This window comes from Flavobacterium litorale (assembly GCF_019613795.1).
GTDB classification, from domain to species: Bacteria; Bacteroidota; Bacteroidia; order Flavobacteriales; family Flavobacteriaceae; genus Flavobacterium; species Flavobacterium litorale.
In genome coordinates this window covers 277,501-508,186 of sequence record NZ_CP080429.1, presented here as the reverse complement: position 1 = coordinate 508,186, position 230,686 = coordinate 277,501, and the positions used below count along the sequence as shown (strand labels likewise).

General features: G+C 38.6%; 193 protein-coding genes, 4 tRNA genes and 1 rRNA gene (2 of these 198 running past the window's edge). 113 read left to right on the top strand and 85 right to left on the bottom strand.

The window, feature by feature from the left end:
- Positions 1–769 carry the 3' portion of a dicarboxylate/amino acid:cation symporter gene (locus K1I41_RS02245; protein WP_220641061.1) on the top strand. 575 nt of this gene lie to the left of the window's left edge, so 769 of the gene's 1,344 nt are visible here — the last part of the coding sequence; its start codon lies beyond the left edge, outside the window; it ends in the stop codon at positions 767–769.
- 1 nt (position 770) lies between these two features.
- Here K1I41_RS02245 and K1I41_RS02240 read toward each other — a convergent pair whose 3' ends face one another.
- The 3 genes from K1I41_RS02240 to K1I41_RS02230 form a co-directional block, all read right to left on the bottom strand.
- Positions 771–1,382 (bottom strand): FAD-dependent oxidoreductase, encoded by a 612-nt coding sequence (locus K1I41_RS02240; protein ID WP_220641060.1) that lies wholly within the window; start codon positions 1,380–1,382, stop codon positions 771–773.
- Between the two features lie 20 nt (positions 1,383–1,402).
- The gene (locus K1I41_RS02235) at positions 1,403–1,600 is read right to left on the bottom strand and encodes a hypothetical protein (protein ID WP_220641059.1); all 198 of its coding nucleotides are present in this window, start codon (positions 1,598–1,600) and stop codon (positions 1,403–1,405) included.
- Between the two features lie 82 nt (positions 1,601–1,682).
- Positions 1,683–2,258 carry a MarC family protein gene (locus tag K1I41_RS02230; RefSeq protein ID WP_220641058.1) on the bottom strand — a complete coding sequence of 192 codons (576 nt, stop codon included), beginning with the start codon at positions 2,256–2,258 and terminating at the stop codon, positions 1,683–1,685.
- A 130-nt stretch (positions 2,259–2,388) separates the two neighbouring features.
- Between K1I41_RS02230 and K1I41_RS02225 the strand changes: the two genes are divergently transcribed.
- The 6 genes from K1I41_RS02225 (at position 2,389) to K1I41_RS02200 (ending at position 8,901) form a co-directional block, all read left to right on the top strand.
- A complete protein-coding gene (locus K1I41_RS02225) occupies positions 2,389–2,976 on the top strand; it encodes a DUF3109 family protein (protein ID WP_220641057.1) in 588 nt (195 codons plus the stop codon).
- A 247-nt stretch (positions 2,977–3,223) separates the two neighbouring features.
- Positions 3,224–4,201: a ribonucleotide-diphosphate reductase subunit beta gene (locus tag K1I41_RS02220; RefSeq protein WP_220641056.1), complete on the top strand. Its 978-nt coding sequence runs from the start codon at positions 3,224–3,226 to the stop codon at positions 4,199–4,201.
- Between the two features lie 61 nt (positions 4,202–4,262).
- On the top strand, positions 4,263–6,659 hold the full coding sequence (locus K1I41_RS02215; protein ID WP_220641055.1) for a ribonucleoside-diphosphate reductase subunit alpha: 2,397 nt from the start codon (positions 4,263–4,265) through the stop codon (positions 6,657–6,659).
- 76 nt (positions 6,660–6,735) lie between these two features.
- Entirely contained in the window at positions 6,736–7,257 is a 522-nt protein-coding gene (locus K1I41_RS02210) for an RDD family protein (protein WP_220641054.1), read from the top strand.
- Between the two features lie 4 nt (positions 7,258–7,261).
- Positions 7,262–7,528: a hypothetical protein gene (locus K1I41_RS02205; protein WP_220641053.1), complete on the top strand. Its 267-nt coding sequence runs from the start codon at positions 7,262–7,264 to the stop codon at positions 7,526–7,528.
- A 32-nt stretch (positions 7,529–7,560) separates the two neighbouring features.
- On the top strand, positions 7,561–8,901 hold the full coding sequence (locus tag K1I41_RS02200) for a deoxyguanosinetriphosphate triphosphohydrolase (RefSeq protein ID WP_220641799.1): 1,341 nt from the start codon (positions 7,561–7,563) through the stop codon (positions 8,899–8,901).
- Between the two features lie 62 nt (positions 8,902–8,963).
- Here K1I41_RS02200 and K1I41_RS02195 read toward each other — a convergent pair whose 3' ends face one another.
- The gene (locus K1I41_RS02195) at positions 8,964–9,911 is read right to left on the bottom strand and encodes a DUF3078 domain-containing protein (protein ID WP_220641052.1); all 948 of its coding nucleotides are present in this window, start codon (positions 9,909–9,911) and stop codon (positions 8,964–8,966) included.
- 44 nt (positions 9,912–9,955) lie between these two features.
- Entirely contained in the window at positions 9,956–11,725 is a 1,770-nt protein-coding gene (locus K1I41_RS02190; protein WP_220641051.1) for a 1-deoxy-D-xylulose-5-phosphate synthase, read from the bottom strand.
- A gap of 186 nt (positions 11,726–11,911) precedes the next feature.
- Between K1I41_RS02190 and K1I41_RS02185 the strand changes: the two genes are divergently transcribed.
- The 4 genes from K1I41_RS02185 (at position 11,912) to pbpC (ending at position 21,102) form a co-directional block, all read left to right on the top strand.
- A complete protein-coding gene (locus tag K1I41_RS02185) occupies positions 11,912–12,631 on the top strand; it encodes a hypothetical protein (RefSeq protein ID WP_220641050.1) in 720 nt (239 codons plus the stop codon).
- A 47-nt stretch (positions 12,632–12,678) separates the two neighbouring features.
- Complete coding sequence (locus K1I41_RS02180) at positions 12,679–13,125, top strand: nucleoside deaminase (protein WP_220641049.1); 447 nt, start codon at positions 12,679–12,681, stop codon at positions 13,123–13,125.
- A 119-nt stretch (positions 13,126–13,244) separates the two neighbouring features.
- A complete protein-coding gene (locus tag K1I41_RS02175; protein ID WP_220641048.1) occupies positions 13,245–18,734 on the top strand; it encodes an alpha-2-macroglobulin family protein in 5,490 nt (1,829 codons plus the stop codon).
- A 19-nt stretch (positions 18,735–18,753) separates the two neighbouring features.
- Positions 18,754–21,102: a penicillin-binding protein 1C gene (gene pbpC, locus K1I41_RS02170; protein ID WP_220641047.1), complete on the top strand. Its 2,349-nt coding sequence runs from the start codon at positions 18,754–18,756 to the stop codon at positions 21,100–21,102.
- Between the two features lies 1 nt (position 21,103).
- Here the strand turns inward: pbpC and K1I41_RS02165 are convergent, their stop codons facing one another.
- From K1I41_RS02165 to K1I41_RS02140, 6 genes are all read right to left on the bottom strand, one after another.
- Entirely contained in the window at positions 21,104–21,727 is a 624-nt protein-coding gene (locus tag K1I41_RS02165) for a lipoprotein signal peptidase (RefSeq protein ID WP_220641046.1), read from the bottom strand.
- Between the two features lie 189 nt (positions 21,728–21,916).
- Positions 21,917–22,297 (bottom strand): TraR/DksA family transcriptional regulator, encoded by a 381-nt coding sequence (locus tag K1I41_RS02160; protein WP_220641045.1) that lies wholly within the window; start codon positions 22,295–22,297, stop codon positions 21,917–21,919.
- Between the two features lie 6 nt (positions 22,298–22,303).
- Positions 22,304–25,897 (bottom strand): isoleucine--tRNA ligase, encoded by a 3,594-nt coding sequence (ileS, locus tag K1I41_RS02155; protein ID WP_220641044.1) that lies wholly within the window; start codon positions 25,895–25,897, stop codon positions 22,304–22,306.
- Positions 25,898–26,075: 178 nt separating this feature from the next.
- Complete coding sequence (locus K1I41_RS02150) at positions 26,076–26,408, bottom strand: YegP family protein (protein ID WP_220641043.1); 333 nt, start codon at positions 26,406–26,408, stop codon at positions 26,076–26,078.
- Between the two features lie 111 nt (positions 26,409–26,519).
- The gene (locus K1I41_RS02145; protein ID WP_255566954.1) at positions 26,520–28,079 is read right to left on the bottom strand and encodes an Rne/Rng family ribonuclease; all 1,560 of its coding nucleotides are present in this window, start codon (positions 28,077–28,079) and stop codon (positions 26,520–26,522) included.
- 392 nt (positions 28,080–28,471) lie between these two features.
- A complete protein-coding gene (locus tag K1I41_RS02140) occupies positions 28,472–28,762 on the bottom strand; it encodes an HU family DNA-binding protein (protein WP_114677856.1) in 291 nt (96 codons plus the stop codon).
- A 135-nt stretch (positions 28,763–28,897) separates the two neighbouring features.
- Between K1I41_RS02140 and mutY the strand changes: the two genes are divergently transcribed.
- Genes mutY through gldD form a run of 4 tightly spaced genes read left to right on the top strand, consistent with a single transcriptional unit; the run spans position 28,898 to position 32,322 of the window.
- Positions 28,898–29,935, top strand: a complete 1,038-nt coding sequence (mutY, locus tag K1I41_RS02135) for an A/G-specific adenine glycosylase (RefSeq protein ID WP_220641041.1) — start codon at positions 28,898–28,900, stop codon at positions 29,933–29,935.
- Positions 29,936–29,977: 42 nt separating this feature from the next.
- Complete coding sequence (locus K1I41_RS02130; protein ID WP_220641040.1) at positions 29,978–30,436, top strand: single-stranded DNA-binding protein; 459 nt, start codon at positions 29,978–29,980, stop codon at positions 30,434–30,436.
- Between the two features lie 23 nt (positions 30,437–30,459).
- The gene (gene gldE / locus K1I41_RS02125) at positions 30,460–31,749 is read left to right on the top strand and encodes a gliding motility-associated protein GldE (RefSeq protein WP_220641039.1); all 1,290 of its coding nucleotides are present in this window, start codon (positions 30,460–30,462) and stop codon (positions 31,747–31,749) included.
- Entirely contained in the window at positions 31,750–32,322 is a 573-nt protein-coding gene (gene gldD / locus K1I41_RS02120; protein WP_220641038.1) for a gliding motility lipoprotein GldD, read from the top strand.
- 56 nt (positions 32,323–32,378) lie between these two features.
- Here gldD and K1I41_RS02115 read toward each other — a convergent pair whose 3' ends face one another.
- Complete coding sequence (locus tag K1I41_RS02115) at positions 32,379–32,822, bottom strand: cation transporter (RefSeq protein WP_255566953.1); 444 nt, start codon at positions 32,820–32,822, stop codon at positions 32,379–32,381.
- Positions 32,823–32,941: 119 nt separating this feature from the next.
- Between K1I41_RS02115 and K1I41_RS02110 the strand changes: the two genes are divergently transcribed.
- Entirely contained in the window at positions 32,942–33,811 is an 870-nt protein-coding gene (locus tag K1I41_RS02110) for a DMT family transporter (protein ID WP_220641037.1), read from the top strand.
- An 83-nt stretch (positions 33,812–33,894) separates the two neighbouring features.
- Here K1I41_RS02110 and K1I41_RS02105 read toward each other — a convergent pair whose 3' ends face one another.
- Together K1I41_RS02105 and K1I41_RS02100 are read right to left on the bottom strand one after the other, a co-directional pair.
- Complete coding sequence (locus tag K1I41_RS02105; RefSeq protein WP_220641036.1) at positions 33,895–35,937, bottom strand: M16 family metallopeptidase; 2,043 nt, start codon at positions 35,935–35,937, stop codon at positions 33,895–33,897.
- Between the two features lie 13 nt (positions 35,938–35,950).
- Positions 35,951–37,276 carry a M16 family metallopeptidase gene (locus K1I41_RS02100; protein WP_220641035.1) on the bottom strand — a complete coding sequence of 442 codons (1,326 nt, stop codon included), beginning with the start codon at positions 37,274–37,276 and terminating at the stop codon, positions 35,951–35,953.
- 202 nt (positions 37,277–37,478) lie between these two features.
- On the opposite strand from K1I41_RS02100, the gene rplU reads away from it, so the two are divergent.
- Together rplU and rpmA are read left to right on the top strand one after the other, a co-directional pair.
- A complete protein-coding gene (rplU, locus tag K1I41_RS02095; RefSeq protein ID WP_220641034.1) occupies positions 37,479–37,793 on the top strand; it encodes a 50S ribosomal protein L21 in 315 nt (104 codons plus the stop codon).
- Between the two features lie 74 nt (positions 37,794–37,867).
- Positions 37,868–38,128: a 50S ribosomal protein L27 gene (rpmA, locus tag K1I41_RS02090; protein WP_220641033.1), complete on the top strand. Its 261-nt coding sequence runs from the start codon at positions 37,868–37,870 to the stop codon at positions 38,126–38,128.
- 66 nt (positions 38,129–38,194) lie between these two features.
- Here rpmA and K1I41_RS02085 read toward each other — a convergent pair whose 3' ends face one another.
- Complete coding sequence (locus K1I41_RS02085) at positions 38,195–38,602, bottom strand: hypothetical protein (RefSeq protein WP_220641032.1); 408 nt, start codon at positions 38,600–38,602, stop codon at positions 38,195–38,197.
- A 2-nt stretch (positions 38,603–38,604) separates the two neighbouring features.
- Positions 38,605–39,249 carry a leucyl/phenylalanyl-tRNA--protein transferase gene (gene aat, locus K1I41_RS02080; RefSeq protein WP_220641031.1) on the bottom strand — a complete coding sequence of 215 codons (645 nt, stop codon included), beginning with the start codon at positions 39,247–39,249 and terminating at the stop codon, positions 38,605–38,607.
- A 166-nt stretch (positions 39,250–39,415) separates the two neighbouring features.
- Here aat and K1I41_RS02075 point away from each other — a divergent pair, with 166 nt between their 5' ends.
- The gene (locus tag K1I41_RS02075) at positions 39,416–39,988 is read left to right on the top strand and encodes a hypothetical protein (protein ID WP_220641030.1); all 573 of its coding nucleotides are present in this window, start codon (positions 39,416–39,418) and stop codon (positions 39,986–39,988) included.
- Between the two features lie 67 nt (positions 39,989–40,055).
- Here the strand turns inward: K1I41_RS02075 and K1I41_RS02070 are convergent, their stop codons facing one another.
- Positions 40,056–40,451, bottom strand: coding sequence for a DUF3127 domain-containing protein (locus K1I41_RS02070; RefSeq protein WP_220641029.1), 396 nt, complete (start codon positions 40,449–40,451; stop codon positions 40,056–40,058).
- A 47-nt stretch (positions 40,452–40,498) separates the two neighbouring features.
- A complete protein-coding gene (locus K1I41_RS02065; RefSeq protein ID WP_220641028.1) occupies positions 40,499–41,380 on the bottom strand; it encodes a flavin reductase family protein in 882 nt (293 codons plus the stop codon).
- A gap of 177 nt (positions 41,381–41,557) precedes the next feature.
- Here K1I41_RS02065 and K1I41_RS02060 point away from each other — a divergent pair, with 177 nt between their 5' ends.
- Positions 41,558–42,712, top strand: coding sequence for a sensor histidine kinase (locus K1I41_RS02060; protein WP_220641027.1), 1,155 nt, complete (start codon positions 41,558–41,560; stop codon positions 42,710–42,712).
- A gap of 52 nt (positions 42,713–42,764) precedes the next feature.
- On the opposite strand, the gene K1I41_RS02055 is transcribed toward K1I41_RS02060, so the two are convergent.
- Positions 42,765–43,154 carry an HIT family protein gene (locus K1I41_RS02055; protein WP_220641026.1) on the bottom strand — a complete coding sequence of 130 codons (390 nt, stop codon included), beginning with the start codon at positions 43,152–43,154 and terminating at the stop codon, positions 42,765–42,767.
- Positions 43,155–43,174: 20 nt separating this feature from the next.
- Positions 43,175–43,651, bottom strand: a complete 477-nt coding sequence (gene greA / locus K1I41_RS02050; RefSeq protein WP_220641025.1) for a transcription elongation factor GreA — start codon at positions 43,649–43,651, stop codon at positions 43,175–43,177.
- A 160-nt stretch (positions 43,652–43,811) separates the two neighbouring features.
- Between greA and K1I41_RS02045 the strand changes: the two genes are divergently transcribed.
- Complete coding sequence (locus tag K1I41_RS02045; protein WP_220641024.1) at positions 43,812–44,243, top strand: Rieske (2Fe-2S) protein; 432 nt, start codon at positions 43,812–43,814, stop codon at positions 44,241–44,243.
- Between the two features lie 96 nt (positions 44,244–44,339).
- On the opposite strand, the gene K1I41_RS02040 is transcribed toward K1I41_RS02045, so the two are convergent.
- From K1I41_RS02040 to K1I41_RS02020, 5 genes are all read right to left on the bottom strand, one after another.
- Positions 44,340–46,499: a TonB-dependent receptor gene (locus K1I41_RS02040; protein ID WP_220641023.1), complete on the bottom strand. Its 2,160-nt coding sequence runs from the start codon at positions 46,497–46,499 to the stop codon at positions 44,340–44,342.
- Between the two features lie 283 nt (positions 46,500–46,782).
- Entirely contained in the window at positions 46,783–47,184 is a 402-nt protein-coding gene (gene arfB / locus K1I41_RS02035; protein WP_220641022.1) for an alternative ribosome rescue aminoacyl-tRNA hydrolase ArfB, read from the bottom strand.
- Positions 47,185–47,278: 94 nt separating this feature from the next.
- Positions 47,279–49,189, bottom strand: coding sequence for a DUF4301 family protein (locus K1I41_RS02030; protein WP_220641021.1), 1,911 nt, complete (start codon positions 49,187–49,189; stop codon positions 47,279–47,281).
- A complete protein-coding gene (gene pnuC / locus K1I41_RS02025) occupies positions 49,150–49,785 on the bottom strand; it encodes a nicotinamide riboside transporter PnuC (protein WP_220641020.1) in 636 nt (211 codons plus the stop codon). The genes K1I41_RS02030 and pnuC overlap by 40 nt, the downstream gene beginning before the upstream one ends.
- Before the next feature lies 1 nt (position 49,786).
- Positions 49,787–50,437 carry a 4'-phosphopantetheinyl transferase family protein gene (locus K1I41_RS02020; RefSeq protein ID WP_220641019.1) on the bottom strand — a complete coding sequence of 217 codons (651 nt, stop codon included), beginning with the start codon at positions 50,435–50,437 and terminating at the stop codon, positions 49,787–49,789.
- Between the two features lie 152 nt (positions 50,438–50,589).
- On the opposite strand from K1I41_RS02020, the gene ahcY reads away from it, so the two are divergent.
- A complete protein-coding gene (ahcY, locus tag K1I41_RS02015; RefSeq protein WP_220641018.1) occupies positions 50,590–51,906 on the top strand; it encodes an adenosylhomocysteinase in 1,317 nt (438 codons plus the stop codon).
- A 114-nt stretch (positions 51,907–52,020) separates the two neighbouring features.
- Here ahcY and K1I41_RS02010 read toward each other — a convergent pair whose 3' ends face one another.
- From K1I41_RS02010 to rplM, 5 genes are all read right to left on the bottom strand, one after another.
- A complete protein-coding gene (locus K1I41_RS02010; protein WP_220641017.1) occupies positions 52,021–52,581 on the bottom strand; it encodes a DNA-3-methyladenine glycosylase I in 561 nt (186 codons plus the stop codon).
- A 370-nt stretch (positions 52,582–52,951) separates the two neighbouring features.
- On the bottom strand, positions 52,952–53,776 hold the full coding sequence (gene tsf, locus K1I41_RS02005; RefSeq protein ID WP_220641016.1) for a translation elongation factor Ts: 825 nt from the start codon (positions 53,774–53,776) through the stop codon (positions 52,952–52,954).
- 100 nt (positions 53,777–53,876) lie between these two features.
- Positions 53,877–54,662 (bottom strand): 30S ribosomal protein S2, encoded by a 786-nt coding sequence (gene rpsB, locus K1I41_RS02000; RefSeq protein ID WP_220641015.1) that lies wholly within the window; start codon positions 54,660–54,662, stop codon positions 53,877–53,879.
- A gap of 181 nt (positions 54,663–54,843) precedes the next feature.
- Complete coding sequence (gene rpsI / locus K1I41_RS01995) at positions 54,844–55,230, bottom strand: 30S ribosomal protein S9 (RefSeq protein WP_220641014.1); 387 nt, start codon at positions 55,228–55,230, stop codon at positions 54,844–54,846.
- Entirely contained in the window at positions 55,230–55,685 is a 456-nt protein-coding gene (gene rplM / locus K1I41_RS01990; RefSeq protein ID WP_220641013.1) for a 50S ribosomal protein L13, read from the bottom strand. Before rplM ends, rpsI begins: the two co-directional genes overlap by 1 nt.
- A gap of 480 nt (positions 55,686–56,165) precedes the next feature.
- Between rplM and K1I41_RS01985 the strand changes: the two genes are divergently transcribed.
- On the top strand, positions 56,166–56,609 hold the full coding sequence (locus K1I41_RS01985; RefSeq protein ID WP_220641012.1) for a hypothetical protein: 444 nt from the start codon (positions 56,166–56,168) through the stop codon (positions 56,607–56,609).
- A gap of 333 nt (positions 56,610–56,942) precedes the next feature.
- On the opposite strand, the gene K1I41_RS01980 is transcribed toward K1I41_RS01985, so the two are convergent.
- The 4 genes from K1I41_RS01980 to K1I41_RS01965 are packed head-to-tail and all read right to left on the bottom strand — an operon-like array spanning position 56,943 to position 65,603.
- Positions 56,943–59,759 carry an alpha-amylase family glycosyl hydrolase gene (locus K1I41_RS01980; RefSeq protein WP_220641011.1) on the bottom strand — a complete coding sequence of 939 codons (2,817 nt, stop codon included), beginning with the start codon at positions 59,757–59,759 and terminating at the stop codon, positions 56,943–56,945.
- Positions 59,760–59,814: 55 nt separating this feature from the next.
- Complete coding sequence (locus K1I41_RS01975) at positions 59,815–60,945, bottom strand: SusE domain-containing protein (RefSeq protein WP_220641010.1); 1,131 nt, start codon at positions 60,943–60,945, stop codon at positions 59,815–59,817.
- Between the two features lie 16 nt (positions 60,946–60,961).
- A complete protein-coding gene (locus K1I41_RS01970) occupies positions 60,962–62,509 on the bottom strand; it encodes a RagB/SusD family nutrient uptake outer membrane protein (RefSeq protein WP_220641009.1) in 1,548 nt (515 codons plus the stop codon).
- A 16-nt stretch (positions 62,510–62,525) separates the two neighbouring features.
- On the bottom strand, positions 62,526–65,603 hold the full coding sequence (locus K1I41_RS01965) for a SusC/RagA family TonB-linked outer membrane protein (RefSeq protein WP_220641008.1): 3,078 nt from the start codon (positions 65,601–65,603) through the stop codon (positions 62,526–62,528).
- Between the two features lie 226 nt (positions 65,604–65,829).
- Between K1I41_RS01965 and K1I41_RS01960 the strand changes: the two genes are divergently transcribed.
- From K1I41_RS01960 to K1I41_RS01905, 12 genes are all read left to right on the top strand, one after another.
- On the top strand, positions 65,830–66,852 hold the full coding sequence (locus tag K1I41_RS01960; RefSeq protein ID WP_220641007.1) for a LacI family DNA-binding transcriptional regulator: 1,023 nt from the start codon (positions 65,830–65,832) through the stop codon (positions 66,850–66,852).
- Between the two features lie 202 nt (positions 66,853–67,054).
- The gene (locus K1I41_RS01955; protein WP_220641006.1) at positions 67,055–68,413 is read left to right on the top strand and encodes an MFS transporter; all 1,359 of its coding nucleotides are present in this window, start codon (positions 67,055–67,057) and stop codon (positions 68,411–68,413) included.
- Between the two features lie 7 nt (positions 68,414–68,420).
- Positions 68,421–69,077, top strand: coding sequence for a beta-phosphoglucomutase (pgmB, locus tag K1I41_RS01950; protein ID WP_220641005.1), 657 nt, complete (start codon positions 68,421–68,423; stop codon positions 69,075–69,077).
- Position 69,078: 1 nt separating this feature from the next.
- A complete protein-coding gene (mdxK, locus tag K1I41_RS01945; protein WP_220641004.1) occupies positions 69,079–71,388 on the top strand; it encodes a maltose phosphorylase MdxK in 2,310 nt (769 codons plus the stop codon).
- A 486-nt stretch (positions 71,389–71,874) separates the two neighbouring features.
- Positions 71,875–73,716 (top strand): glycoside hydrolase family 13 protein, encoded by a 1,842-nt coding sequence (locus K1I41_RS01940; protein ID WP_220641003.1) that lies wholly within the window; start codon positions 71,875–71,877, stop codon positions 73,714–73,716.
- Positions 73,717–73,719: 3 nt separating this feature from the next.
- Positions 73,720–76,038 carry a glycoside hydrolase family 31 protein gene (locus K1I41_RS01935; RefSeq protein WP_220641002.1) on the top strand — a complete coding sequence of 773 codons (2,319 nt, stop codon included), beginning with the start codon at positions 73,720–73,722 and terminating at the stop codon, positions 76,036–76,038.
- Positions 76,039–77,712 (top strand): alpha-amylase family glycosyl hydrolase, encoded by a 1,674-nt coding sequence (locus K1I41_RS01930; RefSeq protein ID WP_220641001.1) that lies wholly within the window; start codon positions 76,039–76,041, stop codon positions 77,710–77,712.
- Positions 77,713–77,721: 9 nt separating this feature from the next.
- Entirely contained in the window at positions 77,722–79,167 is a 1,446-nt protein-coding gene (locus K1I41_RS01925) for an alpha-amylase family glycosyl hydrolase (RefSeq protein WP_220641000.1), read from the top strand.
- An 84-nt stretch (positions 79,168–79,251) separates the two neighbouring features.
- On the top strand, positions 79,252–80,400 hold the full coding sequence (locus K1I41_RS01920; RefSeq protein WP_220640999.1) for a T9SS type A sorting domain-containing protein: 1,149 nt from the start codon (positions 79,252–79,254) through the stop codon (positions 80,398–80,400).
- A gap of 90 nt (positions 80,401–80,490) precedes the next feature.
- Positions 80,491–81,177 carry a glycerophosphodiester phosphodiesterase gene (locus tag K1I41_RS01915; protein ID WP_220640998.1) on the top strand — a complete coding sequence of 229 codons (687 nt, stop codon included), beginning with the start codon at positions 80,491–80,493 and terminating at the stop codon, positions 81,175–81,177.
- Positions 81,174–82,394 (top strand): BaiN/RdsA family NAD(P)/FAD-dependent oxidoreductase, encoded by a 1,221-nt coding sequence (locus tag K1I41_RS01910; protein WP_220640997.1) that lies wholly within the window; start codon positions 81,174–81,176, stop codon positions 82,392–82,394. The genes K1I41_RS01915 and K1I41_RS01910 overlap by 4 nt, the downstream gene beginning before the upstream one ends.
- Positions 82,395–82,460: 66 nt before the next feature.
- Positions 82,461–83,039, top strand: a complete 579-nt coding sequence (locus tag K1I41_RS01905) for a hypothetical protein (RefSeq protein WP_220640996.1) — start codon at positions 82,461–82,463, stop codon at positions 83,037–83,039.
- A gap of 274 nt (positions 83,040–83,313) precedes the next feature.
- Here K1I41_RS01905 and K1I41_RS01900 read toward each other — a convergent pair whose 3' ends face one another.
- Positions 83,314–83,787, bottom strand: a complete 474-nt coding sequence (locus K1I41_RS01900) for a TspO/MBR family protein (RefSeq protein ID WP_220640995.1) — start codon at positions 83,785–83,787, stop codon at positions 83,314–83,316.
- Positions 83,788–83,866: 79 nt separating this feature from the next.
- On the opposite strand from K1I41_RS01900, the gene K1I41_RS01895 reads away from it, so the two are divergent.
- Genes K1I41_RS01895 through K1I41_RS01880 form a run of 4 tightly spaced genes read left to right on the top strand, consistent with a single transcriptional unit; the run spans position 83,867 to position 87,835 of the window.
- The gene (locus K1I41_RS01895) at positions 83,867–84,949 is read left to right on the top strand and encodes a diphosphomevalonate decarboxylase (protein ID WP_220640994.1); all 1,083 of its coding nucleotides are present in this window, start codon (positions 83,867–83,869) and stop codon (positions 84,947–84,949) included.
- 48 nt (positions 84,950–84,997) lie between these two features.
- Positions 84,998–85,936: a mevalonate kinase family protein gene (locus tag K1I41_RS01890; RefSeq protein ID WP_220640993.1), complete on the top strand. Its 939-nt coding sequence runs from the start codon at positions 84,998–85,000 to the stop codon at positions 85,934–85,936.
- 21 nt (positions 85,937–85,957) lie between these two features.
- Positions 85,958–86,878 (top strand): geranylgeranylglycerol-phosphate geranylgeranyltransferase, encoded by a 921-nt coding sequence (locus tag K1I41_RS01885; protein WP_220640992.1) that lies wholly within the window; start codon positions 85,958–85,960, stop codon positions 86,876–86,878.
- 30 nt (positions 86,879–86,908) lie between these two features.
- Positions 86,909–87,835, top strand: coding sequence for a pseudouridine synthase (locus tag K1I41_RS01880; protein WP_220640991.1), 927 nt, complete (start codon positions 86,909–86,911; stop codon positions 87,833–87,835).
- Between the two features lie 50 nt (positions 87,836–87,885).
- On the opposite strand, the gene K1I41_RS01875 is transcribed toward K1I41_RS01880, so the two are convergent.
- Positions 87,886–88,785, bottom strand: a complete 900-nt coding sequence (locus K1I41_RS01875) for a NifU family protein (RefSeq protein ID WP_220640990.1) — start codon at positions 88,783–88,785, stop codon at positions 87,886–87,888.
- A gap of 257 nt (positions 88,786–89,042) precedes the next feature.
- On the opposite strand from K1I41_RS01875, the gene K1I41_RS01870 reads away from it, so the two are divergent.
- The 3 genes from K1I41_RS01870 (at position 89,043) to K1I41_RS01860 (ending at position 100,230) form a co-directional block, all read left to right on the top strand.
- On the top strand, positions 89,043–98,411 hold the full coding sequence (locus K1I41_RS01870) for an FIDD domain-containing protein (protein WP_220640989.1): 9,369 nt from the start codon (positions 89,043–89,045) through the stop codon (positions 98,409–98,411).
- A 248-nt stretch (positions 98,412–98,659) separates the two neighbouring features.
- A complete protein-coding gene (locus K1I41_RS01865) occupies positions 98,660–99,655 on the top strand; it encodes a PorP/SprF family type IX secretion system membrane protein (RefSeq protein ID WP_220640988.1) in 996 nt (331 codons plus the stop codon).
- A gap of 65 nt (positions 99,656–99,720) precedes the next feature.
- The gene (locus tag K1I41_RS01860) at positions 99,721–100,230 is read left to right on the top strand and encodes a gamma carbonic anhydrase family protein (protein WP_220640987.1); all 510 of its coding nucleotides are present in this window, start codon (positions 99,721–99,723) and stop codon (positions 100,228–100,230) included.
- A 15-nt stretch (positions 100,231–100,245) separates the two neighbouring features.
- Here K1I41_RS01860 and murI read toward each other — a convergent pair whose 3' ends face one another.
- The 8 genes from murI to K1I41_RS01820 all read right to left on the bottom strand — a co-directional run bounded on the left by murI (position 100,246) and on the right by K1I41_RS01820 (position 108,592).
- Complete coding sequence (gene murI, locus K1I41_RS01855; RefSeq protein WP_220640986.1) at positions 100,246–101,028, bottom strand: glutamate racemase; 783 nt, start codon at positions 101,026–101,028, stop codon at positions 100,246–100,248.
- A gap of 70 nt (positions 101,029–101,098) precedes the next feature.
- Positions 101,099–101,608 (bottom strand): OmpH/Skp family outer membrane protein, encoded by a 510-nt coding sequence (locus tag K1I41_RS01850; RefSeq protein ID WP_220641797.1) that lies wholly within the window; start codon positions 101,606–101,608, stop codon positions 101,099–101,101.
- Positions 101,609–101,655: 47 nt separating this feature from the next.
- Positions 101,656–102,768 (bottom strand): OmpH/Skp family outer membrane protein, encoded by a 1,113-nt coding sequence (locus K1I41_RS01845; protein ID WP_220640985.1) that lies wholly within the window; start codon positions 102,766–102,768, stop codon positions 101,656–101,658.
- Between the two features lie 39 nt (positions 102,769–102,807).
- A complete protein-coding gene (locus tag K1I41_RS01840) occupies positions 102,808–105,528 on the bottom strand; it encodes a BamA/OMP85 family outer membrane protein (protein ID WP_220640984.1) in 2,721 nt (906 codons plus the stop codon).
- Positions 105,461–106,201 carry an undecaprenyl pyrophosphate synthase gene (gene uppS, locus K1I41_RS01835; RefSeq protein WP_220640983.1) on the bottom strand — a complete coding sequence of 247 codons (741 nt, stop codon included), beginning with the start codon at positions 106,199–106,201 and terminating at the stop codon, positions 105,461–105,463. Before uppS ends, K1I41_RS01840 begins: the two co-directional genes overlap by 68 nt.
- 4 nt (positions 106,202–106,205) lie before the next feature.
- A complete protein-coding gene (gene porG / locus K1I41_RS01830; RefSeq protein WP_220640982.1) occupies positions 106,206–106,883 on the bottom strand; it encodes a type IX secretion system protein PorG in 678 nt (225 codons plus the stop codon).
- Positions 106,884–107,038: 155 nt separating this feature from the next.
- Entirely contained in the window at positions 107,039–107,923 is an 885-nt protein-coding gene (locus K1I41_RS01825; RefSeq protein ID WP_220640981.1) for an NAD kinase, read from the bottom strand.
- Positions 107,924–107,932: 9 nt separating this feature from the next.
- Positions 107,933–108,592, bottom strand: a complete 660-nt coding sequence (locus K1I41_RS01820; protein ID WP_220640980.1) for a CBS domain-containing protein — start codon at positions 108,590–108,592, stop codon at positions 107,933–107,935.
- 100 nt (positions 108,593–108,692) lie between these two features.
- Between K1I41_RS01820 and K1I41_RS01815 the strand changes: the two genes are divergently transcribed.
- Both K1I41_RS01815 and K1I41_RS01810 read left to right on the top strand, forming a co-directional pair.
- Positions 108,693–109,406 (top strand): pyridoxine 5'-phosphate synthase, encoded by a 714-nt coding sequence (locus K1I41_RS01815; RefSeq protein ID WP_220640979.1) that lies wholly within the window; start codon positions 108,693–108,695, stop codon positions 109,404–109,406.
- Between the two features lie 2 nt (positions 109,407–109,408).
- Positions 109,409–110,176 carry an alpha/beta fold hydrolase gene (locus K1I41_RS01810; RefSeq protein WP_220640978.1) on the top strand — a complete coding sequence of 256 codons (768 nt, stop codon included), beginning with the start codon at positions 109,409–109,411 and terminating at the stop codon, positions 110,174–110,176.
- Positions 110,177–110,194: 18 nt separating this feature from the next.
- Here the strand turns inward: K1I41_RS01810 and K1I41_RS01805 are convergent, their stop codons facing one another.
- The gene (locus K1I41_RS01805) at positions 110,195–111,739 is read right to left on the bottom strand and encodes an AsmA family protein (RefSeq protein WP_220640977.1); all 1,545 of its coding nucleotides are present in this window, start codon (positions 111,737–111,739) and stop codon (positions 110,195–110,197) included.
- Positions 111,740–112,033: 294 nt separating this feature from the next.
- Here K1I41_RS01805 and K1I41_RS01800 point away from each other — a divergent pair, with 294 nt between their 5' ends.
- From K1I41_RS01800 to clpX, 6 genes are all read left to right on the top strand, one after another.
- Positions 112,034–113,281, top strand: coding sequence for an OmpP1/FadL family transporter (locus tag K1I41_RS01800; RefSeq protein ID WP_220640976.1), 1,248 nt, complete (start codon positions 112,034–112,036; stop codon positions 113,279–113,281).
- 12 nt (positions 113,282–113,293) lie between these two features.
- Positions 113,294–114,865 carry an SGNH/GDSL hydrolase family protein gene (locus K1I41_RS01795; RefSeq protein WP_220640975.1) on the top strand — a complete coding sequence of 524 codons (1,572 nt, stop codon included), beginning with the start codon at positions 113,294–113,296 and terminating at the stop codon, positions 114,863–114,865.
- Between the two features lie 88 nt (positions 114,866–114,953).
- On the top strand, positions 114,954–115,301 hold the full coding sequence (locus K1I41_RS01790; RefSeq protein WP_220640974.1) for a phage holin family protein: 348 nt from the start codon (positions 114,954–114,956) through the stop codon (positions 115,299–115,301).
- A 115-nt stretch (positions 115,302–115,416) separates the two neighbouring features.
- Positions 115,417–116,742 (top strand): trigger factor, encoded by a 1,326-nt coding sequence (gene tig, locus K1I41_RS01785; RefSeq protein ID WP_220640973.1) that lies wholly within the window; start codon positions 115,417–115,419, stop codon positions 116,740–116,742.
- 89 nt (positions 116,743–116,831) lie between these two features.
- A complete protein-coding gene (clpP, locus tag K1I41_RS01780) occupies positions 116,832–117,506 on the top strand; it encodes an ATP-dependent Clp endopeptidase proteolytic subunit ClpP (RefSeq protein WP_220640972.1) in 675 nt (224 codons plus the stop codon).
- Between the two features lie 77 nt (positions 117,507–117,583).
- Complete coding sequence (gene clpX / locus K1I41_RS01775; protein ID WP_220640971.1) at positions 117,584–118,816, top strand: ATP-dependent Clp protease ATP-binding subunit ClpX; 1,233 nt, start codon at positions 117,584–117,586, stop codon at positions 118,814–118,816.
- Between the two features lie 7 nt (positions 118,817–118,823).
- On the opposite strand, the gene K1I41_RS01770 is transcribed toward clpX, so the two are convergent.
- A complete protein-coding gene (locus K1I41_RS01770) occupies positions 118,824–119,030 on the bottom strand; it encodes a hypothetical protein (protein ID WP_220640970.1) in 207 nt (68 codons plus the stop codon).
- 89 nt (positions 119,031–119,119) lie between these two features.
- A complete protein-coding gene (locus tag K1I41_RS01765; RefSeq protein ID WP_220640969.1) occupies positions 119,120–120,661 on the bottom strand; it encodes a GH3 auxin-responsive promoter family protein in 1,542 nt (513 codons plus the stop codon).
- Between the two features lie 42 nt (positions 120,662–120,703).
- Between K1I41_RS01765 and K1I41_RS01760 the strand changes: the two genes are divergently transcribed.
- Entirely contained in the window at positions 120,704–121,498 is a 795-nt protein-coding gene (locus K1I41_RS01760; protein WP_220640968.1) for a DUF2797 domain-containing protein, read from the top strand.
- A 70-nt stretch (positions 121,499–121,568) separates the two neighbouring features.
- Here K1I41_RS01760 and K1I41_RS01755 read toward each other — a convergent pair whose 3' ends face one another.
- Together K1I41_RS01755 and sppA are read right to left on the bottom strand one after the other, a co-directional pair.
- Complete coding sequence (locus K1I41_RS01755) at positions 121,569–124,202, bottom strand: AsmA-like C-terminal region-containing protein (protein ID WP_220640967.1); 2,634 nt, start codon at positions 124,200–124,202, stop codon at positions 121,569–121,571.
- A 70-nt stretch (positions 124,203–124,272) separates the two neighbouring features.
- The gene (gene sppA, locus K1I41_RS01750) at positions 124,273–126,045 is read right to left on the bottom strand and encodes a signal peptide peptidase SppA (protein WP_220640966.1); all 1,773 of its coding nucleotides are present in this window, start codon (positions 126,043–126,045) and stop codon (positions 124,273–124,275) included.
- A 147-nt stretch (positions 126,046–126,192) separates the two neighbouring features.
- Here sppA and folK point away from each other — a divergent pair, with 147 nt between their 5' ends.
- Both folK and K1I41_RS01740 read left to right on the top strand, forming a co-directional pair.
- Positions 126,193–127,326 (top strand): 2-amino-4-hydroxy-6-hydroxymethyldihydropteridine diphosphokinase, encoded by a 1,134-nt coding sequence (folK, locus tag K1I41_RS01745; RefSeq protein WP_220640965.1) that lies wholly within the window; start codon positions 126,193–126,195, stop codon positions 127,324–127,326.
- Positions 127,327–127,328: 2 nt separating this feature from the next.
- The gene (locus tag K1I41_RS01740) at positions 127,329–127,973 is read left to right on the top strand and encodes an HAD hydrolase-like protein (RefSeq protein WP_220640964.1); all 645 of its coding nucleotides are present in this window, start codon (positions 127,329–127,331) and stop codon (positions 127,971–127,973) included.
- 67 nt (positions 127,974–128,040) lie between these two features.
- Here K1I41_RS01740 and K1I41_RS01735 read toward each other — a convergent pair whose 3' ends face one another.
- Complete coding sequence (locus tag K1I41_RS01735; protein WP_220640963.1) at positions 128,041–128,577, bottom strand: RNA methyltransferase; 537 nt, start codon at positions 128,575–128,577, stop codon at positions 128,041–128,043.
- A 130-nt stretch (positions 128,578–128,707) separates the two neighbouring features.
- Here K1I41_RS01735 and mutS point away from each other — a divergent pair, with 130 nt between their 5' ends.
- The 3 genes from mutS (at position 128,708) to K1I41_RS01720 (ending at position 131,709) form a co-directional block, all read left to right on the top strand.
- The gene (gene mutS, locus K1I41_RS01730) at positions 128,708–131,314 is read left to right on the top strand and encodes a DNA mismatch repair protein MutS (protein WP_220640962.1); all 2,607 of its coding nucleotides are present in this window, start codon (positions 128,708–128,710) and stop codon (positions 131,312–131,314) included.
- Between the two features lie 220 nt (positions 131,315–131,534).
- Positions 131,535–131,607: transfer RNA gene (locus K1I41_RS01725), tRNA-Gly, on the top strand.
- A gap of 16 nt (positions 131,608–131,623) precedes the next feature.
- Positions 131,624–131,709, top strand: a tRNA-Leu gene (locus tag K1I41_RS01720).
- Positions 131,710–131,753: 44 nt separating this feature from the next.
- On the opposite strand, the gene K1I41_RS01715 is transcribed toward K1I41_RS01720, so the two are convergent.
- The 4 genes from K1I41_RS01715 to K1I41_RS01700 form a co-directional block, all read right to left on the bottom strand.
- Positions 131,754–133,322, bottom strand: coding sequence for a tetratricopeptide repeat protein (locus tag K1I41_RS01715; protein WP_220640961.1), 1,569 nt, complete (start codon positions 133,320–133,322; stop codon positions 131,754–131,756).
- Positions 133,323–133,371: 49 nt separating this feature from the next.
- Positions 133,372–133,977 (bottom strand): class I SAM-dependent methyltransferase, encoded by a 606-nt coding sequence (locus K1I41_RS01710; RefSeq protein WP_220640960.1) that lies wholly within the window; start codon positions 133,975–133,977, stop codon positions 133,372–133,374.
- 90 nt (positions 133,978–134,067) lie between these two features.
- Positions 134,068–134,283: a hypothetical protein gene (locus K1I41_RS01705; protein WP_255566952.1), complete on the bottom strand. Its 216-nt coding sequence runs from the start codon at positions 134,281–134,283 to the stop codon at positions 134,068–134,070.
- Positions 134,284–134,523: 240 nt separating this feature from the next.
- Positions 134,524–136,668: a S46 family peptidase gene (locus tag K1I41_RS01700; protein ID WP_220641796.1), complete on the bottom strand. Its 2,145-nt coding sequence runs from the start codon at positions 136,666–136,668 to the stop codon at positions 134,524–134,526.
- A gap of 383 nt (positions 136,669–137,051) precedes the next feature.
- Here K1I41_RS01700 and K1I41_RS01695 point away from each other — a divergent pair, with 383 nt between their 5' ends.
- Positions 137,052–137,624 (top strand): Crp/Fnr family transcriptional regulator, encoded by a 573-nt coding sequence (locus K1I41_RS01695; protein ID WP_220640958.1) that lies wholly within the window; start codon positions 137,052–137,054, stop codon positions 137,622–137,624.
- 83 nt (positions 137,625–137,707) lie between these two features.
- Positions 137,708–138,145 (top strand): carboxymuconolactone decarboxylase family protein, encoded by a 438-nt coding sequence (locus K1I41_RS01690; RefSeq protein WP_220640957.1) that lies wholly within the window; start codon positions 137,708–137,710, stop codon positions 138,143–138,145.
- Between the two features lie 36 nt (positions 138,146–138,181).
- On the opposite strand, the gene K1I41_RS01685 is transcribed toward K1I41_RS01690, so the two are convergent.
- Complete coding sequence (locus tag K1I41_RS01685; RefSeq protein WP_220640956.1) at positions 138,182–139,411, bottom strand: 3-deoxy-D-manno-octulosonic acid transferase; 1,230 nt, start codon at positions 139,409–139,411, stop codon at positions 138,182–138,184.
- A gap of 254 nt (positions 139,412–139,665) precedes the next feature.
- On the opposite strand from K1I41_RS01685, the gene K1I41_RS01680 reads away from it, so the two are divergent.
- From K1I41_RS01680 to galE, 5 genes are all read left to right on the top strand, one after another.
- A complete protein-coding gene (locus tag K1I41_RS01680) occupies positions 139,666–140,088 on the top strand; it encodes a hypothetical protein (protein WP_220640955.1) in 423 nt (140 codons plus the stop codon).
- 94 nt (positions 140,089–140,182) lie between these two features.
- On the top strand, positions 140,183–140,752 hold the full coding sequence (locus K1I41_RS01675; RefSeq protein ID WP_220640954.1) for a hypothetical protein: 570 nt from the start codon (positions 140,183–140,185) through the stop codon (positions 140,750–140,752).
- Positions 140,753–142,198: a LytR/AlgR family response regulator transcription factor gene (locus K1I41_RS01670; RefSeq protein WP_220640953.1), complete on the top strand. Its 1,446-nt coding sequence runs from the start codon at positions 140,753–140,755 to the stop codon at positions 142,196–142,198.
- A 101-nt stretch (positions 142,199–142,299) separates the two neighbouring features.
- Entirely contained in the window at positions 142,300–143,433 is a 1,134-nt protein-coding gene (locus K1I41_RS01665) for a DegT/DnrJ/EryC1/StrS family aminotransferase (protein WP_220640952.1), read from the top strand.
- Between the two features lie 40 nt (positions 143,434–143,473).
- Positions 143,474–144,490, top strand: coding sequence for a UDP-glucose 4-epimerase GalE (galE, locus tag K1I41_RS01660; RefSeq protein WP_220640951.1), 1,017 nt, complete (start codon positions 143,474–143,476; stop codon positions 144,488–144,490).
- Positions 144,491–144,552: 62 nt separating this feature from the next.
- Here the strand turns inward: galE and K1I41_RS01655 are convergent, their stop codons facing one another.
- Together K1I41_RS01655 and fabD are read right to left on the bottom strand one after the other, a co-directional pair.
- Complete coding sequence (locus tag K1I41_RS01655) at positions 144,553–147,279, bottom strand: DEAD/DEAH box helicase family protein (RefSeq protein WP_220640950.1); 2,727 nt, start codon at positions 147,277–147,279, stop codon at positions 144,553–144,555.
- Positions 147,280–147,382: 103 nt separating this feature from the next.
- Entirely contained in the window at positions 147,383–148,258 is an 876-nt protein-coding gene (gene fabD, locus K1I41_RS01650) for an ACP S-malonyltransferase (protein ID WP_220640949.1), read from the bottom strand.
- 119 nt (positions 148,259–148,377) lie between these two features.
- On the opposite strand from fabD, the gene K1I41_RS01645 reads away from it, so the two are divergent.
- A complete protein-coding gene (locus K1I41_RS01645; protein WP_220640948.1) occupies positions 148,378–150,015 on the top strand; it encodes a hypothetical protein in 1,638 nt (545 codons plus the stop codon).
- Between the two features lie 31 nt (positions 150,016–150,046).
- On the opposite strand, the gene purT is transcribed toward K1I41_RS01645, so the two are convergent.
- The 4 genes from purT to K1I41_RS01625 form a co-directional block, all read right to left on the bottom strand.
- Positions 150,047–151,213, bottom strand: a complete 1,167-nt coding sequence (gene purT / locus K1I41_RS01640; RefSeq protein WP_220640947.1) for a formate-dependent phosphoribosylglycinamide formyltransferase — start codon at positions 151,211–151,213, stop codon at positions 150,047–150,049.
- Positions 151,214–151,319: 106 nt separating this feature from the next.
- Positions 151,320–151,739, bottom strand: a complete 420-nt coding sequence (locus tag K1I41_RS01635) for an endonuclease domain-containing protein (protein ID WP_220640946.1) — start codon at positions 151,737–151,739, stop codon at positions 151,320–151,322.
- A 58-nt stretch (positions 151,740–151,797) separates the two neighbouring features.
- Positions 151,798–152,985, bottom strand: coding sequence for a pyridoxal phosphate-dependent aminotransferase (locus tag K1I41_RS01630; protein ID WP_220640945.1), 1,188 nt, complete (start codon positions 152,983–152,985; stop codon positions 151,798–151,800).
- Between the two features lie 26 nt (positions 152,986–153,011).
- A complete protein-coding gene (locus tag K1I41_RS01625; RefSeq protein WP_220640944.1) occupies positions 153,012–154,106 on the bottom strand; it encodes a fatty acid desaturase family protein in 1,095 nt (364 codons plus the stop codon).
- A 118-nt stretch (positions 154,107–154,224) separates the two neighbouring features.
- Between K1I41_RS01625 and rsmG the strand changes: the two genes are divergently transcribed.
- Complete coding sequence (gene rsmG, locus K1I41_RS01620) at positions 154,225–154,854, top strand: 16S rRNA (guanine(527)-N(7))-methyltransferase RsmG (RefSeq protein ID WP_220640943.1); 630 nt, start codon at positions 154,225–154,227, stop codon at positions 154,852–154,854.
- Between the two features lie 215 nt (positions 154,855–155,069).
- Here rsmG and pruA read toward each other — a convergent pair whose 3' ends face one another.
- The 9 genes from pruA to K1I41_RS01575 all read right to left on the bottom strand — a co-directional run bounded on the left by pruA (position 155,070) and on the right by K1I41_RS01575 (position 165,511).
- Complete coding sequence (pruA, locus tag K1I41_RS01615; protein ID WP_220640942.1) at positions 155,070–156,704, bottom strand: L-glutamate gamma-semialdehyde dehydrogenase; 1,635 nt, start codon at positions 156,702–156,704, stop codon at positions 155,070–155,072.
- 115 nt (positions 156,705–156,819) lie between these two features.
- Positions 156,820–157,206 (bottom strand): Co2+/Mg2+ efflux facilitator ApaG/CorD, encoded by a 387-nt coding sequence (gene apaG, locus K1I41_RS01610; RefSeq protein WP_220640941.1) that lies wholly within the window; start codon positions 157,204–157,206, stop codon positions 156,820–156,822.
- A 103-nt stretch (positions 157,207–157,309) separates the two neighbouring features.
- On the bottom strand, positions 157,310–158,581 hold the full coding sequence (locus K1I41_RS01605; RefSeq protein WP_220640940.1) for a type IX secretion system plug protein: 1,272 nt from the start codon (positions 158,579–158,581) through the stop codon (positions 157,310–157,312).
- Between the two features lie 85 nt (positions 158,582–158,666).
- On the bottom strand, positions 158,667–159,431 hold the full coding sequence (locus K1I41_RS01600) for a class I SAM-dependent methyltransferase (RefSeq protein ID WP_255566951.1): 765 nt from the start codon (positions 159,429–159,431) through the stop codon (positions 158,667–158,669).
- 115 nt (positions 159,432–159,546) lie between these two features.
- Positions 159,547–160,365, bottom strand: coding sequence for a type I methionyl aminopeptidase (gene map, locus K1I41_RS01595; RefSeq protein ID WP_220640938.1), 819 nt, complete (start codon positions 160,363–160,365; stop codon positions 159,547–159,549).
- A gap of 42 nt (positions 160,366–160,407) precedes the next feature.
- Complete coding sequence (locus K1I41_RS01590) at positions 160,408–161,808, bottom strand: TolC family protein (RefSeq protein ID WP_220640937.1); 1,401 nt, start codon at positions 161,806–161,808, stop codon at positions 160,408–160,410.
- A gap of 5 nt (positions 161,809–161,813) precedes the next feature.
- Positions 161,814–163,166 carry an HlyD family secretion protein gene (locus K1I41_RS01585; protein WP_220640936.1) on the bottom strand — a complete coding sequence of 451 codons (1,353 nt, stop codon included), beginning with the start codon at positions 163,164–163,166 and terminating at the stop codon, positions 161,814–161,816.
- Between the two features lie 5 nt (positions 163,167–163,171).
- Positions 163,172–164,830: a peptidase domain-containing ABC transporter gene (locus K1I41_RS01580; protein ID WP_220640935.1), complete on the bottom strand. Its 1,659-nt coding sequence runs from the start codon at positions 164,828–164,830 to the stop codon at positions 163,172–163,174.
- A 6-nt stretch (positions 164,831–164,836) separates the two neighbouring features.
- Positions 164,837–165,511 (bottom strand): TetR/AcrR family transcriptional regulator, encoded by a 675-nt coding sequence (locus K1I41_RS01575; protein WP_220640934.1) that lies wholly within the window; start codon positions 165,509–165,511, stop codon positions 164,837–164,839.
- A 149-nt stretch (positions 165,512–165,660) separates the two neighbouring features.
- Between K1I41_RS01575 and K1I41_RS01570 the strand changes: the two genes are divergently transcribed.
- Positions 165,661–166,932, top strand: a complete 1,272-nt coding sequence (locus K1I41_RS01570) for an acetyl-CoA hydrolase/transferase family protein (protein ID WP_220640933.1) — start codon at positions 165,661–165,663, stop codon at positions 166,930–166,932.
- 103 nt (positions 166,933–167,035) lie between these two features.
- Here the strand turns inward: K1I41_RS01570 and gpmI are convergent, their stop codons facing one another.
- Both gpmI and K1I41_RS01560 read right to left on the bottom strand, forming a co-directional pair.
- Positions 167,036–168,553 (bottom strand): 2,3-bisphosphoglycerate-independent phosphoglycerate mutase, encoded by a 1,518-nt coding sequence (gene gpmI, locus K1I41_RS01565; protein WP_220640932.1) that lies wholly within the window; start codon positions 168,551–168,553, stop codon positions 167,036–167,038.
- Positions 168,554–168,564: 11 nt separating this feature from the next.
- Complete coding sequence (locus K1I41_RS01560) at positions 168,565–170,955, bottom strand: DUF5916 domain-containing protein (protein WP_220640931.1); 2,391 nt, start codon at positions 170,953–170,955, stop codon at positions 168,565–168,567.
- Between the two features lie 242 nt (positions 170,956–171,197).
- Between K1I41_RS01560 and K1I41_RS01555 the strand changes: the two genes are divergently transcribed.
- The gene (locus K1I41_RS01555) at positions 171,198–171,902 is read left to right on the top strand and encodes a murein L,D-transpeptidase catalytic domain family protein (protein ID WP_220640930.1); all 705 of its coding nucleotides are present in this window, start codon (positions 171,198–171,200) and stop codon (positions 171,900–171,902) included.
- Positions 171,903–171,906: 4 nt separating this feature from the next.
- Here K1I41_RS01555 and K1I41_RS01550 read toward each other — a convergent pair whose 3' ends face one another.
- Positions 171,907–172,344 (bottom strand): GNAT family N-acetyltransferase, encoded by a 438-nt coding sequence (locus K1I41_RS01550; RefSeq protein WP_220640929.1) that lies wholly within the window; start codon positions 172,342–172,344, stop codon positions 171,907–171,909.
- 127 nt (positions 172,345–172,471) lie between these two features.
- Here K1I41_RS01550 and K1I41_RS01545 point away from each other — a divergent pair.
- Positions 172,472–172,544: transfer RNA gene (locus K1I41_RS01545), tRNA-Gly, on the top strand.
- Positions 172,545–172,608: 64 nt separating this feature from the next.
- Here the strand turns inward: K1I41_RS01545 and pepE are convergent.
- Positions 172,609–173,316, bottom strand: coding sequence for a dipeptidase PepE (gene pepE / locus K1I41_RS01540; RefSeq protein WP_220640928.1), 708 nt, complete (start codon positions 173,314–173,316; stop codon positions 172,609–172,611).
- Positions 173,317–173,442: 126 nt separating this feature from the next.
- On the opposite strand from pepE, the gene K1I41_RS01535 reads away from it, so the two are divergent.
- The 6 genes from K1I41_RS01535 to K1I41_RS01510 all read left to right on the top strand — a co-directional run bounded on the left by K1I41_RS01535 (position 173,443) and on the right by K1I41_RS01510 (position 178,781).
- On the top strand, positions 173,443–174,168 hold the full coding sequence (locus K1I41_RS01535; protein ID WP_220640927.1) for a hypothetical protein: 726 nt from the start codon (positions 173,443–173,445) through the stop codon (positions 174,166–174,168).
- Complete coding sequence (locus K1I41_RS01530; protein WP_220640926.1) at positions 174,161–174,916, top strand: hypothetical protein; 756 nt, start codon at positions 174,161–174,163, stop codon at positions 174,914–174,916. The genes K1I41_RS01535 and K1I41_RS01530 overlap by 8 nt, the downstream gene beginning before the upstream one ends.
- A 118-nt stretch (positions 174,917–175,034) precedes the next feature.
- Positions 175,035–175,538: a DUF6702 family protein gene (locus K1I41_RS01525; RefSeq protein WP_220640925.1), complete on the top strand. Its 504-nt coding sequence runs from the start codon at positions 175,035–175,037 to the stop codon at positions 175,536–175,538.
- 9 nt (positions 175,539–175,547) lie between these two features.
- Entirely contained in the window at positions 175,548–177,806 is a 2,259-nt protein-coding gene (locus tag K1I41_RS01520; RefSeq protein WP_220640924.1) for a M1 family metallopeptidase, read from the top strand.
- Between the two features lie 106 nt (positions 177,807–177,912).
- Positions 177,913–178,206 carry a Sec-independent protein translocase subunit TatA/TatB gene (locus K1I41_RS01515; RefSeq protein WP_220640923.1) on the top strand — a complete coding sequence of 98 codons (294 nt, stop codon included), beginning with the start codon at positions 177,913–177,915 and terminating at the stop codon, positions 178,204–178,206.
- Positions 178,206–178,781, top strand: a complete 576-nt coding sequence (locus K1I41_RS01510) for a phosphatase PAP2 family protein (protein WP_220640922.1) — start codon at positions 178,206–178,208, stop codon at positions 178,779–178,781. The genes K1I41_RS01515 and K1I41_RS01510 overlap by 1 nt, the downstream gene beginning before the upstream one ends.
- On the opposite strand, the gene K1I41_RS01505 is transcribed toward K1I41_RS01510, so the two are convergent.
- Positions 178,778–179,419, bottom strand: a complete 642-nt coding sequence (locus K1I41_RS01505; protein WP_220640921.1) for an O-methyltransferase — start codon at positions 179,417–179,419, stop codon at positions 178,778–178,780. The two genes, K1I41_RS01510 and K1I41_RS01505, sit on opposite strands and share 4 nt — an antisense overlap.
- A 113-nt stretch (positions 179,420–179,532) precedes the next feature.
- Here K1I41_RS01505 and K1I41_RS01500 point away from each other — a divergent pair, with 113 nt between their 5' ends.
- Complete coding sequence (locus tag K1I41_RS01500; RefSeq protein ID WP_220640920.1) at positions 179,533–181,797, top strand: T9SS type A sorting domain-containing protein; 2,265 nt, start codon at positions 179,533–179,535, stop codon at positions 181,795–181,797.
- A gap of 47 nt (positions 181,798–181,844) precedes the next feature.
- On the top strand, positions 181,845–182,897 hold the full coding sequence (gene rlmN, locus K1I41_RS01495; protein ID WP_220640919.1) for a dual-specificity RNA methyltransferase RlmN: 1,053 nt from the start codon (positions 181,845–181,847) through the stop codon (positions 182,895–182,897).
- Between the two features lie 79 nt (positions 182,898–182,976).
- Here the strand turns inward: rlmN and K1I41_RS01490 are convergent, their stop codons facing one another.
- Entirely contained in the window at positions 182,977–184,500 is a 1,524-nt protein-coding gene (locus tag K1I41_RS01490; protein ID WP_220640918.1) for a S1C family serine protease, read from the bottom strand.
- A 127-nt stretch (positions 184,501–184,627) separates the two neighbouring features.
- On the opposite strand from K1I41_RS01490, the gene K1I41_RS01485 reads away from it, so the two are divergent.
- From K1I41_RS01485 to dnaG, 7 genes are all read left to right on the top strand, one after another.
- Positions 184,628–185,605 (top strand): polyprenyl synthetase family protein, encoded by a 978-nt coding sequence (locus tag K1I41_RS01485; RefSeq protein ID WP_220640917.1) that lies wholly within the window; start codon positions 184,628–184,630, stop codon positions 185,603–185,605.
- Between the two features lie 411 nt (positions 185,606–186,016).
- Positions 186,017–186,577, top strand: coding sequence for an RNA polymerase sigma factor (locus K1I41_RS01480; RefSeq protein ID WP_220640916.1), 561 nt, complete (start codon positions 186,017–186,019; stop codon positions 186,575–186,577).
- A complete protein-coding gene (locus K1I41_RS01475; RefSeq protein WP_220640915.1) occupies positions 186,558–187,331 on the top strand; it encodes a hypothetical protein in 774 nt (257 codons plus the stop codon). The genes K1I41_RS01480 and K1I41_RS01475 overlap by 20 nt, the downstream gene beginning before the upstream one ends.
- A gap of 35 nt (positions 187,332–187,366) precedes the next feature.
- Complete coding sequence (locus tag K1I41_RS01470; protein ID WP_220640914.1) at positions 187,367–188,395, top strand: hypothetical protein; 1,029 nt, start codon at positions 187,367–187,369, stop codon at positions 188,393–188,395.
- A 226-nt stretch (positions 188,396–188,621) separates the two neighbouring features.
- Positions 188,622–189,509, top strand: coding sequence for a cation diffusion facilitator family transporter (locus tag K1I41_RS01465; RefSeq protein WP_220640913.1), 888 nt, complete (start codon positions 188,622–188,624; stop codon positions 189,507–189,509).
- 80 nt (positions 189,510–189,589) lie between these two features.
- The gene (locus tag K1I41_RS01460) at positions 189,590–191,014 is read left to right on the top strand and encodes an SDR family oxidoreductase (RefSeq protein ID WP_220640912.1); all 1,425 of its coding nucleotides are present in this window, start codon (positions 189,590–189,592) and stop codon (positions 191,012–191,014) included.
- 77 nt (positions 191,015–191,091) lie between these two features.
- Positions 191,092–193,074 (top strand): DNA primase, encoded by a 1,983-nt coding sequence (gene dnaG, locus K1I41_RS01455; RefSeq protein ID WP_220640911.1) that lies wholly within the window; start codon positions 191,092–191,094, stop codon positions 193,072–193,074.
- A gap of 13 nt (positions 193,075–193,087) precedes the next feature.
- Here dnaG and K1I41_RS01450 read toward each other — a convergent pair whose 3' ends face one another.
- Both K1I41_RS01450 and nadE read right to left on the bottom strand, forming a co-directional pair.
- A complete protein-coding gene (locus K1I41_RS01450; RefSeq protein WP_220640910.1) occupies positions 193,088–193,717 on the bottom strand; it encodes a response regulator transcription factor in 630 nt (209 codons plus the stop codon).
- Between the two features lie 87 nt (positions 193,718–193,804).
- Complete coding sequence (nadE, locus tag K1I41_RS01445) at positions 193,805–194,611, bottom strand: NAD(+) synthase (protein ID WP_220640909.1); 807 nt, start codon at positions 194,609–194,611, stop codon at positions 193,805–193,807.
- 113 nt (positions 194,612–194,724) lie between these two features.
- On the opposite strand from nadE, the gene gldB reads away from it, so the two are divergent.
- From gldB to K1I41_RS01430, 3 genes are read left to right on the top strand one after another with little or no spacing between them, the layout of a single operon-like run.
- On the top strand, positions 194,725–195,687 hold the full coding sequence (gene gldB / locus K1I41_RS01440) for a gliding motility lipoprotein GldB (protein ID WP_220640908.1): 963 nt from the start codon (positions 194,725–194,727) through the stop codon (positions 195,685–195,687).
- Positions 195,687–196,028, top strand: a complete 342-nt coding sequence (gene gldC, locus K1I41_RS01435; RefSeq protein ID WP_220640907.1) for a gliding motility protein GldC — start codon at positions 195,687–195,689, stop codon at positions 196,026–196,028. The genes gldB and gldC overlap by 1 nt, the downstream gene beginning before the upstream one ends.
- A 49-nt stretch (positions 196,029–196,077) precedes the next feature.
- A complete protein-coding gene (locus tag K1I41_RS01430) occupies positions 196,078–196,554 on the top strand; it encodes a GNAT family N-acetyltransferase (protein WP_220640906.1) in 477 nt (158 codons plus the stop codon).
- Positions 196,555–196,556: 2 nt separating this feature from the next.
- Here K1I41_RS01430 and yihA read toward each other — a convergent pair whose 3' ends face one another.
- Both yihA and K1I41_RS01420 read right to left on the bottom strand, forming a co-directional pair.
- Positions 196,557–197,168: a ribosome biogenesis GTP-binding protein YihA/YsxC gene (gene yihA, locus K1I41_RS01425; protein WP_220641795.1), complete on the bottom strand. Its 612-nt coding sequence runs from the start codon at positions 197,166–197,168 to the stop codon at positions 196,557–196,559.
- A gap of 39 nt (positions 197,169–197,207) precedes the next feature.
- Positions 197,208–197,999: an alpha/beta fold hydrolase gene (locus tag K1I41_RS01420; protein ID WP_220640905.1), complete on the bottom strand. Its 792-nt coding sequence runs from the start codon at positions 197,997–197,999 to the stop codon at positions 197,208–197,210.
- Between the two features lie 404 nt (positions 198,000–198,403).
- On the opposite strand from K1I41_RS01420, the gene mraZ reads away from it, so the two are divergent.
- The 15 genes from mraZ (at position 198,404) to K1I41_RS01345 (ending at position 214,728) form a co-directional block, all read left to right on the top strand.
- Positions 198,404–198,877, top strand: coding sequence for a division/cell wall cluster transcriptional repressor MraZ (gene mraZ, locus K1I41_RS01415; protein ID WP_220640904.1), 474 nt, complete (start codon positions 198,404–198,406; stop codon positions 198,875–198,877).
- A complete protein-coding gene (gene rsmH, locus K1I41_RS01410) occupies positions 198,852–199,760 on the top strand; it encodes a 16S rRNA (cytosine(1402)-N(4))-methyltransferase RsmH (RefSeq protein ID WP_220640903.1) in 909 nt (302 codons plus the stop codon). The genes mraZ and rsmH overlap by 26 nt, the downstream gene beginning before the upstream one ends.
- Before the next feature lie 5 nt (positions 199,761–199,765).
- A complete protein-coding gene (locus tag K1I41_RS01405; protein ID WP_220640902.1) occupies positions 199,766–200,113 on the top strand; it encodes an FtsL-like putative cell division protein in 348 nt (115 codons plus the stop codon).
- Entirely contained in the window at positions 200,104–202,122 is a 2,019-nt protein-coding gene (locus K1I41_RS01400) for a PASTA domain-containing penicillin-binding protein (RefSeq protein WP_220640901.1), read from the top strand. Before K1I41_RS01405 ends, K1I41_RS01400 begins: the two co-directional genes overlap by 10 nt.
- Entirely contained in the window at positions 202,119–203,582 is a 1,464-nt protein-coding gene (locus K1I41_RS01395) for a UDP-N-acetylmuramoyl-L-alanyl-D-glutamate--2,6-diaminopimelate ligase (RefSeq protein WP_220640900.1), read from the top strand. The genes K1I41_RS01400 and K1I41_RS01395 overlap by 4 nt, the downstream gene beginning before the upstream one ends.
- Before the next feature lie 6 nt (positions 203,583–203,588).
- Positions 203,589–204,815 (top strand): phospho-N-acetylmuramoyl-pentapeptide-transferase, encoded by a 1,227-nt coding sequence (gene mraY / locus K1I41_RS01390; RefSeq protein ID WP_220640899.1) that lies wholly within the window; start codon positions 203,589–203,591, stop codon positions 204,813–204,815.
- Between the two features lie 2 nt (positions 204,816–204,817).
- Positions 204,818–206,155, top strand: coding sequence for a UDP-N-acetylmuramoyl-L-alanine--D-glutamate ligase (gene murD, locus K1I41_RS01385; RefSeq protein WP_220640898.1), 1,338 nt, complete (start codon positions 204,818–204,820; stop codon positions 206,153–206,155).
- Between the two features lie 79 nt (positions 206,156–206,234).
- Positions 206,235–207,524 (top strand): FtsW/RodA/SpoVE family cell cycle protein, encoded by a 1,290-nt coding sequence (locus K1I41_RS01380; protein WP_220640897.1) that lies wholly within the window; start codon positions 206,235–206,237, stop codon positions 207,522–207,524.
- Positions 207,525–207,534: 10 nt separating this feature from the next.
- Positions 207,535–208,629, top strand: a complete 1,095-nt coding sequence (gene murG, locus K1I41_RS01375) for an undecaprenyldiphospho-muramoylpentapeptide beta-N-acetylglucosaminyltransferase (protein ID WP_220640896.1) — start codon at positions 207,535–207,537, stop codon at positions 208,627–208,629.
- A gap of 17 nt (positions 208,630–208,646) precedes the next feature.
- The gene (gene murC, locus K1I41_RS01370) at positions 208,647–209,999 is read left to right on the top strand and encodes a UDP-N-acetylmuramate--L-alanine ligase (RefSeq protein ID WP_220640895.1); all 1,353 of its coding nucleotides are present in this window, start codon (positions 208,647–208,649) and stop codon (positions 209,997–209,999) included.
- Complete coding sequence (locus K1I41_RS01365; protein WP_220640894.1) at positions 209,986–210,708, top strand: cell division protein FtsQ/DivIB; 723 nt, start codon at positions 209,986–209,988, stop codon at positions 210,706–210,708. Before murC ends, K1I41_RS01365 begins: the two co-directional genes overlap by 14 nt.
- Before the next feature lie 3 nt (positions 210,709–210,711).
- Entirely contained in the window at positions 210,712–212,091 is a 1,380-nt protein-coding gene (gene ftsA / locus K1I41_RS01360) for a cell division protein FtsA (RefSeq protein WP_220640893.1), read from the top strand.
- Between the two features lie 13 nt (positions 212,092–212,104).
- Positions 212,105–214,036: a cell division protein FtsZ gene (ftsZ, locus tag K1I41_RS01355; RefSeq protein WP_220640892.1), complete on the top strand. Its 1,932-nt coding sequence runs from the start codon at positions 212,105–212,107 to the stop codon at positions 214,034–214,036.
- A gap of 91 nt (positions 214,037–214,127) precedes the next feature.
- Positions 214,128–214,577, top strand: a complete 450-nt coding sequence (locus K1I41_RS01350) for a GatB/YqeY domain-containing protein (protein WP_220640891.1) — start codon at positions 214,128–214,130, stop codon at positions 214,575–214,577.
- 77 nt (positions 214,578–214,654) lie between these two features.
- Positions 214,655–214,728 (top strand) — tRNA-Arg (locus tag K1I41_RS01345).
- 374 nt (positions 214,729–215,102) lie between these two features.
- Here the strand turns inward: K1I41_RS01345 and K1I41_RS01340 are convergent.
- Positions 215,103–215,258 carry a lmo0937 family membrane protein gene (locus K1I41_RS01340; protein WP_220640890.1) on the bottom strand — a complete coding sequence of 52 codons (156 nt, stop codon included), beginning with the start codon at positions 215,256–215,258 and terminating at the stop codon, positions 215,103–215,105.
- Positions 215,259–215,443: 185 nt separating this feature from the next.
- Here K1I41_RS01340 and K1I41_RS01335 point away from each other — a divergent pair, with 185 nt between their 5' ends.
- Entirely contained in the window at positions 215,444–216,796 is a 1,353-nt protein-coding gene (locus tag K1I41_RS01335; RefSeq protein ID WP_220640889.1) for an FAD-dependent oxidoreductase, read from the top strand.
- Between the two features lie 13 nt (positions 216,797–216,809).
- Here the strand turns inward: K1I41_RS01335 and K1I41_RS01330 are convergent, their stop codons facing one another.
- A complete protein-coding gene (locus K1I41_RS01330; RefSeq protein ID WP_220640888.1) occupies positions 216,810–217,175 on the bottom strand; it encodes a cupin domain-containing protein in 366 nt (121 codons plus the stop codon).
- Positions 217,176–217,593: 418 nt separating this feature from the next.
- Between K1I41_RS01330 and K1I41_RS01325 the strand changes: the two genes are divergently transcribed.
- From K1I41_RS01325 to K1I41_RS01290, 8 genes are all read left to right on the top strand, one after another.
- A complete protein-coding gene (locus K1I41_RS01325) occupies positions 217,594–218,433 on the top strand; it encodes a MotA/TolQ/ExbB proton channel family protein (protein WP_220640887.1) in 840 nt (279 codons plus the stop codon).
- 91 nt (positions 218,434–218,524) lie between these two features.
- A complete protein-coding gene (locus K1I41_RS01320; RefSeq protein ID WP_220640886.1) occupies positions 218,525–219,172 on the top strand; it encodes an ExbD/TolR family protein in 648 nt (215 codons plus the stop codon).
- A 22-nt stretch (positions 219,173–219,194) separates the two neighbouring features.
- On the top strand, positions 219,195–219,761 hold the full coding sequence (locus K1I41_RS01315) for an ExbD/TolR family protein (protein ID WP_220640885.1): 567 nt from the start codon (positions 219,195–219,197) through the stop codon (positions 219,759–219,761).
- A 33-nt stretch (positions 219,762–219,794) separates the two neighbouring features.
- Positions 219,795–220,619 (top strand): energy transducer TonB, encoded by an 825-nt coding sequence (locus K1I41_RS01310; protein ID WP_220640884.1) that lies wholly within the window; start codon positions 219,795–219,797, stop codon positions 220,617–220,619.
- Positions 220,620–220,874: 255 nt separating this feature from the next.
- Positions 220,875–221,801 (top strand): PstS family phosphate ABC transporter substrate-binding protein, encoded by a 927-nt coding sequence (locus tag K1I41_RS01305; RefSeq protein ID WP_220640883.1) that lies wholly within the window; start codon positions 220,875–220,877, stop codon positions 221,799–221,801.
- Between the two features lie 34 nt (positions 221,802–221,835).
- The gene (locus K1I41_RS01300) at positions 221,836–223,545 is read left to right on the top strand and encodes a tetratricopeptide repeat protein (RefSeq protein WP_255566950.1); all 1,710 of its coding nucleotides are present in this window, start codon (positions 221,836–221,838) and stop codon (positions 223,543–223,545) included.
- Between the two features lie 103 nt (positions 223,546–223,648).
- Positions 223,649–224,281: a 7-carboxy-7-deazaguanine synthase QueE gene (locus K1I41_RS01295; RefSeq protein WP_220640882.1), complete on the top strand. Its 633-nt coding sequence runs from the start codon at positions 223,649–223,651 to the stop codon at positions 224,279–224,281.
- Positions 224,282–224,302: 21 nt separating this feature from the next.
- Complete coding sequence (locus K1I41_RS01290) at positions 224,303–224,707, top strand: DUF2059 domain-containing protein (RefSeq protein ID WP_220640881.1); 405 nt, start codon at positions 224,303–224,305, stop codon at positions 224,705–224,707.
- 48 nt (positions 224,708–224,755) lie between these two features.
- Here K1I41_RS01290 and K1I41_RS01285 read toward each other — a convergent pair whose 3' ends face one another.
- Complete coding sequence (locus K1I41_RS01285) at positions 224,756–225,466, bottom strand: class I SAM-dependent methyltransferase (protein WP_220640880.1); 711 nt, start codon at positions 225,464–225,466, stop codon at positions 224,756–224,758.
- A 45-nt stretch (positions 225,467–225,511) separates the two neighbouring features.
- Here K1I41_RS01285 and K1I41_RS01280 point away from each other — a divergent pair, with 45 nt between their 5' ends.
- Positions 225,512–226,003: a YkgJ family cysteine cluster protein gene (locus tag K1I41_RS01280; RefSeq protein WP_220640879.1), complete on the top strand. Its 492-nt coding sequence runs from the start codon at positions 225,512–225,514 to the stop codon at positions 226,001–226,003.
- Positions 226,004–226,033: 30 nt separating this feature from the next.
- Here the strand turns inward: K1I41_RS01280 and K1I41_RS01275 are convergent, their stop codons facing one another.
- Positions 226,034–226,243: a hypothetical protein gene (locus K1I41_RS01275; protein ID WP_220640878.1), complete on the bottom strand. Its 210-nt coding sequence runs from the start codon at positions 226,241–226,243 to the stop codon at positions 226,034–226,036.
- A 98-nt stretch (positions 226,244–226,341) separates the two neighbouring features.
- A complete protein-coding gene (locus K1I41_RS01270) occupies positions 226,342–227,586 on the bottom strand; it encodes an exo-beta-N-acetylmuramidase NamZ family protein (protein WP_220640877.1) in 1,245 nt (414 codons plus the stop codon).
- 8 nt (positions 227,587–227,594) lie between these two features.
- On the opposite strand from K1I41_RS01270, the gene K1I41_RS01265 reads away from it, so the two are divergent.
- Both K1I41_RS01265 and K1I41_RS01260 read left to right on the top strand, forming a co-directional pair.
- Positions 227,595–228,830 carry an ABC transporter permease gene (locus K1I41_RS01265; RefSeq protein WP_220640876.1) on the top strand — a complete coding sequence of 412 codons (1,236 nt, stop codon included), beginning with the start codon at positions 227,595–227,597 and terminating at the stop codon, positions 228,828–228,830.
- 551 nt (positions 228,831–229,381) lie between these two features.
- A 16S ribosomal RNA gene (locus K1I41_RS01260) occupies positions 229,382–230,686 on the top strand; it runs 215 nt beyond the window's last position.

Sequence of the window (230,686 nt, the reverse complement as noted above, 5' to 3'; positions counted from 1 at the left end):
GCTTAGCGAGGCTACTGCCCGACCCATTATTCGTTTTGTAGAGGCTATCCAGAAGATTTGCATGACGGTTGTTTCGTGGGCAATGATGCTGGTGCCCTACGCTGTGTTTGGTTTAATGGCAGCTCTACTATCTAAAATAGGCATCGAAATATTTTTTGGCTTGGGTTATTATATGATAGTTATTGTTTTGGGTTTACTGCTCTTAATGCTGTTTTACCTAATATTAGTAGCTACAGTTACATTAAAAAATCCATTAAAATTTCTGAGCCTAATACGCGAGCCTCAACTACTGGCATTTTCTACAGCGAGTTCGGCAGCCGTTATGCCGTTATCTATGAAAACAGCCGATGAGAAACTAGGGGTATCCTCTAATATTAGTGATTTTGTTATTCCCATTGGGGCTACCATTAATATGGACGGAACGGCATTATTTCAATGTGCAACCGCCTTATTTATGTCGCAAGCCTATGGTATCGAATTATCGGTGGTAAACTTAATACTAATTACGGCTACCGTTGTAGCAGCCTCTATTGGTACGCCTGCTATTCCGGGGGGAGGGGTTATTATCCTTGCATCGGTACTACAAAGTGCAGGAATCCCAGTTGATGGGTTAATTATTATTATCGGTATCGACCGTATTTTAGGAATGTTTAGGACTGCGGTTAATGTAACGGGCGACTTAACAGCGTGCGTAATTTTTAATAAATTTTACGGCGAAAAGTTAAACGATACCCGTATGGTTACCGAGAGTAAAACCAGCTCTGCTTAAGTTACTTTTTTCGGGTACTGTCGTGGTATTGTGCAGGTACACCATTGTTCCAAACCGTCATAATATCCGTAGCTACCGCAGCACCACTACCTGCTGCTATGGCAAGTTGGCTGCGCCACCCTGCAAGCGTACCTGTTACATAAATGCCCTCGGCAACCAAGTGGTCGTTATTTTTAAGTTGAATACGATTTTTTTTGGGCAATGCTTTACCATGCGGTATTACATACTGCATTAATCCTTCTATGTTAAAAGTGGGTGCCGAGCCTACGGCTACCACAATAGCTTTTGTAGTATAGCTGTTTTTGTTGGTAGTAACGGTAAAATTGCCCGCCTCGCCAACAACACTCATAACCTTTTCTTTTTCAATTTGTGTTACATGTGGGTACGCCTCTGTTAAATGTTGTAGGCTTTCTGCCATAATCTCCTTGCCCAGTTTACCTTGCGGTATGCCATAGGCATTATTAAATATGGCATCTTGTAACGCCGTTGCTTTTTGGTGGGTAAGTATGGCTACTTTTTTGCCTTCGGCATACGGTTTTGCATGGGCAGAGCCTAGTATTAGCGCGCCCGAAACGCCCGAAACACCACCACCAATTATAAGTACGTCAAACATGGGTAATTCAGGTGTAGGGGTTATCGTCTTGTTTTTTGGTCAATACTTTTTGCCTTTCGTAATATCAGGAGTATGCACACAGCACATAACGATGCAACAATACCAACAAGGGCAATAAGGCTATTGCCTTCGAACAAATTATTAAAATCCAACAGGGATATATTAAATATAATGAGTCCTACTGCCAGTGCGATAAGGATATAAATGAAGATTTTCATTACAATTTTAATTTAAATTATTAGCTATATTAATGGGGATTGTATTTTATTAAGATGCTATACAAATTTAATAAATGTGCTATTATATGAATAATTCTTTAACATTGGCAGCGAATAATTTAACAGCAATAGCAAGCAAAATTACACCAAATACTTTTCGGATAACCCCAAGCCCATTTGCACCCAATGCACGCTCTATTTTTGCGGATGATTTTAGTACCAAATACACCACAATAACATTTACAATAATACCTGCTATTATATTAATAGTAGCATATTCTGCTTTAAGCGAAAGTAACGTTGTCATGGTACCCGCACCTGCAATAAGCGGAAACGCAATAGGCACTATAGATGCCGTACTGGGGTCTTCGTCCTTATAAAGGCGTATGCCCAAAATCATCTCCAAAGCCAAAAAGAAAAGCACAAACGAACCTGCAACGGCAAACGAGCTTGTATCAATACCAATTAACTTTAAAATTTCTTCTCCCACAAACAAAAAAGCAATCATAATAACCATAGCCACTACCGATGCTTTTTCCGATTGGATGTGCCCAACCCTAGTGCGCAAATCTACAATAATAGGTATGCTACCCATTATATCTATCACGGCAAATAATACCATGCTAACTGTAACAAACTCTTTCCAACTGAATGCCATAGCCAAATATATTTATTTTTTTAAAGCTGCAAAATTACGCTATATAATCATCCACATCATTAAAAAAACTAAAATTTTTACAGCAATAATGTTTACCATTTTTTATACTGAGTTTCGTTATCTTTGCACGATGTTTCAACTGGGTAAAACAATAGTGTCTGAGGACATACTGGAGAATGAATTTGTGTGCAACTTATCGGCTTGCAAAGGCGCATGTTGCGTAGATGGCGATGCTGGTGCACCCCTTAGCGAGGAGGAAACCAAAATACTGGAGGGGGTTTATCCAAAAGTAAAACCCTTTTTGCGTAAAGAGGGTATAGCTGCTATAGAAAGCCAAGGCGTTTGGGTAAATGGCACCGATGGCGACCTAGAAACACCACTTATTAATAATAAAGATTGCGCTTACGTAATTTTTGATGGCAGTACCGCACTATGTGGTATTGAGCAAGCCTATAACCAAGGCTTGGTAAGCTGGAAAAAACCAGTATCGTGCCATTTGTACCCTATTAGGGTAAAAGATTTTACAGAATTTGCAGCGGTAAATTACGACCGTTGGGATATTTGTAGTGCTGCCTGCACCTTAGGCAAAGAATTACAAGTACCCTTATACAAATTTGTAAAAGAAGCACTCATCCGTCGCTTTGGCGAGGACTGGTACACGGAGCTGGAAAAAGTAGCTGCCGAGCTACAAGATAACCCTGTACAAAAGCGCCGTTAACCCCTATAAAAACTACAGTTTTGGTTAGTTTTTCTGCTAATTTTTTCGTATATTGAAACATTGTAATTGTTTAGAAATCAATGTTTTGCGCTTTTTTGTTAATGTTACGGTAATATTAAGCCGTTGTTAAAAACTCGTACCGATTGTGGATAAGTTTGCCTTTCATTTTTTAATACAAATGCCAATCTTTGTATCTCCCTATTAGCACAAAAAGCATCATTTATAACGTTATTAAAGTCACAACACTATGTCTGTAATAGAACCTATTTTACAAGAAAATAAAAACAGATTTGTAATTTTCCCGATAAAACATCACGATATCTGGGACTGGTACAAAAAAATGGAGGCTAGTTTTTGGACGGCTGAAGAAATTGATTTGCACCAAGATTTAAGTGATTGGAACAATAAATTAAGTGCCGACGAGAAGTACTTTATTAAACATATTCTTGCTTTTTTTGCAGCATCAGACGGTATTGTAAACGAAAACTTAGCCGAAAACTTTGTAAACGAAGTACAGTACCCCGAAGCAAAATTCTTTTACGGTTTCCAGATTATGATGGAAAACATCCATAGCGAAACCTACTCGTTACTTATTGATACCTATGTAAAAGATGAAAACGAGAAAGCAGGCTTATTCAACGCTATAGAGGTATTCCCTGCGATTATGAAGAAAGCAGACTGGGCATTAAAATGGATAGAGTCCGACTCTTTCGCCGAAAGGCTTATTGCTTTTGCTGCTGTAGAGGGAATATTCTTTTCAGGCGCATTTTGCTCTATATTCTGGCTTAAAAAGCGTGGTTTAATGCCAGGGCTTACATTCTCTAACGAATTAATTTCGAGAGATGAAGGCGTACACTGCGATTTTGCTGTACACCTGCACAACCACCATTTGGTAAACAAAGTACCAAAAGACAGAATACGCGAAATACTTATAGATGCATTAAATATTGAAAGAGAGTTTATTACCGAGTCGTTACCAGCGAGCCTTATTGGTATGAATGCTACTTTAATGACACAGTACCTAGAGTTTGTTACCGACAGATTATTGGTAGAATTAGGATGTGAAAGAGAATTTAACTCAACCAATCCTTTTGATTTTATGGATATGATATCGCTGCAAGGAAAAACAAACTTTTTTGAGAAAAGAGTTTCGGAGTACCAAAAAGCGGGTGTTATAAATAAAGATACGGATGCACAAAAAATTAGCTTCGACGCTGATTTTTAACAACCAACCCATTGTTACAAGTGCTGCGGTACTTGGATTATTAACCTAAAAATATTGCCCTATGTATGTAGTAAAAAGAGACGGACGCAGAGAGCCGGTAATGTTCGATAAAATAACCGATAGAGTACGAAAGCTGTGCTATGAACTTAGTGATTTGGTAGATCCTGTAAAAGTAGCCATGCGCGTTATAGAGGGGCTATATGATGGTGTTACCACATACGAGCTAGATAACTTAGCTGCCGAAATTGCAGCATCTATGACGACTACGCACCCCGATTATGCGCAACTGGCAGCCCGTATATCGGTATCCAACCTACACAAAAATACCAAGAAATCATTTTCGGAAACCATGTCCGATATGTACAACTACGTAAACCCCAGAACAGGGCAAAAATCGCCATTATTGTCCGATGAGGTGTACGAAACCATTAAGGAAAATGCTGAGGTATTAGATTCTACCATTATATACAACCGAGATTTTAATTACGATTACTTCGGGTTTAAAACTTTAGAGCGTTCATACCTCTTAAAAATAAATGGTAAAATTGTAGAACGCCCGCAACACATGCTTATGCGTGTATCGGTAGGGATTCATGTGGATGATATTGATGCAGCAATTGAAACGTACGAGCTAATGTCGAAGAAATTCTTCACGCATGCTACACCAACACTTTTCAATTCAGGTACACCCAAACCACAAATGTCGTCGTGCTTCCTGCTTACCATGAAAGACGATAGTATTGATGGGATATACGACACGCTAAAAAATACTGCCAAAATATCACAATCGGCAGGAGGTATCGGGTTATCTATACACAACGTAAGAGCAACAGGCTCGTACATTCGTGGTACCAACGGTACATCCAACGGTATTGTGCCTATGCTACGTGTGTTTAATGATACGGCACGTTATGTAGACCAAGGTGGTGGTAAACGTAAAGGTAGCTTTGCCATTTACATAGAGCCATGGCATGCCGATATTTTCGATTTCTTAGAATTACGTAAAAATCACGGTAAAGAAGAAATGCGCGCCCGCGATTTATTCTTAGCCATGTGGATGCCCGATTTATTTATGAAGCGTGTACAAGAGGATGGAGTTTGGACGTTAATGTGCCCTAACGAATGCCCTGGCTTGTGCGATGTACATAGTGACGAATTTGATGCACTATACTTAAAGTACGAAGCTGAAAAGAAAGGCAGAAAAACAGTAAAAGCGCGCGAGCTTTGGGAGAAAATACTAGAGTCGCAAATAGAAACAGGCTTGCCTTACATGCTGTACAAAGATGCAGCCAACCGCAAATCGAACCAACAAAATTTAGGTACCATACGTTCGTCCAACCTATGTACCGAGATTATAGAATACACCGCACCCGATGAGGTAGCCGTATGTAACTTGGCATCCATATCGTTACCCATGTTTGTAGAAGATGGTGTGTTTAACCACGAGTACTTATACAGCGTTACCAAGCGCATTACACGTAACCTTAATAAGGTTATTGACAGGAATTATTACCCTGTGCAAGAGGCAGAAAACTCCAACATGCGCCACCGCCCAATTGGGCTGGGGGTACAAGGGCTTGCTGATGCCCTAATACTAATGCGCATGCCTTTTACCAGTGATGAAGCCAAAAAGGTAAACCAAGAAATATTTGAAACCATTTACTTTGCTGCAGTAACCGCATCTATGGAAATGGCAAAAGAAGAAGGCGCCTACTCAACATTCGAGGGGTCGCCAATATCTAAAGGACAATTCCAGTACAACCTTTGGGGGTTAAAAGATGCCGACCTTAGCGGACGTTGGGATTGGGCATCGTTACGTACAGAAGTTATGGAGCACGGTGTACGCAACTCGTTGTTAATGGCACCAATGCCAACCGCATCTACATCGCAAATATTAGGTAATAACGAAGCTTTTGAGCCGTATACATCAAACATCTATACACGTCGTGTACTTTCGGGCGAGTTTATTGTAGTAAACAAACACCTACTGCACGATTTAGTACGACTGGGTCTTTGGGACGATAACTTAAAACAGGAAATTATGCGTGCCAACGGTTCCATACAACACATCGAGAATATCCCACAAGATATAAAAGAGTTGTACAAAACCGTTTGGGAAATGAGCATGAAGGATATTATAGATATGTCGCGCCAGCGCGGGTACTTTATCGACCAATCGCAATCGCTCAACCTTTTTATGGAAAATGCTACGTTTAGCAAACTTACCTCCATGCACTTTTACGCTTGGCAAAGTGGGCTAAAAACAGGTATGTACTACCTGCGTACCAAGAGTGCTGTTGATGCTATTAAGTTTACCCTTAATAACGATAAAAAAGCAGAAAAAATACCAGAGGCAGTAGTTACAGAAGCACAGCCAATGGCAACCACCGAGTTTCAGGCAATGATGGAACGCGCTAAAAACGCCGACCCTGACGATTGCGAAATGTGTGGCTCTTAAAAAATACATTAGTAAATTTTAATATAAAAATAGGGAGCAGCCATATACTGCTCCTTATTGCATTAAACTACTATAAATGCTACAAAACATACCATCGTCTTTTCTGGTAACCCAAGATATGCATGCCTCATCAGGAAATAGGTTTGTAAACTTGATTATTGATTTAATAATTAGAGTAGTATTAGTAAACCTTATTGATTTGTTTGGGCTACTACTGTTTTATGTTTTCGATTACGATTCGTTACTCATGTGGAATGTGAACATGAGCGAATGGGGGCAAATTTTTCTGAGCCTTTTTATTATAGCAGTTTACTACATTACTATGGAGGCCTTAACACAACGTACAGTAGGAAAACTGATAACACGTACCATGGTGGTTAATTATGATGGTACTAAGCCCGATTTGGCTACAATAGGTGTGCGTACATTATGCCGTTTTATCCCTTTTGATGCATTTACTTTTATAGGAGGCAACAGAGGCTGGCACGATACCCTGAGTAAAACCTATGTAGTAGATATCAGAAAATTTGAAGAAGCCGTATTACTAAAAAATTCTTTTGACCAAATAGGGAATCATAACGAAACAATAAACGAATAACATTATGAAAAAAGAAGCAAAACCAATATATACAGGTACCATAGCACAGGATGAAGATGGAAACTACTTTTGCGGCGATTACCTGCTGGATTACAGAAAGGTAGCTACCAGTTTTACCATTGGCGACAAAATAGCTATTAAATCGGTTATAGATAACCCAAGCGATAAGAGTTACAACCAATATCCTAAAAAATCGAAAGATTTTGAATTAGCCAATAAAAACAAGTGGGTTAAAACGGATACTGATACCCCAACCCCTGACGAAAACTAAATTTTAGCCAACACAATTAACTACCACTAATGATGCAATGGGAGCAGCTACTGTCGTTAAAAAGGCAGGGCGATACAACAAAACGTTTACGGAAAGAGGAAGACGATACCCGTTTGGGTTTTGAGGTAGATTACGACCGTATTATATTCTCGTCTACATTCCGTAGCCTGCAAGACAAAACACAAGTAATACCCCTCTCTAAAACCGATTTTGTACATACCCGCCTTACCCACAGTTTAGAGGTTTCGGTAGTAGGGCGTTCGCTAGGGAGGTTAGTTGGTAAAAAAATAATAGAAAAACATCCGTATTTACAGGATATACACGGTTTCCAAACAAACGATTTTGGTGCCATAGTAGCTGCGGCAGCCTTAGCACACGATATTGGTAACCCACCTTTTGGACACTCGGGAGAGAAAGCTATAGGCGAATATTTTAAAATAGGCAATGGCAAGCACTACCGCGACCAGCTTACGGATAAAGAATGGCAGGATTTAGTTGATTTTGAAGGAAATGCCAATGGGTTTAATCTCCTTGCTACTTCGCGCCCTGGTATTGAGGGTGGTTTACGATTATCGTATGCTACACTCGGTGCTTTTATGAAGTACCCAAAGGAATCGTTACCTAAAAAACCAACTAAGGCTATTGCCGATAAAAAGTACGGCTTTTTTCAGTGCGATAAAGACTTTTTTAAAGAAGTAGCCCAAGAGCTAGGCTTAATTGCAAACAAAACAGGTAACAATATTGGTTACGAACGCCATCCGTTAGCCTACTTGGTAGAAGCTGCCGATGATATTTGTTATACCATTATTGATTTTGAAGATGGAATTAATCTAGGGGTTATTTCAGAAGATTTTGCTTTGGAGTATCTGATAAAACTCGTAAAAGATAAGGTACAGGTACAAAAATACAAAAGCCTAACCACAAAAGAGGATAGGGTAAGTTACCTACGGGCTTTGGCTATTAGTAGCCTTATAAACGATGCCGTAACCGTATTTTTAGATAACGAGGAGGCAATATTAGCAGGTAACTACCCGCACGCACTTACCGACCAAGGAAAGTACACCGCCCAAATGAAAGACATTATTAACCTAAGTATCGAAAATATTTACCAAAGCCGTGAGGTGGTAGAAAAAGAAGTAATAGGCTATCGTATTATAAATACCTTACTAGATACTTTTTGCACGGCTTACAATAACAAGTATGAGGGTAACGCGAGTAATTACGATAAGTTAGTGCTAAAAATGTTACCCGAACGCTTTACTGCCGATAAAGCAAGTTTGTATGATAGATTATTGCATATATCGCACTTTGTATCTACGTTAACCGATGGGAAGGCGCTACTGTTGTACAATACCATTACGGGAGTAAAATAGATTTTTAGATGGGTTTGCCTTTTAGATGTTCTGATAATCCAACCATCTAATATCCCAACTTTCTAAAAAGTATAGCTTAACCCAACACCAAGCATCTGCTTTAGCTGTAGTTTTGGTCCTACGGTTATGGTTTCGCCGTTGAGTTCTTCCGTAGCTTTTATATCATCATCATAAATAATATGTAAGCCAATATTGGCTTTAACGTATTGGTTTACGGTCATCTCTAACGATACCTGCCAATCAATATCAATATTCCCAAACTTATTAATATAGTCGCTGTAAAAACTAATACGGTGGTCCAGCTCTATGTTTTTAAAAATGGTACGTTTTAGCGTATTGGTAATTAATATACCCAGCTCCGTACGCGATTTTTTACCTTCGGTTATAATATTCCCTTCCTCATCCAGTACCGCACCTCGCACACCAAAAGCTCCTTGGTTGGCAAGACTTTGATTAAGCACTAGCGTTGTTTTATTGGTAAGGGGCGAAAAGTAGGCGTTTAACCCTAAATCTTTACGGATGTACTCACTACCAATCCCTAAAAAAATGTACGCGGGCGCAAACGGTCCCGAAATTTCATCAGTAGTATTAGGGTAGGCATACCCGTTGGTAAACTGGGTATTAAACTTAAATTTACCACTGTAGTACCAGTTGGATATCGTATCTTTTCGGTAGCCAAACGTAGAGGTTACTTTAAACTGGTCGTCGGTTTTTCGGGTCTCCTGTCCCTCTTGGCTGTTAAACCCATACCGAAAAAGCATCTCGTTATCCCAATTAATATTATTCTTACTATAATTACGGTCAAATTCACCTTTACCCAATAGGGTAACGGCATTATTACCCCCCACATTCCAGTTTACAAATGCAATTTGCGAAACATCCAGCCCAACCTTATTGGTTCGTTCCCAATACGTAATAGAATCGGGTACTACTGTAGCAATAACTTGCGATTGTATTTGTTGTATAAACGAAAATAGTAGCAATGTTATAAGACTAGCTTTAAACTTCATTTAGTATGGGGTTTGTTATAGGAAAAATGCAAAAATCGTTATTTTCAGTAAGTTGAAAAAATTTCTTTTAAGCTTTTAACGTCAATACCGCAGTATTGTTGTAGTTGTGCTACTGTACCGTGCTGCACAAATGCATCGGGTATGCCCAAAACACGTAGTTTACCCGTATAATTATTTTTGGTTGCAAAAGCAGTAATGGTGCTGCCAAATCCGCCTTTTACTGTACCATCTTCAATAGTAATAATGGTATCGTATTTTTTGATGATGTTGTGTAAGGTATCCTCATCTAACGGTTTTACAAACCCGAAATGATAGTGCGAAAATAAATTAGCATGCTCAACTTCGGTAAGTGCCTGCGTTACATTATTACCAATAGTCCCGGTACTGAGTATTGCAACTTTTTTTCCTTCTTTTAGCTGTGTTGCTTTACCAATTTCAATGCGTTTAAAGGGCAATTGCCAGTTGGTGCTCTCGCTTCTGCCACGCGGGTAACGTATGGCTATGGGGTGTGGTAAACCCAGTTGTGCGGTGTATAGTATATTACGAAGTTCGTGCTCGTTAAGCGGTGCAAAAACAATAAGGTTGGGTATGCAGTTGAGATAAGCTATATCAAAAACCCCGTGGTGCGTTGCGCCATCTTCGCCTACCAAGCCAGCACGATCCAAACAGAAAATAACAGGTAAGTTTTGTAGGGCAACATCGTGTATTACTTGGTCGTATGCGCGTTGTAAAAACGTAGAGTAGATATTACAATATACCGTCATACCTTGTGTAGCCATGCCCGCAGCAAGGGTTACCGCGTGTTGCTCGGCAATACCTACATCAAAAGCCCTTTCGGGGAAAGCCTCCATCATAAACTTCATGGAACTACCCGATGGCATGGCAGGGGTAATACCTATAATTTTCTCGTTTTGCTGTGCTAATTCTACTAAGGTTAACCCAAAAACATCCTGATATTTAGGGGGTAGGTTTTCCTCACTTTTTGGTAATAACTCGCCTGTTTTTTTATCAAATTTACCAGGGGCGTGGTACTTAACTTGGTTTTCTTCGGCTTGCTTTAAGCCTTTGCCTTTGGTGGTAATAATATGCAAAAACTTAGGTCCTGCTACGTTTTTTAAGCGTTGTAGTTCTTTTAATAATGTGGGTAAGTCGTGCCCATCAATAGGACCTGTATAATCAAAGTTTAATGACTTTATCATGTTGTTTTGCCTTGGGTTGCGCCCTTCCTTTACTTCGGTAAGGTAGTTTTTTAGCGCACCCACACTAGGGTCAATACCTATAGCATTATCGTTTAATATTACCAGTAAATTGGCATCGGTAACGCCAGCATGGTTTAACCCCTCAAACGCCATACCCGATGCAATACTGGCATCGCCAATAACGGCAATATGGCTTTTTTGGGTATCGCCTTGCAGTTTGGAGGCAAGTGCCATACCCAACGCTGCTGATATAGAAGTGGAGGAATGCCCAACCCCAAAAGTATCGAAAACACTTTCGCTACGTTTCGGAAAACCGCTTATACCACCCCATTGGCGGTTGGTATCAAATTTATCTTTACGCTCGGTAAGTATTTTATGCCCGTAGGCTTGGTGCCCAACATCCCAAACCAATAAATCATCTGGAGTATTAAAAACATAGTGCAATGCAATAGTAAGCTCTACCACGCCAAGGCTTGCGCCCAAATGCCCCTCTTTAACCGATACAATATCAATAATAAACTCCCGTAACTCTGTAGCCAATTGTGGCAACTGTTCGGGAGATAGTTTACGTAAATCGGTAGGCGTATTGATATGTACTAATAGAGAATTTGCCACTACTTAAATTGAATGAGTAGCAAATTTACTACATTAATATTGGATTATTATTCATTACCCAAAGTTAACATGAGTCAAAAATCAAAAAGTATATATTTGTTTTTTTATTTCAAAAATATTGTGGTAAAATAATCATAATACAACTTGAGCATAAACATCACATATAAATACAATTTACCAAATCCTATGAGACTAATTTTTACCTTTAAATTTCTACTTTTAAACCTTATTGTGTTTTCACAAGAGCCAAGAACAATTGCAAGTGGCTATATCACTTTTAATAGTGATTCTAAAATGGCATTTAAAAATATGGTTATCGAAAATGAAAATTTGACTTTTACTACTACCTCTGAAAATAAGATTAGTTATGCTTTAAAAGGAGTAAAGAAAATTGTAGATAATTATGGTACTGTAGTTTATTTGGCAGAAAAAGGATTTGATGTAAATAAAAGTGCAGAAATAGTTAAAAGAGAAAAAACAGAACAAGAAAAATTAGTCTATCGTTCATCTTCTAAAATTTTGCTAAATGGTGAAAAACTTAAAAAAGATGAGTTGGAGAAATTATTCGGTATTAAACGCACTATATATTGGAGGTATAAAAAAGGCAAAAGCGGCGCAACTGTAGGGAGTATTTTAATGGGCGGTGGGCTGGGATTGCTTATAGGCGGCGGACTAAGTAATATTGGTAATTCTAATAATGGTAGAGAAGGAAGTCCAACCCTGCTTGTAGCAGGTATTGTGATAGGTGTAGTGGGAATACCTATAAGAATTTTAGGCGTGAGAAACTTAAAAAAAGCAGTAAAAGAGTATAACGCACTACAAGTGAGAAAAGTTTCATTTTTAGAAAAAGCAGAGTTTAACGTTATTGCTAATACAAACGGTGTAGGTTTACAATTGCAATTTTAATACTTGTAAATTGTATTAATAATGTGATGTGTTACTTTTGTTACACTATGGAAAACATTTTTACCGACGAATATTTTATGAAAAAGGCACTACAGGAAGCCGAAATGTCTTTTGAGAAAGGCGAAATTCCTGTAGGAGCTGTAGTGGTAATTGATGATAAGGTAATTGCGCGTTCGCACAACCTTACGGAGTTATTGCACGATGTTACTGCCCATGCCGAAATGCAATGCATAACAGCAGCAGCCAATTTTTTAGGTGGTAAATATTTAACAGGCTGTACGCTATATGTAACGCTTGAGCCTTGCCAAATGTGCGCGGGAGCATTGTATTGGAGCCAAATAGCCAAAGTAGTTTTTGGAGCTACCGACCCACAACGCGGTTACCGTGCTATGGGTACGCAATTGCATCCTAAAACCGAAGTACACCATGGTGTTATGGCAACAGAATGTAGTAACCTAATGACTACTTTTTTTAAAAACAAACGAGGCAATTAAAATGAGTGTATGCTGTTTTTATTAAAAAATTAATCCTAAATTTAGTACAATATTTTTATGCTGCCTTTTGTAGCAGTACGCTGTAAAATTATTGTTACCAACGCTTTAAACGTCCTTTTATGAAAAGCCTTAAACTGCTATTGTGTTTTGCAATAGCGCTACTCATTGCATCCTGTTCTAAAAAATCAGGAGAAGAATTCGATTCTGATGCATCCTTATATCGCGAATACATCACGAGCCATAGCTCAGGATTAATTTCTACCAAAGCCGATATAAAAGTAGGGCTTAACGTAACCAAAAGCGAGTGGAAGGTTAACGAAACGCTAAACGACGATTATTTTAGTATATCGCCCAAAGTAAAGGGTAAAGTGTTGCTGCTAGATGCCAACACGATTGCTTTTCGTCCTGATGAGCGACTGGAACACAATAAAGAGTACCGCGTTACGCTACACCTTTCGGAGATTACCGATGTGCCCAAAGCCTTAAAAGATTTCAATTTTAGGGTAAAAACACTAGCGCAGGATTTTAAAGTGGCTATACTCGATTTACAATCGTACAATGAAGATTACCAGTACCTAAATGGTGTGCTAAATACTAGCGATGTTATGGATGTTGCTACAGCCAAACAACTGCTTAGGGCAGAGCAGGAGGGTACGCAGCTACACACACGGTTTGATATGAAAAATGGCGAAGCCACAGAATTCTTTTTTGTAATAGATAGCATACAGCGTAAGGATAACAACAGTAAAATACAGCTTAAATGGACAGGCGAGCCGATAGGCTTGGATAAATCGGGCACAGAAGAATTTACCATTCCTGGCAAAAATAGTTTTAAAGTAATTAGTGTTACTATTGGTTCGGACGATAACCAGTCGTTACTCATTAATTTTTCCGACCCGTTACAAAAAGGGCAAAACTTTAGCGGTTTGGTAGCCGTACAAAATGCCGATAATCTTAAATTTTCGGTAGATGGTAACCTATTGCGTGTGTTTTTTGAGCAACCGCTTACGGGTACACGTATGGTAGAGGTTTTTGAGGGTATTGAAAGCCTTTATGGCTATAAAACCAAAAACACACATACGGAAGAGGTATTGTTTGAGCAGGCAAAGCCCGAAGTAAAATTCATGAAAATCGGTACTATATTACCATCGTCAAACAATTTAAAACTCAACTTTCAGGCGGTAAACCTAAAAGCAGTCGATGTAAAAGTATATCGTATTTACGAGAACAACGTACTACAATTTTTACAGGATAATAATATTGATGGTGCATACAACCTACGCAAAGTAGCATTGCCCATTGCCAAAAAGAAAATTACACTTAATAACAATAAACTAACCAATTATCGTAAATGGAATCCGTATGCGTTGGATTTATCTACGCTTATAACACCCGAACAGGGGGCAATATACCGCGTAGAATTATCCATCAGGAAATCGTATTCTTTATACGGATGTCCTGATAGTGAAGAGGATACCGAAACAGAAAGCGAAGATGAAGATGCAGAATTTTACTCAGGTTTTGATGATGAATATTACGATTACTACGACTACGATTATGATTGGCGTGAACGCGATAACCCTTGTAGTAAATCATACTTCTACAATAAAAAAGTAGCCACTAACGTACTTGCAAGCGATTTAGGTGTAATAGCCAAAGGGAGCGAAAATAACACTTACTTTTTTGCCGTAAACAGCATAGTTACTACCCAGCCCGTTACCAGTGCTACTATAGAGGTATATAACTTTCAACAACAAAAAGTAGCTACTGCCAACACCAGTAGCAAGGGTACGGCAACGGTAGCGTTAGATAAACCTGCGTTTTTTGCCATCGTAAAAAAAGGGAAAAATACCACCTACGTAAAAATGGCAAACGGCAATGCGCTATCGGTTAGTAATTACGACGTAGATGGTACACGCCTGCAAAAAGGATTAAAAGGGTATGTGTATGGCGAGCGTGGTGTATGGCGCCCTAGCGATACCCTGTTTATAGGTTTTGTACTTAACGATAAAGCAGCAAAACTACCACCATCGCACCCTATAAAATTAAAACTGAAAGACCCTAGTGGTAACCTAGTGCATCAGGCAGTACAAACGTATAACGATGCTAACCATTACAAATTTGTAGTACCTACTAACGCCAGTGCACCAACAGGCAATTGGGAAGCTATTGTAGCTGTTGGCGGTGCTACGTTTCATAAACGTATTAAAATTGAAACGATAAAACCCAACCGATTAAAAATTAAAAATGGTTTTGCCGATGCTGTAATTTCAGCAAATAACCCCAATACCGCCGAGCTTGAAGTAACTTGGCTGCACGGTGCGGTTGCCAAAGGTTTAAAAGTAGAAATGCAGGCAAAATTCTTAAAAGAAAAAACAACCTTTAAAAATTATACTAATTATATTTTTGACGACCCTGCACAACGCTTTAAAACTGAAGAAATAAATATTTACTCGGGCAAGGTTGATGACGAAGGAAAAGCCAGCGTAACATTGCAGCCCTCGTTAAAATCGAGTGCACCAGGGATGCTAAAAGCCGCTATTATTACCAAAGCCTACGAAAGAGGGGGCGATTTTAGCACCGATGTAGTTACCGCAAAATATTCGCCCTATCAAACTTATGTAGGAATAAAAACGCCTGAACCCAACAAGTATGGGATGCTCGAAACGGGTAAAGACAATCGTTTTGATGTAGTAGCCGTAACCGAAACAGGCAACCCCCGCGCTAACAGAAAATTGGAGGTGCGCGTGTACAAAGTAAAATGGCGTTGGTGGTGGGATGCCACCCATAACAATGTTTCGGCATACAACAAAGCCATTGCCAATATTCCGTATTTTACAAAAACCATAACTACCAATAGCAAAGGCAAAGCATCGGTAAAATTAAACATCCCCGAAAACGATTGGGGGCGTTATTTAGTACGGGTAACCGATGCAGAAGGGGGGCACTCGGCAGGCGAAACCATTCGTGTCGATTGGCCGTATTGGTCGGGGCGCACCAAAAATAACGGAGGCGATGAAGCAGCTATGTTGGTATTTACTACCGATAAAGAAGAATATGCTGTAGACGAAAAAGCGGTAATATCATTCCCGTCAAGCGAGGGCGGACGTGCGCTGATAGCGTTAGAAAATGGCTCGGAAGTAATAGATACCTATTGGGCAGTTACCGAAAAAGGCGAAACCCGTGTAGAGGTACCCATAACCAAAGCTATGGCGCCCAACGTGTATGTAAACATTACACTATTACAACCGCATGCCACTACCGAAAACGATGCACCCATACGTATGTACGGTATTCTGCCCATAGCGGTAACCGATAAAAACACCATACTACAACCGCAAATTAAAATGCCGTCGGTACTAAAGCCAGAGCAAAAAGCGACAATAAAAATTAGCGAAAAGTCAGGAAAACCCATGACGTATACCGTTGCTGTTGTAGACGATGGTTTGCTCGACCTTACTCGTTTTAAAACGCCCAATGCATGGGATGCTTTTTATGCCAAAGAAGCCCTTGGCGTAAAAACATGGGATATTTACGACGATGTTATAGGCGCATATGGCGGTAAAGTAAACCAAGTATTTAGTATTGGTGGCGATGAGGACTTGGGCGGAGGTAAAGCCAAAAAAGCCAACCGCTTTAAACCTGTAGTTATTTATTTGGGTCCGTACAGCTTGGATAAAGGCGAAACCAAAAGCCACACCATAAAACTGCCCAAATACATAGGCTCGGTACGTACTATGGTAGTAGCATCAAATACTAATGATAATGCATACGGTAATGCCCAAAAAACAACACCTGTACGTAGCCCATTGATGCTCTTGGCATCGTTACCCCGAAAAATTACATCGGGCGAAAAAGTAACCTTACCCGTTACGCTTTTCGCGATGGAAAAGAAAATTAAAAACGTAACACTACAAGTAAAAACCAATAACGGACTTAAAGTACTAGGTAGCGCATCGCAACAAGTATCGTTTACCAATCCAGAAGAAAAAATAGCCTATTTTGATTTAGAGGTTAACGATGTTACAGGGCTAGGCAAAGTAACCGTTACCGCAACATCGGGTAACGAAAAAGCCAGCTATGATGTAGAACTGGATATTGTAAACCCCAACCCTGTTACCCATAATTTTAAAGAATTGGTTTTAGAAGCAGGCGAATCGGGTACCATAGATTGGGATGCCTTTGGCGTATCGGGCAGTAACAAAGCACGCCTCGAAGTATCATCATTCCCATCCATCGACTTTAACCGTAGGCTCGATTATCTTATTCAATACCCACACGGCTGTTTGGAACAAACAACCTCTAGTGTATTCCCGCAACTGTACCTCGCCGATATTGCAAGCCTTAATAACACTAGGAAAGAAAACATACAACGCAACGTAACCGCAGCTATTAAAAAGCTATCGCAATACCAGCTTGCTAATGGTGGTTTTGCCTATTGGTCGGGTAATAGCACTCCCAACGACTGGGGTACGAGTTACGTGGGGCATTTCTTTATCGAAGCCGAAAAGAAAGGCTATGCGCTACCACTCAACGCAAAATCCAAATGGCTACAATACCAAAAACGAGCAGCAAGGCAGTGGCGTTACACCAGCCGTTACCATAACGATTTTGCACAGGCATACAGGTTATACACGTTAGCCTTGGCAGGTTCGCCCGATTTATCATCGATGAACCGCTTGCGCGAAACATCAGGTATTTCTAACAATACCAAATTACGCTTGGCAGCAGCCTACGCTCTAGCAGGACAAAAAAGTGCAGGTTTGGCATTGCTCAACCAAAGCACACTCGATTCGGAAACCAACCGCTACTATTACTATGGTTCGCCCGAACGTAACCGAGCTATGGCTCTGGAAACTTTACTTGTATTGGGAGAAAAATCAGCCGCTTTCCGTATTGCCAACCAACTTGCCGAGAAAATGTCGTCCAACCAATGGATGAGTACCCAAACCACGGCCTACTGCCTGTACGCCATGTCTAAATTTGCTAAAGCCAATGGTACCAAAGGCATTAACGCAGCGTACACCTTTAAAGGCAACACAAAAACAGTAGCAACCAACAAAACATTTGCCGATAGGGTGTTACAGGTATCCGATAACAACACGATAAGCGTACAAAATAACAACGATGGTACGCTGTATGCAAAAGTTATTTACAGCGGTATTTTACCTGTAGGCGAAGAACAAACCGAGCAACGGGGCTTAGGTACTGCTATTGTATTTAAAGATAGGAGCGGAGCCGTTATTAACCCCGCTGCTATAGCACAAGGAACCGAGTTTGTAGCTGAAGTAACCGTACGCAACCTAAAAGGCGAATTTGTAGAGGATGTGGCACTTACGCAGATAGTACCTTCGGGTTGGGAAATTGTAAATACCCGCTTTACCGATTTTGGTGCTTTTGCCGATAACAAAGCCGATTATATTGATATTCGAGACGATAGGGCTAATTTTTATTTCCCGTTAAAAGCATACGAAAGTAAAACCTTCAGGGTATTACTCAACGCAAGTTATTTGGGCGAATATTACCTACCAGGGGTACAATGCGAGGCCATGTACGATAATACCTTTTTAACCCGAACCAAAGGGCAATGGGTTAAGGTGGTAAAGTAACCTAAACCATGCTATACGGATGAGGTTACTACGTTGGATACGAAACAACAAAATAAAATCGGGTAGTATACTGGTGTTACTGGTGTGGTATTACTTTTGTTTGCCCAAGCAATTGTTTAACAACCCGTATGCTACGGTTATAGAAAGCGAGCAAGGCGATTTACTCGGTGCGCGCATTGCTACCGATGGGCAATGGCGTTTCCCAGCGCAGGACAGCATTCCGTATAAATTCAAGCAATGTATTGTTTATTTTGAAGACGAATATTTTTACCAGCATATAGGCTTCAACCCAATTTCGATAGTAAATGCCATACGGCAAAACTACAAGGCAGGTAAGGTAGTGCGGGGCGGTAGTACCTTAACACAGCAGGTAATTCGATTATCCCGTAAAGGAAAAAAGCGGAGCTATTTCGAAAAACTAATCGAATTGATACTTGCTACCCGCCTCGAATTTCGAGATACGAAAGATGAGATACTGGGGTTGTACGCAGCCCATGCCCCCTACGGTGGTAACGTAGTGGGGTTACAAATGGCATCGTGGCGGTATTTTGGTGTGCAGCCATACCAATTATCGTGGGCAGAGTCGGCAACGCTAGCCGTATTGCCCAATGCGCCTGCATTAATTTACCCAGGGCGCAACCAACAGGAACTTCGCGAAAAGCGTAACAGACTTCTCAAAAAACTATATGATGCTGCTGTAATTGATAAAACTACTTACGAGTTATCCGTACAGGAGGACTTACCCCAAAAGCCGTTTAACGTACCGCAAACGGCTCCGCACCTGTTGCAGCGTGTAGCGCAGACCAATACAGGAGAACGCATAAAAACGACCATAGATGGCACGTTGCAACATCAGGTAAACCAAATAGTAGCACGGTACTACAACCAGTACAAGCAAACCGAAGTACACAACCTTGCCGTTTTGGTGGTAGATGTACGTACCCGAAACGTAAAAGCCTATGTGGGCAATTCGCCTACCGATAAATTCCACCAAAAAGATGTTGATATTATCCCTGCGCCCCGCAGTACGGGCAGCATACTAAAGCCATTGCTATTTGCCAGTATGCTCGATGCAGGTGAGTTACTCCCCAATACCCTTATTGCCGATGTGCCTACCCAAATATCGGGTTATAGCCCCAAGAATTATAATTTAACGTACGATGGCGCTGTACCTGCCCAAAAAGCCTTATCGCGCTCGTTAAATGTGCCTGCTGTACTGATGTTGCAGGATTTTGGCGTGAATCGGTTTTACGAACAGTTGCAACGCTTTAAACTCCGCGATGTAAACCAACACCCCAACCATTACGGCTTATCGCTCATTTTAGGTGGTGCAGAATCGAACTTATGGGATTTATGCCAAACCTATGCAGGGCTTACAGGTACGCTCAACCATTTTACCAACAACAATGCCCAGTACTGCAAAAATGAGTTTGCAGCCTTAAATTGGGATAGTAACGTTACGCAAAACTTTGGTAAAACAAGCTATAGCAAAACGCAGTTAGGCGCAGGTGCCATATGGCTTACCTACAATGCTATGAAAGAAGTAAATCGCCCTGAAGGCGATGAGGCATGGCATTTTTACGATTCGTCGTTAGAAATTGCATGGAAAACAGGTACTAGTTTTGGTGGGCGCGACGCGTGGGCTATTGGTACCAGTCCGCGCTATGTGGTAGGGGTGTGGGTAGGCAATGCCTCGGGCGAGGGCAGACCCTCGCTTACAGGTGTGGGGAGTGCTGCCCCTGTGTTGTTTGATGTGTTTAATTTGCTACCACGCCAACCTTGGTTTGCACCACCCCTTAACGATTTGGAACAGGCTACTGTTTGCCAAAAAAGTGGTTATTTGGCAGGAGAATATTGCCCTACGGTACAACAGTTTGTACCTGTTGCAGGAAAAAGTACTAAAGTATGCCCGTACCATAGTTTGGTTAATTTGGATGCTGCCGAGCAGTACCGTGTAAACAGCAGTTGCGAGGACGTGGCTACTATGGTAACCAAATCGTGGTTTGTGTTGCCACCCGTAATGGAATGGTATTATAAAAAGCAACATATTGATTATGCGCCTTTACCACCATTTCGTGACGATTGTACAGGTGCTACGGGTAGTAGTATGGGCTTTATCTATCCTAAAAATAATAGCAAAATATACCTTACTAAAGATTTTAGTGGCGAGTTACAACCTGCTATTTTTAAGGCAGCACATACTAATGCTAATGCAAAGTTATTTTGGTATTTAAACGATCGTTATTTGGGAGTAACCCATACGTTTCATGAAATGCCTGTAACAGCCAAAACAGGGGAATATTACCTAACGATTACCGATGAATGGGGTAATGAAATGCGTAGAAAAATTACAATTGTATCGGAATAATTTATTCAGCAGCTACAGCCGTTCCCTTTTTAGCAAACGCTTTTTTGTTGAATACAATTAATATTCCAACACCTATGGATATAGCAGCATCGGCTACATTAAATATGGCATTAAAAAAAGAGAAGGGTTTATCGCCCCAAATGGGTAGCCACGAAGGTAAGTTACCGCGCCATATCGGGAAATAAAACATATCTACCACTTTACCGTAAAATAATGTTCCGTAAGGGTCGTCAGCAAAAAGGGTTGCTACTTGGTTGTTGCTATGGTCGAATATTACACCATAAAATACGGAGTCGATAATATTACCAAATGCTCCTGCCAGTATAAGTGCAATAGGTACGATGAGGTAGTTGGAGTATTTTTTTTTAACAGAATCATGCAGCCACCAGCCAATAGCAACTACGGCTACAATCCTGAACAGGGTTAGCGCTAATTTACCGTAAGTCCCTGGTATTTGTGCGCCCCATGCCATGCCTTCATTTTCAATAAAGTGTATCCTAAACCAATCCTGACCCAACACCGTAAAATACTCGTCGAGTTTCATATTCGTCTTTATGTAAATTTTCGATACCTGATCGATTAACAATACGATAAAAACGACGATATAGGCTCTTTTTAATGACATTGCAAAAATTTTTACCGACAAAAATACGGGAAATAATTAAATTATAGTGATTTATTACAAGAAGCCCGAACCTGCAACAATAGTTAATCATCCCCTTATTTAAGAGGTTATACTATTCCTGTAGTTTCGGACTTTGTTTCGCCCTAAGGCAAAAAAATATGGATTGCGTACTGTAGTGGTACTGTGCTATTATCGTTGCATGTTTTTAGCTTCGATGCTCATGGTAGCGTGAGGTACGAGTTTTAAACGCTCTTTACCAATAAGTTTACCCGTTACTTTACAAATACCGTAGGTTTTATTCTCAATACGGATAAGCGCATTTTTAAGGTCGCGAATGAATTTTTCCTGACGGATAGCAAGCTGTGAGTTTGCCTCTTTACTCATGGTTGCACTACCTTCTTCAAATGCCTTAAAGGTTGGCGATGTATCGTCGGTACCATTATTAAGGTCGTTCATATAAGCACTACGGATAAGATCCAAATCAGCCTTTGCTTTATCTATTTTCTTTGTAATCAGTTCCTTAAACTCTGCTAAATCAGCATCAGAGTATCGTATTTTCTCATCTATCATATTTCACTATTTTGAAATTAATATTAAAGTTTTTATGTCATCAAATTCTATTTCCGTTCCGTTTTTAATAGCATCTTCAAATACAAGTTCTTCTGTAAGTGTTTCCGACTTTATGTAGCCTTCGTTAGCTGTTACAGCGTCTTGCAATAGCGCACTTTGTTGTAGTGACACTTTTATTTTGTCGGTTACTTCAAAACCTGAATCTTTACGTAAGTTTTGTATTCTGTTTACCAACTCACGGGCAATCCCTTCTTTGCGTAAACCATCAGTTATGGTTATATCTAACGCAACGGTTATTCCGTTGGCATTGGCTACTAGTAAACCTTCGATATCCTGCGATGAAATCTCTACGTCATCAGAGGTTAAGATAATGCTTTTTCCTGAAATTTCAATGGCTATACTCCCCGTTTTATCTATGGTTGCGATTTGTTCTTGCGAGAAATTTTGTATCTCTTTAGAAATCAATCCCATATCACGACCAAAACGAGGTCCTAACGCTTTAAAATTAGGCTTAACCTGCTTTACCAGTACGCCCGATGCGTCGTCTAACAGCTCTACTTCCTTAACATTGACCTCTGCTTTTATCAATTCTGATACGGCTTCAATCTCTGCTTTTTGGTTGGCATCCAGTATCGGAATCATTACTTTTTGTAATGGCTGTCGTACTTTAATCATCTCTTTTTTACGGAGCGAAAGTACGAGCGATGATATTGTTTGCGCCTTTTCCATTCGGCTTTCCAATGCTTTATCAACAAATGATTCGTTGTATATTGGAAATTCCGCCAAATGTACACTCTCAAGAGCTTCTAATTGTGAAGCTTGTGTTAAATCTTTATAAAGCCTATCCATAAAAAATGGGGCTATAGGTGCACCTAGTTTGGCTACAGTTGCTAAACAGGTGTATAGTGTTTGGTAGGCTGCTATTTTATCGTGTGCGTAATCGCCCTTCCAAAAACGACGACGGCACAGCCTTACATACCAGTTACTTAGGTTTTCCTGCACAAAGTCCGATATGGCTCTGGCAGCTTTAGTTGGCTCGTAGTCGGCATAATAACTATCTACGTTTTTAACTAATGTGTTTAGCTCACTTAAAATCCAGCGGTCTATTTCGGGTCTTTCGGCAAGTGGTATCTCTGCTTCGGTATAGTTAAAGCCATCTATATTAGCATATAACGCAAAGAATGAGTAGGTATTATATAACGTGCCAAACAACTTGCGTCGAACTTCGGCTACACCATCAATATCAAACTTTAAGTTATCCCAAGGGTTAGCATTGGCTATCATGTACCAACGGGTAGCATCGGGTCCGTATTCGGCAAGGGTAGTAAACGGATCGACGGCGTTGCCCAAACGCTTACTCATTTTTTGTCCGCTCTTGTCTAAAACCAAACCGTTACTCACTACGTTTTTATACGCTACTTTATCAAATACCAACGATGCGATTGCGTGTAATGTATAAAACCACCCACGGGTTTGGTCGACCCCTTCGGCAATAAAGTCAGCAGGGAATGCCTCGTTGTTATCAATTAGTTCTTTATTCTCAAATGGGTAGTGCCATTGTGCGTAGGGCATAGCACCGCTATCGAACCAAACATCTATTAAGTCGGCTTCGCGCTGCATGGGTTTGCCCGATGGCGAAACTAAGGTAATAGCATCTACTACGTTTTTGTGTAAATCGACAAGATTGTAGTTTTCCTCACTCATATTGCCGGCTTCAAATCCTTTAAACGGATTTTTGGTCATTACACCCGCAGCAATTGCTCTTTCTATTTCGTTGTATAGCTCTTCTACCGAGCCTATCATCATTTCTTCGGTTTTATCTTCCGTACGCCATATAGGCAATGGTATACCCCAGTAGCGGGAGCGCGATAAATTCCAATCGTTAGCATTTTTTATCCAGTTGCCAAAACGTCCTTCGCCTGTTGCTTTTGGTTTCCAGTTAATGGTTTCGTTCAGGTCGAACATACGTTCTTTAACGTCAGTTATTTTAATAAACCAACTATCTAATGGGTAGTAGAGTAGTGGCTCATCCGTACGCCACGAGTGTGGGTAGCTGTGCACATATTTTTCTACTTTAAAGGCTTTGTTTTCCTCTTTTAGCCTAATGGCTATTTCTACATCTACCGATTTTTCGGGAGCTTCATCCTTAGCGTAATACTCGTTTTTAACGTATTTACCGCTAAGGTTGCCCACACCGTCTATAAAACGCCCTTGCATATCTACTAGGGGTACGGGGTTTTCGTTCTCGTCCAGTACAAGCATTGGTGGTACTTCGGGCTTAGCTTCTTTAGCTACTTTAGCATCATCTGCACCAAAGGTAGGTGCGGTGTGTACTATACCTGTACCATCCTCTGTAGTTACAAAATCGCCTAATATTACACGGAATGCGTTTTCAGGGTTTTGATACGGGAGTTTATACGGGAGTAATTGCTCGTAACGTATGCCTATAAGGTCGGCCCCTTTGGCTTCTGCGAATATTTCGTATGGAATCTTTTCTAATGTATCATTTAGATACTTAACCCTTAATTTTTTAGAATCCTCAAGATTTTTTATTGAAGGTTGATCAGTTTTCTTTTCCTCTTCTAATAATAAATTAATTTCCTCCTTAAATTTATCTATATTTCCACTTTTTTGGAGAGCCTTAACTATTTTAGTGTCACATTGTACTTTTAAAAATTTTCCTCGGAATTGTTTCTCTACTAAATTCTTAGCCAAAACTACATTGATTTTATCACCAGTATACTGATTAAAGGTTGTAATAAGTACATAATCAATTTTAGAACCAACTGTCAAGGCGGTATTTGATGGGAGTGTCCATGGGGTAGTTGTCCAAGCTAAAAAATGAATATCTTTTAACTCAGATACATAATTAGAATGTTGCTTATAGAAAAGAAATTTACTATTAATATTTTTAATTGTCGCTTTGTAAAAATTGGCTAAACTTTTATCTAAAATTTTAAACTGTGCTACTATAGTAGTATCGGTAACATCGCGGTAGGCACCAGGTTGGTTAACTTCGTGTGAGCTTAAGCCTGTACCTGCTTTGGGCGAATAAGGCTGTATGGTATACCCTTTATAAATAAGTCCTTTATCGTATATCTGTTTTAGTAACCACCATACGGTTTCCATATATTTTGGCTTGTAGGTAATATATGGGTCGTCCATATCTACCCAGTAGCCCATTTTTTCGGTAAGGTCGTTCCATACGTCGGTATAGCGCATCACAGTTCGCTTACAGGCTTCGTTGTATTCTTCTACCGATATTTTTGTTCCTATATCTTCTTTAGTAATACCCAATTCTTTTTCCGTACCCAATTCTACGGGTAGTCCGTGGGTGTCCCATCCTGCTTTACGTTTTACTTGGTATCCTTTTTGGGTTTGGTAACGGCAAAAAATATCTTTAATGGCACGTGCCATAACGTGGTGTATTCCAGGTAGCCCGTTGGCACTTGGTGGTCCTTCATAAAACACGTATTGTGGTTTACCCTCGCGGGTGGTTACGCTTTTATCAAAAATGTTCTCTTCTTTCCAAAATTCCAGTACCTCGTCGGCTACTTTAGGTAAGTCAAGTCCTTTATATTCAGTAAACTTATTGTTCATTGTATCCTTAATAATAATCAATTCGCGAAAGTAAGGATTTTTTTAATGTAATGGTAGTTATTGGGTTATATAGGATGGATTTAAGGGTTTGGTAAAGGTAGTATTGGAGATGTGTGGATATAAAAAAAGCCCATTTCATTAAAATGGGCTTTTTTTATTATATGTAGTTGCTGTATGCTTATATTGTTTGGTCATCTACAGTAGCGTCGGGTGCATTTTTTTTAACTGATTCGATACCATTATCGCGCGATGCTACACTCTCGTACATTTCGCTAGTACCAATTATTTGTCCGTTGGTAGCTTTTAGGTTAAAGTATGGTTTACCGTTTGATGATTCTTTACGGTCGTATTTAGAATCGTCTTGCGAGTTACGTCGTACAGACTCTATTCCGTTTTCACAACTTGCTTTTGCTTTGTAGCCTTCGCTTGCCAAAATAACCTGTCCGTTACCAGCTTTTAGGTTAAACTGAAATTCGTCATTTTTTCTTTTAGTAATTACAAACTTGCCCATTATTGGATTTTTTTAAGAGTTAATACAGCTAATATAGTAATAATTTATAATGTATTTAACGATTGTTAAAAACAAAAAAACCGCCCTAACATTCAGTTAAGGCGGTTTTTGCTATTCTGTTGCGATAGCATTTCCTTTGCTATCATAAAAGCGGTATTCTAAATACGTGTAAGCGTCACGAGGTATAATTTTAACCCATTTTTTGTGCTCAAAAAACCATTTTGAGCGTATGGATGGGAAACCTTTAGTAAGGTATGCAGCAACAAAAGGGTGTGCGTTTAGCACAATTTTTTTGTTACTCTTCATAATTCTTTCAAGGTCGGCTGTAATTCTATCAATTACTAAAATAGGAGCTTCTATTTCTCCATTTTCGTTATTCGGGTCCTCTTCCCGTGTTTTGATGTTTACTTCTGGCCTTACCCTTTGTCGGGTAATCTGGACAAGTCCAAATTTACTCGGAGGCAGGATTTTGTGTTTGGCTTTATCGTCGCTCATTTCTTCTCGTAAAAAGTCGTAGAGCTGTTTTCTGTTTTCGGCGTTAGACATATCTATAAAATCAATTACAATTATGCCTCCCATATCTCTTAATCGCAACTGCCGTGCAATTTCTGCCGCAGCAATAAGGTTTACTTCCAAAGCCGTAGCTTCTTGGCTTAATGCCTTGTTAGAGCGGTTACCACTATTAACGTCTATAACGTGTAGTGCTTCGGTATGCTCTATAATAAGGTAAGCACCTTTGCTCATGGACACCGTTTTACCAAATGAGGTTTTTATTTGCCTTTCAATGTTGTATTTTTCAAATAAAGGCAAATCGTTGTTTTGGTATAATTTAACGATATTCGCTTTTTGAGGCGCTATTTCCTGCAAATAGTCCTTCGTTTGGTAGAACAAGTCTTCATCATCAACATAAATACCTGTAAAGGTATCGTTAAAAACATCGCGCAGTATTGAGGATGCTTTGTTGACTTCGCCCAATACTTTACTAGGGTGATGTGCTCCGGGGATGCTTTTGCATAAGGCAGACCATTTATCGAGCAAATTTTGCAAGTCTTTGTCTAGCTCAGCTACTTTTTTATCCTCGGCTACTGTTCGTACAATTACGCCAAAGCCTTTTGGTTTTATGGATTGTACCAAACGCTTTAGGCGGTCTTTTTCTTCCTTAGAATCTATTTTCTGTGAAATCGAAATGCGGTCAGAAAATGGTACTAGCACTACATACCTACCTGCCAACGAAAGCTCTGAGCTTATACGAGGGCCCTTGGTAGAAATAGGCTCTTTTACCACCTGAACGAGCATGGATTGATTGGCTTTAAGCACATCTGCAATGGCGCCATTTTTATCAATCTCTTTTTCAAAAGAAAAGTTTTTAAGGGAGTAATCTTTTACTTTACCTGCGCTTACAAGTTTTATGAATTTCATTAAGGAGGGTAGGTTAGGACCTAAATCGTGATAATGTAAAAAGGCATCTTTTTCGTAGCCTACATTTACAAAAGCAGCATTAAGTCCGGCAACAGGTTTTCTGATTTTGGCAAGAAAAATATCGCCTACAGAGAACTTGTTTTTATCTTCCCGTTCTTTATGTAATTCTATTAGTTTTCCATCTTTTAATAAGGCAAAATCTACGGCTTCAGAACCAGATCGAATAATTAGTTCTTTGTTCACACTGTACATTTTTATCCGCTGTTAGGTAAAAGGTTTAGGGCTGGAGTTTTGTAACTCATACTCCGCAACCTTGTAACCTATATGCAGATGGATTAAACAATAATTTACAGGTTTTAATACCCTGTGGATGTGTGCAGAAAGATTTTAAGAGTATAGATAAAAGATGATGGACTTAATTTATGTCGTAAAAATCTATTATCGTATTTCTGTTATCTTTTTCTTTACATCCGTTTTCAATGAACGTTGTTGTAAAAAAGAAAAAGTAGTTTAATACTACTTTTTCTTTTTGTGGCGGTTAGCTCTCGCTCTTTTCTTACGTTTGTGCGTAGCTACCTTATGTCTTTTTCTTTTTTTCCCACTAGGCATAGTGTATAAAGGTTTAAGTTAATAAATAAGTTTTGTTACTTTACTTCAGTATTCGTTTTTACACCATCAACAAATATTTTTGCAGGTTTAAATGCAGGAATATTGTGCGCTGGTATTTTTATTGTAGTGTTTTTAGAGATATTTCTACCTGTTTTTTCAGCACGGGTTTTGATTATAAAGCTACCAAAACCTCTTAAATAAACATTATCACCGGTTTCCAAAGAGTTTTTTACTTCTTCCATAAAAGACTCAACTGTTGCTTGCACATCTCCTTTTTCAAGTCCAAGTTTCTCGGAGATTTTCGCTACGATGTCTGCTTTCGTCATTTTCTTTCTTTAATTTATATTTGTATGTGTTTTTTTCGAGTGTGCAAATATAGGAATTAAATAAACAATATTTAAACCTTAATACATTAAAATTTAATAACATAAACTTTTAAATTTGCTAACTTACTCAGTATAATGAAATTTTCTAAGCCCTTAATACAATGGTATTTACAAAATAAGCGCGATTTGCCATGGCGTAAAAATACCAACCCATACTCCGTATGGTTATCCGAAATTATGTTGCAGCAAACCCGCGTAGCACAAGGAATGCCGTATTTTTTTAAGTTTATAGAGGCTTTTCCTACCGTAAAACACCTTGCCAATGCGCCCGAAGAGCAGGTGCTAAAATTATGGCAGGGGCTGGGCTATTACTCGCGTGCACGCAACCTGCACGCAACGGCTAAACATATTGCATACAATTTAAACGGAATATTTCCAGATAATTATAACGACTTGCTAAAACTAAAAGGAGTAGGCAATTATACGGCTGCCGCAATAGCCTCTATATGTTATGGCGAGGAGATACCTGTGGTAGATGGTAATGTATACCGTGTACTATCACGTTATTTTGGTATAGAGACTGATATATCGTCATCTGGTGCAAAGGCTGAGTTTACTGCTTTGGCAGCAGCACATTTGCCAAAAGGTAAAGCATCGGAATTTAACCAAGCCATGATGGAGTTTGGTGCGCTGCAATGCGTACCTAAAAACCCTAATTGTTATACGTGTGTATTAAGTGCCCATTGTGTTGCCTACAATACGGGTAAAGTGCAGCAATTGCCTGTAAAACTCAAAAAAACAAAAGTAACCAATCGTTACTTTAACTATTTGGTAGTTAACGATGCCGAAGGTAAAAGTGTTGTTAACAAACGTTCGGGCAAAGGTATTTGGCATAACCTGTACGAGTTCCCGTTGCTGGAAACGGAAACATTAGTATCGTCCAACGCTGCAAAAGAGCTGATTGATAATTTCGAGGGGTTTAACTTTACTCCTACAACCACAACCTTACTTACCAATACCATTGTACACAAACTATCGCACCAGCACTTGCATATCCGCTTTTGGGAAGTGGCTACCAATACCCTTGTAGCGGGTGCAACAGACCGCGATTTTATAAAGCAATATCCGTTTCCTATAGTTATTCATAATTTTATTGAGAAGCATTGGGATTGATGCTAAATTTTATTATTTTTGAGTAAACAGTAAATTAAAGCAATGAGCGGAACGCTAAATAAAGTAATGCTAATAGGGCATTTGGGCGATGATGTTAAGATGCACTATTTCGATGGTGGCAATTGCATTGGGCGTTTCCCACTGGCTACTAACGAAACCTACGTTAACAAACAAACCAACGAGCGCGTAACATCTACCGAATGGCACAATATTGTAGTGCGAAATAAGGCTGCCGAAGTATGCGAAAAGTACCTAACCAAAGGCGATAAAGTATATATAGAAGGGCGCATTAAAACCAGACAATGGCAAGCCGAAGACGGCACAGCACGTTACAGTACCGAAATACAGGTAACCGACTTTACTTTTTTAACGGCTAAAAACGAAGCCGAAGGCAACAGGATGCAGCAGCCACAACAACCTGCCGAGCAACCACAGCCAACTACACCGCCTACAGACCACAACACCAATGTGCCAGCGCCAGACGATGACCTGCCATTTTAATTGTTTAACTAAAACTTACAGCATTGGACCCCGACCCCTCCAGTATACTATTATATGATTATAGCCTTATTATAGGTTGCGTTGGGATTATTTTCCTTTTATTTTGTTCTGCATGCATATCGGGTACCGAGGTAGCCGTTTTTCTGCTATCGCCAGAAGATATTGCAGCCATAAACGATAAAAATCCCAAAAAGGGTAAAATGCTAGTAACCCTACTAGAAAAACCCAAAAAATTACTAGCCACCATAGTAATAACCAATACCTTTATTAACATAGCCATAATAATATTGTTTTTTCGGTTTGTTAACGAGTTGTTTTACGGTATACCCTCACCATACTTTAGGTTTACCGTACAGGTTGCCGTTATAACCTTTATATTATTACTTTTTGGCGAAGTATTACCCAAAGTATACGCCACCCGAAACAACCGCATATTCTCGTCACGTATAGCCTATTTATTATTTGTACTCAATAAAATACTATCGCCTATAAGCGTACCCATGCGCGAAATAACGCTAAAAATTCACAAAAAATTTAATGTACAGCCTACAGGGCTATCGGTAGACCAATTATCGCAAGCTTTGGAACTTACTGATTATGGCGACGCTACTGCCGAAGAGCAAAAAATATTAGAAGGCATTGTTACCTTTGGTAATACCGATGCTAGGCAGGTAATGAGCCCGCGTATTGATATTTTTGCCTTAGATATAGAAGAACCTTTTGCCGAGATATTTCCAAAAATAGTAGCAAGTGGTTTCTCCAGAATACCTGTTTACAGTGATAATATCGACCATATTGAGGGGGTGCTTTTTATAAAAGACCTCATTCCGTATATAGATAGTAACGATTTTGAATGGCAAACCTTAATACGTCCTGCCTTTTTTGTTCCAGAAAATAAAAAGCTTGATAACTTACTTAAAGAATTCCAAGGGATGAAAAACCACCTTGCTATAGTAGTAGATGAGTACGGTGGTACATCGGGACTAATATCGTTAGAAGATATTCTGGAAGAGATAGTAGGCGATATAAGCGATGAGTTTGATGACGAAGATATTATTTACTCGCAAATAGACGATAAAAATTATCTGTTTGATGGTAAAATAAGCCTTAAAGATTTTTACCGTATTACGGATGTAGATGAAGCGGTTTTTGAAGAAGCCAAAGGCGAAGCCGAAACATTAGCAGGCTTTATACTCGAAATATCAGGTAACTTTCCTAAAAAAGCACAAAAAATTATCTTTAATGACAATATCTTTACCGTTGAATTGGTTGATAAGAGGAGAATAAAGCAAATAAAGGTTACCCTACAATAAATGAACAAAATAAAACTAACAACAGCACTAGCTATTATAATTGCATTTTGTAGTCTGTTTACCGCTTGCGGTGAGCAAGAGGTACTACCCAAACCCAAAGCCTTTCTTAGGCTGGATTACCCCGTAGAGGATTATGTGGTATACGAAGGAAATTGCCCATTTAGCTTTGCTTTTAACTCGCAATCCATTATTACCAATAAAGGGAATTGTAATTTTACACTAGCCTATCCTAAAATGAAGGCTACCATACACCTTACTTATAAACCCGTTGCTAATAATATTGAGGCTTTATTAACCGATGCCCAGCGCCTTACCTACGAGCATGTAATTAAAGCCAATGCTATACAGGAGCAACCTTTTGCCAACGCGCTTAACAATGCTTATGGTATGTTTTACCAGGTTGGAGGCGATGCTGCTACCAACGCACAATTTTATGTTACCGATAGTACCCGCCATTTTATAACGGGCTCGTTATATTTTTACGCCCGCCCTAATTACGACTCGTTAATGCCTGCTGCAAGCTACGTAAAAGAGGATATGCGAAATATTATGGAAACCATTAAGTGGAAATAACTTTAAATACAAAAAGCAGCCAATTGGCTGCTTTTTGTATTTAAAGTTATTGTTTTTTAACTCTGCTTTTCATCAACTATTTCCTCTAAGTCGCTCATATCAGAAACTTTATAGGCGCCATCGGCAATTTTTTCTACAGTTGCTGCTATGCTTTCAACGTTTTGCTTTTCAGAATCATAAGATATTACGGCAGTTTCAGCTTCAAAATCAACACGTACATCTTGCACACCATCAAGATCCGCTAGTTTATTTTCTATAACTTTAGCACATCCCATAGCACAGGTCATACCATCAATTTTAAAACTCTTAAATTCCAAGTTTGCTGCTACTTCTTTTGTTTCAGCATCCTCAATTGTTGTATTCTCACTTTCGGCAGGTGCATCCATTGTTTTTTCTATAGTAGTACCATCCTCGGTAGTTCCTTCTTTATCGGCGTTTTTACAGCTAGTAAAAAGTAGTGCTGCTACAGCAAATAAAGAAATTTTTTTGGCTAAATTCATAGTATTGTTTTTTTAGGTTTTTAATATAAGTAGCTCTTAACCAAGAGCAAGTTACAAATTTACTAAAAAACGTTTGTTATCTGATTTTATTGTCAGATTTTTGATGCAAAATTAAATTCATGCAGTCAAAACACTTAAAGTGGTATTTACTTGCCATATTATCGCTTACATGGGGGAGTTCTTTTATCCTTATAAAACGTGGGCTTGTAGGGCTTAGTGCGTTTCAGTTGGGTTCGCTTCGTATTATTTTTTGTGCGCTGTTTTTATTGCTAATTGGTTTTAGTACGCTTAGGAGAATGCCTAAGGAAAAATGGAAGTATTTGGCGCTTACGGCGTTATTTGGTACGTTTTTACCAGTGTATTTATTCTCCATAGCACAAACCGAGATACATAGCTCTATTAGTGCTATATTAAACTCGTTAACCCCTTTAGGAACATTAATTATTGGTGCCGCGGTATTTGGGGTAAGTTTTCAGCGCAGGCAACTTTTTGGGGTGCTTATAGGGCTTGTAGGTTGTGCATTACTTATTTTTAAGGGTGCTATAGATAACCCAAACCAAAATTATTACTACACATTGTATGTTGTAGTGGCTGCATTGTGTTACTCGGTAAATGTAAACCTGATTAAAAAGCACCTTTCGGATGTTAGCCCGCTTGCTATTACCACAGGTAATTTTGCGGTGCTATTATTGCCTACTACGCTTATTTTGTTCCTTTCGGATTTTGCTAGTATTGCTATGCTACCGCAAACGCACCAAGCTATGCTTTATGTGCTTGTTTTGGGTATTGTGGGTACGGGGCTTGCCAGTATTTTATTTTTCAAGTTAATCCATATATCATCGCCCATATTTGCATCGTCAGTAACGTATATGATACCTATTGTTGCTTTTGGCTGGGGTTTGTTTGACGGCGAGTCGTTATCGGCATTACAAATGTTGGGTGCTGCAATAATATTGCTGGGGGTATACTTTTCGTCTTTAAAACGATAAATAAACATTATTACTACCATAAAATAATAAAGGCTGCCCAATGGGCAGCCTTTTTATGATATAGCCTTTTATACTTTTGTTTCCTATTGGAAATCAGTATCTGTAACTCCTTCGTTAATTTTAGCTTCGGTAACAGTAAGTGCAATTTCTATACCTACGTTCATATCAATTTTGTGTGGCATTTTAATACCTTTCACATCTTTGTAATCTCCGTAGTATGTAGTCTGAACCATTTTTTGTCCCATTTGCTCTACTTCTCTAGCTTCAGCTATCTTAAAGTTCGATTTTACATCATAGTAGTATGTAGTACTTCCTTTTTTAACAGCATACGCTTCATTTCCGTTTATAGATTCTATACCTGTAAGCTCAACCTCACCATTGTTCATAAGGTCTAATTCTTCAAATGGTACAGCACCTTCTTGCAAGTCTGCTAGGTCATCTCCCGTAAGGTCTTGGCGTTGTCCTTGCGATGTCATGTAACCCATTTTATCCGTAATTACTTGCTTCATCATCGTCATGCCCATAGCTTTCATTTCAACAAGTTGCTTATGGTCTGTAGTAACTTTCATTACTAACTCTAGTGGAGTGCCTTGTACGGTACCTGTAGATTTTGTGTATACTGTTTTAACATTTTTTACAGCTGCCTCGCCACCAATAGCTTTTAGGTAGTTGCCTAGTACTGTTTTTGCAGTAACGCCAGCAGGAACGGGCTTGTTAACTACAGGCTTATCTGTTTTTTTACCCCACTTATCAAAGTAAAATACGGGTATTTCGCTCTTTTCTAATGCTGGTACAACATCTGCTGCTTTACCTACAACAACAATTCGGGCTTTATCTACGCTAAAGAATTTTTTAGCTGCATTTCTAATATCTTCTGCCGTTACTGCATTAATGTTTTTAATGTAGTTTTCGTAAAAATCGGCAGGAAGGTTTTGCGTTTCTGTTCTTAACGCATAGCTTGCTACTGTAGATGGACTTTCCATACGCATTACAAAGTTACCTATGTATTTTGCTTTTGCGTTTTTAAGATCTTCGTGCGATACTAAATCCGTTCTAATACGCTTCATTTCGTTTAGTATCTCTACTATAGCACTATCGGTAACTGTGTTTCGTACGGATGATGTTGCTCTGAATGATGTTACGTATTTACCTGACCCAATAGATGAGTATGCACCGTATGTCCAAGCATTTGCTTCGCGTAGGTTAAGGAAAAGTCTTCCTTCGCCACCACCACCAAGTATTTGGTTGGCTAGTATTGCAGCAAAGTACTCTTTGTCTGTCATTTTTAAGTTTACAACATTTACAACAGCTATTTCACTTTGTACTGCATTTGGCATATCTACAAAGTTAATTTGTGTGTACTGTACATCTTTAGGGTCTGTGTAACTAATGTTTGGTGCTGTATTAGCTGTCCAGTCACCAAAAAGCTTTTTAACTTGCTTTTTAACGTCTTTGGTTTTTACATCGCCAACTACTACCAGGTATGCTTTTTCTGGCACAAAGTAAGTGTTGTAGTCTGCTTTTACATCGGCTAATGTAACATTGTTTAACGTTTCTTCGCTAAGGTATTCTCCATTAGGGTGGTTTCTGCCATATATAAGTACATCAGTTACTCTTGATGCTACTGATGTTACACTTTTTTCATCGGCTTTAAGCCCTTCGATGATTTTGTCTTTTTCCTTATCAAACTCCTCTTGTGTAAACTTAGGGTTTAAAGCACCATCGGCCATTAGCTCCAATATTCTATCAGAATATTTAGATAATCCGTTTGCTGATGCTCCTTGCGACCAAAAGTTAATGTTGGCTCCTAAAAAATCTACCTCTTCGTTAAAATCTTCTTTAGATATTGTAGTTGTACCACTACCCATAAGTGCGCTTACCATATCCGATACTCCTTTTTTGTTGCCTTCGGCATACGGAGCATTATCCATAGTAAGGGTGTACGATACTCTTGGTAGTTTGTGGTTTTCTACCACAAGTACTTTAAGTCCGTTTTTAAGGGTAAACGTTTCGGGTTTACCTATATTAACAGTAGGAGCAGGTCCCGGTTTTGGCATTGGTCTGTCTTGCGCCTGCATGCTTACAGATAAGAACAAACCGGCTAGTATGTATATGACTTTTTTCATGATTTTTTGTTACTTAGTTTTGTGCTTTGTCTTTAGCTGGTACATAATCAAGTATCATTCTCTGGTTTGGGTTCAGATACTTTTTAGCAACATCTCTTATTTCTTCTCTTGTTATCGAACGGTAAATGTCGATTTCAGTATTAATTAGGTTAACATCACCATATAACATATAGTATGTAGCAAGGTTACTTGCAACACCCTCAACACTTGCGTTGCTGTTTACGTACTGGCTTTCGTAGATGTTTTGTAGTTTTTCGAACTCTTTTTTAGAGATAAGCTCTGTTTGTAGCGTTGCTATTTCAGCATCTGCCTCTTTCATAATATCTTCGGCAGTGTATCCTTGCATTGGTATACCATATACAATGTACATACCATAATCCTCTTGGCTGTAGTTGAAAGCACCCATTTGCAATGCCATCTTTTTATCGTCTACAATCTTTTTGTACATTCTAGAACTTTTACCAGCGCTAAGTATTGTAGAAATCATATCTAACACACGTGCATCTCTGGTTTTCATAGATGGTGTACGGTATGCTGCTATAACCATTGGCAACTGGATGTTAGGATCCTCGTAAGTTGCACGGAACTGTTTTGTAATTGGCTCCTCTTTGTACGATTTGCGTGTTACAGGTGCTCCTTTTGGTATTGGACCAAAGTACTGCTCAATCCATTTTTTAGTCTGGTTAATATCTAAATCACCCGCTACAACCAATACTGCATTGTTAGGTACGTAGTATTTTTTGTTGAATGCCTGGAATTCCTCTAGCGTTGCAGCATCAAGGTGCTCCATAGAGCCGATGGTTGCCCAACGGTATGGGTGTTTTTTAAACATATTCTTTTTAACCTCTGCAATAAGGTTACCATAAGGTTGGTTGTCTACACGTAGTCTTTTCTCCTCTTTAACTACTTCGTTTTGCGTGTCAACACCAACTTGGCTAATTACTGGGTGCATTAACCTTTCTGATTCCATCCATAAACCAAGTTCTAGGTTGTTTGATGGGAATACTTCATAGTAATACGTTCTGTCGTCAGTAGTGTTTGCATTATTATTACCACCATTAGCAGTAACAATTTTAAACCACTCACCACGCTCTATGTTTTCAGTACCTTCAAATAAAAGGTGCTCAAAAAAGTGTGCAAAACCCGTTCTGTCAGGGTTTTCGTCTTTAGCTCCTACGTGGTACATTACCGAAGTAATGATAACTGGAGCTGTATTGTCTTGGTGCAGGATTACGTGCATCCCGTTGTCCAAATCATATTCCTCAAATGCTACTTTTTGGGCCGATGCTACTCCGCCAAGCATAAGAAGTGAACCCAAAGCCATTAAAGATTTTCTCATAAAAATTAATAATTATTTTGATTTTGATAATTGGTATGCAATTTCGGCATTTTGTTACAATAAATCTAAAATTTTTTTCACGAATTGATAATCAGTAGCTTATGAGGCTTATTTTTGCAATAAAATTTTTAGTATTGTATTGACTGATTAATAAATAGTTGTATATTTGCGGTCTTAAAAATTTATACTAAATAATATTGTTATGTACGCAATCGTAGAGATAGCAGGGCAACAATTTAAAGTTAGCAAAGACCAAAAGGTTTACGTTCACCGTTTAGAAGGTAATGAAGGAGATGCAATTACATTCTCTAAAGTTTTATTACTTGATGATAACGGAACTGTAACTCTAGGCGCCCCCGCTATAGAAGGAGCTTCAGTAGAAGCCAAAGTGCTACAGCACTTAAAAGGAGATAAAGTAATTGTTTTCAAGAAGAAGAGAAGAAAAGGTTACAGAGTTAAAAACGGACACCGTCAGTCTTTAACGCAAATTTCTATATCAGGAATTACTGCTCCTTAAAGAGCAACAAACAAAATTAAAAAAGGCAGCAGCACAAACTGCTGAGTAATAGTAACAATTAAAACCAAAACATCATGGCTCACAAGAAAGGTGTCGGTAGTTCTAAGAATGGTAGAGAATCAGAATCGAAACGCTTAGGTGTTAAGATTTATGGTGGTCAGGCTGCTATTGCCGGTAACATTATCGTAAGACAAAGAGGTTCTAAACACAATCCAGGTGAAAATGTTTACATGGGTAAAGATCATACTTTACATGCTAAAGTTGACGGTGTTGTGAAATTCCAGAAGAAAAAAGATGATAAGTCTTTTGTATCTGTAGTTCCATTTGAAGCTTAAGACATAAGAAAAAGAAGAAGTATATAAAAACCCGCTCTTTATTTGTAAAGAGCGGGTTTTTTGTGTTTATATAAAATCCAGCATTACCGATATAAACCCTACTATAATTAGGTGTAGTAAAAATGCTTTACGCTCCAGGTCTTTAAAAAAGGCGTAAATCATAAAAATTACATTAATTACTGCCAATACATAGGTAACCGTTTGTAGCCCTGTAAAATTTTTATCGTTAACAGCTATAAAAGAGGCACCAATGGTAATTGCAATAATTAACGACGATAATACGGTTAGCCCCTGTTGTTTTCTATCGGGGTTAATAATTAATGCAATTATTTTTATTGGAATAAAGTAAAATGCAACTATGCTACCTAGTATTACGTAGATGTTTGCCCCTAAAAGTTCCTTTCGGAACAGTAAAAAAGTAATAATAATAATTATGAGTAGGAGGGGCTCATAATAGGGCTTTAATAATTTCACGGCTATTGTATTTTTTGGGTTATTATTTTTAAAAACAATTCTCTGTTTATTTCTCGTGCACCTAAACTTGCTAAATGGGGGTTGTATACTTGGCAGTCCAGTAACAAATACCCGTTTTGCTGTAGCTTTTTTACTAAGGCTATAAAACCTACTTTACTAGCGTTGGATACTTTAGAGAACATGCTTTCGCCACAAAAAACATTGCCTAAATCTACGCCATACAGTCCGCCCACCAAATCAGTACCTTGCCACACTTCTACCGATTTTGCATGCCCTAACTCATGTAACTTAATATAGGCCTCCGTCATTTCAGAAGTTATCCAAGTGCCATCCTCCTCTTTCCGTTTTATGGTACTGCAATTGTGTATTACCTCCTTAAAGGCAGTATTATAGGTAACGCGAAAAGTACCCCTGTTTAGTATGTTGCGCATGCTTTTAGAGATTTTTAACTCATCTAAAAATAAAACCATGCGTTCTGGCGGGCTCCACCATAATATAGGCTCGTCATCCTCAAACCAAGGGAATATTCCGCTTTTGTAGGCTAATAAAAGTCGTTCTGGCGATAAATCGCCACCAACAGCCACAATACCCTCAGGAGATGCTATTGTTGGTGAGGGGAAATATAATTCGCGCGACAAGAAATACATATTATTTAAATAACTATCTATTATTCAAATTTATGAGGTTTACATTAAATATTTAAATGTTGGGGTGGAAATTTTTATTTGATGATAGTAATATTCTTTTCGTATTCTTACCTAAAGTTTTTAGATTTGCGTGATTACTAATATAAATCTTAAATCCAATTAAAAAATGAAAAAAGTTAAATTATTCACTATTGCTGCTCTAGCTCTTGGTGCAGTATTATTATCATGTAGTGCCAACGATGAGCCTACAGATAAGCAATCTAAAGAGATAGCATTAAATATTATTGAGCAAAAGCAAAAAAGTAGTAGCTTCGAAAAAGTTATTGGGACTTATGATACTGATGGTAATTTGACTGTTACGGCTGATAAAGCAGAATTAAGGAATATTTTCCAAAATAGGCTAAAGAAAGAGGGTATTACCATTGTGTTAGATAAAATTGAAATACGCGAAGATGTTATTGAAGGCACTACAGATAAATATTATTATTTAATTGGTATGAATAGGGATACTACCGTTAAAGTTGTAACTCAATTATTTCCTCATCCAACTTTATTAGGAGTTTTGATAGCTCAGATGTCACACTCCAATGAATTTAAAAAAACATGTGTTTGTGATGGCTTGTGTAGGAGAGGATGTAGCCCTAGGCTTTACACAGCAAGTGACGGGGTTATAGATTGGGAGTGCCTGCCATGTAGTAATACCACAGATTGTCGTAAAACTATTACAGATTCACCTTAGTATAAAAATGCAAACAACATAAAAAATCCCGAAGTTAAAACTTCGGGATTTTTTTATAGCTTTCTCCTTAAAAAGGTAAGTCATCATGGTCTTCCTCTTTAAAGTTGGTTGCAGGCTCAAAAGAGTCTTGCGCTGTTGGCATGGGTGGTTGTTGCGCTTGGTAACCGCCACCTGCTGGTGCTTCGGGTTGTAGTTTTTCTATTCTCCACCCTTGTATTGAGTTAAAGTATTTGGTTTCGCCTTGTGGGTTTACCCACTCTCTACCGCGTAAGTTAATCGAAATTTTTACAGGTTCGCCAACACCATAATTATTTAATAGGTCGCATTTATCTTGCGTAAACTCAACCATTATATGTTGTGGGTATTGCTCATCAGTAGTAACTACTACCTCTCTTTTTCTAAACCCGTTGTTACCATACGTTTTGGTTTCGTCAATCATTTTAATTCTTCCAGAAACTTCCATAATTCTCTCGTTGTTATTTTCTGCTCAAGGCAGCCATCGTTAATATATTAAAAATTCTTTTCTGCTAGTAGTACTTTCCATGCTGTTAGCACCTCGTTATCGTCAAGGTACTGCTTGGCTTTTTGGTACTTTTTGGTTGCATCGTCTGCGCTAAGCAGTGCTTTTATTTCAAAATCGTCTTTTATAAAAGCAGCAATAGCCTCATCGCTTGGTAAAGTTTCTACATTACCCAGTTTACCCAAATCGTTACCATTAAAAATGCCACATTCCTTAACAAAATCAGGTACATTATCTACACCAATACCTAGTGTAGTGAGTGGTTTTTCTACCTCAAAAAGCCCTTGGTTGGCACGGCTATACCAGTTACCACCCATACGCGATACTAAATCGATTTTAGTTTGGTCTACAGCACCGTTTGCATCCAATATAGCTTCGTCAATATGTAATTTTACTACTTCGCATAGTATTAAGTTGCCTGCGCCACCTTCGTTACCCAATGCAATAATATCGGTTACCTTGCACTCAAACTGTACAGGCGATTCTTTAACGCGGAACGGTTTTACAACATCGCTTGGTAGCATGGTAAGTCCTGCTTTTTCAAACTCATTTATACCATCGGCATACTCGGTGCTAGATAATGATGCTTGTTGCACAATAGCGTAATTAACCACATTTATAACCACTTCTTTAGTAAGCTCGGCATTAATAAGTGTGTGCTTTGTAGTGTTATTGCGTACCCTACGTGCTGGCGAAAAAACCAATACAGGCGGGTTGGCACTAAACACATTAAAAAAACTAAATGGCGAAAGGTTGGGTACGCCGTTTTCGTTTACGGTACTAGCAAAAGCTATAGGTCGTGGTCCTATTGCGCCTTGCAGGTAGCCTTGCAGTTTTGCAGTAGGTATTTCTTTAGGGTTAATACTTAGCATTACGGTTGTTGTTTTGTACAAATATACTTTTTATACCCCTACTAAAAAAACCACTGTTTGCAATTTAACTACTATGTTAATAACTAAATACTAAAATAATTTGCTACTGCGTTAGTACCTTAATAAGCACATGGTAATTGTTAAGTTTTACTATCTTTAAGCCTCAAATTATACTTTATGCAGTTTTACGATAAAAGGAGTTTTACTCGTTGGGTACTTATTGCAGCTTCGTTTTTAATTGTGGTAGCCATACTTTGGAATACTTATAACTTTTTCCAAATTTTTAAAGAAGAAGAACGCGAAAAAATGGAGCTTTGGGCAGATGCTCAAGTAATATTCAACAAATCGACTTTAAATGATGGCGACCAAGCACTAACCCTTAGAATTATAACAGGTAATAAGACCATTCCTATTATTTTAACAGATAGCGAAGGGAATATTATGAATACGAATAATATTGATGATGCAATTGTAAATGGGAAGGATAAACTGCAATCCTATTTACAAAGTATTAAAAAAGAAAATGCACCTATTGAGATAGAAATTACCGATAATAAATTTCAGTATCTGTATTATGGGAATTCGCCACTATTAAACAAACTCAAATATTACCCTATAGCCTTAGTACTTGTTATTGTGCTTTTTGGTGCAGTAGTGTATATATTTTTTAGAGCTACTAAAATGAGTGCGCAAAACAGACTTTGGGCGGGTATGGCAAAAGAAACAGCGCACCAAATAGGCACGCCACTATCGTCGTTACTGGGTTGGATAGAAATAATGAAGGTAGATAATGTAGACGAAACTACGGTAACGGAAATAGAGAAAGATGTACACCGCTTGCAAACCATTGCCGAGCGTTTCTCTAAAGTAGGGTCTGAGCCTGCACTTAAAGCATTAGATATTGTGGCAGAAACCGAAAAATCGTATGCCTATTTAAAATCGAGAGCATCCAAGCAGGTTGCATTTACGTTTCAGGCACCCGATTATCCTGTAATGGTACTGCTAAACCCTGAGTTGCACAGCTGGACGATAGAGAATTTAGTGAAAAACGCTATTGATGCGATGAAGGGTAAAGGTAAACTGGATATTATTATTGAGGATCGTGAAAAGTACGTAAAAATTAAAGTATCCGACTCGGGTAAGGGAATAGCAAAAGGACAGTATCGAAAGGTTTTTGAACCTGGTTTTACCACCAAAAAAAGAGGATGGGGTCTTGGGTTATCGTTAACCAAACGTATTGTAGAAGAATACCATAAGGGTAAAATAAAAGTACTAACCTCTGAGGTAGGCAAGGGTACTACTATGCAGGCGAGCTTTCCTAAAAAGCAATAAAAAAGCAGGACATTGTCCTGCTTTTTGTGTTATGCTGTTGGCTTAGCCTTACTTACATATTATTGCTAATTGCTGTAGCTAAGTTTTCAAATTCTTCTTTTGCTAGCGTTACTTTATTAATAAAGCGCATATCGTCCATATTGCTAAGTGGTATAAGGTGTACGTGCACATGCGGCACCTCTAGCCCTACAACTGCCATACCTACACGTTTGCAGGGTACAGTTTTCTCTATGGCTTTTGCTACTTTGTACGAAAATTGCATAAGCTGTGTATACAATGCCTCGTCCATATCAAAAATCTTGTTTATCTCCTTTTTTGGGATGCATAGCGTATGCCCTTTAGCGTTAGGATTAACATCTAAAAAAGCCAAAAAATTATCGTCTTCGGCTATTTTGTAGGCAGGTAACTCGCCATTTACAATTTTTGTGAATATAGAACTCATAGCGGTAGCTTGTATTTGTGTTAGGTTCTTGTAATTTCTAAAACTTCAAACTTCAGTGTGCCGTTAGGGACTTTAATTTCGGCAACCTCGCCAACCGATTTTCCTAAAAGCCCTTTACCTATAGGTGATGTAACCGATATTTTACCCGATTTTAGGTCGGCTTCACTTTCTGCTACAAGCGTATACGTCATTTCCATGCCGTTGGCTTGGTTTTTTATTTTTACGGTAGATAGTACCAGTGCCTTGCTTATATCGAGTTGCGACTCGTCAATTAATCGGGCATTAGCTAGCAGCTCTTCCATTTTAGAAATTTTAAGCTCCAATAACCCCTGTGCTTCTTTGGCAGCATCGTACTCTGCATTTTCCGATAAATCTCCTTTATCTCTTGCCTCAGCTATTGCCTGAGAAGCTTTTGGTCGCTCTATGCTTTTAAGCTGGTCCAGCTCGTCTCTTAATTTCTTTAATCCTTCGGCTGTGTAGTAAGATACTGTACTCATAACTTCATCGTTTATATAAATAGAAAAAATCCCATTCAGGACGGGATTTCTTTCTGCAAAGATAATATTTTTTTAATATGTCTGTTTATTACTAAGTGCAATAGCACATATCAAAGTTAATTAATTTAAATTTGTTTCGTAACTATATAAGTAGAAATTTATGAACGCAACTAAATATATTATACTCCTTTTATTATTACCGTTATTGTTTGGTTGTAGTAACGATGGTATTAACAATAATAACAGGTATTTACCCAACTACGGTTTTTCTGTAGATATTAATATGGAGCTGCCTTTATATACCAATTTACAATTTACGGGTAACCCTGTTTATATAGACCAAGCAGGGGTAGGTATTACGGGTATTTTTGTAATGAATACAGGGGGTGGTTATGTGGCGTATGAGGCAACGTGCCCCAACCAAGAAATATCGGAATGTTCTGGGATGTTTTTACAGGGTATTACGGCAATATGCCCTTGCGATGAAGCCGAATACAACCTGTTTAACGGGCAATCTACAGAAAAAGAGTTCCCATTAAAACAGTATAGGGTAGAGGTGGTTAACCCAAGCGTAATACGGGTTTTTAATTAATGATTATCTAGTATATACAGTACAAAAAAATCCTGCCACAATAGTGTAGCAGGATTTTTTATTTTAACTCCAATTAAAAGTAAAGCTAGTTGTTGTTTAAAATTTTAGTGTTGCACCTACTAAAAAGTTAATACCAGCTTGCGGATAGTAGTAAGGGTCGCCAAACATATATCCGTTTGATACGTACTCGGTATCAAAAACATTATTTACCAATCCGTTTAATACAATGCTTTTAAAGATTGATTTTGTTTTTATCTCGTAGCTAACATTTAAGTCGTTTACAAAGTAGCTATCCAACTTAGCGTTGTCCGATTCTAAATTGTCCATGTACTGCTCGCCTACAAATTTAGATAGTAGTGCTATTTGTACATTCTTCATCGGTAGGTAAATTAACTGGTTACCCGCTATAACACTTGGCGAAAATGCAATTTCGGTATTCCCTAAATCTTCAACACCTGTTTCGCCTTCGTTAAAAAAGTCTACATTTTTATTATCGCTCAAAGCTATATTAGGGCGTATTACCCATTTGTTGGTAATAAATAGGGTAGCCTCAGCCTCTACACCCAAACGGTAGCTATCGCCACTATTGGTATATAGTGGTGCGCCCACATCGTTTAAAGCTCCCGTAAGTACCAATTGGTCTTTGTAACGCATGTAGTAACCGTTTATAGTAACATCGTTTTTACCCGATTTGTAACGCCATCCTAGCTCAAAATCGTTTAGGCTTTCGGGCTTGGTACTGCCATTTTCGTAATCGGCACGGCGTGGCTCTTTGTTGGCACGCGCATACGAAAAGTAAATATTATTTTTATTGTTTACGCTATACGTAAGTCCCGCTTTTGGGTTAAAAAAGTCGAAAGTATCATCTACAGGTAGTGGTGTAGCGGCACTCTCCAAAACGTTACTTGCTTTGTAGGCTACATTTCGGTATTGTAAATCGCCAAACAGGCTTAGGTTGTTTGTAATTTGGTAGTTTGCTTTAGCAAATACATTAAAGTCGGTTTTATCGGCAACGTTATCATAGTAACGGTCGTCAGGTTGTACACCAGCCGAGTTTCTTGCCCAAATAATGTTTCCAAAATGGTCGCCCTCGTACTTATTCCAGGCACCACCAAAAACAACATCTAAACCGTTGTTATTATAATTCGCCGAGAAAGTTGTACCGTAAAAATCATTCTCCAGCCACTTGCGTGTAACCAAATCGGTAGTGCCATCGGTATTTGTAGCTTGTATACCAGGGTAGTTGGCTGCCGTAGTACCGTCTCTGTAATTCTCAAAATACCCTTTACCAATAGTGTAGTGTACGGCAATATTAGTGTTCCAGTTGTTATTTAATTTTTCGTTCCAGTGCAATTGGTAATGGTCTTGCTGGTAATTGTCTACTTCGTCATCATAAAAACGAACGTTGCCATCAATATCCGTATAAATACCCGAGGTATTAAAACGGCGGTTACTATCTAGCGTCGCTTTGTCAATACCATTCCATGCTTGATAAGTACGCTCTTTACCGCCAAATACTAAGGCTTTTATTAGTGTAGAGCCATACACGTATGTACCCTGCAAAAAGTACGATTTCAGGTCGGATTCTGCCCTGTCTATATAACCATCCGAAGCAATGTTTGATAATCGACCTGCTATTTCAAAGCGGTCGTTCATTAAACCCGTACTAAATTTTACGGTATGCTTACGCGAATTAAAACTACCAAACGAGTTGGATATTTCGCCACTAGCCTCTGGGCTGTAACTATCGGTAAGTAGGTTAAGGCTTGCACCAAAAGCACCTGCACCGTTGGTAGATGTACCTACACCACGCTGTAGCTGAATGTTCTCTACCGATGAGGCAAAGTCGGGCATGTTAACCCAAAATGTACCATGCGATTCGGCATCGTTATACGGTATTCCGTTTAGCGTAACGTTTACACGGCTGGCATCGGCACCACGCACACGTATACCAGTGTACCCTATACCGTTACCCGCATCGGTGGTGGTAACTACAGAGGGGAGGTAGTTAAGCAGAATAGGAATATCCTGCCCTAAGTTACGTGGGGCAATTTCCTCTTTGCTAACGTTAGTAAAGGTTACGGGTGTTTGTGCTTTTACACGCACGGCTTGTACGAGTACCTCTTCTAGTTTGTACTCTTGTACTTTTGTAGAGTCTTGCTCTGGGGCTGTTTGTGCCGTAGCACCTAAAGCAGCAAACCCAAAAGCGCATAGGAAAGCATTTTTCCTGTTGATTTGATTGAATAAAAGTTTCATTCGTAAATGTGTTTACGAATAAAAGGGGCAATTATTCCTGTTAGTGTTAAATTATAAAATATGTGGCATTAAAACAGCGGCGTGCACTCCGTTATTTTGTTGCCTTTTTCCCTTGGCAGCATTACCCGCCCAGGTTCTTTGGGTATGATCTCAGCCTGATATATTAGGCACCCCTTTGAGACGGCGCAAATGTAGTAACTTTTTTTTGTTGGGTTATCAGATTTTTGGATTTTTTAAAAAAGCACTAGTCTTTTATTTTCTATCCATTATCTTACGTTTTAATTTAATGCTCTGGTGGTTTGCGTAACTGCTTTTTCTCCGATACGTTTTTTTTGTTTTTCAGTCGTTTTTTAATGGCTGCTTTGGGTATTTTGGTAGGTTTACGCTCTTTAGGTACGGTAAGTGCGCCCTCCATTAGCTGTAAAAAGCGTTTAATTACAATATCCTTGTTGCGGAGTTGGCTACGGTCTTCATCGCAATGCAATAGTAAAATACCGTCGTTAGTTAGCCGGTTGGCAAGGTTGGTTGTTGCCAATTCCTTTTCTTCAGCAGTTAAGGCTTTGGAATCTGATAGGTTAAAACTCAACACTACTTTACTGGCAACCTTATTTACGTTTTGCCCGCCTGCACCACTACTGCGTACGGCTTTAAAATCGAGTTCCTGTATTATGCGTGTGTTATCCATTTTTCAGAATAGAATTGGGGCTTTAGAATATAGATATTAGATATCAATCTGTGGTATAAAATCTATATTCTATTATCTGATGTGTTTAATCTTTTTATTGTGGTTGGTGCGCGGGTTTTAGTAGGTCGTTTACCGTTTTTACAGGGCTAAATGTTTCTAAAGGCACTTCGGCAAATACAGTAATCCAGCCTGCCATAGCACCATTCCAGAGCCCTGGCAATTCATACGATTTTACATCTTTACCCAAGCGGTTTTTAGTTACTATAAAGCCCGTGCCCTCATCTACATATTCGTTAAGGTTAAAGTATTCGCCCTTGTAGTTTTTAAGTCCACAAACCAAATCTACAGGATTAAAGTGTGTAGATTGCGATAGGATTGCTTTTTGGTTGGCATTTTCTGTATCTATTTGCGAGCTTTCTACAATTTGTAACGATAGCCTTCCTTTTTCCTCCTCAACCCAAAAAGGTCCGCCTCCAGGTTCGCCCTCATTTTTTACCATACCACAAACCCTAATCGGTCTGTTTAGTAGGTCGCGCGCATAGGCTACCTTATTATCATGGGTGAATTTAGATACATCTTCGGGTATATGTTGCGCTAATTGCTCTTTGGCAAACGTAAATATTTCGTTTACTTCGTTCTCATTAACGTCGCCTTCATCAATGCGTTCCAAGTAAATAAATACTTGTTCCTGTAACTCAATTAACCCACCTGCTAGTGCTTTTTTGTATAGCGATATGGTTTCGAGGTTGTTATTGCTAACATTGTCTATGTTCTTAACAAAAACAATATCAGCTTCGAGGTTGTTGAGGTTTTCTATCAATGCGCCATGCCCTCCAGGTCTAAACAGTATTGTACCATCCGCCTCTCTAAACGGAACATTATCCATGGCTACCGCAATGGTATCGGTTTTTTTATGCTGGTACGAAAAACTAAAATCAATAGCTGTGCCCGATTCTTTTTCAACGCTTTCTCTGGCTGCTGTTATGGCATCCAAAAATCCATCCAAATGTTCTTCGGATATGGTAAAGTGTACGTTGCTCTTTTTTCCCGATTCGGCATACGTAACGCTTTCCGTAAGATGCTCGCAGACAGGGGTGGCAACATAATTATCACATTGATGGAATGGTAATATACCTTTTGGTTTGTTGGCAAAATCGAATTGCTCGTCCTGCAACATTGTTTTTATAAAGTTATAGCTGCGTGTGCTTTTGCTCCATTCGTTATAATTGGGGTTTTGTTTTATAACATCCATAATAGTGTTGTAAAACGGGAATTTTTCTAACCCAACTAAAAAGGTGTTGAGTGCAGTATCGTTTTTTCTGTTAATGTAGGCGTTTATGGTATCGTTTTCAGGGTCAAAGTTTACCATAAATTCATTTAAGAATTTAAACATTCGTGATGCTGCTCCTGATGCAGGTACAAACTTGGTTAGCTTAAAATTATTCTTTTTCCGCTCAAAATAAGCAGCATATTCCTCTGCTGATGCTTTGGGTAGCTTAAAAATACCATCGTTTATAACGGCTGGTTTTTTTAAGACTATTTTACTAATTCCTGTTTTAAAATTATTTAGTTGTGCAGCTACCTTATCTAAACCAATGCCTCTGTTGTGTATATCGGCATAGTCTTTTACGGTTAAACCCAGTGCTATTGCTTGTTTAAGGTTGCTCATTATTTCGCTCCCTTTTGCTGTAAGGTTTGCTTCGTTTCCGTTAACAATGGCGTAGTTGGTTTCTTTATGGCTTAGTTCGTTTACAAGCTTTTTTACGGCATCGTCCTCGGTGGTAGTAACAGCAATTAGTACTAACTTATCGTTGGCGGGTCTGTTTTTCTTATTTAAACCTGTTGTAATATCAAAACTTTTAAAGTTAAAAGCAATTGCGTTACCAGTGTCAGCAATTTGGTGTGCTTCCATCGTATTTGCAATAGCATTAGCAATTTGTGCTGTTTCTGCATAAACCGTAATTGCTACAGTGTTGTAGGATTGTTTTGTAATGTTTTTTTCCATGAAAAATAGCCTATAAATGCAACAATAGTTAAAAATATACTTAGCATGCTGGTAAACGTGTAGCCTTTTAAAAAGAAAAGGGGTATAGCAATAATATCGCCTACAATTAAAAACAGCCAGTTTTCTAGTTTACGTTTTGCTAATAGCCACATACCTATAAAAAACAGTCCTGTAATAAACGTATCTACATACGCCCACCAATATGTAAATTTATCGAAATAAATATAAATACTGGACACAAATATAACCGAACCCATAAATATTAGTAGGCACACTATGTTATCTTTACTTTGCATTTTCGATATTTTTAGTGTGCCACCATCTTGTTTATCCTTTCTGCTCCATAGCCACCAACCGTATATGCTCATGTAAAAGTAGTAGCCATTAATTATCATGTCGCCATACAGGCTACCTACATATAACAAATAAACGTATAGGGCTGTACTTACTAAACCTGTGGGGTATACCAATATGCTGTTTCGCGCCGAAAATACAACGCTTAGTGCACCAAATATGGTTGCAATAATTTCTAATACAATAAATGGGGTAGAGTAGTCTTTATATTGGCTAAAAAGGAAATCGAATATTTCGTTCATGTTATAGGCTTTGTGTTTGTTTTTTTTCAAAGCTATACACTAGGGTAAAACCTTCTATTTCCTGAAAATAAAACGAATAATCGCAATTCATATCGTTAAAACGTAGGTTGGCATCGCCACTATCTTTCTCGAGTGTAAACGGAACAACATCAATATGGTTTTTAAAACTAATGCCAGGTAGCGAAATCATTTTAAACAAGGCTTCTTTAACACCCCAAATAACGGTAAGTTGCCGTATGCGCTCTGTATCATTTTTGGTATTTAAGTAACTAAGCTCAGAGGTACAGAATTTTTCGGCAATTATCAATATTTTTTTGCGTTGCTTTTCCATATCAATACCCACGTTTTTGTTGCTAATAATAATAGCCGAAAAATTGTGTGAATGGGTTATGGATATGTACTTGCCGTCTTTAAGGTGTGGTTTACCATCTTCATCGTAATACAAATCAAAATCGGTATAACCCGCTTCCTGTAAAAGCATTCTAACACTTAAAAAACCGTTTTGGTGTTGTTCGCTTTTCATCCCCTCTAACCTAGCAAGGCATACATCTCTAAGCTGAACGCTCCTAAAAAGGGTGTTGTATGACTCTGTAATTTTCCAGACTAGTAATTGGGTATCTTGATTTATGCTAACAGATTGGTATAATGGCATTGCAAATGTTTATAGGTGCGGTATAATTCACCGCATTGTTTTTCAAATGGTTATAATGGTTAACAATGCTTAAATTCTTCTTAAAGCTGTGTGTTTATGCAGGAAATGCTTAAATTTGCATAAATTTTTGCTAATACAAATATACAATATTCATGAGTACTAAAACAGCGCCATACGTGGCTTACAAAGTAAAAGATATTTCCCTTGCAGATTGGGGTAGAAAAGAGATTACGCTTGCAGAGGCGGAAATGCCGGGGTTAATGGCACTTCGTGAAGAATATAAAGACGAGCAACCACTTAAAGGTGCACGCATTGCAGGATGCTTGCACATGACGATACAAACGGCGGTATTAATAGAAACACTTGTAGCGTTAGGTGCCGATGTTACTTGGAGTTCTTGTAACATATTCTCTACACAAGACCACGCTGCTGCGGCAATTGCTGCTGCTGGAATACCAGTATATGCATGGAAAGGGCTTACTGAAGAGGAGTTTGACTGGTGTATTGAGCAAACATTATTTTTTGGAGAAGACCGTAAACCATTGAACATGATTTTGGATGATGGTGGTGACCTTACTAACATGGTGTTTGACAGATTCCCTGAGCTTGCAGCAGGTATTAAAGGATTATCGGAAGAAACTACTACAGGGGTACACCGTTTATACGAAAGAATGAAAAACGGTACACTGGTAATGCCAGCTATTAATGTTAACGACTCGGTTACAAAATCGAAATTTGATAACAAATACGGTTGTAAAGAGAGTGCTGTTGATGCAGTACGTCGTGCTACCGACCTTATGTTAGCGGGTAAAAGAGTAGTGGTTTGTGGTTATGGCGATGTAGGTAAAGGTACTGCGGCTTCGTTTAGAGGTGCAGGATCGATAGTTACCGTTACGGAGATTGACCCAATATGTGCACTACAAGCTGCTATGGATGGCTTTGAAGTGAAAAGGTTAGAAACGGTTATTGGTAATGCCGATATTGTTATTACTACTACAGGTAACAAAGATATTGTTATGGGACGCCACTTTGAGATGCTAAAGGACAAAGCATTAGTATGTAACATTGGGCATTTTGATAACGAAATTGATATGGCTTGGTTAAACGATAACCATGGTGCTACTAAAGTAGAAATAAAACCACAGGTAGATAAGTACACCATTAATGGTAAAGATATTATTATTCTTGCCGAAGGGCGTTTAGTAAACCTTGGTTGTGCTACTGGACATCCAAGTTTTGTAATGAGTAACTCGTTTACCAACCAAACGCTTGCGCAGATAGAACTTTGGAAGAACAGTGAAAACTATAAAAACGAAGTGTACATGCTACCAAAACATTTAGATGAAAAAGTAGCAGCCTTACACCTTGCAAAATTAGGTGTGGAGCTAGAAACACTTAGAGAAGACCAAGCAGCGTATATTGGTGTTTCGGTTGAAGGACCATTTAAGCCAGAGTATTACAGATACTAGATTTTAGGTATTTATTGATAATCAGATTTTGGATTATCGTAATAGAAATATAAAAAAGTCCTGCAATTGCAGGACTTTTTGTCTTATATCTAAATATTCTAATTATTAACTAATCTAGTTACGCGTCCAACACGATAAAATATGGTCGTTTACCATACCCGTTGCCTGCATGTGCGCATAGAGTGTAGTAGAGCCTATAAACTTAAACCCTCGCTTTTTCATATCCTTACTAATCTTATCCGATAGTGGCGTAGTTGCAGGTACATCGCTAAGGCGTTCAAAATTGTTAATTATAGGTTTACCGTTGGTAAAAGCCCAAAAATAGTCCGAAAAGCTACCAAACTCTTCTTGTATCTTCATAAAAGCCTGTGCATTACTTATAGCCGATTTTACTTTTAACGTATTGCGTATTATACCCGTATCCTGCATTAGCGCATCTATTTTGTTTTGATTGTACAGTGCTATTTTTTTGTAGTCGAACCCGTCAAACGCCTTCTTAAAGCTCTCACGCTTAACCAATATAGTATACCAGCTAAGCCCCGCTTGAAAAGTTTCCAGCAATAAAAACTCAAATAGCGTAGCATCATCGTAAACAGGCTTACCCCATTCCTCGTCATGGTATTTTTTATACAACTCGCTACTTTCGCACCAACCGCAACGTCTTTTATCGTCCATAATTACACCTTTTTATTTTTATATAGTTATCAATAATATAGTATGCAAGGTAAATTACAGGCGCAAGTAACACAGCAATAACCAGCTTTATAACATAACCTGTTATGCCCAATTACTAATAAACACAGGTGTATCCATAACACCTGTAAGCTAAAAGGCAATTCCCAGCACCACAAAACTATCAAAAAATTGCAATATAATTATGGATTCTGCGATACGAAGCCAAATCATTTTTTTACCTATTCTCTTTTTAAAAAAGCGGCAATACTCCAGTAGCTTTGCCGAAATATTCATTACTAAACTTAGTAGTAATAAAAACCCCCAAGCCTTAGGCTTGGGGGTTGAAAATATAGTTGTTGTTTGCTTTTAATTAAGCAAGTGCAGCTCTTTTAAATCCTGTAACGGTTAAGTTAGCATCTACAGATTGTACATACTTACTAACGCTCATTTTGCTATCTTTAATGTAATCTTGGTTAACCAGTGTGTTATCCTTAAAGAAACGACCTAATTTACCTTTAGCAATATTATCTAACATAGCCTCTGGCTTGCCTTCCTGACGAAGTTGGTCTTTAGCAATTTCGATTTCTTTCTCAATAGTTGCAGCATCAACACCATCTTCATTAAGTGCAATAGGGTTCATTGCAGCAACCTGCATTGCTACATTTTTGGCAGCCTCCTCAGCACCGTTTACGTTAGCAGATAGTGCTACTAAAGTAGCAATTCGGTTACCTGCGTGTATGTATGAGTTTACGTAAGCACCATCAAGTTTTTCAAAAGCACCTATTTCTATTTTCTCACCAATTACACCTGTTTGTTCTATAAGTTTCTCGCTTACAGCTAAACCTTTAAAGTCAGCAGCAAGGAACTCCTCTTTAGTACTGTAGTTTAATGCAAGGTTTGCAAGATCTGTAGCTAATGTTACAAAAGTTTCGTTTTTTGCAACAAAGTCAGTCTCACAGTTTAGAGATACTACTACACCCGATGTGTTGTCGCTGTTTACAACAGCAATAACAGCACCTTCAGTCGATTCTCTATCTGCTCTGTTAGCCGCTACTTTCTGACCTTTTTTACGAAGGTTCTCAATAGCTTTATCAAAATCCCCATCAGCTTCTACCAAAGCTTTTTTGCAGTCCATCATACCTGCACCTGTGGTTTTTCTTAATTTATTTACGTCTGCAGCAGTAATATTTGCCATTTTCGAAAAGAGTTTAGTTGTTAAATTATAAAAGTCGTTATGCTAATTTATGGCTACAAAAGTAAACATATACCAGCACAACGACTTTATTGTAATGTTATTATTTATTTTCCTCAGTAGTAGCCGTTGTAGCTTCTGCTGCTGGTGCAGCAGCCTCTTTTTCGGGCTTGTTCTCTTGTGGTTCCTCTTTTTCAGATTTTCTTTCAGAGTGTCCTTCTACAATAGCACCAGTTACTAAAGACAATATTTTGTCGATTGATTTAGAAGCATCATCATTTGATGGTATTACATAGTTAACCTGACGTGGGTCAGAGTTAGTATCTACCATTGCAAAAACTGGAATGTTTAATTTGTGAGCTTCTTTTACTGCGATGTGTTCTGCCTTAATATCTACTACAAATAACGCTGCTGGTAGCCTCGTCATGTCAGATATAGATCCAAGGTTTTTTTCAAGCTTTGCACGTAAACGGTCAACTTGTAAACGCTCTTTTTTAGAAAGAGTCATAAATGTACCGTCTTTCTTCATTCTATCAATAGCAGCCATTTTTTTAACTGCTTTACGGATAGTAACAAAGTTAGTAAGCATACCACCTGGCCATCTCTCTGTGATGTACGGCATGTTGGCAGCTTTTGCTTTTTCGGCAACAATATCTTTTGCTTGCTTTTTAGTAGCAACAAATAATACTTTTCTGCCCGATGCAGCTATTTTTTTAAGGGCTTCGTTAGCCTCTTCAATTTTAGCTGCAGTTTTATATAGGTTAATAATGTGTATTCCATTACGCTCCATATATATGTAAGGAGCCATGTTCGGATCCCATTTTCTGGTCATGTGTCCAAAGTGTACACCTGCTTCCAGTAAGTCTTTAACTTCTACTGTGTTTGCCATTTTTGTAATAGTTTACGTTCTGTTGAGTAAGCAATGTTCAGGTGGCGGTTTTTCCGGCCCTGCTCATTTAGATGCTAAACTAACCCCTCGCCTCGGCGGGGCAACAACAACATGTTTTTTTAATTCAAATAATAATTTACGATGCCACCCTAAGATGATACTTGGGCAGCCAATAAGGATATTAACGTTTAGAGAACTGGAATTTCTTACGTGCTTTCTTCTGTCCGAATTTCTTACGCTCTACCATTCTTGGGTCTCTCGTTAATAAACCTTCTGGTTTAAGGATGCTTCTGTTTTCAGCATCTACTTCACACATAGCTCTTGCAATAGCCATTCTTACAGCTTCTGCTTGCCCTGTTGATCCTCCTCCGTACACATTAATTTTTACATCAAAGTTCTCAGCATTATCAGTTAATGTTAATGCCTGTTTTACTTTGTACTGTAAAGTAGGTGTTGGGAAATAGGTTTCAAATTCTTTTTTGTTTACCGTGATTTTACCTGTACCTTCAGAAAGGTAAATACGGGCAACAGCGGTTTTTCTTCTTCCAATTTTGTGGATGGTTGCCATTACTTCAAGTCGTTTAAGTTAACGGTTTTAGGCTTCTGAGCATCATGCTTGTGCTCTGCGCCTACGTATACATTTAGATTACGGAATAGCTCTGCACCTAATTTGTTTTTAGGGAGCATTCCTTTTACAGCTTTTTCTACTAAAATTGCAGGGTTTTTAGCCTGTACAACTTTTGCAGTTAAAGTTCTTTGTCCTCCTGGGTAACCTGTGTGGCGGATGTATGTTTTTTCCTCCAGTTTGTTACCAGTAAGGTTGATTTTTTCTGCGTTGATAACGATTACGTTGTCTCCACAGTCCACGTGCGGTGTAAAATTTGGTTTGTATTTACCTCTTAAAAGCATCGCAACTTTAGAAGCAAAACGGCCCAAATTATGACCCTCAGCATCAACAACAACCCATTCTTTCTGAACGGTCTCTTTGTTTGCTGAAACTGTTTTGTAGCTTAATGTGTTCACAATAAATAATTTTAATTAAACATTCCGTCCCCAATAAAGGGGATGCAAAAGTACAATTAAATATTAGAATTTCAAACGGGTGTAAAAAATATTCTTTTCCGTGTAACTTTATGGGTTTGAGTATACTTGAATATTTTACAAATATAAGTATTGCAAGAACTTTTAAGTTAGTTTTTTCGGGACGATTTAACTTACAATACTTATATTTGAGTAAACTATAAAATTATTCTATTAAAAGGCTATTATTGATAACAGCACTACGTATGTTTTCCATTATAATAGAATAAAAGTGCGAAACGTGTGAGAGTAAAGATTTCGCAATTTTGAGTACTGTATTATCAGGTAAGGAATTTGAACTAAAAACTTTTGATAAAGAGGATTTTAGATTGTTTATTCATGCACATCAACATCAAGTTCTGGGGCTAATTTTTTTATTCGGTCAAACAAGTCTCATAAATACATCACTAATAATTTGTAATTATGAAAACGGCAATATTTTTATTTATGGTAGTGGCACTGTTAGGATGTAAAGCCGAACATAGTTCCGAAGGCAACCATGATTTAATTGGCGTATATAAAAGTAAAAAGCCAAATAAATTTAATGTTGCTATAGGAAGAGTAACTGGTGTTAGTTATGGTGTTGGAAATAAAATGATTCTTAATAAAGATTCTACTTTCGTTTACGAAACTTGCGCTATGGTAATTAGTGGTAAATGGAGCACAGAAAATGATACGCTGTTAATGTATTATGATAAAAAAAGGTTTAAGGTGGAGGAATTAAATACTGACCCAGAGTACATAAAGTTTATAAAAGTGTATCCAGAACCGCATAAAATTCAGATTAAAGGGGCGCGTTTAATAAAGAAAAGTAGTGATATTAACGGCGATGTGCATATTTCGGAATTAATAAAGCAAGAAGAATAATTAGGTATAGTTCTGCTTTTTATTAAATCAAACATGCATACTATGTTACTAATAATTAATAACAAGTTTTATAGTACTTTATTTATTACTTATTGTCAGTTATTTTGTCTATTTAAACATTAATATTTAAATTCTTCTTCTTCACCATAAAGAAATATTTGGTAGTATAAGTAATAACGAAGCAATACCTTTTTAATAATTTATGTTAGCCGAAAACGGTGCGTTGCTATCTTGTGCGTGTAATATCCTTTTTATATAAAAATTATAAAAAATGAAAGACCTTCGGAGGAAGGTCTTTCAATACTCAACATAAAAAAACTAACTCAACTAACTTTACTTTTTTATTAGCTTGATAGTGCTTACACGGTTGGCATCGTCTGTAATTTTTACAAAATACATTCCGTTGCTAAGTCCCTCTACATTAAATGCTGTATTGGCTGCTGTTCCGTTATATGTTTTTACAAGTTGCCCAGTAAGTGTATATACTGTTACTTGTTGGGTTGGTGTATTAATGCTAAAGCTGTTTGTTGCAGGGTTGGGGTAAAGTGCCACTTTTGTTGTAGCCTCAAAACCTTCTGCGTTAAGCAAAGCAGGTTGGTTACCGTATATTTTAAATTCACCAGGTTGTAGTGTTACGTTTTCTACGGTGCCACTTATTACGGCATCGCTATCTAGTAAATCATACCAATCATCAGTAGTTGGAAAAAATGTGTTTACCGTTTGTGCCGTAACATCAAAATTAGCAACTACTATAACACTACTAAGGTCTCCAGCTGGTAGGCTTTCGTTCCAAATATCAATTCGAGGTGTAAGGTCGCCCGAGTCGATAGTAAAAGTGTTGGTATGGAATACAGGTCGGGTACGTCTTAATTTTATAATATCTGCCCAAGCATTGTATATTCCCATACGGTTGGCGTCGGCTGTGTAACCCAGTTCAAATGGTATTGGTTTTGGGTCGGTACGGCATCCCTCTGTTATAGTACCGTTTTCGCAATAGTTAATACTGTATTCGTACCCTAGTTCGCCAAACTGCCATAGCATTTTTGGTCCAGGTATAGTAAATACTACAGCACCTATGGCTTTCATTCGTTCTAAAGCAGTAGCTTCGTCGGTTACATCGTACCCGCCATCGCTATTACCAAAGGCAAGATTTTTATACATTAGTCGTTCCTCATCATGACTTTCGGCATACCCTATAAGTCGTGGTTGTTGGAAACCTCTGTTTTCAAAATCCATAGTGTTAAAGTTGCTGTTTTCGGCATACCCCATAGAGTTTTGGTTGTAAGGCTCTGTAAATTTACCCCAAAGCATAATACCCTTGCCCTCGTCTATACGGTAGTTTGCCCATTCTACTTCTTCTTGTGCAGAACCCCCAAAGCCTAGGTGTTCGAATATTACATAAAAATCAGGATCTATAGCCCATTGTATATCGGCATACTCCATCAAAATATTAACCCTGTCGGCATGGTAGGCGTTTGTACAACTATCGTTATTACCTGTACACTCTTGTGTAAATCCTTTGGTTAAGTCCCAACGGAAACCATCTATTTTAAACTCATTCATCCAGTGCTCAATAGTACGCTCTACGTAGTATTGTGTTAGTTCTGATTGATGATTTAAATCGGTACCCACACTGTACGAGTGTGTTGCTGTGATGTTGCAATATGGATTTTCTGCTGTAGTGTTACCAAAACCATCGCCATCAGGATCATTTACCCACATACGTGCTAATGGCGACCGACCGTATACGTGGTTAAGCGCAACATCTAATATTACTGCTATACCGTTTTGGTGGCAAATGTCGATAAATTGCTTCATCGATTCTGCTGTACCATACGCTTTATCCAGAGCCATATGGTAGGCAGTATTGTAACCCCACGAGATGTTGCCTTCAAACTCCATTACAGGCATAAGCTGTATGGCGTTTATGTTTAAATCTCTCAAATATCCGAACTGGCTTATAAGCGACGTCCATGTTTTTTGCTCGTTAAAATCACGAATTAATAGCTCATATATGATAAGATCCTCTTTTTCTGGTTTTTCAAAATCAGTAACCTGCCAGTTGTAAGGTACTTGCGCTGTTTGAATTACTGATGTTTCGAACGACTGCCCTGCTGGGTATTCGGGTAGGTTAGGGTAGGTAGAGGCTGCTATGTACTGATCGTCAAATGACGATAGTACTAATGTAGAGAACGGGTCGGCTGTTTTAACCATTGCTGGCGAGTTTGCCAATGGTGTTTCATCTACCACCCAGTATTGGAACGAGTTTACTTCGCCAGGTGTAAGCCCAGTAATTTCTAACCAGAATTTACCTGTAGCGTTATCTTTTTTCATGGCGTATGCCGATGTTGGCTGCCAGTTATTAAAGCTACCAGCAACGTAAACAAAATCTTTACCAGGTGCGTTTAGCACTAATGTTGCTTTTGTATCGTCGGCATCATTATAATTAATACCATCGCGCACGCCCATAGGCATTGCTTGTGTAACGGTGTTTGGGTTTACTACTACCGAGAAGTTTTTTGTAATGGTATTACCACCTTGCATTACTACTAAGGCATAGTTTTGGTTTTCGGTAATATTGGTAGCATTGTACGAGAAGCTAGTAACATTATTACTGGTAATAATGGTAGCTCCGTTAGATTGTAGGGTATAGTTTGCATTACCACCTGTGTTTTCGGCAGTTATGTTTAACGACCCTCCAGCGCTTAATAGCGTAGTGCTATCCTCGTCTGGTGCGGTTAGGTTTACCTGAAAGGCACCGATATCGGTAAATAAATCTTCTGATTGTGGTGAACCTGATGCGGCTCTGAAAACTACCGATATTTCTGTAATTGTACTTGTGGTAGGGATACCGTAAAAGGTGTATAAATCGGGTGTTATTTCAAACTGGTATGTAGTACCCGATACTAATGTTAGTGCGGGTTGCACATCGTTATCGCCCCAAGTACCTATAACGCCTTGCCATTGTTCGCCATCTACAGTAACGCCTGTGTGGGCGTATATGGTGCCATTATAACTCTCTAGGGGTGTACCCGCTTTATCAAAAAACACGGTAACTGGTCCTGTAGCCAATGCAGGTGTGGGCGAAGTAGTAATCTGCGCGAAGCCTACACAGCTTAGTAGTAAAAATAGAGCAGTAAATTTTTTCATAGTAATTAGAATAAGAAAGAGCCGACTATACAGTTGGCTCTTGTTAATTATGGGGTTATATGCCTGTTAAGGTTACAGCACCATCAAAGTCAATAACCAACTCGATAGTAGCTTCTCCTGCTGTAACGGCTATGTCGCCCGCGTTAGTATTGTATGCAAAAGGATCATCGGCACCTACTTGGAATGCCCACTCGTTTCCTGATATAAAATCGCCTGTGTTTTTAGAGCGTAATTTCATATTCTCAGTAGTAAGCGTTTCAGTAATACTAAATTTGTTTTCAGCAAAGTCGTACGTCATTGGTGTTTCGCCATCCCAACCTCCTGGAGTTGCAGCACCAATTATACCCCAGTTCATTTTAATAGATTTGTACTCTAGGTTGTCAATATCTACCCATACGTAGTATAAGCCATCGCCATCAGTTTCAGCAACTTTTATATCGCCACTACCGCCATCGTTTTGTAGGTTACCGTTTTGTGCACCATCTATAGTACCGTAGTTTCCGTTATCCCAAGTACCTTGCTCACCAATAAATTTAAAACTTTGGTTTGCACCAACTTTTACGTAGGCTTCAAATAACATAGTAGTACCGTCGCCAATGTAACGCATTGGTATTGCAGTAGTGTTATCCCACTCTGAAAGACCGTAATTGGCTTGCGCAGAACCTACTAAAAATAACATCGGATCTTCGGGCTCTATAACTACATCTTCGTCGGGGAATATAATGTTAAATGTAATAGTATTAGATGTTTCTGGTAAATCGCCATTGTCGCCAATAGTTGCCGTAACTCTTGCTTGTATCATTACAGCCTCTGTTTCTTCAGGAAGTCCTAAACCATCAGGGCTTGCATTTAGTAAGTACCCGCTTAGTTGCTCGCCTGTTAAGGCTAAAAAGCGGTTATTTGTTGTAGCTATTTTAAGTGGCTCAGCAAATTCTGTTCCTGCAATGGCTATTTCAATGCTATAATCTACAGCTGTTTCTACGCTGTATCTGCCATGATCCCATACCATTGTAATTGCAACAGCATCGTTGGCATTTGGGTTTAGTATTATTTCAGCACCGTCCTGTGGTGCGTTTAGTACAGGTGCGCCTGTTGGTTCAACAAGTATCTTGTTATCATCAGTACTACACGACATTATTGATAGGAACAATAATGATAGAATTGATAGATTAAATATTTTTTTCATTTTTTGAGTTTTAAAGTTAGTAACCAGGGTTTTGCGTTAAGTTAAGGTTCGCCTCTAGTGCTGTTTGTGGTATTGGGAATACGTTGTACGTTGCAGGTATAGCTGTACCACTTGCTAAATTACCTTTCCAAGGCCATACGTAGGTACTACCTGTAAAACGCCCAAAACGTATAAGGTCTGTTCTTCGGTGCCCTTCAAGGTTAAGTTCTCTTGCTCTTTCATCAATAATAAAATCAAGCGTAAGCTCTCCTGCTGTTATTGCTGTTGCGTTGGATCGTGTTCGTATTGCGTTAACATAGTCTAACGCCTGCGATTGCGATCCTCCCGCTCCACGTAACACGCACTCTGCATACATAAGGTGTGCATCGGCCAATCGGAATAATGGGAAATCTGTAGGAGAAAACTCTGTAGCAGTAGATGTACTTGAGAAAGATGTGTTTCTGAATTTTGTTGATGGGTAGCCATCTTCCCATGTCCTATAATCTGCCATTTCAAAATTATGTCCTTCCGTCCAAAATAGTCCTGCTCTAACATCTGTAGCTGTTTCAAGGTCGCCAAATAGTCCGTACCATGCTTTTGTAGCACGGTGTCCAGTCCATCCACCCGTTGCGCCAAAATCAACTATTGGCATCGTTTCTGTGCTTAATGAGCCGTTAACAATGTAGGTAGTGTTACCATAACTCTGGCTAACAACAGGGTCTGCAATTAGCGGGAAAATAATCTCGGTAGAGGTATTGTTATCGGCAGAGAAATTACTTACAAAATTATTCGCTAGTGTATAACCACCTTCGTTTATTACGAGGTTGGTGTAGTTAAGTGCATCACTGTAACGTGCTGTACCTGTGTATACCTCTGCATTAAGGTATAGTTTGGCTAGTAGCATGCGTACTACTGCTTTGTTGGCTCTACCGTAAGTGTTGGTTACAGGCATATCTTGTTCAATATCCAATAGTTCGCTTTCTACGTATTCAAAAAGCTCTAATCGGCTTGCTTCGGGTAATGGGTTGGTGCTACCGTAGTTACTCTCGTTTACTAAAACACCTTTACCAAAGCAGTCTATCATATAGTAGTAGGCTAACGAGCGAATAAAACGCAGCTCGCTAACTATTTGTTCTTCGTTTGCTACATCTACGTTATTTAGTGCTAGTATAATATTGGTTGTTTGCGGTACAACAAAATATACTCTGTCATAAAGGTAACGGAAGAATTTATTGTTACCATTCCAGTCCGACGCTGTAGTTAACTGGTCCAATCCATCATCGCCCCAACGGTTTTTCATACCATCGGCAGTAAACTCTTGCATGTTAATTATACTTCTTAAAAATGCGGTTTCGCCTGGGTCAGGTCCGCTAATATCAGAGCTTCCAGGTCCTGTAGGACCCGACAGTGCAAATGTACCGTACATTTTAGAGAGTAACCCTTCTACAGCATTAGGATCCTGTGCTAAAAGGTTTTCTAACGATAATTCTACTTTCGGCTCCGTGTTGAGGTCGTCAGTACAAGAGGAAAAGAGCAGTACTAACGCGCTTATTCCTAAAATTATCTTTTTATTAAAGTTTTTCATATTCAATTATTTTTTATTAAAAGTCAAGATTTACACCAAAGCTGTAAGTTCTTGGTCGCGGATAGAAGTTTGTATCAATACCATTAAAGTTTTCAGGGTCTTGACCTGAGTATTCTGTAATGATAAAGGCATTATTAACTGTAGCATACAGGCGTAGTGAGGCTGATTTAACGAGCTGATTAAACCTATATCCTATAGTAATATTATCACATCTTAAAAACGCAGCATCTTCTAAATAATAATCTGATAACGGAACAGGGTCTAGTATGGTTTCAATTCTTGGGTCTGCTGCGCCACTATAAAAGTCAAGCACGTTGCTAAGGCTGTTATTGTTATCTGGTAAAGCTCTTTCAAGATTACCACCTACCAAATTAACAGCATTGTATACTTTTCCGTCCAACTGTCCGTGGAAGTTTGCCGAGAAATCTAAGTTTTTGTACGTAATGTTTGTACCAAAACCAAATGTCCAGTTAGGGCGTATTGCTTCAAAGTACCTATCGTCGTCATTAATTATACCATCCTCATTACGGTCTCTAAACGCACCAGGTATAATACGCCCGTCGCTATCGTAAAGTTGCTCGTACACCCATGCTGAGTAGGGTTGCGAACCTACATTGTGGCGTGCTAGCCTTACCCCTGTACTACCTGGTAACGAAGACTCGTCTGCACTAATAGTACTAACGTTGTTAAGGCTTTTTATTTCACCAAAGTTATATGATAAGTTACCTAATACTTCCCAAGAAAAATCAGTAGTGGTTATAGGCCGTAGTGTAAGGTCTATTTCTATACCTCTGTTCTCTAGGCTACCTACGTTTTGCGTAATCTCGTTGGTAAGGTATTGACCTGGCGGTACAAGTGATAGTACTAGCAAGTCGTTAGTTATTCTTCTGTAAACATCCACACTACCTGAAAGTAGGTTTTTGTTGAAGAATGAGAAATCAACACCTAAGTTATAGGTAGTAGTAGTTTCCCATTTTAGGCGGTCGTTAAACGGTTTTGCTCCATAGGTGGCGACACCAGGTAGGTACTGGCTGTTTGGGTCACCAGGTGTAAATAATGCCGTTGAAGGATAATATCCTGCGTTTTTTATTTGTGTTATATCTTGCTGCCCCGTTATTCCGTAACCTAAACGTAGCTTAAGGTTGTTTACGAATGATGCGTTCTGCATAAAACTCTCGTCGGTAATTCTCCATGCAAATGCTGCTGCTGGGAAGTACCCCCAACGCTCGTCTTCTCTAAATAACGAAGATCCATCTGCTCTTAACGTAAATGTAAACAGGTACTTATCGTAAAGGTCGATGTTGGCACGCCCAAAAAACGACTCTAATACCATTTTGTTATAGTAGCGGTTATTTGGGTTTTGCTCGTTTATAAGCTCTTCTCGTAAACCTGTATTAACATTATACTGGTATATGGATTTATAGCCATCGTTTACAAAACTTTGGTACGCATGTCCTGCCTGTGCATCAATACGTGTTATAGGTCCTTCAAGGTTTTTGGTGTACGCTAAATAAGCATCAAATGTTTTGTTGGTAATGTGTTGTGTTTCTCTGTAGTTAACGCCTGGGTTAAATACAATACCTGTGCCCTCAACAAAACGAGAACTTGCTAAAGCATTTGGTCCGAACTCCTCTAGTATGTTAGCACGCGATGCCTCTACACCTACATTTACAATAGCTCTAAGTTCTGGTAGGAAATGCATTTTGTAATCGAACATTGCATTACCTATTAATTTGTTTACCTGCTCAGGTCTTCTTCTGCCATCTAGTAAGTTAACAGGGTTGTACTGTCCGTCCAACAGAGTATTTCCATCTCTAGTAACCGTGTTTTGGTAGTAACCGCCAAAACTACTATTAGGGTCATCAGAAAATACTGGTTTTGTAGGATCCATGTTTAAAGCACCCTCTAAAACCGACTTTTGGTCGATGTTGTTCTTCTCCACCCATAAACCTCTAGCGTTAACATCCACTTTTAAATGGTCGTCCAGGAACATTGGTGTAAATTTTACCGATGCACTATAACGCTCATAATCATCTGTTTTTACAATACCTTCGGTTTTAGTATAGCCTATAGATGCTCTAGCAGGTACTTTACCAAAAAGGTTACCACGCGCGCTAAAGTTATGGTCTGTAAACACAGATGTTCTTAACACCTCATCCTGCCAGTCCGTATCATACAATATTCTTCCCTCTATTTCTGGTGTTGCAGGGTTGTCCACTGCATCCGTAGTAGGATCATCTACACCCAATAAATTGGTAAAACCTGGGTGGTACTCCTGTATAAAACGAGTAAACTCAGAGCCATTCATAACATCAATAACATCGTCGGCTCTGTTAAACCCTACACTACCGTTGTAGTTGAATTGTGGTGCTCCCGAACTTCCTTTTTTGGTAGTAATAATAATTACACCATTAGAAGCACGTGAACCGTATATGGCTGTTGCCGATGCATCTTTTAATATGGTAAACGATTCAATATCTGAAGGATTAACTAAAGATAATGGGTTGTTTACTCCTGCAGGATTAACAAAATCCAACGGCACACCATCAATAACAATAAGAGGGTTATTTTGCGCACTTAATGAGCTACCACCACGTATTCTAATGTTTGGTGCAGCATCAGGCTGTCCGCCATTACTGGTAATTCGTATACCAGGTGCTCTACCCGTAAGCAACTGGTCAGCAGTAGTAATAGCACCTTTGTTAAAATCGTCGGCTTTTACTGTAGTTAACGATCCTGTTGCATCTTTCTTGGTAGTAGTACCATAACCAATAACTACCACCTCTTCTAGTAATGTAGCATCTTCTTGCATTACTACATCTATTGTACTTTGCCCTGTATAATCTATTGTTTGGTTGGCAAAACCTATAAAACTAAATACTATACGGCTACCTTCTGTTACACCAGTAAGGGTATAATTACCATCTATATCGGTACTGGAGCCAGTGGTAGTGCCCTCTATAATTATATTTACTCCAGGAATGGGCTGCCCAGTAGCACTATCACTCACATTACCCGTTACAGTGCTCTGTGCAAGTGCACTTAGCGGCAACATAAGTAATAAAAGTAAAAACTTTTGGTACATTTTTTTCATACAAGTTGTTTAAGTTAATTTTCCTTTTTGTTTTGCTTATAAGTTCACTTCGAATGTTAAAATTATGTAAATTCACCAAACAAAAAAACGTTTTCGTGAGATGCCATCACCGAAAACGTTTTCGTGTTGAAAACTTTTACGCTTTTCGAGAATTTTAGTACTATAATTGCGATAAATAAAAATTAAAACTACCTTTATTTACATATTAACAGTTTACAATTTCATAATGAAGAGGAAAGTAACCCTTAAACAAATTGCAAGAGAATTAGATGTATCTATCTCTACTGTTTCGAAATCGTTGCGTAATAGCCCTGAAATAAGCGAAGATACCCGCCAAAAAGTTCAGGCATTTGCAAAACTCTATAACTACCGCCCTAACAATATTGCTTTAAGCCTTAAAAACAAAAAAACAAAAACCATAGGCATTATAATACCCGAAATTGTACACCACTTTTTTGCTACCGTTATTAGTGGTATAGAGCAGGTAGCTAATGAGAACGGCTATAATGTTATTGTATGTTTATCGGACGAATCGTTTGATAAAGAGGTAATTAATATGGATATGCTTGCTAATGGCAGTATCGATGGTTTCATTATGTCGCTATCCAAAGAAACGCAGTTAAAAAGGGATTTTCACCATATTGAGGAGGTTATTAACCAAGGTATGCCCGTAGTAATGTTTGACCGTGTTACTAACGAGGTATTGTGCGACAAAGTAATTATAGACGACCAACTTGCGGCTTACAGAGCCGTTGAGTTTTTTATAGAAAAACAATTTAAGAAAATTGCTTTAGTTACTACGGTGGATTACGTTAGTGTAGGAAAATTGCGTACCGATGGTTATGCCAACGCACTTACTGACCATGATATGCAGGTTAACGACGATATGATTGTTAAGATAGAGGATATAGAAAACTGTGCCTCTAAAATAGAAAAGTTACTAAAAGAGAAAAAGCCTGATGCTATTTTTGCGGTAAACGAGCTTTTTGCCGTAACCAGTATTAAACTCGCCAATAAAATGGGCATGCGTGTACCCGAAGACATATCGGTAATAGGGTTTACCGATGGTATTATCTCCAAATTTTCTACGCCAAGTATCTCTACCATAAGCCAAAACGGAATAAAAATGGGGGGTAGGGCAGCCAAAATGCTTATAGAACGACTTGAAATGGAAGAAGAAAATGAGCAATATACTACCGAATTGATAGAAACTGACCTTGTACTCAGAGAATCTACGGCAACGTTGTAGTTGCAGTTAAGTTTTTGAAAATCAAAGCTATAAAAAAATAATTCTGGCAGTATTGTCGGGATTTTTTTTGTGGTAAAAAGCTTTCGAGAACAAAAAAACTATATATTTGTCAATATTATCAAAGCTTATAATTTCACTTCGCACCATAAGTTTTGATAAGCCATAACGCGCTTATCGTATTATAAATCATTAAATTACGATAATGGAAAAGCGTAAATTAGGTTTCTGGGAAATCTGGAACATGAGTTTCGGTTTTTTAGGGATACAAATGGGTTTTGCACTGCAAAATGCCAACGCAAGCCGTATACTCCAAATTTTTGGCGCCGATGTACACGAACTTTCGTGGTTTTGGATTATAGCACCCTTAATGGGGCTAATTGTACAACCCATAATAGGGCACTACAGCGATAATACTTGGGGTAAATTTGGTAGGCGAAAGCCGTACTTTCTTGTTGGAGCAGTTTTAGCCTCAGTAGGCTTAGTACTAATGCCGCAAGCCGATATTTTTATTGCCTTTATGCCCGCCTTGTGGGTAGGTGCTGGGATGCTCATGATTATGGATGCATCGTTTAACATTGCCATGGAGCCTTTCCGTGCCTTAGTTGCCGATAATTTACGTACCGACCAACGCACAATGGGCTTTAGTGTACAAACGGCACTAATAGGCTTTGGTGCTGTTATAGGCTCGTGGTTACCCTATGCGCTTACCAACTGGTTTAATATACCCAATACGGCACCCGATGGTACTGTACCGCCCAATCTTATCTGGTCTTTCATAGTAGGAGCAATAATATTAGTAGTTACCATTTTGATTACTGTTTTTACCACTAAAGAGTATTCTCCTGAAGAACTAGATAGTTTTGAGGCTAAGGGCGAAGTAGACGCTAATCCTGTAAAAGAAGCCAAATTATCGGATATTTTTACCGATTTTAAAAAAATGCCCACAACAATGCGTCAGCTCAGTTGGGTACAATTCTTTTCGTGGTTCGGTTTGTTTGGTATGTGGGTATTTACTACCCCAGCATTGGCACACCATTTATACGGTTTACCTATTACTGATACCAAAAGCCAAACGTACCAAGATGCTGGCGATTGGGTAGGCGTACTCTTTGGCGTATACAATTTAGTATCGGCATTATTTGCGTTCTGTTTGCCTTACATTGCGTTTAAAATAGGCAGAAAGTTAACCCATTCCATATCGCTTATAATAGGTGGGGTAAGCCTTATCTCGCTTTATTTTGTACCCGATGAAAATTGGGCTATACTATCCATGATAGGTGTAGGCGTTGCTTGGGCAAGTATATTGGCTATGCCTTATGCCATACTTGCAGGCTCCATAGCACCCCGTAAAATGGGTGTGTATATGGGTATCTTCAATTTCTTTATCGTAATTCCACAAATAATTAATGCACTTATTGGCGGTCCTATTGTAAAATACTTTTACAGTGGTAATGCCATATATGCTATAGTTACCAGTGGTATAAGTTTTATAATAGCTGCACTACTTGTGGTAAAAGTTAAAGATGTAGACGACCTTAAATCCAAGTCAGAAATTCTATAATTAAAAAATGAAAAAGAAAGCATTCATATTCGATCTTGATGGTGTAATAGTCGATACAGCCAAGTATCACTTTTTGGCATGGCAAAAAATCGCAGCACAATTAGGAATCAACTTCACACACGAACATAACGAGCAACTCAAAGGCGTGAGCCGAATCCGTTCGCTTGATATCATACTTGCATTAGGCAATGTAACCATCACACAACAAGAGAAAGACAACTTACTACAACAAAAAAACGAGGACTACCTTGCTTACATCCAAAAAATGGACGAGAGCGAAATACTAGCAGGTGTATTACCTGCTCTACAATACCTAAAACAAAACAACCAACCTATAGCATTAGGCTCGGCAAGTAAAAATGCCCGACCCATACTGGAAAAAGTAAACCTACTGGATTATTTTGATGCTATTGTAGATGGTAACGATGTTACCAATGCAAAACCCGACCCCGAAGTTTTTGTACAAGCAGCAAAAAAACTAAACATGCCTACGGAGGGTGCTATAGTGTTTGAAGACTCGGTAGCAGGCGTACAGGCAGCAAATGTTGCCCAAATGGTAAGTGTGGGTATTGGCAGTAAAGCCGTACTGCACGAAGCCCATTATAATTTTGACGATTTTAAAGTAATAAACACCACATTTTTAGAAAACTTAGTAAATAAATAAGATGAACCAGGATTATATAGTACCAGATAATTGGTCCATAATAGAAGAAGGATTTGATGTAGAAAGGGTAAAATCCTCCGAAAGTTTATTCAGCATAGGTAATGGTGCTATGGGGCAGCGTGCTAATTTTGAAGAGGACTACTCAGCAGATACCTTTCAGGGGAGCTACATTGCAGGTATTTACTACCCCGATAAAACCAAAGTAGGCTGGTGGAAAAACGGTTATCCAGAATATTTTGCAAAAGTACTTAATGCACCCAACTGGATAGGTATAGGCATTACCGTAAACGGAGAAAACCTCGACCTTAACCGATGCAAAGAAGTAAACCATTTTAGGCGAGAACTTAACATGAAAGAAGGGTGGTACAACCGTTCTTTCGAAGCCGTATTGCAAAATGGTACAGCCATAGCCGTAAACGTTACCCGATTCCTATCGTTAGTAGATGATGAACTGGGAACAATTAAATACGAAATAACCCCATTAAAAGGGGCAGCACAAATAACATTCAATCCCTATATAGATGCAGGAGTTACCAATGAGGATACCAACTGGGAAGAAAAATTTTGGCAACCCGTAAACGTACAACACAGTGGTAACGCTGCCTATGTAACAGCTCGTACCCACAAAACCCATTTTGATGTAGCCACCTACATGCACAACAGCATACAACTATCGGGTAACACCCTGCACATTAGTCCAACAACTGTAAATGCAGGTACCGACAAAGTACAGTTTATGTACGATGTAGAGGCAGCACAAGGGCAAACCGCTACTATAATTAAACTAGGGGGGTACACTGTATCGTTAAACCACGATGCCAATAATTTAGTTGATGCCGCCAAAGAGGTAATTAACACTGCACACGCCAAAGGCTACGCTGCATTACTAAACGAACAACGCGAAGCATGGGCAAAAATTTGGGAAATGGCAGATATTACTATTGATGGCGATGTAAAAGCACAGCAAGGTATCCGCTTTAATATTTTCCAACTTAACCAAACCTATTTGGGTAAAGACCCAAGGTTAAATATAGGACCTAAAGGTTTTACTGGCGAAAAATATGGTGGTAGTACCTATTGGGATACTGAGGCATACTGCATACCATTTTACATGGCAACCAAAGACCAACAAGTAGCCCGTAACCTACTTACCTACCGTTACGAACACCTAGAAAAAGCCATAGAAAATGCGCAAAAACTAGGGTTTACCAACGGAGCAGCACTCTACCCTATGGTAACCATGAATGGCGAAGAGTGCCATAACGAATGGGAAATTACCTTTGAGGAAATCCACCGTAATGGTGCCATAGCATTTGCCATTTACAACTACCACCGTTTTACAGGCAATTACAGTTACATCCCCGAAAAGGGGCTAGAAGTACTTATTGGCATAGCCCGTTTTTGGCAACAAAGAGCCAATTTATCGTCCGATAAAAACCAATACATGATATTGGGGGTTACAGGACCCAACGAGTACGAAAATAACATAAACAATAACTTTTATACCAACTATATAGCCAAGTGGTGTATAGAGTATACTATAGCGCAAATAGCAAAAGTAAAAACGGATTACACAGCCGATTACAACCGTATTATGGCTAAAGTAAACCTTAATGATGCCGAATTGCAACAATGGGAAAAAGTAGCGAGCAACATGTACTTCCCATACTCCGAAAAGCACGGGGTGTACTTACAACAAGACGGCTTTTTAGATAAAGAGTTAATACCCGTAAGTGAGCTAGACCGTAGCCAACGCCCTATAAACCAAAAATGGAGTTGGGATAAAATACTGCGTTCGCCTTACATTAAGCAAGCCGATGTGTTGCAGGGATTCTACTTTTTTGAAGACCATTTTACCAAAGAACAACTCGAAAAACATTTCGATTTTTATGAGCCCCTAACAGTGCACGAATCGTCGCTATCGCCATGTGTACACTCCATACAAGCAGCAGTATTGGGCAGAATGGAGCAGGCATATACTTTTTATTTAAGAACATCGCGTCTTGACCTTGACGATTATAATAAAGAGGTTGAAGAAGGTTTACACATTACGAGTATGGCAGGTACTTGGATGAGCATTGTAGAAGGTTTTGGTGGTATGCGTGTTAAAGACGATACCTTACATTTTGAGCCGAAAATACCAAAACAATGGGAAGGTTATTCTTTTAAAATAAATTTCAGAAATCAAATATTAAAAGTAGCTGTACATGCAGCAGCCACCAAATTTACGCTAGAAGGCGATAAGGAACTGACCGTTTTTGTAAATGGAAAACCAGTACGGGTAGAACCTAACGCATTGGTAACAGTCTAATTTTTTAACCTGCAAGGTCTGCAAGACCTTGTAGGTTTTTTTATTTACGTAGCAAGTATAGCAAAATAAGAGTCCAAAAGCTCTTGCGGTCTTTTTATTTAAGTAAGCACTGTAAGATAAAAGTATTTTATCATCAATGCTATGCCTACAAGGTCTTGGAGACCTTGCAGGGTTTTTATTTACGAAGTAAGCACTATAAGGTAAAAGTATTTTATTATCAATGCTATACCTACAAGGTCTTGGAGACCTTGTAGGGTTTTTATTTACGAAGTAAGCACTGTAAGGTAAAAGTTTCTTACATCAATGCTATACCTACAAGGTCTTGGAGACCTTGCAGGGTTTTTATTTACGAAGTAAGCACTGTAAGGTAAAAGTATTTTATCATCAATGTTATATACCTACAAGGTCTGCAAGACCTTGCAGGAGTTTTCAAATTATGAGAATACCTGCAAAAGCTTGGAAACCTTTGCGGGAAACAAATTAAAAATGAAAAAAATAGTTTATATACTACTTCTTATTTGTAGCACGGCCGTTGCCCAAATAGAGCGTGTAGAGCCACCGTTTTGGTGGAGTGGTATGCACAACCCCGAGCTACAAATACTATTGTACGGAGCAGATATAACACGGTACACCCCAACTTTATCGGATACGACTATTATAAAAGAGGTTTTTTTTACCGAGAACCCCAATTACATTTTTATAACTATAAACACCAAAAACCTTCCTGCTACCGATTTGGTTTTTACCTTTAAAGATAAACTGAATCAAAAACCAGCCTTTACACACACCTATTCGCTAAAACAACGCGATAGCAATTCGGCACAACGCGAAAGTTTCAACTCATCAGACTTGGTTTACCTCATAATGCCCGATCGTTTTGCAAACGGAAATCCCGATAATGATAGCAGTAACAAGGTTATCGAGAAAGCCAACAGAAACTTGCCTTCAGGACGTCATGGAGGTGATATAGCAGGGATTATCCAGCATTTGGATTATTTGGAAGAACTGGGTGTAACTGCACTTTGGAGCACACCATTCTGTGAGGATAACGATGCCAAAACATCGTATCACGGCTATGCACAGTCGGATGTGTATAAAATAGACCCGCGTTACGGTACTAATGAGGAGTACAAGCAACTGGCTGCCGAGATGAAAAAGCGAGGTATGAAACTTATTATGGATTATGTTACCAACCATTGGGGCGCACAACACCCGATGTACAAAGATTTACCTTTTTACGATTGGATACACCAGTTCCCGGGCTACTCGCAAAGCAATTACCGCATGACGACGCAGTTTGACCCTAACGCATCTAAAATAGATGCTAAAAACTGTATGGATGGCTGGTTTGTAAGCTCTATGCCCGATTTAAACCAAAGCGAACCATTGGTGCTAAACTACCTCATACAAAACGCCATTTGGTGGATAGAGTACGCGGATTTAGGTGGGCTTAGAGTCGATACCTATTCCTATAACGATAAAGAGGGCATAGCCAAATGGACAAAGGGAATTACGGATGAATATCCGAATTTTAATATAGTAGGCGAGGTATGGATGCACGACCAAGCCCAAATAGCCTATTGGCAAAAAGATAGTAAGATAGCAGCCATACAAAACTACAATAGCCACTTACCAAGCGTAATGGATTTTACCCTGCACGATGCTATTGGTAGCGTATTTAATGAAGATAACAGTACGTGGAACGATGGTATGATAAAAGTGTATGAGAATTTTGTGGATGACTTTTTATACCCAGACATCAACAATATTTTAGTTTTTATAGAAAACCACGATACGGCACGCTTTAACGAAATTTATAAGAATGATTTCGATAAATATAAAATGGCAATAACCTTAATAGCTACCATTCGGGGCATACCCCAACTATACTATGGTACCGAGATAGGTATGGCAGGCGATAAAGGCAAAGGTGATGCCGACATCCGTAGGGATTTCCCAGGAGGATGGGCAGGCGATACAAACAATGCCTTTACCAAAAAGGGGCGTACAGCCGAGCAGCAAAAATGGTTTGCATTTACCTCAAAACTATTCAATTGGCGAAAAAACAAAGCGGTAATCCATACAGGTAAAACAACCCACTATTTACCCGAAAATAACGTATACGTGTATTTCCGCCACAACACTACCGATGCCGTAATGGTACTACTAAATAACAGTACCCAACCCCAAACTGTGACTACTAGCCGTTTTGCCGAAAATTTAAAAGGCTATACAAAAGGCAAAAACATACTCAACAATAAAACCATACCAATAACTAACGCCATTAGTATTCCGCCAAAATCGGCAATAGTACTAGAACTCCAATAAATTATGAAAAAGATACTCAGCATATTACTCCTTTTTCTGGTTACAGTAGCTACGGCACAAAACAGTTCGCGAAAGCTACAGGGTACACAACGTTTTGAAAATCGGATAGCACTTACAACAAACGATGGTAGGTACATTATAAAACCGTATTCCGAAAATATTGTACAAACATCCTTTATACCCAATGGCGAGGAAATCGATAGAAATTCGCATGCTGTTGTTATGGAGCCACAGGAGGTAAAAACAAGTTATAAAGAGAGTAACGATAAAATAACTTATACCACAAAAGGCATAGAGATAGTTATTGATAAATCGCCTTTTAAAATTAGTTACTACTACAAAAACAAACTGTTACTTTCGGAAAAAGAAGGCTACATAAAAAAAGACACTACCGAATGTATCGGCTTTAGTATCGATAGTACAGAGGCTTTGTATGGCGGTGGCGCACGCGCTTTGGGCATGAACCGTAGAGGCAATCGTTTAGAGCTATACAACAAAGCCCATTATGGTTATGGCGAAAGGTCGGAGTTAATGAATTTTACCATGCCACTCGTAATGTCATCAAAAATATATGCGGTACATTTTGATAATGCCCCCATTGGTTGGCTCGACCTCGATAGTAAAAAGGATAATACTTTGGCGTACGAAACCATTAGCGGGCGCAAAGTGTACCAAGTAATTGCAGCCGATAATTGGTACGACCTTACACAACACTATACCACACTAACAGGAACACAACCCATGCCAGCCCGCTGGACGCTAGGTAATTTTGCCAGCCGATTTGGTTACCATTCCGAAAAAGAAGTACGGGAAGTAGTACGTAAATTCCGCAAAGAAAAAATACCGTTGGATGCCGTAGTACTCGATTTATACTGGTTTGGTAAAGAAATGAAAGGCACTATGGGTAACCTAGCGTTTGAAAGGGACAGTTTTCCTACCCCAGAGGGGATGATTGCCAATCTAAAAAGGCAAAATGTAAAAACAGTATTAATTACCGAGCCTTTTATACTAACAACAAGCAAACGTTGGGAAGAAGCCGTAACCAAAAATGTACTTGCTACCAATGCCAACGGCGAACCTTATACTTACGACTTTTATTTTGGTAACACAGGCATTATCGACTTATTTAAGCCCAATGCCCGTTGGTGGTTTTGGGGTATATACAAAGACTTAATTAAAAGAGGTATTGATGGTTGGTGGGGCGATTTGGGCGAACCCGAAGTACACCCATCGTACGTGCAGCATGCCTCAGGCAGTGCCGATGAAGTACACAACATTTACGGACACAATTGGGCAAACCTAATTACACAAGGCTATAAAAAAGATTATCCAGAGCAACGCCCGTTTATACTAATGCGTGCAGGCTACTCAGGTTCCCAACGCTACGGGATGATACCTTGGAGTGGCGATGTGGGCAGAAGTTGGGGCGGTTTACAATCGCAACCCGAAATAGCCCTACAAATGGGTATGCAAGGCATGGGCTATATGCACTCCGATTTAGGAGGTTTTGCAGGCGATAATGTAGATGATGAGTTGTACGTGCGTTGGCTGCAATACGGAGTATACCAACCCATATTTCGCCCGCATGCGCAAGAATCAGTTCCTTCCGAAGCGGTATTTAAAAAAACCGAAACAAAAGCCTTAGCAAAACAAGCTATAGCATTGCGTTACAAAATGCTACCCTACAACTACACGTTAGCGTTCCAAAACAGCCAAAGAGGCTACCCGTTAATGCGCCCTATATTTTTCGATGAATCGGATAATCCAGCACTGTACAACATTTCAGACGAATACCTATGGGGAGATAATATACTTGTAGCACCTGTTTTACAACAAGGCGCAACCCAGCGCGAAGTATATTTCCCTAAAGGGAACAACTGGTACGCCAATAATACAACCTATGAGGGCGGTACAACACAAACCGTAACGATTGAAGAAGGAAACATACCCCATTTTTACAGAGGTGGCGGTATGGTAGTACTAGCATCAGAAGCAATGCAATCTACCGAAGAGTACACAGGCGAAGCCCTAGAAGTACATTATTACGTGAACCCTGATGTAAAAATGAGCAGCAGTATTTTTTATGACGACGATGGTAAAACACCTGAGGCAGTTGCTAAAGGAAAGTACGAAATACTGCTTTTTGATGCCCGAATTAGAAGAGGCGAAGCCGTGATTGATATCGACTCTCAAAAAGGGAGTGAATATGAGTCCGTAACACGAAAATTAACCTTTTACATTCACGATGCAGGTACAACCAAAACAATACCCGTTGAAATTAAAAGTGGAGAATTTAAAACTATAGCATACAAGTTACAATAAATGAAAAAACTAATTATACCTGCGCTTACAGCACTTACACTACTATCGGGTTGTGCGCCTACTTATAAAACAAGTAAGGTAGCCCAAACCGATGCTGCACCTTTTGTATGGGAGGGTGCTAATATGTATTTTCTGTTAACTGATAGGTTTAATAACGGCGATACAACAAATGATGTTACTTTAGGCAGAACCAAAGAAACGGCAAAACTGCGCGGTTTTAAAGGAGGGGATATTCGGGGTATCATCCAAAAAATAGACGAAGGGTATTTTGATGCACTAGGCATAAATGCCATTTGGTTTACGCCAGTAGTAGAACAAATACACGATGCCACTAACGAGGGTACGGGTAACACCTATGCCTTTCATGGGTATTGGGCGAAAGATTGGACGGCACTAGACCCTAATTTTGGTACAAAAGATGACCTTGCTGAACTGGTTAAAAAAGCTCATAAACGAGGTATTCGTATTGTGTTGGATGGCGTAATAAACCATACAGGACCCGTAACTCCAAAAGATGCCGCTTGGGATGCAAACTGGGTACGCACCGAGCCACAATGCAAATACACCAATTACGAGAATACAACTGCGTGTACACTGGTAAAAAACTTACCCGATATACGTACCGAGAGTGACCAAACAGTACAACTCCCCACGGTATTAGTGAACAAATGGAAAAAAGAAGGGCGTTACGAGCAAGAAGTGCAAGAACTGGATGCTTTTTTTAAGCGTACAGGCTACCCACGCGCACCCAAATACTACATTATAAAATGGCTTACCGATTATATTGTTGATTATGGTGTAGATGGTTACCGAGCCGATACCGTAAAACACTTGGGCGAAGATGTATGGGCAACCTTTAGCGAAGAATGCGATTATGCCTTTGCACAATGGAAAAAGAACAACCCAGAAGAAGTGTTGGACGATAACGACTTTTTCACGCTAGGCGAAGTGTACAATTACAACATAACATCGGGGCAGTATTTTGATTTTGGCGATAAAAAAGTAAACTACTACGCACATGGTTTTGACGCCTTAATAAACTTCGGGATGAAATCGGATGCAGGTAAACCTAAGGAAGAAGTTTTTAGCAAATACAACCGCCTGCTTGAAAAAGAACTCATAGGTAGCACCGTGGTTAACTACGTATCATCGCATGACGATGGTAGCCCGTTCGATAAAAAACGAGAAAAAACATACCAATCAGCAGAAATGCTATTACTCTCACCTGGCATCTCGCAAGTGTATTATGGCGATGAGTCAGCCCGCCCGCTAGACATTCCAGGTACCGAAGGCGATGCTACTTTACGTTCATTCATGAACTGGGAGGATATCGCAACCCAAAAAGAAACCCAAGCCCTATTGCAACACTGGCAAAAGCTAGGGCAATTTAGGCGTAACCACCCCGCAGTAGGGGCAGGCAAACACCAAATGATTAGCGAATCGCCCTACGTTTTTGAGCGCGTCTTTAAAAAAGGCAACTATACCGATGTGGTACTTATAGGGCTGGATTTACCTATAGGCACTAAAAAAATTCACGTAGGCGGAACATTCCCCGAAGGCACAAAAGTACACGATGCCTATTCGGGCACTACCGCCAAAGTAAAAGGAGGAACGTTACAGTTTAAAACACCTTACAGCATCTTATTATTAGAAGAAATACAATACAACGATTAAATACTACCCATGAAGAAAACAATTTTACTTGCACTTACGCTTACCGCTTTTATAAGCTGCAAAGACGATAAAGCAACAGCAGCAGAGGAAGCTGATATAGCAGTAGAAACTGTTGAATTAGCACCTGTAAGCCCTGCAATGATGGAAAACAGTGTAATATACGAAGCTAATATCCGCCACTACTCGCCTGAGGGTACGTTGGACGCTTTTACCAAAGATATTCCGCAGCTAAAAAACTTAGGCGTAAAAGTAATTTGGGTAATGCCTATTTATCCGATTTCGATGAAAAATAGAAAAGCCAAAGGCGATTTATCGGTAGAGGACATTAAAGACCCAAAAGAGCGCGAAAAATATTTAGGGAGTTACTATGCCATATCCGACTATACAGCGGTAAACCCAGATATGGGTACTATAGAAGATTTTCAGGAACTTGTACAAACCGCACACGATAACGGGATGTATGTAATACTCGACTGGGTTGCCAACCATACAGGATGGGGCCACGAATGGATTACAGCGCACCCAGAATACTACTATAAAAATGCCGATGGTGAGGTTACCGACCCATTAAACCCAGAAACTGGCGAAAGCTGGGGCTGGACGGATGTAGCACATTTGGATTATACCAGTAAAGAACTCTACAACCCTATGACGGAGGAACTATTATATTGGGTAAAAGAGCAAAACATAGATGGGTTTCGTTGCGATGTTGCCGATAACGTACCTACCGAGTTTTGGGAATATGCCATTCCGAAACTTAAAGGAGTAAAGCCTGTATTTATGCTTGCCGAATCGGAGAAAAATTACCTGTTAAAAGATAACCTTTTCGATATGGGTTACGGTTGGGAAGCACACCATATTATGAATGATATTGCAAAAGGTAAAAAATCGGTTGCCGATTGGGATGCCTACATGGTTAAAAAAGATACTGTTTTTGAGGACGACGATATCCTGATGTATTTTACGTCTAACCACGACGAAAACTCATGGAACGGTACAGAATACGAAAGAATGGGCGATGCTGCCGAAACCTTTGCGGCACTTACGTATACACTACCAGGCATGCCCCTTATTTACACGGGACAAGAGTATGATTTAAACCGTAGATTAAAGTTTTTCGAGAAAGATGCTATCACTAAAGATAAAGGTAAAATGTACCCTGTTTATGAAAAACTAGGCGCATTAAAAAACAACAATACAGCATTAAACGGTGGTAAAAATGCAGCAAGTTACACGCGCATTAAAACATCAGCCGATTCGGAGATACTAGCCTTCCAACGCGAAAAAGAGGGTAGAACCATATGGTTTATTGCTAACCTTTCTGATGCATCAAAAACATTTACCCTACCTGTATCGGGTACATTTACCAATTACATGACGGGCGAGAAGGTAACCTTAACAACCAGCCAACAACACAAATTTAACGCGTGGCAGTATTACATACTCACACAATAATACAAATGGTAACTCTTGTGCTGTTGGGTGTGGGAGTTGTTTTTTAATTTTTTTGAACACAATTTTTAATTTAAATTTTTTATTATGATGAAAAGATTACTTTTAGTAGTAACCGTACTTATAGCAGGTACGTTTACATCATTTGCTCAATTTGATAATATTGGGCTATTAGGAGGTTCTACCGCTACAGGTTGGACTTCGGATACTGATATGATGACTACCGATGGTGTAATTTACACCCTTAATGACGTAGTGATTACAGTACCAGATGTTGACCCAGGTGTAAAGTTTAGAAAAGACGACGACTGGACAGAAAATTGGGGTGGCGACAATTTCCCTTCGGGTACTGCAACGCCTAACGGAGGCAACATACCTGCGGTAAACGGTACGTACAATGTTACTTTTAACCTAAGTACATTGGAGTATAGTTTTGAAAATGTAGCTGGTTTTGATGAAGTTCTTATTGAAATTGGCGATATGGATGTAACAATGGTTACTTTAGATGGTACGAATTATACTGCCGAAAATGTAATGTTAGAGGCAGGTAATCTAGCATTTATTATAGACGATACTAATATGGGATGGGGTAGTGCCGATTTTCCATCGGGTACAGCAGTAGAAGGGCAACAAATACCCGTTTTAGCAAACAGCTACAACATATCGTTTAACCTAGACACCAAAGCGTACAGTTTTGATTACGTTATGATAAGCATGATTGGGGATGGCGTTGTAGATTGGAATACTGATACACCAATGGAAACTACTGATGGTATTAACTATACCTACATGCTTACATCTTCTGGTGGGCCAGGTAAGTTCAGACTAAACAATGCTTGGAATCCAGGTTGGGGTGCTACTGATTTCCCAATGGGAATAGGCTCTACCGAAGGTGATGCACCAAACATTCCTATTGCTGCGGGTACATACAATGTTAGCTTTAACCGAATTACAGGAGCCTACAATTTTGATGATGTAACAGCCTCTGTAGCAGATTTTGGAAACAACAAACTAGTAGTGTACCCTAACCCATCAAATACCGTATGGAATTTTAGTGCAGGAAGCCTAATTATTGATGCTGTTGAAGTTATTGATGTTACAGGTAAAGTAGTTTACTCAAACACATTTAATACAGCCGAAATAACAATTGATGCTACTACACTTGCACCAGGAGTTTACTTTACAAAAGTATACTCGGGAGCTGCTGTAAAAACAATAAAAGTGGTTAAAAAATAATCACTATATACTTGCTATTTAGTAAAAGCACAAACCATTAGGTTTGTGCTTTTTTGTATTTAAAACCTATCTTTACCCAAAAATTTTACTATGGCAGCAATGCTAAAAATAGGGCATAGGGGCGCAAAAGGGCATGTTACCGAAAATACGTTAGCCTCTTTTAAAAAAGCATTAGCATTAGGGGCAAATGCCATTGAACTTGATGTACACGTATGTGCTACAGGAGAATTGGTAGTCTTTCATGATTTTACAGTAGACAGATTGACGAACCGTAGTGGAGAAGTACACCAAATGACGCTTACCGAATTAAAAGCACTCACCATTACAGGCGGGCATACCATACCAACGTTAGATGAGGTATTGCAGCTTTTACAAGGTAAATGCTTTATTAATATAGAAATGAAGGGGAGGCATACCGCAGTACCTCTAGCAAAACTATTAGCACATTATATAACCGAAAAAAAATACAGTTATACCCGTTTTATAGTATCCAGTTTTCAGTACAATGAGTTAGAGCAATTGCATGCTTTAAACCCTAATGTAGCTTTGGGTATACTAACCCAAGCCAGTATTGCACGGGCAATGGATTGGGCTTTGGAGTTTTCGGCGAAAGCCATACACCCACACTACTCATTACTTACCCAAACCAATGTAAAGCGAGCGCACGATGCAGGCTATAAAATTTATACTTGGACGGTAAACGAACCCGAAGATATAGCACGTGTACAATTGTATAACGTAGATGGTATAATATCTGATTATCCCGACCGATTATGAGTAAAAGTTTCGATGTTGTAATAGCAGGGGGTGGGGCAGCAGGTTTTTTTACTGCCATTAATATTGCCGAGGCAAACCCTAACGTAAAAATAGCCATACTGGAGCGTGGTAAGGAGGTACTCTCTAAAGTGCGCATTTCGGGTGGTGGGCGTTGCAACGTAACCCATGCTTGTTTTGTACCGAACGATTTGGTTACGTATTATCCGCGCGGCGAAAAAGAACTACGAGGACCTTTTAATAAATTCTGCACAGGCGATACTATTGATTGGTTTGAGCAGCATGGTGTAACTTTAAAAATTGAGGACGATGGGCGAATGTTTCCCATTACGGATAGCTCCCAAACCATTATCGATTGTTTTTTAGAAGCAACCCAAAAGCTAGGCATACAAGTACTTACAAGCCAAAGCATACAATCTGTATACAAAGCAGCATCGCATTGGAAAATAACTACCCAAAACGAAAACTACCTTTGCGAAGATTTGGTAATGACTACAGGGAGTAACCCGAAAATTTGGCAAATGTTACAGGGTTTAGGGCATAGTATAGTGCCACCCGTACCGTCGTTATTTACCTTTAATATTAAAGATGCTCGGATTAAAAACCTTATGGGTGTTTCGGCACTCGCATCGGTAAAAGTAAAAAATACCAAGCTCGAAGCATCAGGACCTTTACTAATAACCCACTGGGGTATGAGTGGTCCGGGAATACTGCGCCTGTCGGCATGGGGAGCACGTGAATTGGCTGCTAAAAACTACCAATTTACCCTAAAAGTTAACTGGCTTAACGATGTTTTGTTTAACGACTGCTTAGATGTTTTAAAAAGCTTAAAACACGAACAAGCTAAAAAACAAATAGCTAAAAAATCGCCTTTTAATTTTCCAAATCGTTTGTGGGAGAGCCTCGTATTGGCTTCGGGTATAGATGCTGCTACACGTTGGGCAGATGCCACGGCAAAACAACTTAATGCATTGGCAAATCAGCTTGTAAATGCCGAATTTAATGTAAATGGTAAGAGTACCTTTAAAGAAGAATTTGTTACTGCGGGAGGCATAGAACTCAAAGAAATTAATTTTAAAACGATGCAGAGTAAAATGCTTGATAACCTGTACTTTGCAGGTGAAATAATGAATGTTGATGCCATTACAGGGGGCTTTAATTTCCAAAATGCATGGACAAGCGGTTACCTAGCTGCCCAAACAATTCTTAATAAAAAATAGGTGTAGCAACGCAACTATTTTACAATTGTATCATCTATAGGGTGAACTAAAACATTAAAATGCATTATGAAAAAGACAATTTTATTATTGGGGCTATCCCTTTTTATGGGCGCATGCTCTGATGACGATGCTGCCCCGTTAGCAAATCAACCCGACAACAATGTGCTACTTTTAAAGGTAGACATGCAAACCAACACTTTTGAAGGTGGGAAAGAACTTACCTTTGATGATTACGACAATTTTACAATTGCAACAAGTTACATCGAGCCAGGCGATTTTGGCGACATAGTTTTAAAGTACGAGGAGGCTAATGCTCCTATTTTTGAAGGAACTATTGTTTGGAATGGCTCAGGCGAAATGACGTACCCTGAAGCACTTAACGCAACCAATACTTTTGCAACTGTAACTACACCAACCCCTATGCCTGTAGCAACCGATATCGAATTGGTACAATATAGTGATTTTAATAACTATCCTGAACTAATAAATTATACTGCTATTTGGGATGCTGTTGCTAATTTACAGTTGGTAAAAGAGTACCGTGCTGCAAACCCTACGGCTAAAGTAAATTTATTTTTATACACCCCAAGTGCAGGTGCAGGTAACCCTGTGGATTGGGATTGGTTTGTTATCCTTAAAAATTAAGTTATTTTGTTTATACAATTAAGAAGCTCCTCTACAGGAGCTTTTTTAATTGTATCTATATCGTAAAAGTATATTTTTTTAATGCGCAGGTAGGTAAAATAGTTAGGCAACTGTTTTACAGGTACAGCATCTAATAAATATACTAATTCAAAAAGTTACGCCATGAAAAGTATACTCCTATTACTACTTTATGTTTTGTACCTCTATTGCAAAGATTTTGCAACAAAAATTAAAAAAATACTACCCGTAAAATCCAGTTAAAGCTACCTTATATTTAGTTTAGCCACCATATAGCAGCGTTTAAAACACCTGCAAACGTTACCCATGCTAGGTAGGGTATAAACAAGTAACCTGCTATTTTATTTACCTTTTTAAAAAGGTAGTAGGTTTCGTATATCATTAGCCAAAGCAATACAAGCTCTATAAGTGCTAGTAACGGATTGTGCAACCCAAAAAACAGGTACGACCACAGTGCATTTAACCCCAATTGTATAGCAAAAAAAGTAAGCCCCTTTTTAACAAGCTCCTTTTGGTAATCTATACGTGCCCATACCAAGCCTGCTGCCACACCCATAAATACATACAGCATGCCCCATACGGGCGCAAACAGCCAATTGGGCGGGTTAAAAAAAGGTTTCTCAATAGTAGTGTACCATGTAGTAACACTCTCGCGGGTTACCTCGCCCGATAGGTAACCTACCGCCAAGCAGGTAACCACCATTATAACTATTTTTAAAATTTTTGGCATGCGTTAGTTTTTTCCCAAAATTAACAAACAAAAATGGTATCTATCTACAAAAAACTATATTTGCATAAATTTTTAAGATATGCTTTCCGAAAAGGATTTTATCCCTAAAGGGTATACGCATACTGCCAATGAGGGTAGTTTTAAGTGGAGTGCACCTAGTAACATAGCATTAGTAAAATACTGGGGAAAAAAGGAAAACCAAATTCCTGCCAACCCCTCCATAAGTTTTACGCTTAATAACTGTAAAACCATTACAACGCTCGATTTCCAGAAGAAAGATAACGATACGCAATTTTCATTCGATTTATTTTTTGAAGGCCAACCCAAAGAAAGTTTCCGACCTAAAATCGAAAAATTCTTTCAGCGTATAGCAGCTTACTTGCCTTTCCTATCAGATTATCATTTTACCATCCATACCGAAAATACATTTCCGCACAGTTCGGGTATAGCATCATCAGCATCGGGTATGGCAGCACTTGCCATGAACCTTATGAGTGTAGAGCGTTTGCTAAATCCTGATATGACGGACGATTATTTTTATAAGAAAGCATCGTTTTTAGCCCGATTGGGCAGTGGTAGTGCCTGCCGAAGTGTAAAAGGTAGCATAGTAGTTTGGGGCGAACATGAGCAGACGGAGCATAGTGCCGATTTGTTTGGTGTTCCGTTACTAGATGCTGTACACCCTATATTCGAAAACTATCAGGATACTATTTTGTTGGTAGATAAAGGCGAAAAACAAGTATCTAGCACTGTTGGGCATAACCTTATGCACGGGCATCCGTACGCAACACAACGCTTTGCACAGGCGCACCATAATTTATCTAAAGTAAAAGAGGCTTTGCGCAATGGTAATACGGAGCTGTTTATAAATGTAGTAGAAAGCGAAGCATTAACGCTACATGCTATGATGATGACGTCCATGCCGTATTTTATATTAATGAAGCCCAATACGCTACAAATAATAAATAAAATATGGGAGTTTAGGGCAGCTACAGGCATACCCGTATGCTTTACGCTAGATGCTGGTGCAAACGTGCATGTGCTTTATCCTGAAAGAGATAGTGTGAAAATTTTGGAATTTATTAAGAATGAATTAGTTGCATACTGCCAAAACAGTCAGTACCTTTGTGATATACTAGGTAAAGGAGCAGTACAGTATTAATTTTAGTATGTATTGTTTTTTAATTACCTTTAATAAAAATTAGCCTCGATGAAAGGACCTTTGTTTTACTCAAAAATACTACTCTTCGGAGAGTACGGAATTATTAAAGATTCTAAAGGGTTATCTATACCCTACAATTTTTATAATGGTGCATTAAAGCAAGATGGCAATACATCTGAGGAGGCATTACAATCTAACGCAAACCTAAAGCGTTTTGTAGATTACCTAGAAACATTACAAACAGAAAATCCTGATTTAGTACAGTTTGATATTGATACGTTAAACCAACACGTTGCCGATGGTATGTATTTCGATTCTACCATTCCGCAGGGTTATGGTGTGGGGAGTAGTGGTGCATTGGTTGCTGCTATATACGATGAGTATGCTAAAGATAAAATAACGGTACTAGAAAACTTAACGCGCGAAAAACTACTAGCACTTAAAACAATATTTGCGCAAATGGAATCGTTTTTCCATGGCAAAAGTTCAGGGCTCGATCCTTTAAACAGTTACCTAAGCATCCCGATACTTATTAACTCTAAAGATAACATAGAGGCTACAGGCATACCCAGCCAAATAGCCGATGGTAAAGGCGCTGTGTTTTTATTAGATTCGGGTATTGTAGGCGAAACCGCCCCAATGGTATCCATTTTTATGGAAAACCTAAAAGAGCAAGGGTTCCGCGATATGCTTAAAAAACAATTTGTAAAATATACCGATGCTTGTGTAGAAAACTTTTTACACGGCGACTTTAAATCGTTATTTGCCAATACCAAAAAACTATCTAAAGTTGTACTTAACAACTTTAAACCCATGATACCAGAGCAGTTTCATGAGCTTTGGCAAAAAGGTATTGAAACGAACGATTACTACCTTAAGCTTTGTGGCTCGGGTGGTGGAGGCTACATACTGGGCTTTACCGAAGATATAGACAAAGCGAAAAAAGCATTAAAAGGGCATAAGCTAGAAGTAGTTTATCAGTTTTAATCATTTTTTACATCCCTTTTTATGGCATCAAGGAAAACAAAATTAATCCTGATGAAAATTCTTAGCCTCTTCTCTGTAGTACGAGGCTATAATATTCCTGTAATTGCTTTGGCGCAATACCTATCGGCTGTATTTATATTGGATAAGGAGCGCAGAGCGTTGGATATACTACTGGATGTAGATTTGTTTATTATTGTATTGGCATCGTCCCTAACCATAGCTTCGGGGTACATTATTAATAATTTTTACGATGCTAAGAAAGACCTTATTAACCGCCCCAAAAAATCGATGTTGGATAGGTTGGTAAGCCAGCAAACCAAACTATATGTTTATTTTACGCTCAACGCACTAGTAACATTACTCGCATTTATAGTATCGTGGCGTGCAGTGGTGTTTTTTGCGGTTTACATCTTCCTAATATGGTTTTATTCGCACAAACTAAAACGATATCCCGTTATAGGCAACCTTACCGCTGCCTTTTTAGCCATATTGCCTTTTTTTGCCATACTCATGTATTTTAAAAATTTTTACGAGGTAATTTTTGCCCATGCTACTTTTTTATACTTATTAATACTTACGCGCGAGTTAATAAAAGACTTGCAAAATGTTACGGGCGACCTTGCCAATAACTATCGTACTATACCCGTAATGTTTGGCGAAAAAACATCTAAAAAAATAATAACCTTACTTACCTTTCTTACGCTTATACCCGTGTACCTACTTATTGATGTTTACGATGTAGGTTATATGGATATTTACTTTTATATAGGTATGATTGTAATTATGTACTTTCTGTTACAACTCTGGAAAGCCGAGAGCCCAAAACAGTACCTGCAACTCCACAACATCCTTAAACTCCTTATTGTGGCAGGCGTGTTTTGTATTATACTTATAGAGCCTTCGGTATTAGTACACGGCAGGAAGCTATTGTCTGGTATTTAATAGTATCTTTGCAAAAATTATAGTAAGCAGATGAGCAATACGAATAGTAGAGGAAGCGCCTCTAACAGAGGAGGTAATGATAGAAAGAAATCTGGGAAGCCAACGCATTCTGGAAATGATAACACACGCAAACCATCGGGAAACAAATCGGCAGGATTTGGTAAAAAAACATACGGTAGTAGCAAACCACTACAAGGCAGAAAACCTTTTGCCAAAAAAACAGCAGCACCCAAAACACCAACTAACCCAGACGAAATACGCTTAAACAAGTACATTGCCAACTCGGGTATATGTTCGCGCAGGGATGCCGATGTATATATAGAGTCGGGCAACGTAAAGGTAAATGGGCAAATAGTAACCGAAATGGGTTACAAGGTAAAATTAAACGATAAGGTAGAGTTTGATGGTGTAACCATTACACCCGAAAAGAAAGAGTACTTATTATTAAACAAGCCTAAAAACTTTACAACGTCTGGCGATGAGGATAGGGATATGCGTAATGTTATGGAGTTGGTACGTAATGCTACAAAGGCAAAATTACAGCCTATAGGCAGAATGGATAAAAACACAACGGGTTTACTACTATTTACGAACGACTCGGATATGCTGCGTAAGTTTTCGTTGCCCAACCAAACATCGTTTAAAATATACCAAGTATCGTTAGATAAAAATCTGAAATTTGAAGACCTTGAAAAAATGAGTAACGGCGTAACGCTTGACGGACACCGATTATATATAGATGAGGTTAGTTATATTGAAAACGAACCTAAAACGGAAATAGGTATAAAACTGCGTACCCAAAATGTTAGGGTTGTAAGAGCTATTTTTGAGAGTTTTAAATATGATGTGTTAAAGGTAGACCGTGTTTCGTATGCGGGGTTAACTAAAAAGAATTTACCACGTGGTAACTGGCGCTTTCTTACCGAGCAAGAAATTATCAATTTAAAGAATATATAAAATAAAAAATCCCGCTACCGAGCGGGATTTTTTATTTTATATATTTAGGTTTATGCATTAAGTGCCTCTACCTGAATGTCGTTATCGTTAAGCATATCCTTTAGCATGTTCTCAATACCACTTTTTAAGGTAAAGGTAGAGGAGGGGCATCCGCTACAAGCCCCTTGCAATATTACTTTAACGCGTTTTTCCTTTTCATCGTACGAATCAAAAGCAATGTTACCACCATCACCCGCTACAGCAGGTTTTACGTATTCTTCTAAAATATTAATAATACGTTGCGATGTTACATCTAAAGCATCAAAATATGCCTCTTGCTGTTTTTCGCCTTCGGGTGTTTGTTGTAGCATCGATTCGTCTACTACCGTGTTCCCCTCTTCAATAAACTTTTTAATAAAGGCGCGTACCTCACCTGTTACCTCTTCCCATTCGGCAACATCAAACTTCGTAACCGAAATGTAGTTCTCATCAATAAATACCTCTTTTACAAAAGGTAGTTTAAAAAGTTCGCGCGCTAGTGGCGATGCTGCAGTAGCATCAATATTTTTAAATTCAGCAGGTACTTTGGTTAGTAACTTATTATATACAAACTTCATTACGCCAGGGTTGGGGGTTGTTTCTACATATATGGTTACAGGTAGTTTTTTCTTGGCGGTAGTATCTTCAGTTACTATTACGCCGCCATCGTTTACAAAATCTTCAATTTGTTTGGCTACATCTTCCTGTACATCATCCCATTCTACAATAGAATACTTTTCAATCCCTATAAAGTTCCCTGATATATATACCGATTTTACAAACGGCAAAAAGAACAATTGCTTAGCTAAAGGAGAGTTTGCTGTTTCGTCGATGTTTTTATATTCATAGTTATTTCCCTTAGCAATAAAGTTCTCAAACTCAAATTTCACAATTGCAGGGTTTTGCGTGGGGCGTATATTTATTTTTTCCATGGTTTTAAATTTTACACAAAATTAAAACAAAAAAAATCGAAATAGGGGGTAGGGGAATTGTATATTCAATTGTTATTAAAGATAATAAAGTTATTATTTGTAAAAAATAGCCAATAATTTGTGATTTTTATAAAATTAACATTTAAAGTGTTGTTGAATATTTATATTTGAACTTTTGTTAAAACATGTTAAAATAATTTTAAGATTAAGAAATCTTTACTTTAGTATTAAAATATACTATGCTAAAAACTCGCTATATGAAAAGAATATTACTAACATTACTACTGGTTTTAGGGGTAACAGGATTGTACGCTCAGTCTGATGTTGTCCTGTTTAACACCAACACAAACAATGAATATGATGCTGGGCAGACTTTAGAGTTTTCCTTACTTGTTACCAACAACGGTCCTACCCCTGCGCAAAATGTAAATGTTACCTATCCAATACCTGATGGTTTAGTTATAACGCCAGGTATTCCTCGTTTTGAGTGGACAGGGTCTAACAGTTCGTTAGGAACTAATATTTCATTGAATAATACAATACCTGTACTTGGTGTTAACGAAACAGTAACGTATACCATTACCATAAAAATACCAGGTAGTTTTGATGGCGAGTTGCCTGAAGCTAACGTAACATACGATACGCAATCGGATGTTGAGGTAACCTATCAAGATAATCAGGAAACCTACACTCCAGGTGATCAGGTTATATATGATATTGCAGTAGTAAATAATGGACCAGAGGTTACCGAAACAATTAATGTTTACAGTGCTATACCTACTGGAATAACTTCTTTTTCGTGGGTTGGTAACGGTACTTCGGGTACTGATGTAGACCTTTCTGATAGCTTAGAAAATTTACCAATAGGCGAGGTAGTAACTTATACAATAACATTAGATGTTCCGATGTCGTATACAGGACCACTTGTAAACCAATTAAGTGTTACAGGTACATTTGTAGATGCAACCCCATCGTGTGCACCATGTACGGATACTAATCTGTCTTCGGAAGAAGGGGCAGACCTTGTTGTTACTAATACGAATGGTCAGACTATTTATGCGCCAGGTACAACTACAGTATATACGGTTACTTTAACCAACAACGGGCCTCTTACGGCACAAAACGTAATAATGGAATTTGCTGTTTCACCAGCAATTACAACATTAACGTGGTCTGGAGATAATGGTTCTTCTGGCGATTTAACTGACCTTATAGATAACGCTGGCGATTTAGCGTCTGGCGCAAGTATAATATATACTGTTACGGCAGATATTCCTAACGATTTTACAGGTAACCTTGTGCTTTCTGCTGTTGCAGAATCGGATACTGACGATCCCGATTTATCTTGTGATGATTGTATTGATATTGATTACGAAACGGCTTCTGCCGATATTGTTGTAGTAAATACCAATAACCAAGATGTGTATGTAGCTGGTACAACAAGTATATATACTGTTACTGTTACAAATAATGGTCCTACCGATGCAGAAAATGTAGTAGTACAAAACGCTATCCCAACAGGGATAACTTCGTTTTCGTGGGTAGGCGATAATAGTTCGTCAGGAGTTAATATCCCTTTAGATGATACCATCCCTACACTTGGTGTTGGCGAAACAGTAACATACACTATAACTTTAGATATACCATTAACCTATAATGATATATTGGTTAGCGAAACAACAGTTACATCGGATACAACAGACCCAGACCTATCTTGTGATGAGTGTATTGATACCGATTATAACACAGTTACAGATGCCGACCTTTTAACTACAAAAACTTTAAATACAGGCGATACCTATACCGCAGGTTTAGATGCTATATATACCATAACAGTTACCAACCAAGGTCCGGGTGCTGCTGCCAATGTTACCATAGAGGACATAGTACCAGCAGGATTATCAGCCGCTGATGCTGCTTGGTATGGCAGTAATGGCAGTAATGGTACAGGCAACCTTAACGATGTAATACCTGTAATGTTGCCTAACACTACAGTAACCTACCAATTTACAATACCAGTACCAAGTAATTTTGACCAAGCTACAGATATAATAAACGAAGTAACCGTAACGAGTGATACTACAGACCCTACACCAGATTGTCCTGATTGTACGCATACGGCTACACCAAACCCTCAAGCTAATTTAATAGCAGTAAAAACAAATGGTCAGGAAACATACGTTGCTAACCAGCCTACAGTATACACCATAACAGTTGCCAACCCAGGGCCAAGTGATGCTTTTAACGTAGTAGTTTTCGACCCAATGCCATTTAATATTAATATATTAAACTGGGAAGGCGAAGGTACCAGTGGAGAAGGAGATATGTTAACCTCTGTGCCTGTATTAGCTGCAGGAGAATCATTAGAATATACTGTTACGATTTTAATACCAGAAAACTATGCAACATTTGTAGGACCACTACAAAATGTTGTAACTATAAATAGTGATACACCAGACCCTGAGCCAGATTGCCCTACCTGTACTGATTTGGATATGCCAGCTCCAGATTTTGTTACGGTAGATAAGTTTGCTTATACCGTACAAGAACTTGTAGAAGATATACTTATTGAGGCAGAGTGTGTGGATGTTTCTAACATCAGTTGGCAAGCAGGAAACCTTAATGGAGATTTTGGTATTGGTTATTTTGAAGGAAACAATTCAAACTTTCCAATACAAAGCGGTATTATACTGCGTAATGGAAATGTAGAATATAGTCAAAACCAATATGATGGTTCTAATATGAGTTCTACCGCTTCAAGTACTGGCGATGCTGATCTTACACAGGTAAGCCAGGATAATGGTAACACAGGTAGCATTAACGATGTTACCTATTTACAGTTCGACTTCGTGCCACTTACCGATACCATGACATTTGATTTCCTATTTGCTTCAAATGAATACGGAACATTTCAATGTGGTTTTAGTGATGTGTTTGCATTCTTACTTACAGATTTAACAGATGCTACAGTGACTAATGTAAACCTTGCTGTTATACCAGGCACTACCACACCCGTATCGGTAACTAACATTCGAAACTCACTGTATAATGCAGGATGTGGTTCTCAAAACCAAGAATTTTTCGGACAGTTCAACCAAGGCGATGCTGCTAACTCTGCTATTAACATGAGAGGGCAAACTGTTGTAATGACGGCATCATCACCAGTAATATCTGGAAACTCATACGAAATAAAGCTAGCCATTGGCGATTACAATGATTCTGCCTTTGATTCTGCGGTATTTATTGCAGCAGGTAGTTTTGATATTGGTCAGCCAGAACTTCCAGAAGATTTAGCACTCGTAACAGGAACAGCACTTTGTGAAGGCGAAGAGTATGAATTGAGCGTTGCTGCAGAAAACCCTAATTTTACTTACGAGTGGCAATACGATGGAGAAACAATACTTGATGATGATGGTAACCCAGTAACAGAAACTACAATTACCATAACAGAACCAGGTACCTATACAATACTAGCATCTTTTCCATCAGACCCTGATTGTCAGCTTACCGACGAAATTAGAGTAGAAGTTATCCCTGAACCCAATTATAGCGATCCAGCAGATTTATTAATATTCTCTAATGGTGTAGACCCTCTTGAATTTGACCTTACAGAGAATAATGCTGTAATACTGGATCAGTTTACAACTACAGAAGCATTATTCTATGAGGTTAACTATTTTGATACTAATGTAGGACTGGATACTGGTGAGGCTATTCCAGTATTTCCATCCAATGCATTTCCAGGAGTAGACGGACAAACAATGTATACCACAGCAAGTAACTTTTCTACAGACTGTATTACAATATCATCTTTTGAACTGTATGTACTTACACAACCAGAAGATATTACATTGTGTAAGGAAGCACCGCTTGATGGTACTGAAACGTTTGACCTTGTAGCAGAAAATAGTAATATATTAAGCACGCTATTAAGCCCTACAGCATATACTGTAACTTACCACGAAACGATGGCAGGAGCAGAGGATGGTAGTGAGTTTATAGCCGATCCTTCAAACTACGTAACTACACCTATAGATTTTGTAGATAATACAAAAACACTTTACGTGAGAGTACAGGATAATAACGACCCAGATGCATTTGCAATAACGCCTTTTGATATAATAGTATCGTTTAAACCAACAGAAGTTGTTTTAGCACCAGTTGTTATTTGCGAATTGGATGACCCAGATAATATTGCAACGTTCGATCTTACAGCACAAGTAAACGAAATTATTGATGCATCATCAGATATTGATGTATTACTAACAATGCACCCAACACTTGCCGATGCAGAGGCAAACACAGAGCCTTTAACATATCCTATTTACGAAACAGACGAAACACAAAATCAATCCGTATTTTTTAGAGTACTAGAAGATGGTGCGCCAGACGAAACCTGTATAACATATATAGAACTAGAACTTATAGTAAGCCCAGCGCCAACACCAGGAGTTGTTACTAATCCACAAATTTGTGACCTGGATAATAGCGGAGGCGAATTATTTGACCTTACATCGTTAAATACAGTAATCCTTAATGGTTCAGACCCTGCTACCTATCAAGTAACATATCACCCAACAGCAGACGATGCTGAAAATAACACAGACGAAGTTTTAGACCCAGAAAATTATATAGCTGCAGTAGGTACAACAACACTACACGTACGCTTAACCAATATATTTGAAGATGTATGCTACGGTATAACAAGTTTTGATATAATAGTTACCCCAACACCAGAAGTAGCAGCACTGGCCGATGTATTTGCCTGTAGCGATACAGGATATGCACTACCAGTATTAGCCCAAGGAAACTATTACACAGAAACCAACGGCGGCGGTACACTGCTAGCCGAAGGAACAATAATAACAACCACACAAACCATATACGTATACGCCGAAAGCAATACCACACCCAACAACTGTACCGATGAAGAAAACTTTACAGTCACGATCTACGATCAACCCGTAGTAGACACGCCAGCCGACGTATTTGCCTGCGAGAGCTACACCCTTCCAGTACTAACCGTAGGAAACTACTACACCGGCGCCGATGGCAGCGGCACCCTACTCAATGCAGGCGACGAAATCACCACCACACAAGACATCTACATCTATGCCGACAGTGGCGATACCAACACCCCGTGTACCGACCAACACCAATACACCATCCAAATCGATACCCCGCCCACACTATTGCCCGCCACAGCCCTAGAAGAATGTGACGACAACTTTGACAGCTTCACCACCTTCAACCTAGTCCCCGCAGGACTCGAAGTAACCGACGGACAACCAGGATTCGAGATCAGCTACCACGAAACCTTCGAGGCAGCCGACTTCGGCACCAGTCCCATCGACACCCCCGCCAACTACTCCGCCATCACCGGAGAAATCTACATACGCGTAACCCCAGTCGGCAACACCACCAACTGTCGTAGCATACAACCCCTAACCCTAACCGTATACCCACGACCCACCATACCCAATGTAACCGACTACGTACAATGCGACGTAAACAACTCGCCCGACGGACAAGAAACCTTCGACCTAACCACCAAAGACAGCGAAGTAACCCTTGACATAGCAACCATAAGCGCCGAATACTACACCAGCCAAGCCAATGCCCAAGCCGGTACCAACCCCATAACCAACCCCGAAAGCTACACCAATACTGAAAGCCCCGAAACCATCTGGGTAGCCGCAGTAAGCGACTTCGGATGCCGTAGCGTAAGCAGTTTCGATCTCATCGTAAACCCACTACCCGTAATCAATCCAGCACTAGACACCTTCTTCTCTTGCGAAGAAATACCAGGCGAAGGCCAATTCGACACCATCGAAATCGATGCCGCCATCACCCAAGGCGCAGCAGGATACAGCATCAGGTACTACCAAACCCTAGCCGGAGCAGAAGGTGGCGGCAACAACAACCTAAGCTCACCCTTTACCTCACCCACCACAACCATTTACGCCCGCGTAGAAGATGACCTTACCAGTTGCATTATCATTACCCCAGTAGAACTAGAAGTAATACCAGCCCCAATAGCCCCAGCACTAGCCCCACTAGAAGAATGCGACTTCAACCTCGACAACGTAGCCCCATTCAACCTCGACCCAGTAATACAAAACATAACCAATACACTAGGCAACGTAAGCGTAACCATACACGAAACCCAAGCCGATGCCAACTTTGCAGCCAATGCAATACCCAATACAAACAACTACACCAATATAGTAGACGACACCCAAACCCTGTACGTACGCGTACAATCCACCCAAACCGAATGCTTCGATATAGTACCCCTACAACTCATAGTACACCCCGTACCCGAAGCCACAACCCCAGAAGACTACGAAATCTGTGACAACGGTACCAACGACACCGACGGCATAGCCATCTTCGACCTAAGCACAAGAAACGAAGAAATACTAGGCGACATCGATCCCCTAGCATTCACCATAACCTATTACGAAAACCAAACAGCAGCCCAAGCCGGCACCAACCCAATAACAACCGCCAGCAACTACGCCAGTACAACCACAACAGTATACGCACGCGTAACCAACAACACAACAGGCTGCTACGACATCGTACCCCTAGAACTCATCGTAAACCCACTACCCGTAGTAAACAACCCACTACCATACACCCTATGCGATGAAAACAACCCAGGCGACGAACAAGAAACCTTCGACCTAACCACACAATACCCACTCATCGTAGACGACCAAAACGGCATCGCCATCACCTTCCACGACACCTTCGAAGAAGCACAATTAGGCGACAACCCAATACCAAACCCAGAAGCCTACCAAAACCAAGCCACCGTACAAACCCTCTTTACACGCGTAACCATAGAAGACACAGGCTGCTACAGAATCGTATTACTAGACATCAGAGTAGAACCACTACCCGTACTCTATGTAGACAACGTAGACGAAGAACTCACCGTACTTTGTGACGAAGACGGCGACGGAATCACATTCTTCAACCTAGACGCCACCCTAGGAGACCTAATCAACAACGGGCAAAACCTAGAAGTAAGCTTCCACCTCACACCAGAAGACGCACTAAACAACCTAAACCCAATAACCAACACCAATAACTACCCCAACATAACACCATTTGCCGACGTAGTATACATCCGAGTAGCCAACACACTAACCGGCTGTACCAACAGCGAAGCCTACGCACTACCATTAACCGTAGTACCCTCGCCACAAGTACCCGACCTAGAAGACATAACCCAGTGTGACGACGAAGACGACAACGGACAAGACAACCAAGCCCTCTTTGACCTGACCCAACAAAATCAGACCATCATAGACGGACTAGACCCAGCCATACCCGATGTAATTATACATTACTTCGAGTCAGAGGCTGCTGCACGTAATGGCGCACCACGCATAACCACCCCAGCCAACTACACCGGTACCCACGAGCAAACCATCTGGGTACGCGTAGAAGACCCCGTAACCGAATGCTTTGGTATCAGCAACTTCCAACTATTCCTAAACCAGCCATTACTCCTAACCACACCAAGCATACTAACCCTATGCAACAGTGAACTCCCCAATGACGCCACAGAAACCTTCGACCTAACCGTAAAAGACGAAGAAATCTTAGGCCCATTCGGCATAGGACAAGGCTACACCGTAACCTACTACGAAAGCGAAGCCGACCAAGAAACAGGAGCAGCCATACCAGATCCAACCCAGTACGAAAACACCGATAACGCACAAACCCTGTACGTAACCGTGACCAGTACCGACGGCTGTGAAAGCTACACCACACTAACCATAAAAGTGTTACCCCTCCCCACGCCAAACCAGGAGCCAGACGCGCTAGTACTATGCGACGACAACAACTCCCCCGACGGCGAAGAAGAATTCAACCTATTCGACGCCGAAGCTGACATCCGCAACAACGACCCAACCACGATAATCACCTACTACGAAACAGAAGCAGACGCCCAAAACGCCGAAAACCCCATAGCCGACCCAAGTGCCTACCAAAGCGCCACCAACAGCGTATGGGTACGCGTAGCCGCCAACACCGGTAACCCCGACGACCAAGTCTGCTACCAAATAGTAGAACTCCCACTCATCGTAAACCCACTCCCAGTCCTAGGCGAAAACGGCACCATCGCCCCCAACGCCTATTGCGAAGAAAACACCGATGGTCAGCACACCTTCATCCTCAACGAACACCTGCCCTTCATCCTAATCGGCGAAGACCCAGAAGACTACACCATACGCTTCTACCTCGACCAAGCCGCATTAGACGCAGGCACCGCACTACCCAACCAGTACACCAATATCAGTACCCCACAAACCATACTCGTATGGGTAGAAAACAACACCACCGGATGCATCAACACCGCACCATTAACCCTATACGTAGAAGAAGCCGCCACCGCCTTCCCAATCACCCCAGGACAACTAGACACCTGCGACTACGACGGCACCAATGACGGACAAACCACCATTGACCTCACCCAAATAGAAACCCAAGTACTAGGCGGACAAGACCCATTAGACTACGACGTAGACTACTACGAAAACCAAGACGACGCCATAACCGACACCAACCCCATAGCCGACCCCAGCACCTATATAAACACCATAGCTGGCGGACAAACCATCTGGGTACGCGTCACCAACGAAAGCACCATCAGCCGCTGCTACGACATCACCAGCATCGATATCACCATCGAAGCCATCCCAGAACCCATAATACAAGGCGGAACCCTCTGTGTCGACTACGACACCCAAGAAGTACTCAACCCCGTAGTAATGGACACCGGGCTCGATGACAGCCACACCTTCATCTGGTACCTCAACGGCGAAGAAATAACAGGCGCCACAGAAAGCACCTACATCGCCCAGGCCGTAGGAAGCTACAGCGTAGAAGCCATCAGCGCAGGCGGCTGTATCAGCGACCCAATCGACCCCGTAACCGTAGACCAAAGCGGGCCCGCCAGTGAGATACAAACAAGCTATACCGTTAGCAACGCCTTTAGCGACGAACAAACAATAACCATTACAACAACAGGTTATGGCGAATACGAATACCAATTAGATTTTGGACCATGGCAAACCAGTAACATATTTACCGATGTATCCCCAGGACTACACGAAGTACGCATTAGAGATATAGGCGCATGCTCCGAACACATAGTTACCCTAACAGACGTAAGCATCATCGACTACCCACGATTCTTTACACCCAACGCTGATGGATACAACGACACCTGGAACATCTACGGACTCTCCAGTCAAGGTGGCGCCGAAATCTACATCTTCGACCGTTACGGCAAGCTCATCAAACAAATCAGCTCACAAGGAGAAGGCTGGGACGGCACCTACAACGGCAACCCACTACCCGCAGACGACTACTGGTTTACCGTAACCTTTGTAGAAACCCAAGTACAAACATTTGAGATTACCGCCGCTGATATAAAAACAAAAACAACAGAAGAAGGAGAAGAAATCAAATACTATGTCGTACCAGGCACGAGCATAGAAATTCCAGTTACACAAGAACAGATAGACCAGCTACCGATTGAGATAACAGGGCAACAACAACCCGTGACAAGAGAATTTAAAGCGCACTTCTCTATGAAACGATAATTTCAAAGTAATCACTTAAAAATGCTGCCATAATCGGCAGCATTTTTTAATATTATTACTATTAAAGTTACCAACCTAACGCAAAAATTTATATATTTGACCGCTATGTGAAAGCTACATGCAATAAATTTTGCCTACTGTAAGTTATGATATTATAGAAAAAGCAGTAATAATCTTTTTTGTAGTACTTATATACACTATCGCAATATATAGACGAAGCACATTTTTCATTTAACGATAAGGTCAACATGAATTTTAAAAAGTTTTATTTAATTATTGGATTGTTAGCAGCCCAACTATCTTTTTCGCAAGAGGGTATAGCCGTTTATTCCGATTATTTATCAGACAACTATTATTTGCTACACCCATCGATGGCAGGAGCTGCAAACTGTGCTAAAATAAGGCTCACTGCACGCCAGCAATGGTTTGGGCAGGATGATGCACCACAGTTACAAACATTAAGTTTTAATGGTAGCGTAGGTCCACAATCAGGTGTGGGTATTATTGCTTTTAACGATAAAAATGGTTACCATTCTCAAACAGGTGCAAAAGTAACCTATGCGCACCATATTCGTTTTTCTAGAGATGAGTACGATCTTAATCAATTATCTTTTGGTATGAGTGCAGGATTGGTACAGAGTCGTCTTGATGAAACTGAATTTGGTCCTGAGTTCGATCCTATTATTGATGGTGGTATGGAACAGAAAGATTCTTACTTTAATATTGATATCGGTGCATCGTACCATTACCTTGATTTTTATACTCATTTTACAGTTAAGAATGCGATTGCTAGTAAAAGGGATTTGTATACTGATATTGAAAGTGATAACCTTAGAAAATATATTTTTAGTGCGGGTTATGTTTTTGGATTCCAAGACCAATTACAATGGGAACCTTCTATAATGTTCCAAGCTGTTGATGAAACTAAGGAAACTACTATTGATGTTAACCTTAAAGTGTATAAAGAAATGGACTTTGGTCGTCTTTGGGGAGGTTTATCGTATAGAAGAAGTTTAGATGGTGCTCAGTTTGTAGATAGTGACGGTGGTGCTGTAGATCAAAATTTACAATATTTTACACCAATTATTGGTATTAACTATAAGCAATTTATGTTTGCTTACACGTACTCTTACCTAACGGGAGATGTAAAGTTTGATAATAGTGGTTTTCACCAGTTAACACTTGGTATTAACCTTTTCTGTAAGCGAGAGAGATATGACTGTAACTGTCCTGCAGTTAATTAATTATAAAGTGATATTATTAATTCAGTCCCGATATAACCTATCGGGACTATTTTTTTATATGTATTATGGTTATTAAAGAGGTTAATGGAAAGTACCCGCAAATACCTAACGATTGTTTTGTTGCCGAGAATGCTACTATAGTGGGCGATGTTACTCTGGGTGCTGAGTGTAGCATATGGTTTAACGCTGTTTTGCGTGGCGATGTACACTACATACGCATTGGTAACAAAGTAAACATACAGGATGGTGCGGTTATACACTGTACTTACAAAAAACACCCTACGGTTATTGGCAATAACGTATCCATTGGGCATAATGCTATTGTACATGGTTGTACGGTTAAGGATAATGTGCTAATTGGTATGGGGGCTATTGTTATGGATAATTGTGTGGTAGAAAGCAATACTATAATTGCTGCTGGTGCTGTTGTTACCCAAAACACGGTTGTAGCGTCGGGGAGTATTTATGCTGGTGTACCTGCCAGAAAAGTCAAATCGATTGATGCTTCTGATTTTGAGGGCGAGATAGCACGCATTTCAGATAATTACGTATTGTATTCTTCTTGGTTTAAATAAGCCGTTGTAAGCCATTTAAAAGTCTTTTTCCAGAATAGTGTATTTATTGCCTAGTAGCGTGGCTAAGGCGTTAGGCTTGGCGTTGGTATAAAATAGCTGCTTTTGTTTAGCTATTGTTTTATTTAGCATGCCGTATTTTTCTAGTATTGTTTTGGTTTGTTTTGCTACTGCTAATCCAGAGTCGATTATTTTAACTTCTTTAGGTAGAATTTTTTGTATTTGTGGTATAAGGTAGGGGTAGTGGCTACAACCTAGCACAAGGCAATCTATATTAGCTTGCATCATGGGTTTAAGATAAGTTTGCAGTAGCTTATCTATTTCGCTGCCACCCAATTTGCCTTCTTCTATTAATTGTACCAATCCGTGCCCCACTTGTTCTATAATGTTTAGGTTTGTATAGCTGGATACGGTTTTGTGGAACAATACACTATTTAGTGTACCCTTAGTGGCAAGTATGCCTATGGTATGTGTTTTTGTTTGGAGTGCTGCAGGTTTTATGGCAGGCTCTATGCCTATAAAAGGCACATCGTATTTTTCTCGTAGTTCTTTTATAGCGTTTGTTGTTGCCGTATTGCAGGCCACTACAATGAGCTTGCAGTTTTGGTTGAGTAAAAGCTCTGTGTTTTTTATACTTAAGTGTAGTATTTCTTCCTTGCTTTTTTGCCCGTAGGGTGCATTTTTGCTATCGGCAAGGTATAGGGTAGCTTCATTTGGTAATAGGGTGTGTATCTCTTTCCAAATGGATGTACCTCCTACGCCAGAATCGAATAAACCGATGGGCTGCATGCTAGTATTCATAAAGCAAAAATAACAAAAAAACGACTCTTATTAAGAGTCGTTTTTTATATAGAGTTAAATTTTGTTTGGATTAGAAACCAAGCTCTTTTTTAACATCAGCAAGAATATCTGGTCCGTCTGCAACCAAAACGCCACTACCTACAGTAGAATCCAGTACATACTGGTATCCTTTTGCTTTAGCTACTTTTTGGATTGCTGCTTTAGCTTTTTCCAGAATTGGCTTTAATATCTCCTCCTGTTTCTTTTGCATGTCTTTAGAGGCTGTTTGTTGGTACTGTTGGATTCTGTTACCCATTTCTTGTACCTCCTGCGAGCGTGTTTCGTTTATCGCATCGCTAACAGTAGCCGCCTCTTGGTCATATTTTTTTATTTTAGTTTGGTACTCTTCTACCATAGTTCGGTACTCTTTATCGAATGTTTTACCATAGTTCTCGATTTGAGTGTTGGCAGCCTTCATTTCTGGCATCTCACTCATTAAGTCGGTTACATTGATATGTGCTACTTTTGCTTGTGCAGAAACGCTTTGGTTTATTCCAACAAAAAGTATTGCAGCGATTAATAAAGATTTTAATTGTTTCATCATTTAAGGTATTAAATTAATTTTTGTTTTCTTTTTTCTATTCGGGTTTATTCTTCAGTTTCAACTTCTTCCTCCTCCTTAGGAGTTTCCTCAGTATCAGAATTTTCTATTGGACGAAAATCTATAGGTTCTGCAGAGTTATTGTTTTTTGCATCTTCGCGTGCTTTACGTGCTGCTGCTCTATCGGCAAGTATTTTGGCTCTTCGCTCTTGTGCTGCTTTTCTTCTTTCGTCTAGTTCTTTCTGTCTAGCCTCGCGTGCTTTTTGTGCTGCTTCTTTTTTATCTTCGGCAGTGCTGCTTTTTGGTTTAGGGTCATCACCGTCGGTAGCTTCCCCTGGCTCAGGGTCGTCGTTACCATCTATGCTACTTGCTTTTGCATCGTCTTGCTTGGGTTTATTAGCATTATTTTTAGCATTTCTTTTTTCTTCACGCTCCTTTAAAAGTTTTTCTCGACGTTCTTTATATTCTTTTCGCTTAGCTTCCTGTGCTGCTTTACGCTCGTCTAGTAAACGTTGTCTTTCCGCTTGTCTATCTTCCTGCTTTTTCTTTCTGGCTTGGTACTCAGGGTCAGCTTCCAAATCCTCTTGTGCTTCTTGTTCGTTTAGCCTTTTAAGCTCTTTGCTGCTAAGTTGGCTTTGTTTTGCAGCTCTGGTAAGGCGGCGCACAATAAGGTCGCTTATATCATGTCTTTTTGCTGCAAACAGCATAGTAAGGTCTGATGAGCGGTCAAAAACAAAATCGTAGTTTCTGGTTGTTGCCAAATCCTGTATTATGGTAAATACCTGGTCTTGTATGGGTTTTACCAAAACAGATTTTTGTGTTATTAAATCGCCAGTAGGACCAAATCGTTGTGACTGATAATCGAGCAGTTCTTTTTCCTGATAAGCAATTTCTTCTTCACGCTCTTCAATAAGCTCTTTGGTTAATAGTGCTTTTTCAACCTTTAAACTTTCTTTCAGCGTATTAATTTCGTTTCTTTTTACTTCAATTTCCTGCTTCCACTTCTGAGCTCTTTTTTCCAACTGGTTTTTTGCCTCGGCATAATCGGGCACTTTATCCAGTATGTACTCCATGTCTATATAGGCAACTTTAAGACCTCTTTGCGCATTAGCACTTAATGCTGTAAAAATTGTAAATAATACTAAAAATATTTTTTTCATAACTGTTACAATTACGTATTAGAAAATATCATGCCAGTTTTAAAATTGCTGTCCGATGATAAAATGTAATTCCTGTCCGTTTCGCTGCGTAGCACCTGGTAATGGGTCGAAACCGTAACCTAAATCCAGACCCAGCAGACCGAATGCAGGCATAAATACCCTAATACCAAAACCTGCTGAACGCTTAAGTGAGAACGGATTATATTCTGCAAAAGTATCGTATGATGCTCCTGCCTCTGCAAAGGTAAGAACATATATCGAAGCTTGTGGCTTTAATGTTATTGGGTAGCGCAGCTCTAACGAGAATTTGTTATATACTGTACCACCATCGTTTGATGATAAGGCTTGGTTAGGATACCCTCTTAACTGTATTACCTCACGACCATCGAGTGCAAAGTTAGCAAGACCATCGCCTCCTAAAAAGAATCTTTCGAAAGGTACTAAACCACGCTCAGAGTTATAGGCTCCCATAAATCCGAATTCTGCTAACGAACGTAATACCAATTTATCATACAGCCGTGTATACCAATCAGCTTTAAATTTAACTTTATAGTACTCCAACCAGTTGAATTTCTTTTGGTCAACCTTTGCAGGATCTGCTGCTGCCTCTTCAAACGAGCTTACAGGGAAACCATTCTCATCTAGGTAAGCACCAGTAGGTACTTGTACAATACTACCATTTGAGCCTTCTATTTGATAAGGTGCTCCTTCATTCTGCGATTTATATTGTTCTTGGTTCTCTAAATCACCATAGTCAATACCATTAAAGTACGAGTACGGCAATGTAGTTCTGAAACTTACACTAAACAGCGAACCATACATAGGGAAGATAAGGCTGTTACCTCTGTTATCTCTACTTAACTCTATTGTATAGGCAAGGTTTCGAGACGAACCATCTCCAAAGGTAAATAATCCTGTGTTATAATTGTTAAGGTCGTAATATTGGAAGGTTAACGAATGCGAAAGTGTAACCCTATCGCTAATACCGCTTAACCTTTTTGCAAAGCCCATAGTAACTGATGATATGGTAAAACTTTGCGACCTGTTTACATCTCTTGTTTGGAAGTTAAATAAAAACTGCTTACTGTGCGATAGTGATGTAAAGAACTGTATTGGCTTTTTACCTCCTAACCACGGCTCTGTAAACGAGAAGCTGTAGGTTTGGAAGTACGTACTACCTTGCGCCCTTAATGATAGCTTTTGTCCGTCGCCCATCGGGATGGGTTTATAGGCATCTTTTTTAAAGATGTTTCGTATGGAGAAGTTGTTAAACGATAGCCCTAGTGTACCAATAAAGCCACCACCACCGTAACCACCTTGTAGCTCTATCTGGCTTGAACCTTTTTCGGTTACGTGCCACTCAACATCTACCGTACCACTAGCAGGGTCTGGGTTTTTAACGTCGGGTCTAATCGTTTCAGGGTCAAAAAAGCCGAGTGTACCAAGTGCTCTTATGGTATTTACAACCTCTTCCTTATTCCATTTTTGCCCTGGGCGTGTGGTTAACTCACGGTACACAACGTGGTCGTTGGTTTTATCGTTACCTACAACGGTAATGTTGTTAAAGTAGGCAATAGGACCTTCGGTAATTCTAATCTCAAAATCAATAGTATCATTAGCTGTTTTAACCTCTACTGCATTAATGTTAGAGAACAGGTAACCGTTGTTTTGGTATAGGTTAGTAAGGTCTTGCCCATCAGGTCTTTCTTGGTCGGCTATCCTCTTTTGTAGTAATACACCATTGTATACATCGCCTTTTTTAATACCGAGTATTTGGCTTAGTTGCTTGTTGGTGTATACCGAGTTACCCAAAAACTTAATTTCGCCAAAGTAATATTTGTTTCCTTCTTCAACATCAATATCAATAGCTACCCTATTTTTTTTAGCATCGTACGATACAGTATCGGCTAAGATACGTGCATCACGGTATCCTTTTTCTTTATATTTTTCGATGATATTAGCAAGGTCCTCTTTGTAACGCTCACCAATAAATTTAGAGGGTGTAAATATGCGTAATGGGTTAGGGAATGCTCTTTCTTTGGTTTTGCGCATTGCCTTTTTTATTTGCCTTTCAGACAATTGCTCGTTACCCGAGATATTAATATCAGAAATTCGTACTTTTTTACCACGGTCGATATTTACCACCATTTTTACGGTATTGGTACTATCGGGTATTACATTAATGGCTACTTTGGTGTTGTAATAACCATCTTTTTTATACTTATTTTCAATGTAGTTTTTGGTATTGGTAACAAGGTTTTCGTTAACAATTTTACCTTTGGTAAGTTGTGTGTCTTTAATTAACGATTCGCGTTTTCCTTTTCGGACACCGCGTATTTTAGCTTCGCTAAGTTTAGGTAGCTCGTTAATGTTTAACTCAAGGTAAAGGCTATCGCCCACCACTTTATTTGCATAAAAGTTAACATCGCTAAAAAGCCCTAGTTTCCACAGTTTTTTAATAGCAGTACTTATTTCCTCTCCCGGAACGCGTATGGTTTGCCCTTTTTCGAGTCCTGTAAACGTTATAACAGTATTTTTGTTATAACTTATTTTTCCCGAAACCTCGATATCGGCAATTATGTATTCTTTGCCAGGCTCCAATCCTTTGGTTTCCTGAGCAAAAGCAATGTTGCCTGTTGCGAGTAATAAAAAGCCAATAAGGAGTATTTGAATGCTTTTTTGAAACATTGGCTTATTTAATTTGTTCACTGGTTTTTCCAAATCTGCGTTCTCTTTTTTGATAACTGATAATTGCTTCATGTAAATCTTTTTCCCTAAAGTCGGGCCATAATACATTGGTAAAATAAAATTCGGCATACGCTACTTGCCACAACAAAAAGTTGCTTATGCGTTGTTCGCCACTCGTCCTAATAACAAGGTCTACATCGGGTAGGTTACACGTGTACAAGTGTTCGTTTATGGTAGATTCACTAATGTCTGATATTTCGAGGTTATTCGTTTTTACTTTCTCGCCTATTGCTTTTACAGCCGATAGTATTTCTTCGCGCGCACCATAACTAAGGGCAAGCGTAAGCGTCATTCTAGTATTGTTTTGGGTAAGTGCTATAACATCGTTAAGCTGTTTTTTTGCCGAATCGGGCAGTAGTACTGTATTGCCTATAGTGCATAGCTTAATGCTGTTTTCCTGTAGTGTAGGTAACTCTTTTTTAAGGGAGCTTACCAATAGCTTCATCAATGTATCTACCTCTATTTTGGGTCGGTTCCAATTCTCGGTAGAAAAAGCATATAAAGTAAGGTTTTGTATGCCCATTTTAGCACAAGCCTCTACGGTTTTGCGTACTGCTTTTGTACCGTTTTCGTGCCCAAAAACACGAAGCATACCTTTTTGCTTAGCCCAACGCCCATTGCCATCCATTATTATGGCAACATGCTTTGGTAAGTTATCGGTGTTTATTGTAGTAGGTACGTCCATAAAATTAGTTAGCGCAGTAGCAAGGTTTGTTACCAAAAGTATAGGTTAGTGTAAAGCCTGTAAATACATACCAGTCGTTACTCTCAAGGTTACCAAAAGCAAGCTCCTCATAATCGGGGTGGTTGCTACCATCCAAATTATCGGTAAATGTATATCGGGCGCCTACTTCAAATCCTATCACAAAACCATCAATAACGTTAGTTTTAATACCTACTGTCATAGGTATGGCAATGCCTCCTGTGCCATCATCTGTAAATACTCTGCCGTTTTCTATTCGTTTTTCATCGTATCTAAAATAGCTTACACCACTATATACATACAGTGTTAGTTTTACGCCAGAATCGTGCAGGTTAAAATCGAAAAAATTAAATTCAAGCCCCAAAGATAATTCTTTTACACTATTCTCAAACTCGTAACCCCTCTGTTTTCTTCCAGATACTTCAGAGTCAGCGTCATTACTGCTTATCTGACCATAAGTATACGATATTCTCCATGCGTGCCTAGGGCTGCGGTTCCATTTGTATAGTATACCTATTGCCACATCGTTTGGAGCAACATAATCCGTAGGACCAATGTCGCCAATGTAGTTGCTTCCGCCTGCAAATACACCTATTTCATGTATTTGTGCCTCTGCTTTTACACTGATTACGATTAATAGTATTACAAAATAAATCCGATTCATTCCTTTAAAATTGGGTGCAAATATAACAATATAGATTTCTAAAATCCCCTACATTAGTCATTTTACGCTTATATGCCTACAAATTAGCAAAATTATACAGTCTTGAAAACGAAAGAAGAGGCGGTGTAGTATATATGTGTGATAAAAATCTTGGTTTAATTTCGTTTGTCCTCGCCCCATAATAGTTTTTTACGTAGGGTGTCGAGGAATTTTTCTTGCTGAAATTCTACCAGATTAATTTTAAAGTCGGTTTTTTTAATGCGAAGTCGGGTCTCTACGTCAATAGAGGTTATTCTAGAATCGAGCGATACCAAATGTTGTTCCTCTCGGCTCGATACAATGAGTTCTATTTCGGTATCATTAGGTATAACCAACGGGCGCGCATTAAGGTTGTGCGGTGCTATAGGTGTAATTACAATAGTATCGGCATCGGGCGTAAGTATAGGTCCGCCACAACTGAGTGAATATCCTGTAGAGCCTGTTGGGGTAGATATTATCAAGCCATCTGCCCAGTAGGAGTTAAGATAGTCGCCATTTAAACGGGTTTCTATCGTAATCATCGATGTCGTGTCTTTACGACTAACTGTTACCTCGTTAAGGGCATAATCAAGGTCTTTAAGGTCTTTTTCCTTTCCCTCGTAATCCAACGATAGTAGTGTGCGCGACGATATGTTATACTCTTTTGTAAAAATTAATGGGAGTAAATCGGCTATGTTTTCCTCCTGTACTGTTGCTAAAAAACCAAGCCTACCCGCGTTAATACCTACTATAGGTATGTTTTTATCGCGTACTAATGTTGCAGCGCGTAGCATAGTACCATCGCCACCAATGCTAATAAACATATCAAAACCCGACTCTAATTCTTTATGCGAGCTAAAGGTAGGAAAGACGGTGTTTAATAAATTATTTTCGGTAAGCGTAGTGTAAAATTTGGTTTCAAAGGCAATTTCAGCATTATGCTGGCGCAATACCTTTAGTACCGCTACTATAATTGCCTCGGTATTCTCTTTATAATATTGTCCGTAAACAGCAATTTTCATACGTGGCAATTATATATTTAGGTACTTGTCTAGGTAGTCGCTACGTTCCTTTAGCGTGTTTAGGTATTCATCCTCTTGGTGCTCCGATATAATTTCGTAATTGTACCTTCTAAACGTTTGGATAATTTCGCTTAACCCGCCCATACTTATTTTTAGCGTTATTTGTATTGTTTCCATATTTGCATTGGATACAAACAAACCGAGTAGCTTACCGTTATTACTCTCTACAATTTGTGCAACTTCGCTCATGCTATAGTCTACCAGTTTTTTCTCTACTACCAGTATTCCACCATTTTCTTTAAGAAAAGGGGTTTCATGGAAAAAACGGATAATATCGGTAATCTCATAATAGCCTAAATACGCATTTTTATCATCCAATACGGGGAGTATGTTGGTTTCGTTTTTGGCAAAAACTTCTAGTACGTCTAACCAAATTGTGGTATCGCGTACAAAAAAACGCCCAAACGAAAAACGGTTTTCGCCTAGTGTTTTCTCAATGGCCATAAGCTCCGTATCTTCTGCATTAGCGCTGCCAATGTAAACACCCTCTTCCAGTACTGGAAAGTGCGAAAACGGATACTCTGCAAACAAGTCCTGCGCTGTACTAATAGCATCAGTTATTCGTAACGGTTTTACGTCGTTATTGATGAAATCGGTGATATCAATCATACAAGCAATGAATTTGTTTATGCAAAATAATCAAAAAATAAGGATATTCTGCTTTTTTAAGTTTGTATTTTTGTGAGGCAAAACCACATTTAACAAAGATATGGCAAAACTGAGCGTAAACATAAATAAAATAGCCACCCTACGAAATTCCAGAGGCGGCAACGTACCCGATTTATTAAAAGTAGCTGCCGATGTACAGCGGTTTGGTGCACAGGGCATAACCATACACCCACGCCCTGACGAAAGGCACATACGCTACCAAGATGCACACGACCTTGTGCCGATAGTGCATACTGAATATAATATTGAGGGCAACCCCGTTAAAAAATTTATGGACTTAGTGCTAGCCGTAAAACCAACACAAGTAACATTAGTACCTGATGCCGACGATGCTATAACCAGTAATGCGGGTTGGGATACCATTACCCACAAAAGTTTTTTGCAAGAGGTAATACAGGAGTTTAAACGAAACGGCATCCGTGCATCGATATTTGTAGACCCTGTACCCGAAATGGTGGAAGGTGCTAAGGAAACAGGTACAGATAGGATAGAATTGTACACCGAAGCCTTTGCACACCAGTATGGTTTGGGGAATAAAGATGGTATAAAGCCCTACGTAACTGCTGCCGAAATTGCCAACAAACTAGAACTTGGTATAAATGCAGGACACGATTTGAGCTTGGATAATATTAAATATTTTAAGGAAAATATACCACAGTTGCTAGAAGTATCTATAGGGCATGCTTTAATAGCCGAATCGTTATACTTGGGGCTGGATAATGTAGTGAACATGTATTTGCAAAAACTGAAATAGAAATGCTAGTATCTAAAATAGAAGGAACGGGGAAACCATTGCTTATACTGCATGGTTTTTTAGGCATGTCGGACAATTGGAAAACCTTATCGGGGCAATATGCTGAGGAGGGTTACGAGGTACACGCGCTTGATATGCGGAATCATGGCAGGAGTTTCCACTCGGATGTGTTTAATTACGATGCCATGAAGAACGATGTATATGAGTATTGCCAAGGGCATAACTTGGAAACTATTGATTTATTGGGGCACTCTATGGGAGGTAAAATAGCCATGTTTTTTGCAATAGTATACCCCGAAAAAGTAAATAAATTACTAATAGCCGATATTGGTACTAAGTATTACCGACCCCACCATCAGGAAATTTTGGCAGGGCTTAGTGCGGTAGACTTCTCTCAAAAACCATCGCGTAGCGATGTAGAGGAGGTGCTAAAAAGCTACATACCTGCTGCGGTTACAAGGCAGTTTTTAATGAAGAGTTTGTACTGGAAAGAGAAGGGGCAATTGGCCTTGCGTTTTAACTTGGAGGTTTTTAACAAAGACCCTGAAAGCATAGGCGAAGCCTTACCAGAAGATGCTGTATACAACGGAGCCGTATTGTTTTTACGAGGTGCAAATTCCAGTTACATTCGTGATAAAGATATTGAGGGTATTAAAAAACATTTCCCAAATGCCGAAATAACCGATATACCCAATGCGGGGCATTGGTTGCATGCCGAAAATCCTGCAGCTTTTTTTGCAGCATCGCTAGCATTTCTTAAAAAAGATTAAATGGTATTGTAAGCCGTTTTATAGGGGGAGCATTGTATTTTTTAACCCTTGCTTTAAAAAAAGCCATAAAAAGTTAAAAACAGATTTGTTGTTTGCCCTCTCTACAGTAACATCAGTTGCTGTTGTGTTACTATTGCTATCCTCTTTTACAACAAGGTTACCTACAAACGACAGGAATTCGTTTTTATCTGCACTATTTTCCTGCAAAACATCAAGCTGTAAATTGTTATAATTGATAGCAAAACGCCCTGTTGCTTTTTGTTTATTGCCGTTTATAGTAAAATCCAATGCTTTAATATTACCCGATACCCTAGTATTCATAAGCGATTTGGATATACTATTAATGTTTTTAAGATTAAGGTTTTGCAATTTCCCCTGTATTGTAAAAGCATCCGATGCGTTCAGGGTATTAAAAACCCAATTTACATGTAAAGGTGCATCATCCATAAACAAGCATTGTACATCTATTTTTGTATCAGGAATTTCATTTTTTCCCACAGGGCTATAAATATTATAAATAGCAGCATCAAAATCAGAAAACAAAACTTTTCCAGGTGCTTTGTTGTAACTCAACTGCTCCTCATACGCTAATCTTGTCTTTTTTAGCAGTAATGTATCTACCTTCAAGTCAAAATCAAGCTCTCTAAGCATTTCGCTGTATAGCTTTTTCGTTTTCAAATTGTCCTTTACCATTTTGCCCCTGTAAATAGTGGCATCCATACCCGCAATACTTATTTTGGGTACATGTACAAAAAGCGTATCGTTAGTGTAACCCCAGTTGTTTTTCGGGATTTTAATTTTTTTAGCGGTAAGAGTAAATTGGTCGCGCTCTGCAGGAATCATTTTGTTAAACTGTTTCCTGTTTTGTTGTGGTATAAGTTTAAAATTGGAAACCGAGAATGAATTTTTGTTGTTGTTAATATTGGTGGCACTAACAGCATAGTGTGGGCTAACCTTATAAAAAACGCTATCGCAACTAATACTATAATTGCCGTAACTTATGGGTATTTTACGAGAGGCAGAAGTACTATCGAGCCTTGTATTGTTTACCTCAAAATTAATGTTGTTTGCTTTTGCCAATATGTTTTCTAACGAATCGACCATGCGAAACCGACCTTGTTTCAATTTTATTTTTTCTGTAACAATCGTATTTTCAAACTGGGCTATAAAATTATCCTGCTCACTACGCTGTTTTTTATTTTTATACAATACAATCTCTGGCGTATCAATAATTATACTTTCAACCTCAATACGGTCGTCCCACAGTAATGCCCATAAATTAAAGTGCTCTACATCAATTTTTTCAATCTTACAAAAAGCACCACTATTCATGGTCGCCTTAGTAGTACCTTTTGGTGCAAAATAAACGTTATGTACTGTAAAATTACCCGAAACGAGCTGAATATCAATATCGTTATAACTTATGTTATACGTAATGTTTTTTTGAGACTCTATTACAGAAGGTAGTTTTTTGGTTACCCAATAACTCAATCCAAAATTCAGAATCAGCAAAAAACTAACAATACAAATTAGTATAAAAACTACTTTTTTTAATACGCGCATTTCAATATCAAGTTTACAAGCGGGTAAGGTACAGTATAATTGCTACAATGCATTAATTTTTAAGTTTTTGTTATAACTTTTCTTCCAATCTTGGTTTTCTATATTTTTTAATTTATATTGGATTAATGTATTGTTTTAACAGTATTGCTTGTTAAATATTTAATTTATGATTGATTGTATTAAATAATAAATAGTATGATTGCATAATAAATTGGCTAAAAATATTGTATAATTCATAATTTGTATTAATTTTGGAATTAACATTAAAATAGTGAAACTAACAGATTTTTGACAATGAGAAAACTATTATCTTTAACAATTGCGGCTTTAACAGCTTCCTCTGCATTTGCAGGAGGATATCGTGTGTCCTTACAAGGGCAAAAACAGTTGGCTATGGGGCATACAGGGGTAGCGGTTGTAAACAGTGCCGAGGTATTGTTTTTTAACCCTGCGGGTATGGCATTTCTGGAAGATCGTTTTAACGTATCTGTCGGAGGGAACGCCGTTTTTGCACGCACCAAGTTCCAAAACGAAATCTATAACTGGAATGCATCTACTGAAAATTTCGGTACACCATTTACATTATATGCATCGTACAAAGTAAACGATTGGTTATCGGCAGGTTTGGCGGTGTATACACCTTATGGTAGTTCTGTAGATTGGGATAAGGACTGGGAAGGTTCGCACCTTGTAAACAGTATCGATTTACAAGCTATATACGTACAGCCTACAATATCTATAAAACTAGATGAAAAACTAAGCATAGGCGGTGGTCCTATTTACGTAAATGGTAGTGTTGAGTTTGACAGAAACTTAAACAGAAGCCTTACCAATGAGGTGGGCGAAAGATCGCACCTTACCATAGATGCTTCGGGCGTAACCGCTTGGGGTTGGACAGCAGGCTTTATGTTTAAACCAACCGAAGCTTTAACGCTAGGGTTTAACTACCGCTCTGAAATTACAATGGAAGCCCGCGATGGCGATGCTGTATTTAGTAATGTACCTGCTTTTGCACAAGGCACATTTAGCAATACAACATTTGATGCTGATTTACCACTACCTGCGGAGGTTACTGTTGGATTATCGTATAAAGTAAATGAAAAATGGCTTTTAGCTTTTGATTATAACCGTGCGTACTGGAATGTTTACGAATCGCTTACAGTAAGCTTTGCTAACAATGTACCTACATCGGTAAATCCGCGTAATTATAAAGATGCAAGCACATACAGATTGGGTGCACAGTACCTACACAATAGTAAATTTGCTTTCCGTGCGGGTTGGTACTTTGATGAAACCCCTGTACAAGACGGTTATTTTGCACCAGAAACACCACGAAACGATTCTATGGGTTTTACAGGAGGTTTAACCTACCAGTTTAACAAAAAACTTGGGGTTGACTTCTCATTCCTATACCTTCACTTTGATGAAGTTGATAATTCTTACGACCATTATTCAGAAGGTACACAAGATGATGTTTCTTTTGGAGGTACATACAAAAATATGGTATTCTCTCCAGGAGTTGGTTTAACGTACAGTTTCTAAAAAAAGATGAAAATGAAAAATAAATTTATATACCTATCTGCACTAGCACTTGTATTTGCTGGTTGCGAACCAGAGTTTGATGATGAAGTAAACAATAGTAGTTATAGTGCTGGCGATGCCGATTTTACCTCCTATGTTGCATTGGGTAACTCGCTTACCGCAGGTTTTATGGACGGTACCATGTCGCGCGTGGGGCAAAGTTATTCTTTCCCGAGCCAACTGGCAAAACAATTTGCCGTAGTAGGTGGTGGTGCGTTTACGCAACCATCGTTTGAGGATGATGTTGATAATTTGGGAGGACTGCTTTTGGGCGGTACACCAATAGCCAATACCCGTCTTATAATTAATGCAAGTGCTGGCGGACCTGAGTTTATAGCAGGCACGCCAACCATAGAGGTTTCCAGCCAACAAGCAACAGCTTATAATAATATGGGAGTTCCTGGTACAAAATCGTTTCACCTAGTAGCCCCAGGATACGGTAGCCTTGCAGGAGTTGCCACACAACAGTCCAACCCATATTTTGTACGCCATGCTACATCGGCTACAGCAACGATATTAGGTGATGCAATGACTAAGAACCCTACATTTTTTACCAACTGGATTGGTGGTAACGATGTTTTATCTTTCGCAACATCAGGTGGTGTTGGTGTAAACCAATTGGGCAATTTTGATCCTACCACTTACGGATTTAATGATATTACAGACCCTACGGTGTTTGCTAACGTATATTCGCAAATTACAACTACGCTAACTTCGGGTGGCGCTAAAGGTGTAGTAGCTACAATACCAGATGTTACCTCCATACCATTTTTTACAACCGTACCATACAACCCCATTACGGCATCGCTGTTAGGTGGTGGCGATGTGGCTGTAGGGCAGGCTACAATAGCGCAGTTAAACGCCCAACTGTATAGCCCAATGATACAGGCTTTAGCTGCTTTTGGAGCTTCAGACAGACTGTCGGTATTATCTACATCAAGCCCAAATCCAGTACTTATTGTAGACGAATCGTTAGACAATCTTTCAGCAGAAATTGCAGGAGCATTAACGGCTGGAGGCGTACCTGCAGCACAAGCACAGTTTTTAGGTAGTGTGTTTGGGCAGGCAAGGCAAGCCACTTCGGCCGATTTTCTTTTGCTAAGTACTAGAACGGTTATTGGTTCGGCTCCTGATGGAGTACCCGCTCCATTTAACTCTTTTGGCATAACGTTTCCGTTACAAGACCAGCACGTACTTACAATTAACGAGGCAAGTATGGTTGCAGAAGCCACAACTAGCTTTAATCAAACAATTTTAAATGTTGCTGAGGCTAACGAACTTGCTGTTGCCGATATGAATGCCATATTAGCACAATTGGTGGTAGGACTAGAGGTAGAGGACGGGCAGGTTTACAATGCCGACTACTTTAGTACATCTACTATAAGTACCGTATTATTCTCGTTAGATGGCGTACACCCCAATGCAAGAGGATACGCCGTTATTGCAAACGAAATAATTAAAGTTATAAACGATTACTATAATGCCAAACTGCCACAAATAAATGCAGGCGGTTTCCCGGCAGCTACAGTTTTAGCTACCAATTAATGGCAAACGCATAAAATAAGTATTTAAAAGCACTCCTGTTTTGGGGTGCTTTTTTTATTTTTGTAGTTCACATTTATTAAAAAACACAATGAAAACGCTTGTAAAAATACTCGCTACCACCATTTTGGTAATGGTATTATCCTACATCATGCCAGGGGTAAAAATTACAGGGTGGTCGGCAGCATTGCTCGTTGCATTAGTGCTGGGGTTGCTTAACATCTTTATAAAACCTGTATTAATAGTATTTACACTACCCGTTACCATACTTACATTAGGGCTTTTTTTACTGGTAATAAATGCCATAATTATAATGCTTTGCGATGCCCTTGTGCCTGGGTTTGCCGTAAGTAGTTTTTGGAGTGCACTGCTGTTTAGTATTGTACTTTCCTTTTGCCAATCGTTAGTATCAGGCACATCCGAAAAAGAAAAATCATAAACCGCAATAGGCTAACCATGTACTAAATAATACAATGGTGTAAAACTTGTATGGCTTGCAAAATTATTATAATTTTGCAAGCCATAATTTTATGGTATTTAAACAATTTTAGATAATGAATATTACGAGAGAGCAGGTAGATGCACTAAATGCTGTTGTAACAGTAGCGTTAACAAAAGAAGACTATAAGCCACAAGTGGATAAAGTTTTAAAAGATTACAGAAAAAACGCCAATATCCCTGGTTTTAGAAAAGGTGCTGTACCGATGAGCCTTATACAAAAACAATACGGTAAAGCAGTATTGTTTGAGGAGGTAAACAAAGTACTACAATCATCATTAAACGATTACATTACCGAAGAAAAATTGGAGATATTAGGTAACCCACTACCAAAAGCTACAGAAGATTTTGATTGGGATGCTGATGATTATGCTTTTGAGTTTGAATTAGGACTTGTTCCAGAGTTTACTGTAGACCTTGCCGCAAAAAATAAAGTTGTAAAATACAATATTGTTGCTGACGATGCTATGCTAGACGAGCAAGTAGAACGCATACAGAAACAATACGGAAAATTAATATCAAAAGAAAAATCGGAAGAAGGCGACGACATTAAAGGTATTTTTGCCAACGAAGAAAAAGGTATTAATAGCGAAGTAACCATTACACCAAGTATTTTTAGAACCAAAACAACAGGTAAAAAGTTTATTGGTAAAAAAGTAGGCGATGTGGTTACTGTAAGCACAAAAGGGCTTTTTGATGACGACCATAAATTAATGGAGTACCTTAAAGTAGACCACGATATGGCGCATGGTTTAGATGTTGAGGTAACCTTTACTATAGAAGAGATAAACACTACCGAGCCAGCAGAATTAAACCAAGAGTTATTTGATAAGCTATTTGGCGAAGGCAATGTAACCTCTGTAGAAGAGCTTAAAGAAAAAATTAAGCAAGATGCGGAGCAGCAATTTGCACAACAGGCAGACCAAAAATTCCTTAACGATGTTACCGAATCGTTACTGGAAAACACACAATTTGAGCTACCTGCTGAATTCCTTAAAAAATGGATACAAACCGCTGGCGAAAATCCGATAACACCAGAGCAGGCAGAAGAAGAATATACAAAATCGCACCAAGGATTACGTTACCAACTTATAGAGGGTAAACTAATTAACGATAACAACCTTCAGATTAATTTTGAAGACTTAAAAGCCTATGCCAGTGTAATGATTAAAAAACAAATGGCACAGTTTGGGCAAATGAATCCTACTGACGAGGATGTAGAAAACATCGTATCGAGAGTGCTTTCTGACCAAGAAGAAGTAAAACGACTTTCAGACCAAGTGATGAGCGAAAAAATGCTCAACTTATTCAAAGAAAACGTAAAATACAAAACAAAAGAGATTACTTACCAAGATTTCGTTAAAGAAATGTCTGGTAAATAATTCTTACAAAAAAATAAGTATCTTTGAGCGTCATCCTTACTAGGTTTGACGCTTTTTGTTTCTTAAATTAACAGCAAAAAAATCTGAATATGAACTACGGTAAAGAGTTTAAAAAATATGCTACTAAGCACCATGGTGTAAACAACCTATATTACGATAAGTTAGTAAACCGCGTAACGCCAACTAACTTAACACCCAATATTATAGAAGAACGCCAAATGAATGCAGTAGCAATGGATGTTTTTTCGCGCCTAATGATGGACAGAATCATCTTTTTAGGTACAGGGATAGACGACCAAGTGGCAAACATTGTACAAGCACAACTTTTATTTTTAGAGAGTACAGATGCCGATAAAGACATCCAGATTTACATTAACTCGCCAGGCGGTAGCGTATACGCAGGTTTGGGTATGTACGATACCATGCAATACATAAAGCCCGATGTAGCTACAATATGTACAGGTATGGCAGCCTCTATGGGTGCAGTACTACTTTGTGCAGGAGCCGATGGTAAGCGTTCGGCATTACCACACTCACGTGTAATGATTCACCAGCCCTCTGGAGGCGCACAAGGTGTTGCTACCGATATGGAAATTAACCTGCGTGAAATGCTCAAACTAAAAGAAGAGCTGTACAAAATAATCTCAAAACATTCGGGTAAAAGCTACGATGATGTGTATAAAGACAGTGAGCGCGATTACTGGATGAAAGCAGCTGAGGCTAAGGAGTACGGAATGATAGATGAGGTACTCATACGGGAGTAAAAATAATATAACAACTTTTTGCGTTATCCAATAGCAGTGCAAAACCAGCCTGTTATTGGATAACGAACTTTTTAACTATGGCAAAAGAAGTATTAGAATGTTCTTTTTGTGGCAGAAAAAAGCCAGAAACCAACCTGCTTATTGCAGGTATTAGTGCACATATATGCGACCGTTGTATTGAACAAGCGCACGGTATAGTGCTAGAAGAATTAAAACAAAGCGGTGCATCGGTAGATGCTAGCGACCTTGAACTTAAAAAACCAAAGGAGATACGTGGCTTTTTGGACCAGTATGTAATAGGGCAGGATCAAACTAAAAAAGTACTATCGGTAGCCGTATACAACCACTACAAAAGGTTAACACAAAAGCAGGACGACGACGAGATTGAGATAGAAAAGAGCAACATACTTATGGTAGGGCAAACGGGTACAGGTAAAACACTTGTTGCCAAAACCATAGCCCGTATGCTAAACGTACCTCTTACCATTGTAGATGCCACCGTATTAACCGAGGCAGGTTACGTAGGGGAGGATGTGGAGAGCATACTTACCCGATTATTACAGGCTGCTGATTATGACGTGAAAAAAGCCGAGCGTGGTATTGTATTTATTGATGAGATAGATAAAATAGCTCGTAAAAGCGATAACCCTTCTATTACCCGTGATGTATCGGGCGAGGGCGTACAGCAAGCCTTATTAAAGCTACTAGAGGGTACGGTAGTAAATGTACCACCAAAAGGAGGGCGTAAGCACCCCGACCAAAAGTTTATTGAGGTAAATACCCAAAACATACTATTTATAGCTGGGGGTGCCTTTGATGGCATTGAACGCGTTATATCAAAACGACTTAACCATCAGGCATTAGGGTATAGCGTAGCTAAAGACAAGGAGCATATTGATAACGATAATTTACTAAAATACATTATTCCTAAAGATGTTAAAGATTTTGGATTAATACCCGAAATTATTGGTAGGTTACCCGTGCTAACACACATGGATCCTTTAGATGGTGCTACATTGCGTGCCATACTTACTGCACCTAAAAATGCACTAATTAAGCAATATACCAAGTTGTTTGCTATGGATGATGTTGCCTTTACAATATCTGAAGATGCTTTGGACCATATTGTGGCAAAAGCATTAGAATATAAGTTGGGTGCAAGGGGACTACGCTCGTTATGTGAAGCAATATTAAATGAGGCAATGTACGAGTTGCCAAGTTCTGACCAGAAGGAATTACACGTAGATAAAGCCTATGTAGAACATCATTTAAATAAAAATTTACTAAAGCGACTCAAAGCCGCTTCGTAACAATACATTAAGCGGGTTTAGAAACTACCGCTTTTGTAACCGTTTTTGAAAATGCTGCCTGTTTTGGTGGCATTTTCTTTATTTTTTCAGCCTGTGTTGTAACACTTGTAATACAACGTCCGCCACCTCTGCAACCGTAACGGTGTACTCTCGGACCACAAGATGCTAACAACAGCAGTGCTACTCCTCCTAATGCTAAAAAATTCTTTTTCATATAGCTTTATTTAATTTTCTTTAAAAACAAATGTAACAGAATAATTTAATATACTGATAGTGTTGTTGTTAAAAATAATATTGCAAGATTTATACCATAGTAACCTTAGTAGCACTTTTTTCTTGTAAAGCCTTTAGTTCTTCCAAATAATGCCGCTCGTTGGATAGTCGTGGTATCTTATGCTGCCCACCCAATTTATCCTGCGCTTTTAGCCAATCGTAAAACAGTTTGGGTCGTGCTACGTTTAGTACTAATGGGTTCAACGTCATGTTATTATAACGCTTTGCCTCGTAATCAGAATTCACACTTTGCAGTGCCTCATCCAGTATGGTTCTAAATGCTTCTGGGTTTTTAGGAGGTGTTTTAAATTCTACCACCCACTCATGCGCTCCCTTTTCTTTTCCTTCCATAAATATAGGAGCAACAGTATAATCAATTACCTCTGTACCTGTAGCTTTACACGCTTTAGCCACAGCTTTGTCGGTATTCTCAATCATTAATTCCTCACCAAAAACATTAATATGGTGTTTAGTACGCCCTGTAATTTTTATACGATACGGGCTAACTGATGTAAAACGTACCGTATCGCCTATAAGGTAACGCCATAACCCAGCATTGGTGGTAATAACTATAGCGTAATTTTTATTGAGCTCAACATCGGCAAGGCTAATAACGCGCTGGTTAATAGTGCCAAACGTATCCATAGGGATAAACTCATAAAATATACCATAATCCAACATTAATAATAATTCGGTACTATCATTGGTATCTTGTATGGCAAAAAAACCTTCAGAAGCATTGTAAATTTCGTAGTATTTAAAATCCGACTTTGGTATCACTTTTTGGTACTGTTCTCGGTACGGTTCAAAACTTACACCCCCATGAAAATATACCTCTACATTAGGCCATACCTCATGCAAATGGTTTTTGCCAGTATCTTCTAATATGCGGTTAATCAGTACCATCATCCACGAGGGTACACCAGCAAAACTGGTTACATTCTCTTCAATACTTTCGCGTACAATGGCGGTAAGTTTGGTTTCCCATTCGCTCATTAACGATACTTTATTGCTTGGTGTACTGCTAAATTCTGCCCACATCGGCATATTATCAATCAGTATTGCCGAGAGGTCGCCAAAAAACGTATTGTTATCCTCGTACAACTGCTTGCTACCGCCCAGCCTTAGGCTTTTTCCAGTAAACAGTTGCGAATCTTCGTTATTGTTCAGGTAAAGGCAAAGCAAATCTTTGGCTGCCTTGTAGTGGCAATCTTCTAACGACTCGGAACTTACGGGAATGAATTTACTTTTGGCATTGGTAGTACCGCTCGATTTTGCAAACCATTTTATAGGGCTACCCCAAAAAACGTTTTGCTCGCCCCTTCGGGTTTGTTCTATAAGGGGTTCTAAATCTTCGTAGGTAGATACGGGTACACGTTCAGAAAACGTAGTATAGTTTTTTACAGACGAAAAACCATACTTCCTACCTATAACAGTATTTTCTGCTGCTCGTATCAGGTTCATAAGTAATTCTTCCTGTACCTCGTTTGGATATTTTAAGAACAACTCCATATCGTGTATACGCTTTTTGAGTATCCACGACGCTATTGAATTGATTATGGGCAACGGCATAATTATAGTATCTTTACGACTATAAAAATACTAAATTATACGATGCAATACGAAGGTGTACTCACAAAAATGCAAACCGAATTTGGAACCCCAATTCAGTACTATTTGGTGTTCGATAGTAGTTTTTTAAACATGAATCAGCTATTGGGGCGTGATGTGGAGCTGAATTTTATTGGCTTTAAATGCCTTAGCTGTGGTAAGAACAAGAAGATTTTTAGAATGGGTTTTTGCTACGATTGTTTTTATAGTACCCCTGCTGCGGGCGATTGGATTATGCGCCCCGAGTTGAGTACTGCACACCTTGATGTTGAAGATAGGGATTTGGAATATGAAAAGCGCGTACAGTTGCAACCGCATGTGGTTTACTTAGCATCGTCCAGCGATGTAAAAGTAGGGGTAACCCGAAAAACGCAGGTGCCTACCCGATGGATAGACCAAGGAGCAACCCAAGCCATGCCACTTGTAGAGGTACCCAACCGTTATTTGGCAGGTATTACCGAAGTAGCATTAAAGGAATATTTGGGCGACAAAATTAATTGGAAAAAAATGTTGTTGAACAACGTACCACCTATTGATTTGGCTGTAAAACGAAACGAAATGCAAGCCTATTTGCCCGATGAGGTACAGCCTTATTTTGATGCTACCCCAGAACAATTGTATGCATTGGATTACCCTATACTGGAATATCCTAAAAATGTAACGAGCCTAAACCTTATTAAAACGCCTACGTATACGGGTAAACTAACAGGTATAAAAGGGCAGTATTTTATTTTTGAAGATGGTACGGTGTTTAACGTACGTAGTAACGAGGGGCACGTTGTACAAATAAATGTATAAGTAGTAATAGATATATAAAAAACGCCCTGTAAACACAGGGCGTTTTTTTATGTTGGGTAATTGTAACGAATTAATCTTTGTTGAGGAAACCGCCAAGTATGCCTTTGGCTTTCTCTTTAATATCGTCTTTTTTGTCCTTACTATCGTTGGTTTTGGTGGTATCGGCATCTTTTTTATCGCCACCTAAACCTATTAAATCTTTAAGTTTATCAGTGCCTTTTTCTATTAGCTTTTCTTTTTGGTTGGCAATAAGCTGCTTGGTAAGGCTACTTACTGCGCTAGAAAGATCGGTTTTAACTTTGGGGTTGGTAAAGCTACCTGTAATAACAGCAGTAACAGGTACGCTAACGTTATTAGCATCGGCACTATTGCCCAGTAGCTTATTTACATCGCTGCCTAAGTATTTAGCAGGAACATCAAACGTTGCATTATAGCTCATCGATTTATCAAAACCGTGTACTCCGCTTACTTGTATAGGAATGTCTTTATAATTAAGGTCTATAGGCTTAATGTTTACTTTTCCGTTATCAAAAGTAAGATTCGCTTTTAAGTTATCTAGCTTTAGCTTATCCATGTCAATAAAGTTCACATTCTGGTCCAATGCACTCAATAGTTTGGAATTTCCTGCTTTTAACGCCGTACTAAGTAACTGTCCGCCCAATCCGCCTGTTAGCGAGTTTAAATCGGGAGTCATTTCCTTACTATCTAGGTTCCCCGAAACATTAATAACGGCACTTAATTTACCTGTAATAACATCGGCTATAGGGGCTATGGATTTTAGCATATCCAGTTGCGTAAATGTTTGTGGGATGTCTACCGTACTTAAATCCAAGTCCATTGTAAAAGTGGGTACGGCTCCTTTTGTAGATACGTTTCCGTTTGCTGTTATTATCCCATCAAACATGGATGTTTTTAGGTTTTGCAGCGTTACAGCTTCGTCTTTAATAATCATTTTACCCGATACGTTTTTCATGTTCAGGTTATCGTATACTACCGTATTGGCTTTGGCGGTAATGGTACAATCTAAAAATGCAGGTATTTTAACAGCTTCTGTAGCAGCAACCGTTTTAGGTTGCACTTTTTCGGGCGTAGCTTCCTCAGTTGTTGCTTCTGGTTTTGCAGCAGCAACGGGCTCAGGTCCCATAAAGTCCGAAACCATAAGTTTATTAGAGTTCATGTTAAAGTTACCCTGTAGGTTTTGGTCTTTAAACATAAAGCCGTAAAAATTATCCAATGTTCCTGTAACTGCAATGTCCGATTCGCCTGTTTTGGCGTTAAACTTGCTTAGGTTAACACGGTTGGGGTTAAATTGTACGCTAGCTTCATCTATTTGTATTGGTTTTGGTAAGCCATCGCCCGAATAGGTAAATCCAGAGAGGCTTAAACTACCACGGTTATCAATTTTTTCGTATTGGCTATTTTCTACCGCTTTCATGTCAAACTTAGTACTAACATCAGCTTTTAGTATTCCTGCTAACGGAATATCCATTTTTATAGGGTAGGCGTTTCCTAAGTTCCCTAAGTTAATGGTACCTTTTAGGTCGGCATCTACCATGGCGTTTTCTACCACGTTGCGTATGGTAGCTTTGGCATCAAATACATCTTTATCTATCCTGAATGATAGTTTATCGAGGTTTACATACGTATCGTTAAGCAAGCCTGTTTCGTTTACAATTTTGGTATCAATAACAATGTTTTGTATTGATTTTGGTAAATTGGGATATTTAAACGAAGCATTGTGCGATGCAATAGCGATGTTGAATTTTGGTACGGTGTTTTCGCTATACAAACCGTTTACTTTACCATCTATCGTAAAATCGCCTTCGGTTTGAACCGATTCTATACTTCCCGAATATGACTCGGGTATTAACCCTAAAAAGTTTTTAAAGGACGATGTAGGTGTTTTAAAGGTAAGATTATATTGTTGCCCTTCTTCTACTATAGCAATACTCCCATCAAACTCTAAGGGTAATTGGTTAACAAGTGCTTTGTTTTCCTTAAAGGTGTAAACGCTGTTTTCTAAATCCAAACCAAGTACGGCATCCAATTTTAAATGTACGTTGCGCATGTAGTTGGTCTTGTCCATGTCTAAAGTAAGGTTTGCCGATGTTTCAGTATCCAAATCCAGTTTACTTTTCTCAAAGTTACCATGCCCCTCGTGGTACAGGCTATCGATAACCATATTTATTTTTGATTTTGCATCGAAATAACGAAAGCGTAAATTCTCTATTTCGTAATCCTGTAGGTTAAGTGCAAAGGGTTTGCTTTTGGTCGTATCGGCAGCAGTTGTATCGTCGTTTTTTATGGCAATATCAAAATTACCTACACCATTTTCGTTAAACAGTATGTTTACCACACCATTTTTTGTTGCTAACGATTTTAAACTCATGGGTTCGCCATCGCCTTTAAACAATTCGTTTACAGACATGGTTAGGTCAATTTTATCCATATACACTAATGTATCGCCCTCAAAAGGTGCTTTGTTAATAACGCTAAGTTTATCAACGGTTACGCTTGCCATCGGGAAATTGCTAAACAGGCTTAGGCTAACATCCTCAAAAGCTACGGTAGCATCTACTTGTTCGTTAATGGCTTTGGCTACCATATTTTTTATTTTTCCTTTAAAAAGGAAAGGGGCAGCAATTAGTGCAATGATTAGGACTAGGAGTACAATACCCGTCCACTTTAAAATTTTTTTGACCATAGTTTATTTCAATTTCCTCAAAGGTACAAAGAAAGGTATACACACAACGTTAAAGAGATGCTAACACCCGTTATCGGATTGTTATTTCGTACGGCATAATTACTTGTGTACCGCGTAGTTGGCTTGCACGGCGTAAACGTTGTATAACTTGGTAGTTTTCGTTGCCCACCTCTTCTTTAATAAACGCTTCTTTGGTTTGCATAAACGGTGCGTTTAAGGCATTGGCAAAAAAGTCTTCTAAGTTACGCTCGTATTCTGGGTAGTTTTCTGTAGTGTAGTTTTCTACTTTTACCAACTTGGCAGCATAAGCAATAGCATCATCAAGCCCTCCAATTTCATCGGCAAGTCCGTTGTTAACGGCATCTGCACCCGACCATACTCTACCTTGTCCCAAGGCATCAACCTGATCTTTGGTCATGTTTCTACCATCGGCAACACGGGTAATAAAGGTGTCGTAAACGCTTTCTACACTCTGTTGTATAATTTCTCGCGTATTTTCTTCCAGTGGGGTAAATACACTATAACCAGCGGCATTTTTGTGGGTGTTTACTTGCTCGGTATGGATACCCATATTGTTAGATAGCTCGGTAAAGTTAGGTAGCACACCAAATACGCCTATAGAGCCTGTTATGGTGGTAGGCTCGGTAAATATTCTGTTGGCGTTGCACGATATGTAATACCCACCCGATGCTGCTAAATTACCCATAGATACTACTACAGGCTTATGTTTTTTAGCCAACTCAATATCCCTCCATATTAGTTCGGATGTTAAGGCACTACCTCCTGGGGAGTCAACACGCAATACAATAGCTTTTATATCTTCATCTTCCGATGCTTCTTTTAGTGCTTTGCGCATGGCTATTTCGCCAATTTGGCTAAGTGTACCTTCTCCACCTGTTATTTCGCCCTGCGCATATACAACAGCAATTTTATCTTTAGCGTCCGATAGTAAATCGTTAAGCGCACTCGATTCTACGTAATCCAATATACTTACTGAGTTAATATCGTCATTTTTACCAATTTCCAAAGCATGGCGGATGCCATTACGGTACTCATCAATATACCCTATTTTATCAATAAGGTTATTTTCCTTAGCCATATTAGGCGTACGTGCTTTTAGGTTTTCGGCAATACTATTAATACTGTCCAATGGTATCTTACGGCTTTCAGCAATTTCGGTTGCCACAGTATTCCACATCGAGTTCAATAAAGTACTTATTTGCTCCCTGTTTTCAGGGCTCATTTCGTTACTTAAAAACGGCTCAACGGCTGCTTTAAATTTACCATGGCGGATAACCTCCATTTTAACCCCTGTTTTTTCTTGTAAATCTTTAAAAAACATTACTTCAGACGATAGTCCTTTAAATTCCATTTCGCCTACAGGGTTTAAGTAAATCGTATCGGCTATCGAGTTCAGGTAATAATCCGCTTGGCTGTAGCTATCGCTATACGCTACTATAAATTTACCCGATTCTTTAAACGCTTTTAATCGATCCCTTAGGGCTTTATTTTGTGCCATACCCATAGTACTGCTACTATTGGTTAGGGTTATCCCTTTAATTTTATTGTCGTCTTTTGCGGCATCAATTGCCTTTAATACGTCCGATAGTCCTTCTTTAGGTGTTTCGTTTAAAAAACTAAACTCATCGCTGTAAAAACGACCTGAGTAATCTTTACTTACTTCGCTAATATCAAGCTCAATAACCGAGTTTTGTTTTACGGTTACAATATCGTCACTACCGCTACCTGCTGCAACACCAATAATTACGATTACGAGAAAGAACAAAAGGCAGAACACAAAAAGTCCTACTACTGTTGACAATACATTTTTTAGAAACTGCATATACCTGTTTATTTGATTTTTAAAATAAGTAGCAAAAGTACGTATTATGTTACAGGTGTTTTGCAAATCTTTGTGCGTTAAAAAAAATTAATACACTTTAAGCAAACTATTCTATTTTAAAAAGGTTTTATTTACTTTGCATGTTCTATGAAGTTTCAAAACCAAGTTATCCTATCCATAGGCAGTAACCAAGGCAACAGGCAGGAGCACATTACTTCGGCAATTTTTTGCATACACAATACTATTGCCACAGTAGTACAGGTTTCTGCGTTATACGAAACACCTGCATGGGGGTTTGAGAGCGATGATTTTTACAATTGTGCTATAATAGTGCATACCCACAAAACACCGCAGGTATTATTAGAGGCATTACTAGCAGCCGAGCAAGTAGCAGGGCGCACAAGGCAAGCAGGTAAAGGCTACCAAGCCCGTAGTATAGATATAGATGTTATAGCATTTAATGATGCGATACTAACTACCGATACCCTAACCATACCCCACCCACGCATGCACGAGAGGAATTTTGTGCTGTACCCTTTGCGGGATGTTGCCCCCCGTTGGGAGCACCCCGTTACACACAAAACTATTGATGCGCTAATTGCCAATTCGCCCGACGGTAGTACGTGCAAAAAGGTAGCAGAGTTAATACCGCCTTTACAAGCCTATAACCTTAAGAACCTTAATTACCTTGCTATAGAAGGGAATATTGGTGCGGGGAAAACAACACTATCGGGGACTATTGCCGAAGATTTTAACGCCAAACTGGTTTTAGAGCGTTTTGCCGACAACCCTTTTTTACCTAAGTTTTATAATGACCAAAGCCGTTATGCTTTTTCGTTAGAAATGGCTTTTTTGGCAGACAGGTACCACCAACTATCAGATGATTTGGCGCAGTTCGATTTATTTCGCGATTTTGTGGTGGCAGATTATCACATTTTTAAATCGCTTATATTTGCTAAAGTTACCCTTAACGAAGATGAATACAGGTTGTACCGCAAGCTGTTTGATATTATTTACAAAGAAATGCCCAAGCCCGATTTGTACGTGTACCTGTACCAAAATACCGATAGGTTATTGCACCATATTAAAAAGCGCGGACGCGATTACGAGCAAAACATTACACCCGAATATTTAGAGAAAATAAATAAGGGCTATTTGGACTATATTAACGCACAGCCCAATTTAAATGTATTGCTATTGGATGTTTCTGATAGGGATTTTGTGCGTAACCAAGAGGACTACATTTGGATTCTCAACCAAATACAAGCTAAACTCCAATAGCAATGAAAGCAAAACTAATTCTTTTTGATTTTGATGGTACATTAGTCGATTCCAAAGCAATATTTTTCGATTTGTACAACCAGCTTGCAAAGCAAAAAGGATTTACGTGTATTGATGCCGAAAACATAAACCACCTCCGAAGCCTTAGTATAAAACAACGCTCCAAATACTTAGGCATACCCATGTATAAAGTCCCGTTTATAGCAAAAACACTAGTAAAGCAATTTTACAGTTCTTTATCCCAACTTACATTTAATCCTGAAATAAAAGAGCTATTACTTTCGCTTAAAGCAGAAGGATATACGTATTGCATTGTTTCGACCAATGCCAAGAAAAATATCCAAGCCTTTTTTGGGATGCAAAATGTAGCAGTACCCGAAGTGTATACCTCCAGTAAAATATTTGGTAAAGATAAATTGTTACGAAAATTACTTAAAACCAAAAAGCTACACCCCAAACAGGTACTTTACATTGGCGATGAAGCCCGTGATATTGCAGCGTGCAAAAAATGTGGTATTCCTATTGTTTGGGTACGTTGGGGATACGACAACTACGATGCCATTGCCCAATTACCACCCGATTACATTGCTGCCAACCCCGAGCAGTTAACTAATTTGTTGCACGAATTGGTTAGCGCACAAGGCTAATATGCCCCACTTGTAATTATTGTTTTACCAAAAGCATAAGGTATAAATACAACCAGTAATACGTATACTAGGGTTTTGTATAGTTTTTTTGGAAGATATCCCATACAACAATACCCGCACTAACCGATATGTTAAGGGAATGTTTAGTTCCTAATTGTGGTATCTCTATACTGCCATTGCACAATTGTATGGCTTTTTGCGATACGCCTTTTACTTCGTTACCAAAAACAATAGCATGCTTTTTACCTTGTTGGGGTACAAAGTCGTTTAGGTATACCGCATTTTCTACCTGCTCTACAGCCCATACGTTAACCTCCTCTTTTTGCAATTGGGTAATTACTTCTAGTACATCCTTGTTGTATTCCCAAGCAACGGTTTCGGTAGCACCCAATGCCGTTTTGTGTATTTCTTTATGGGGTGGTTGTGCTGTAATACCGCACAAGTATATTTTTTCGATAAGAAAAGCATCGGCAGTACGAAATACCGAACCAATGTTGTGCAAGCTCCTAATATCGTCCAGTATAATAATCAGCGGCGTTTTTTCAGCCTTTTTAAAATCTTCAACACTCTTTCTGTCCAGTTCGCTATTATAAAGTTTTCTCATAGTAGTATATCGGTAAACAGCAAAAATAAACAATCTGTGCGTTTACTTATCCACCAATTACAAACATCGCTGTTTAGTTTTTGGTATTTTGCCTAAATTCGCTTTTTAGAAACTAAAAAATCCACCTACATTGGCAGCCAAGCAGAAAAAAGGAAAAGAAACCCCGTTAATGAAGCAGTACAACAGCATAAAGGCAAAGTACCCTGATGCCTGCCTGTTGTTTAGAGTGGGCGATTTTTACGAAACTTTTGGCGAAGATGCCATACGTGCTGCCGAAATACTGGGTATTGTGCTTACCAAGCGTGGCGCAGGCAGCGAAAGCGAAACCGCTTTGGCAGGATTTCCGCACCACTCGTTAAATACCTATTTACCTAAGTTGGTAAAAGCAGGGCTTAGGGTAGCCATATGCGACCAGTTGGAAGACCCTAAAATGACCAAAACCATAGTAAAGCGTGGCGTTACTGAGTTGGTTACCCCCGGTGTGGCGATGAACGATGAGGTACTACAATCCAAATCCAATAATTTTTTAGCTTCGGTATATTTTGGTCGGAAAAACTTGGGGATTTCCTTTTTAGATGTTTCTACAGGCGAATTTTTAACCGCACAGGGCAATGAGGAATACATTGATAAACTATTACAAAACTTTAGTCCTAGCGAAATACTCGTAGCCAAAAACGAGAAGAATAACTTTAGAGAAACTTTTGGCGACGATTATCATGTTTTCTTTTTAGAAGATTGGGTTTATAAAGAAGATTATGCTTTTGAACGTTTAACCACCCATTTTGAAACCAATTCACTTAAAGGTTTTGGCGTAGCCGAGCTGCAAGAAGGTATAATAGCATCAGGAGCAGTATTGCATTATCTATCCGAAACCCAACACAACAAAGTACAACACATTACCGCCATACAACGTATAGCCGAAGATGCTTATGTTTGGATGGACAGGTTTACCATACGTAACCTCGAACTCTACCAAAGCAATAACTTAAATGCCGTTACGCTACTAGATGTTATTGATAAAACCCTGTCGCCCATGGGCGGAAGGCTATTAAAACGTTGGTTGGCATTGCCTTTAAAGGATGCCACCAAAATACGCGCCCGCCACCAAGTAGTTGCCTATTTAAAGGATAACGGTACCGTACTCCAAAAAATACAACAACAAATAAAACAGATTAGCGATTTAGAACGCCTTATCTCTAAAATTGCTACAGGAAAGGTATCGCCCCGCGAAGTAGTAAACCTTAACGACTCGCTCGATGCTATTATCCCCATAAAACAACTAGCACTAAAAAGCGATAACGAATCGTTACAAGCCATAGGCGATAGTTTTCATAGTTGTGATTTATTGCGCGAAAAAATAAAGGCAACCCTTAATCCACAAGCTCCAGTTAGTATAAATAAAGGTAATGCCATTGCAGTAGGGGTACATGCCGAGTTGGACGAACTTAGGAGTATTGCTTACTCAGGTAAGGAGTTTTTGGATAATATCGAAAAGCGCGAAGCCGAAAGCACAGGGATCACTTCGTTAAAAATAGCCTTTAACAACGTATTTGGCTATTATATAGAGGTACGGAATACCCATAAAGATAAAGTACCTGCCGAGTGGATACGCAAGCAAACACTGGTAAGTGCCGAGCGTTATATTACAGAAGAGCTTAAAGAGTACGAAGCTAAAATTTTAGGTGCGGAAGAAAAAATACAACAACTGGAAGCACAGCTTTTTAACGAGCTGGTAGTTTGGATAGCCACGTACATAAAACCCGTACAACTTAACGCCAGTTTAATAGCACAGGTAGATTGCCTTACAGCGTTTGCCCAACTCGCAAAAGATAACAAATACGTATGCCCCGAAATAGACGATACTTTTGAATTGGACATTAAAGAAGGGCGCCACCCTGTTATAGAAAAGCAACTACCCGTAGGTACACCCTACATTACCAACAATGTGTATCTGGATAGGGTTAGCCAGCAGATTATTATGATTACAGGACCCAATATGTCGGGTAAATCGGCAATACTCCGCCAAACCGCACTTATAGTACTGTTGGCACAGATGGGTAGCTTTGTACCTGCCGAAAATGTGCGTATGGGTACGGTAGATAAGATTTTTACACGTGTAGGGGCTTCTGATAATATCTCGATGGGCGAATCGACTTTTATGGTGGAGATGAACGAAACCGCGAGCATCCTAAATAATATTTCCGACCGTAGTTTAATATTATTAGATGAAATAGGGCGGGGTACCAGTACGTACGACGGTATTTCGATAGCGTGGGCAATAGCCGAATTTTTACACGAACACCCCGCACAACCCAAAACTTTGTTTGCTACCCATTACCATGAGCTAAACGAAATGCAGGACATTTTTAAGCGCATACAAAACTACAACGTATCGGTAAAGGAGTTAAAAGATACGGTACTGTTTATTCGTAAATTGGTAAAAGGCGGTTCGGCACATAGTTTTGGTATCCACGTAGCTAAAATGGCAGGGATGCCTCAAACCGTAGTGCAAAAAGCACAGAAGTTGCTCAAAAAACTAGAAAAAGACCATTCGGGAGCGGCGTTGGCAACTATAAAAGAAGAAGCGAAAGACGAAATGCAGTTGAGCTTTTTTAATTTAGACGACCCGCTGTTGGAGGAGATAAAAGACGAAATTGTAAACCTTGATATTAATACCTTAACCCCTGTGGAAGCCTTGATGAAGCTCAACGAAATAAAACGCATGCTAACAAAGTAAGTTGGTATATTTGTTTTGTAGTAAGTATTATATTTAGTACTATTTTTAGTACTATTTTGTTACAATTATTGTGCTGAAAAAAACTTTGTTGTTTAAGCGAAACGTTATCAGAAAGTTATATTTTTTGCTTGATTTTTTTTCTGAAAAGCCTTGCAAAAATAAATAAATGTGCTACATTTGCACTCGCAATACCGAAATAAAAAGCGGCAATTGAAATTATGCGAAAATAGCTCAGTTGGTAGAGCGCAACCTTGCCAAGGTTGAGGTCGCGGGTTCGAATCCCGTTTTTCGCTCTAGACTACCGATTATGCTCGAGTGGTGGAATTGGTAGACACGCTGGACTTAAAATCCAGTGGACAGTAATGTCCGTGCGGGTTCAAGTCCCGCCTCGAGTACGAATCTTAAAAAGCCTTTACAACTGTAAAGGCTTTTTTGTTTTCTACTTAAATGGCAAGTGCGATATTACAATATCCGTATCTTTATCGTTGTAGTTTTGTTTAATATAGTAGTTAAATGTAGCTGCCCATTCTTCTGCTTTTTCAATTTTTGGTCCTAATGTTATTTGTTCTAATGCTGGGCGTATATCAACAAGTTCTACATATACTTTTGGCGTTTCATTATCAATTCCCTTTTCAAAACCAACGCCATCTATTATTAAGCGTACTTCATGCTCAAACAAATAATCAGCACTTTTAAATAAGTAGGCTATTTCATTAAGTTTCTCAGTAATTAGAACCTTATACTTATCAGTTACATTCTTTACTGTTTCACTTAGTTTTTTCATTAAATCATTTAGCTCCTTTTGCTTCTTTTTAGTAGCTCCAGGTATTATAAAGTTCCCCTTATCTAAATAAGCAACGCTATAAAATGTAAAATCAGTATTACTTAAAAAGCTTTCTTCCGTTATAGCATCTTTTTTTATTGATTGCTGTATGGCATCGACAAATTTTTCACGATTGATGGTAAGTGCGCAACCTTTTGCTTCTGTTCCGCTCTCTTTACCATACATACGCCATAGGGTAAGGTCGTCATGCTTAATTTTTGGGACAAAGCTGCCGATAAATGGTTTTTCAGTAAATGGCTCTGCTATTGTTTTATCTGTTATATTTTCAGTAAGGTGAAAGTTATCTAAAAAATCGAATAAAGCTCTACCTTCAGATGTATCATTTAAAAATGCACCTTCAGATAGTCTGAACTTACTATTTTCATTGAGAATTAAAATTCTGGTAGTAGAAAGCGATGTATAGTGTGTTATACAGTCTTCTTTAAAAATTAATAGATCTTTTATTTGCTCTACAATATTTGTTATATTATTATAAGCAGGAATATTTATTTTGTGGTTTAATTCTTCAATGTTTGCCTTTGCCTGTTTTGCCCAATAATTATTTTTCTGAGGAGTTAACTTTAAGTATTTTCTGTAATCTTCTATAGCTTTTTTGAATTCTCCCCTTTCTTTCCAAGCACTCCCTCTATTATAGTAAGGATTTATGCTTTTGGGATCTATTTCGAGGCATTTACTGTAATCTTTTATTGCCTTATTGAACTCTTTCTTTTCTATCCAAGCGAGACCTCTATTCTGAAAAGCTTCTTGATATATAGGGTTTATTTGAATTGCTTTACTGTAATCTTCTATTGCTTTGTCTAAGTTATTTTTTTCGTACCAAATATTTCCACGATTATTGTAAGCCATTGAATTATCAGGGTCTATTTCTATCACCTTATTATAATCCTTAATTGCTTTATCCCACTCTTCTTTTTCATGCCAAATAACTCCTCTATTATTGTAGGCGAATACATCATTATCGTTTATTTCGATAGCTATATTATAGTTTTGTATTGCTTTATTCAAATTATCTAATTTCTCGTATGCAGCTCCTCGCCAAAAGTATAATCTAGCATTGTTATATTCATTTAATAATTCATTTGATAGCAGGTCTATTATTTCCTGATGTTTCTCTTTTACAAAAAGTTTTTCTACTTTTTCTATAAGCTGTTTAGTACTATTCATGTTTAGTAATTTGATTGTTGGCACTAATTATAAAATAACTATTTTGTATTTATTGTTTCTTTTTAAAACTACAAAATACAAAGTTTTGTGTAGTATTAAAGGGTGTGATATGCGTTTCGTGCTTGCTATTAGTCCTATCGAAATTATCAGTAAAAAGAGCTGCTAGTGTAGCTTCTGAATATTGTGTAATATCCAGCCCACTACATTTTTTAGGTCCGTCGTCCGAAAACGTACCTATAATAAGGTTAATTGCATGTTTGTTTACAATGTTATTGTAGGCTTTTATCTTTTCTGGAGCGGTTAAAAAGTGAAACGCTGCTCTATCATGCCAAACGTCATAAACAACTTTGGGTTGGTATTCCGTAATATCGCTAACAATCCAAGTAACTTTATTGGCTTTGTTACCCAATCGTTTTTTAGCTCTTTCCAATGCCTGTTCCGATATATCGAGTACGGTAATGTTGGTATACCCCAAATTCAATAAATGGTCGACTAGGTTGCTATCGCCACCGCCAACATCTATAATGCGGGCATCTTTACCAATATTGCAAGCTGTTATAAAGTCTAGTGAGGTTTGAGGTACGTCCTGTGTCCAGCTTACCTCATGTGGTTGTTTGGTAGTATAAACGGTTTCCCAGTGTTGTTTACTATTCATAATATATTAATTGCTGTAGGCTACAAAAATAGTATAAATTAAAAAAGCCCCGCATTGCGGAGCTTTCTAATACTTTAACTGAGTCAGTTCTTAGTGGTCGTGGTCACCTTCCATGTGCTCTTCAGCAGCATGTGCAGTAGAATCGATAGCTTCAGTAGCTTCTTCAGCCTCCTCAGCGATTTCATCACCAGCTTCTTCCATAGCCTCACCAGCCTCTTCAGCAGCAGCTTCTACTTCAGTTTCAGCTTCATTAGCGTTCTCTTTACATGATACGAATGATACACTCATCATAGCAACTAAAGCCATGCTTAAAACAACTTTTTTCATCTTACTAAATTATAAAGGTTAATTATTAATTCGGAGCAAAGATATAAATTTTTTGATATCACAAAATATTTATCGATATTTTTTTCAAAAATCTTCTATCGTTGAAATACAGCTTATTATCGCATGTGTTTGGTGGTTTTTCGTACAATCTTCTTATTTTATTTTTCAAACTGCCAAAATAACCTCTATACACTTTTTTGCAGCTGTTTTTTTTAGTGCTTATTTCCGTTTTACGTTTACGAGTTTCATCTCGTCAATTAAGCGTTTGTTACCTGCGTATTTGTCTATTACAAACAGTACGTAACGAATGTCTACCATAATATTACGGCAAATGGATGGGTCGTAATAAATATCACTCATTGTACCTTCCCAAACACGGTCGAAATTTAGTCCTATTAGGTTTCCTTTGGCATCTATGGCAGGGCTACCCGAGTTTCCTCCTGTAGTGTGGTTGGTACCTATAAAGCATACAGGCATTTTACCATTCTCGCCATAAATACCATAATCTTTCTTGTTGTATAAGTCGATTAATTTTTGAGGTACATCAAACTCATAATCACCAGGTACATATTTTTCAATTACACCATCTAGGTAGGTAACGGGTTTGTAATACACGGCATCTCTTGGCTCGTACCCTTTTACCTGCCCATAGGTTACACGCATGGTACTATTAGCATCGGGGAATATACGCGCTTCTTTAGGGCTTAATTCCAGTATTCCTTTCATATAAGTACGCTGTAGTGCATCTATTTGTAGTGTAATTTCGTCGTATTTTGGCGCTACCTTTTGTATGTAGGTTTCCATCATGGCTTTTATAATCTGGTAACCTTTATCGTTATTTAAGCGTTCTATTACTGTTTTGGCATCGCCCTCTAACAAGGCTTTTACACCTGCATAGCTCGTAATTTGCGATTGGCTGTACACCGCTGTAGTAAGTGCTGCATAATCTTTATTCTTAAGCATATCGGGTACAAATTGCTGTGGCGATTTGGTAGCGTATAATGCTATAAGTTGTTCGAATATTTTTTCGTCAACCGTACTATTATAGTTTTTATACGTACCTGATAGGGATGACACGGTATTGTTTCTTCTGTCGTTAAACGATTGTTCGCCTCTTGCCTCAAATACGCGTTCCAGTTGGTACAAACGGTAGCCAATGGTAAGTAATTCGGTATTACGCAATGCTACCTCTATAAAGTAATCTCTACTTAATTGGTAGGGTTCAATTTCGGCATAGTATTTATCAAATTCTTTAAACAAATTACCATATTCCTCTGTTTTACCTGCTTTTTGGGCTAGTTTTAAAAAGTCTTTTTCAAAAGCTCTTTTAACAGCTACTGCATTGGTTTTTTTAAGCCCTTGTGTTTCACCAATCCATTTTTTCCAGTAGTTAGCAATACTAGCATATTTAGATGCGTATTGTATTTTTATTTGCTTGTCCTTACGCATAAAGCCATCGGCTACTTTTAGGGCAGCATCTCTAATTTCAATTTTTGCAGGATTTAATACTTCTACAATTTGCTCTACGGCAACGGCAGGTAAATACTCTTGCGTTCTGCCTGGGTAACCAAATACGAGTGTAAAATCGCCTTCTTCTATACCGCCAAGCGATACTGGAAAGAAGTGCTTGGGTGTATAGGGTACATTATCTTCCGAATATTCTGCAGGTAAATTATCTTTATTGGCATAAATGCGGAATAGTGAAAAATCGCCCGTATGGCGTGGCCATACCCAATTATCGGTATCCGAACCAAATTTACCAATTGACGATGGTGGTGCGCCTACCAAACGGACGTCTTTATAGGTTTCGGTTACAAATAGCATGTATTGGTTGCCTTCGTAAAACGTACGCACTCTGTTTTCCTGATGCGCTTCTTTTTTAGCTGTTTTACTAACGTTGGCAATGTTGGCTTCTATTTTTTTCTGCTTTTCCTCTTCGCTGCCTAACGTGCTAACGCCTTCCAGTACTTGGTTGGTTACATCCTCTATACGAACAATAAAAGTAACCTCCATATCGGGATTGGGTAATTCTTCCTCCATCGTCATTGCCCAGAAACCATCGGTTAGATAATCGTGATCTACCGTAGAGTGCGATTGTATTTCGCCGTACCCGCAATGGTGGTTGGTAAGTAATAAGCCTTGCGGCGATATAACCTCCGATGTACACCCGCCATTAAAGTGTGGTACAGCATCTTTAAGGCTAGAGTTGTTAACATCATAAATATCAGAAGCCGACATTTTCATGCCTAAACTTTTCATTTCTTTTTGGTTCATTCCCTTTAATAAGGAAGGTATCCACATACCACCTTGTTGTGCTGTAACGGGTAGTGCTAGTAGTAATACGAGTAAGCGTAATAATTTCATCATTGTTATTTGATTAAGTAGGCTGCAAGATAGGAATTTTTGTGGTTGTGAGAAACACGTGATTTAATCTTAATAGATTGCCACGCTCCGTTGCACTCCGCTCGCAATGACGTACGGACTGTCATTCCGACGAAGGAAGGAATCTTTTTAAGACTTTATAAATTTTGACTTTACGATTTATGAAGATTGCCATGCTCCGTTGCACTACGCTCGCAATGACATACGGACTGTCATTCCGACGAAGGAAGGAATCTGTTCAAGGCTTTCATTTAGCTAATACAGATTATCACATTCCATTACACTGGGCACACAATGAAGTGTGTAGCATTATTTGATTATTTATATCTTCGAAATAGTTACTTTAGCTATAAATATTCTGTATTATGTTTTCAGAGATAGTATCACACATCCGTAACTACATTACGCTTACTGATGAAGAAGTAATATTGCTTACTAATGCGCTAGAAATAAAAGAAGTAAAGAAAAAAGAACACTTGCTAAAAGCAGGCGAGGTGTGTAATAGTAATTACTTTATAACAAAAGGTTGTTTTCGGTTGTACTTAATAACCGATAAAGGTGCGGAGCAAATAGTACAGTTTGGTATTGAAAACTGGTGGATAACTGACTATATGAGCCTAAAAAGCGGTAAACCGTCGGAGTTTTACCTGCAAGCTACTGAAGATGCTCAGGTAGTAGTACTTAATAAAACAATAGAGGAGGAGTTATTCGCAAAAATACCGCAGCTAGAACGTTATTTTAGGCTGGTGCTGGAAAGAGCCTACTCGGCACAGTTGAGTCGTATTCACTACATTTTTAACCTTACAGGCGAAGAACAATATAAATTATTTAGCGGTCAATTTCCTGAGTTTGTACAGCGTGTACCACAGTATATGCTAGCTTCTTTTTTGGGTATAACTCCAGAGTCTTTAAGTAGGCTGCGCGCGAAAAAAGATTAATCCTCATTTCTTGATATAAGTTAAGTTTTTTGCGTTCTCTGTAACAGAACTTTGCCATACAAATAATAAAAAACAATATTAGTATGGACAAAAGATTAAAACTGAATCAGGCAGCTCCTAAAATGTGGGATGCCATGTATAACTTTTCAAACGCTCTCGATGAAACAAAAGTTACTCCAGTACATAAAGAGTTAATTAAAATAAGAGCTTCGCAAATTAATGGTTGTTCTTTTTGTATGGATATGCATGCTCACGATGCACGAAAAATTGGCGAAACCGAACAACGTATTTATGTATTAAGTGCTTGGAGAGAAACTACTTTTTTTACGGAGGAAGAAAGAGCCATTTTAGCCCTTACTGAAGCGGTGACTACAATAGGCGAAAACCATGTGCCTGATGCTGTGTATAAAAACGCGATTAGCTTATTGGGAGAAGGCTATATAGCAGAGGTATTAATGTGTATTGTAGTAATTAACTGCTGGAACAGAATTGCTATTACTACAGGCATGATGCCTGAATAAAAATATATTTCGCCCTGTACGGCAGGGCGAAATTGCTTACTTTTCTATTTTCTTCATTATACTATCAACCGCCCCCTGATTTTCTTTTACAAAATTACCTGCTATACGTCCTTTTTCGGTTCGGTAATGTTCGTCATAAGCCAGTTGGCTTAATGTTGCTTCCATTTCGGTTGGGTTGTTTACCACCAAACAACCTCCTTTTTGTACCAAGGCAACTGCTTCGGGAAATTTTTGGTGGTTGGGTCCTATTACTATCGGTACGCCAAAAGCAGCAGGCTCGAGTATATTATGTAGCCCCGCTGTGCCAAAACCACCACCTACATAAGCAGCATCGGCATAGCTGTATATTTTAGTTAATATGCCAATAGTATTAATGATGAACACATCATAATCGGCTAAGTTTTTGCCCTCCATCTCGGTAAAAAGTACTGTTTTTTTAGTAATACTATTTTGTAGTTCGTTAATATGGTCGTTGCCAATGGTGTGGGGCGCTATAATACATTTTATATTCTTAGCATTGTTTATAAACGGTATAAACATAGCTTCACCCTTTTGCCACGAACTCCCGAAAACTAATGTGGTCTTATCATTAATGAATGCTTCTATAAACGGTAATGTATTATCGCGTTCCAATATTTCGCTCACACGGTCGTAACGGGTATCGCCACTTACCGTTACATTAGTAAATCCGATGCTGTTGAGTAGTTTTTTAGAGCTTTCGTACTGCACAAACAAGTGGTTAAACGCTTTTAATGCTTTACGATAAAAACCACCATACCACTTAAAAAATATCTGGTTTTCTCTGAACAATCCTGATATAAGGTAGGCTTTAATATCACGTTTTTTGACTTCGTTGAGGTAATTGGGCCAAAACTCATATTTAATAAAATATACTGTTTCGGGGTGTACCAAATCCATAAACTTTTTAGCATTGGCTTTGGTGTCTAATGGCAAATATACCACTACATCTGCATCTTTAGTGTTTTTTCGTACCTCATATCCTGATGGCGAAAAAAAGGTAACAACTATTTTATGGTTTGGGTGTTTTGCTTTTATTTTCTCCATTACGGGCAATCCCTGTTCGTATTCCCCTAATGATGCTGCATGGAACCAAATGGTTTTGTCTTCCTTTTTTATTTTGCTGGCTAGTGTGCTAAAAACGGTTTTTCTGCCTGTAACAAATAGCTTCATTTTTGGGCTAAATAGTCCTGCTATTTTTACAATAGGTATAGCGATATAGGTAAGAATATTATATAAAAAGTACATAAAGTAGCAAATTGAGCTGCTAAAATACGCTTATTTTTCTATAACAATTTCCGTGTATTACCATCATTTTTTTAGCAGCTATAATCTTATGCTTTTTACTACTGCATTTCACGTTATCTTTTTTGCATTTCACGACATTTATTTTTTTAGACCTTTGTTTTACAGCAATTTTGGAGTGGAATTCCAATATTAACAATAACATACTGGAAAGCTGAAAACAGTAACAAAGAGTAAGCGAAAAAAATAAACTAATTATGTACTTACAAGATTTGGATTTAAAAGAAATAGATTACAATAGTTTCAAAAGTGAAATTTTGGAAACATACGAAACAGAAGAGGATTTGAAAGAAAACGAGATTGAAGAACTTCTTGCTGATAATTATTACAAAGCTGCCAATGCAGTCTCTTCATTATATTACGAGGTTCCAGAAAAAATGGCGACTGAAAGATCTAAAAGTTTCTCTATTATCAAAGCGGGTAAAAATCTTTGGAGAAGACTTCGCGCCTTTTTGTGTAAGGTATTAAATGCTGGCTCGAGTGCCCAAGAAGTTTTAGAAAAAATTATAGAGTTTTTAGCGCCTTATCTTCCAGGAGGTATTATATTTAAAAAGGCGGTAAAAGCAATACTTAGATTTTTCCTGAAGCGAGGTTATACTGCCTTATGTCCAGTAAACTAAGTTTAATAACAGTACGCTCTGACTTTTAAAAGTTGGAGGTACTGTTATTTTATCAAAAAAAATTAATTTTAAAAATCAAACAATTGTGGAAAAAATGAAAGAAAATGACAAAAAAATTATGAAAGATGCCGATAAATCACTTATTCCTGCTGCTACTGGAGAGTTAATTTTAAGTAAGGACAAAAAGCGAATTGAGGTTGACTTGAAACTAAAAGTTTCCGATTTGCAATTTACCTATACAGGTTATAGTTACGTTGTAGAAGCTAATGGCTTTAAAGGAATTGTTTTTAGTTACTATCATACAGGAAATCCAAGTACATGTGACTATAAACCGATTAACCACAGCTCTCCTCAAATTCCAGTAAAGGAAACCGTTAATCATCCAAGTTTCGTGAACTTGAGCGACAAAGATAAAGAAGTAAGAATAATGCTGCTTAATGAGGAAGATGAGCAACAATTTACGGATATGGAAGATTATTTTATTAAATATTTGACAACATTTGAATATCGCTCCGTAACTAGTCAAGATTTTGATGATTATAATGACGAATGGAATAATAACAATCCAACTCGTGCAGTGAATATAGACTGCTCAGATAAACCTATTATAGTACCACGCTTTACTAAAGATGGCGGTGTTTTAACTTTAAAGTTCAGAAGATAGTTGAGTAGTGTTAAAGTAATACTAGCATTTTTATTTTCTACCCTTGTATATGGGCAGCAAGTTAATAGCTTTATTACCAAAGCTATAAAAACCAACCCTAGTAAAGCTATTGATAGCCTTGCTGGGGTTACTTCTGTTACAGCTTTTGAAGCTGCAAAAAATTACTATGTATTGGGTAAGTGCCACGAATACCTCAATCAGGAGGATGCAGCTCTTAACTATTATATTACCTCTAAAAAAGCGTTTAAAGCATTAGGAAAAGTACACTATGCTAAACAAATTGCCTTTGAAGCGCACCTTGTAATAGTATCGCAAGAGCATTATTATAATCAATACGGAAATTCATTTTTTGAAGAGTATAAAAATTATGCAGACAGTACCAATGCTCCACTACACAAAGCTTATGTAACTAGGGAGTTGGCAGCAGATGATTATTATGCCTATTTTGAAACAGGTAACACTGAGTATTTAGATAGCGCATATATACTATTCGGAAAAGCTTTACGATATGCCAACACGACTAATGATGATTTAATAAAAGCAAAACTATACTCCAATATTGGGTCATTAAAAAACACAATGCGCCAATGCGACTCCGCACGTTTTTATCTCAACAAATCTAAAACATATACTGATAAAATTGATGATCCATACCAGAGGTATGGTTACTACCAAAATTATGCTAATTCTTATTTTTTTGAGGGTAATTACCCCGAAGCAATACCGTATTTTTTAAAAGCCGAAAACGAAGTACCATACTATAAGGCTAAAGCCATTAGGAAATTATACAAACAATTGGCAACAAGCTATGACTCTCTTAATAATAACACGGAACGCAGAAGGTACGAGAAATTATATAGAGAACTTGATGAGCAAATAAAAGATAGGGTACAAAATGTAAAAATCAACGAAAGTTACATTAAGTATGATGTAGCAGAGAAAGAAGAGAAAATCTCTATACAAAAAAAAGTAATTAGCAACTTTGAAAAGAATGGTATAACATACGGTATAGTATTATTTTTAGTGTTTCTGTTAGCATTATATTCCTTTGTACGTTGGAAAAAAGTAGATAGAAGCCGTAAAAAAATTGAGCAGGAAAAAGAAGGTATAGAAGCAGAACACTTACAAACCATAGAACAACTTGAGAAAGTAAAACAACTTGTTGTTGAGGAACATATTATTTTAAAAAATAAGGTAAAAATGCCGTTGGGTGAGCTGATGTACATAAAATCTGAAGATCATTACCTTAATTTTGTTCCTTTTGAGGGTAAAAGTCAATTTTTGAGGGGTAAAATCTCAGAAATAGTGCAAGAACTCCCACCTAATTTCGTAAAATGTCATAGGTCGTACATCGTAAATAAAAACTATATTAAAAGTAATACCTACAAGAGTATTACACTACAAACAGGAGAAGAAATACCCGTATCCAGAAACTTTAAGTTGTAAGTAGTACCTAAAATACATATACAAAGGCGTTAATAATTTTTTTCATTGGTAGGCAACCATTAAATTAGTAGTTTTGCTAAGGCTCAAAATTTAAGAAGCAGATGAAGAAAATACAGATGGTTGACCTTAAAAGTCAATACGAAGGCATAAAAGATACCGTGAATGCTTCGATACAAGAAGTACTTGACAACACAGCATATATTAACGGACCAGAGGTACATAAATTTCAGAAAAACCTAGAAGAATATCTCGATGTAAAACACGTAATACCATGTGCTAATGGCACCGATGCGTTGCAAATAGCCATGATGGGTTTAGATTTAAAACCAGGCGATGAGGTTATTACAGTCGATTTTACATTTGCTGCCACTGTAGAGGTAATTGCGTTGTTACAACTCACACCCGTATTAGTAGATATAGACCCTGATACATTTAACGTATCTGTAGAGGCCATACGCAATGCCATAACACCAAAAACCAAAGCTATTGTACCCGTGCATTTGTTTGGGCAGGTTGCCGATATGGAAGAGATAATGGCACTTGCTACAGAACACAATTTATATGTAATAGAAGATAATGCACAGGGTATAGGTGCAACCTATACTTTTGCTGATGGCACCAAGAAAAAAGCAGGAACTATGGGGCATGTATCCTCAACCTCATTTTTCCCTTCTAAAAACTTAGGTTGCTACGGCGATGGTGGTGCAATTTTTACGAATGATGACGACCTTGCACACAAACTACGCGGTATAGTAAACCATGGTATGTACAAACGTTACCACCATGATGTAGTAGGTGTAAATTCTCGATTGGATAGCATACAAGCTGCCGTATTAAATGCAAAATTGCCCTTGTTAGACCAATATAATAATGCCCGCCGAGAAGCTGCCCATAAGTATAGTGCAGCCTTTGCAGGGCACGCCGATATTATAACACCGCTAATAAAAGGTACACCAGATAGCCATGTGTTCCATCAATACACACTTCGCGTACTAAATGCCGATAGAGATGCATTAATGCAACATTTGCAAGATAAGGGGATACCTTGTGCTATATACTACCCAATACCGTTGCACAGCCAAAAAGCGTATGCTGATATTCGTTATAATGAAGAAGATTTTGTAGTAACAAATGAGTTAACAAAACAAGTACTCTCCTTACCAATGCATACAGAGTTGGAGGACGAGCAAATAGCATTTATAACAGATACTATCCTTGATTTTTTAAGCGTTTAACACAATATTATATCATTAAACCAACCATAAACCAATTTAAATGAAAGTACTTGTTACCGGTGGATTAGGCTTTATAGGCTCCCACACAGTAGTCGAATTGCAAAACGAAGGCTTTGATGTAGTAGTAATAGACGACCTTTCTAATTCTTCACTCGATGTATTGGATGGTATTACAGCCATTACGGGTAAAAAGCCCGATTTTGAGCAAATAGACCTCCGCGAGAAAAAAGCCGTTCAGGATTTCTTTAAAAAATATACCGATGTATCGGGTATTATCCATTTTGCAGCCTCCAAAGCAGTAGGCGAAAGCGTAGAAAATCCGCTACTGTATTACGAAAACAACTTAAGTACACTTGTTTATTTATTACAAGAGCTACAAAAGAAAGACCAAGCACAGTTTATATTCAGTTCATCGTGCACTGTGTACGGTCAGGCAGAGAAAATGCCAATTACAGAAGATGCTCCTGTACAGCAGGCAATGTCGCCCTATGGTAACACAAAACAGATAGGCGAAGAGATAATTAACGATGTTGCTAAAATGAGTAACATTAATGCTATATTATTACGCTATTTTAATCCAGTAGGGGCACACGAATCTACAGAAATAGGCGAGCTACCAAAAGGAACACCACAAAACCTTATACCCTTTATTACACAAACCGCTATAGGGTTAAGAGAACAATTGTCTGTTTTTGGTAACGATTACCCAACACCCGATGGTACTTGTATTCGTGATTACATTCATGTAGTAGATTTAGCCAAAGCGCACGTTACAGCACTAAAGCGACTAGTACAGGCTAAGAACATGGATAATGTAGAAGTATTTAATTTAGGTACAGGTACAGGAAATTCGGTACTCGAAGTGATAAATGTTTTTGAGAAGGTAAGTGGTAAAAAACTCAGCTACAAAATAGTGGACAGGAGAGAAGGCGATATTACAGAAGCCTATGCCGATACTACAAAAGCTAATGATGTATTGGGCTGGAAAGCAGAATTACCTATTGAGGCAGCATTGGAATCTGCATGGAAATGGGAGCAAAAGGTACGAAGCAAGTAGAAGAATATTAATGTATTATTTATACTATTAAAACCCCACACTACTAATGTGGGGTTTTTAGCTTATCGCCATTTGCTTATCTGCTCCAGATTATTATCAAGTTGCGATATTAATGCTTTTGCACGCGATTTTACTAGAAGTTTCCGCCCTGTTTGGTTCCGCGTAAAAACAAGTTCATAATTACCTACGTATTTACCCCAATGCGAAGCAAAATTTACAGCGGGCTTTTTATTTTTTGAAATAAGTTCGGGTACAGCATGATAATCTTTTTGTTTGATAAATAACAGTCCACTTTTTCTGATAATTACGTAGCGCGGATTATGTATTGGTCCAATTAACTCCATTAAGGCATTAATAAATACTGATTTCTCATAGGTGGTACCTCCTTCTAGATGACAATATATCGAGCCCATATCATCCACTTCCGTAACGGTATTTAAATCAGAGAAATTAGTTTGGATGTAACCCTCATCATGTAATGCATGTAGTAGTGCATAGCTAATTTGCTGTATATCTTTTGATATTTCTTTATAACCAATGTACAACCGAAATGATTTATACACCTTGCTCCCGAAGAAGAATAACCCACCAACCCCTACAATACTTAGTATAAATGCAACTTGTTCTAATGTTCGTATATTTCTGAGTGATCTACTAAACAGGTTTATCACCCCTTCACTGTAGGCTAAAACGCCACTTATTAACCCCGATGTAAAGTGCGTAATTGTTTTATTATAGTAAAATTGTTTTGTTTGTTTATACGATTTATTCTGTATTGCCTCATGGAATGGAACTTTTATTTCCTCTATTAATTGTACACCATTAGCCAAAGCAGTGTTCCATTTTTTTTGTAAATGACTACGCGCAGCGGCAGCCGCAAAAGTTTCAGCATTTTTTGCTGCTATGGTATGCGGATTGTACAATGTATCAGGAATTTGTAATCGGTTAAGCCCGTTTTCTATTCCGCTTTCCTCGTTATACGAAACGCCAACAAAACCTCTAAAGCGTCGCTTCATTAACTGTAAATCCCTACCACCATCTACCGATTCAGGGTCTACACACACCAGATGCCAAATATTTCCTGTTTTATTCTTGTTTCCTTTTTGTGTTCTTATAGCCCTGCCACGCATTTGATTGGACAATACAAACGACCCTACAAAACTGGCTAGTATTAACGAATTGATGGCAGGAGCATCCCAACCTTCGCCTAGTAATGATTTAGTGCCAATGAGTACCTCAATGCCGCCATCTTCAAAAATTGCCGTTATTATTTGTACAATACGGTGTTTTAGTTGCTCCGTTTGGTCAACCAATACATAATCGGTATCAAAAGGTACAATACTACTGTTTACGGTAATATTATAAACGTTAGCCATTGCCTCTAGTTGTGGCAGTACTTTTTTAGGTACAATAACCACCGACCCTGTAAGTACTCCAATTTTTATATTCTTACTATTGTTACGCCGTAATTTCTCAAAAATAGAGAGTACCCCAATTTTATTCAAGGTGCCATTATTTTCGGTATCGTTAGTATAAAATTCTTTCCTAATATAATCTGTTAGTACAACCATTCGCAGGTTACTGCCCAATTGTTCATACTCAAAATCGGTAATCTCCTCTATAGCATTTAGCTTGCTTATGCTTAAAATAAGTTTTGTATCCACTTTAGTGTTATGTCCAAACGTAACCCTACGTTTTTCCATGGCACCATAGTTCCGTAATTTGTTTTCGAGTTTTAAACGATGCTCGTTATAGGTAGCAAAATGTGTTTTTTCTTGATACAAATAAAAATCAAGAAGTGTTTCCATCCAATTGTAATCCAATTCAGGAATTTCATCCTTTGTATCAACAATAATTTCGATATATTTTTTAGGAACTTCCTTTTTGTTAGCATTAAGAAAAATGAGCATTGCCGAATAATATGCTACATTACTATATATCCAGTCCAGATGTTCGCTTGGGTCTATCCATACGGGATGATTTTCTATTGCCGTTACCAATGTAGCATCATGCTGTACCGCTTCGAAAAGCTGATCCATTCGGTATCTTATTTTATCAATACCCTGTTTTTCTTCTGGTGTAGGTAGTGTAAAATAAATGTAATCTTGATGCGGGCACAGGTCGCCTTCCATAATAAGTTCGGGTACGCTTATTTCGGTATCTACAGGACCATTAAGTTCTGTATACCGTTGCCATTCTGCACCTGTTACATCGTATGGTGGTGTTGCAGTAAGCCCAACAATAACGGGGTCTAGTTTCTCTTTAATAGTAGTAAGCGTAGCCCACCATTCATTTTTTAAATGGTGTGCTTCATCCAACACAATTGTTTTTACTCCTTGCTGTAGTAAGCGTGCTGCTATTGCATTTAGGTTATCGTTACTAGTCTTTTTAATTTTGTAGTTTATTCCTTCTTCTTCCTCTTCGGTAGCAACAATCTCTATGCCTCTGTAGCAGCATGCAGCGTGTAACCCTTGGTAGGTACTAACAGTTACAAAGGCGGGATTTTTTATATCGCGCGAAATCCATTCAGGAATTCTATCTTCTTGTAAAAACAATTCACAAAAGCGTTGTATCCATTGGTTGCGTATGGCAATAGTGGGGGCTAGTACTAAGGCAGGTTGGTTAAGCCGTAGCATAACCTCTAAACCCAATACTGTTTTGCCAGACCCAGGCGGTGCAATAATATGTAAATGCCTGTTGGATAAATGTGCTGATAACTCTTGGAGTACCCGTTGTTGGTACTTCCGCCATGGGTACTTAAAATGAATATTGGTTGGAAACTGTTTCAATGTAGTTTTGGGTGCGGCTTTGTTAGTATGGGCAAACAAATATAAAAAATCCTCAAAACCAAATAGTAATGAGGATTTTTATTTAGGATATAATGTTGATTAACTACGATGCTGCTGCTGTAGTAACCTCTTTATTTATTTTTTTAACTAAACCTTGTAATACATTACCAGGTCCTACCTCAGTAAATAACGTAGCACCATCGGCAACCATGTTTTGTACACTCTGTGTCCAACGTACAGGAGCCGTAAGTTGTTTTATAAGGTTCTCTTTAATTTCATCTGGGTTTGTAACTGCCATGGCTGTTACGTTTTGGTACACAGGGCAAATGGGTGTGTTAAAACTGGTTGCAGCTATGGCTGCAGCCAACTCTTCGCGGGCAGGCTCCATCATAGGGGAGTGGAATGCACCACCTACAGGTAGTAAAAGTGCACGTCGTGCCCCTGCTGTTTTTAGTGCATCGCAAGCGCGCTCTACCGCAGGTGTTTCGCCCGATATTACCAATTGCCCAGGGCAATTATAATTAGCAGCCACTACAATACCTTGTGTTTTTTCGCAAATTTCTTCTACAACGGTATCTTCTAAACCCAAAACAGCAGCCATAGTAGACGGAGCCATTTCGCAGGCTTTTTGCATTGCCTGGGCCCGTTGCGATACTAATTTTAATCCGTCCTCAAAGGTTAATGCCCCTGCTGCTACAAGTGCCGAAAATTCGCCTAACGAATGCCCAGCTACCATATCGGGTTTAAAATTGTTGCCCAATGTTTTTGCCAATATAACCGAGTGTAAAAATACTGCGGGTTGTGTTACTTTAGTCTGCTTTAGTTCGTCGGCAGTACCTTCAAACATACTATCAGTAATACGAAAGCCTAGTATTTCGTTTGCTTTCTCAAATAATGCTTTTGCTTCGTCATTCTCATATAAATCGTTACCCATTCCAGTAAACTGAGCACCTTGCCCCGGAAATACATATGCTTTCATAGTTTGTTTCAATTTGGTTTGCTACAGCAAAAATAACGAATTTTATAGCAGTACCAACTTTTAGGTTTTATTGTAACATTATAGTATTTTTATATACCTATAAAGCAAACCATGGTATCATGAAAAAATCGGCAGCCATAATAATTCTTCTCCTATTAACTTTTATCATTATTTACTTTGGGCAACCTGTTATAAGTTATGGTTTTGCAGGGTTTCCGCTTGCAATACTCTTCCTAATTGTTACAGGTATTTTGCTTACTACCCCTGTACAGAATAAAAACAATAACGTTAAGTTTAAATTTAGTAAAGCACACCGCTTTTTATGGTTTGTAGTGGTAGCAATTATTGCCTACGTAACCATAGTCCCATTTATTACAACATCGCCCATGATTCACAGCAAATCGTACAGAGAACTGATAGGCGAAGTAAAAAATGGTAAGGAAATATCCAAGCATATTGCACCACTGGCTATAGAAAAAGTACGCGTTGTAGATGAACGATTGGCGTATTTGTTGGGCGAAAAAATATTAGGTTCAGACCCCGCTTTGGGGAGTAAAACAGAGTTAGGGCATTTTACCGTACAAAAAGTAGGCGACGAGTTGTACTGGGTAGCTCCTTTGTTGCACACAGGATTTTTTAAATGGTTGAATAATAGCGAAGGTACGGATGGTTATGTACTGGTATCGGCTACTAACGAACGCGATGTACAGTTGGTACAAACGGTTAATGGTAAACCACTCAAAATAAAATACCAGAGCGAAGCCTTTTTTATGAGCCAAATGGAACGTTACCTTTACTTTAACGGCTATGCTACTACAGGGCTTGAGGATTATACTTTTGAGATTGACGACGACGGTAACCCTTACTGGGTAATTACAAAATATAAAAAAGAAGTAGGCTTTAGCGGAAACAATGCTACAGGTGTAGTAGTGCTAGATGCACAAACAGGCGAAATACAGGAGTATGCTGTTGCAGATACGCCTGAATGGATAGACAGGATACAACCACAGGATTTTATAGAAGACCAGCTTAACGATTGGGGCGAATATGTACATGGCTATTGGAACTTTGCCAACGAAAACAAACTCCAAATTACGGAGGGGCTCACCTTAGTATATGGCGAAAATGGTAGACCCTATTGGTACACAGGGCTTACATCGGTAGGGAAAGACGAATCTGCGGTGGGGTTTGTATTGGTAGATACCCGTACGAAAGAAACTACTTGTTACCACCAAAGTGGTGCTACCGAGTATGCCGCACGCCGCTCGGCAGAGGGGAAAGTACAAGAAAAAGGCTATTATGCCTCCATACCTGTGCCGTACACTATTAATGGTATTCCTACTTATGTTATGACGCTAAAGGATAGTGGCGGATTGGTAAAAATGTATGCTATGGTTGCTATTACCGACTATACTATAGTAGGCGTAGGAAGTACCATGAACGAAACCATGATGGCATTTAAAAATGTGTACAATATGGCAGATAATAGGATAGACCCTAATGCAATTAGCGATAGAACAACCATAACCACTACCATACAACGCATACAGAGCGATATTAAAAACGGCAATAGTTTTTATTACTTTACTGTAGATGGTTCGCAGAAGATATTTATAGGGTCGTCGCAATTATCTAACGAGTTGCCTATAACACAGGTAGGCGATAGCATTAGCATCTCGTTTGATGTAGATACTGAGCAAGTAATAAATGTATCGAGCTTTGATAATATTAATCTGGGTAACAAAAAAACAAAATAGTAAAGCTCTTTCTAAAAAATTACCGAATATATTACCGCAACACTTTAACCAATGTAGCTGCGTACTTGGCTTTTTCTACTACGTTTTCAATAGGGGTATCTACACTATCGTTAGTTAGTACTACTCCCATACGGCGGTATGGGCGAGAGGTTGGTTTGCCAAATAGTCTAAAATCAGTTTTAGGTAATGCGGCTATTTTATCAATACCTGTGTAGGTTGGATTATTGCTGTTTTCGGATGCTAATAGTACCGCACTTGCTCCTGCTTTTTCTAATATAATTTCAGCAATGGGTAGGCTTAATATCGCACGTAAGTGCAACTCAAATTCATTAAAGTTTTGTGTACCTGCCAACGTAACCATGCCTGTATCGTGTGGGCGTGGCGATAGTTCGGAAAAATAGACGCCTTCATCCGTAAGGAAAAACTCAACCCCAAATATGCCTGCACCACCAAGTGCTTCGGTTACTTTTTTAGCCATATCCTGTGCTTCTGCAATGTCTTTATCCGATACTTGTGCGGGTTGCCAGCTTTCTTGGTAGTCGCCACGCTCCTGTCGGTGTCCTATGGGGGCACAAAACAGAGTAGGGTTGTTGTTTTGGGTAACGGTAAGAAGTGTAATTTCTGAATGAAAGTCTACGAAAGCCTCTACAATTACCTCTACTACGTCGCCACGTGAACCCTCCACCGCATAATTCCATGCTTTGGTAATATCCTCTTGCGTTTTTATAGTAGATTGTCCTTTTCCTGACGATGACATTAGTGGTTTTACCACACAAGGCATGCCTACTTGGGCTACAGCATTTTGTAACTCTTTGGCTGAGGTTGCATAACGATAATTGGCAGTACGCAAGCCTAAATCTTTAGCAGCAAGGTCACGTATGGCTTTACGGTTCATGGTAAAATTAGCAGCTTTAGCCGATGGTACTACAGTTATACCTTGTTTTTCGTAATCGTAAAAACGTTCAGTACGTATGGCTTCTATTTCGGGTACTATAAAATCGGGTTGGTGTTTAGCAACTATAGCATCTAGTGCAGTACCATCCAGCATATTAATTACTTCATGCCCGTCGGCTACTTGCATGGCAGGTGCATTTTCGTAACTATCTACCGCTATAATGGTTTGCCCTATGCGTTGTGCAGCAATTACAAACTCTTTACCCAGTTCGCCCGAGCCTAATAAAAGTATTTTTTTGTTCATTGTGTTGTTGTTAATGTAGTATAAGCAGCAAAAATACAAAAGTTTTTTGCGTGTTGTTTCCCCTCTTTTGGAGGGGTGCCCGTAGGGTGGGGTGGGCTATTAATTCTTATCCAAAATGCTTAATAATGAAATTTTCCAGTTCGGTCATTACATTTTCTAAATCATGTAATATGCGTATGCTGGAAATACGATAAACCTCCAAACCTAATAAGGTGCACAAATAGTTCTCCCTTTTGGTATCGTAAGATTCTTTATTGTTATGACTTGTGCCATCGATTTCTATGATTAAACCCAACGCCTTAACATAAAAATCGACGATATAGTTTCCTATAATGCGTTGCCTGTCAAAATCGATAGTATAAAATTTTCTTTTGTGTACTTGTTGCCAAAATACTACTTCGGGATAGTTGCCTGCTTTGCGCAGATTTTTAGCCCTTATTTTCAAATTAGGATTGTAAGGCAAGTTTTTAACGAAGTTTCTGTATATGGGTTTACCTTTAATATAGGTTAAAATTTCTTGTTCCATAACCACCCCGTCTTTACAGACACCCCTCCAAAGGAGGGGAATTTGATTGCTTTTTTATTTAAGCCGACACCGCTTCTTTAATACGGAGGAGTGCCTCTTTAAGTTGATCTTCGCTAGTGGCGTACGATATACGAATGCAATCAGGGTTACCAAATGCAGCACCTGTTACCGTAGCTACATTAGCGTGTTCTAGCAAGTACATTGCAAAATCGTCAGCATTTTTAATTGCAATACCATTTAATGTTTTACCGAAAAATGCCGATATATCTGGGAATACATAAAACGCACCTTCTGGAACGTTGTTTTTAAAGCCATCAATATCATTCATTAGTTCAATAACAAGGTCTCTACGTTTGTGGAATGCCGTAACCATATGTTTGAGTACTTTAGGGTCGGCATCAACAGCATCAATAGTAGCACGTTGTGCTATACAGTTAGCACCACTAGTTACCTGCCCTTGTATTTTAGTACATGCTTTGGCAATAAATTCTGGTGCGCCAATATAGCCAATACGCCATCCCGTCATGGCAAATGCTTTTGCCACTCCGTTTACGGTTATGGTTTTATCAAACATACCAGGTATAGATGCAATACTGGGGGCTTTTCCCGAAAAGTTAATATGCTCGTATATCTCGTCTGATACTACATAAATATTGTGTTTTTGTAGTACTTCGGCTAGTGCTTTAAGCTCTGTTTCGCTGTATATGGATCCGCTTGGGTTACACGGCGAGCTAAACCACATCATTTTGGTTTTGGGTGTAATGGCTTTTTCCAGTTGCTCAGCAGTCATTTTAAAATCGGTATCTACCGATGTTGGTACTACTACTGGTACACCACCCGATAGTTTTATGATTTCGAAGTAACTTACCCAATAGGGCGCAGGTAGTATTACCTCATCGCCATCATTAAGCATTACTTGCGCAATGTTATATAACGATTGTTTTGCCCCTGTAGATACTACAATTTGCGAGGGCTTATAATCGAGGTTATTATCGCGTTTAAACTTTCTGGTAATGGCTTCTTTCAGCTCCACATATCCATCTACTGGTGTATAGCTATTGTAATTTTCGTCAATTGCTTTTTTTGCAGCCTCTTTAATAAAATCAGGGGTATTAAAATCAGGTTCGCCCAAACTTAGGCTAATAATGTCTTTTCCCGCCGCTTTTAACTCTCGGGCTTTGGCAGCCATAGCAAGGGTTTGTGAAGTAGATAGGTTGTTAATTCTGTCAGAAAGCACGTTATTCATTGGGTATAGTAGGTTTTGTTATTGTATTAGTTTAGTGCGGGTTTCATACCTAGCTCTTTAAGGTGTTTAAAGTGTGCTGCTACTGCACCACGCATGGTACTAAATTCGTGGTAGGGTAAATTATGCTCGCGGGCTGTTTGCTTTACAATTTCGGCAATTTTGCTGTAGTGCACATGGCTAATGTGTGGGAATATATGGTGTTCTATCTGGTGGTTAAGCCCACCTGTAAACCAGTTTACAATTTTATTTTTAGGCGCAAAATTAGCCGTAGTGTACAATTGGTGTATTGCCCATGTGTTTTCCATTTCGTTGTTTTCGTTTGGGGTGGGGTTTTCTGTTTCCTCTACCACGTGTGCCAATTGGAAAACAACACTTAATATTAAACCTGCTGTGTAGTGCATTACAAAAAAGCCTATTAGTACCTTCCACCAAACAATGCCTAAAAGCATAGGTACTACAAACCATACTAGCGCGTAAAGTAGTTTTGTAACTACAAGCACCGTCCATTGTTTTACGGGACTACGAAATTCGCCATACGATAAACCTCTCTTTATATAGCTGCGCATTTGTTTAATATCGGTAGTAATTGCCCAGTTAAAGGTTAGCAACCCATACAGGAAAATAGAATAATAATGTTGGAATCGGTGTAATTTCATCCATTTGGCATCTTGCGTAAAGCGTATTACTCTACCCGCATCCAAATCTTCATCGTGCCCGTGTATGTTAGTGTACGTATGGTGCAGTACATTGTGTTGTACCTGCCAGTTATACACGTTGCCAGCCAATAGATAGATGCTACCCCCCATAACTTTATTTAACCACGATTTAGAGGAGTACGAACCATGGTTAGCATCGTGCATAACATTCATACCAATACCAGCCATACCAATACCCATTACAATAGTAAGTAATAATTGACCCCAAACGGGTAAGTTTAGGGTTAGTAAAATAAAGTAGGGTGCCAACAAGGCAGCAAACATTACTATGGTTTTAATGTGCAGTTTCCAGTTGCCCGTTTTTTTAATATTATTTTCTTTAAAGTATTCGTTTACACGCTTGTTAAGTGTTCGGAAAAATTTTACTGAGTCTCTTTTAGAGAATACAGGTGGTGTCATGTTCATAGTCAAAAGCTAAAAAAATCTATAGTTACCAAAGGTAGTTATTAATGCCATTGTAACCACCAAAATTGATATGAAATTTCTTTTACGAAATGCGTACTTTTGCCTAAAATATAAAATAATGCACGAGATTATTAGGCAATTCCCGAACCTTACCGAAACACAGCTACAGCAATTTGAGCAATTAGAAGCGCTTTATACCGATTGGAACGCCAAAATTAATGTAATATCCCGTAAGGATATTGATGCGTTGTACACCAAACACGTGCTACACTCCTTGGGTATTGCTAAGGTAATGCCTTTTAAACCCAATGCTAGTGTTATGGATGTAGGTACAGGCGGTGGTTTTCCTGGGATACCTCTGGCCATATTATACCCCGAAACTAATTTTTATTTGATAGACGTTATTGCTAAAAAAATAAAAGTAGTACAAGAAGTTGCCGATGCTTTAGGGCTTACTAACGTAAAAGCGGAGCAGAAACGAGCCGAACAAGTAGACGGAACATTCGATTTTATTGTGAGCCGTGCTGTAACCAATATGCCCGATTTTGTAAAGTGGGTTAGGGGTAAAATTAAGAAAGAACAAAACCACGACCTGCCTAACGGAATACTGTACCTTAAAGGGGGTGACCTTACTGAGGAATTACAGGTTTTCCAGAAAGTAGCATTATATAACCTCTCGGATTATTTTGCTGATGAATTTTTTGAAACTAAAAAGGTGGTACATCTGGCTATGAAGTATAAGGTGTGATTATATATAATCATTACGAGAAGGCAAGACCATACAACCGCTTATTAGATTAGTCATTGCGAGGTAACGAAGCAATCTTTTGTTTATTTCTTACTGATGTGATTTGTCCTAAAATAGGTTGACGGTATAGCAAAAAGCCCCGAATTAATTAATTCGGGGCTTTTTTATTTAGAGTTATTAGATTGCTTCGTTACCTCGCAATGACTAACATGGTATTATTCTCCTAAAAAAGGATATCTGTAATCTGTAGGTGTTACAAATGTTTCTTTAATAGTTCTCGGCGATACCCAACGCAATAAGTTAAGTACAGAACCTGCTTTATCGTTAGTACCTGATGCTCTTGCACCACCAAATGGTTGTTGCCCTACAACAGCACCCGTTGGCTTATCGTTAATGTAGAAGTTACCAGCACAGTTTTCTAGTGCTTTAGTAGCCTGCTCTATGGCGTAACGGTCTTGGCTAAATACGGCACCTGTTAATGCGTATGGCGAAGTTTCGTCTACTAATTTTAGTGTTTCTTCCCATTTCTCGTCCTCATATACATAAATGGTGAGCACAGGACCAAAAAGCTCCGTATGCATGGTTTCGTACTGTGGGTTGGTTGTTAAAATAACTGTTGGGGTAATAAAATACCCTTCTGATTTATCGTACGTACCCCCTGCAATAATTTCGGCATCAGATGCTGATTTAGCATTATCAATATATTTTGCCAATTTATCAAAAGATGCCTCGTGTATTACGGATGTTATGAAATTTGAAGGATCTTCTGGAGAACCCATTTTCATCGATTCGATATCTTTTGTTAGCTGCTCTTTTACCTCATTCCACATTGATTTTGGTATGTATGCTCTGGAAGCTGCTGAACATTTTTGTCCTTGGAACTCAAATGCTCCTCTTAATAATCCTGTAGCTACTTGTGCTGGTATTGACGATGGGTGTGCAATAACAAAATCTTTACCACCTGTTTCGCCAACAATTCGGGGGTAGGTTTTATAAATACCTTTACCCATATTTTCGCCTATTTTTGCCCAAATACCGTTAAACACCTGTGTTGAACCTGTATAGTGTACTCCTGCAAAATCAGGGCTTGCCATAAGTGTATCAGTTATCATAACAGGGTCACCATGTACCATGTTAATAACGCCATCGGGTACACCAGCAAGTTTAAATACTTCCATAATTACGTTAGCACTGTATACCTGGCTTGCGCTTGGTTTCCAAATTACTACGTTACCCATAAGCGCTGCAGATGCTGGTAAGTTACCCGCTATAGCAGTAAAGTTAAATGGTGTTATGGCATAAACAAAACCCTCTAATGGGCGGTATTCCATACGGTTCCACATTCCTTCAGACGATATGGGTTGCTCCGCGTAAATCTGTGTCATAAACTCTACGTTAAAACGTAAAAAGTCAATAAACTCACAAGCAGCATCAATTTCAGCTTGGTGTACTGTTTTTGCTTGTGCAATCATGGTAGATGCGTTTATTTTAGCACGGTAAGGTCCAGCTAAAAGGTCGGCAGCTTTTAAAAATATAGCAGCACGTTGTTCCCAAGCCATACTAGCCCAAGCTGTACGGGCTTCTAGTGCTGTACTAATTGCTTTTTCTACGTGGTGTTTTTCTGCTTCATGAAACGTACCCACTACTTTTTTATGATCAAAAGGAGGGTTCATCGTTTGTGTTTTTCCCGTACGTATTTCCTCGCTACCAATGTACAAAGGCACATCTACTGTAGTGGCATACATATCTTTAAAAGTAGCAAGTACTTGCTCTCTTTCTTTTGTTCCAGGTGCATACGATAATACTGGCTCGTTTAACGCGTCTGGTACATTATAAATTCCTTTTGGCATAGTTGTATAGTGTTTTTAAAGCATTAAAAATTTAACGTATCGCAAATATACAAGAAATTATTGTTCTTGTAATTGCAAATTCGTTAACGAAAGCACTATAAATATGAAGATAGTATTAATTTAACGCAAAAGGTGCGCTAAGCCTAAAAGTGGGTACTATTACTTTAAAAGAACGGGTAGAAGTAAAGTTTACCATATTAAAATAACCACGCATGGCTCCAAAGGGCGAAGTTAGCAAACAACCCGAACTATAGGTGTGTTTTTCGCCTGGTTTTAACACTGGTTTTTTACCAATAACCCCTTCGCCATCTACCATTTCGATATCGTTTAACGAGTCGAAAATTTCCCAATGGCGTGTGTTGAGTTGTACAGAGTCTTTACTCTGATTTTCTATAGTAATCTCGTAGCTAAAGGCAAACTGTATTCTGTAGTTTTTAAAGTACGTGCCTTCAAAACTAGTGGAAACAGATATTTTAATGCCTCGTGTTATTTGTGATACCATAAAAATAAATCCTTATAACTTTCTCAAAGGTACAAAATTAAATAGAGTCCCTTTATATTTCAAATATTAATTTAAATGCAACTGATTTTTAACGAATTGACTGTTAATTGATAATGTTTTCGGAATTTGCCGACCCTATACCAATAACCCTATCATATCGGTCGTTATTTTCACGGTAGTATACCAATATCGTATAATCATTCTCTGTTTGGAAGAAGTTGCCATCGGGTGCATTTTTCTCATCCAATACCCCGTTTTTATCCGATGGGATGTACATGTAATTGGTAAACCCTTGTTTTATCATAATGGCCTTTTCGTACGTGGCAGTTTTCTCGTTGTACTCCATTCTGTTTTCTTCCGTTTTAGCATAGTTGTTAAACATACCACAAACATAAATGTCTTTTTTAGAGTAGTAGGCTGGGGCACTTAGGGAAAAGAATATCCAGGCATAATCCGCCTCTACTGCAACGTTGGTTACATTGAGGTTAATGTTGTTTACTAAAAATTTACCGTTAATATCGGGAAAGTAGGTATAGGGCACATTTGCCCTAGCTTCGTTTACATAAAGTATGTTATTATATACTTCGCCCGCCGTAATTCGGAGTACGTTATTTACGGCATTACGAACATCTTTATTATCAAAAAATAAATACTCGTTACCTGCCCAAAACTGCGTTTCTTTATCGTATCTGTAAATAAGGTCGTTTCCTATAGTATATTGGGGTTTAACGTTGTAAATAGCATTATCGAACCTCCCATTTTGGAATAATGCTACTTTTACGTTTTGTAATGGCATTTGGAAATTGATAGTACTCGATTTTATACTGAAGTCGAGGTTGTGTTTTTCGTTAATTTCATCCATGCCCCTAGCACGCTTTATTTGCAATGGTACACTTACCAACTCTTCGTAAACAATAAAACGGCGTGTAAAAACTACCTCACGATCTTCGTCTAATATTTTTAGGATGTAGTTGCCCGATAGCAATAGGCGCGTAAACTGATTGGGTATTGTTAAGGTGTAATGCGAGTAAATTTGTAGGGTATTAAATGAGTTCTCGTAAATTTGTATGCGTTGGTTATCAAACCCACTAATATAATCGTTAATGGTAAGTTGCGATGATGGTGTCCAGTTGTAATTACAGTGTGTAATTGAATAATAGTAATTTGCCTCGTTGCCATATAAATCGTCAAAAGTCAATTGGAATGACTCCCCTTTTCTGAAATAAGGGTACACATTTTCGTTGTTCTTCCTAAACGAAACGGTTTTTATATGATACGGAGGTGGTATTTCCTGCTGCACTTGTGCATTGGCAACAACAGATACTAATAAAAATAGTACAACTATTTTAAAAAATCGGTAAGAGGTGTAAATCATTACAGCAGCATTTTAATGGTGAACGTAAAGATACTAAATATATTATACTGGCTGTTACTGTAATGGTGTTACTTTAGGGTAAGTTTTATACTTTGTTTTTATAACAAACAGGAATAATTTCGCCTTTAGCAAGGCAATAACGTGCCACATCCTGTTGGGGTAGCTTGTTGGTATAATCTTCCTCTACAACCTCAAACCCTATGCTTCGGAGTTTATTAAAATAATCACGACCGTAAACACGTACATGGTCGTACTGCCCAAAAATGCGTGCACGCTCCTTAGCATCGGTTATACTATCGTCCTCAAAAGTAGTTTCGTGGTTTAAATCCTGTGGTATCTGGAATATGCCCATGCCACCAGGTTTTAGCACCCTGTACAACTCCTGCATTGCTTTGGTATCGTCTGGGATGTGTTCCAGTACGTGGTTGCAAAGTATTACATCGTAACTACTATCTTTAAAGGGGAGGTTACAAATATCTGCTTTTACATCGGCAAGTGGCGAGTTTAAATCGGTAGTGGTGTATTGTAAATTTCTTTGCTTCCGAAAACGTTTGTAAAATGCTTGTTCGGGGGCAAAGTGTAATACTTTTTTGGGTGCGGTAAAAAAATCAGTTTCGTTTTGTAAGTACAACCATAACAATCGGTGTCGCTCTAACGATAATGTGCTTGGCGACAATACGTTGTTACGCTGGTTGCCGTACCCATAAGGCAAAAAGCTTTTAAAGCTTTTACCATCTATAGGGTCGGTGTAAGTGTTGCCTTTTAAAGCCATAGCCAAAATTGGGCGTACTACATAACTTAACCGTATAAGCAATGGGCGTGGTACAGTATTAAGTATGAATTTGAACAATTTTTTAGCCACGAATTTTTTTGATTAACACTGATTATTAATAACTAGCTATTAAACGAAGTATTGGTTTGTATAAAGACGAAAATTAGTGTTACAGGTTGTATAAAGCTATTTATTAGATTGATAGCGGTACTGCCCTAAACTCGTCCTCCTCGTTACTATTTATGCCTAATGCTTGGTACACATACGCAAATGTAGAGAGTAACTCTGGCTTGCCGTTTACGAGTGCCACATTATGCTCAAAATGGGCACTTGGTTTACCATCGCGCGTTACAATTGTCCAGCCATCTTTAAGGGTTTTAATATTTTTAGTCCCCATGTTTATCATTGGCTCTATGGCTACTACCATACCCTCTATAAACTTTTTACCTCTGCCACGTTTACCGTAGTTGGGCATTTGCGGGTCCTCATGCATTTTGCGCCCTAAGCCATGCCCTACCAAATCGCGCACTACGCCGTAGCCGTGTGCTTCGGTATATTTTTGTATGGCATAGCCTACGTCCTCTACACGGTTTCCGTTTTTAAATTGGCGGATGCCTTCGTAAAGCGATTCTTTGGTTATTTGTAGTAATTTTTTAGTGTCTTCGGCTACATTACCTATCTCAAATGTGTAGGCGTGGTCGCCATAAAATTCGTTTTTAATAGCACCACAATCTACCGATACTATGTCGCCCTCCTCAATAGGTCGGTCAGTTGGTAATCCGTGTACTACTTGTTCGTTAACACTAGTAAGTAGGGTAGAGGGGCATCCGTACAATCCTAAAAATCCAGGTATTGCTCCATGATCGCGAATAAACGTTTCGGCTAACTTATCTAAATGCAGGGTAGTTACACCAGGTTTTATTTCCGAGGCAATCATGCCAAGGGTTTTCGAAACAATTAGCGCACTTTCGCGCATTAGCTCTATTTCCTCTTGTGTTTTAGGTATAATCATTGCGTTAATTTTCAATCCGCAAAAGTAACTAATTTTAATTATTTAATCTGGATTCGCTAAGATTTTAAACAACTTGGCGTTGGACATGTAAAACCTGTTTTCGATATCTATTTGAGAAATACGCTCGCTTACGAGTTTGTTTTCGCGTGAGTTGATAAGGAACAATGAGCTTTCGCCGAAGGTAAACAAACGTTCTTCGGCTCGTAGCATGGTTGCGTAACTCTCCACAAGTTGGTCGATTATTTGCTTTTGTTTTTGCAGCGATTGTATTTCTGTTTGCTGCGCATCAATCTTGTTCTTAAGTGTTACCCGCTCACTATCCAACTCAAATTGGGTGTCTTGTATTTTTAGCTTGGCGAGTTTTAGTTTACCCCGTTCTTTTCGTAAAAAAATAGGAAAGGCAAAGTTGATGCCTATTTTATAATCTTCAAACCTATAGTTATTAAAGTTAGAGGGTTCGGATAGGTAATGGTACCCCACATCTATTTTTGGAAGTAGCATATTGGCTCTTAACCTCCTATCTACATCCAAGATGGATATCTTATTTTCTAACGCGAGGATTTTAGGATGGCTATCAATAAAACTTGTCTCGGTTATTAGGTTGTTTGTTCGTAGTGTTTCTTGTACGGTTACCATTAAATTCTCTTCAGGAATTACGTTGTCCTCAAGCTCTACGGGTATATCGGTTATCCATAAATAATTGGCTAAACCTAGCTTTGCTTTTGTTAACTTTAATTGTGAGTTTTCTAAATTTAAGCGTCTGTTTTTTACTGTAATTCCCGCTTCCACACTATCTATGGCGGGTTTATCGCCTTGCTCAATAAGTGTTTCTACACCTTTATAACGTACACGTGCGTACTCCAAATAATTTTCGTACAATTTGGTTTCGTCGTAGCTTCGTTTCCAAGTAAAGTAGGCTTCTGCGGCATCATATAATACTAATATGGCTTCTAGTTTTCGCTCCGATTCGCTTAGCTGTATTTGTAGTTTTGCTGCCCTAACATCTGCCATACGTTGGTTTATAAAAAGCCCTTGCCCTAACGGTACTGTAATACCCAACGATGTAAGCCCTTGGTTGGGCATAGTGTTTTGTGGATTAAGGAAAACACCTTCGCTATTATCAAAACCTGCTTTTATTTCTATGCCGTACCATGTTGGTATTTTAAAACTACTGGTTAGTAATGAGTAATACTCACTATCTTTAAATTCTTTAGCATCATAATCTACCTCTACTTTAGGGTCAAAACCCCCACGGGCTTCCATGAGTTGCGCCTGTGCCTTGTCTATTTCTAGGTTGGCTTGTTTTACAATAGGGTGGTACTTTTTTACATAGCCTAAGTACTCGTTAAAAGTAAGTACATCCTCTTCAAATTCTTGTGCTTGTACGAGGTTAAGCGCTATAAAAAATGCTAAAAAGCAGTATATATACTGTTGTATTGTCATTTGTATTACTTTTTATCCTTTTTGCCTCCATCAGTACCTTGTGTATCATAGTAGTTGGGTGGAAAACCGTTAAGTACTCGCCATAATTCGTACCAAACGGGTACTGTATTTAGCAGGGCTATGGTTTGCGCTCCTGCGCCTATACTAAGTTGCTCAGGCCACTCTTCTTCATTTTTATCAGGGGCTATAAGTATCCTGTATTTACCGTTGGGGCTAATAAAATTTTCTATGGCTACAATGCGCCCACCAAATGTACCGTAGGACATACCGGGCCATCCTGAAAATACAATGGTAGGCCAACCATCAAACCATACGCGTACTTTTTCGCCTTTGCTTATTAGTGGTAAATCTATAGGGTCTACATACGTTTCTACAGCAATATCGTAATCCGATGGCATAATGCTTACTACGGGTGTACCCTCTTTAATTGTTTCGCCAAGCCCTGCCTGTAGTGCACGGTTTACGTAACCCGTTTGTGGTGCACGTACATAGTATAACCCGTTACGAATGCTGTAATTTACATATTGGTTTTCCAGCTTGTTTACTTGTGCCTCGGTATCGTATTGGTTGCTTAATGCGGTAAATTTATCGCTACTGGCTTTGGATATTTTTTCGGCATACTCTGCTTTTAATCGGTTAATTTCTACACGGGTATTAATAAGCTTGTTTTTACTTTCAAGAAGCTTGTTCTCTTGTGTTATTATTTTTGCTTCTGTTTCTTGTAGTTTTAATTTTTTTGCTTCTACATCGGTTAGTTCTTTTAATCCCTCTTCGTTTAGTGTTGTAGAACGTTTAAATTGCGTTTGGGCAATGCGCAAATTGGTTTTTGCGGCTTCCAAATCCATACTATCGCTTACTACTTTCAGTTGTGCCTGTCGTATTTTATTTTGCGCTTGCTCCAGTTTTAGTAGTTGTTCTCTTTTTAGCGATTCTACCTGCATTTCTAGCGCATTTACTTTACCACCGTACGAATCTACCGCCATTTTTTTGGCATCTACCTGTTGTTTAGTGTTCTGTACTAAATTAGGGTCAAAGTAATCATCCTTAACCTCCGATATAAATAGTATAGTATCACCTTTTTTTACAAAGTCACCCTCTTGTACGTACCACTTTTCAATCTGTCCTCCAATAATGGTTTGTACCGTTTGTGGTCGTTGCCCTGGTTTTAGTGTAGTTACCGAGCCTCTACCCGATATATTTTGTGTCCAAGGTAAAAACAATGCTATAACACCTACTAAAGCCATACCCAGTATAATTTTGTTGAGTACCTTATAGTGAGGTCTTGCTATTAAGCTGTTTACCGTTCGGTATTTTCCGCTGCTTATATGTACTTGGTCGTTACGTGATATATTTAGCATGGCAATTAAAGTTTAATGTCTTCTACAATTTCTCCGTTACCCATCATAATTTGTCGGGTACATTTCGATTTCCAATAGCGGTTTACTGACGATACTACTACCGTCCAGTCGTGCTCGTCATCAAAAAGGAAATCAACAATACCTTTTGCAGTAGTTTCATCCATTTTGTCTGTAGGGTCTTCTAAAAATAGTATTTTGGGTTTGTGTATAATATTTCGGGCTAACATTATTTTTTGCGCATTCGATGCCGATAGTTGTCTGCCCTCAGGGTATATACGTGTATCTAACCCTTGTGGTAATGTTTTTATGAACGACGATAGATTAACACTATCCAGTGCCCACCGCAGCCTTTCGGCAGTTATGGATGGGTTGTTAAATGTAATATTCTCTAAAATTGAGCCTTCAAAAGGCGTTTCACCTTGCATTACAACGCCTATTTGCGCGCGGTATATATCTTGGTCCACTTTATTAAATCGAGCATCGTTAATATAAAAAGCTCCATAATCAGGCTCTAAATAGCCCGATAACATTCGGACTAATGTCGATTTTCCAGAACCATTACGACCGCTTACGTATATTTTTTCGCTAGCTTCTATACAAAGCGAAATATTCTTCAGCGCATCTTTATCCGAACCTGGAAAACGGTATTGGATGTTGTCCATCTCTAATTTTAAATGGTCTTGTGGTGTACTATGTGTAATTTCAGTAGATTCTTCTACACGTAAGTCGCTAACCTGTCCTATTTTCTCTATAGATGTAAGTACGTCATAAAACGTTTCTAGCCCTACAATTACTTTTTCTACAGAGTTAATTACCAATAGTATTATAATTTCGGCAGCAACAAACTGCCCAATATTCATTTGTTGGTTGAGTACTAAATACCCTCCTATAGAAAGTAGGGATGCCGTAATAATAACTTTAAACAATATTAACTGCGAGTACTGCCTTTTAATAACGTTAAAGTGCTTTTCTCTGTAGCTAATATAGTCGCTCACTAAATTATCGTTTTTAGTAAGTGCATACTCCGAGTTAAGTTTGCTTTTAAATGTACTGCTATTTCGGGCTACTTCCTGAATCCAGTAGGCAGCTTTATATTTAAATTTAGATTCTTTCATACTGGTATCTAAACCTGTTGCAAACGAGAATTTAAAAATTAGGTATAAAAGTAACAGCAGTAATACTCCAAACAAAATAAAAAACGGATGGTATATAGAGAGTAATATAATACCAAAACTTATTTGTAGTAATGCCGCAGAAAAATCGAGTAACAGCTTGGACGTTCCTTTTTGTATGGATAGCGTATCGAAAAAGCGGTTTGCCAATTCTGGCGGATAGCTATTGTACAACTCGTTAAACTTAATTTTAGGAAAACGCCATGTAAACTCAAACGATGAGCGTACAAATATTTTTTGCTGTAAATTCTCCGTAATTCGCAATTGCATTAACGACAGTATTCCGCCAAAGCCTACCCCTAGTGTAACCACAAAAATGAGTACTATCCACGACACACTAATTTGCCCACTTTGGATAAAGTTAATAATAGCCTGTATGCCTAGTGGTAGCGAGAGGCTAATAAGACCTGCAAACGCAGCATAAAATAGAATTTGATAGACATCTTTTTTATCCAAGCTCAACAGGTTGTAAAATCGTCTTAATGGGGTCATGGTACTTTAAGGTTTTATAGTTTTACTAACCAAGTGTAAAAAGAAATCGCAAGGACTCGTTTTTTCGTTACAGTTTGTAATGCTTTTTAAATGATCTTTAAGGAAGTGTTGGTGCAGTGCACCCTCTATAGTTGTGCTAACCAAGCTTTCGGGGTAGGGGTATTCAGGGTTTACCTCTTTTACAATAGCTACAATTCGTTTTATAACTCTTTTATAAATCAAAAAGAAACCTTCTTTATTTTCCTCGTCTACCTCTTTGGTTAAAAAGGTTTTGGTAAACTCTGTAATAATAATTCGGTTAAGTACCGATTCGTTTATGTGCGCCGTACTATCGTCGTCCTCAATTTTTTCGGTAACTATTGTAATGGCTTTTACCAGCTTTTTATACGAGTCTGTAATGTTAGCCGTGCTAAATATGAGTTTGTACTCCATCCAACTCCAATACCATGAAGACAGGTATACCAAAAGTTTATGTTTGTTTTCGAAGTAGCGGTATAATGAACTTTCGTTGGAACCAATACGTTCGCCCAACTTTTTAAACGTAAAATTATCAAAACCCAGTTCGTCAATCAAAAAGATACTTTCTTTAATAATCTTTCTGCCTAGCACCGAGGTCTCTGGATCCTTCACATACGTTTTTTCATTCACCTGTATTTTTAGGTTTGAAAGAAGAGATTGCATAGTTGAAATTATTTTATGCAAATATAATAGTAATACTTTCATTTTTGAAAGTTTAACTTTTTTTTAGTACTCCAAAAAATAGCTAAAAGTGAGAATTATCATGTTTTGCCAATAGCTTAGCCACTAATTTTGCAGTAAATTTTTTAGGTATGAGTAAGTATGTAACTGCGGCAGAAGCCGTACAAGTTGTAAAATCAGATAATAGGGTATACGTGCAGGCAGCAGCAGCCACCCCTACAATACTAACCAAAGCATTAGCAGAACGCGCTAGCGAATTAAAAAATGTAGAAATATGCCACCTACACACAGAAGGCGAAGCAGCTTATGCTAACCCCGATTTGAGCGAAAGTTTCCATGTTAATTCGTTTTTTATTGGTAAAAATGTAAGGCATACCCTTGCAGCAGGCAATGGGTCGTACACGCCTGTGTTTTTAAGTGAGCTACCCCGTTTGTTCCGTAGGAATGTATTGCCGTTGGATGTAGCTTTTATACAAGTATCCGTACCCGATAACCACGGGTATTGCTCCTTAGGCGTATCGGTAGAGGCTACCGTAGCAGCCATAGAAAATGCCAATTATGTAGTGGCACAGGTTAACCCCCAAATGCCCCGAACGTTTGGCGATGGCGTTATCCATGTATCTGAAATTGATTATTTGGTTGAAGTAGACAGCCCAATTTATGCGCACGAGCCTACTGCTATAACAGCACAAGAGGAGAAGATAGGTGCATTTGTAGCCTCGTTAATAGAGGACGAAAGTACTTTACAAATGGGTATAGGCTCTATACCCAATGCGGCACTGGCAAACCTTAACAACCATAAAAACTTAGGGTTGCATACCGAAATGTTCTCCGATGGGGTTATTGATTTGATTGAAAAAGATGTTATTAATTGCAACTACAAAGGTACGGTACGCGGTAGGGCATTGGCTACATTTTTAATAGGCTCTAAACGGTTGTACGATTTTGTAGATAATAATCCGTTTATTGAAATGCGCGAATCGTCGTTTGTAAATGATACGGCGGTAATTCGTAAAAATAAAAAGATGGTAGCCATTAATTCGGCTATTGAGGTTGACCTTACGGGGCAGGTTTGCGCCGACTCTATTGGTTGCCGAATGTACTCGGGTGTTGGTGGGCAAATGGATTTTATTCGTGGTGCATCACTTAGCGAAGGCGGTAAAGCCATTATAGCATTGCCATCGGTTACTAAAAAAGGGGCAAACAGAATTGTACCTTTTCTTAAAGAAGGGGCAGGGGTAGTAACAACACGCTCGCACGTGCAGTATGTTGTTACCGAATACGGTATTGCCGATTTGTACGGAAAAACACTAAAACAACGTGCAGCAGCGCTTATAAATGTTGCCCACCCCGACCATAGGGAAAATATAGACCGCGATTATTTTAACGCGTTTAAACGATAGTTAAGTTGCTAGATTAATCTAGATTTTTTAAATAATGGTTGTTTAAAAAGGAAGCCTGCTCAGTTGTTTGAGCAGGCTTTAATTTTTATAGTAATACGTTTAATTACAGTAACGAATGCCTCGTCATGGCTTTGGGTTGTGGTATGCCCATAAGTGCTAGTATGGTTGGTGCAATATCGCCCAGTACACCATCATTAATCTGTTTTATTTCTTTATCTACTAGTATAATAGGTACGGGGTTGGTAGTATGCGCCGTGTTTGGGCTACCATCGGGGTTTACCATAGTTTCGCAATTCCCGTGATCGGCAATTACAATAGTGGTGTAATTATTATCCAATGCTGTTTCAATAACCTGTTTGGCGCAATCGTCAACCGCTTCGCAGGCTTTAATAGCGGCTTCCATAACACCTGTATGCCCCACCATATCGCCATTGGCAAAATTAAGGCACACAAAATCGGTTTCGCCTTTTTTTAGTTCAGGTATAAGTGCATCTTTCAGGTCGTAGGCACTCATTTCGGGTTGTAAATCGTAGGTAGCTACTTTTGGCGATGGGCATAGCAAGCGTTGCTCGCCCTCAAAAGGTTCTTCACGTCCTCCCGAAAAGAAGAAGGTAACATGCGGGTATTTTTCGGTTTCGGCAATACGAATTTGCTTTTTACTGTGCTTGGCAACTACCTCGCCCAGCGTTTCGGTTAGGTTGTCTTTATCGTAAATAACATGCATTCCTGTAAAGTTATCATCATAATTCGTCATGGTAACATAGTACAGGTTCATTTTATGCATGTTCTGCTCGTGTACATCAAACTGGGTTAATACCTCCGTAAGCTGGCGTCCTCTATCCGTTCTAAAGTTAAAGAATATCACTACGTCATCTTCTCCAATGGTAGCTACAGGTGTAGTGCCATCGGTCGTCATGAGTATGGGTTTAATAAACTCGTCGGTAACGCCATCGTCATAACTTTTTTCAATGCTAGCTACAGCGTTGGTGGTTGGTGTTCCTGCGCCGTTAACCAACAAATCGTACGCTAGTTTTACGCGCTCCCAGCGTTTATCCCTGTCCATAGCATAATAACGCCCTACTACAGAGGCTAGTTGTACCTTAGTATCTTTAATATAATCTTCTATATCAGTAATAAACCCTGCGCCCGATTTTGGGTCTACATCCCTACCATCAGTAAAGGCGTGTATATACACATTGTCCAAATTATAGGCTTCGGTAGCATCGACCAAGCCTTTTAGGTGGTTTATATGCGAGTGCACGCCTCCATCGGAAACTAAACCTAACAGATGTACTTTTTTATTGTTGTTTTTAGCGTAGGCTAGCGCATCGGCTAATGCTTTTTCTGCTGCTAAGGTTTTTTCTGCTACGGCAAGGTTTATTTTTACAAGGTCTTGGTATACAATGCGCCCCGCACCCAAATTCATGTGCCCTACTTCGCTGTTACCCATTTGCCCTTCGGGCAGCCCAACATTAAGTCCGTCCGTGCGTAATACTGCACTAGGGTAGTTGTGGTACAGGCTATCTATAAAAGGTGTTTTAGCATTATCTATTGCCGATACTTTTGGGTCGGGCGATTTTCCCCAACCATCCAATATCATTAAAATTACTTTCTTATTCATAATAAAAAATGTTACAGCCAGTTTTTAGCACTATTGTAGTCGATGAAATAGCGTAGGCTTAACGAAAATATACTATTTAAGTTATTTTTAAAAAGATGATCGATATTTTTTGTGTAATTCCGATTTACATAATCAAAATTACCTACGGCATTGTTACGGTATAGGAATGACAGTTGACTACCTGCGGCAAACCACCACGTATAGGAAAGGTCGAGATTCCAGTTGTTATATGTAAAATCTTGGTTTTTGGTGTAGCTCGTATTTTCTGTAAGTTCACCATTATCCTCGAGCGTAGAAAATTCGTGATTTTCGCCATACGTCCAATAATGCCTTGCCGTTAGGTTTATGGTCATGGTATTACTTACAGAATATTTGCCCGAAAGGCTGTTGGTAATGGTGGTACGGTCGCGGCGGGTAAAAATAATATCGTCATCCACAAAATCAATCCAACCTATGTTGTTGGTGTCATAATCATAATCAAATTCATAAATAAGTTGCAACCTATCGTTAAAACGGTAGCGCGGGCTTACATATAGCCCATACGAATTACGGTTGTACTCGTCGCTGAGCCAAACTTCGGGGCTTATATCGAGTGCAAATTTACGGTTGTAGTTGGTGGATAGGAAAATAGAACCAAATATGCTTCGCGGGAATGTTACATACCTACCACTTACACGGGGTTCGTAAAAATCGTATAACTGTAAAGGTTTTGCCCTAAGGGTGTAGCGAATAAAATCGTTTTGCCGTGTGGTGGTTCGTACTGAAACTTCGGCATACCCATTTTGTAACTTTCCTGTTTGGTTGTTAAACTCGGAGTACATATTGGTAGCTATTGTAAAAGTGTTGTAGTGTTTTATGGGGTTTAGGATACGATAACTTGCGCTTCCGAAAAAATTATAGTAATTGGTTCGGAATATGATGCCCATATCATTAATGTCAAAATCTTCAGAAACATACCGTCCTGATAACTCATAACGGTATTTGCCGCTTGTTTTAGCAAACCCTGTAAGACTATTAAATCCGCTTTTGTCAGTAACATCGTTAATGTAGCTGTATTGCAAATCGCCCCATAGGTTATAGGTGTTGGCTTTAGTATTAAGGTTGTAATTTAACCCGCTCACGTTGGCATCTCTAAAATTACCATTACGGGTTACGTTGGTATTGATGAACGATACGGATGAGTTTTTGCGAAAGCGTTGATCCAAAACCAATACATTGTAGTTGGCTAAAGGCTCTACCACTTCGCGGCGGGTAGTACCATCGGTATTGTTTTTTATGGTAGCGTAGGTTTTTTCGGTAACGGCATTCATTACCCCAATACCCAGCCCTTTGGAGGTACGCCCCGATACTTTTAGTGCATTAATAAGGTTTACGGTGTTGGGTGCTTCTGTTATTTCTTCGTTTTCGGTAACGCTAACCCTGCCCGATGGTCGTCCGCCAATACGGCGTGTGTATAGTAATTCTCCTTTATTAAAAATATCAGTCCCCTCTGTGAAAAACGGACGATTTTCGTTAAATTGTTGTTCAAAAGGACCTAAATTAAGTATCACTTCATCAAAAGCAGCTTGCCCAAAATCGGGTACTAAAATAGCGTCTAACGTAAACGAATCGTTAATGCCGTATTTAATATCCATACCTGCTTTAACAGTGGTTTCGCTGCCTTCTTCGTTATCCGAATAATAAACAGATGAGTAGGGGATAAAAAATAGGCGTGTGGGTGGTTTTATGTTTTTAATGCCTTTTAACTCTCCTGTTTGCACAATTTCTGAGCCGATGTTCCGATCTACAGGATTCCAAAAAAAGCGTTGGCGGTTTTGGCGTACTTCCCTGTAAAAGTTAAGCCCCCACAGTTGTTCTCCTTCTCCAGAAAATCGGATGGCGGCATAGGGTATTTTCATCTCTACTACCCAACCTTCATCAGTTATTTTTACGTTGCTGTACCATATACCATCCCAAGAGTAATCTTCGCCATCTTGTGTGGCAATACAATCCAATTGTGTACCTGCTGCGCTTACAAAAAACCTAAAATCCTGTTGCCCATCGTTAAAACCGTTAATATACGCTCCAAAATGTTCGGCTGTTCTAAAATTATCGCGTAGGGCAATTTCCCGCATTATATTTTCAGGATTATCGTATAGCATTGCACCTATGTACAGTGCTTCATCATCATACAGTACTTTTACTATGGTTTTTTTAAGTGGGTCTTCAAGTTTTCCGTTATCAGGTTCAAACATTACAAAGTTCCCTGCTTCGGGTACGTCATTCCAAACCTTTTCGTCCAATATACCGTCTATCGTAACCTTTTCGTCTATCCTAACCGCTGTTGTTGTCTTTTTTTGCGCAAAAACCCACGAAGTAATTGTTAAACAGGTAGTTATTGTAATTATTTTTAGGCTTTTCATGAATAGCGGTATGATGTTTGCTAATTATAAAGCGAAACTATAAATTAACTTTTTATTAAGGTACAATAGTACTAAAATTTAGACGTTCTTTAACAACCTTACATGCACAACTTTAAGAATTATTTACAGTATTGATAAATTCGTAATTATGTTAAATAATTGATTTTAATGCTGTTGTGGTTTTGTTTTTACATTACGTTTATTATTTTAGCAGCCTTAAAATTAAAAACACATCTGCCTATATGATTAACAATTTTCTTACATCTATCGTTTTCTTGCTATTTTCTATTAATACGCCAACAGTAACCTCTACTATTTTACCTGTAAGTGGTACTACAATAGTAGCTAAACCTGTTACTGCCGAAGCCGTTTATAAAAGCTTAAACGCCAACTCACTTTCGTTACCAGAGTTTGGTTGCTTTGCTAAAGCGCTTAATGGTTTTAACAAGTTGAAAGCAGCGGGAAAGATTAAGAAAGATTTGCTTACGGTTATCGATTTCAGTAAATCGTCTAACAAAAAGCGTTTATGGATTATTGATATGGCTACGCAAACGGTATTATACAATACGTATGTAGCGCATGGCAGAAAGAGTGGTAACGAGTTTGCTACCAGCTTCTCTAACAAATCCAACTCCAATAAAAGTAGTTTAGGTTTTTATGCTACTGGCGAATTGTATACGGGTAAGCACGGAAAATCGTTACGTTTGGATGGGCTAGAAAAAGGTATTAATAACAACGCTCGTGCCCGTGCTATAGTAATGCACGCTGCCGATTATGTTAGCGAAAGTTTTATTACCAACAACAAACGTTTGGGCAGAAGTTTAGGTTGCCCTGCATTGCCTAACCATTTAAATAAAGAGATTATAAGCCTTATTACAGGTAAATCGTGTTTGTTTATTTACCACCCAACACAAAACTACTTACAATCGTCTAAACTATTATCGTAGTACGTTACAGTGTTTTGTACATTACATAGTGTACGCCTACTCCTTTAATTGTAAAAGCATTGCCAATAATGCTGTAGCCTGCTTTTTTATAAAAGCCCACAGCTACCTCGCGTGCGTTGCACCATACTAGCTTACCGCTGTTTTGTATAATATAACTCTCGGCAGTTTGGAGCAGTTTTTCGCCTAATCCTTTTTTTTGGTGTTCGGGTAGTATTGCCATGCCTCGTATCTGGAATTGTACTTCGTTTGTAAACAATTCATTTCTACTTTTAAATACCGATATAATTCCTGCTAACCCATCAGCCTCAAAAACACCAAAATGTACTGTAGTGCTCAGGTCGTCACCCTCAAAAATGCATGAACTTACTGGAAGTCCAGGTCGTAAAACAGGTTGCCGTACGGCGTATGTTGCTGCCGATTGTATCTTTTTTATGCGTTGCATTTTTCTTTTTAATTCGATAACAAATTAATAATAAAAGGGTTAAAAGTAATGGTTTTTTAGGAGCTAAATATTTTAAAAAAAAGTTTGCAAGTGAAAAACATTATTCTGTATATTTGCATCCACAAAAGCGGAAGTAGCTCAGTTGGTAGAGCTCCAGCCTTCCAAGCTGGTTGTCGCGAGTTCGAGCCTCGTCTTCCGCTCTAAAAAAACCGAATCATCGCGATTCGGTTTTTTTGTTTTCAGTACTATCGTAATACCATTGTATTATTTCAACCACGATATATCTGTGTTTGTAGCTATTTCTTCAGGTTCTTGTTCTTTTCTAAATAATCGTGCCTGTAAATCACCTCGTAAGATTATGGTACTACCTTGTACTTCTAGCCAACTGCCTTCGCGTAGCCCTAACACAGGTTGCGGATTAAATTGGTGGAACTCTTTAATACGGGTTTCACGCGTTTCGCCCATATGTTTAGAATCGGGCATGGGGTCGAGGTAATGCGGGTTAATATTAAAAGGTACCAACCCTAATGTTTGAAAACTTGGCGGATAAATTATAGGCATATCGTTAGTTGTATTCATGGTTAATCCACAAATATTACTCCCTGCACTTGTGCCCAAGTAGGGTGTGCCTTTTTCTACTGCTTTTTCTATTGCATCCATAACACCTGTTTTGTACAGTTGTGTTACCAACAAAAAAGTGTTACCACCCCCAGTAAAAATAGCTTCGGCATTTTCGGTAGCAATAACAGGGTTTTCGTATTCGTGTATGCCCTTTACGGTAATATTTATTTTGGCAAAAACTTCGGCAGCCTTTGCAGTATATTCATCGTGTGTTATGCCACCAGGTCGGGCATAGGGTACAAATAATAAGGTAGTGCAGCCCTTAAAGTGTTCTTGTAATGTTGGTAGTAAATAGTCGAGATAACTTCCGCCGTGTAAAGTAGAAGTACTAGCAATAATTAATTTTTTCATTCGTTTGAGTAAAGTAATAAAAGGTAAAGTTAAAAAATTTCGTACAGCAATAAATAATTACTAATTTTAATTATGCTACTTAATATCCACTTAAACAAATATAAACTATTAAATAGTCCTTATAGTATGGCAAACAAACTACTATTACTTTTTTTAATTTTTGTAACCATGCCCTTAGTGGCACAAAACAACGAGCAACAATTACTAAAAGGAAGGGTACAAGTAGATGGCGTAGGGCTTTATGGTGTTTTTATTATTAATACCACAACAGGTACAGAAACTAAAACTGATAGAGCAGGCTATTTTACCATAGCTGCTAAACCCAACGATGGTTTGGCGGTATACAGCACCAAAATTACCACCCGTAAGTTTGTACTAAAGCCAGAATCGTTTGAGAACCAACCCCTCATTATAACAGTAAGTAATCAGGCTTATGAATTGGATGAGGTTGTTATGGATAAGGATATGTCTGTAGATGAAGTATCGCTTGGTTTGGTACCTGCCGACCAAAAACAATATACCGTTGCCGAGCGTAGGGTATTTACCGCAACATCGGGAATATTAGACCCTATTATAAACGCTATAAGCGGGCGCACCAAAATGCTGAAAAAAGAGCTTGCAACCGAGAGGAAAAAAGTAGTACTTGAGGATGCCCAGTATTTATACTCTGATGAAGAGGTAATGGAAAAGCTAAACATACCCAAAGCCTATGTAGAAGGTTTTTGGTACTATGCTGCCGAAGACCCTAAATTTAGTAACGCACTTAAAAATAACGACGAGGGGCTAGCCCGTATACTACTTTATGAACTAGCACAGAAATACATGAAATTACTTGATAGCAAAGATGAATAGGCAATTACTACTATATATACTTCTTTTTCCGATTATAACATGGGCTCAGGAACGAGTTTTATTGCAAGGAAGGGTTATGGTAAACGAAAATGCCATAAGTAATATATATGTTATAAATACTACAGCAGGTGAGGAAACCCGCAGTGCCATAGGAGGAAGTTTTAGCATAGCGGCACAGCCAGGCGACAGACTTGTTTTTTACAGCCCTACTATTATAACACGTGAGTTTATACTACGGGAAGAAGCTTTCTCGGAATCTCCTTTTGTAGTAACCGTTACCCCGCAAGCATACGAGTTAAATGAGGTGGTTATTGATAAGTATGGTGCTATAGATGAGGAGTCGTTAGGTTTGGTGCCAAAAAACCAAAAACGATACACCCCTGCCGAACGCCGTTTAAAAACGGCAGGCGATTTTAACCCGACCATTTTTATTGGTGCCATAGGAGGAGCAATGTCGTTAGACCCTATTATAAACGCTATAAGCGGACGTACCAAAATGCTAAAAAAAGAGCTTAAAACCGAACGCAAGGATAGATTATTGGTATTAGCAGAAAACCTTTTTGATAACGAACAGCAAATAGCAACAGCGTATAACATCCCGAAAGAATACGTTAAGGGCTTTTTATACCACAGTATAGAAGACCGTGATTTTGCCCAAGCCTTAAACGATAGAAACGATGCGCAAGCCAAGTTTTTATTAAATATTTTAGCAGAAAAATACATGGAGAGTTTAAACGAAAAAGAGTAAAGTAAACCTGCACTTCTGTTATTTACTATTTCGATAAATAGTAACGAGTAAACTCTTAAAAAGCATCTAATATTCTAAAAATAAGTCGTAAAGTAATAACTTTTATTACTTTTGGAAAATGAAGCGGATAGGTAACTTTATTTTTCTAACATTTTTATTATTTAGTCTTTCCTCTGTAGGTGTACATAAATTTTATGTCGCCATATTCCAGATGGATTACATTCCCGAAAAAAATGTTATCCAAATGACGTCGCATGTTTTTATTGATGACTTAGAACGTGCTTTTGAGCAGAAGTACGATATAAAATGTTATTTCGGCACCGAGCGCGAAATTCCAGAAGCTAAAAAATACCTCAAAAAATATTTTACCGAGCACATACACGTTCAAATTAATGGTACAACACAGCCCATAAAATATTTAGGTAAAGAGGTAGAAGACGATGTACTACTATGCTACTACACCATACCCGCACCTAATGCGGTACAAACCCTAACCATAAAAAACACCACGCTGTTTGATACGTTTGCCGAACAGCAAAACATGATACATACCAACATAAACAACCATAAAAAAAGCCTTTTACTTACTTACGATAAGCCCGAAGGCGCACTACAGTACTAAAATTATACAATGAAAAAAGCTTTATACTTTCTGTCTTTACTAGGTGCTATGCCACTAATAGCACAAGAAACACCACGCGAACCAGGGCATACCGATAATAACAAGTTTAGCCAAATGTACAACCAAATGGCAACCCCAAATATGTTCCGCACCGCATCGGGTGCGCCAGGACCTGCCTATTACCAACAACAGGCAGACTACAAAATGGACATAGAGCTGGATGATGAAAACACAAAGCTATACGGTACAGAAACAATTACATACCACAACAACGCACCCGAACCACTAGAATACCTATGGGTACAACTGGACCAAAACCGTAGGGCAGCCGATTCCAAATCGCCACTTATATCCAGCCAACGTATGGGTAACGAGTACACTGCAAACGATTTTAGCCGTAATTATTTAGAACAGCCTTTTGATGGTGGTTTTAAAATAGAGTACGTACAAGATGCCAATGGTACACCCATGAACTATATTGTTAACCAAACCATGATGCGTATTGATTTGCCTACACCCTTAGCGTCGGGTAAAAAAATAGAATTTTCTATAAAATGGTGGTACAACATTAATAACTACTTTATTGTAGGCGGGCGTTCGGGTTATGAGCGTTTTGAAGAAGAAAACAACAACCTATACGTTATAGCACAATTTTACCCCAGGATGGCGGTATATAACGATGTAGAAGGCTGGCAAAATATGCAGTTTTGGGGTGGCGGAGAGTTTGCACTTCCATTTGGAAACTTTGAGGTAAATATTACAGTACCTGCCGACCATATTATGGAGGCAACAGGAGAGTTAACCAACCGTAAAGATATTTTTACCAAAGCACAATTAAACAGATACGAAAAGGCTACAAAAACATACGATGCGCCTGTTATTGTAGTAACTGAAAAAGAAGCGATAGCAGCCGAAAAGGAGCACAGCACTAAAAAGAAAACATGGAAATTTAAGGCAGAAAACGTGCGTGACTTTGGTTTTGCCACCTCCAGAAAGTTTATGTACGATGCTATGGCGGTTAAGTTACCTACCAAAACCGTAATGGCAATATCGGTTTACCCTAAAGAGAGTAACCCACTATGGGGCGATTATTCTACTAGAGCGGTAGCGCAAACCTTAAAAACATACTCAAAACATACGTTCGATTATCCGTATCCAAAAGCCGTTTCGGTATCGGCACAGTATCAAGGTATGGAATACCCTATGATATGTTGGAATTACGGTCGTCCAGAAAAAGATGGTTATATAAGCGATCTTACAAAATATGGGATGATTAGCGTTATTATTCACGAAGTAGGGCACAATTATTTTCCTATGATTGTTAATTCTGACGAACGCCAATGGACTTGGATGGACGAAGGGTTAAACACTTTTTTACAGTTTTTAACCGAAAAAGAATTTCAGGAAAACTACCCATCACGTCGCGGACCAGCACACAAAATAGTACCTTACATGAGTGGCGACCAAAAGTTTTTGGAGCCTATAATGACTAACTCCGAACTGATACATCAATTTGGTGCTAATGCTTACGCCAAACCAGCAGCAGGACTCAACATTTTAAGAGAAACCATTATGGGTAAGGAATTGTTTGATCATGCTTTTAAAACCTATGCCAACCGTTGGAAGTTTAAACACCCAACCCCAGAAGATTTCTTTAGAACGATGGAAGATGCATCGGCAGTAGATTTGGATTGGTTTTGGAGAGGCTGGTTTTATAGTACCGATTACGTAGATATTGGTATTGCCAATGTAAAACAATACTATGTGTCGGACGAGAAGCCAAAGAATGTGGAAGAGCAGGAAAAGCTATTTGCTGGAAGACGCCGACGCGATTTACCAAGCGCTGATGCAAAATATGTTTACATGGTGCCTAACGATGCAGATATAAGCAAAAAACTAAAAAAACCGCTCGATACTAATAAAGTTAAATCGCTCAAATCGTATCTAAAAGAAAATTACACACCTGCCGAGAGAGCACAATTAAAAGCACCAAAATATTTTTATGAGGTAACCTTTAACAAACCAGGCGGAATGCTTATGCCTATATTGGTACAATTACAGTTTGAAGATGGTACCACTCAAATGCACCATTTTCCAGTACAAATATGGCGTAAAAACAACCAGACAGCTTCGCGTGTGTTTGCTACAGACAAACCTGTTAAAAAAATAACGATTGATCCTGAGTTAAAAACTGCCGATATTGATGTAAACAATAACGTTTGGCCTGCCGAAGCGGCAACCTCTAAATTCGACCAGTTTGGCGAGTAAACAAGTGGCTTTGGGTTAAATAAAATTTAAATACAAGCAAAACTAAAGCGCGCAGTAAGTAAAACATCGTAAATATAATTACATTTGTAGTAAATTTTTTTAAGCTATGTTTGGAATAGGTGGAGGAGAACTTTTCTTCGTAATACTTATCGTATTGATGCTTTTTGGTTCTGATAAAGTACCCGAAATGGCGCGTACGTTGGGTAAAGGGATGAAGCAACTTAAAAATGCTACCAACGACATTAAAACCGAAATACACAAAACTGCCGAGGTTGAGGATATTAAAAAAACAATAAAAGATATTGGCAACGATGGTGTTGGTAAGGATATGGCAGATGAGGTAAATAAAATAAAGGAAGATATTGAAGATATCTCTGGACCTGTAAAAAGAATGCGATAATGCTAGATTCGTTATTACAGTTGGATAGGGATGTGTTTATTTTCCTAAACAGCTTAGGCTCCGAAAAATGGGATGCTTTATGGATGTTCTTAACAAAGCAATTTAACTGGATACCCGTATTTTTAATAATATTTTACTTTACCTTTAAAGAGCTCAAGTGGCGCCATGCATTACTTGCTATAGTAATAATAGCCTTGCTAATAACCATTACCGACCAAAGTACTAACTTTTTTAAGCATTATTTTGAACGATTACGCCCTTGCAACGCCCCAGACCTTGAGGGAATAGTAAGAGCAGTAAAACAACGTAGTTCGTTTAGTTTTTTCTCGGGGCATGCCTCTAACTCAATGGCATCAGCATTTTTCCTGTACACCATATTAAAGCCGTATGTTAAGCACATCTGGATTATATTTTTATGGCCTTTGGTATTTGCCTATAGTCGTATTTATTTAGGCTTACACTACCCGCTAGATATACTAACGGGCTATGTATGGGGTATACTAATGGCATCTGTAGTACTAGTACTATACCGCTACTTACGGAAAAAATATTTTCCGCAATCCAAAAAAGTTTAAAGTACCCTACTTACGCTAAGTCCATCTCTAATGGGTAGTAATACTGTTTCTACCCTAGGGTCGTCCTTCAGCAATGTATTGTATTCAATTAAGGCAGCCGTACTCGTATCGTTAGGTTTGGCAGGTTCAAGCACTTTACCACTCCAAAGTACATTATCACTTAATATAATACCACCTGTATTCATTTTTGGTACTATAAGGTTAAAGTACTTAGCATAGTTTTCTTTATCGGCATCTATAAAAACCAAATCAAAATTTTTGTCCAGTTGTGGTATAATTTCCAAAGCATCGCCCAAATGTTGGTGTATTTGGTTACTCCAGTCTGATTTTTCAAAATACTTCTTCTGGAAATCGTAAAGTTCCTCATTTACATCAATAGTATCAATAGTACCGTTTTGTGCAAGCCCTTCTGCAAGGCACAAAGTGGCATATCCTGTATACGTGCCTATCTCTAATATGTGTTTTGGGTTTATAATTTTAGATAACATACTCAATACCCTACCCTGAAAATGCCCGCTAAGCATACGCGGTTGCAATATTTTTTGGTGTGTTTCGCGGTTCAGTGCCGTTAGCAGTTCCGGTTCATCTTGGCTGTGTTGTGTTGCGTAATGTTCTAAATCTTCTGATATAAAATTCATAATTTCAATGTTTTCGTAAAGTTAGCAATCAATGCAATAATCCTGTTAATTTCGTGTTACAACACATAATCTTTATAAAAAGGTTAAATTTACAACGCAATAAAATAAAAACTATGAAATTTAAAATTACTTTATGCTTTTTGTTACTCGGCTTTTTGGCGCAGGCGCAGGTTACCAACCAAGGTAAGCCCAAAAGCTGGAAGTTACGTAACCTAGAGTTAGTTACCCCCATAAGTATGCCTGAATTTGACTTGGGAGCATTACAACGGGAGGACAAGGAAAACGAAAACAGGAAAGATATACCATGGCGTTTTGGACATGAGTTTATTATAGATTATAATATGGAGAGCAGCGGAAGCTGGCATACGCTAGCCGATGGTAGCCGTATTTGGAGAATCCGTTTCCAATCGGAAGGTGCAAAAACAATGAACTTTTTGTTTAGTGATTTTTATATGCCTAAAGGTGCTACATTATATTTGTACAGTAACGACAGAGAGGATTTACTTGGTGCTTACGATGAGAAGCAAAATAACGAGCAACGTGTATTGGGTACTTGGCTTGTAAAGGGCGAAGATATATGGCTAGAATACCATGAGCCTGCCGATGTGTTAGGGCAAGGTAAACTGGAGATATTTAAGTTAATACACGGTTACCGTACTAGCGAATCGTTCACGAAATCGACATTAGACTTAAACGACTCAGGAAACTGTAATTACGATGTGGATTGTATTATTAATGATATACAAGATTTAAAAGAAATAAATAAAAAGGCAGTAGCCCTTATGCTTGTAGGCGGTACGAGTTTCTGCTCAGGAGCTTTGGTAAACAATACAAGTAACGATGGTACACCCTACTTTTTAACCGCAAATCACTGTTATTCCAATCCCGCACAATGGGCGTTCCGTTTTAACTGGATAAGTCCTAACCCTGTATGTGCCAGTACTACCAATAGTACTAGCAACAACGATTTTTTACAAACAGCCAGTGGTGCGGTATTACGTGCTAGGCGTGCAGCAACCGATTTTTGTTTGGTAGAGATTACGGCAGATTTACCTGACGATTGGGATTTGGTATGGGCAGGCTGGGACAGGAGCGATATAACACCAACATCTACATTTGGTATACACCACCCCGCAGGCGATATTATGAAGGTGTGCCGCGATTATAACCAACCCACACCTATTAGTAACGGAGGTCAATCGATGTGGCAAATTAACGATTGGGATTTAGGCGTTACCGAAGGTGGTTCGTCAGGTTCTCCCTTATTCGATAATAACGGTCGAATTATTGGGCAATTGTTTGCAGGTACTGCTGCTTGTGCAGGCACTAACGATAATGGCGGGAGCGATATTTATGGTAGGTTTGGTGTTTCTTGGGATGCAGGTCCTACAGCATCGCGCAGGCTGCGCGAGTGGTTGGATCCTACCAATACCAACCTAGTAACGTTAGATTATTATCCTTTGGCAATAATTTACCAAACAGACCCACAGCTAGCAATATTCAATCTTAACAATAATCCTTGTAGCCCTACAATTACACCAGTAGTAGTACTGAGCAACAATGGTACTAACACGCTTACATCGGTACAAATAAACTACCAACTTAATAATGGTACACCTATGGCGTACAACTGGACAGGTTCGCTTACTACTGGGCAAAGCGTAAATGTTACATTGCCAGAAATGACGGGTACTACTGGCGAAAACACATTTACAGCTAATGTAAATAACCCTAATGGAGGGGCTATGCCAGATGAAAATGCAGATAACAATAACGTATCGGAAACTTTTAATATAAACGTATACCCAGCAGATACCGTAATGTTTAGTTTACTAACAGATGATTATGGTAATGATACATCGTGGAAACTTACTGATGCAAATAACACAGTACTTTACAGCGGCAACAATTATGCATCAAACCAATCGTATACTGAAGAATTCGACCTTGATGCAGGCTGTTATACCTTTACTATAGATGATTCCTTTGGCGATGGTATTTGTTGTGCAAATGGTAACGGTAGCTATTCGCTTACCACAAACGGAGGCGGCACTACAATTGTTGTAGGGGGTGATTTTGATGATTTCGAATCTGTAACCTTTGCTATAGATGAAAACCTTTCGGTAACCCAAACATCATTTAAAGATGCGTTTAAGGTATACCCCAATCCATCTTCGGGCATCTTCAATACCGTAGTAACAAGCACAAGTGCTGTAAACTACCAGTTATACAATATGTTAGGGCAAGTAGTAACCAGTGGTACATTTAGTACTGGCAAAAGTAGCTTTGATATAACGTGGGCAAATAACGGTGTATACGTACTACAAGTTACCGATGTTACAGGTAAAACAACCAACGTTAAACTGATAAAAGAGTAAAAGCAAGTGCAGCCTAGTAATTAGTAAATAGTTACTACCTTTGCGCCATGCAAACGGATAAGAAAGACATTAGAGCACTTACAAAAGAGCAATTACGCGATTTTTTTGTGGCTCAAGGTGATAAAGCCTTTAGGGGTAACCAAGTTTACGAGTGGCTTTGGAACAAAGGGGCGCATTCCTTTACGGATATGACCAATGTTTCCAAAGCTACTCGTGAGCTATTGGAAGATAACTTTGTTATCAATCACATACGGGTAGACCAAATGCAGCGAAGTAGCGATGGTACGGTAAAAAATGCTGTACGCCTTCATGATGGTTTGGTAGTAGAGTCCGTGCTTATCCCTACCAATACCCGTACCACCGCTTGTGTATCCAGCCAAGTAGGTTGTAGCCTCGATTGTAATTTTTGTGCTACTGCGCGTTTAAAAAGAATGCGTAACCTAAACCCTGACGAAATTTACGACCAGGTAGTGGCTATAGATAACGAAAGCCGTTTGTATCATGACCGACCATTATCTAACATTGTGTTTATGGGAATGGGCGAACCTTTGATGAATTATAATAACGTTATTAAAGCTATTGATAAAATAACATCGCCCGAAGGCTTAGGCATGTCCCCCAAACGTATAACAGTATCTACATCGGGTATACCCAAAATGATAAAAAAGTTGGCAGACGATGGTGTTAAGTTTAACCTTGCCGTATCGTTACACTCAGGTATTGATGAGGTAAGGGCGCGTATAATGCCTTTTAGCGAAAAGTTCCCGTTGCAAGATTTGAGGGAGTCGTTAGAGTATTGGTATAATATAACCAAGAGCCGTGTAACCTACGAATATGTTGTTTGGAGAGGTATTAACGATGACAAGGCAGCGATTGATGCACTAGTGAAATTTTGTAAATATGTGCCTTGTAAAGTAAACCTTATTGAGTATAACCCTATAGACGATGGCGAATTTCAGCAAGCAGATAGCGCTGCTACAGACAATTACATAAAAGCATTAGAGCGCAACGATATTGTTGTAAAAGTAAGGCGAAGCCGTGGTAAAGATATTGATGCTGCTTGTGGACAATTAGCAAATAAAAATGACTCTGTTTCCTAGTACGGTATTTATTGCATAACAAATAATAAAAAAGCGTCAGTTTATAAACTGACGCTTTTTTTATAGATCATGTAATATGTTAATACGTAATATTTAGGTCCTCAAAAATAGTTTCGGCAGGGATAGAAAAACCAAGTCCTTCCACACCTACACCAAATACTTTGGCATTAACAACTCCAATAAAATCACCATTTTTATTTACGAGTGCGCCACCACTATTGCCACCATTAACGCTAGCATCGGTTTGTATCATTTTATTATCTTCATATGTACGGAATCCAGATATAATACCTTTACTTAACGATTGCCCTAGTTCTATAGATTTTGGAGTACCAATAGCAAAAATATCTTCACCTATTTTGTAATTTTTCTCTGTAGGCAGGGTAAATGCAAACTCACTGGTAGTATCTACTTTAATTAGTGCTAAATCAGAGTACTCTGTTTTGCGTACTATAGTTGCAGTAAGCTCTTTACCGTCTTTGGTTATTACTGTAATCTTGTCATTTGCAGCAACTACATGAAAGTTTGTTATAATATATCCGTCGTTACTAATAAAACATCCACTACCATGACCTTTATCTCCTTTAATTGTTACCGTAGCTTCCATAGCCTGCTCAAGTCCCGCTATAGGTGTAGGCTTAGTAATTTTAAACTTCTCTAATTTCAGCTCTTTACTTTCTTGTTGTTTTATAAGCTCTTTCACGGTTTCAGTGCTCATAAACTCGAAGAATGAAGCCGATATAGCATCCTCAACGCTATTTTTAAAAGCATCTTCATCAGCCCTAAACTGTCCTGATTCGCTCTTATATGATTTTTTATACTTAGGTTGATTATATAAATCATATATTTCCCATTCAATATCAAGTTTAGAAATAATAAAGTTCATTAAAGTTTTAGCTTCGTATGCATATACATATTCAAATCTAACTTTAGTTACTTTAGCGGATATATATAAGGAGTTAGTATTACTTTTAAAAATAGTTTTAGTAGTATCTATATAGTTATTCTTTTCTAGAATTTCGGTTACAGTTTCACTAAATACACTATTATCAAATTTCAGATCTTCCTTATCAATATCAATATTCTTATATTTATCTTTCTTTTTCTTGTAATTTCTATTTTTTATAGAAGTATACTTAATATCCTCTTTTTTAACATCAAAAGCAGTATTCCTTAAATAAACATATTTTTCATCTTCTGCTCTAGTTTGTATTTTCGGCATATTTTTACCTACACTTAACTCTTTAGGGTAATTGTATGCTTTGGGTCCGTAATCCATAAATGGAGGATAAAGAAGCACTCCAAAAGGAATCCAAGACATTATATACCAAGGCGATTTTCTATCTTGATAGTGTACTTTATAGTCAGGCTTATAGCCTTCGCGTTCTACCATTATTTGTTTTACTCGCCTGTTCCTTTCTATTTTTGTTACAACATTCTTTCCTGTTCCTCTCAATTCGCCATCTACATAAACTTTAGAGTCTGAAGAAGCAGTTTTGATTGTAACTTTTTGATGTTTACCGTTTAAGATAGAAGCGCAACTGGTAAGTGTTAATGAAAATATTACTAACAATAGTAATACCCTAGAGAAAAATTGTTTCATGCTATTATCGGTTAAATTTTTGTTAAAGCGCAAAAATAGATATTATAAAATATATTCAAATAGAAAAAAATAATTTTTACAATTATTTAAAAAGCATAGTTTCCAATTGTAGTATCTTTGCAACCAAATGAAAATCGTTGAACAAATAAAGCAACCCATCGTTCGTGAAATGGAACTTTTTGAAGGAAAGTTTCACGAATCAATGTCATCTAAAGTTGCACTACTCAACCGTATAACCTATTACATTGTAAACCGTAAGGGGAAACAAATGCGCCCTATGTTTGTTTTTCTCACTGCTAAAATGATTAGTGGCGGTACAGTAAACGAGCGTACCTATAGGGGTGCTGCTGTAATAGAGTTAATCCATACGGCAACACTAGTACACGATGATGTGGTTGACGATAGTAACAGGCGTAGGGGATTCTTCTCAATAAATGCGTTATGGAAAAACAAAATTGCCGTACTGGTTGGCGACTATTTGCTTTCTAAAGGCTTATTACTCTCTATAGATCATGGCGATTTCGATTTACTAAAAATCATATCGGTGGCTGTGCGTGAAATGAGCGAAGGCGAACTTTTACAGATAGAAAAAGCGCGCCGACTGGATATTACCGAGGCTATTTACTACGAAATTATACGCCAAAAAACAGCAACCTTAATTGCTGCCTGTTGTGCTTTGGGTGCCTGCTCGGTAGCACCAGATGATGTGCATACCGAAAAAATGCGTCGTTTTGGCGAGTTAATAGGTATGGCGTTTCAGATAAAGGACGACCTTTTTGATTATACCGATGACGCTATTGGTAAACCTACGGGTATTGATATAAAAGAGCAAAAAATGACGCTCCCGTTAATTTATGCACTTAACAACTGTACTAAAGCCGAAAAAAAATGGGTTATCAATTCGGTTAAAAACCACAATAAAGATAAAAAGCGTGTAAAAGAAGTTATTGCTTTTGTAAAGCAAACAGGGGGACTTACTTATGCCGAAGAAAAAATGGCAGAATTTCGAGAAGAAGCACTTTTAATTTTAAACGAATATCCTTCATCTCCCTACAAAGATGCCCTTGTACTAATGGTTAATTACGTTATAGAGCGTAAAAAATAGTGTTTAAAACCTTAGTGCAATTGTACTAGCTGTATTTTAACCTGTATATTGCCTCAATAACAACATTGTAGCTTCGTTTTCAAGTGCCATATAGCAAATATATTGGCTACTGTTCCAAAATTTACCAGAGTTGTAAGCAGGTATACACCAACAAATGCTGTAATAACTATACAAAAATTCGTCAGAAAATAGAACGACTATTGTTTTATACTAAAAACTACTCTTAACAAGAGTAACTTTTTTTTATTTTATAATAGCTGTAAATCAGTAATTTAATTTTTAAATCTGAATAGTATCAACATTTTTTAACACATAATGCAACTATTTTTAACTTAGCCTCGTCTATGTTAATAGAAGTCTGTTACTACAACAGTTTTTTCAGACAACTACACCAAACAATAAAACAGCGTTTTGAAAGTAATAGCTTTACATCAAGAAGAGCGAGATACCATAAAGCAAGCCGTTGGCAACAACAGGCACGCACAACAAAAAATATACTCGCAACACGCACCTAAAATGCTAGGGGTGTGCAGGCAGTATATTAAAGATGTACAGCAAGCTGAGGATATTATGATAACGGCGTTTATGAAAGTGTTTACCAATTTGGCTAAGTTTGAGCACAAAGGGAGCTTTGAAGGTTGGATACGCCGCATAATGGTAAACGAGTGTATATCGTACCTACGCGTACAAAAAAAAGTATGCTTTTTGGAAGATGAATTTTATACTGAAGACAGTTTTAATGCTACCGATAGTTATTTTAGCGTAGCCGATATACAAAGCCTTATAGATACCTTACCCGAAGGCTACAAAATGGTGTTTAACCTATATGCTATAGAAGGTTATAAGCATCAGGAAATTGGAAAAATGCTAGGCATAAGCGAGGGAACATCAAAATCGCAATTATCGCATGCCCGAAAAATGCTCCGAGAGCAAGTTAACAAGTTAAAGAACTATGAAAATGGAACCGAATAATATAGAACAAGAATTTAAAGATAAGCTGGCAGGGCGTACCATACAGCCATCGGCGCAGGCATGGGATAGGCTGGATGCAATGCTTACGGTAGCCGAGGAAGAAAAACCTAAGCCAAAGCCAAAATTTAAAATGAAATGGCTTTACATGGCAGCTTCGCTTTTAGTATTCCTATCGTTAGGCATGTTATTCATGCAGCAAAAAGATGATGTTATTACACCAAACAGCATTGTTACTAAAGATGCTGTAGTAACCACACCAGATGCTACTCAACCCTCTTTAATACAGGAGTCCGAATCAGGAAGTTCTATAAAAACTATTGCACCTGTACAACAACCTGCTGCCCCAGTTTACCAGTACAATGCTGTTGCAGCGCATACCAATACTAAAAAAGAGGCTACTACTACAGCACCAAATAATAATACAACTATTGCTACTAATCCAAACCTTATTGCAAATGCGTTAGTACAGGAAAAAGCTGTGGTAATTACTACGCAAACGGAAGCAGAATCATCAGTATCTCGTATTACTGTAAACCCCGACGATTTACTAGCAGAAGTAGAGCGTAATAGCACACAAAACCTAGCTACTATGGAAGTAAGTACCATGGAGCCTAAAATACAAGTAAATTCTGAGGAGTTACTTTACTCAGTAGAAACCGAAGTAAACCAAAGTTTTAGGAGTAAAGTGCTTAAATCGGCTATAAAAAACTACCACGTATTAAAAACATCTGTTGCCAACAGAAATCACGAATAAGAATCATCAATCAAAAAACGTAAAATACTAGTAACATGAAAACAATTACTTTTTGTGTAATAGCATGTTTATGCCTATTCACTACCCAGCTAACCGCACAAACTTTTGAAGAACGTGCCGCACAGATATCTAAAAATATCGAGGAGATAACCAAACAACAAAAAGACTCGCTTAAAATTGAGGTAGAGCAAGTAAACCAAATGTTGGACAACGACGAAATATCTGAAGAAACAGCAAAGATTCTTAAAAAAGAGTATGCAGCCCGACGTGCCAGAATTATCGAAAATAAGGTAACTGAGGAAGAGCAAAAACTTACACAACTTGTAAAAGATAAAGTGGATGGTAGGATTAGTGATAATAACCAAACATTTTCTTCGGAGTTATCTAAAATAAAAGACAGTTTAGAGTACAGAAAAAATAGTTACAAGTACCGCCGTACAACAACCCAATTTGTATTTGCTATAGGAGTTAACCGATTGGTAACGGACGGTACTATAGATAACGATAACTACGAATGGCGTTCTGATTTTTACGAGTGGGGTGTAACATGGAATACTCGAATATTTGAAAACAATAACTTTTTACACTTTAAGTACGGTTTATCATTACAATACAACAATTTACGACCGAAGGACGATAAAATATTTGTAAGCGAAGGCGGAAAAACATTCCTACAGGATTCAGGCTTGGACCTCAAACTATCAAAATTACGTTACGTAAACCTTGTAATACCTGCACACTTGGAGTTTGATTTTACACCTAAGCGAACAAATAATGATAGAGTTAGTTTCCCAACACATAGAAGTTTTCGTGTAGGTGTTGGAGGGTATGCTGGCTTTAATGTAAAAGAAAAGCAAAAATTAAAATATAGAGAGAATGGCAGAAAGCAAAAGAAAAAAGAGAAAGGTGATTTTAATGTAAACGACTATGTATACGGTGTAAGTGCCTATGTAGGCTACGGAGAATTTAGCCTTTATGCCAAGTACGATTTACAACCTGTTTTTAGTGATAACGAAATTGATCAGAATAATTTGTCTCTTGGCATAAGATTTGATTTCAATTAATCAGTTAAGGGTTAGTTTTATACTTTGAAGAAAGGGTGCTTCCGTAAGGGAGCACTTTTTTGTTTTATAATCAGTAACTTTACGTTATTACTACCTTAAATCATTCAAAAATACACCTCGTTACTTTTACTAGCTGTATTGCCATTTATTTCCTGTAGTAAACACAGGGTTTCACTGCTAGGTAAACTCAGTAATTCTGTATAATTTTACAACAAATAGTAATATAATGTCGCACAGCCATTCGCATAATCATGCCCACAGTTCAGGCAAAAATTTAAAGATTGCCTTTTTTCTCAATCTGGGTTTTACACTGTTAGAAATTGTAGGCGGATTGTATGTAAATAGTGTTGCCATACTATCGGACGCGTTACACGATTTAGGCGATAGTTTATCGTTGGGTTTATCGTGGTATTTAAACGAACATTCTAAAAAGCAAGCCAACAACAAATTTACGTTTGGTTACAGTCGTTTTTCGTTATTAGGGGCGCTTATTAATAGTGTTGTACTTATTGCTGGCTCAGTATATATTATTATTGAAGCCATAGAGCGATTAATGGCTCCCGAAACCCCCAATGCAGAGGGGATGTTGCTTTTTGCCATACTAGGTATTATAGTTAATGGTTATGCTGCTTTTAAACTCAGCGGAGGTAAAACCCTTAACGAACGTGTGGTAAGTTTACATTTAATAGAGGATGTTTTGGGCTGGGTAGCCGTATTAATAGCGTCTGTTGTAATGCTGTTTGTACATGCACCTTTTTTAGATCCTTTATTATCCTTAGGCATAACGCTATACATATTATATAATGTAGTAAAGCGGTTAAAAGAAACCATGGGTATAATGTTACAGGGTACACCTAGTGATGTAAACCCTGAACAACTGAAAGCCGAAATAACACAGCTAGAGAATGTACGCTCATTACACCACGTACACATATGGTCGTTAGAGGGCGAACACCACGTATTTACAGCCCATGTTAAAGTATGCAATACAACATCCCTTAACCATGTATTACAAGTAAAAAAAGCAATAAAAAGCATACTTAAAAACTATCCATTTTCGCATTATACAATAGAAATAGAGATGGATGATGAGCTTTGCGAATTGGAAAATTGATGCTATTTTCTGATTAAAATAACAAACGTTCAACCGCTTCTCCAGCGTATACTCCGTATCTTTAAGTAAAATTTCAATACATGAAGATATTAGTAACAGGTACTACAGGTTACATTGGCAAACGGCTTATTCCACACCTGCTCGAGCTCAATTATGATTTGGTGTGTTGCGTACGCGATTTAAATCGTATTCCAGAGCAATTTCAGGATAACCCTGCTATAAGTTTCGTGGAAATTGATTTTTTAGAGTACCATGCCAACATACAAATACCTAACGATATTGATGTCGCCTATTATTTAATGCACTCCATGTCGGCATCCGAAAACTTTGAAGAGCTTGAATTAACCTGTGCTAAAAACTTTAAACGCTACGTAAATAGCACAAACATACAGCAAGTATTGTATTTAAGCGGAATTGTAAACGAAGATGTACTGTCCAAACACCTCAATTCGCGCAAGCAGGTAGAGGACGAATTACACTCTAACCATTATGCCGTAACCACACTACGTGCAGGCATTATTGTAGGTAGCGGTAGCGCCTCCTTTGAGATTATTCGAGATTTGGTAGAAAAACTACCTGTAATGATAACCCCAAAATGGCTTAATACCAAATCGCAACCCATAGCCATACGCGATGTATTAGCTTACCTCTCTAAAGCAGCAGGTAAAAAAGAATTATACAATACCAATTACGATATTTATGGTCCCGATGTGCTTACCTACAAACAAATGCTCGAAACTTTTGCAGAAGTTCGAGGCTTAAAGCGTTACATAGTTACATTACCCGTAATGACGCCCAAACTATCGTCCTACTGGTTGTATTTTGTAACCTCTACCTCCTATAAACTTGCCGCATCGTTGGTAGATAGTATGAAAATAGAAATTGTAGGACGCCCCAATAACCTAAGCGAATTACTGGATGTACAACCACTAACCTACAGGGAAGCTGTAGAAAAAGCCTTTGCTAAAATTGAAGAGAATGGTATAACCTCCAGTTGGAAAGATTCTATGGTAAGTAGCCAATTCCCCGATAAACTATCCAAATACTTAACCATACCAGCCTACGGTTGTTTTAGAGATACTAAAGAGCGCAGGATAAAAGACGAACAAGCCGTGCTAGACCGTGTTTGGGCTTTGGGTGGCGATACGGGTTGGTACTACGGTAATTTTTTGTGGCAAATACGCGGCATGGTAGATAAGGTATTTGGCGGTACAGGTTTGCGTAGGGGGCGTACACATCCGTCTAAGATACAAGCAGGCGATGCGCTCGATTTTTGGCGGGTATTGATAGCCAACAGAGAAGAAAAAAGATTATTGCTTTACGCAGAAATGAAACTCCCTGGTGAGGCATGGCTTGAGTTTAAAATAGAAAATGGTAAACTGCACCAACGTGCCGTATTCCGCCCCAAAGGGGTATGGGGGCGCATCTATTGGTATACTGTACTACCGTTTCATTACTTTGTTTTTAACGGGATGATTGATAATTTGGCAGGCGTTAGCGAGTAGTTTCAGAGGTATATCCCCCTAATTATTACCCAAAACGCTGTATATTTGCTAACCCTAATTAGCAACAACCCTTAGACTTGATTTCTAAAAATACAATAGACACCGTTTTTGAAACTGCTCGTGTAGAGGAGGTTATCGGCGATTTTGTACAATTAAAACGTGCAGGGAGTAACTTAAAAGGATTAAGCCCGTTTAGTAACGAAAAATCGCCATCGTTTATGGTGTCGCCCGTAAAGCAAATCTGGAAAGATTTTAGTTCGGGCAAAGGGGGCAACGCAGTAGCTTTTTTAATGGAGCACGAACACTTTTCGTATCCCGAAGCTATTCGGTATTTAGCCAATAAATACAATATTGAAATAGAAGAAACGGAGCAAACCGACGAGCAAAAGGAACAGGCTAACGAAAAGGAAAGCATGTACCTAGTATCGGAGTTTGCACAAAAATACTTCCACAATACCTTACTTAATACCGATACGGGCAAGGCAATAGGCTATTCGTATTTTAAAGAGCGTGGTTTTACTGCCGAAACCATTAAGAAATTTGGTTTAGGCTATTCGCCCGATGTTTGGGATGCCTTTACGAAAGAAGCACTAGGTAAGGGCTACAAGGAAGAATATCTTGAAAAAACAGGGCTTACCATTGTAAAAGAAGATGGTAGGCATCTGGATCGTTTCCGAGGGCGGGTTATCTTTCCCATACAAAGCATGTCGGGGCGTACACTCGGTTTTGGAGGTCGTATTTTAGGTAACGATAAAAAAACAGCTAAATACTTAAATTCGCCCGAGAGCGAAATTTATCATAAAAGTAAAGTGCTTTATGGCATTTACTACGCCAAACAAGCTATTGCCAAGCAAGACAATTGTTATTTGGTGGAGGGCTATACCGATGTAATACAGTTGCACCAAGCAGGTATAGAAAACGTAGTATCGTCATCGGGTACTGCATTAACACCCGACCAAATTCGACTAATCAATCGCCTAACCAAAAACATAACCGTACTTTTTGATGGTGATGCTGCTGGGCTGCGTGCCTCCATTCGTGGTATTGATTTGATTTTGGAAGAGGGCATGAATGTAAAAGTATGTACATTCCCCGAAGGAGAAGACCCTGATAGTTTTGCCAAAAATAATACCCATGAGGAGGTAGTTGCTTATCTGGATAATAACGCTAAAGATTTTATACAATTTAAAGCATCCTTGCTGGTAGATGAAGCCAAAAACGACCCTATAAAAAAGGCAGGACTTATTAGCGATATGGTAAAAAGTATTTCTAAAATCCCTAACGTTATCCAGCGTGAAGTATATATACAGGAGTGTTCCCGAATTATGGATATATCCGAGCAAGTTTTATCAAGTTCTTTAGCACAGTTCTTACAAAAAGATATTGCCGATGCTAATAAAAAACTAAAACAGGAGCAAAAAGCTAAAACACTACAGCCTGTTGAGCAAGCTACCAATCAAACCCGCGAGAGTATAAACATACAGGATGTACTGGAGCGTAAAATTATAGAGATACTATTGCTTTACGGAAGTACATTGCAAGAGTTTGAAGATGTTTATATTAAATATGATGAGTTTGGTAAAGAATACGAGGAAACCGAGCGTAAGGAGTATAAAGTATACGAACGTATTTATTTAAACTTACAGGAGGACGAAATAGAATTTACCAACCCTGTTTTTAAGGATTTATACAAAGCTATAATAGAATATTATTTAGCGGAGCAAGAGTTAAATGTTGATACGTTTTTAAACAATTTACCGCAAGAACTGCAAGCTGTAGCAACAGATATTTACATGCAGGACGAAAAATATTATTTGCATGAGTGGGAAGAGAAAAAACAAATTCCTGTAAAAGAAAAAACAATGGCAGTAGCTAGTTACGCCACCGAACATATTATAGATTTACGCTGGTTATTACTAGGCAAGCTAGTACAAGATTTAAAGCAACAGGTAAGCCCCGAAGCTGATAATATGGAGTTGCTAATGGCGGTTAACGATTATAATATGTTGATTAACTACTTATCCAGAAAGATAAGCAGAATAAGGAGTACTTTTTATTAGTAGCGTAATTTATCTATACAATATCGAGTGTTTTAGCTTTATTTACTAAATCTACAAGGTTGGTAACATGTAGTTTGGTAAGCAATCGTAATTTGTAGGTACTTATTGTTTTTTCGTTAAGGTCCAATAATTTAGCAATCTCTTTATTTTTCTTTCCTTCACTTAAATAGCGTAATACTTCAATTTCACGCGAAGACAATTTACGGTACAAGCGTTCCGATTTTTTCCCTTTATTTAGTAAAGCCAAATTTTTTCTTACCAATTCGCTATACACTATTTCGCCTTCGTTAGCTTTTACAATAGCAGTTTCTAGTGCATCCATACGGGCACTTTTGTGCACGTAACCCGATACACCCGCTTTTAAGGCGTTGGGCGCATAAATTTGTTCGGCAAGGTTGGTAAATAGTATAATTTTTGTATTCGGAAACTCCTCAACTAACGATTTTAAGGCATTAATACTGGTAAGTCCTTCCAATTCAAGGTCTACAATAGCAACGTTTACTGTTTTATCAGACAGTACCTCAATCAAGTTCCCTAAATTGTTTACAACACCAACAAAACTGAATTCTGAACTCTCTTTAAAATAGGACTTCATCCCGTAGTGTACAACAGGATGGTTATCGGCTAAACAAAGCTTAATCATAGGTCACAATTTTTCGGTTAAAAACTTAATAGTAAAGTTAGTAATTAAAAAACTATTAAATCTTAAAGTATTGTGAACGAAAGAATTTTATTTCAAATTGTTAGGAATTTCACAAATGGGTATAGGGTTCATTTTATGCTGATTAATGGTATTTAACCGCTTATAAATGGCAAAAACCTCTTTTTGCCTTCCTGCAAAATCATTTGCATTGGCGCCGTTTTCATCCTCAAGCATTGCCCATTCCAACTCATCGTAGCTTGCACCCAATTGGTCTTCGTCGCTACGGTCGTCGCCAAAAAGTCCATCTGTAGGTTTAGCATCAATAATACTTTGCGGCACACCTGTATGTCGTGCCAAAGTACGTACTTCGCTCTTCATTAAATCGGCAATAGGGCTAACATCTACCCCGCCATCGCCATACTTAGTGTAAAAGCCAACACCAAAATCTTCTACTTTGTTCCCCGTACCCGCTACTAATGCACCATGTATGCCCGCGTAGTAGTATAACGTTGTCATTCGTAATCTGGCTCGAGTATTGGCTAAGGTTAAGTTGTAAAGTTGCTCGTTATCCGATTCGGGTACTTGCTTCTTAAATATTTCAAAAACAGGTGTAAGGTCAGCCTCTGTATCCGATACATTACTAAAACGTTCCTTTAACTGCGCAATATGTTCCTTGCCACGATGTACTTGGCTCGCTGCTTGGTGTATGGGCATACTCACACACAACGTAGGTAAACCCGTTTGCGCACATAGGGTAGAGGTAAGTGCAGAGTCGATACCGCCCGATATGCCTACAACAAAACCCTTTATTTTTGCGTTAGTTGCATAATTGCGTAACCAGTTTACGATATGATTGTTGATTGCTTCGGTATTAAATCCGTTATCGATATGCATGTTGTGTGGCTGTTTATAAATTAGTAGATGTATATTTGCACGAATTATTGTATAAAATTACAAAAATTAAAGCAAGACAATCCTACTACGATTGCAAAATAATATTACAAAAAATGAAGAAAGTTGTATTTATAGTTGTTGTTCTTTTTGTTATTGTTTCTTGTAATGATAAAGATAAGAAAGAGCATGAAATAGCAGATGTACCTGTTGATGGGGTTACTATTAACCGTTTTGATAAGCAATTTTTTGGTGGAAGCCCACAAGACCTCCCACAATTAAAAGAAGATTATCCATACCTGTTCCCCGAAGGGAATGATGATAGTGTTTGGATAGGTAAAATGCAAGACCCCTTTCAGTTAAAACTGTATGAGGAAGTACAAAAAAAATACCCCACTACCGATGCGCTGGAGAATGACCTTGAAGCACTGTTTAAACACATAAAATATTATTACCCCAATTTTAAAACACCCAAAGTAATAACATTAGTATCAGACGATATTCAAACAAAGGCAGTATTTGCTAACGATTTGTTATTAATACCATTAAGCCTTTACCTAGGCGAGGATAATTATTTGTACGAAGGATTAACAAGTTACCAAGTGGAGCAGTTTACCCCATCGCAAATACTGCCCGATGTGGTTACATCTTTTGCAGCAACCAAAGTAACGCCACCACGCGATAGAACGTTACTAGGGCTAATGGTTTATTTTGGAAAAGAATTGTACATGCAAGATGTTTTGCTACCCGATGCGCCTGATGCACATAAGATAGGCTATAAGCCCGAACAGCTACAATGGGCACAAGAAAACGAGGCAGAAATGTGGCGTTATTTTATAGATAAAAATTTGTTGTACGATACCAACCCCAAACTAGCAGCACGGTTTATAAACCCTGCACCTTTTACCAAGTTTTACCTTGAGTTTGATAACGAAACACCGGGGAGGCTAGGGCGTTGGGTAGGCTGGCAAATTGTACGTGCGTACGCAGAAAATAATAAAAATGTAACTTTGCAGGAATTGTTGGCAATAGATGCCAAAACAATTTTTGAAAACGCTAAATATAAACCTAAAAAGTAATGTCGAAAAACCTTACATCAGAAATAAAATTTGATATAACACTAGACGATAATAAAGTACCTGAAAAATTGCATTGGACGGCTCGTGATGGTGGTGTAGAAAACGAAGAATCGAAAGCCATAATGCTCTCCATATGGGATAACAAAGCAAAGGAAAGCATGCGTATTGACCTTTGGACAAAAGATATGCCTTTGGACGAAATGAAAATATTTTTTCACCAAACACTTGTTTCCATGTCCGATACGTTTGAGCGTGCTACGGGCGACAAAAAAATGAGTGATACCATGAAAGATTTTTGCGATTACTTTGCCGAAAAGCTCGAAATTAAAAAAGAAGAGTAAATATACTAAAGCGGCTAAGCCGCTTTTTTTATGCCAAATTCAGATTACTATGAAAGTTACATTACGAAACTATAAACCCGAAGATAGTACTGCGGTAGTAAATTTATTTAGAGATACCGTACGGGCTATAAATGCAAACGATTATTCCGAAGCACAAATAAAAGCATGGGCACCCGAAGCTATTGATGCCGATAAATGGAATGCTAAATTACTACAGCATTATACCCTTGTTGTGGTGTGTGAGGGCGACGTAATATGTGGTTTTGGCGATATGGATGATACGGGGTACTTCGATCATTTATTTGTACATAAAGAGTATCAACGACTCGGCATAGCCAAAAAAATTGCCACTGCTATAGAGGCTCATGCGCAACAAAAAGGGTTTAATCGTATAACTGTTGCGGCCTCTATAACTGCAAAACCCTTTTTTATACAACGTGGTTATACAATAGTGCGTGAGCAGCAAGTTGCTTACAATGGGCAAACGTTTACTAATTATTTTATGGAGAAAGTAGGGCTTGTGTAAGGCTATTGGTCGCTAAATATGCTTTGATTGACAGCAGCAATATAATCCAGTACCTCGTCGCGCCCTATGTTTTTTGTAGATGAGGTTACAAAATGCTGTGGCATTGCTTCCCAATTGTTTTCCAGTAATTTGGCGCTATAAGCATTTACGTGTTCCTCTATTTTACGCGGGCTTATCTTATCGGCTTTCGTAAATATAATACAAAAAGGAATTTCGTTTTCGCCCAAATAGTTTATAAACTCCAAATCAATTTTTTGCGCCTCATGCCGAATATCAATCAGTACAAAAGCACACGTTAATTGTTCTCTTTTTTCAAAGTAATTGGTGATAAACTTCTGGAAAGTAGCCTTTGTTTTTTTAGAAACCCGAGCATAACCATATCCTGGTAAATCAACCAAAAACCAGTTGCTATTTATTTTAAAATGGTTTATTAACTGTGTTTTTCCAGGTTTACCCGATGTTTTAGCAAGGCTGTTGCGCCCCGTAATCATGTTAATTAATGACGATTTACCAACGTTAGATCTGCCTATAAAAGCATACTCAGGTAACAGCTCCTTAGGGCATTTACTAACATCAGAGTTACTTATTATAAATTCGGCAGTATTAATCTTCATCATTAAAAATATTGGTAGGCAACAATGGTAGTAGTTTGTTTATGCCTTTGTATTTTCGGTAGTTACCGTTGCAAAATTCTTCTTTTTTAACCAGCCATTCATTATTTCGTTAAACTCATCAGGATGCTCCATCATGGCAGCATGCCCACATTTATCTATCCAAAATAAATCAGAATTAGGAAGCAATTCGTGGAATTCCTCAGCAACCTCTGGCGGAGTAACATTATCATTTTTGCCCCATATTATACACGTTGGTACATGCATTTTAGGTAAATCTTTAGCCATGTTGTGGCGTATAGCGCTTTTGGCAATGGTAAGTGTTTTTAGCAGTTTTATTCTGTCATTCGCTACCGCATATACCTCATCAACAATTTCTTTGGTAGCTATAGCAGGGTCGTAAAACACAGCCTCTGCTTTTTTCTGTATGTAATCGTAATCACCCCTACGTGGGTAACTATCGCCCATAGCACTTTCGTACAATCCAGAGCTTCCTGTAATAATAAGCCCCAGCATTTTTTCGGGATACATTTTAGTGTGGTATAAGGCAATATGTCCGCCCAACGAGTTACCAAGAAGTATAACCCTTTGGTACCCTTTGTGTGTAATAAAATCTTTTACCCATTTGGCAAAAGCCTTTACATTGGTTTTCAATAGGCTTTGCGTATATATAGGCAGTTCTGGAATAACTACTTTGTACCCATTTTCTGGGAAAAATTCAGCAACACCGTCAAAGTTGCTAAGCCCTCCCATAAGTCCGTGTAGTATAATTATCGGCGTACCCTCTCCTTTTTCGTAGTAGCTGTACTTACCGTCTGTATTGTTGCTTTGCATATTGGTTTATAAACTATAATCAGGTGCACAAATATAGGACTTTAATACTTACTAATCACCTTTTTGTATGCTTGCATTGTTTTTTAGTTGATTTAAGTTATTACCCCGATTATAACGACTACACCCAGCCCAATTTATTACTGCCAAAATGCAACCTCGCAATGTTTTATAAACTTTTAAATATTATGCATTTCAAGCCATTCTTTAGGTAAAAATAATATACATTTTTCAATACTTTTTAGAGTACTCTGAATATTTTTTAATGCCTGCCTGTTAAGTACATAGCTGTAGTTTTAGGTAAAGTGGTAAACTGGTGGTAAAACTTATTAACAAAGTGGTATAATGTGGAAAATTGTGGTAAATAATATATATATTTGCTATATAATCCAGATAATTATAACTACTTGAATACCATTGTAGGAACATATGAATGTAAGGTAGATGCAAAGGGAAGGCTCATGATGCCTGCACCTTTGCGTAAGCAATTAGCATCTGGAATTGATGATGGTTTTGTTTTAAAACGCTCTGTTTTTCAGCCTTGCTTGGAGTTGTATCCGATGGCGGAGTGGGAAAAAATGATGCAGAAAATAAATAAACTGAACCGTTTTGTTAAAAAGAACAATGATTTTATACGACGTTTTACTGCGGGTGTAAAAATGATAGAGGTAGATGCTACAGGTAGGCTGTTAGTGCCTAAAGATCTTGTTACGTTTGCTGCAATAAACAAAGATATCGTACTGTCGTCGGCAGTAAATATCATTGAGATATGGGATAAAGAGAAATACGAACAATCTATTGACGATTCGGTAGTTGATTTTGCGGACTTGGCTGAAGAGGTAATGGGAAATATAAATGACGATGATGACGGAATATCATAATCCTGTTTTACTAAACGAAACCGTAGACGGGCTTGCTATAAAACCCGATGGTGTTTACGTTGATGTAACCTTTGGCGGTGGTGGGCACTCGCTTGAAATACTTAAAAGGCTAGGTGATAACGGGAAGCTTTTTGCTTTTGACCAAGATGAAGATGCACAAGCCAATGCAATAGACGATCCTCGTTTTATGCTAATACCCGAAAACTTTAGGTTTTTAAAAAGATACCTGCGTTTTCACGGTGTAACGGCTGTAGATGGAATACTGGCAGATTTAGGGGTATCGTCGCACCAGTTTGATGTAGCCGAGCGCGGATTCTCTACACGCTTTGAGGCGGAGCTGGATATGCGCATGAGTAAAAAAAATGATGTAAGTGCCTATACTGTAATTAACGAATACGAAGAAGCACAATTAAAAAAGATGTTTTTTGATTATGGCGAACTCCGAAACGCGGGTGCAATAGCCAATGCCATTGTTACCGCGCGCCAAGAAGGAGAAATTAAAAACTCTGAGGAGCTTAAAACAGTACTTAGCAGGTTTTTGCCAGCCCATAGGAGTAATAAAATACTAGCACAAATATATCAGGCTATCCGTATTGAGGTAAACCAAGAGTTAGAAGTGCTAAAAGAGTTTTTAATACAGTCGTTAGAAGTGCTAAAAGTAGGCGGTAGATTAAGTGTGATATCCTACCACTCGTTAGAAGATAGGTTGGTAAAACGCTACATGCGTAACGGAATGTTTGAAGGCGAGCCAGAGCGCGACCTGTACGGTAATTTTGAAGTGCCTTTTAAAAACATCCAGAAACTAATTGTGCCAACAGACGAAGAAATAGCAGTTAATAACCGTGCCAGAAGCGCAAAGCTGCGCGTAGCAGAAAAACTATAGTTGATATGAAACGGGGTGTGTACAGTTTACTAAAAGCAAAGTACTTGGTAGACGAAGGCTCTATGAAAAACTGGGGCTTCATCGTTTTTCTTATCGGCATCGCCATATTAATGATTGCGAATACACACAACTACGAACAGAAAATATACCACATTAAAGAATTGGAGAATGAAGTAAAAGTACTTCGCTCAGAATTTGTAGACCGACGCTCGGAATTAATGGAGCTTAAAATGGAATCGACCGTAGCCCGCAAAATGCGCAAGCGTGGCATATATCCAGCATCGGTACCGCCAAAAAAAATAAAAGTAATTCAAAAAGAAGAAAAGAGTACACTCGATAAGTTATGGGAGTAAAAGATAAAGCAATCTCTTACCGAATATATTTAGTAGCCTTCGCAATTTTTGTGATGGCTATACTTATTGTAGTAAAACTCTCTACTATACAATGGGTAAACGGCGACCATTACCGCCAACTAGCGCATGAGCGTACGGTGCGCGAGTTTACCATTCCTGCTAATAGGGGTAATGTATATTCTGCCGATGGTAGCCTGTTGGCAACATCCATACCCAATTATACCATCCGTTTTGATGCTTTGGCACCACAAAAAGAAGATTTTGATGCACACCTGCCTGCACTATGCGATTCGTTATCGGTAATGTTAGGTAAGCCAGCGTCGTACTACTATTCTAGGTTAACCAAAGCGCGCAACACCAAAAACAGGTACTTGCTTATTACAAAAAAATTGAGTTACACAGAGTATATTCGCATCAAGAAATTTCCACTTTTCGAGAAAGGACCTTACAGAGGCGGTATTATTACCGAACAAAAAACAGTTAGAGAACATCCGATTGGCAGAATTGCTGCCCGAACCATTGGCTACGAACGATTGAGCCATACAGGTAAAAACCTTGAAGTGGGTATAGAAGGGGCGTTTGCGCAATACCTTAACGGTACTAATGGTAAGCGCATGATGCAAAAAATAGCTAAAAACCAATGGAAGCCCATTAGTGACAATAACGAAGTAGAGCCCGTAGATGGTTACGATATTATATCGACTATAGATGTGTACATACAAGATATTGCACATCATGCTTTATTAAAACAATTGGAGTATTACGAAGCCGACCACGGATGTGTGGTTGTTATGGAAACCAAAACGGGCTACGTAAAAGCCATATCCAACTTAGGGCGTGCCCGCGACAGTTCGTACTACGAAACCATTAACTATGCTGTGGGCGAATCGCAAGAGCCAGGTTCAACCTTTAAACTTGCAGCACTTATAGCATTGTTAGAAGATAAAAAAGCGGATACTAGCACCGTGTACGATACAAACGATGGAGTGATAACCTACTATAACCGTAAAGTACGGGACTCTAAAAAAGGAGGGTACGGTAAAATTTCGTTAGCACGAGGCTTCGAGGTATCGTCCAATACGGTTCTCGCACAAGCGGTACAAAACAGTTACGAAGAAGAGCCCGAAACGTTTGTAAAACACTTAACAGACGATTTTGCACTAAGTGCACCTTTAGGAGTATCGATAATAGGAGAAGGGAAACCAAAAATACCACGTCCCGACGATAGGGCATGGTCTAAAATATCACTGCCGTGGATGGGCTTTGGCTATGGTGTGTCTATGACGCCACTGCAAACCCTAGCACTGTACAATGCCGTAGCCAATGATGGCGAGATGGTACGCCCTTTATTTGTAAAGGAAATAAAAGAGTGGGATAAAACCATCAAACATTTCGATAAAGAGGTGATTAACCCAAAAATATGCTCGCAAGAAACCATAGATAAAGTAAAAGATGTGCTCCAAAACGTAGTAAAACGTGGTACAGGTTCAAAACTATATTCGCCAAACTTTTCCATGGCAGGTAAAACAGGTACAGCACAAGTAAACTACGGTAGTGGCAAAGGCAAAGAGAGTAATATGTACTATTCATCCTCGTTTGCAGGCTATTTTCCAGCCGATAACCCACGTTACTCGTGTATTGTAATTATACACAAACCAAGTGTTATTAAAGGCTATTATGGTGCCGACGTGTCGGGACCTGTATTTAAACGCATCGCCCAAAAAATATATACCGATTTGCCTTCTACTAACAGCGTAGAAAAGCTAGATGGTGCCCTACCACAACAAGAACAACTGTATGCATCGTATTATGAGCAATCGAACAAAGCAGAAAAAACAGAGGGTATAATGCCCAACCTTATTGGTATGAGTGGTATGGATGCCGTAGCCCTATTGGGTAATATGGGTGTTAAGGTTAAAATAAATGGTAACGGCAAGGTAAAAAAGCAATCGTTAGCACCAGGCAACCCAATTAAAACAACAAAAACAGTAGTACTGGAATTATCATGATGGTATTAAAAGACATATTATACAAAACCGCTATCGAGGCCGTAAAAGGTACTACCGATATTGCTGTGGCTAAAATAGAATTTGATTCCAGACTGATAACATCGGGCGATGTTTTTGTAGCAATACGTGGCATACAGTCGGACGGTCACGATTATATCGAAAAAGCCATAACACTAGGCGCGGTAGCTGTAGCATGTGAAACGCTACCAACAGAAGAGCAAGCAGGTGTTACATATATAAAAGTAAAGAATACTGCCGAGGCACTAGCTTACATGGCAGCCAATTTTTACGGTAACCCATCGCAAAATTTAAAACTGGTAGGTATAACAGGTACTAACGGTAAAACAACCATAGCCTCATTACTCTACCAATTATTTAAAAATGCAGGCTACAAAACAGGCTTACTCTCTACCGTAAAAATAATGGTAAATGATGCAGAGTACAAAGCCACACACACCACGCCAGATTCGCTTACTATAAATAAGTACTTAAAGGAGATGACCGATGCGGGTGTAGAGTACTGTTTTATGGAAGTAAGTTCGCACGGAATCCACCAGAGCAGAACGGCAGGATTAACTTTTACGGGTGGGATATTTACCAACTTGTCGCACGATCATTTGGACTATCACAACAGCTTTGCTGAGTATCGTGATGTAAAAAAAGCGTTTTTCGACCAATTGCCTAAAACTGCTTTTGCATTAATTAATGCCGACGATAAAAACGGGCAGGTAATGTTGCAAAATACCAATGGAAAAAAACTAACCTACGCCCTAAAAACCTACGCCGATTACAGAGCACAGATATTAGAAAACCAGTTATCGGGCTTGTTGCTCAAAATTAATGAGCAAGAAGTTTGGGTAAAACTCATAGGCACATTTAACGCCTATAACTTATTAGCAATATATGCAGCAGCGGTTAATCTTGGTTTAGAGAGTCAGGAAGTACTGCGCTTAATGAGTGAGTTAGAAAGCGTATCAGGTCGATTCCAATTCATCGTTTCCAATACCAAAGTAACTGCTATTGTAGATTATGCACATACACCTGATGCCCTAGAGAATGTATTAAAAACAATATCGGCAATACGTACCCGAAACGAGCAGCTTATTACCGTAGTAGGTTGTGGCGGTAACCGCGATGCGACCAAACGCCCTATTATGGCAAATATCGCTTCGGCAATGAGCGATAAAGCAATATTTACATCAGATAACCCGCGTAACGAAGTACCCGAAGATATTATAGAAGATATGGAGCGTGGCGTAGAGCCGCAGCATTATAACAAAACCGTAGCAATAGTAGACAGAAAGCAGGCAATAAAAATAGCCTGCCAGTTAGCAAACCCCAACGATATTATACTCATAGCAGGCAAGGGGCACGAAACGTATCAGGAAATAAAAGGCGTTCGTAATCATTTTGATGATATGGAAACCGTAAAAGCATTATTAGCCCAATTAAACAAATAAACACTTATGCTGTATTATTTATTTGAATATCTAGACCAACAGTTGGATGTACCCGGTACAGGCGTGTTTCAGTACATAACCTTTCGCTCAGGTATGGCGTTTATTGTGTCGATACTAATCTCTATGGTATTTGGTAAAAGAATTATCAACTTTTTACGCAAACAACAAATAGGCGAAACCGTACGCGATTTAGGTTTAGAGGGTCAAATACAAAAAGCAGGTACACCCACTATGGGAGGGCTTATTATAATAGTAGCAACATTAATCCCTGTATTATTATTCGCCAAACTCGATAATATTTACGTAATGCTGCTTATTGTAACCACGTTGTGGATGGGAACCATAGGTTTTATAGATGACTACATTAAGATATTTAAAAAAGATAAAGAAGGATTAAAAGGAAAATTTAAGGTAATAGGTCAGGTAGGGCTAGGGCTTATAGTAGGTTACGTACTCTACTTCCACCCAGGGGTAACCGTACGTAAGGATACCGCCAAGAGTAATGTATATACTACCGAACAGCAAGATGCAGTTGTACAATCGGTAGACGAAAAATCTACGGCTACCAACATTCCGTTCTTTAAAAATAACGAGCTCGATTATGCCGAATTATTAGCTTGGACGGGTGATGATTACAAAGATTACGCATGGCTAATATTTATACCAATCGTAATATTCATCATTACAGCCGTGTCCAATGGTGCCAACCTTACCGATGGTATCGATGGGCTTGCCGCAGGCACATCCGCCGTGTCGGTACTCACACTCGGCATATTCGCCTTTATATCGGGTAACATTATTCTGTCCGATTATCTCAACATCATGTACATACCCAATTCTGGAGAAATGACGGTCTATATTGCTGCATTCGTAGGAGCATTAATCGGTTTCTTATGGTATAACACCTACCCAGCCTCCGTATTTATGGGCGATACGGGTAGCCTTACCATTGGTGGTATCATAGCCGTATTAGCCATAGCCGTACGTAAAGAGTTGCTCATACCCATATTGTGTGGGGTATTCCTAGCAGAAAACCTATCGGTAGTACTCCAAGTGAGCTACTTTAAATATACACGAAAGAAATTTGGCGAAGGACGACGCATATTCCTGATGGCACCATTACACCATCATTATCAGAAAAAGGGGTATCACGAAAGTAAAATAGTTGCGCGTTTTTGGATTGTGGCTATAATGCTCGCCATATTCTCGCTCGTATCGTTAAAACTACGATAGTAATGAAAAAACGATTGGTAATACTCGGCGGAGGCGAAAGCGGTGTGGGTACGGCACTGCTTGGCAAACAAAAAGGATATGATGTTTTTGTATCTGATTTTGGAACGATAAAAGAAAAGTACAAACACGTTCTTACACACAATACCCTAAACTGGGAAGAAGGCAAGCATACCGAAGCATTGGTTTTAAATGCCGATATAGTTATGAAAAGCCCAGGTATACACGATGGTGTTGCAATAGTAAAACAACTCAGAGCAAAGGGAATACCTGTAATTTCTGAAATAGAATTTGCCTCACAATTTGTACAAGGTACAACAGTAGGCATAACAGGTAGTAATGGTAAAACAACTACCGCAATACTAACCCATCACGTGCTAAAACAAGGTGCACTTAACATAGGGTTAGCGGGTAACGTAGGTAAAAGTTTTGCAGGCTTGGTAGCTGATGCTGAGTATACAGATTACGTGTTAGAGCTAAGTAGTTTTCAGCTTGATGGCGTAGTAGATTATAAACCGCACATAGCGGTAATAACCAACATTAGCCCCGACCATTTAGATCGCTATGAGTATAAGTATGAATTGTACATAGCCGCCAAGTTTAGGATAACCATGAACCAAACGGCAGACGATTATTTAATATACGATGCCGACGACGAAACCATAGCAATGTGGTTACAACAGAACAAAATTAAAGCAACAAAAATACCCTTCTCGCTTTCGGGCAATACAACAGAAGGAATATATATAAAAGACAACACAATAGTTAGCAATATAAACAACCAAGAATTTACCATGCCAATAAACGAATTATCATTAGAAGGGAAGCATAACGTAAAAAATGCAATGGCGGCAACGGCAGTAGCGCAACTAATGCGCATTAGGAAACAAACAATACGCGAAAGTCTTTCCGATTTTCAGGGGGTACCCCACCGTTTGGAAAAAGTATTAAAAATACAAAACGTACAATACATTAACGATAGTAAAGCCACCAATACCAACGCAACATTTTTTGCTCTGGATAGTATGACAACACCTACGGTGTGGATTGTAGGAGGTGTAGATAAAGGTAACGATTACGATGAGTTGATGCAATTGGTTAACGAAAAAGTAAAAGCCATAATATGCTTAGGGGTAGATAACCAGAAAATAATTAGTGCCTTTGGTAATGTAGTAGATATAATGGTAGAAACCGTAAGCATGAACGAAGCGGTTAAAGTAGCACAAAAAATAGCCGAGAAAGGCGATACCGTATTACTATCGCCAGCCTGTGCAAGTTTTGATTTATTTGAAAATTACGAAGACAGAGGTAACCAGTTTAAGGCAGCCGTCCAGAATTTATAGTTACCGTCATTGCCAGAAGGAACGACGAAGCAATCTGGACACTGTTTCAGCGTAAAATACGCAACAAGCTAAAAATAAAATGAAAGATTTAATTAAAAACTTAAAGGGAGATAAAGGCATCTGGTCGTTTGTAATGCTACTGGCACTTATCTCGTTTATGCCTGTTTTTAGCGCAAGTACCAACCTTGTGTATGTAATAGGCAAAGGCTCTACCCTTGGGTATCTGGTTAAACACCTTGTGCATATTTTTATAGGTTTTGCACTCATTTACTTTGTACACAAAGTGCCGTACCATTATTACAGAGGCTTATCTAAAATAGCCATGCCAATAGTGGGGTTATTGTTGCTCTTTACCTTTATGCAAGGTACCGTAATTAATGGTGCCAATGCCAGCCGATGGATAAAAGTGCCCTTTATAGGCGTAACCTTCCAAACATCGGCATTAGCTATGCTAGTGCTTATGGTATACGTAGCCCGTTATTTGGCTAAAATTGAGGATAAAAAAGTAACATTCAAGTCCTCATTTTTTGAGTTGTGGCTTCCCGTATTCATCATCTTAGGCTTAATATTACCCGCCAATTTCTCTACGGCAGCACTTATATTCTCCATGGTATGTATGTTGGTATTTGTAGGGAAATATCCGTTGCGTTACCTCGCTATGGTTATAGGTATGGGTGTAACAGCATTAACGCTGTTTGTGTTGTTTGCCATGGCATTCCCAAAAGCAATGCCACACCGAGTAGATACGTGGATGAGCCGTATAGAACGTTTTACCGACGATACCCCTAACGAGGATGCCTACCAAATAGAAAAAGCTAAAATAGCCATAGCTACAGGACAAATTTATGGCTTAGGACCCGGAAAAAGTGTACAGAAAAACTTTTTACCACAATCATCCTCCGATTTTATTTTTGCCATAATTGTAGAAGAATATGGCTTAGTAGGTGGGCTCGCCGTACTGATTTTATACCTCATGTTATTTTTTAGGTTTTTGGTATCGGCACACAAAGCAAAAAGCCTATTTGGTAAACTGCTTATAGTAGGGTTAGGTTTCCCTATAATATTTCAGGCATTAATTAATATGGGCGTAGCAGTAGAATTATTACCCGTAACAGGGCAAACATTGCCTTTAATAAGTAGCGGAGGTAGTTCTATTTGGATGACGTGCGTTGCTATAGGTATTATAATAAGCGTAACCAAAAAAGAAGAAGAAATTGCTGAAGAATTGGAGGAAAAAGAACAGCGCGAAGCAGCCCTACAGCAAATTATAGACGAACATATATTAAAAGAAAAACAGGAGGAAGAAGCGCAAGCCGAACCATCCTACAGCATAACCGATAATGGCAGCAGCCAAAAGGCATTAAGTTAAGAAAAGAAAAATGAGCACTAAAAAATTCATAATAAGCGGTGGCGGTACAGGGGGGCATATTTACCCTGCTATAGCTATTGCTAATGAATTAAAACAGCGTTTTCCAGATAGCGATATATTATTTGTTGGTGCCAACAATAAAATGGAAATGCAAAAAGTGCCGCAGGCAGGTTATAAAATTGTCGGACTCTGGATAGCAGGCATTCAGCGTAAGCTAACGTTAGATAATGTATTGTTCCCTATAAAACTAATAAGTAGTTTGCTAAAATCGCGCAAAATAGTAAAGGAATTTAAACCCGATGTAGTTATTGGTACAGGGGGGTTTGCTAGCGGTCCGTTACTAAAATCGGCAGCGTCGTTAGGAGTGCCAACAGTAGTACAAGAACAAAACTCATACCCTGGCATAACCAACAAATGGCTGGCAAAGCAAGCCAAAAAAATATGTGTTGCCTACGAAAATTTAGAGCAGTTTTTCCCGAAAGAAAAGATTGTTTTTACAGGTAATCCTGTACGGAAAGATCTTATTAATGTTGCTAACAATAAACAAGAAGCCTTACAAACCTACAACCTTAATCCCAGTAAAAAAACGATACTGATTTTAGGCGGTAGTTTAGGGTCAAGGCGCATTAATCAGCTCATAGCGAAAGAGTTGGTTTGGTTGCTCGCGCAAAACGTACAAGTGCTATGGCAGTGTGGCAAATTGTATTACGACGAGTACCAAGTGCATAACGAGAAAGACGGCGTACAAGTACATGCTTTTATCGACAGAATGGATTTAGCCTATGCGGCTGCCGATGTAGTAATATCGCGTTCGGGTGCATCATCCGTATCAGAGCTTTGTATAGTAGGTAAGCCCGTATTGTTTATACCCTCGCCTAACGTAGCAGAGGATCATCAAACCAAAAACGCGCAAGCTATAGTAGATAAACAAGGCGCGCTACTATTAAAAGAAACACAACTCGATACGCAGTTTCAGCCCGTATTTGAGGATGTATTACACAACGAAGAAAAAATGCAAAAGTTAAGCGAAAATATACAACAACTCGCAAAACCCAATGCCACAAACGATATAGTTGAAGAAATAATAAAATTATTGAAAAGCTAATCAACTAAAAAAGAAACATGGAATTAGATAAAATACATAATGTCTACTTTATAGGAATTGGCGGCATTGGCATGAGTGCCCTAGCACGCTATTTTAAATACATAGGCAAAAATGTAGCAGGTTATGATCGTACACCTACACGGCTCACTACTGCTTTGGGTGGGGAGAATATCCACGTTTGTTTTATGGACGATGTAGCATTTATTCCAGACCAATACCAAAACAAAGAAAGTACATTAGTAGTAATAACGCCAGCGGTTAATAAAAACCACCCGCAATGGAAATATTTTACCGATAACGGTTACCAGATAAAAAAACGTGCAGAAGTATTGGGTATTATTACTAAAGATACCTTCTGTTTTGCTGTAGCGGGTACACATGGTAAAACCACAACATCTAGTATATTAGGGCACATACTACACGCAAGTAGGGTAGATGTTACCGCATTTTTAGGAGGTTTAGTAGAGGGGTATAATTCCAACCTTATTGGCAGGGGTAAATCGGTTACCGTAGTAGAAGCTGATGAGTTCGACCGCTCGTTTATGCATTTGCACCCTAATATTGCCTGTATTACCAGTATGGACGCCGACCATTTGGATATTTATGGCGATAGTACAGCAATAGAAGATTCTTTCAGAGAATTTGCAGCAAAAGTTAAAGATAAAAACAAACTGTTTGTACCCAATGGAGTTGCGTTAGATGCTTTAACTATAGGTATTAATGATGGTTCAACATACACAGCTACCAACATTACCATTCAGGATGGTTGGTATATGTTTGATATTGTAACCCCAACCGAAAAAATTCGAGGTGTTAAGTTTGCCCTACCTGGCAGGCACAATATTACCAATGCATTACTAGCATTTGCCATGGCAGCTACCTATGGGGTAAACACTATGGTAATAGCAGGAGCACTATCTACCTTTAAAGGGGTAAAACGCAGGTTTTCGTATCAAATAAAAACACATGACTTGGTGTATATAGACGATTATGCACACCACCCAACAGAGATAGATGCAGTATACAATGCAGTAACAGAACTGTATCCAGATAAAAAGATACTAGCACTGTTTCAGCCTCATTTGTATAGCCGTACAAGAGATTTTATAGATGGTTTTGCCAAGAGCCTTTCGGCTTTTGATACCGTTGCATTATTGGATATTTATCCTGCCCGCGAACTGCCTATTGAGGGCGTTACGTCGCAATGGTTACTAGATAAAATAACGAGTAAAAATAAATGCCTAATAAGCAAAACGGAGGTACTGCCAATGCTACAACAAACCGATGCTACAGTAATTGTAACCATAGGTGCAGGAGATATTGGCGAATTAGTGCCTGAAATTAAAAAAATATTGCATGAAAAAAGTTAATTGGAATAACGTAAGGCTTGTGGTTATACTGCTTGTGGTAGTGTTCCTCTTCTCTTTTTCGGCAAAACGAAACGAAACAAGATGGCTGCAAGAAGCAACCATCTCGTTTGAAGAAACGGAGTATTTTATTACGCGCGATAACGTTAATAAGTTGTTGATACAAAATTACGACAAGGTTACGGACATAAGAAAAGATAAATTAGCTTTGAATAAGCTGGAGAACTCACTCGACCAAAATCCAATGATTGAGAAGGCAGAGGTTTACGCTACGGTAGATGGGAAATTAAAGGCAGTGATACGGCAAAAAAAGCCAGTGGCACGCGTATATTCAGAGTCAGAATCATACTATATTGACCGTAATGGTACCCACATGCCATTATCCGATAGCTACACCGCACGTGTACCTTTGGTAACAGGCAAAGTGGATGAGATTACAAAAGAAAAATTGCAGCAAATACTGTTGTACATCTACAATAACGATTTTTTAAAGAAAAACATTATTGGTATTGATGTGCACCAAAATGGCGATTTAACAATGATGAGTCGTAATTACGATTACAAGATAGCCTTTGGTCAACCCATAACTATCGAAAAAAAATTTAAAAATTACATGGCATTTTTACAAGATGCATCAAAAAATAATATAGCAGAGGAGTACAAAACAATAAATCTGAAATTTACACAACAGGTTGTGTGCACCAAAAAATAGGGTATGGAAAAAGATAGCATTGCAGTAGGGTTAGATATCGGGACAACCAAGATTGTTGCGATGATAGGTAGAGAAAATGAATACGGCAAACTGGAGATTTTGGGCGTTGGTAAATCCAAAAGCCTTGGTGTGGCGCGTGGTGTAGTAAATAACATTACACAAACCATTCAGTCCATCCAAGAAGCAGTACAGGAAGCTGAAGCCGACTCGGATTATAAAATTAACGATGTAGTGGTGGGTATAGCGGGGCAGCACATCCGTAGTATTCAGCACAGCGATTACATTAGCAGAAGCAACCCCGAGGAAGTAATAGGTGATGAAGATATTGATTTGTTAATTAACCAAGTGCATAAACTGGCAATGTTACCCGGTGAAGAGATAATACATGTACTACCACAAGAATTTAAAATAGATGGGCAAACCGAAATAAAAGAACCTATTGGTATGTATGGTGGCAGGCTCGAAGCCAGTTTCCATGTAGTAGTAGGGCAAGCATCGTCCATACGTAATGTAGGCAGGTGTATAAAAAGTGCCGATTTAGACCTTTCGGGACTAACCCTTGAGCCGCTAGCATCGGCAGATGCCGTATTAAGCCAAGAAGAAAAAGAGGCAGGTGTAGCCCTTATTGATATAGGGGGGGGTACTACCGACTTGGCTATTTTTAAAGATGGTATTATTCGCCATACCGCAGTAATCCCTTTTGGGGGTAATGTAATAACTGAAGATATTAAAGAAGGTTGCTCTATTATAGAGAAGCAAGCCGAATTATTAAAAGTAAAATTCGGTTCGGCATGGCCTGGAGAAAATAAAGACAACGAAATTGTTTCTATACCAGGCTTACGTGGCAGAGAACCAAAAGAAATATCGCTTAAAAACCTATCTAAAATAATACATGCCCGTGTGGTAGAGATTATAGAGCAGGTATTTGCCGAGATAAAAGCCTACGGGCACGAGGATCCTCGTAAAAAGTTAATAGCAGGTATTGTGCTAACAGGCGGAGGCTCGCAGTTAAAGCACATAAAACAATTAGTAGAGTACATTACGGGTATGGATACCCGTATAGGTTACCCTAACGAACATTTAGCAGGAAACTCTGACGAAGAGATATCGAGCCCACTTTATGCAACAGCGGTAGGATTGGTAATGAACAGTATTCGTAACAATACCAAAAGCGCAACCCCTTTGGTAGAATTACAAAAACCCACCGCAGCACCCGTGTTTGAGCCAGTGCAGGAGCATAATGAAGAAGAAAAGGAACTTGAGCCAGTAGCAGCACAAGAACCTGAAAACGAAGAAGTAGAATCGACAGCAAAACGTGTAAAACGTTCGTTTTTTGATAAGTATATAGATAAGATTAAAGATTTTTTAGATAACGCAGAATAAAAAACCCGATGATATGATGAGCAATTCAGATTTTGAAAGCATTTCGTTTGATTTACCCAAAAATCAGTCAAACGTTATTAAGGTAATAGGTGTAGGCGGGGGCGGTAGCAACGCAATAAACCACATGTTTAAACAAGGAATTAAGGGGGTAGACTTTATTGTTTGCAACACCGATTCTCAGGCATTGCACAACAGCAGTGTTCCTAACAAAATACAGCTTGGTGTTAGTTTAACCGAAGGGCTTGGTGCGGGTGCCAACCCAGAAGTAGGGCAGCAAGCTGCATTGGAGAGCATAGAGGATATCGAAAAAATGCTCGATACCAATACCAAAATGGTATTTATTACCGCAGGTATGGGTGGTGGTACAGGTACAGGTGCTGCACCAGTAATTGCACAATTGGCTAAAGAAAGAGATATTTTAACAGTAGGTATTGTTACCATACCCTTTCAGTTTGAAGGTAAAGTTCGCTCCGAACAAGCGTTATCAGGAGTAGAGCGTTTACGCAACCAAGTAGACTCTTTAATCGTTATCAACAATAATAAATTACGCGAGGTATACGGTAACTTAGGCTTTAAAGCAGGCTTCTCCAAAGCAGACGAGGTATTAGCAACAGCCTCCAGAGGTATTGCCGAAGTAATTACGCACCATTACACACAGAATATCGACCTTAAAGATGCTAAAACCGTACTATCTAACAGTGGTACAGCCATAATGGGGTCTGCAACTGCTACAGGCGAAAGCCGTGCCAAGGAGGCTATAGCAGGAGCGTTAGATTCACCCTTGTTAAACGATAATAAAATAACAGGAGCTAAAAACGTACTGTTACTTATAGTTTCGGGGACTAACGAAATTACGATTGATGAGATAGGTGAAATTAACGACTACATACAAGTAGAGGCTGGTTTTAACGCCAATATTATTATGGGAGTAGGCGAAGATGAAACCTTAGAAGAAGCGGTTGCCGTAACAGTAATTGCCACAGGGTTTAACGTAGAGCAACAAAATGATATTGTTAATACCGAGCCTAAAAAAATTATACACGCGTTAGAGGAAGAGCAGAAGTTGGTAACCGATTTATTGGATAAAACTGCAATGCCTGCTTTTGATTTTTCTGCACCAACAAACGAAGAACTGCAGCAAGAAGTTACCAATGTAGTTCAGCAAGAAGAGAAAGTAATATATTCACTTGAAGACGAAGTAACCGAAAAAAAGCCTGAAGCGGAGGTGGAAGCAGAAACGCTACCATCTTCGGATTATATTAACGGGTTGGATGTGTTTTTCGAAATTGTTTCTCCAGAACCACAAGTAGTAAAAAGTGTTAACGATATAGAGGTTATAGACCCTGAATTTGTTGTGATAGAAAAAGAACAACCGCAATTTTCTTTTGAGCCAGTTTTAGAAGCAACACAACAAGAGCAGAAGCAAATTTTTGAACTTTCGGATGAAGTTGCTACTAACGATATTAAAGTAAACGACCCGATACGTGTTGTACCAGTTACTGAGGTAAACGAAACAGGTGTTGTACGCTACTCGTTAGAGGATTACTTGGAGAAAGAAAAAGAACTCTTACAATCTAAGCCACAAGCGAAAGAAGAGCCTATAAGTGCAGAGTTAAACCTTACGCTAAAGAAAACAGAAGAGCCAGCAGCAGCATTGTTAACCAACGAGGAGCAGCCATCGCCTATTGAAATGACAATAGAAGAAACCCTTCGTTCAAGAGCAGAAGAGCGTAAAAAACGAATGAAAGAATTTAACTATAAATTCCGCAACAATTCGACAGATGTAGACGAAAGAGAAAAAGAACCCGCTTATAAAAGAATGGGTATTGATATAGATGAATCAAAAACCGACAATAGCAAATCACGCTTTTCATTAGGAACAGATAGTAACGACGATTTACAGTTACGATCGAACAATTCGTTCCTACACGATAACGTAGATTAACTAACCCAACTTTACTTCTTAACCCGAAAACAGCATGCTGTTTTCGGGTTATTTTTTTATCTTCGCAAGCACAATTTATAAAACTAAAATTATGAGTTTACAATCCGATATCATGACAGCTATGAAAGATGCCATGAAGGCAAAAGATACTGTTGCACTCGAAGCATTGCGTGCTATAAAATCGGGTATCCTATTAGCAAAAACCGAGAGTGGTGCTAAAGATGATATTTCTGAAGAAGAAGAAATAAAATTACTGCAAAAACTCGTAAAACAACGTAAAGATAGTGCTGCAATATATACCGAACAGGGTCGTGAGGACCTTGCACAACCTGAACTAGCTCAGGTGGCAGTAATCGAGAAATTCCTGCCAGCACAAATGTCTGAAGCAGAAGTTGAGGCAGTAGTAAAAAGAATTATTGCAGATAATGGTTTCTCTGGTATGCCCGATATGGGTAAAGCTATGGGGATTGCCTCTAAAGAGTTGGCAGGTAAAGCCGATGGTAAAACCATCTCTACAGTAGTAAAAAAATCATTAGCATAAAGTATACTGGATTATTGGGTTTCCAGCGTATCAGAAAAATATAAATTACGTTTTTGATACTCAAAAACCTAAAAAATGGCTCCGTAGTTCAACTGGATAGAATATCAGATTTCGGCTCTGAGGGTTGGGGGTTCGAATCCCTTCGGGGTCACAAAAAAGCAAGCTATTTAGCTTGCTTTTTTGTTTGAGTAAGTTTTTCATAAAACCATACTAATCTACATCAAAAGTATAAAATTGCTACTCCCAATACAATTCAGGAAAGTGACTATGTAATTATAAACGGCTAATAAGTTTAATTTGTTTACATCATTATACTGTCTGCTCCTTTATCATTGAGCCTAAATTTTAACGACACCCAAGTATAACGGTTGCTTTTTTACTTCTTCGTAATAAAAACTATTATAAAGCAGAAAGCCACTATAACACAATTACATTTAAAAATTGTGTATAGTAGCTTTTATATATAGATCAAAATGTGTACAGATGTTACATATAATTTTCTAGTTTAATAGCATTGTAATTGCACTACCTTCTGCCCGTAGCAAGTTTGTATAAAATACCAATTACAGCCAATACCAATAAAATGTGTATTAAACTTCCTACGGCTTCACCAAAGCCAAAAAAGCCTACTAACCATCCGATAATAAGAATAACGACAATTAACCAAATTAAATCTCTCATAATGTTGTTTATTTTTAATGTTAATGGTGTAAAATTATACAATACCATTCGGTTATTGTAATTAATTAAGAATCCTTTAATAGCTAATGTTTTCTTAAAGTCTATTGTAGTTTTCAAATAAATAGTGAAACTAACGGTAATAATTTTTTAATTAAGTATTTTTGTAAGGTATTACAAAAACTTTCATGCAAACACCCTTAAAAGTTGCAATAGTAGGCTCTGGACTCGTAGGATCCTTACTTGCAATATACCTTAAAAGAGCAGGGCATACGGTACACGTTTTCGACCGCAGTCAGGATATACGAACAATAGAATTTTCAGGACGTTCCATTAACTTAGCCATGTCAAATCGTGGCTGGAAAGCATTAGATGATTTAGGATTGGGCGAAGAAGTACGCAAAATAGCTATACCTATGGATAAGCGTGCTATACACCCTATTGGACAAGAGCTTTATTACCAGTATTATGGTAAAGAAGGCGAGAGTATTTATTCCATCTCCAGAGGAGTATTAAACAGAAAAATGATTTCGTTGGCTGAAGCCGAAGGTGTTGAGTTTATTTTTGAAACTAAAATTTGGGATTTAGAGCTCGCTTCGGCAACCCTGCACACAGGAGAGTCCGAGCGTGGTACGTGGGAGGACTTGGATTATGATATGGTTTTTGGTGCCGATGGTGCTTTTTCTAGAGTGCGCCACAGAATGCAACGCCAGAGTATGTTTAACTACTCGCAAGAGTTTTTAAGTTTAGGTTATAAAGAGCTTAACATTCCAGCTAATGCAGACGGAACGCATAAACTTGATAAAAACTCCCTACATATATGGCCACGCCATAACTTTATGTTAATTGCACTACCTAATTTAGATGGTAGTTTTACCTGTACTTTATTTATGCCATTTGAAGGGGAAAAATCCTTCGAATCGTTAAAAGATAAGGAAACGTTAGAGCAATTTTTTGCAGAACACTTCCCGTCTACTATCGATGTAATACCAGAACTCGTAAACGATTTCTTTAAAAACCCAACAAGTACTTTGGTTACCATGAAGTGTTACCCATGGACGTATAAAGATAAAGTAGCATTAATTGGCGATGCATGCCATGCTATAGTGCCTTTTTACGGTCATGGTATGAATGCTGGTTTTGAAGATATTACTATATTAAACGAGTTAATGCAGGAGTATGGCGACGACTGGAAACGTATTTTTAAAGAGTACCAAAAAAGCCGAAAGCCAAATACTGATGCAATTGCAGAGTTATCGTACCGTAATTTTATGGAAATGAGCTCTAAAACAGCAGATGAGAACTTTTTACTTAAAAAGAAAATAGAAAAGCGGTTCTCTGAAAAATATCCTGATAAATGGATGCCACTATACAGTATGGTAACCTTTAGCCACCGCCCGTACAGTGAGGCTTTAGCACTAGGCGATTGGCAAAACAACATTATGAATGAGGTTATGAAAATGGATAACATAGAGCAGCTATGGGATACCAAAGCAGTAGAAAACAAAATACTCGAGCTTTTACAAAAAAAGCACGCTTAAGCCCAGTGGGCTATTACTCACTATCTCTGTTTGCACCCTCTATAGTAAAAGCAGGTAAGCAAATAGCTATATACTCGCAAGGTGCATTAAATGGGTTGGCGTATTGTACTCTGGCTCCCTTACTTATCCTGATAGATTCTCCTGCTCGTAACACAACAGTTTCCCCATCTATAACAAACTGTTTTTTACCCCTTATTATATAGGTGTATTCGTCAAACGTAGGTTCTTGTGGTGGTTCACTCCAATGTGCAGGAGCTATCATGTGTGCTATGGACACCTCTTTATTACCGTCGCTGGCATTTCCAAAGTGCTCTTCAATTAGCTTTCCGTCATCCGTAGGTACTACAAATGGATTTTTCTGTATAAAAAATTTCCTCATCTCGTAAATTATAGTTAGTGTTAATGTGTTGCTTATTAGTTTTTTATAATAAAAATTAAAAACAGCAAGGCTATTAAATTTGTGTGTAACTACTATAAGTCATAAAAATTGTAGCACCCTTACAATAAAACATAGTTAATTGTGTTATTTATATGTAATCTATATTAAATTAAAATTATTATTAACAAATAGTGGTTTCTGCGCATTAAATATAAATTTATGTAAACAAATTGGTATTTTATGTAAAGTTATAGTTATGAGTGCTATGATAAATTAACGTTAAGAAGCAATAAAAAAAACCTTTTTATTTTTTTTTATCTGTTAAAAAATTAAATTTGCCAATCTTAATATAAAGTAAGGTATTAAACAACAAGAAACTATTATTTAAAAAAAATCAAAAACTAAATTTTTTAGAAAAATGGCAAACGCATCTATTCAGAAGGTTGACAAAAAGGGTGAATCTAAGGGCTCTAATTTATTCGCAGGACTAGCTATTGTATTGTGCTTAGTTGTAGCAGCTCTAGTTTGGAAATTTGTAATGGGACACTCATCAAATTTTGAAGGTGGAGATCCAGAGGGGCACCCACTACCAGGTAACTACCTAGCAATGGTTTATAAAGGTGGATACGTTGTACCAGTACTTATGGGACTTTTCTTAATGACAATAGTATTCTCTATCGAGCGTCTAATTGTACTTAACAAAGCAAAAGGTAAAGGAAATGTAGAGGCATTTGTTAGAAAAGTACAAACGCAAATTGCAGGAGGTAACATTAACGAAGCTATAGTTGAGTGTGACAAGCAGCAAGGAACTGTTGCTAATGTTATAAAAGCAGGTTTATTAAAATACGAAGAGGTAAAAAGAGAAGGCTTTGATAGCGAAAGAGCAGAAGCTGCAATACAACAAGAGATAGAAGAGGCAACATCATTAGAAATGCCAATGCTAGAAAAAAACCTTGTAGTAATCTCTACACTAGTATCTATTGGTACACTAACAGGTCTGTTAGGTACAGTAACAGGTATGATTAAAGCATTCGCCGCACTTGGTGCTGGTTCAACTCCAGATTCTGCTGCACTAGCAAATGGTATTTCTGAGGCACTTATTAACACCGCTACAGGTATTGCTACATCAACATTAGCAGTAATTGCGTACAATGCGTTTACATCAAAAATCGATAAATTAACTTACTCTATTGATGAGGCAGGTTTTACAATTACTCAAACGTACAGACGTTTTAGAGCTGCTGCAAACAATGCATAATCAAAAAGTTTAAGCTAATAAATAACATAAAATTTTAAGCAAAAGCAATAGCAGTTGCTTTGCTTAAAGTTTTATATAAACGAATTAAATAATGGCTAAAGTAAAAGTATCTAAAAAGAGCACAAGGATAGATATGACGGCTATGTGTGACGTAGCCTTTCTATTGCTTACGTTCTTTATTTTATCGGCTACATCAAAAGAGCCAGAACCACACCCTGTAGATACACCAGCCTCTACTGTATTGGATAAACTTCCAGAATCTGGAGTTGCCACTATTACCGTAGGAGATAAGCAAGTTTTCTTTAATATTCCAGATAAGGACGTTAAGATAGAAACACTAAAGCGTATCTCTCAGGAATACAACATGAGCTTTACGGAAAGCGAATACGAAGCTTTTGGTAACATGCAAGGTTTTGGAGTGCCTTTAAACCAGTTGAAGGGACTTTTAAAAATGAGTCCAGCAGACAGAAACTCTGAAGGACTACAAAAAGGTATTCCTTTTGATACGGTTAACGACCAGTTAACGAGTTGGGTAAAACAAGCTCGTGAAGCATCTAAAGCAGTTTTGGAGCAAAGAATGATAGATGGTGAAGATATAGAATTTAAAGACCTTGATATTGCCATAAAAGGTGATGGAGAAGAGGAGTATCCCACTATAAAGCGTGTTATAGATATACTACAAGACCAGAAAAAGAATAGATTTTTTCTTGTAACGGGTTTACGAAACGAAGATTTTTAATTGTATTAAAACATAATATAAAATGGCAGAATTAAATACTGACGGCGGCGGTGGCGGTAAAGGCGGTAAGGTAAGAAGTAAAAAATCTAATCCTGCGGTAGACCTTACTGCGATGGTAGATTTAGCCTTCCTACTTATTACCTTCTTTATGCTTACCACATCGTTATCAAAGCCACAATCGATGCCTTTGGCAATGCCAGATAAAGATAAAGATCCAACCGAGCAAGATGATAATACTAAGGTTCCTGAGGAAAGGTTAATGACTATACTTATTGGTAAAGATGATTCTTTATTATGGTATATAGGTAAATTTTCAGAACCTAAAGTTGAGCCTACTAAGGCAGAGTTTGGTAAAGATGGTATTAGGCAAGTACTACTACAGCAAAAAGCTAGAGTAGAAGCTATATCTAAAAGAGATGGCAAACCAGAAGAAGGACTCATTGTTAATATTAAGGCAAGCGATAAATCAAACTATCGTGACCTTATAGATATATTGGATGAGATGGCAATAACACACCCACAGCTATATGCTATAGGTGATATTACAGAACCTGAAGTAGAATTGTTAGAAGAAAAAGGTTTATATTAATTAACCTGCTAACTAACCAAAAAAATAATAATTATGGCAAATATATTCAGGGATAAATGGATTGACATGGTGTTTGAGGGGCGTAACAAAAGTTACGGTGCATACCGCCTGCGTTCTGAGAGTCCTAAAACAACTATTAGAGCCTTTATTGTTGGTGCAATACTTTTTGTAGCACTTATATCGCTACCTATTCTTTCCAGATGGCTGGGTGAAAAAGTTAAAAAAGACGAAGATAAAGTTGATAAAGTAATTGAAGTGGCAGATTTAATGCCACCACCAGAAGAAGAGATAGAACTTCCACCACCACCACCACCTGTAGAGGAGGTATACCAAGCACCAAAATCGGTGGTAGAAGAGGTGAAATTTAAGCCGCTTGAAGCTGCTAAAAAAGAAGAAGTACCAGAAGATCCACCAAAAATTGAGCAGTTTAAAGAAGCAGATCCAAGTTCGAGAAATGCTGAGGCTAGCCCAACAGGTGATATTAATATTGGTAAACCATCGGGTGACCTTGATAAAGGGGTAGAAGCTCCAGATAACACAGTATATAATACTGCTGGACTACAAGTACAACCAGAATATCCAGGTGGTATAAAAGAGTTTTATAACTATGTTAATAAGAACTTTAGAATTCCAGATATTGACCAAGATATGACGGCAAGAATATATGTTTCTTTCGTTGTAGAAAAAGATGGCTCGATGACGGGTATAAAAGTACTTAGAGACCCAGGTTATGGTTTGGGTAAAGAAGCCGAAAGAGTACTTAAATCCATGAAAAAGAAATGGAGTCCTGGTATTCAAAACGGTAAAGCAGTACGTGCTTCGTATAACTTACCAATTACAATTAACATCAAGTCATAGTCGATAGTCGTGATGTTGAAAGATAATAAATCTCAAAATCAAATACAGAAATCGCCTCAGCAGCGATTTCTGTTTGTTTTAGGATTGGTGTTTTTTTTGCTGTATTTGGCACTGGGGCTAATAATAATTTTCTGGAAAACACTTCCGTTATCCATGTCCTATCGCGGTAGGCTTGCCTTCGGAGGTTTACTTATAATCTATGCCTTTATAAGGTTTGTTAGGTTACTTAAAAAGCAACGGGAGTAGTACAACGTTATGAAAAAAATACACATACTAGCTAGTATACCTTTTGTTTTTATAGGGCTTTTTTTTGCCTGTAAAAACAATAATGCTGAAAACGAGCCTGTAAAAGAAACTTCGCTTACGGGTACACTTACACTATATGTTGATAATACTGTACAACCCATTACGGAGGATGTTGTTGCTGTGTTTGAGAGCATATACAATAATGCTACCATAACGCAGGTAAACAAAACAGAAACCGAAGTGGTTAATGCCTTATTGTCTGATAGTATTAAAGTAGCTGTACTTACCAGAAAACTAACTACAGAAGAAGAGGCACATTTTAAACAAAAAAACATATCGCCTAAAATTACACACTTTGCTACAGATGCTATAGCACTAATAGTAAACAAAAGAACTAATGATAGCATTATTAACCTAGAAGAAGTGCTAAACGTTTTACAAGGCAAAGCATCTGATAAAATAGATAAGTTGGTTTTTGATAATCAGAATTCAAGTACCATAAATTACCTATTAAAAAAAGCAGGCGTAACCAGTGTGCCTACACAAAACGTGTATTCATTACAAAATAACGAAGAGGTTATAAAATACATCGATAAAAATGCTGGAGCTATTGGCATTATAGGCGTAGATTGGTTGGTACAGTCGCCACCAAGCCTGCAAAAATATGTAAACAACGTAAAAGTGTTAGCAGTAAGTAATACTGACACAATTACAGGAAATAAAAAATACTACAAACCCTCCCAAAGTAATATAGCAACGGGCGATTATCCGCTTACCCGCAGCGTATATGTATTAAATTATCAGGGTCGTGACGGATTAGGCACAGGGTTTGCAATATATGTAAGTGCACACGAGGGGCAGCGTATCGTCCTTAAGTCAGGATTGTTACCTGTAGAAATCCCGTCGAGGGACATTATTGTGCGAAACGAATTATAAGTAACTACAAAATATTAATAAAAGGAGTACAAAAATGATTAAGATCGAAAAATTCAAATTTCTTGGATTATCACTATTGCTATTCGGTGCAGCAAATGCCCAAGATGCTGAACAAGCAAAAAGGGCTATTGATGCCGAAAAATATCAAAATGCCAAAAACAACCTCAAGTCGCTAATTACATCAAAAAGTGACGAAGGTAAAAATTACTTCTTATTAGGCGATGTTTATCTAAAACAAGAAGAGCAAGACTCGGCAGCACTGTATTTTAATAAAGGTAAAAACGCAAAACGTGATGCTGAATACAACCTAATTGGTCTTGCCCATATCGACCTTAACAACGGTAATACTTCTGCTGCACAAGCTAAGTTTAAAGAAGTAGAGGACGATATGCGACGCAAAGACGTGGAGCAGTATGTTTACATGGGGCGTGCCTATATAAATTCGGATAAACCAAACTACGATAAGGCAATAGCAATATTAAAGAAGGCCCTTGAAAAAGATAGCAAAAATGCACAAGCCTATTTAAGTCTTGGAGATGCTTACGTGGGTAGCGAAATGTATAACGAAGCATACAAGGCTTACCGAACTGCTTTTAACTTAGATAATTCGGTACTCCGTGCTAAGCTGCAACTGGGCGTTATTACCAAAAATACCAGAGCCGCTTTTCCAGAGGCAATAAAAGAGTTCAACAATATTTTAGCGATAGACTCTAAATACGGACCAGCTTACAGAGAGCTTGCAGAAACATACTCGCTTTGGGCAAATACCGATACCTCTAAATACAACGAGTACATTAAAAAGGCTCTAGATTATTACGAGAAATACATGCAGTTAACCGATTATTCGCTTAACTCGCGTATGCGTCATGCAGATTTCCTTGTCTTGGCAAAAGACTACAAGGCACTTGAGGCAGAAGCTAAAAAAATGCAAGAGCTAGATAAAGTAAATCCACGAATACTACGTTACCTATCCTATTCGGCATACGAAAATGGCAATTACGAAGGAAGCCTTACAGCAATGGAAGAGTTTATTGCTAAAGTAGACCCTAACCGATTAATTGCAAGAGATTACCTGTATTTAGGTTTGGCAAAATTAGCCTCTACAGTTAGTACAGATGAGGAAGGAAACTCTATAATAACTGATCAAGCCGTATTTGATGCCGCTATTGAAGATATTAAGAAAGCTGCTGAAATGGATATTGAAATTACCAATGAGTACAATGCCATAGGTAAAAAACTATTTAAGCAACGTTTATATGGTCCCGCATCAATTGTATTTGAAGTAGCTACCACTAATCCAGAAAACAGAAATGCTTTTTACGATAATTTTTACCTAGCCTATTCTATTTACTACGACCACGTAAACAAATCGGAAGAAGACAGAAAATTAAACCTAGAGCGTTTAATGGTAGCCGATGGAGCACTTACAAAAGTAATTGAACTTTCTCCAGAAGCACAGGATGCTTTTCTTTTCAAGGCACGAATTAACCAATACATGCAAACAGAAGAAGCCTATGTTGAGATGGCAAAAGCTTATGATGAGTACGTTCGTATTGTATCTGCTAAAGGTGCAGACCAGTTGAGTGATGGCGAGCGTAAAAACCTAGTAGAGGCATACTCTAATGCGGGTGCCTACTATGCTGTTATCGAAAAAGAAAAAGCAGTAGAATATTTTACTAAGGCGTTAGAGCTTGCTCCAGAAGATGAGTACGTTAAAAATGAATTAGAGCGTTTACAAAAGTAACGTTACACTATAAAGTTTAAAGTAAAAAACCGTTTTGCATTGCAAAACGGTTTTTTATTGCTTTGCATTTTAATACGTATCTTTGCACCCTATTTTAAAAACAATGTTAGAAAAGGAAGTACAAATAGCAGTAGAAAAAGGCGAAATGCTACCCCTAATGGAGGAGTTTTACACCATACAAGGTGAAGGCTACCATACTGGTACACCAGCTTATTTTATACGCGTGGGCGGTTGTGATGTAGGATGCCATTGGTGCGATGTTAAAGAAAGTTGGAATGCCGAGCTGCACCCACCTACAGTTACCGACACCATTGTAGAAAACGCAGCTAAACATGCTAAAACCATTGTAATAACAGGAGGCGAGCCATTAACATGGGATATGAACCCGATTACTACTAAGTTAAAAGCACGCGGAATGTCGGTACATATCGAAACTTCAGGGGCTTATCCTGTTACAGGTACATGGGACTGGTTTTGCCTATCGCCCAAAAAAAACAAACTTCCTGTTGATGATGCCTATGCTATAACTAACGAGCTAAAAGTTATTATCCATAACAAGCACGATTTTTTATTTGCCGAAGAACAAGCAGCCAAAACCAACGATAATGCCATTCTGTTTTTACAACCCGAATGGAGTAAAAAAGAACAAATGACGCCACTTATTGTAGATTATGTTATGAATAATCCGAAATGGCGTATATCTTTACAAACACATAAATATTTAAATATTCCATAAATCACTTTAAAAACAATAACAATGAAAAAATTAGTATTTGCTTTCGTATTTATGTTGGCTGCACAATTTACTTTTGCACAAGATGCTGCTTTTAAAGCCGACGTAAAAAAAATGATGGAGCTAACAGGTGCTACTGCACAAATGGATATGGCAAAAAAACAAGTAATGGCTATGGTTCCTGCCGATAAACAAGCAGATTTTACAAAAGAATTTGAAAAATCTTTAGAACCCGTATTGGAGTCGCAAACCAATTTTTATATGAAAGAATTTACGCATCAAGAGATTAAAGATCTTATTAAATTCTATCAGTCGCCATTGGGTAGAAAACTTGCCGAAAAAAGCACTAAACTTGCCGAAGAAAACATCCAAACCATGCAAGAATGGAGTATGGAGCTACAAGGCATTATGATGAAATATATGCAATAGTACACCTATTACATAATAATAAAAAAAGCTCCTACCAAAGGGGCTTTTTTACTTTACAGATAGCTTGGCTAAATAATCGTAATGTTTACCTTTCAGAATCAAATCACAATCCAACCCGTTGGCATGTGCCGCATTTTGTAGCGTATTATAATCAATATACATCCAGTTAAACGGTGTTTCGTTTTCACCTTTGTAACTTACGTTAAAAACTACCTCACCGTAGTAGGTAGTATCGGTAGGTATCCATTTACCACCATCTTCATCTTCATCAAACATATATATAATATCAGAGGAATCCAGTAATACCTGCCCACCCTTAGCTAATAACGATTTAATTTGCTGTAAAAAATCAGCAATTTTATTCAGTCGTCCACACATTCCCGCACCATTCATCAGCAAAAGTATCGTATCAAATTTTTCATCCTCCAGCTCCATAACATCTTTAACCAATGCATTGTTAATGCCGCGTAATTTGCAGGCTTCAATGGCATTGGCAGATATATCTATGGCAGTAACATCCAAACCTTTTTCCTTTTGTAAATATAAGCTATGGCTCCCTGCGCCACATCCTACATCGAGTACTTTTCCCCTTGCTAATCCAAGTGCTTCTTGTTCTATTTTAGGCATCGCTTTAAAGTCCCTAAACAAATAAGCAACACTCATTTCGTCTGCTTCAGATATAGAGGTTGCAGTAATTAAATCTTCTGGATTATTATTGGTTTGGTAGTCCAGTATGGCTTTCCCGAAAAGGTCTTTCATTTTTTTATACTTTTACGCCCTTACTAATAATTTACTGTAATCCTAATGGACGATTTTTTAAAACAGCTTCCTAAGCTCGCCAAAGATAAGCATAACGAGAACAAAAAGTTTTTTGATAAGTTAAAAAAGAAAACGCCCAAAAACTTGGATTACATTATGCAGGATTTGCACGATGAGGAGTTTGAAAGAACAGATTGCCTAACCTGTGCGAACTGCTGTAAAACAACAGGGCCTTTATTTACTATTGCCGATGTAGAGCGTATTGCCAAGCATTTACGGTTAAAACCACAGAAATTTATTGAGCAGTACTTGCGTATTGATGAAGATAACGATTATGTGTTGCAAAGTGTACCTTGTACTTTTTTGGATAACGATAATTATTGTATGATATATGATGTACGACCCAAAGCATGCCGTGAGTTTCCGCATACGGATAGGAAAAAGTTTCAGCAAATAAGTAACCTAACGTTAAAAAATATAGCCATTTGCCCTGCAGCGTATAACATAGTGGAGGAAATGAAAAAACGGATACCATAAAAAAAGCCTTCGTTATAACGAAGGCTTTTTTTATGCGGCAAGCTCTGTCTCGGTACTTTGTATTTCGGCTATAATAGCTTTTACACTTTCTATCTTGGCGTCAATGTAGTCAATTAGTTCCTCTATTTTATCTTTTATATACGATAGAAAATGTATTAAATCTTCCACATACTCTTTTATCTTAGCTACATGTTCCATAATGTAGTAAATAAAGTTTTGTATTTTGGTACCAATATCCATTGTTAATGTGTTTTTATATTTTACGGATTGAAATTACAAAAACACTTACATACCATAAAGTACTTTGTAATAATATTAAGAAATTAGTAATTGTTTAATTAGTAGATAAGATATTTTTCTCGCATTAGCTTAAACGCTGTAAGTCCTTCTTTCCAACTCTCCCTAATTTCGTTTTCCGTTTTCCCCGCTTCTATTTGTTCCTGTAATTGTTTAGTACCCGCTAACTTGGTAAAAAATGCGGTAAAAAATTCTGTTTTATTGTTGTTGGCTTTCTCATAAGCATTAATTAACCATTTTAACTCTAGTTGTGTAACGGGTGTTATTTTAGTCAAATCTTCGCCATAGCAAACTTTACCGTTGTGTTTTGGGCCTTTAGCACCCTCGTTTGGCATGGGTGTAAAACTAAAATTGGTTTTTGGTAAAAACGGAGCACCATATATTTGGAACTGCATGTTTGTGCCACGTCCTACACTAATAGTAGTGCCCTCAAAAAAACACAGGCTAGGGTACAAGTTTATGGCTTGGCTGTTGGGTAAATTAGGCGATGGTTTTACAGGCAAATTGTACGGCATGCTTCTATTATAGTTGGTGCAAGGTATTACTGCCAAGTTGCACCTAACATTATTTTGTAACCACTCTTCGCCATTAATCATCCGTGCATATTCGCCAATCGTCATACCATGTAATACAGGTATAGGGTGCATACCCACAAAACTTTTATACTCCATTTCCAGCACAGGACCATCAACAATACTACCGTTGGGATTAGGTCGATCCAACACCACCAACGGAATGTTATTATCTGCACAAGCCTCCATTACATAATGTAATGATGATATGTAGGTATAAAATCGTGCCCCCACATCCTGTAAATCAAAAACTAATATATCAATCCCTATAAGCTGTTCGGGTTTTGGCTTTTTGTTATTGCCGTATAGTGATACAATGGGTAATCCTGTTTTAGTATCTTTCCCATCTTTTATTAATTCGCCAGCATCGGCAGTACCCCTAAACCCATGCTCAGGAGCGTATATTTTTTGTAGTGCAATGTTCTTCTCCAGTAAAAAATCGACTAAATGCTCTTGCTTACCACGTACCGTTATAATACCTGTTTGGTTGGTTACAATCCCTACTTTTTTCCCTCGTAATAGAGGTAAATAATGTTCGTAATTATCGGCACCTGTTTTTATAGTTTGTGTTACAGGTATTTTAACTATAGCTTTTTTATTTTCGGCTACGGTATTGCTACTGTTATCCATTTTTGTATTCACAGAATTTCCGCAGGCTGCTAACAATATAAGTGAGAATAATAATGTATTTTTGAAAAACGAATAAGATACCATATATCAGTTTGAATTTAGAATATTTTATTGCCCGTAGGCTAGTTACTGCCAAGAATCATAAAAGTAGTATATCTGCTCCAATTATAAAAATAGCTATAATAGCCATAGCTATTGGTATTATTATGATGATTATTGCTGTGGCAACAGGAGTTGGGCTACAAGATAAAATCCGCGAAAAAGTGGCCGCTTTTAACGGACACATTATTATATCGAATTACGACGATAATGTTTCGCAGGTTAGTGTTGCTCCACTTGCTATAGAGCAAGATTTTTATCCTGAATTTAAAGCTGTAGAAGGCATTACCCATGTACAAGCCGTAGCAGCTAAAGCTGGAATTATAAGAACGGAAGAATCAGTAGAAGGTATTGTTTTTAAAGGAGTAGGGAAGGACTACAAATGGCATAACCTTGAGGAATATATTATTAATGGTAGGATACCCAATTTAAACGATAAATTAAATAGTGAAGTAATCCTCTCACAATACTTAGCCGATAGGTTAAAATTAAAGGTAGGCGATAAGTTTAATACCTTTTTTATGAAAGAAGATGCCAACAGCATGCCCAATATGCGGGTGTTTGAAATTGTAGGTATTTTTAATTCAGGCTTTCAGGAATTTGATGCCACGTATGTACTAGGCGATATACGGCATGTGCAACGCATTAATAAGTGGAGAAATGGCGAAGTAGGCTCGTTTGAAGTTTTTATTGATGATTTTGATGAACTCCAACAAAAAGGCGATGAAGTGTACAATGCCATATCCTCTACACTGGATAGCCGTACTATAAAAGATAAATACTATAATATTTTTGAATGGTTAAAGCTCTTCGACTTTAATATCATACTCATTATTGTAATCATGATAGTAGTGGGTACCATTAATATGGTAGTAGCCTTGCTGGTACTAATATTAGAACGTACCCAAATGATAGGAATGTTAAAAGCACTTGGTGCTAATAATTGGAGTGTACGCAAAATATTTTTATACAACGCAGGTTATCTTATTATAAAAGGCTTGCTTTGGGGTAATACCATAAGTATTGGTTTGCTATTAATCCAAAAATATTTTGAAGTAATAAAACTACCACCCGAAAATTATTACGTAACCGTAGCGCCAGTAACTATAAATATACCCGCTATACTGCTTATAAACGTAGGAACAATAGTAGTATGTTTAACCCTATTACTCATTCCGTCCTATATTATCACTAAAATTTCGCCTGTAAAAGCACTTCGTTTTGATTAATTTTTAATGGAAATTAAACTTTACAGATAAAAAATCAAGAGTCGCTAACGACAGAACAAACTTTGGTGTAAATTTTTTTGATAAAAAAAGAAGATGTAACTTTAATGTTTCTAACACGTTACAAAAAAGTTAAGAAAAAGGGGTGAAAAGATTTTGCGAGATTGGGAAAGAGTACTACATTTGCACCCGCAATACAGCGCCGTACAGACACAGATTGAAGACGAGAATTAGTAAAAAAAAAGGCAAAAAAACCCTTTGAAAAGCTAAAAAAAGCAATTACCTTTGCTGCCCTGTTATAAAGATAGGAAACCAGACAAAGCCAAGTTGTGAAAGCGTTGTGAAAAAAAGCTAAAAAAATTTTTCAGAACCCTTGTCAGAGAAAAAAAAAGGCGTACATTTGCACCCGCTTACAACAACAGCGATGAAGTTGAGAGCAGATAATAAGAGAAGACACGTTCATAGACATATTGAATTGACAGCAAAAAAGAGAGAGTAAGAACTCGCTTAGAAGCGAAAAAACCTAGCAAAAAAGTCGTAAAATATTAAAATATACGATGAAGAGTTTGATCCTGGCTCAGGATGAACGCTAGCGGCAGGCCTAACACATGCAAGTCGAGGGGTATAAGTTAGCTTGCTAACTTAGAGACCGGCGCACGGGTGCGTAACGCGTATGCAATCTACCTTGTACAGGGGGATAGCCCAGAGAAATTTGGATTAATACCCCATAGTATATAGCAGTGGCATCACTACTATATTAAAGATTCATCAGTACAAGATGAGCATGCGTCCCATTAGCTAGTTGGTATGGTAACGGCATACCAAGGCAATGATGGGTAGGGGTCCTGAGAGGGAGATCCCCCACACTGGTACTGAGACACGGACCAGACTCCTACGGGAGGCAGCAGTGAGGAATATTGGACAATGGGCGCAAGCCTGATCCAGCCATGCCGCGTGCAGGATGACGGTCCTATGGATTGTAAACTGCTTTTATACAGGAAGAAACCCTGGCTCGTGAGCCAGTTTGACGGTACTGTACGAATAAGGATCGGCTAACTCCGTGCCAGCAGCCGCGGTAATACGGAGGATCCAAGCGTTATCCGGAATCATTGGGTTTAAAGGGTCCGTAGGCGGTTTTATAAGTCAGTGGTGAAATCCGGCAGCTCAACTGTCGAACTGCCATTGATACTGTAGAACTTGAATTATTATGAAGTAACTAGAATATGTAGTGTAGCGGTGAAATGCTTAGAGATTACATGGAATACCAATTGCGAAGGCAGGTTACTAATAATATATTGACGCTGATGGACGAAAGCGTGGGTAGCGAACAGGATTAGATACCCTGGTAGTCCACGCCGTAAACGATGGATACTAGCTGTTCGGTAGCAATACTGAGTGGCTAAGCGAAAGTGATAAGTATCCCACCTGGGGAGTACGAACGCAAGTTTGAAACTCAAAGGAATTGACGGGGGCCCGCACAAGCGGTGGAGCATGTGGTTTAATTCGATGATACGCGAGGAACCTTACCAGGGCTTAAATGTAGAGTGACAGATTTGGAAACAGATTTTTCTTCGGACACTTTACAAGGTGCTGCATGGTTGTCGTCAGCTCGTGCCGTGAGGTGTCAGGTTAAGTCCTATAACGAGCGCAACCCCTGTTGTTAGTTGCCATCGAGTAAAGTCGGGAACTCTAACAAGACTGCCGGTGCAAACCGCGAGGAAGGTGGGGATGACGTCAAATCATCACGGCCCTTACGTCCTGGGCTACACACGTGCTACAATGGCCGGTACAGAGAGCAGCCACTAGGCGACTAGGAGCGAATCTACAAAACCGGTCACAGTTCGGATTGGAGTCTGCAA

Coding starts and splice junctions, on each gene's coding strand:
- K1I41_RS02075 (WP_220641030.1), top strand. CDS start 39,416: ATGAAAAAAGTTAAATTATTCACTATTGCTGCTCTAGCTCTTGGTGCA.
- K1I41_RS01645 (WP_220640948.1), top strand. CDS start 148,378: ATGAAAAAATCGGCAGCCATAATAATTCTTCTCCTATTAACTTTTATC.
- folK (WP_220640965.1), top strand. CDS start 126,193: ATGAAGTTTCAAAACCAAGTTATCCTATCCATAGGCAGTAACCAAGGC.
- K1I41_RS01845 (WP_220640985.1), bottom strand. CDS start 102,768: ATGAAAAAAATATTTTTAGTATTATTTACAATTTTTACAGCATTAAGT.
- K1I41_RS01910 (WP_220640997.1), top strand. CDS start 81,174: ATGAGTAAAAGTTTCGATGTTGTAATAGCAGGGGGTGGGGCAGCAGGT.
- K1I41_RS01510 (WP_220640922.1), top strand. CDS start 178,206: ATGCTAGATTCGTTATTACAGTTGGATAGGGATGTGTTTATTTTCCTA.
- K1I41_RS02210 (WP_220641054.1), top strand. CDS start 6,736: ATGCTACAAAACATACCATCGTCTTTTCTGGTAACCCAAGATATGCAT.
- K1I41_RS01350 (WP_220640891.1), top strand. CDS start 214,128: ATGAGTTTACAATCCGATATCATGACAGCTATGAAAGATGCCATGAAG.
- K1I41_RS01970 (WP_220641009.1), bottom strand. CDS start 62,509: ATGAAAAACTTTAATAAAAAGATAATTTTAGGAATAAGCGCGTTAGTA.
- porG (WP_220640982.1), bottom strand. CDS start 106,883: ATGAATCGGATTTATTTTGTAATACTATTAATCGTAATCAGTGTAAAA.
- K1I41_RS01940 (WP_220641003.1), top strand. CDS start 71,875: ATGAAAAAAATAGTTTATATACTACTTCTTATTTGTAGCACGGCCGTT.
- K1I41_RS01560 (WP_220640931.1), bottom strand. CDS start 170,955: ATGAAAAGCCTAAAAATAATTACAATAACTACCTGTTTAACAATTACT.
- K1I41_RS01310 (WP_220640884.1), top strand. CDS start 219,795: ATGGCAAATATATTCAGGGATAAATGGATTGACATGGTGTTTGAGGGG.
- K1I41_RS01755 (WP_220640967.1), bottom strand. CDS start 124,202: ATGGTCAAAAAAATTTTAAAGTGGACGGGTATTGTACTCCTAGTCCTA.
- K1I41_RS01810 (WP_220640978.1), top strand. CDS start 109,409: ATGCTAGTATCTAAAATAGAAGGAACGGGGAAACCATTGCTTATACTG.
- nadE (WP_220640909.1), bottom strand. CDS start 194,611: ATGCATATCGATAACGGATTTAATACCGAAGCAATCAACAATCATATC.
- K1I41_RS02010 (WP_220641017.1), bottom strand. CDS start 52,581: ATGGACGATAAAAGACGTTGCGGTTGGTGCGAAAGTAGCGAGTTGTAT.
- K1I41_RS02240 (WP_220641060.1), bottom strand. CDS start 1,382: ATGTTTGACGTACTTATAATTGGTGGTGGTGTTTCGGGCGTTTCGGGC.
- K1I41_RS01335 (WP_220640889.1), top strand. CDS start 215,444: ATGCAAACACCCTTAAAAGTTGCAATAGTAGGCTCTGGACTCGTAGGA.
- mutY (WP_220641041.1), top strand. CDS start 28,898: ATGAAATTTTCTAAGCCCTTAATACAATGGTATTTACAAAATAAGCGC.
- K1I41_RS01675 (WP_220640954.1), top strand. CDS start 140,183: ATGAAAGAAAATGACAAAAAAATTATGAAAGATGCCGATAAATCACTT.
- K1I41_RS02115 (WP_255566953.1), bottom strand. CDS start 32,822: ATGAATTTAGCCAAAAAAATTTCTTTATTTGCTGTAGCAGCACTACTT.
- uppS (WP_220640983.1), bottom strand. CDS start 106,201: ATGGACGTACCTACTACAATAAACACCGATAACTTACCAAAGCATGTT.
- K1I41_RS01965 (WP_220641008.1), bottom strand. CDS start 65,603: ATGAAAAAAATGTACCAAAAGTTTTTACTTTTATTACTTATGTTGCCG.
- K1I41_RS02230 (WP_220641058.1), bottom strand. CDS start 2,258: ATGGCATTCAGTTGGAAAGAGTTTGTTACAGTTAGCATGGTATTATTT.
- map (WP_220640938.1), bottom strand. CDS start 160,365: ATGATTATACCTAAAACACAAGAGGAAATAGAGCTAATGCGCGAAAGT.
- ileS (WP_220641044.1), bottom strand. CDS start 25,897: ATGAACAATAAGTTTACTGAATATAAAGGACTTGACTTACCTAAAGTA.
- rplU (WP_220641034.1), top strand. CDS start 37,479: ATGTACGCAATCGTAGAGATAGCAGGGCAACAATTTAAAGTTAGCAAA.
- K1I41_RS01270 (WP_220640877.1), bottom strand. CDS start 227,586: ATGGTATCTTATTCGTTTTTCAAAAATACATTATTATTCTCACTTATA.
- clpX (WP_220640971.1), top strand. CDS start 117,584: ATGGCAAAAGAAGTATTAGAATGTTCTTTTTGTGGCAGAAAAAAGCCA.
- K1I41_RS01430 (WP_220640906.1), top strand. CDS start 196,078: ATGAAAGTTACATTACGAAACTATAAACCCGAAGATAGTACTGCGGTA.
- K1I41_RS02175 (WP_220641048.1), top strand. CDS start 13,245: ATGAAAAGCCTTAAACTGCTATTGTGTTTTGCAATAGCGCTACTCATT.
- K1I41_RS01520 (WP_220640924.1), top strand. CDS start 175,548: ATGAAAAAAGCTTTATACTTTCTGTCTTTACTAGGTGCTATGCCACTA.
- K1I41_RS02225 (WP_220641057.1), top strand. CDS start 2,389: ATGTTTCAACTGGGTAAAACAATAGTGTCTGAGGACATACTGGAGAAT.
- K1I41_RS01915 (WP_220640998.1), top strand. CDS start 80,491: ATGGCAGCAATGCTAAAAATAGGGCATAGGGGCGCAAAAGGGCATGTT.
- K1I41_RS01500 (WP_220640920.1), top strand. CDS start 179,533: ATGAAATTTAAAATTACTTTATGCTTTTTGTTACTCGGCTTTTTGGCG.
- K1I41_RS01460 (WP_220640912.1), top strand. CDS start 189,590: ATGAAGATATTAGTAACAGGTACTACAGGTTACATTGGCAAACGGCTT.
- ftsA (WP_220640893.1), top strand. CDS start 210,712: ATGGAAAAAGATAGCATTGCAGTAGGGTTAGATATCGGGACAACCAAG.
- K1I41_RS01825 (WP_220640981.1), bottom strand. CDS start 107,923: ATGAAAATTGCTGTTTACGGACAATATTATAAAGAGAATACCGAGGCA.
- murI (WP_220640986.1), bottom strand. CDS start 101,028: ATGAATACTAGCATGCAGCCCATCGGTTTATTCGATTCTGGCGTAGGA.
- K1I41_RS01975 (WP_220641010.1), bottom strand. CDS start 60,945: ATGAAAAAAATATTTAATCTATCAATTCTATCATTATTGTTCCTATCA.
- ftsZ (WP_220640892.1), top strand. CDS start 212,105: ATGATGAGCAATTCAGATTTTGAAAGCATTTCGTTTGATTTACCCAAA.
- murG (WP_220640896.1), top strand. CDS start 207,535: ATGAGCACTAAAAAATTCATAATAAGCGGTGGCGGTACAGGGGGGCAT.
- K1I41_RS01465 (WP_220640913.1), top strand. CDS start 188,622: ATGTCGCACAGCCATTCGCATAATCATGCCCACAGTTCAGGCAAAAAT.
- K1I41_RS01420 (WP_220640905.1), bottom strand. CDS start 197,999: ATGCAAAGCAACAATACAGACGGTAAGTACAGCTACTACGAAAAAGGA.
- K1I41_RS02105 (WP_220641036.1), bottom strand. CDS start 35,937: ATGAAAAAAGTCATATACATACTAGCCGGTTTGTTCTTATCTGTAAGC.
- K1I41_RS01525 (WP_220640925.1), top strand. CDS start 175,035: ATGAAGCGGATAGGTAACTTTATTTTTCTAACATTTTTATTATTTAGT.
- sppA (WP_220640966.1), bottom strand. CDS start 126,045: ATGCAGTTTCTAAAAAATGTATTGTCAACAGTAGTAGGACTTTTTGTG.
- purT (WP_220640947.1), bottom strand. CDS start 151,213: ATGAACAAAAAAATACTTTTATTAGGCTCGGGCGAACTGGGTAAAGAG.
- rpmA (WP_220641033.1), top strand. CDS start 37,868: ATGGCTCACAAGAAAGGTGTCGGTAGTTCTAAGAATGGTAGAGAATCA.
- K1I41_RS01580 (WP_220640935.1), bottom strand. CDS start 164,830: ATGACCCCATTAAGACGATTTTACAACCTGTTGAGCTTGGATAAAAAA.
- K1I41_RS01985 (WP_220641012.1), top strand. CDS start 56,166: ATGAAAACGGCAATATTTTTATTTATGGTAGTGGCACTGTTAGGATGT.
- K1I41_RS01625 (WP_220640944.1), bottom strand. CDS start 154,106: ATGAACATGACACCACCTGTATTCTCTAAAAGAGACTCAGTAAAATTT.
- K1I41_RS02070 (WP_220641029.1), bottom strand. CDS start 40,451: ATGGAAGTTTCTGGAAGAATTAAAATGATTGACGAAACCAAAACGTAT.
- K1I41_RS02200 (WP_220641799.1), top strand. CDS start 7,561: ATGCAATGGGAGCAGCTACTGTCGTTAAAAAGGCAGGGCGATACAACA.
- K1I41_RS01290 (WP_220640881.1), top strand. CDS start 224,303: ATGAAAAAATTAGTATTTGCTTTCGTATTTATGTTGGCTGCACAATTT.
- tig (WP_220640973.1), top strand. CDS start 115,417: ATGAATATTACGAGAGAGCAGGTAGATGCACTAAATGCTGTTGTAACA.
- K1I41_RS01925 (WP_220641000.1), top strand. CDS start 77,722: ATGAAGAAAACAATTTTACTTGCACTTACGCTTACCGCTTTTATAAGC.
- K1I41_RS01770 (WP_220640970.1), bottom strand. CDS start 119,030: ATGAAAAAGAATTTTTTAGCATTAGGAGGAGTAGCACTGCTGTTGTTA.
- K1I41_RS02165 (WP_220641046.1), bottom strand. CDS start 21,727: ATGTCATTAAAAAGAGCCTATATCGTCGTTTTTATCGTATTGTTAATC.
- K1I41_RS01865 (WP_220640988.1), top strand. CDS start 98,660: ATGAATTTTAAAAAGTTTTATTTAATTATTGGATTGTTAGCAGCCCAA.
- pnuC (WP_220641020.1), bottom strand. CDS start 49,785: ATGAACGAAATATTCGATTTCCTTTTTAGCCAATATAAAGACTACTCT.
- K1I41_RS01585 (WP_220640936.1), bottom strand. CDS start 163,166: ATGCTAAATATATCACGTAACGACCAAGTACATATAAGCAGCGGAAAA.
- K1I41_RS01805 (WP_220640977.1), bottom strand. CDS start 111,739: ATGCGCGTATTAAAAAAAGTAGTTTTTATACTAATTTGTATTGTTAGT.
- K1I41_RS02145 (WP_255566954.1), bottom strand. CDS start 28,079: ATGTACAGTGTGAACAAAGAACTAATTATTCGATCTGGTTCTGAAGCC.
- K1I41_RS01365 (WP_220640894.1), top strand. CDS start 209,986: ATGAAAAAAGTTAATTGGAATAACGTAAGGCTTGTGGTTATACTGCTT.
- K1I41_RS01815 (WP_220640979.1), top strand. CDS start 108,693: ATGGCAAAACTGAGCGTAAACATAAATAAAATAGCCACCCTACGAAAT.
- fabD (WP_220640949.1), bottom strand. CDS start 148,258: ATGAAAGCATATGTATTTCCGGGGCAAGGTGCTCAGTTTACTGGAATG.
- apaG (WP_220640941.1), bottom strand. CDS start 157,206: ATGGTATCACAAATAACACGAGGCATTAAAATATCTGTTTCCACTAGT.
- greA (WP_220641025.1), bottom strand. CDS start 43,651: ATGAGTACAGTATCTTACTACACAGCCGAAGGATTAAAGAAATTAAGA.
- K1I41_RS01885 (WP_220640992.1), top strand. CDS start 85,958: ATGGCATCAAGGAAAACAAAATTAATCCTGATGAAAATTCTTAGCCTC.
- gldC (WP_220640907.1), top strand. CDS start 195,687: ATGTCGAAAAACCTTACATCAGAAATAAAATTTGATATAACACTAGAC.
- rlmN (WP_220640919.1), top strand. CDS start 181,845: ATGCAAACGGATAAGAAAGACATTAGAGCACTTACAAAAGAGCAATTA.
- K1I41_RS02140 (WP_114677856.1), bottom strand. CDS start 28,762: ATGACGAAAGCAGACATCGTAGCGAAAATCTCCGAGAAACTTGGACTT.
- rsmH (WP_220640903.1), top strand. CDS start 198,852: ATGACGATGATGACGGAATATCATAATCCTGTTTTACTAAACGAAACC.
- K1I41_RS02180 (WP_220641049.1), top strand. CDS start 12,679: ATGGAAAACATTTTTACCGACGAATATTTTATGAAAAAGGCACTACAG.
- K1I41_RS01570 (WP_220640933.1), top strand. CDS start 165,661: ATGAGTAAGTATGTAACTGCGGCAGAAGCCGTACAAGTTGTAAAATCA.
- K1I41_RS01890 (WP_220640993.1), top strand. CDS start 84,998: ATGAAAGGACCTTTGTTTTACTCAAAAATACTACTCTTCGGAGAGTAC.
- K1I41_RS01710 (WP_220640960.1), bottom strand. CDS start 133,977: ATGAATAGTAAACAACACTGGGAAACCGTTTATACTACCAAACAACCA.
- K1I41_RS01695 (WP_220640958.1), top strand. CDS start 137,052: ATGTTTTCAGAGATAGTATCACACATCCGTAACTACATTACGCTTACT.
- K1I41_RS01340 (WP_220640890.1), bottom strand. CDS start 215,258: ATGAGAGATTTAATTTGGTTAATTGTCGTTATTCTTATTATCGGATGG.
- K1I41_RS01305 (WP_220640883.1), top strand. CDS start 220,875: ATGAAAAAAATACACATACTAGCTAGTATACCTTTTGTTTTTATAGGG.
- K1I41_RS01880 (WP_220640991.1), top strand. CDS start 86,909: ATGAGCAATACGAATAGTAGAGGAAGCGCCTCTAACAGAGGAGGTAAT.
- tsf (WP_220641016.1), bottom strand. CDS start 53,776: ATGGCAAATATTACTGCTGCAGACGTAAATAAATTAAGAAAAACCACA.
- K1I41_RS01485 (WP_220640917.1), top strand. CDS start 184,628: ATGAAAATCGTTGAACAAATAAAGCAACCCATCGTTCGTGAAATGGAA.
- ahcY (WP_220641018.1), top strand. CDS start 50,590: ATGAGTACTAAAACAGCGCCATACGTGGCTTACAAAGTAAAAGATATT.
- K1I41_RS01740 (WP_220640964.1), top strand. CDS start 127,329: ATGAAAGCAAAACTAATTCTTTTTGATTTTGATGGTACATTAGTCGAT.
- K1I41_RS01875 (WP_220640990.1), bottom strand. CDS start 88,785: ATGGAAAAAATAAATATACGCCCCACGCAAAACCCTGCAATTGTGAAA.
- K1I41_RS01295 (WP_220640882.1), top strand. CDS start 223,649: ATGTTAGAAAAGGAAGTACAAATAGCAGTAGAAAAAGGCGAAATGCTA.
- K1I41_RS02130 (WP_220641040.1), top strand. CDS start 29,978: ATGAGCGGAACGCTAAATAAAGTAATGCTAATAGGGCATTTGGGCGAT.
- clpP (WP_220640972.1), top strand. CDS start 116,832: ATGAACTACGGTAAAGAGTTTAAAAAATATGCTACTAAGCACCATGGT.
- K1I41_RS01935 (WP_220641002.1), top strand. CDS start 73,720: ATGAAAAAGATACTCAGCATATTACTCCTTTTTCTGGTTACAGTAGCT.
- K1I41_RS01840 (WP_220640984.1), bottom strand. CDS start 105,528: ATGAAGCAATTATCAGTTATCAAAAAAGAGAACGCAGATTTGGAAAAA.
- K1I41_RS02040 (WP_220641023.1), bottom strand. CDS start 46,499: ATGAAACTTTTATTCAATCAAATCAACAGGAAAAATGCTTTCCTATGC.
- K1I41_RS01665 (WP_220640952.1), top strand. CDS start 142,300: ATGAAGAAAATACAGATGGTTGACCTTAAAAGTCAATACGAAGGCATA.
- murD (WP_220640898.1), top strand. CDS start 204,818: ATGAAAAAACGATTGGTAATACTCGGCGGAGGCGAAAGCGGTGTGGGT.
- K1I41_RS01905 (WP_220640996.1), top strand. CDS start 82,461: ATGAAAAAGACAATTTTATTATTGGGGCTATCCCTTTTTATGGGCGCA.
- K1I41_RS01795 (WP_220640975.1), top strand. CDS start 113,294: ATGAAAAATAAATTTATATACCTATCTGCACTAGCACTTGTATTTGCT.
- K1I41_RS01515 (WP_220640923.1), top strand. CDS start 177,913: ATGTTTGGAATAGGTGGAGGAGAACTTTTCTTCGTAATACTTATCGTA.
- K1I41_RS02195 (WP_220641052.1), bottom strand. CDS start 9,911: ATGAAGTTTAAAGCTAGTCTTATAACATTGCTACTATTTTCGTTTATA.
- K1I41_RS01470 (WP_220640914.1), top strand. CDS start 187,367: ATGAAAACAATTACTTTTTGTGTAATAGCATGTTTATGCCTATTCACT.
- K1I41_RS01555 (WP_220640930.1), top strand. CDS start 171,198: ATGATTAACAATTTTCTTACATCTATCGTTTTCTTGCTATTTTCTATT.
- K1I41_RS01765 (WP_220640969.1), bottom strand. CDS start 120,661: ATGCCGTTGCCCATAATCAATTCAATAGCGTCGTGGATACTCAAAAAG.
- K1I41_RS01700 (WP_220641796.1), bottom strand. CDS start 136,668: ATGAAATTATTACGCTTACTCGTATTACTACTAGCACTACCCGTTACA.
- K1I41_RS01870 (WP_220640989.1), top strand. CDS start 89,043: ATGAAAAGAATATTACTAACATTACTACTGGTTTTAGGGGTAACAGGA.
- K1I41_RS01605 (WP_220640940.1), bottom strand. CDS start 158,581: ATGATTTACACCTCTTACCGATTTTTTAAAATAGTTGTACTATTTTTA.
- K1I41_RS01450 (WP_220640910.1), bottom strand. CDS start 193,717: ATGATTAAGCTTTGTTTAGCCGATAACCATCCTGTTGTACACTACGGG.
- arfB (WP_220641022.1), bottom strand. CDS start 47,184: ATGGATAACACACGCATAATACAGGAACTCGATTTTAAAGCCGTACGC.
- K1I41_RS01380 (WP_220640897.1), top strand. CDS start 206,235: ATGAAAGATTTAATTAAAAACTTAAAGGGAGATAAAGGCATCTGGTCG.
- K1I41_RS01550 (WP_220640929.1), bottom strand. CDS start 172,344: ATGCAACGCATAAAAAAGATACAATCGGCAGCAACATACGCCGTACGG.
- pbpC (WP_220641047.1), top strand. CDS start 18,754: ATGAGGTTACTACGTTGGATACGAAACAACAAAATAAAATCGGGTAGT.
- K1I41_RS01705 (WP_255566952.1), bottom strand. CDS start 134,283: ATGGCTTTAGTTGCTATGATGAGTGTATCATTCGTATCATGTAAAGAG.
- pepE (WP_220640928.1), bottom strand. CDS start 173,316: ATGAAAAAATTAATTATTGCTAGTACTTCTACTTTACACGGCGGAAGT.
- K1I41_RS02065 (WP_220641028.1), bottom strand. CDS start 41,380: ATGCTAAGTATTAACCCTAAAGAAATACCTACTGCAAAACTGCAAGGC.
- K1I41_RS01405 (WP_220640902.1), top strand. CDS start 199,766: ATGAAACGGGGTGTGTACAGTTTACTAAAAGCAAAGTACTTGGTAGAC.
- K1I41_RS02055 (WP_220641026.1), bottom strand. CDS start 43,154: ATGAGTTCTATATTCACAAAAATTGTAAATGGCGAGTTACCTGCCTAC.
- pgmB (WP_220641005.1), top strand. CDS start 68,421: ATGAAAAAGAAAGCATTCATATTCGATCTTGATGGTGTAATAGTCGAT.
- pruA (WP_220640942.1), bottom strand. CDS start 156,704: ATGCCAAAAGGAATTTATAATGTACCAGACGCGTTAAACGAGCCAGTA.
- K1I41_RS01790 (WP_220640974.1), top strand. CDS start 114,954: ATGAAAACGCTTGTAAAAATACTCGCTACCACCATTTTGGTAATGGTA.
- K1I41_RS01685 (WP_220640956.1), bottom strand. CDS start 139,411: ATGTACTTTTTATATAATATTCTTACCTATATCGCTATACCTATTGTA.
- K1I41_RS01800 (WP_220640976.1), top strand. CDS start 112,034: ATGAGAAAACTATTATCTTTAACAATTGCGGCTTTAACAGCTTCCTCT.
- K1I41_RS02030 (WP_220641021.1), bottom strand. CDS start 49,189: ATGGAAAAAAACATTACAAAACAATCCTACAACACTGTAGCAATTACG.
- K1I41_RS02215 (WP_220641055.1), top strand. CDS start 4,263: ATGTATGTAGTAAAAAGAGACGGACGCAGAGAGCCGGTAATGTTCGAT.
- mdxK (WP_220641004.1), top strand. CDS start 69,079: ATGAACCAGGATTATATAGTACCAGATAATTGGTCCATAATAGAAGAA.
- K1I41_RS01475 (WP_220640915.1), top strand. CDS start 186,558: ATGAAAATGGAACCGAATAATATAGAACAAGAATTTAAAGATAAGCTG.
- K1I41_RS01715 (WP_220640961.1), bottom strand. CDS start 133,322: ATGAATAGTACTAAACAGCTTATAGAAAAAGTAGAAAAACTTTTTGTA.
- rsmG (WP_220640943.1), top strand. CDS start 154,225: ATGCACGAGATTATTAGGCAATTCCCGAACCTTACCGAAACACAGCTA.
- K1I41_RS01900 (WP_220640995.1), bottom strand. CDS start 83,787: ATGCCAAAAATTTTAAAAATAGTTATAATGGTGGTTACCTGCTTGGCG.
- K1I41_RS01680 (WP_220640955.1), top strand. CDS start 139,666: ATGTACTTACAAGATTTGGATTTAAAAGAAATAGATTACAATAGTTTC.
- K1I41_RS01920 (WP_220640999.1), top strand. CDS start 79,252: ATGATGAAAAGATTACTTTTAGTAGTAACCGTACTTATAGCAGGTACG.
- K1I41_RS01285 (WP_220640880.1), bottom strand. CDS start 225,466: ATGAAAGACCTTTTCGGGAAAGCCATACTGGACTACCAAACCAATAAT.
- K1I41_RS01315 (WP_220640885.1), top strand. CDS start 219,195: ATGGCAGAATTAAATACTGACGGCGGCGGTGGCGGTAAAGGCGGTAAG.
- K1I41_RS02060 (WP_220641027.1), top strand. CDS start 41,558: ATGCAGTTTTACGATAAAAGGAGTTTTACTCGTTGGGTACTTATTGCA.
- K1I41_RS02110 (WP_220641037.1), top strand. CDS start 32,942: ATGCAGTCAAAACACTTAAAGTGGTATTTACTTGCCATATTATCGCTT.
- rpsI (WP_220641014.1), bottom strand. CDS start 55,230: ATGGCAACCATCCACAAAATTGGAAGAAGAAAAACCGCTGTTGCCCGT.
- K1I41_RS01955 (WP_220641006.1), top strand. CDS start 67,055: ATGGAAAAGCGTAAATTAGGTTTCTGGGAAATCTGGAACATGAGTTTC.
- K1I41_RS01535 (WP_220640927.1), top strand. CDS start 173,443: ATGGCAAACAAACTACTATTACTTTTTTTAATTTTTGTAACCATGCCC.
- K1I41_RS01690 (WP_220640957.1), top strand. CDS start 137,708: ATGGACAAAAGATTAAAACTGAATCAGGCAGCTCCTAAAATGTGGGAT.
- K1I41_RS01330 (WP_220640888.1), bottom strand. CDS start 217,175: ATGAGGAAATTTTTTATACAGAAAAATCCATTTGTAGTACCTACGGAT.
- murC (WP_220640895.1), top strand. CDS start 208,647: ATGGAATTAGATAAAATACATAATGTCTACTTTATAGGAATTGGCGGC.
- K1I41_RS01325 (WP_220640887.1), top strand. CDS start 217,594: ATGGCAAACGCATCTATTCAGAAGGTTGACAAAAAGGGTGAATCTAAG.
- yihA (WP_220641795.1), bottom strand. CDS start 197,168: ATGAAGATTAATACTGCCGAATTTATAATAAGTAACTCTGATGTTAGT.
- K1I41_RS01630 (WP_220640945.1), bottom strand. CDS start 152,985: ATGAATAACGTGCTTTCTGACAGAATTAACAACCTATCTACTTCACAA.
- aat (WP_220641031.1), bottom strand. CDS start 39,249: ATGTATTTCTTGTCGCGCGAATTATATTTCCCCTCACCAACAATAGCA.
- mraY (WP_220640899.1), top strand. CDS start 203,589: ATGCTGTATTATTTATTTGAATATCTAGACCAACAGTTGGATGTACCC.
- K1I41_RS02160 (WP_220641045.1), bottom strand. CDS start 22,297: ATGATAGATGAGAAAATACGATACTCTGATGCTGATTTAGCAGAGTTT.
- K1I41_RS01930 (WP_220641001.1), top strand. CDS start 76,039: ATGAAAAAACTAATTATACCTGCGCTTACAGCACTTACACTACTATCG.
- K1I41_RS01850 (WP_220641797.1), bottom strand. CDS start 101,608: ATGAAACAATTAAAATCTTTATTAATCGCTGCAATACTTTTTGTTGGA.
- K1I41_RS02185 (WP_220641050.1), top strand. CDS start 11,912: ATGAGACTAATTTTTACCTTTAAATTTCTACTTTTAAACCTTATTGTG.
- gpmI (WP_220640932.1), bottom strand. CDS start 168,553: ATGAATAAGAAAGTAATTTTAATGATATTGGATGGTTGGGGAAAATCG.
- K1I41_RS02205 (WP_220641053.1), top strand. CDS start 7,262: ATGAAAAAAGAAGCAAAACCAATATATACAGGTACCATAGCACAGGAT.
- K1I41_RS01960 (WP_220641007.1), top strand. CDS start 65,830: ATGAAGAGGAAAGTAACCCTTAAACAAATTGCAAGAGAATTAGATGTA.
- K1I41_RS01980 (WP_220641011.1), bottom strand. CDS start 59,759: ATGAAAAAATTTACTGCTCTATTTTTACTACTAAGCTGTGTAGGCTTC.
- K1I41_RS01395 (WP_220640900.1), top strand. CDS start 202,119: ATGATGGTATTAAAAGACATATTATACAAAACCGCTATCGAGGCCGTA.
- K1I41_RS01895 (WP_220640994.1), top strand. CDS start 83,867: ATGCTTTCCGAAAAGGATTTTATCCCTAAAGGGTATACGCATACTGCC.
- K1I41_RS01320 (WP_220640886.1), top strand. CDS start 218,525: ATGGCTAAAGTAAAAGTATCTAAAAAGAGCACAAGGATAGATATGACG.
- K1I41_RS02100 (WP_220641035.1), bottom strand. CDS start 37,276: ATGAGAAAATCTTTAATGGCTTTGGGTTCACTTCTTATGCTTGGCGGA.
- K1I41_RS01635 (WP_220640946.1), bottom strand. CDS start 151,739: ATGGAACAAGAAATTTTAACCTATATTAAAGGTAAACCCATATACAGA.
- galE (WP_220640951.1), top strand. CDS start 143,474: ATGAAAGTACTTGTTACCGGTGGATTAGGCTTTATAGGCTCCCACACA.
- K1I41_RS01400 (WP_220640901.1), top strand. CDS start 200,104: ATGGGAGTAAAAGATAAAGCAATCTCTTACCGAATATATTTAGTAGCC.
- K1I41_RS01735 (WP_220640963.1), bottom strand. CDS start 128,577: ATGAGAAAACTTTATAATAGCGAACTGGACAGAAAGAGTGTTGAAGAT.
- K1I41_RS01820 (WP_220640980.1), bottom strand. CDS start 108,592: ATGATTGATATCACCGATTTCATCAATAACGACGTAAAACCGTTACGA.
- gldB (WP_220640908.1), top strand. CDS start 194,725: ATGAAGAAAGTTGTATTTATAGTTGTTGTTCTTTTTGTTATTGTTTCT.
- K1I41_RS01590 (WP_220640937.1), bottom strand. CDS start 161,808: ATGACAATACAACAGTATATATACTGCTTTTTAGCATTTTTTATAGCG.
- K1I41_RS01575 (WP_220640934.1), bottom strand. CDS start 165,511: ATGCAATCTCTTCTTTCAAACCTAAAAATACAGGTGAATGAAAAAACG.
- K1I41_RS02020 (WP_220641019.1), bottom strand. CDS start 50,437: ATGCCATTATACCAATCTGTTAGCATAAATCAAGATACCCAATTACTA.
- K1I41_RS01505 (WP_220640921.1), bottom strand. CDS start 179,419: ATGAATTTTATATCAGAAGATTTAGAACATTACGCAACACAACACAGC.
- K1I41_RS01300 (WP_255566950.1), top strand. CDS start 221,836: ATGATTAAGATCGAAAAATTCAAATTTCTTGGATTATCACTATTGCTA.
- K1I41_RS01280 (WP_220640879.1), top strand. CDS start 225,512: ATGGACGATTTTTTAAAACAGCTTCCTAAGCTCGCCAAAGATAAGCAT.
- K1I41_RS01490 (WP_220640918.1), bottom strand. CDS start 184,500: ATGAAACAATTTTTCTCTAGGGTATTACTATTGTTAGTAATATTTTCA.
- K1I41_RS02150 (WP_220641043.1), bottom strand. CDS start 26,408: ATGGGCAAGTTTGTAATTACTAAAAGAAAAAATGACGAATTTCAGTTT.
- rpsB (WP_220641015.1), bottom strand. CDS start 54,662: ATGGCAAACACAGTAGAAGTTAAAGACTTACTGGAAGCAGGTGTACAC.
- K1I41_RS01760 (WP_220640968.1), top strand. CDS start 120,704: ATGCAATACGAAGGTGTACTCACAAAAATGCAAACCGAATTTGGAACC.
- K1I41_RS01275 (WP_220640878.1), bottom strand. CDS start 226,243: ATGGATATTGGTACCAAAATACAAAACTTTATTTACTACATTATGGAA.
- K1I41_RS02220 (WP_220641056.1), top strand. CDS start 3,224: ATGTCTGTAATAGAACCTATTTTACAAGAAAATAAAAACAGATTTGTA.
- K1I41_RS01860 (WP_220640987.1), top strand. CDS start 99,721: ATGGTTATTAAAGAGGTTAATGGAAAGTACCCGCAAATACCTAACGAT.
- gldD (WP_220641038.1), top strand. CDS start 31,750: ATGAACAAAATAAAACTAACAACAGCACTAGCTATTATAATTGCATTT.
- K1I41_RS01530 (WP_220640926.1), top strand. CDS start 174,161: ATGAATAGGCAATTACTACTATATATACTTCTTTTTCCGATTATAACA.
- K1I41_RS02235 (WP_220641059.1), bottom strand. CDS start 1,600: ATGAAAATCTTCATTTATATCCTTATCGCACTGGCAGTAGGACTCATT.
- K1I41_RS02045 (WP_220641024.1), top strand. CDS start 43,812: ATGAACGCAACTAAATATATTATACTCCTTTTATTATTACCGTTATTG.